The organism is Rhodocaloribacter litoris (assembly GCF_011682235.2).
Lineage (GTDB): Bacteria > Bacteroidota > Rhodothermia > Rhodothermales > ISCAR-4553 > Rhodocaloribacter > Rhodocaloribacter litoris.
Window position 1 is genome coordinate 613429 of record NZ_CP076718.1, and the last position, 230686, is coordinate 844114.

Here is a 230686-nt window from a genome sequence, read left to right on the forward strand (position 1 = left end):
CGGGATCCTCTCCAGCCGCGAGGAACTGCCCGGGGTGGAGGCGCCCCAGCACCAGGTTGGCATCGGTGACGGTCGGCGCCGTACCGCCGCGCCCGTAGCAGACCGGTCCGGGGTCGGCGCCGGCGCTCTCCGGTCCCACCCGGAGCACCCCGCCGGCATCCACGCGGGCGATGCTGCCGCCCCCGGCGCCGACGGTGTGGATGTCCACGGCCGGCAGGCGCAGGGGCACTCCGTCGATGACGCTCTCGGCGGTATGCGGGACGGCCCCGGGGCACAGGGCCACGTCGGTGCTCGTCCCCCCCATGTCGAACGTGATGAGGTGCGGCGTGGCCGTCTGCATCGCCCGCGCGGCCACGGCCATCGCCCCGACGACGCCGCCCGCCGGCCCGCTGAGCACGAGCCGGGCGGCCTGGGCCGCCGCCTGCCCGGCTCCGATGGTGCCCCCGTTCGACTGCATGACACGGAGGGAGCGCGTGCCGAGCGCCCGGCCGAGGCGCGTCAGGTAGCGGGCCACCAGCGGCTGCACATAGGCGCTCGCGACCGTCGTCGCCGTACGCTCATACTCCCGGTACTCGGGCAGGATGTCGCTGCTGAGCGAGACGGCCAGGCCGGGACACCGCTCGCGCAGCAACGTGCCGATGCGACGTTCGTGTGCCGGTGCGCGGAAGGAAAAGAGCAAGACGACGGCCACACTCTCGACTGCCTCCTCGCGAAGCCGGGCGGCCAGCCGCTCGACGGCGGCCTCATCGAGGGGGATCAGCACGCGGCCGTGGTGGTCGAGGCGTTCGGGCACTTCGAAGCGCCAGGCGGCAGGCACCAGCGGGGGCGGCCGCTCCTGGCTGAGGCGATAGAGGTGCGGGCGGTCCTGCCGGCCGATGGCCAGCACGTCGGCAAACCCCTCGGTGGTGACGAGCGCCGTCCGTGCGCCGCGTCGTTCCAGGAGGGCGTTCGTGGCCACCGTCGTGCCGTGGACGACCGGGGCACCGGGTGCCACCCCGAGCGCCTCGAGCCCCGCCACCACGGCGCGGCTCTGGTCCGCCGGCGTCGTCGGGATCTTGTGCACGATCAGCCGTCCATCGACCCACCACACGAAGTCGGTGAACGTGCCGCCTACATCGATGCCCACGAGCTGGCGGGCCGGCGTCCCTGTGCTGGTCATACGCTGCGTTCCGGGTCGTCAGGAGCATGCCCGGGTGCACTGCTCACCCGGCGCGGTCGCCCGCATATACGCCATTGCCGGGAAAGAACGCAAGCGCCGTCAGGCCGGAATGCGGCCGCCGCAGACGAAGAAGTCGTCCTGCCGCCAGGCGCAGTCCACGTCGGCGAAGCCGGCCCGTTCCATCGCCTTCATCTGCCGGAACAGGCCGAGCGTCCCGACGTGGTCGGCCACGATGAGGTGACCGCCGGGTACGAGGCTGTCCCGCAGGCCCTGGAAGAGCAGTTCGTATCGGGTCTCCGCCTCGGCCCCTTCCACCTGAGGCCCCACGATGGCGTGCAGCGCCAGCGAGGCCACGATCACGTCGTAGGGTCCTCCCGGCAGCGGCTCGCCATCCGTCGCCACGGTGACCTGAAAGGCTTCCGCATCGACCCGCAGGTCCCCCAGCTTGGCACGCGCCAGGGCCAGCATCTCCGGATCCTCGTCGATCAGGGTGACGCGCACCATCGGATACGCCGAAACCACCGCGAAGGCCGCATTGCCCGTACCGCAGGCCAGGTCGCAGACGCTCGTGTGCTCGTCGAGCGGCGGCAGGGCCGCCAGCATCTCTTCGAGCATGGGCACCACCAGCGGCATCCGGCGCTCGACGTGCAGGTCGTACCAGTAGCCGTTCTTCCAGAAACCGCCGCCTTTGCGCAACAGGTTCTGGCGCCAGTTGGGAGGAGTCATGTATGTGCGGACAGAACGTCGAAAAAGGAGGGGAAGCCCGGGCGCACCGCCAGACGCGCTGCGCCGGACCGGGATTGCACGATGCATGCCGTCCCAAAGATCCGGGCGGCTTCAGGCCCGGCCCGTCGTGCGTTTGAAGATGCCGTTGCGGTTCACATGCCCTACGTACCGCCCCAGGATGCGCACCTCCTCGAACACGTCCGGCCGGATGTAGATGTCCTCATACTCCTCGTTGGCCGGTTCGAGACGCAGCCCGTTTTCGTCGTAATAGATGCGCTTGAGCGAGGTCTCGCCGTTGTACAGCACCGCGCCGATGCCGCCGTTGGGAATGTCGTCGTCGATCAGCAGCACGTAGTCGCCGTCGTGGATGTCGGCGCCCTGCATCGACTGCCCGGCGACGCGGATGGCATAGATGCGATCCAGGTTGGGAAAGAGGGTCTCGAGCGTGATGGTGCCCAGGTGCTCTTCGACGGCTTCCTGCAACCGCCCCGCCGAAATGATGCCCCGGATGGGGATGCCGTGCGCTTCCTGCTGCGGCAGCCTCTCTTCCACCAGCCGGAACCCGTTCGCATCCCGCCGGAGATACCCTTTCTTGTGCAGGGCCTGCAGGTTCTGCGTCACGCTGTTGGGGGAACGGTACCCGAAATGCTCGACGATCTCGCGGTAGGTCGGCCAGACGCCCCGCTCCGCGATGAAGTCCCTCAGAAAAAGCAGAAAGTCGCGCTGTTTGGCGGTCAGGTGTTTCCGGCTCATGATCTCACGGTGGATGGCTGGCGGTTTACACATGCCCTGCACAGTATACTGACGTTCGAACGACAAGGTCAAGACGTACCGGTTCATCCAGGCTTTCGCCACGGAAAAGGCCCGTGCCCATGCCGCGCCGGCCGGGCATTCACGAGCCCGTATGGCGCCGCCGGTCGAAGAGTTGCCCGATCACCCGTTCGCTCCGGTGCGGATAGGCTTCTTCGACGTGGTACTTGAGATAGGCTTCGATGAGGTGATCGACGTCGCGCTGCACCTCGGGGCGCAGCCGCATCCGCATGACGTCGTCGAGTTCGGCGCGGGCGAAGACGGCGAAGGCCCGGAGGGCAGCCCGGGAGGCCCGCATCCCGCCCGGCGCCTGCTCCGGCGGCAGGATCGTGCCCGTATCGAGGGCAAGCATCCCCCCCGTCTCCGGCAGGGCTTCCACCGCCGACCGTTCCACCGCCGGGGCGAAGCCCAGCATCCCGGCCAGCCGGAGCTGAAAATACGGCCATACGTTGGCGACCCGTTCCCCCGCGTGCTCCAGGCAGGCCAGCGTCTGAAGCACCAGCGACAACACGGCCGGCAGGGGTTGTTCTTCCTGCAGCAGTGCCGCCGTCAGCTCCATCATCCGAAGCCCGACCGTGATCTTCTCCATGTCCTGCCCGATCCCGGGGAAGCGCTGGAGATGGGCGCTCTCGGTGAGGGTCTGCAGCCCTCGCGTCGGCTTGTAGTAGAAGACGGCCTGCACGTAGGACATCGGCTGCAACGTCGACCCGAAGCGACTCCGGGGCAGGCGGGCGCCCCGGGCCAGCACGGCGACCTTGCCCTTCTCCCGCGTGAGCAACGTGACGATCCGGCTCGTCTCGCCGTAATCCATGCCCCGCAGCACCACCGCATCGGTTCGGATGATCATCGGGCAGCCTCCGCTCCGCAAGGAATTCCACCGGGTGAAACGCCCGAGTGCCCCAAAAGAAAGATGAAGAACGTTCGAAGAGGGTTATGCGGGAGGTACCCGGTGTGTTTTGGTTACGAATGAGGCGTGTAGCGCCTGAAGCGACTTGCCGGCATCGTACACCCCGTCTCCTCATGAACTGGTTGTACCGCCTCCAGCATCGTATCGGCCTGACCCGCCAGGAGTGCACCGCCCTGCTTTTCGTTGTCCTGGTCCTGCTCTCCGGCCTTGTGGTGCGCCACGTCTACAGCCGGATGACCCTCCCGGCCCCGGCCACGGATACCGACCGGCAGTTCGCGGAACGGGCCCGGTCCTTCCGCAACGTCCCGGAGCAACGTGCCGGCCATGCGGCGTCCCCGGCGGGTGCGACACCGTCCGTACCCGGTGAACCGGCGGTACCCGCCCGGGTGAACCTCAACACCGCCACGGCCCCGGAGCTGGAGCGCCTGCCCCGCATCGGTCCGAAGCTGGCCGCCCGCATCGTTGCCTACCGGGAAGCACACGGCCCCTTCCGGCGCGTCGCCGACCTGGTACACGTACGCGGCATTGGCCCGAAGACGCTCGCCGATCTGGAACCCCTCCTCTTCGTCGAGCACCGGCCATGAGCGGCCGGGCCGGCCGCCGCCATCTGAAAACCCGCGTCCTATCCGTCTTCTTTGGACATGTCCCGCGATGTACCGTTGGTGGGAGGCGCCTGCTCCTGGTAGCGCCGGGCCAGCGCTTCCGGTGTCCAGGACCGGCTGGCCCGCTCCTCACGCTTCAGAAAGAGGTAGACCGGGACGAGCAGAACCGCTGCCAGCACCACAAACCCGACAAAGGTCAAGACGATAACGACGAGGTAGTCGCTCATACAGGCTCAGGGTCTTTAGTGAGGAGTGACGCGCCGGCACGGGTGCGGGTTCTTCCGGTTTACGATTTTAACAGTATATTGAGCCCCAGTCATGTCTCACGCACCCCAGGCATCACCGTCCCGTGTGGCGACCCGCTCCGGCGGTCACACGCCAAAGACCGACCTGCTGCGACAAGCCCGGCCGTACTTTGAACGAGACGTGAGGAAGATGGAAGCTCCCGCGAAGCGGATGCTTATCGTAGAGAACGACCCGGAGGTGGGAACCGAACTGGAGGATTTTTTCCGCCTGCTCGGCTATACCGTCACCCGCACCGGCGACGGCGATCAGGCCCTGCAACTGATCAAGGCACAGACGCCCTATGACATCGTGCTGATCAAGCGGGGATTGCCCGGGCATGACGGCCTCGACGTGCTGCGTGAGGCGCGCCGGAACGGCTTCGAGGCACCGGTCGTCATGCTCGCCGCCGAAGAGGCCCGCAACACGCAGGCGACCGACGTCATGCCGGACGAGTACGTCACCGGTCCGTTCGACGCGGAGGAACTGGCGGCCCGCGTGCGCGCCCTCTTGCAGCGCTTCTCGTCCTCGGAGGCAGCACCGCTGCACACCGTCCGCATTGGAAACGTCGAGATCGACTTCAAAAACCGAACGGCTCACCGGAACGGGGAGGTCCTGCATTTCACCGCCCTGGAACTCGACATCCTGCACTACCTCATCCGGCATCGCGGGCGCACCGTCAACCGGAAACAGCTCCTGCGCGACGTGTGGCGCATCAGCCCGGAAATCAACACGCGCACGATCGACCGGCACATCGCTTCGATCCGAAAGAAGATCGAGCTCCACCCGGGTGAACCGATCTACATCGAAACGGTTTACGGCGTCGGGTATCGCTTCAGCGGCTAGCGTCCCCGTCCTCATCGCCCGTTTCCGGGCTGGTCTGGGACGGGTTTGGTCGAATCCGAAACCCTTTCCCTTCCAGCAGCCGGCGTACCTGTGCGGATCGCTGCGCCACAGGCGGCTTGCTCGGCCGTCCGCTTCCTCTGCGGGCGTCCTGCAGCAGCCACCAGCGCACGGCAATGGCATGGTCGCACAGCCTGTCCGCGGCGACGAGGGCGGCCTCATATCCGTCCCGGTCCCAGACCTCCGTCGCCCGCAGTTGTTCGGCCAGGGCAATGATCTTTTCCAGGCGCTCGTGCAGCGCCGGCTCGGTCGATTCCTGCATGGGTCGTTCCGGCTGTGTTGTCTCGAACCGGTATCGTCCACGGGCACGACGGCATAAGACCCACCCTCCGGATTTTCCCGCCGGCGTAGCCGCACAGGGTGCGAATCTGAAACGCAGGCCCGCCGCCGTCCACAGGTCGGGCAACGTCTCACCGGCGCCGCACGCCATGACACCCTTGGTAGCGTCCCTGTGCACGAAAAATGTAACTTTCCCTCGCCAATCCGCATAGACATGAGCAGGTCAGAAACCCAGCCCGTGCATCCGGGTTCATTCGAGGGCGTTCGTGTGATGCCCTCACCGCAGGTCCTGGCGCAGGAGCTCAACGGCGAAACCGTGCTCCTGCACACCGGACGGGGGTGCTACTACGGGCTCGACGACGTGGGCACACGTATGTGGCGCGCCCTGCTGGCGCACGGCACCGTACAGCGCGCCTGCGAAGCCTTGCTGCAGGAATACGACGTCTCTCCCGACGTACTTCGACATGACCTCGGCGAGCTGGTCGCCCGGTTGAAAGAACATGACTTGATTCAGCTCGTCGAATAACGCCTTCCGAGGCAATTCCACTCAAAACTTATCACCCTGCTTCCCCGGCGGTCGAATCCCCTTCACCCAACCGGAAACGACTATGCATACCGAACAAGTCGCGGAGCGCAAGCAACCCTACCATCGTCCCCGGTTCACCGTCCACGGCGACATTGCTGCCCTGACCCGGGCCAGCCTGGATCTGCAAAACGCGGAAACCCTCTGGGGCTGGAAGTGGAAGCACGGCGGAGGCGGACACGGTGTATCTTAAACCGGGCCGCCCGTGTCTGACCGATGGCATTACGAGGTGTACGGTCTCCGGCTATGTGCGGATCAGCCAGTGCCCGGACTGACCCCGGCCAACACGGCTGCCGCGCCGGACTGTTTCCTCGAACTCACCGGGCCGTCCCTGCACCTCTCCGACACGGATGCAAGGGGTGAACTCACCGACGAGGTACACAACCCGTTCGGACAAAGCTTCAAGCGCTGGATCACCCGGGACGCAGCCGGGGCACACGTCCATCTGCTCTACGCCCAGGGATCCGAGTTCGTCCGGTTCGACCTGGCCCCGCGTGGAGAGCGGATCCGCATGAGGCGGTCGGCGACCGTCACGCTGGAGGAGGCGACAACGCTGTTGCTGGGTCCCGTGCTGGGGCAGGTACTACGCCTGCGCAATGTCACGTGCCTGCATGCCAACGCCGTCGCGGTGAATGGCCGGGCGATCCTGCTCGCCGGGCATACGGGGGCGGGCAAGTCGTCCACGACCGTCATGCTGGCCCGGATGGGCTGTCCGGTCGTGACCGACGACATCGCGGCCCTGGTGGAAGAAACGGGCGGGCTCCACGTCTTGCCCGGCCTGCCGCGCCTGCGCCTCCGGGCCGACCTGGTCGCACGTTACTGGACACCGGCTGCGCTGGAACCGGTCTGGCCGGGACGGGAAACGCTGCCGGACAAGCGTTTCCTCTCGCTGGACCGGGCCGGGCTCGCAGCGGCGATGCATCCCCTCCCGATCGCGGCCGTGTACCTGCTCGGACCACGAGACCCCGGCCGCACCCTTCCCCGGGTCGTGCCGTTGCATGCGGCCACGGGCCTGCTGGCGCTGCTGCCACACACCTACGCCCGCTGGGCACTCGACCAGGCGGGCGAGGCCCGCGAGTTCGCCGTACTGGGCCGGCTGGCCGCAAGCGTCCCCGTACGCCAGCTCGAGCGTCCCGACGGGCTCGATACCCTGACGGCAACCTGTGAACTCCTCCTCCAGGACGCAGCCGGCCTTGTCTCCTGATCCCACCACCGTGCACTTCCCCTCACGGGAGGACGTGCTGGCCGCCGCGCTGGCCCTGGCACGCCCGGCCCTGCCCCCGGCCCTCTTCTCCCCACAGGCCGTGACCACCCTGCAGCGGCAGACCCGCCTGCTGGCCCCCCTCGTACGCCTGGGCTTCGAGTGCCGTCTGGGTTCCAACCCGCAGGTGGATCTCCAGCAATGCATCCGCACGGACGAAGCCCTCCTGCTGAGCCGCCACCTCTCCACCCTGCTCACCGGACTGCCGGAGCCGCCGGCCGCCTGGCAGGCACTCCACCGTTTCGGCCTCTCCTGGGCCGATCCCTCCTCCCGGCTCCGCCGCGAGGTCGCCGAAGTGTGGATGGAATTCGACCTCCCGGCCGCCACCACAAGCCGGCCGTCCCCGCCCTCAATCTTTGCAGGCTTCCGCGAGCCGGCCACGCTCGACGTGCTGGAACACGTTCTGACCTCGCTCCAGGATCGGCCGCTACATCCTGCCCTGCGGGCGACGCTGTCCCGGTGCCTGGCCGCCATGGACGAACCGGCCGGGGTGTCGCACCTCGGCCTCATGCTGGCCCGCCCGGTCGACGCCGTGCGACTCAACCTCAAGGGGCTCACTCCCCATACCCTCTTTCCCCTCCTCGATGCCCTCGGCTGGTCCGGCCCCCGGGCCGTGCTCAAGGCCCTGGCCGAGATGCTCTTTCCGCTCGTCGACGGGCTCATGATCGACCTCGACGCCGGCCACGACCTCTACCCGACCCTCGGGGTCGAGCTGTTCTTCGAGCGCCAGCCGGCGCAGGAACCCCGGTGGAGCCAGCTGCTCGACCGACTCGTCCACCACGGGCTCTGCACACCCGCCAAACGCGACGCGGTGCTGCAATGGCCCGGCATGCTGTTCCCCCCGGACACCTCATCCCCCTGGCCGGCTGCCCTGCTCACGGCCTCCCTCCTGGCACCCGCGAACCGGTTCGGCATCCTGGGACGTCTCGTGAACCATCTCAAGCTCAGCCTCTCCCCCCACCGGGACACCGAAGCCAAAGCCTACCTCGGCTATGGTCACACCTGGTTGACCCCGGAAACGCCCGGCGCTCCGGTTTAAGGCCGGCGGTTGACGTGCAGCCACCGCATGGCCCAGTCGTGACGAAATGCTTCCTGCAATTCTTCGACTGAAAAATCGTACCCGGCACCGGCGCCGATCCGAACGACCTGATCGAGATCCGAGGGGTCGTCCAGGGCACGCAGACTGGCCTGCAGGGCCCCTTCCCGGCGGACGGCCTGGATGAACCGCAGGGCTTCCTGTACCGGCATCGCAGAACGGGATTGTATTCGGACTGTTCTTCCCCTGAAAACGAGAGGCGGCCGGCCGGTTCCCTGCCCACCCCTTGCCGGAAGCGCTTCGATCCTGTAGTTTATGCGCCGCATCGGACGCCCTCCCCCCACCAAAATCCGTCATTCCCACCATGCACCTGCTCCGAGCGTTCCCGAACCGCCTCTGCCTCGGTCTCCTGCTGCTCTTCCTCTCCGCGACGCCCTCCCCGGCCCAGCAACTCGACACGACGAAACTGGCGGGCCTGAAAGCCCGCGCCATCGGGCCGGCCGGCATGAGCGGCCGCGTCACGGCCATCGACGCCGTCCACAGCGACCCGGACATCATCTACGTCGGCGGGGCCGCCAGCGGCCTGTGGCGCTCCACCAACGGCGGCATCGACTGGGAGCCCCTCTTCGACGACCAGCCCGTCACCTCCATCGGCGCCATCGCCGTCTACCAGAAAAACCCGTCCATCCTCTACGTGGGCACCGGGGAAGGCAACCCTCGCAACAGCCAGACCAGCGGCAACGGCGTCTACAAGTCCATCGACGGCGGCCGCACCTGGAGCCACCTGGGCCTCGACGAGACGCGCAACATCCACCGCATCCTCGTGCATCCGGACAACCCGGACGTCGTCATTGTCGGCGCGCAGGGGCCGGCCTGGGGCGAGACGGAGATGCGCGGCGTCTTCAAGTCCACCGACGGCGGCAAGACCTGGCGGAAGGTTCTCTACGTGAACGAGCGCACCGGCATCGCCGACCTGGTAATGGACCCGGCGAACCCGGACAAGCTCATCGCCGCCATGTGGGAGTTCCGGCGCTGGCCGTGGTTCTTCACGTCCGGCGGCCCCGGCTCCGGCCTCTTCGTCTCCTTCGACGGCGGCGAGACGTGGACGCGGCGCACCCATGAGGACGGCCTGCCCGAGGGCGAGCTCGGCCGCATCGGCCTGGCCATCGCCCGCAGCAACCCGGACGTCGTCTATGCCCTGGTCGAGGCGAAGAAAAACGGCCTCTACCGCTCGGACGACGGCGGCTTCACCTTCCGGCTCGTCAACGACAAGGAGGAGATCACCAACCGCCCGTTCTATTACAACGACCTCTTCGTGGACCCGGCCAACGAGAACCGGATCTACCACGTGGCCTCCCCCGTCAACCTGAGCGAGGACGGGGGCAAGAACTTCAAGACCTACCTGCCCTTCTCGCGGGTGCACGTCGACCACCACGCCTGGTGGATCCATCCGGAGGACCCCGACCTCATCTACGACGGCAACGACGGCGGCATGTACATCTCGCGCGACCGGGGCAAGACCTGGCGCTTCGTCGAGAACCTGCCGTTCGCGCAGTTCTACCACATCAACGTGGACATGGAGCTGCCCTACAACGTCCTCGGCGGGTTGCAGGACAACGGCTCGTGGCGCGGGCCGGCGTACGTGTGGCGTCAGGGCGGCATCCGCAACGCCTACTGGGAGGAGGTCGCCTTCGGCGATGGCTTCGACGTCACCCCGGACCCCTCGAACCCGCGCTACGGCTACGCCATGAGCCAGGGCGGTAACCTGGTGCGGTACGACCTCGAGACGGGGCATCAGAAGTACATCAAGCCCGTCCACCCCGAGGGCCTCCCGCTGCGGTTCAACTGGAACGCCGGCTTCGCCGTGGACCCGTTCGATCCCGCGACGATCTACTACGGCAGCCAGTTCGTCCACAAGAGCACGGACCGGGGCGACACGTGGGAGATCATCTCGCCCGACCTGACGACGAACGACCCGGAGAAGCAGCGCCAGCTCGAGAGCGGCGGGCTGACGTACGACGTGACGCAGGCGGAAAACTTCACCACCATCCTGACGATCGCCCCGAGCCCCATCGAGCGCGGCGTCCTCTGGGTCGGTACCGACGACGGCAACGTGCAGCTCACGCGCGACGGCGGCCGGACGTGGACGAACGTCGTGACCAACATCCGGGGCGTGCCCGAGGGCACCTGGGTGCCCCACATCGAGGCCTCGAAGCACAACCCGGCCGAGGCGTTCGTCGTCTTCGACGACCACCGCCGCAACAACTGGACGCCCTACGTCTTCCGCACCCGCGACTACGGGCGCTCGTGGGAGCGCCTGGTGGATGAGAACGACGTCTGGGGCTATGCGCTCGTCGTCGAGCAGGACCCGGTGGCGCCCAACCTGCTCTTCCTCGGCACCGAGTTCGGCCTGTACGTCTCCATCGACGGCGGAAGCACATGGACGAAGTGGACGCACGGCGTCCCGACCGCCTCGGTGATGGACCTGGTCATCCACCCGCGCGAGCACGACCTGGTCATCGGCACCTTCGGCCGCTCGGTCTTCATCCTGGACGACATCCGCCCGCTGCGGGCGCTGGCGCGGGAAGGCGCGGCCCTCCTCGACGCGCCGCTCCACGTCTTCGACCCGCCCGAGGCCTACCTGGCCGAGTACAAGGAGGCCGCCGGCACCCGCTTCATCGCCGAGGGCATGTTCGCCGGGGAGAACCGGCCGTACGGCGCCATGATCACGTACGTCGTCAACCCGCCCGATGCGGCCGCCGGCGCCGACACCGCGAAGGCCGAAGGCCGCAAGAAGGAGGACCGGGTGACCGTCGAGATCCTCGATGCCGACGGCACGGTCATCCGCACGCTCCGGGGGCCGGCCGAGCCGGGGCTGAACCGCATCCACTGGGAGCTCGACCGCCGGGGCGTCCGCTTCCCCGGCCAGCCGAAGCCGAAGCCGGACGCCGCCGAGCCGGGCGGGCCGCGTGTCCTGCCGGGCACCTACACCGTCCGCGTCCGCCACGGCGACCATCGCGACAGCACCACCGTCACGGTCCACCCCGACCCGCGGATCGACTACGACCCGGCGGCCCTTGCCGCCCGCGACGCCCTCATCCGGCGGTGGATGGACCGCGTCGCGCTGGCCACCGAGGCCGCCGACCGGCTGCGCGAGGCGAAAGAGGCGGTCGAGATGGTGAACAAGCAACTCGGCGACCGGGACGACGAGACGGCAAAGAGCCTGAAGGAACGGGGCAAGGCCGTGCTCGACTCGCTCAAGGCCATCGAAGAGCAGATCCGGGGCAAGGAGGTGCAGGGCATCCGCCGCGACCCCGAGGTGCTGACGGCGCGCCTGCAGACGGCCTCACGGTATCTGCAGAGCGCCTACGACGCGCCCGGCCAGGCCGACCGGATCGCCCTCGACGCGGCCGAGGCCAAACTCCGCGAGGTGCTCGACGCCACGAACGCCTTCTTCGCGGGACCGTGGGCCGCCTACCGGCAGGCCGTGGAGGCCGCGGGCGTCTCGCCGTTCAGGACCTACGAGCCGCTACGGCTGAACGACTGACGCCCCCTTCAATCCAGGTTGAGCTCGGCCCGGAGGGCCTCGTCGGCGCGGCGGTTGTGCTGCCAGTAGGCCAGCATCATCGACCGGTCGCGCGTGGCGCGGGTCGTCAGCCGCCGGGCCCGATCCCCGAAGCCGCTGCGGTAGGTCTCCTCCCAGCCGGTGATGGCGTACGGAAACGCCGGCTCGAACCGGATCGTCAGCGTCCGGTCGTCGTCGGGGTAGGTGAGCGTGTAGGCGCGCTCCCCGGTCTCGAGCGTCGTCAGCGTGGCCCGGGCCGTCGTCACGGCCAGGGGACGGTGGGCCAGGCGCTGGTACATCGTCCCGGGGATGATGCGCACGTCCCCCGTCGGCAGCGCGTCGGGGTTGAGGCGGATGCGCGTCCAGATCTCATCCTCCAGCCAGACCCGCTCCAGGGTCAGGTCCTGATCGCCCTCCGACTCGAAGTAGGAGCGCAACTCGACCCGGTAGGCCCCGTCCCGCAGGTTGAACTGGGTGAACGTGTGGCCGCACCACTCCTGCGAGGTCGTCGTCACCTTCAGCGTGTGCGGCGCCTCGCGCGCGTACACCGGCGTGAAGACGGAGGTCATCATCGAATACGGGTAGATGCCCGTATTGAACGTCTTCGTGAGGTTCAGCTTGAGCACCTTCACCCGGTCGTCGCCGGCCTGCTCCGGGCGGTCGAGCTTGACCTGCTTCGTGCGGGAGAAGTCTTCGGTGACGAAGATGAGGACGGCCTTGCCCGGATGGATCTCGCCATAGCGGGCCTGTTCGAGCGTGTAGCTGGTCAGTTCGGCCTCGCCGCGATACCAGTAGGCGGCGAACAGGGAGTCGTCGGGCGAGACGGCCGGCGAGGGACGTTCGAGCGACGCACGATGGACCGGCGCCTCGGGCGATGGGGGGGCCTCCGAGCAGGCCATCAGCAGGCAGATCGGAAGCAACACGAGCAGGGCTTTCATGGGAGTCTCCGGGATGGTGGCACCTGCTCCTGTGTATGCCGCCATCCTGCCCGCGTTTCATCCCCGACAGTACCCGGGCCGTTGTCGCCCGGCTGCATCAGGGTTCGTCGTGCTCGTCGTAGGACGGTGGTCGGGCTCCGGCGGCCTGCTCGTCCCGGATCTCGGGGTGCCGGATCTGCCCGCCGAGGTTGTTGGCCCGGGCCATGAGCACGAAGACGCCGAGAGCCAGCACGGAAAGCACCCCGGCTGCCCAGCGCGGGAAGTCTTGCCGGAAGGCCAGCAGCGCACCCAGCGACAGCACCCCCAGCACGATGGCGCTGAGGAAGGCATAGTACGCCGCGTCCTCGTGGGCCTCGACGGCCTCGTGCGATACCCCGGCCAGGTGCTCGACGATCTCCTCGGCTTCTTCGCCTGAGAAGTAGGCGGCGGCGGCGCCGAGCCCGGCCACTACAAAAAAGATCAGCGCCAGGCGCACCAGGCCATCCCGGCCCCGCCACCAGCCGAAAGCCAGCAACGGCAGCCCGAAGAGAATCCCGAAGAGCGGCAGGTGGTTGACGAGCAGGTGGAGATGGGCGGCGTTCATGTCGGGAATCCTCGTTGGTTCGTTGCGCGGTCGTACCTGCACCGGTGTTCATTGGCCGGTGAAGACCAGGTCCTGTTCAAGGTAACGCTCCAGTTCGATCACGTCCAGGTAGTAGTCTCGGAGGGCCTGGTAGAAGCGGAGCTGGCTGTCGAGGTAGGTGCGCTGCGTGTCGAGCAGGGTGAGCAGGTCGATCTCCCCGAGGCGGTAGCCTTCGCGGGTGAGGGCCAGCAGCGTGGCGGCGCGTTCCTGCACGGTCTGGTTGAAGCGTTCGATGATCTGCCGGCTGGCGTCGTAGCGGTGCCAGGCCTGCTCAATGGCCTGCTTGAGGTCGAGGCGGACGGCGTCCGTCTCCCACTGGCGCTGGCGGTGCTCGGCGCGGGCCTGCTGGATGCGCCCGCGGCCGTCGAGCCAGCCCCAGAGCGGCACGGAAATCCCCACCTCGAAAGCCTGGAAGTCGTATCCCGTGCCGAAGTCCTGCGGCCAGTAACTGAGGTGCACGCGAGGCAGCAGGCTGCTTCGCGCGGCGCGCACCCCGTAGCCGGCCGCCTGGACGCGGGTCAGGGCCTCCTGCACCTCGGGCTGCTCGTCCAGCCGCGCCAGCGCCGCCTCCTGATCGATCTCGACCGGCACGTAGGCCAGCGTGTCGGGGAAGGCGATCTCGTAGCGCTGCGCCTCCGGGTCGAGGCCGATGGCGCGGAACAGGTCGTAGCGGGCGTTGAGGAAGTCGCGATGAGCGGCGTCGAGGTTGTCCCGGGCCTGCGCGAGCTGCAGGTCGGCCTTCATGCGGTCGATGGGGCTGGCCTCGCCGACTTCGAGGCGCGTCGAGACGGCGTCGATGAGGGCACGGGCCAGCGCCAGCTCCTCCTGCCGCAGGTGCTCGATCTCGCGGGCGTAGAGCACCCGGGTGTAGGCCTGCTTGACGCGGGCTTTCGTCTGGCGGCGCAGCACGTCGAGCCGGCGTTCGAGGGCCTCGGCCTCACGGTCGGCCTGGCGGTAGCGGTAAAGCCCCGTCGTCGGGAAGTCGAACGCCTGCGAGACGACCACCCGCTGTTCGTTGAACCCACCGGCCCCGATCCCTTCGCGGGCATAGGCCACCGTAGGGGCGTCGAGGCCGAAGGTCGTCAGCCGGGCGGCGCGGGCGGCCTCGACGGCGGCCCGCAGCCGGTTCAATTCGGGGCTGTTCGCCTCGGCCAGCCGGACGGCCTCGACCACACCCAGCCGTTCGGGAGCCGGCTGCGCCCGCAGCGGCCTCCCCAGCGCCAGCATCGTCAACAACAGAATCAGTCCCGTACGAGCGTGCATCGTGCTTTTCCTGTTTACGAACGAACAGAACGTCAGGCCCCCGCCTCGGCCACGGCTTCGGCGGGTTCGAGGGCGGCGCCGTCGCCGGCGAGGGGGTCCGGGCCGCCGGGGATGCGGTCGTCGCGTTCGAGCCAGTTGTAGACGGTCGGCAGCACACGCAGCGTCAGCAGCGTGGCCGTGATGAGGCCGCCGATGACGACGGTAGCCAGGGGCCGCTGCACCTCCGAGCCCGGCCCGGTGTTGAAGGCCATCGGGACGAAGCCCAGGCTGGCCACGAGCGCCGTCATCAGCACCGGCCGCAGGCGGTCCGTGGCCCCCTGGATCGTCGCCTCGCGCACGCCGAGGCCGCGGCGGCGCAGGTTGTTCAGGTGCGCCACCATCACCACGCCGTTGAGCACCGCCACGCCGAAGAGCGCCACGAACCCGACGCTGGCCGAGACGGAGAGGTAGAGGCCGCGCAGCCACAGCAGGTAGATGCCGCCGGTGAGCGCAAAGGGCAGCGACAGGAAGATCATCCAGGCGTAGCGCATCTGCCCGAACATCAGGTAGAGCAACCCCAGGATGATGAACAGCGCCAGCGGGACGACCACGAGCAGGTGCCGCATGGCCCGCTGCTGGTCCTCGAACGCCCCGCCGTAGGTGATGAACGTGCCCGGCGGGATCGTCACCTGTTCCTCGATGGCTCGTTGCAGGTTGGCCACGTACGTGCCGATGTCGATGCCCGTCAGGTTGATGCCCACCACCGTGCGGCGCCAGCCGTTCTCGCGGGCGATCTCGCGCGGCCCCTCCTCGACGGTGATGCGAGCCAGACGGGCCAGCGGCACCGTGCCCCCGCCGGGCAACTGCACCGGCACGTCCATCAGGTCGCGGAACGTGTCGCGGAGTTCCTCGGGGAAGCGGACCACGATGTCGAAGCGGCGCTGCCCCTCGAAGACCTGGCTGACGGGCACCCCGCCGATGCCGGCCTCGATGATCTGCTGCACGTCCGCCACGTTGAGACCGAAGGCGGCCACCGCCTCGCGGTCGATCTCGATGTTCAGATAGGGCTGGCCGGCGGTCTGCTCCACGTAGAAGTTGTCCGTGCCGGGCAGCGAAGGCAGCAGCCGGGCGATGTCCTCCGCCACGCGCTGCATCACAGCCAGGTCCTCGCCGAAGAGCTTGACGGCCACGTCGCTCTTGACGCCGCTCGTCAGTTCGTCCACGCGCATGGCGATGGGCTGCGTGAAGTTGTAGGCCAGCCCCGGCTCCGTCTCCAGGTAGGGCCGGATCTGCTCGATGATGCGCTCCTTCGTCATGCCCGGCCGCCAGGCGTCGCGCGGCTTGAGGATGACCCACACGTCCGTCTGGTGCACGCCCATCCAGTCGTTGGCCAGGTCCGAGCGGCCCGTCTTGGGCACGACCGTCTCGATCTCGGGGATGTGCGCCTTGAGCTGCCCGGCCAGCCAGTTGGCGTTCTCGACGGACTCCTGCAGCGTCACGCTCGGCATGCGCACCTGTTCGATCAGGATGGAGCCCTCGTCCAGCTCCGGCAGGAACTCGGTGCCGAGGAAGGGCAGCAGCGCCAGCGCCCCGGCCAGGAACACCCCGGCGATCAGGAACGTGCGGCCCTTCCGCTCCAGGTTCTTCTCCAGGAAGCGCCGGTAGCGCGGCTGCATCCATTCCATGATGTAGTTGCGGCGCACCTTCACGCCCCGCCGGAACGCCAGCGCCGCCACGGCGGGCACGTAGACGAGCGCCAGGATCAGCGACCCCAGCACGGCCGTGGCCACGGTGATCGCCATCGGGCGGAACAGGATGCCCTCCATTCCCCGGAACGTGGCAATCGGGACGTAGACCATCAGGATGATGAGCACGCCGAAGAAGATGGGGCGGGCCACCTCGTGCCCGGCCTGCCGGAGCACCTGCACCACCGGCCGCCGCCCGCGGTCCTCCTGCAGCCGGTGCACCATGTTCTCGATCATCACCACCGAGCCGTCCACCACCATGCCGAAGTCGATGGCACCCAGGCTCATCAGGTTGGCCGCCAGCCCGAACTCGCGCATGCCGATGAAGGCGAAAAGCATCGAGAGCGGGATGACCGAGGCCACGATGAGCGCCCCGGTGATCTCACCCAGCATCAGCAGCAGCACGGCAATGACCAGGAAGCCGCCCTCGATCAGGTTCGTCCGCAGCGTGTGCGTCGTCCGCTCGATCAGGTCGCTCTGGTCGTAGAACTTCTCGATGCGCACGCCCTCGGGCAGCCCGCGCTCGACCTCGGCGATCTTGTCCTCGATGGCGGCGATGACCTCGCGGCCGTTGCCGCCGCGGAGCATCATCACGATGCCGGTGACGACCTCGCCCTGCCCGTCCTGCGTGACGGCGCCCTGGCGGAGCTGCCGCCCGGGCCGCACCTCGGCCACGTCGCGCACGTAGAGGGGGCGGTTGCCGAGCTTCGTGACCACCACGTTCTCGATGTCGGACAGGTTGCGGATCAGCCCGAAGCCGCGGATGATGTACTGCTCGCGGTTGTGCTCCAGGTAGTTGCCGCCCGAGACGCTGTTGTTCTGCGCGATGGCGTCCATCACCTGCCCCAGGCTCAGCCCGTAGGCCCGCAGCCGCTCGGGCAGGACGACCACGTCGTACTGCTTGACGAAGCCGCCGAACGAGTTGATCTCGGTCACGCCCGGGACGGTCTTGAGCTGCGGGGCGATGAGCCAGTCCTGGATCTCGCGCAGTTGCGTCAGCGAGTAGCCCTCGCCGCGCACCACGTACTGGTAGATCTCGCCGAGGGCGGTGGAGATGGGCCCGAGTTGCGGCGGGTCGACGCCCCCGGGCAGGTCGCCCGCCACGCTCTGCAGGCGCTGGCTGACCATCTGCCGGGCAAAGTAGATGTCCGTCCCCTCCTCGAACTCGACCGTCACGGCCGAGAGGCCGAACTGCGAGATCGAGCGCACCTCCTTCACATCCGGCAGGCCGTTCATGGCCGTCTCGATGGGAAAACTGACGAGGCGCTCGACGTCGTAGGGCGAGTAGCGCCCGGCCTTCGTGATGACGAGCACCTGCACCGGCGTCACGTCCGGCAGCGAGTTGATGGGCAGGCGCAGCAGGGCGAACACGCCGCCGACGGCCATGAGCAGCACCAGCGAGAGGGCGACGAACTTCTGGCGCAGGCTGAAGTCGATGAGGCGGTTGAGCATGGCGGTCGAGGGCCGGGGTTATTCTTCGGCGTACTGTTCGAAGCGGCTGAGGGCCTTGAGGCTGAAGACCTGCGAGACGGCCACCTCCTCGCCGTCGCGCAGGCCGGCGGTGACGACGGCCTCCCCGGGGCCGACGCGCTCGATGCTGATGGGCCGCTTCTCGAAGGCGTCCGGCGCGGTGCGGACGAAGACGACGGGCTGCTCGCCGTCGTACGTGACGGCCTCCAGCGGGACGGCGATGACCGGGCGCGGCGTGCCGGTGCGGATGCGCAGGCGGACGGTCTGCCCGGGCCGGGGCCAGCCGGCCTCCGTCGTCAGGAGGACGTTGACCACGACGGCGCGGTTGTCGGGGTCGAGCGCGGGGTTGATCGTGGCGATGCGGCCGGTGAGCGGATGCGGCGACGCCGCCTGCCGCCCGACCTCGACCGTGTCCCCCACCTGCACGAAGGCGGCCTCCTCGGGCGGCACGAAGCCGCGCACCAGCACGCGAGCGGGGTCGATGAGGGTGAGCATCTCGTCGTAGGCCGTGACGGAGCGCCCCAGGTCAACGAGGTGCCGGTCGATGACGCCGCCGATGGGCGCCGTGACGGGCAACAGCGGGCGCTCCCGGTCGGTGCTGCTCCAGCCCTCGATGGTGGCGTCGCTCAGGCCCAGCGCCTTCAGCCGGGCAAAGGCGGCGCCGACACCGGCCCGGGCGCGGACCAGGTCCGCCTCGGCCTTATCCAGCGTACTGCGCGGGCTGATCTGCTTCTCGACGAGGGTGCGCAGGCGGGTCACCCGCTCCTCCAGGTAGGCCGCATCGGCCCGCGCCTGCAGGTAGTCCGCCGCCAGGTTGGCAAATTCGAGGCTTTCGAGTTCGAGCAGCACCTGGCCCGGCCGGACGGCCTCGCCCTCGTGCGCGTAGATGCGGGCCACCCGGCCGCTGATGGGCGCGCTGACGACGGCGTAGTGGTCGGGCGCGGGCAGCACCTCGCCCGGCAGGCTCAGCGTGTAGGGCGCCAGCGCCGCCCGCACGCGGGTCGTCTGCACGGACAGCTCGGCCGCCTGCCGCTCGTCCAGGCGCACCACCTGCACCGGCGGCCCGGCGTCCTCACGCAGCGACGGCGGCACACCCACCTCGGGGGGCGGTGACTGCGCCGTCTTGCCCCCGCCACAGGCAGCGAGCAGCAGTACGAGCAGCAGGCCGATCCGGCTAACGTACCCGCGGATACGAAGGGGAAACACGGTCAATCGCATGGAAGATGGTCGTTGTCCATGAAGGCAAAGCAAGCATACATCACCTTTCGGCCCCGTACATGAGACGATGATGAGAGGCCGATGAGAAGACCATGAGAACAGGGCCCTGGCCGGCGACCGCCCGGATCCCCGGCCTCACAGCCCTCGTTGAGGTAGCGTCCACGACGTGACGAAAGACGTCCGCTGCGCCCATGCCTGCGCCCCACCTGCTTCTCGTAGAAGACGAGCCCCGCATGGCCGCTTTCCTGCTGGCCGGACTGGAGGAGGAAGGCTATCGCGTCCGCTGGGTGGACCGGGGCCTGCCGGCCCTGGAGGCCGTGGGCCGGGAACCCTTCGACGCCGTCCTGCTGGACGTCCGCCTGCCCGACCTGGACGGCGTCGAGGTATGCCGCCGCCTGCGCCTGCACCACCCGGCCCTCCCCATCCTGATGCTGACGGCCCTGGACGCCGTCGAAGACCGCGTGCGGGGCCTGCGCTCGGGCGCCGACGACTACCTGCCCAAGCCGTTCGCCTTCGAGGAACTGCTGGCGCGCGTGGAGGCGCTGCTCCGCCGCGCCCGCACGGCCCCGGCCCTCTCCGAACTGACCGACGAGCCCCTCCGGCTCGACCTGACCGCACGCACCTGCACCGTCGGCGGCCGGCCGCTCGACCTGACCCCACGGGAATTCGATCTGCTGGCCTATTTCCTGGCCCGTCCCGGACAGGTGCTCTCGCGCGATGAGATCCACCGGGACGTGTGGGGTCATGACTTCGACCGCGGCACCAACCTGATCGACGTCTACGTCGGGTACGTGCGCCGCAAATTGCAGGAGGCCGGCTGCCCGGACCGCCTTCAGACGGTCCGCGGCCTCGGCTACCGGTACGTCCCCGTTTCTGCCTCCCTCCATGACGACACCGCCTGACCCTGCGCTGCGCCGCTCGTTCCAGCAGCGGCTGCTCCTGACGGTCGGCTCGGTGCTGGCCGTCACCTTCGTCGTGCTCGGCGTACTCGCCTGGTTCGCCGCCTCGGCCTGGCTCAACCGCTATCACCGCGACCTCCTCCTGCGCGAGGCCCGCGAAATCGCCTCGCACATCCTCACGCCGGAGGACAGCCTGGACGTGAGCCGCTACGCCTGGTACGAGCCCCACCACCGCTTCGCCGACGCCCGCATCGACCCGTTCTTCGTCCAGATCTTTTCCCCGGACGGGACGCTGCGCTACGCCACCGCCAACCTGGACGACCTCAAGGAGGCCGCCTACCCGAACGACCTGCTCCCCCTCCCGCCCCGCGAGGCATCCTCGTTTGCCCCGCTCCACCGGCTCACCCTCGGCCCCCATCGCCTCTACTTCGAAGTCGTGCCCCTGCGCGACAGCCGGGGCCGCCTGCGGGCCTACCTGCAACTGGGACGCTACGACCCGGGCCTCGACAGCCTGCTCCGCAATCTGGCGCTGGGGCTGACGCTGGGGCTGGGTGCGCTGTGGCTGGTGCTCGCCCTGCTCGTGCGGGCCTCTGCCCGACGGGTGCTGCGGCCGCTGGCCGCCATCACCGCCGCCACCGCCGACCTCACCGCCGCCGACCTGTCCCGGCGCATCCCGGTGCCGGAGGACGCCGACCGCGAGACGGCCCGGCTCGCCCTGACGTTGAACCACCTCCTCGACCGCCTCGAAGCGGCCTTCGCCGAGATGCGCCGCTTCACGGCCCATGCCGCGCACGAGCTGCAAACCCCGCTGGCCATCCTCCAGGGCCACATCGACGTGGCCCTGCGCCGCGAACGCGCGCCCGACGCCTACCGGCAGACCCTGACCACCCTCCGCGACGAACTCACGCACCTGACGGTGCTGGTACGCAACCTCCTCACGATGGCCCGCCTCGACCGCGAACACCACGTCCTGCCCCGGCAACCGGTGGACCTGTGTGCCCTGACGGCCCGGGTCGCGGCCGCGTTCGAACCGGCCCTCAATGCGAAGGGCATCGCGCTCGACCTCACCCTCGACGACGACGCCCTCACCGTCTACGGGCAGCCCGACCTGCTCGAACGGGTCGTGCACAACCTGATGGACAACGCCGCCAAGTACACCGAGGCCGGCCAGGTGAGCGTATCGGTGCGGCGGCAGGGGGACCGGGCCCTCCTGTGCGTCGAGGACACCGGCCCCGGCATCCCCGAGACGGCCCTGCCCGACGTGACGCGGCCGTTCTTCCGGGCCGCCTCGCCGGACGTGCCCGGCAGCGGCCTCGGCCTCACGCTGGCCGAACGGGTCGTCCGCCTCCACGGCGGAGGCCTCTCCCTGACCCACCGCCCCGGCGGAGGCACCCGCGCCTGCGTCACCTTCCCGCTCCACACCGCCCGGCCCACCCCGGCCGGCAACACCGGCGTGCCGTCCACACCGGCCTGACGACCGGCCGTGGCATCTCCGCCACACCGTTTTGCTTCTCTACCACCGGATGCCTAATATTTCCCGCCCGTTTATCCGGAATCCCTGGAGGTATCCCACCATGCGTAAGACGCTACGCCTTCTTCCGGGTCTGCTCGGCACGACCCTGCTCTGCCTTTTCTTCCTGCCCGCCACGCAGGCGCAGGACTACGACGAAGCTCTCTACAAGTCGCTCGAATACCGGAGCGTCGGCCCCTACCGGGGCGGGCGCAGCGCGGCCGTGGCCGGCGTACCCGGCCAGCCCTTCACCTACTACTTCGGCGGCACCGGCGGCGGCGTCTGGAAGACGACCGACGGCGGCCAGTCCTGGGAAAACATCTCGGACGGCTTCTTCGGTGGCTCCATCGGGGCCGTGGCCGTGAGCGAGTGGGACCCGAACGTGATCTACGTCGGCGGCGGCGAGAAGACCGTGCGCGGCAACGTCTCGCACGGCTACGGCATGTGGAAGTCGGTCGATGCCGGCAAGACGTGGACGCCGATTGGGCTGGAGGATACGCGCCACATCCCGCGCATCCGCATCCACCCGCGCAACCCCGACCTGGTCTATGTGGCCGCACTCGGGCACCTCTTCGGCCCCAACGAGCAGCGCGGCGTCTTCCGCTCGAAGGACGGCGGCCGGACCTGGGAGAAGATCCTCTACGTGAACGAGCACGCCGGCGCGGTGGACCTCATCCTGGACCCCTCGAACCCGCGCATCCTCTACGCCACCACCTGGCGCGTCCGGCGCACACCCTACAGCCTGGAGAGCGGCGGCGAAGGCTCGGCCCTGTGGAAGTCCACCGACGGCGGCGACACGTGGACCGAACTGACGGGCAAGCAGAACGGCCTGCCCGAAGGCACGCTCGGCATCATCGGCGTGACCGTCTCACCCGCCAACCCGAACCGCGTCTGGGCCATCGTCGAGGCCCAGGAGGGCGGCGTCTTCCGCTCCGACGACGGCGGCGAGACCTGGACCCGCATCAACGACGACCGTAACCTGCGCCAGCGGGCCTGGTATTACACCCGCATCTACGCCGACCCGAAGAACGCCGACCAGGTCTACGTCCTCAACGTGCAGTTCTGGCGCTCGAAGGACGGCGGGCGCACCTACCAGAGCATCGACACCCCCCACGGCGACCACCACGACCTCTGGATCAACCCGGACCACCCGGACTACATGGTCATCGGCGACGACGGCGGCGCCCAGGTCACCTTCGACGGCGGCCGCACGTGGTCCACCTACTACAACCAGCCCACCGCCCAGTTCTACCGCGTCACGACCGACAACCACTTCCCCTACCGCATCTACGGGGCCCAGCAGGACAACTCCACCGTCCGCATCCTGCACACCTCCGACGGCCGCAACGAACGCGACTGGGAGCCCACCGCCGGCGGCGAGAGCGGCTGGCTCGCCCCCAACCCCGAGGACCCCGACATCGTCTTCGGCGGCTCCTACGGCGGCTTCCTCGAGCGCGTCAACCACCGCACCGGCGAGACGCGCCTCGTCAACGTGTGGCCCGATAACCCCATGGGTCATGGCGCCGAAGGCATGAGGTACCGCTTCCAGTGGAACTTCCCCATCCTCTACTCGAAGCACCACCCGAACACCGTCTTCGCCGCGGGCAACCACCTCTTCAAAACCACCAACGACGGGCAGTCCTGGGAGATGATCAGCCCCGACCTGACACGCGCCGACTCGACGAAGCTCGGCCCCTCGGGCGGCCCCATCACCAAGGACAACACCGGCGTCGAGTACTATGCCACCATCTTCACCGTGGCCGAGAGCAACTTCGACCCGAACGTCATCTGGACCGGCTCGGACGACGGGCTGATCCACATCACCCGCGACGGCGGCCGGACGTGGACGAACGTCACGCCGCCGGCCCGGATCATGCCCGAGTGGATCCAGATCAACGACATCGTCGCCCACCCGTTCGAGCCCGGCGGCCTGTACGTGGCCGCCACCATGTACAAGTCGGACGACTTCCGCCCCTACCTCTACAAGACCACCGACTACGGCCGGACGTGGACGAAGATCGTCGACGGCATCGACCCGCAGCACTTCACCCGGGCCATCCAGCCCGACCCGAAGCGGCGCGGCCTCCTCTACGCCGGCACCGAGAGCGGCATGTACATCTCCTTCGACGACGGCGCCCACTGGAAACCGTTCCAGCTCAACCTGCCCGTCGTCCCGATCACGGATCTGGACTGGAAGGACGACGACCTGATCGTGGCCACGCAGGGTCGCTCCTTCTGGATCATCGACGACGTGACGCCGCTGCACCAGCTCAGCGATGAGGTGGCGGGCAGCGCCTTCTGGCTCTTCACACCCCGTCCCACCTACCGCCTCGGCGGTCGCAGTGCGGTCACCTTCCGCTACTACTTCAAAGACGCGCCGGACAGCAACGCCGTCCGCCTGAAGATCCTGGAGGAAGACGGCGACCTGATCCGCACCTTCACGCCGAAGGCGAAGGAGCGCGGGGAGCGGCTCGCCATCGCCCGGGGGGCCAACGCCTTCTCGTGGGACATGCGGTATGAGGATGCCGAGTCGTTCCCCGGCCTGATCATGTGGGCGGCCAGCACCCGCGGCCCCCGCGCCGCCCCCGGCCGCTACCAGGCCCGCCTCATCGTCGGCAGCGACTCGATGACCGTGCCCTTCGAGATCAAGAAGGACCCCCGGTCGTCGTCCACGCTGGAAGACCTGCAGGCCCAGTTCGCTTTCCTGATCGAGATCCGCGACAAGCTCAGCGAGACGCACCGCGCCATCAAACGCATCCGGGACGTGCGCGAGCAGACGCAGGCCATCACGCGCCGCCTGGGCGACGAGCACGCCGGCGCCGACGAAATCAAGCAGGCGGCCAGGGCCCTCAACGAAAAGCTCACCGCCATCGAAGAAGCCCTGTACCAGACGAAAAACCGCAGCCGGCAGGACCCGCTCAACTTCCCCATCCGGCTCAACAACAAGCTGGCCGCCCTGGGCTCGACGGTGGCCGCCGGCGACTACCGGCCCACCGACCAGGCCTACGCCGTCAAGGCCGAGCTGACGGCACAGATCGACGCCGAACTCGCCCGGCTGGACACGGTGCTGACGACCGACCTGCCGGCCTTCAACGACCTGGTGCGTGAGAAGGCCGTCCCCGCGGTCATCGTCGAGACGGGCCGGCCGGCCTCCGCCACCGGCACCCGTTGAGCCTCCCGGTCGCGCGGATGGCGTGTGGCGTCGCAGGACCGCCCTACGCCATCCGTGCCCGGATCTCCTCCAGGCTGTCCCCGCCGTATTTCTCGAGCACGGCGTTGGCGATGACGAGGGCCACGGTCGCCTCGGCGACGGTGGAAGCGGCGGGCACGCTGGTCACGTCGCTGCGCTCGTAGCGGGTCGGCTGTGCGGTGCCGGTGGCGATGTCCACCGTGTCGAGCGGTTTGATGAGGGTAGGGATCGGCTTCATGTAGCCCCGCACGATGACGGGCATCCCGTTCGAGACGCCCCCTTCGACCCCGCCGGCGTGGTTGCTCCGGCGGGTGAGGCGCCCGTTTTCCAGGACGATAGGGTCGTGCACCCGGGAGCCGGGCCGGTAGGCCGCCGCCACCCCGTCGCCCACCTCCACGGCTTTTTGCGCCTGGATCGAGAGGATGGCCTGGGCGAGTTGCCCGTCCAGGCGGCGGTCCCATTGCACGTAGGATCCCAGCCCCGGCGGCACCCCGGTGACGACCACTTCGTAGATCCCTCCCAGGGCATCCCCCGCCTTCTTCGTGGCCCGGATGTGCTCGATGCAGCGGGCCGAGAGGTCGGGGTCGAGCATGCGCACCTCGCTGGCGTCGGCGGCGCGGTAGAGGGCTTCGGCACCGCCGGCCAGCAGGGTTTCAACGCGCTCCCGCCAGTCCTCGGGTCGCTCATAGCCCACCTCACCGATACGCACGACGTGGCTGCCCACCTCGATGCCGAGGTGTTTGAGGAACTGCCGGGCCACCGAGCAACAGGCCACCCGCATGGCCGTCTCGCGGGCACTCGACCGCTCGATGACCGGGCGAATGTCCGTGAAGCCATACTTCTGCACACCCACGAGGTCCGCATGGCCCGGGCGGGGCAGCGTAACCGGCTCGACCCCCTCCCCCGTCCCCTCGACGGCCATCACCTCCGGCCAGCCGGAGCGGTCCCGGTGATATGCCGCATTGTCGATACGAAGGGCGATGGGACTTCCCATCGTCTTCGAAAACCGGACGCCGGAGTAGATATGGACGTGGTCATGCTCGAACCGGGCCCGGCCCCCGCGGCCAAAGCCGAGCCAGCGCCGCGCCAGGTGTTCATCGATGTCGGCAGCGGTGAGCGGAACCCCCGCCGGCACCCCTTCAACGATGCCGATGAGGGCTTCTCCATGCGATTCGCCTGCGGTCAGATAACGGATCAAGGTAAGGGATCGTTGTGGATGGGTTGGACCGGATTCTGGAGGCGTTAAACGTTCAGCGTTAAAACGTTCAACGCTTCAACGCCTGGCGGCGCCTTCAATGCCCCTCCGGCACGTCCAGCTCGAAGAAGGCCGTCACGCCGTCGCGCCGGAGGACGCGCAGGAGGACGGGCTCGCCGCGTTCGGCAGCCTGTGCAAACGCCTCGCGGGCCTCGGCGACGGACGCCACGGGCCGGTCGTCGACGTCGAGGAGGACCACGTCGCGGGGGAGGCCGGCGGCGGCGGCCACGCTGCCGTGCGTCACGTAGGCCAGATAGAGGCCGTCCTCCACGTTGAAGACGTAGCGCTCGCGGGCACCGAGTTCCCGCACGCCCAGCCCCCAGGGAGCCAGTTCGGTCACCTCGTGCTGCGTCTCGCCGGGGGGCGGCGCCGGCGCGAGTTCCGGCGGCACGCTCTGGCGCTCGAGTTCGCTGACCCAGTTCTCGAAGACCGGGTCGTCGCGGCCGAGCAACTCGACGTTGAAGCGGGCGCGCGTGCCGTTACGCCATACGACGATGTCGAGCCGGTCGCCGGGGCGGCGGCGGGCCACGGCGCTCTGCAACTCGTTCGGGGCATTGACCTCGTGGCCGTCGATGGAGAGCACGACGTCGCCGGTGCGCAGGCCGGCCCGATCGGCGGCCAGGCCGCGCCAGACCCGGCTCAGGAAAACCCCCTGGATGTGTTCCATACCCAGGGCCCGGGCCCGCCGGGCATCGACGGGACTGATCTCGACCCCCAGGTAGCCGCGCTGCACCTCCCCGAAGGCGATCAGGTCACTCACGACCCGCTCCACGAGGTTGACCGGCACGGCGAAACCGTAGCCTTCATAGGAGCCGCTCTCGGTGGCGATGGCCGTGCTGATCCCGACCAGTTCCCCGGCCAGGTTGACGAGCGCGCCGCCGGAATTGCCCGGGTTGATCGCCGCGTCGGTCTGGATGAAGTCCTCGATCCCGAAGCTGTCCTCGATGATGTTGACCTGCCGCCCGAGGGCGCTGATGATGCCGGCCGTGACAGTCGAGGTCAGGCGGAAGGGGTTACCGACGGCCAGCACCCATTCGCCCACCTCCACCTCGTCCGAGTTGCCCAGGGCGATCACGGGCAGCTCACTCGATCCCGGATCGATCTGCAGGACGGCCAGGTCCGTGTTCGGATCCGTCCCCACGATGGTGGCTTCGTACTGCCGCTTGTCCGACAGGGTCACCGTGATGCGGTCGGCCCCGCTGACGACATGGTTGTTCGTGACCACGTAGCCCTGCGGGCTGATGATGACCCCGCTGCCCACACTCTGGCGCGGGCTGCGCCGGCCGAAACGCTCGTCGAAGTTGTGGAACCAGCGCTCGCTACCGTCTTCGCGGGCCTCCACCTGAATGTAGACGACGGCAGGCGTGACCCGGCGTGCCACCTCCTTGAAGAGCCGGTTCAGCGTGCGGGCGTCCGCGGCGACCACCGGCGCGCTGGAGTCCGCCGGCAGGTAACGCGCCCCCGGCGACCGGCTCCCCAGCTCGACCCGCTCGACCACGGCCGGACGGGCCGGCTCCGGCAACCGGTCGTTCATCACGACGAGCATCACCAGGATGCCTGCCAGCAACCCGATCAGCACCAGACCGATCCCGGCCAGCAACAGGGGTAGACGAACGCGACGCGATCCTTCCATATCTCGATCCTTGCAATGCGAGCGGCAGCAGGGTACATCCACCCTGCACGGGACGGATTGTTTCACCGGTGCCGTCTCGGTCAAAGAAAGCCGGCGCGGACGAAGGCCCGGCCTCCCGTCCCGTACGGCTGCTCACGCCGGCCGGCGAACCCCCGCCCGCGAACCGGCGCCCTCGGATGGGGAAGCCACCGGCGGGGCCGGGTGGGCGTCTCCGGCCAGGGCCCGCACCGCCGCATAGGCCTGCCGGGCGAGCGCCTTGCGATCCTGCCCGGCCGTCGGGATCGGCACACCCACGCGCAGCTCCACGTGCACCTCCCGCACACCGAGCAGCGACCAGGCATGCCTCAACATCGGTTCCGCGGGATCGGACCAGGCGACGCGCCGCCGCAACGCCCCCGCGGCGGGGCGGCCGTCCACCGCGTCCACATGCAGGTAAAGCGGCAGCACGACGGCCTCCTCCATACCGGCTACGGCCTCGAACCCCCCCGTCTTGAAGGGCAGGAGAACGGCATCGCCCCGCGTCGTGGTCCCCTCGGGAAAAACGAGCACCCGCACCCCCTCGCGCAACCGGCTCTGTACCTGTTCGACGAACGCCTTCGTCGCCATGCGCCGCTCCCGTTCGACGAAGATAATGCCCACGGTCCGGCAGATCCACCCGACCACGGGCCAGCGCGCCATTTCGGCCTTGGCCACAAAGGCAAGGGGCATCTGCGAGGCCAGGATCCAGGGATCCAGCAGGCCGAGGTGGTTGCTGACGGCCAGCACGGCGTGGTGCCGGGGCAGGGTGCCCCGCACCGTCACACGCACGCCGAGGATACAGCAGAAGACCCGGCAGGCACGCTGTTGCACCCGGGCCCGGTAGAGCGGGCGCCGGGCCTCGGGCACGAAGCGCACCGACAGCCAGAGCCATCCCGTCCGGCTCAGGATGGACACGGTAAACCGTAGGAGCCGCCAGAGACGTCGCATGGGCAGGTCGTCGTTCGGAAAAGCAGGGTCCGGAACGGAGAAACGATCACTCGGCGACGAATTGTTCCTCCCCGCCGACGACCGTGCGGAGGACACGCACCGCCCGGATCGCCTCCGGCTCGAGGGTGAACAGGTTCTCGGAAAGCACGATGAAATCGGCCAGGTAGCCGGGCGCCAGCCGGCCGAGACGGTCTTCCTGGAAGCCGGCGTAGGCGTTGGCAGCCGTATACGCCTGCAGCGCCTCCTCGACGGTGACCTTTTCCTCCGGCACCCAGCCCTCCGGGTGGGCCCCGTCGAGCGTGCGCCGGGTGACGGCCGCATAGACGCCTTCGAGCGGGTTCAGCGGCGCGACGGTCCAGTCGGAGCCGAAGGTCAGCGGGGCGCCGGCGTCGAGCAGGCTGCGGAAGGCGTACGTCGTCCGGATCCGTTCGGGGCCGATGCGCTTCTCGGCCCAGCGCCCGTCGTCGATGGCGTGGTAGGGCTGCATGGACGGGATGACGCCCTGCCGGGCGAAGCGAGGGAGGGCGTCGCGGGTGAGGTGCTGCGCATGTTCGATGCGGAAGCGCCGGTCACGGGGGCCGTTGGTGCGCGCCGCCCCGGCGTAGACGTCCAGCAGCCAGTCGTTGGCGCGGTCGCCGATGGCGTGGACGGCCACGTGCAGGCCGGCGGCGTCGGCCTGGAGGATGCGCGCGCGCAGGGCGGTGCTGTCCGTGACGAGCAGGCCGGTCGTCTCCGGGGCGTCGTCATAGGGCGCATAGAACCAGGCGGTCGTCGAGCCGAGGGAGCCGTCGACGAACCCCTTGAGGCCGCCCCAGCGGAGCCAGTCGTCGCCCCGCCCGTGCGCGTCGACGTAGGCGGCCAGGCGGGCCGCGTCGGCCAGCGGCACGAAGGCGTAGAGACGCAGCTTCAGCGCGCCGCGGGCGTGCGCCCGGCGGTAGGTCGCCAGGTCGGTCCACCCGCCGTAGGTCCCCATGTCGTGCACCTGCGTCACACCGAGGGCGACGGCGTGCGCCATGGCCCGTTCGAGCGCTTCGTCCAGCTCCTCCTCCGAAGGGGGCGGGATGACGGCGAAGACGAGGTCCATGGCGGCATCCTTCAGGATGCCGGTCGGCTCGCCCGTGGCCGGGTCGCGCACGATGGTGCCGCCGGCGGGGTCGGGCGTGTCGCGGGTGATGCCGGCCCGCTCGAGCGCCGGCGTGTTGGCCAGGGCCATGTGGCCGTCGAGGCGGCTGACGAAGACCGGGTTGTCGGGGGTGACCGCGTCGATCCATTCGCGGCGGGGCAGCTCGCCGCCCCAGGCCTCGTGGTCCCAGTCGCCCCCGGTGATCCACCGGCCGGGCGGCACCGTGCGGGCAAAGTCGGCCAGACGGCGGCGGAACGCCTCGGGCGAGGCGGCCGTGCGCAGGTCCACGCCCGCCAGCTGGAAGCCGCCGCCGAGGAAGTGCACGTGGTTGTCGATGAAGCCCGGCATGACGAAGCGCCCGCCGAGGTCGACCACGCGCGTCCGTGGCCCCCGAAAGGCCTCGACCTCGGCCGCCGTCCCGACGGCCAGCAGCCGGTCCCCTTTCACCGCCAGCGCCTCGGCCGGCGGCGCACCGGGCACACCCGTCCAGACCTGCGCACGCGTGTAGATGGTGTCGGCCACCTCGGGCACGACCGGATCACAGGCTCCCATAGCTACCAACAGCATCAACGCCGGAAGCGACAGGCAGGCACGTGGCATCATATCCCTCCTTGCCGGCAGGTCTCACACCGGGGTCGAGCCCACCGACCGCCCCCCGGCCACGGCCCCCCGGGCGGGCACCCGCTCCGGCGTGAGAGAAGCACAGGCCCGAAACGAAACGGTGAAACAGCTCCCCTCCCCCTTCTTGCTCTGCACCGAGATCTTGCCGTCCATCAACTCGACGAGCTTCGCCGTGATGGCCAGGCCGAGACCGGTGCCCTCGTGCGAGCGCGAGAGCCCGTCCGACTCCTGCCGGAACTCCTCGAAAAGATGGGGCAGGAAAGCCTCCGAGATGCCGATGCCGGTATCCTGCACGTGCACGTGCACCCATTCGGCATCGCGTGAGAAGGCCACCGTCACGCTCCCTTTTTCGGTGAACTTGACGGCGTTGGAAACCAGGTTGCTCAGCACCCGCTCGAAGGCCGCCTCGTCGAGCAGGGCATAGACCGGCTCCGGCGGCGGAACCAGGGCCAGCTCCAGCCCCTTCTTGCGGGCCGCCTCCGAGAACATGCGCACCACTTCGGCGGCATGCCGCGCCAGGTCGACGGGATGGCGCTGCACCTCCATCACCCCGGCCCTGAGCTTGGCGATCTCGAGCAGCGACGTGAGCGTCTGCATCAGCCGGTTGCCGCTCTCCTCGATGATCCCCAGAAACTCCCGGTACGGCGCGTCTTCGGGCAGTTCGTACTTGAGCACTTCCGTAAAGCCCAGGATGGCCGTCAGCGGCGTGCGCAGCTCGTGCGAGGTCGTGGCCAGAAACTCGTCCTTCAGCTTGTTGGCCTGCCGGAGACGTTCGTTGGCGACCTGGAGTTGCGCATTGGCCTCCTCCAGCTTTCTGCGCACCTCGGCTTCCTGGGCCAGTTGCTTCGCCTGCTCCTCGGCCAGCCGCTTGATCTTCACCATCTGCACGTATTTCCAGGCGAAGAAGAGCAGGCTGAAGACCGCCAGGGCATAGAGCGAGTAGGCCCACCAGGTCCGGAACCAGGGCGGGCGGACGACGAACGGATAGACGGTCTCCGCGCTGAGCCGCCCCAGCGCGTCCCGGGCCTGCACGTGCAGGCGATAGCCGCCCTCCTCGAGGTTCCTGTACGTGCGCCGGGCCTCCGGCGTCCAGGCCGACCACCCGGTATCGTACCCCTCCAGCCGGTAGCGGTAGACGATCTCCTCCGACCGGGTGAAGACCGGAGCCGCCACTTCGAAGGCCAGGTCGTTGTCTTCGAAGGCGAGGTGCAGGGCGGACGACGTGGCGGCATCGCCGGGCCCCCAGGCACCGGCATAGAGCAGCTCCTCCGTGTCGGAGACGCTGACCCGGCGCACCAGCACCTTGAACGGCTCGGAGCCGGCGTCTTCGGGAAGAAGCAGGTACCGGTAGAGGATCTCGCCGCTGCCCAGCCAGAGCACCCCCGGCTCCGTATAGATCACCTCCACGTCCCCCTTGGGGAAATGCAGGGCCGGAATCGACTCCACCCGGTATTGTCCCCCTTCGGCGGGACGTGCCACGTCCATCCGGCTGGTGTAGGCCAGCCACACGTTGCCGTCCGCATCCTCCGCCACGGCCTTCAGCGTGTCACCGGCCGCCTCCACCAGCGGCGAGAGGATCGGGTCAGGATAGAACCCCCGGTGCGGCGTCGCCCCCGCCGTGGCCGGCGACGTGGTACCGAAACGATACACCCCCCGGCTCTTGTCCGAGAAGAAGAGGGCGCGCCCGCCCACCTCGGCCACCCGCAGGTTCTGCTCGACGAGCCCCCCTTCCACCCCGAACTTTTCCTGCACCGGCGGCGCGCCGAGTCCCTGCGTGAAACGCAGCCGCAGCACCCCCCGGGAACGCGTACCGATCCACAGCGTCCCGTCCGCTTCCTCCACGATCTGCCGCACCTCGTCCGTCACCCCCGGCACCGGGGTCAGTACCCAGCCGGCATCCGTATGGCGCAACAGGTCGAGCCTATCCCGCCGACCAACGTAAATGACCCCGTCATGGAGACGGGATGTGACGATTACATTCGCAGGAGACCTATCCGAAAAGAGAACCCCTTCCCCATTCCGCAACTGGTATATACCTTCTCCGCTACCAACAAACAAGGTGCTATCCAGCGAGAGCAGGCTCCACGCGCGCGGCACGTTTTCCACCGGCACGAAGGCGGACCGTTCCCCTTCGAGTCGCCGGCCGAGCGGCCTGCTCTCGAGCGCATAGACTCCGGGCATTCCGCCCGTGGCCACGTAGAGCCGGCCCTGATGGCGCCGCACGTCGTAGACGGCCCCGGCCAGCCCCAGGCGTCGGTCGTACTGCGTCACGATGCCGGCGTAGGCCACACGCGCGATGCCGCTGTTATTCAGCGCCGCCCAGAGCCCGCCCTCGGCGTCGGCATAGACGAAGTTGACCACGTTGTCGGGCAGTTCGTGGGGCGGCGCCAGCACGCTCACCAGGCGCCCCCCCCGGTCGATGACGAGCACCCCGCCCCCCAGGGTGGCCAGCGCGAACCGGCCGCCGGGCAGGGCCGCCCCGTGATAAACCGAATACTTCTCCAAAAACGGATCGGCCTCGGTCGCAAAAGGCCGGAAGGCCTGCCCGTCGTACAGAAAAAGCCCCGCCTCCCGTGTGGCGACGAGGATGCGGTCCGCCTCGTAGGGCAGCATCGCATAGACCCGGACCTCCTTGAAGCGCTCCCCGTCCGGAACCGGCCGCAGGGCATCGCCGGCCACCTCTTCGAGGCCGACGCCCGCCTCCCGCACGAAGAGCCGGCCCCGCACCGAGAAGGAGGTATGAAAAGACGTGCTGGTGGACCAGCGCCGCAGCTGCACGCCGTCCCAGCGGAAGAGATAAGCGTTCGTCTGGAAATAAATGCCGTCGGGCGTGGCGTGCGTGCCCCAGACGTCCTTGAAGTCCCGGGCGGCCGGATCCACCTCGGGCAACAGCGAGACGAACCCGGGCACCCCCAGCGAATCCGGCGCGAGGTAGCCGAAGTCGCCCTTCAAGCCCGCGTAAATCCTTCCGTCGACACCGACAGCCAGCGAGCGAACGACGGAGCCCGTCCGGATGAGTCTCCACCGCACCCCGTCGTATTCCAGCACACCGTCGTTGTTTCCCACGTAGACGATTCCCCGCCCGTCCTGCACTACGGCCCAGTTTTGATGATAGGCGCCGTACTCGTCCGGGGAGAAGTGGACGGTGTAATGCGGCAGCGGCAGGCCGCCCTCATGAAAGGCCGCCGGGTGCTGGGCCCTGCCGGGGAAGGGCAGGCACAGCACGAAGAGTAGCCATCCCAGATGTGAGCGATGAATCCGCATACGGTGGTGCATGCTCCGCACAGACGGTTGGTCCCCCGGGGGCGATGAGCACCGCGGGCATACGAACACTTATCAACTACCATACCCGACGGTAAATCTTACCGTCCTGCGGGGAGTCACCGGTAGGGTATCCTATCGGCTCTTACGGCCCACAGTTAAACGCGCGGCGGCGGCGCCGTGCCCCGGTCCGTTGCCCCGGAGCGGGAGGATACATTTTTTTCTAACTCAAAAACGCGAAAAACGCAAATTCTCTCGTACCCATTATAGTGGAGGCCGCAGGCAGCGCGGCGTGCCGCCGGACCCCACCGTGCGATGCAGCGCGGCACCCGCCGCCCCGGCCCCGGGACTGGGCCATGTTGTCCCCTGCGATGCGTCGCAGCCCCCTGTTCGATACCGGCTGCACCGCCAGGGACGTCACCGGCAAACTTTGCCGGAACTGCTAGCAGTTTACGACAAACCGGAGGAGTTACCATGAAGAAGTTCCTTTCACTCTTGAGCGCCCTGTTGCTGGTGGTGGCCATGACGGGCTGCACCGACAGCCTGACGGGCGTCACCGGCGGCGGTGAAAACCACAACACGAGCGTTGTCACCGGTGGTGGTGAAAACCACAACACTGGCGTCACAGGCGGTGGTGAAAACCACAACACTGGCGTCACCGGTGGCGGTGAAAACCACAACACCGGTGACTGAGCCTCCGCCTGCTTCCCGGTGCGGCGGCCGGTCCGGTCGCCCACCGTGCGATACGCCCCCCTGACACCCGTCTTGGATGCATCGCACACCCCGGTGGGCCTGCGGGTCCACCGGGTTTTTTGTTTCGGGTCACCGGTCCCGTGCCCGTTTCACGCAGGGGTTTCGGGAGCCGGTTCTTCCTCCTCCCACGTCTCGATGGCCTCCAGCACCGCCTCGACGATCTGGTCCTCCGGCACGGTGCGGACGATCTTGCCGCGCTTGAACAGGTGGGCCCGCCCGCGCCCGAGCGAGACGCCCAGGTCCGCGCCGGCGGCCTCGCCCGGCCCGTTGACCGCACACCCCATCAGCGCCACGGCACCCCCGGCGCCATAGTGCGTAGAACCTGGTATATCATCCGCCCCAACCATGGCAAGGAACACACCATGAATCCGGTCATGCAGCAGTTCATCAGGCGCCTGGAACGGCTCCCGGCAGCCGTGCAGGAGCGCTTCGTTCGACGGTTCCTGCGGGAGCTGGAGGAAGATCTACCTGCTGCGTACCAGGATACGGCCCAGATGCATGACGCCGAACGCGTACCCTTTGACCGTATCAAGCACCTCGCCGGCATCATCAAAGGCGGCCCCTCTGATGCTTCGTCCAATAAGAAGTACCTCGAAGGGTTTGGCGAACGTTCACTATAGCGATGCCGGTAATTCTTGCAGATACGGGGCCGATTGTCGCGTATCTTCGTGAGAAGGACGCGTTTTTCGGGTGGGCCTATGAGCAGTTCAGTACCCTTCCCCTCCCCTTTTTGACGTGCGAAGCCGTTTTGACGGAAGCCGCGTATGTCCTGTATCGTAGCGGCGGCTATCCGGAGGCTGTGATGGAACTGGTGTCGGCAGGCGCACTGCGCGTCGGATTCCACATGGAAAAGGAAGCCGATGCGCTCAAGAACCTCTTGCAGCGTTACCGGGACATACCGATGGACCTGGCCGATGCATGCATGGTACGGATGAGCGAGTTGTACCCGGACAGCGCACTGCTGACCGTGGATTCCGATTTTCTCATTTACCGCAAGCATGAACGGGACGTGATTCCCCTGATCACGCCGAGATAGCCGATGGCTCCGTGACCTGCTTTCTTGATGGAGGGAATGCCGCTGTCCCACTCACGCAGGGGTTTCGGGAGCCGGTTCTTCCTCCTCCCACGTCTCGATGGCCTCCAGCACCGCCTCGACGATCTGGTCCTCCGGCACGGTGCGGACGATCTTGCCGCGCTTGAACAGGTGGGCCCGCCCGCGCCCGAGCGAGACGCCCAGGTCCGCGCCGGCGGCCTCGCCCGGCCCGTTGACCGCACACCCCATCAGCGCCACGGCACCCCCGGCGCCATGGTGCGTAGAACCTGGTGTATCATCCGCCCCAACCATGGCAAGGAATACACCATGAATCCGGTCATGCAGCAGTTCATCAGGCGCCTGGAACGGCTCCCGGCAGCCGTGCAGGAGCACTTCGTTCGACGGTTCCTGCGGGAGCTGGAGGAAGATCTACCTGCTGCGTACCAGGATACGGCCCAGATGCATGACGCCGAACGCGTACCCTTTGACCGTATCAAGCACCTCGCCGGCATCATCAAAGGCGGCCCCTCTGATGCTTCGTCCAATAAGAAGTACCTCGAAGGGTTTGGCGAACGTTCACTATAGCGATGCCGGTAATTCTTGCAGATACGGGGCCGATTGTCGCGTATCTTCGTGAGAAGGACGCATTTTTCGGGTGGGCCTATGAGCAGTTCAGTACCCTTCCCCTCCCCTTTTTGACGTGCGAAGCCGTTTTGACGGATTTTTGACGTGCGAAGCCGTTTTGACGGAAGCCGCGTATGTCCTGTATCGTAGCGGCGGCTATCCGGAGGCTGTGATGGAACTGGTGTCGGCAGGCGCACTGCGCGTCGGATTCCACATGGAAAAGGAAGCCGACGCGCTCAAGAACCTCTTGCAGCGTTACCGGGACATACCGATGGACCTGGCCGATGCATGCATGGTACGGATGAGCGAGTTGTACCCGGACAGCGCACTGCTGACCGTGGATTCCGATTTTCTCATTTACCGCAAGCATGAACGGGACGTGATTCCCCTGATCACGCCGAGATAAATCGATGGCTCCGTGACCTGCTTTCTTGATGGAGGGAATGCCGCTGTCCCACTCACGCAGGGGTTTCGGGAGCCGGTTCTTCCTCCTCCCACGTCTCGATGGCCTCCAGCACCGCCTCGACGATCTGGTCCTCCGGCACGGTGCGGACGATCTTGCCGCGCTTGAACAGGTGGGCCCGCCCGCGCCCGAGCGAGACGCCCAGGTCCGCGCCGGCGGCCTCGCCCGGCCCGTTGACCGCACACCCCATCAGCGCCACGTTCAGGTCCTTCGTGAACCGCCGCTTCTTGACGGCCTCCTCCACCTCATTGACGATGGAGAACAGGTCGCCCGTGAGGCGGCCGCACGTGGGGCAGGCGATGATGTTCACGCCGGGCCGCCCCAGGCGCAGCGCCTTCAGGATCTGGTGCCCCACCTCCACCTCCTTGACCGAGTCCGTCGCCAGCGAGACCCGGATCGTATCGCCGATGCCGTCGGCCAGCAGGGCGCCGATGCCGATGGCGCTCTTGATCGAGCCCGTGCTGAAGGAGCCGGACTCCGTCACGCCCAGGTGCAGCGGGTAGTCGGTGCGCTCGGCCAGCAGCCGGTAGGCCTGGATCATGAAGAACACGTCCGAGTGCTTGACCGAGATGACGAGGTCCTCGAAGCCGTGCTTCCGGCAGATCTCGACGTGCCGCATGGCGCTCTCGAAGAGGGCCTCGGGCTGCGGGTAGCCGTACTTGTCGAGGAGGTCGCGCTCGAGCGAGCCGGAGTTGACGCCGATGCGGATGGGGATGCCGGCCTCTTTGGCCGCCAGCAGCACCTCGCGCTCCCATTCCTCCTTGCCGATGTTGCCCGGGTTGATGCGCACCTTGGCCACCCCCGCCTCGATGGCCTTGAGGGCGTACTGGTAGTTGAAATGGATGTCCGCCACGATGGGCACGGGGCTGCCCTGCACGATGTCCCGCAGGGCGTCGGCATCCTCGGGGCGCGGCACGGCCACGCGCACGATGTCGGCGCCGGCCTCGGCCAGGCGTCGGATCTCGGCCAGGCTGGCCTCCACGTCGTGCGTCTTCGACGTGGTCATCGACTGCACCGAGATCGGCGCACCGCCGCCGATCTGCACGTTCCCCACCTGCACGGGACGGGATTTCCGGCGAGGTCGTTCCATAACGCGCTCTTCGTCAAAGGATTGGTTTTCCGGTGGAATGTGCCCTCTATACCCGCGCGGTTCGCCGGGGTTCGGCCTCGCGGCCCGCCCCGGTCTGCCCGGGTGCGGTCTTCAACGAGAATTGCCCGGGTCCCGCCACCGCAGCCGCACCACGAGCGGGCGGTGGTCGGAGAGCCGCACCGGTGGCACGTGCGCCGTCTCCACCACCCATTCCGGTCCGGCCAGCACGTAGTCGATGCGGAACAGGGGCAGCCCGGCGTGGAAGGTCGCGCCCCAGCCGCGGCCCGCCCGGGCAAACGCGTCTGTCAGGCCGCGCGTCAGCTCGCGGTAGCCCCAGTTGTCCGGGGTGTTGTTGAAGTCGCCACAGACGAGCACCGGCAGCGTCTCGGTGTCGATCAGGCGGCGGACCTGCTCGATCTGCCAGGCCCGGGCGAGGATGGCCGCCCGGTATTGCCGGGCGAAGCTGAGCCAGGAGGCCGGGTTCAGCACCTGAAAGGCACCGTCGTGCCAGGGCTTGCGGGCCCCGTAGCTTTGCAGGTGGAGGTTGTAGAGGACGGCCTGCCGTCCCTGCCAGCTGAATACCACGCGCACCAGTTCCGAGACCTCGCCGCCGTTCATCCGCAAGGCACGCTCGTTCAGGCGATCCAGGGGCCATCGGGCCAGGACCGGCTTGGAGACGTGGCGGGTCGACCCATCCGGCACCCGGGTTCGATAGCCCAGCGAATCGATCAGCGGGGCGTAGTAGGCGGCCGGGCGCACCCCGGCGGGCCGGCGGCTGAAGGTCATCTCCGCCTCCTGGAACGCGACCACGTCCGGCCCGGCGGCCCGGACGAGCGCGGCCAGCGCCGCCGGGCGTGCGGGGTCGCCGCGCAGGTGCCCGCCCCATCCCAGGTTGAACGTCATCACGGTGAGGGCCGGGGAGGCGGCCTCCGCCGGCGAGGCGGGCATCCGACCGGCGACGGCCCCGAACCCTGCGCGGGGCGCGAACCGCACGGCCGCGAGCACGAGAAGCACCAGGTGAACGGCCAGCAGCCCCCGCCGCCGGCGCAGGGCCGTGACCAGCGTCGCGGCAACGATCAGGACCGCCAGGTAGGGCAGGCCCACGGCGACGAGCTGGAGCCACCACAGCTGCCGCGGATGCACGTACCGCGCCGCGTAGCCCGCCGCAAAGAGCAGCACGAGAAGGCCGTCGAACACCAGAAAACCCCGCCAGAGCAGGCGTCGTGCAGCCGCGCTTCGACTCATTGCTCGTTACCGGCGGCTGGCTTCGTAGAGGATACGTTTCTCCTCGTCGGTGAGCGCGTCGTAGCCCTGCTCGCTGATCTTGTCGAGGATGCGGTCCACCTCGCCTTCGAGCGAGTTGCCGTCGGCGTCCGTGAGGGGTTCACGCACGCCGGGGGACGCGGGCCGGGCCGGACCGTCCGGCTGCCCGGCTCTCTCGGCCCGGCGCGAGGCCAGCCAGGCTTCCACCTGCCCCAGCAGCCCCTCACCCTCCCGCATATCGCGTCGTGTGGACGCCCGCCGCGGGCGGCGGCTCCGGAAAAAGAGCCGCGCCCAGGAGGACAGGTCGATCCCCCCGGCCTCGGCGCGGGCAAAGAGGAAGCCGAAGAGCGCGCCCCCCAGGTGAGCCGAAACCGACGTGCCGCCCCCGGCCAGGAACAGGATGTCGAGGGCCAGAAAACCGATAACCACATAGATGAGCCGCACCGTGCCGATGAACAGCAGCGCGATGCTCTTGTACGGATAGGTCACGGCCACCACCGTCAGCACCGCCAGTACCGAGGCCGAGGCCCCGTGCACGATACCGCCGAAGGCGCCCACCGAGGGAAAAAGGGCGTGAAGGAACACCGTCAGCAGCCCCCCGCCCAGGCTGCCGAGCAGGTACACCGCCAGCAGCCGGTGCGCCCCGTGCAGCTCCTCATACTCCCGCCCGATCCACACCAGCCAGAGCATGTTGAACAGGATGTGGATCAGCCCCCAGAACCCCGGCTCCAGGTGCAAGAAACCATACGTGACGAGCTGCCACGGCTCGAGCAGGATGCCCGGAAACGCCGGGTTGAGCGCCACGTGTTCCACCACGAAGCGCCGCGTCACATCGAAATGAATCAGCAGGACCTGCCACAGCACGTAGGCGACGACATTGATCGTCAGCAGCGCCCGCAGCGCCCGTGGCTGTACGCGATACCAGGCCTGAAATCGGTTCACGTCACTTTCGGAAAGTCAGGGGTTGCGCGGCTCGTACGGCCCGGGGGCGGGAAAAACACGCCCCGCCTCCTGTACGACGGGCAACACGGCTCGATCCAACACGGTCATAGCGAATCATTCCCTGCCTATTACCCGAGAGGCAAAGGAAGGTTTTGGTATTCCGGCGGCCGGAGCCGGGCAGACCGACCTCACCAGTACATCCGCCGGGCGGGTCGAACCGGCAGCTTGCCGCGCCAGTACTGGATCAGCACAAAGCCAAAAAGCATGCCGCCCAGGTGAGCGAAGTGGGCCACCCCCGTCTGCGTGCCGGCGATCCCGGCCCAGAGCTCGATCAGGCCGTACCCGATGACGAACCACTTGGCCTTGATCGGGAAAAGAAAGTACAGATAGATCGGCTGGTTGGGAAACATCATCCCGAAGGCCAGCAGAATACCGAAGACGCCGCCCGAGGCGCCCACGATGGGCACCGGATCGCCCCACGAAACCACCAGCTGGCACAGCGCCGCACCGATCACGCAGACGAAGTAAAAAATGGCGAAACGCCGGGACCCCCACGTGTTCTCGATCTGCACGCCGAACATCCACAGCGCGAACATATTGAAGAACAGATGCCCGAAGCCGCCGTGCAGAAAGCTGTACGTGACGAGCTGCCAGGGCCAGAAGCCGGGAACGACTTCGAGCCCGAGGGAGGTACGCACGACGTCCGGGGTCCCGAGCGGCCAGAGGGCCAGCCAGCGAAGCAGGAGATCCTGCGTCGTCGGCACGAGGCCGGCCATGAAGAAGAGCCCGTTCAGAATCAGCAGATTCTTGATGATCGGCGGAAAGACGGAAAACCGGGTCGGCGGCTGATACGTATCGTACATGCACTCGCGTTGAAGCTGAAGAGGGAGGGCGCCGGGCGGAACGGCACCCCGGCCAGACCTTATAGTGCCCGCCCCCCCTTCGGGTTGCAGGCGCGGGCTCCACACGCCCCGACCCGGCATCCGGTTTCCACGATCGTTCACCCCCCCACGGTTTCCTTTGATCCTTTTCATCTCCGACATACACTTCGGCCGGGCCGGCGCGGCCACCGAACGGCTTCACGAGCAGGAGCTCGTAGCCTGCCTGCGGGCCTGTGAAACGGCGGTCGAAGGGCTCTACCTCGTCGGCGACGTGTTCGATGCCTACATCGAATACCGCCACCTCGTCCCGAAGGGCTTCGTGCGGTTTCAGGCGCTCCTGGCCGAATGGACCGGACGGGGCGTACCCGTGACCTACCTGGTGGGCAACCATGACCCCTGGCACCGCGACTACTTCGCCTCGGAACTGGGCGTCCGCGTCGTTTTCGACGCCCTGCACGAACCGCTCTTCGGCCGCAACGTTTACATGGCCCATGGCGACGGGCTGGCCCCGGCGGACCGCCTCCAGCGGCGGCTCCGCCCGATCCTGCGCCATCCCGTACCCGTACGGCTGTACCGGACCCTGCTCCCCGGGGACCTGGGGCTGGGACTGGCCCGGTGGGTGAAGAACCGCTTCGGGCACCAGCAGGTCAGCGAGGAAACCATCACCGGCCTGCGCGAACACGCCCGCCGTATCCTTGCCACCACCCCTGCCGAGCTGGTCATCCTCGGCCACAGCCACCACCCCGAACAGGTCCGCTGGCCCGAGGGGGATTACCTGAACCTGGGCAGCTGGCGGGACGAACGCACCTTCGGCCTCCTCGACGAACGCGGCCCCCGGCTCATGCGTTGGAACGGTACTTGCCCTGTAGCATTCAACCCCCGACCCTCCCGGTGAGCCGCTGTGTCCCTTCGGCCACCGAGCCCCTATCCCTTCACCACCATGTCCAACTGGCCCTACACGGAAGAAGAGCTGGACCGGTACTTCAAGAGCCCGGAAGCCCGTCACGGCCTCCGGTCGAACGGCAACGGCCGTACCGGCCCGCCCCGGCGCGGCATCGCCGGCTATTTCCACCGGCGTTTCCGGGATACCCGCAAGGCCCAGGCCGCGATGGCCCTCTCCGCGATCGCCGGCCTGCTGCTCGCCGTCACGCTTTTCCTGAGCTTCTACACGGTGCTGATCTGGGACGAGCTCCCCTCGCTCCAGCAGCTCGAAAACCCGCACTTTCAACTGGCCTCCGTGGCCTATACCGCCGACGGACGTGAGCTGGCCCGTTACGCCCGGCAGAACCGCACCTGGGTGGCGTTCGAAGACATCTCACCCCACGTCATCAACGCCCTGATCGCCACCGAAGACCATCGCTTCTACGAAAACTGGGGCATCGACCTGTTCCGTACCGTCGTCTCCGTCGCCAAAACCCTGCTGGGCGACCGGCAGGGCGGCTCGACGATCTCGCAGCAGCTGGCCCGCAACCTCTACAACGAGCAGATCGGCCGCCGCGTGACCATCGAACGCAAGCTCAAGGAGATGATCACCGCCATCGAGCTGGAGCGCCGCTACACCAAACGCGAGATCCTCGAGATGTACCTGAACACGGTCGAGTTCGGGTACAACGCCTATGGCATCGAAGCCGCCGCCCGCACGTTCTACGGCACGAGCCCGATGGAACTCGACCCGCTCCAGAGTGCCACCCTCATCGGCATGCTCAAGGGGACGACGATCTACAACCCGGTCACCCGTCCCGAGAATGCCCGGCAGCGCCGGAACGTCGTGCTGCGGCTGATGGTCGAACACGGCCATTTGAGTGAAGACTACTACCTGGCCCATCGGGACGAGCCCGTCGGGGCCAGATACCACTCGGCCGCCATCACCAACAGCCTGGCCCCCCACTTCGCCCGCTACGTCGGCGAACGGGTGGAGGCCTGGGCCCGGCAACACGGCCACGACCTGTACACGGACGGGCTCGTCATCTACACGACGCTCGACGCCCGCCTGCAGGAACTGGCCACCCAGGCCGTCCTCACCCAGATGGAAGGCCTGCAGGCCGTCGTCGACTACGAGTGGAGCCGTCCTTCCGGCTACAGCCTCGGCCTCGACGTCGAACCCTACCTGGCCAAGAAGGGCACCTTCGAGCCGTTCGCCCACTTCTGGTCCTCCCAGAAAGAGCTCGTCGACCAGTTCATCCGCGAAACCCCCCGCTTTGCGGCCCTGCGCCGCAGCGGCCTCGGCCCGGCAGCCGCCCTGGACTCGCTCCGCCGCAACCGGGCTTTCATGGATTCGCTCAAGACGAACAAGACGCGCCTGGAGGCGGGCCTGGTGGCGCTCGACCCGCGCACCGGGCACGTGAAAGCCTGGGTCGGCGGGCGTAAGATGGAGGAAGACTGGAACGACCACGTCGCCCAGACGCGCCGGCAGCCCGGCTCCACCTTCAAGCCGTTCGTCTACACGGCTGCCATCCACAACGGCTGGTCGCCCTACTACACCCTGCCGGACTCGACCTTCGAATACGTGGACGCAGCCGGCAACGTGTGGAGCCCGAAAAACACCGGCGGCTCCACCGGCGAGATGATGACGCTCCGGCAGGGCCTGGCCCGCTCGCTCAACACCATCACGGCCCGGCTGATGCTCGAGATCGGCCCTCCGGAAGTCGCTTTCTTCGCCCGGCGCATGGGCATCAAGAGCCCGCTCGACGAGGTGCCGGCCCTGGCCCTGGGCACCAGCGACGTGACGCTGCTCGAGCTCACCGCCGCCTACGGCACCCTCGCCAACGGCGGCCTCTACCATGAGCCGGTGGTCATCACCCGCATCGAGGACCGGAACGGCAACGTGCTCTTCGAGGCCGAGCCGGCCCCGCAGGAAGCCCTCTCCGAGGCCACCGCCTACACCATGGTCGACATGCTGCGGGCCGTCATCCAGGAAGGCACCGGCATCCGCATCCGCACCCAGTTCGGGCTCGGCGAATACGACCTGGCCGGCAAGACGGGCACCACCCAGAACAGCGCCGACGGCTGGTTCGTCCTGATGCATCCCGAACTCGTCACCGGGGCCTGGGTCGGCTTCAACGACCGCCGCATCGCCTTCCGCAGCAACTACTGGGGACAGGGCGCCCACAATGCCCTCTTCCTCGTGGGCGACTTCTTCCGGCGGGCCACCCGGGCGGGCGACCTCGTCAGCAAAACCCGCTTCCCCGCACCCGAAGAGTTCGGCCTGCCCGTACCGCAGCCCGAGCGGCACCGCGACCGGGACCGCATCAGCTGGTAACCCCCCGAAACGCGAAATCCCAACCGTCAACCTGCCGTCCGAACGCCGAACCTTGAAGCTCCTCCACACGGCCGACATCCACCTCGGCAGTAACACCTACGGCCGCATCGACCCGGAAACGGGGCTGAACACCCGCCTGCTGGACTTCAAGCGTGCCTTCGATTTTATGGTCGAGCGGGCCCTCGAAGAGGACATCGACCTGTTCCTCTTCTGCGGCGATGCCTATCGAACGGCCGACCCGACCCCCACGCAGCAGCGCACCTTCGCCGAATGCCTCCAGCCGATCGCCGAGCGGGGCATCCCCATCGCCATGATCGTGGGCAACCACGACCATCCCGTCTCCTTCGGCAAGGCCTCCGCGCTCGACATCTTCAGCTTCATCCAGGGCGAGGTCCACGTCTTCCGCAAGCCGGACATGCAAACGATCCGGACAAAGCGCGGCCCGGTGCAACTGCTGGCGCTCCCCTGGCCCATCCGCAGCATGCTCCTCTCGCGCGAGGAGCACCGCAAGAAGTCGCCCGCCGAGATCCGCGCCTTCATCGAGGCGAAGTACCTCGAATACCTGGACCTGATGATGCAGGACCTCGACCCGGCCGTCCCGGCGGTGCTGGCGGCCCACCTGACGGTACAGGGGGCCGAACTGGCCGGCTCGGAACGCACCAGCCTCATCGAACACGAGCCCAAGTTCACCGCCGCCCAGCTGGCCCGGCCCGGCCTCGACTACGTGGCCCTCGGCCACATCCACCGGCCGCAGGACCGCAACGAGGGCAACACACCCCCCGTGGTCTACTGCGGCAGCATCGAACGCATCTCGTTCAAGGAGTGGGAGGACCGCAAGGGCTTCTTCCTCGTCGACATCGAGACGACGCCCGAAGGCAAGCGCACCACCTACCGGTTCGTCGAGACGCCCGCCCGCCCCTTCGTGCACGTGCAGGTGGACGCCCGCGGGGCCGCCGACCCGACGGAGGTCATCCTGACGGCCCTCGCCCGGCATGAGGTCGCCGACGCCATCGTGCGCGTGCGCTACCACATCGAGGAAGACCAGGCGGCACTCGTGGACGTGCCCCGCATCCGCGAAGCCCTCAAAACGGCCCACGTCATCGCCTCCATCGAGCGCACCGTGGACCCTGCCGAGCGGCAGCGCCGCACCGTCGTCACCCGCGAGTCCTCGCTCGAAGAGGCCATGACCCGCTACATCGCCCAGCACGACGAACTCGCCCCGCTCAAGGACCGGCTGCTACAGGCCGCCCTCGAGCTCGAAGCCGAATACGAGGCCCGCCGGCGCGCCGAAACCTGAAACAGGTCTCCACAACTCCCCTCATGCCTCTTCGGGGCCGGCTCCGTTCGCGGAGCCGGCCCCGTTCTTTTTCGGCGAACGCGCGCCCAGTGTTACGGCGCTACGTTGGTCCAGACCCGGCAGCCGGCTTGCCGGGCGGCTTCGGCGGCGGCACGGGCGGCAGCCTCCGCCTCGAAGACCCCGAAGACCGCCGCGCCCGACCCCGAGAGGGCCGCATAGCCCGCCCCTGCCTTCAGCAGCACCTCGCGGGCGGCGCGGATGCCGGGAAAGGCCGCCATCACGGGCGCCTCGAAGTCGTTGACGAGTTCGGCCCGCCAGCGCGCCAGGTCGTTCGACGTGACGACGGCGCGCAGGTCGGGGCGGCCCGTGGCGCGGGGGCGGACGAGCCGGTAGGCCTCTACCGTGGCCACATGCACGGGCGGCACGGCCACCACCAGGGCGAACGGAAAGCGGTACGGGGTGCCGGTGGCCGGATCCATGAGGGGGGTCAGGTGTTCGCCGCGCCCGGTGGCGAAGGCGGCCTCCGGGCCGAGGAAAAAGGGCACGTCGGAACCCAGCCCGGCGGCGAGGGCATGGAGCCGGTCCGGCGGCGCGTCGAGGTCCCACAGGTCGGACAGGAGGAGCAGGGTGGCGGCCGCATCGCTCGACCCGCCACCGAGGCCCGCGCCGTAGGGCACGTGCTTCTCCAGATGCAGCGCCGCGCCGTGCGTGACGCCGAAGGCCCGTTGCAGCGCCCGCGCCGCCTTCACGCACAGGTTGCGCTCGTCGGTGGGCAGGGCCGGGTCCGAACACGTCATGCGCAGGTCCGCGCCGGGCCGGGCCGCCAGCCGGTCCGCCCAGCCAATACGGAGAAAAACGGTTTCGAGGTCGTGGTAGCCGTCCGGCCGGCGGCACAGCACGTGCAGGCCCAGGTTGATCTTGGCGGGTGCGAGGCGTTCGAGCAGCACTTGAAGAGCGTATGTGTTTTCCGGCGGTTCATTGCACCGGCAGGTGCGATGCCGTAGTTTAAAAAACGCTTGCGCAAGTCTGAAGCCCCATCTCCAGCGACCGGCGCCTATACGCGACTGTTACGAATCGCTCCCGTTTGCGTCCCTGACAGACCGCCGCGTTTTTTTGCGGACATGTACCCGTCCGGTTGTTTCCATTCCCCTGACCCCGTATCCATGAAGCATCCTGTATCGCCGCGCGTACCGGTTCCGTGCACGGCCGGCGCGGTCCGGAAGCTGGCTGTCTGCCTGCTGGTGCTGTGGTATGCCTTCCTGCCGGATCCCGGGCAGGCCCAGCAGCGCACCGGCACCACCGGCCTGTTCGACTTCGGCACGGGCAATCCCGTCGAGTTGCTGCGTCGCCGTCTCACCGAGTCCGTCTTTTCGAGCGCGCTCCTGCCGATGGAAGGGGCCGTCGACTCGTCGGCGTACGTCGTGGGGCCGGGAGACTATTTCAGCGTCGTCATCGAGGGGCTGGAGGCCGAGATCCCACCGATCCCGGTGACGGCGGACGGCCAGCTCATCCTGCCCGACGTGGGGGGGGTTCCGGTGGCCGGCCTGACGCTGGCCGAGGCCCGGAGCCGGGCCCGCCGGGCGCTGAAGGCCCGTTTCCGGAACGTGGCGGTGAACGTGTCGCTGGCCCAGCCGCGCCAGTTCTACGTCCACGTCACCGGGGCCGTGCCCGTGCCGGGGCGCTACCTGGCCATGCCGGTGGCCCGTGTCGCCACGGTGCTCGAGATGGCCTTTGCGGACACCACCCGCACCCCCGTTGGCAACTTCAACTACCGCCCCTCGCTGCGCAACATCACCCTGGTACGCCGGGACGGCACCGAGCGGCACATCGACCTCTTGCGCTACTTCGTCACCGGCGAGACGGCCCACAACCCGTACCTGAGCGACGGGGACGTCATCTACGTGCCGGCCTACGACCCGCGCTTCGCCAGCGTCTACGTGGACGGCGAGGTGCCCTTCCCCGGCGCCTACGACCATCACCCGGGGGAGACGGCCGGCGACCTGCTGGCCCTGGCCGCCGGCAAGGCCGACCCGGCATCGCTCGGCCCGGTACGCCTGACCCGCCGCCACGCCGACGGCACCGTCGAGACCCGCCTGCTGGCGCCGGAAGACCTGTCGATCGTCCTCCAGCCGCGGGACCACCTCTCCATCGGCACGGCCCGCCTCCCGGGCGGCACGGCCACCATCGAGGGCTTCGTCCATCACCCCGGCACCTATCCCATCGAGCAGGGACGCACCACCGTGCAGGACCTCATCGCGCTCGCCGGCGGGCTGCGCCCGGAGGCCTCCGTCCGCATGGCCTACCTCGAACGCATCGTCCTGCCCGAGCCCACCCCGAAACGCTTCACCCAGAACCGCTTCGAGCTGCGCCCCCCGCCCCCGGTCGTCGTTCCCCGGGATTCGGTGGAGATCCTGCAGCGCCTCCGCATGGCCGACCTCGACTTTCTCAGCCGGGCCTATTTCGCCCGGGAGCTTCGCCTGCAGAACCGGGTCTCCGTCAGCCTGGTGGACCTGCTCGAGGAGCGAACCGACCCGGTCTACCTGCGCGACGGGGACCGCCTGGTGGTACCGCGCGACGAGCAGACGGTGTACGTCTTCGGGCAGGTGGTGCGCCCCGGCTTCGTGGCCTACGTGCCCGGCAAGGACGCCCGCTATTACATCGAAGCCGCCGGGGGGGCCGGCCCGCTGGCCGCCAGGGCCTACGTGGTCGACGGCGCCACCGGAGCCTACGTCCCGGCCGACCAGGCCAGGATCGAGTCCGGCGACCTGATCTTCCTCGACCGCAAGCAGGACATCGCCGACTCGCCCGAGATGCAGCGGCTGGTTCTGGAAGAGGGGCGCTTCCGTGCCGACGCCCGCATCCGCACCGTCCAGACGATCCTCCAGACCGCGGGCACCATCGCCTCGCTCGTGGCGTTGATCGTCACGATCAGCCGAAATTAGAACCGCACGCGATGGAGACGCACACGGCACAACGCATCGAAGGCGACACGCTCCCTGCCGGCAGGCACGAACAGGCACGGCGTGAGCGGGCCGAGAACAACCTCTGGGACACGCTGGGGACGCTCTACCGCTGGCGCCGCTTCATCGCCGGCGTTACCGGCACCGTGGCCGTCCTCTCGGTCGTCATCAGCCTGCTCCTGCCCAACTGGTACCGGGCCGAAGCCCGGCTGCTCCTGCCCGAAAGCGGCGGCGCCAGCGGGCTGGCCTCCGCCATCCTGGGGAACCTCTCCTCGGCCGCCCGCTCCCTCATCGGCGGTGCCGGCGGGGACTATACCCGCTACCTCGCCATCCTCAGCAGCCGCACCACGTTCGAAAACGTCATCGACCGCTTCGATCTGATCCGGGTCTACGAACTCGAAGGCAAGCAGACCCCCCGCGAGGATGCCATCAAGACCCTTGGGCAAAACGTCGAGTTCGTCATCGACAACGAATACGAGTTCCTCTCGATCGAAGTGCTCGACAAGGACCCGGAGCGGGCGGCGGCCATGGCCAACTTCTTCGTCGAGGAGCTGAACCGGCGCAACGCCGAGCTCTCGTCGCAGACGGCGGGCAGCTTCCGGCGGTATGTGGAGCTGCGCTACGACGAGTCCCGGCGGATGCGGGACGCCCTCCTCGACTCGCTCGCGGCGTTCCAGCGACGCTACGGGGTCTATGACCTGCAGGCCCAGACGGAGGCTTTCTTCGACCAGCTGGCCCAGCTTCGCGCCAGCGCGCTGCAACTGGAGATCCAGTATGAAGCCTTCCGCGAACAACTGGGACCGGAGAACCCGCAGGTGCAACGCCTGGGCGAGCTGGTCCAGGCGGCCCAGCGCAAGTACCGCGAGGCGCTGGCCGGCCGCGAGCAGGTGCTGCCCGTCTCGCAGGAAGAGGCCCCGCAGATGATCCGGCAGTACGCCAACCTGGAGATGGAGCGTATCATCCAGGAGCGGATCCTGGAGCTGGTGGCCCCCCTGCTGGAGCAGGCCCGGTTCGAGGAGCAGCAACGGGTCGAGGCCGTGCAGGTGGTGGATCCGGCCGTGCCGCCCGAGCGCAAGGCCAAGCCGAAACGCTCGATCATCTGCATCGCGGCCACGCTGTCGGCCTTCATCCTGGCCGTCGTGTTCGTGCTCGTCTACACCTGGTGGCAGCGCAACCACGCGTATTTCGCCCGCCGCCTGCGCGACGCCGCCGCCCCGTCCTCATGAATGCTTCCGCGCTCACCCCCGAGACGCTCGGCGCCCGGGGCCGCTTTGCGCTGTGGAGCGGCCTGGCGTTCGGGCTGCTGCTCGTGCTCTACCTGACCTGGAGCGCCCCGGACCTGGTCGCTTTCCTGCCGGTCGTGCTGCTGGGGCTGCTCTGGTTATGGTGGCTGGGAAAAAACACGACACGTTTCCTGTACTTCACCCTGGCCGCGTTCGTCCTGGTGGCCCGGTACAAGGAAGGGTTTCAGGTTGAGGAAATATTCTACGGTCTACTGTATCTCGGTTTTCTGGGCTACTGGTTCACAAGTCGCTTCTTCTTCTACCGCGATCCAGTCCTCCAGACCACGACCGACTGGTCGCTCTGGCTCTTTTTGATCTACGTAACCCTCTCCTTTCCTTTCACCTTTTTACATGGCGGCGATGGTACCGTGATGCTCAGCGAGTGGCTGTCGCTCAGCATGCTGGCCTTCTATTTTCCCGTCAAAGAGGCCTGCTCACGCCGTGCGTCGTCTCTACGCCACTTCTTCATCATCCTTGCATGGATCGGCTTTTTCATCGCACTGCGCAACCTGTATGAATACTGGCTCGGCTTCCGGAGTGCAACGGCCCTGTGGCAAATTGCAGGCGGCAGGGTCACAGAAAACGAACATGTACTCATGATGATGAGCCTGGCGTGCCTGGCACTTTTCCTGGGTGTGCAGCATTACCGGAGAAAAATACCTCTACTGCTTGTATTCATTTTTTTATTCACCGGCGTAGTCATCGGCCAGAGCCGGGCGCTCTGGATCTCGTTTGCCCTGGGAACCTTTGTCATCTTTATCCTGATAGATCGCAAACGAAAAGCTCAGCTTTTTCTTATCATCCTATCAGGCATAACCGTATTCGTTCTACTGGGTATTCTTTTGTTTGACGACTTCTTTTCCCTGGTCGTACTGGGATTGATCAACCGCCTCGGTTCACTCGAAACGGCAACTACGGCAGACATTTCTCTCGTAAACAGGTTCATAGAAATGAAAGCCGTCTGGGATTATATCCTGCACAATCCGATTCTCGGATATGGGCTCGGAGTACCCTATCACTACTACAGCATCGTATATGAATTCACCCACGAAACCTCTTTCATACATAACGGCTATCTGGGGGCTCTGTACCGGCATGGACTCACCGGTGCTTCGCTGCTTTTCTTTTTCTATTTCAGTACCATATGGCAAGCCCTTCGCCTCTGGCGCCAAGCCAACCTGCCGTTCCTGCCACGAATCACGGGCCTGATCGTCGTTGCCGCTTTCACCGCAGAGGCCCTGGTGGCCAACACCGAGAACCCGTTCACCAACTCGGATCGCACGCTTATGATCGGTATACTCGGCGGGTTGGTCGCCGGAATAAGGGAACGGGCATCCAAAGCGGCTGACCCGATCGAGTCTTGACGCCCGGCCTTATGCGTTCTCACATTTTAAAGAACATAACGTGGCTGGGGGCTGCAAGCCTGGCGGTAAAGCCTTTCTGGATCTTCTTTCTTGTCTCACTCAGCCCGCGCCTGCTGGGCACCTACGAATACGGCGTCCTGTCGGCGGCCCTGGCCCTGGCTACGATGGCCGGCTCGTTCTCTGACCTCGGCATGTCCCAGTACACGCTTCGGGAAGTAGCCCGGCATCCCGAGCACGCCGGCACTTTTTTCTCCAACTTTATCCCGCTCCGAAGCACGCTTCTCTTTGCCGGCATCCTGGTCGCCGTGATCGCGGCCTATCTGATGCATTACACCCCCGACGGACTGCTTGCGGTCGTCTTCGCCGGTTTTTACTGGTCGATGGAAAACCTGCTCTATTACGTACGGGTCTACTTTCGTGCCTTCGAAATCCTGCGCGTCGAGGCCATTTCGACGGTACTGGAAAAGGCCATCGTCATTGCGTGCGGCACCCTTATGCTCTGGCAAACCCGGCAGGCTACCTGGACCCTGGCCGGCATGGCCACCGGGATGGCCTTCGTCACCACGGTCAACCTCGTCTGGGTGGCCCGCCACCTTGCCCCTTTCCGTCTTCGAGCTTTTACCTTTTCCTTTCTGCGACCGACGCTCCCGGCCATGATTCCGCTCGGGATCGCGGGCTTTCTGACCGTTTTCTATACCCGCACCGACCTCGTCATGATCGAGGTCATGCTGGGGGAGGTCCCGACCGGCCAGTACGCCCAGGCCTACCGCATCCTGCAAGCCCTGGGCCTCATCCCCTTTGTGGTGGCCTACAGCGCCCTTTTCCCGCGCCTGTCGGCCACCTACCAGGAAACCAACCCGTCCGCTTTTCGGCGGCTGTTATACCAGGGCCTGGCAGGCCTGGGCGGAACCGGGATGCTCACAGCCCTGGCGCTGACGTGGCTGGCCCCGTTCATCATCCACCTGCTGGTGCCCGATCCCGGCTTCGCGCCCGCCATCCAGACGCTCCGCATCCTGGCATGGACCTTTCCGTTCACCTGCCTGAGTAGCCTGTTCTACGTGGCCTTCATCTCGATGAATCGTCATCGTCTCCCCATTCTGACCCTGGCCTTGGCCACCCTGTTGAACATAGGGGCCAACGTTCTGGTAATTCCACGTTACGGCATCGACGGCGCGGCGCTGGTAACGGTCCTGTCGGAAGTGTTCATAACGGCGGTATACGCCACCTACTACGCCTTTTTCATGCCCTGGCCGGCATACTCCCCCAGACCCTTCGACACGCATCTTTGACCCTTGTTGTCTGCCTCCTTTCGACATATGCCCGGCATGGAATCGCCCATATTCTATTTCCCCCGCATGCTCCCCTTCAATTACCGCGTAGCGGTGCTGGAGCGGTTGAACGAACGTCTCGGGGGGCGCCTGATCGTGTGCTCCGGGCAGGCCCCGGAGGCAACCGCCCTGCAATCGATCACCGACGAGGAGCAGCGGGGCTACCGGGTTATTCACCTGCGGAACCTGTGGTGGCGCGGGGAGAAGGTACACGCCCAATGCTTTGGACGGGCCTTTCGGGAAGGCGGCAGGCCGTCCGTGATCATGGCCGAGGAATCCCCCCGTACCTTAACCCAGCCCTGGTTGCTGCGCTACGCAAGGCGCCATGGAATCGGGCGCGTGCTCTGGGGACACTTTTCGTCGAACAACCGCCCCTTTTCGCCGGAGAACCGGGCGGATCGCTACCGCATCTGGCTGGCCCGCCAGGCCGAGGCCGTGGTATGCTACACCGAAGAGATCGCGGATCTCCTGCGCCCGTTCATACCGGCAGAACGCCTTTTCGTGGCCCGCAACACCCTGGACACGGACACGCTCTTCGCGCTTTACGACCACCTGGCCGCCGAAGGGAAAGCCCGCGTACGTCGCCGCCTGAACCTCCCCGAGGATCACCCGGTGCTCGTTTTCATTGGCCGGCTGATCCCGGAAAAGGGCACCGGCCTGCTGCTCGACGTCTTCTCGGCCCTGCAGGCCCGGAGACCGGCCCACTTGCTCATCATCGGCGACGGGCCGGACCGCACGGCCATGGAAGAACGCGTGCGGAAGGACCACATTGAAAACGTCCGCTTCCTCGGTGCCATGAAGACATGGGAAGCGTCCGCCCCCTACCTTTTCGCCGCAGACGTGATGTTTCAGCCGGGCTATCTGGGCCTTTCGGTCAACCACGCCTTCGCCTTTGGCGTACCCGTGGTGTCGCAGGCCGCACCGCCCGACGGCCGCCGCTTCCACAGCCCGGAGATCGCTTTCGTGAAGCCGGGCCGCAATGGCATGCTCGCGGAACACGGCAATCCGGCGGCGCTGCTGGCCGCGCTCGAGACGGTGCTCGACCAGCAGGCGCGCTTTTCACACGAGGCGCTCGCGTATGCCCGCTCCCATCTGACCCTCACCCAGATGGTCGACGGCCTCGAAGCCGCCATCCGCTACGCCGAAGACCCCGCCCATCATCTTTCCGCCTGAGACGCCGCCCTATGCCCTCCCCCCTCGTTTTCATTCATCAAGGATTCAGCGACTATCTGCCCTTCACGCTCCGGCAAGCCCGCGCCGCCGACCCGGAAAACGACATATACCTTCTGGGCAATGCGGCCAATGCACGATTTCCCTTCCTTCACCACGTCGACGCCGCACAGTTCGCCGGTGCCACCCGGGCTTTTGCCCAAGTCTACCGGCATCACTCGACCAACCGATACGACTTCGAACTGGTCTGCTTTCAGCGCTGGTTTCTGCTGCGCGCCTTCATGCGGTCGGCTGGCCTGGAGACGGCCTTCGTTCTGGATTCAGACGTCATGCTCTATGCAAGCGCCCGTGTTCTTGACGCCCGGCATATCGACGGGCAATCCCTGGGCCTGTGCCTCCCCGAGATGCAGACCGCGTATCGCTGGGCGGCCTTCCCCCATGTCTCCTACTGGACGCAAGCCACAATTGACCGTTTCTGCGACTTCCTGATGGACGTGTATACCCGGCCCGAAGCCTTCGCCCCCTTTCAGGAAAAATGGCAGTACCATCTTCGAAACGGCCTTCCCGGTGGACTCTGCGACATGACGGCCCTCTACCGCTTCGCGCTCGAACATGGCCTGGACCGAACCGCCAACTTTCTGAAGGTCTCCAACGACACGACGGTCGATCTCAACCTCAACACGCCTGAAAACGAAATCCCCGACGCTTACGAGATGGCCGGTTCCATCAAACGCCTCGACTGGTCCGCCTCCCCCTATCCCCGGGGCCATCATCGCCGGCTCGGCCGTCCCGTCGATTTTCTGGCCCTGCACTGCCAGGGAAGCGCCAAGCTCCACATACCGGTCTTTTATCGCGGCCCCCGCTTTCGCGGGCAAAGCCGCCGGCACTTCATGGTCACGGTCCACTACCGGTTGCGCCCGCTGGCTACGCGCCTCGCCCATCCCCTACGACGCCGGCAAGCCTACCGGCGTGGCACGTGAGCCTTCCTCCGGGCACGCACGAAAAGGGACCGAAACGGTCCGGTGTTGGGACGCGTCACAGGCCGTCCCAGCACCCGCTTGACGACGTTCTTGACGACACGCAGGGGCAAGGGGTCCAGGAGAAAGTACCGGTATCGATGCACCTGCACCATTTCGAATCCCAGGCGATCAAACAGGCCGCGGACGTGCCGCTCTCCGGCAAAGACGAGATGGTCCGGCAGGCACAGTGCATCCGGATATTCCTCCCTGCGCACATCCGCCCCGTTCCCGGTCACAAGGACGATCTCCCCATCGGGTTCGAGACGCCGGGTGAGCTCTCCGAGAAAAGCGGCCGGGTCGGGCAGATGCGAGAAGACATTGATGAGCGAGATGACGTCATACGTTTCGTGCACTTCGCTGAGCGTTCGGGCCGACACGTACAATCCGTGCCGCCGGGCCACCTCCACCTTGGGCAAACAGGGTTCGATCCCTTCAAGGCGGGAAGCAGGGTGCACGAGATTCTCCAGTGCGGCCAGCAACTCTCCAAACCCGGCCCCCACATCCAGCCAGCGTACCGGGCGAGCACGCAGTTCATGCTCGGGATACAGCGCGGCCATCCGCTTCCTGAACATGCGCACCTTGTCACGGCGAAAACCTATCCTGCTCACCACGTTGACCGTCCCGCGCTCCGTGGTGTGAATACCCGTCTGCGCCGCCTCATCGATGGCGTCGAGCGGGGGGCGCGGGTTGACGTAAACGAAGCCGCACGGCCGACATTGCACGGCCGTGTAGCCGGCTTCCTCGCCCCAGGGGGCCGCGTCATCCGCCCCGCAGTATGGACAAGCGATCCACTCCAGTGTAGCAATCATGAACCTGTGCTGGATCCTTTCAGAAAAACGGCCCGGGGCCTGAACCTGACCGGCATCGACCGGTTCATGCAGCGACGCTGAAACCTCCTGCGGCTCACCGTGCCCGCTATCAATCTAACGCACCCTGCCTGCAATATCATCCGGTCCGACCGTTAAACGCATCGACTTCAAGCGACCCCGCCCATGCGCATCCTCGTCCACGACTATGCCGGCCACCCGTTTCAGGTGCAGCTCAGCCGGGCGCTGGCGCGGCGCGGGCACGACGTGCTGCACACCTACTGCGGCTCGCTGCCCAACACGGCCCACGGCATCATGCACCGCCTCGCCGAGGACCCGCCGGCGTTCGACGTGGAGGCCGTCCGCCTGCCCGAGACGCTGGACAAGTACCGCTACGTCCGGCGGTGGCGGCAGGAGGTGGACTACGGCCGCCGCCTCACCGGTGTGGTGGTACGCTTCCGGCCGGACGTCGTCCTCTCGGGCAACACCCCGCTCGACGCCCAGGCCCGGCTCCTGGCCGCCTGCCGTCGCCGGGGCACGCGGTTCGTGTTCTGGGTGCAGGACCTGCTCGGGGAGGCCGCCCACCGGGTCCTCCGGCGCAAGCTCCCCCTCGCCGGCGACCTCGTCGGGCGCTACTATGTGCGCCTCGAAGGCCGCCTGCTCCGCCGGAGCGACGCCGCCGTGGTCATCACGGACGACTTCGTTCCCCTGCTCACCCGGCGCGGCGTGCCGGCGGACCGGCTGCACGTGATCGAGAACTGGGCCCCGCTGGAAAAGACGCCCGTGCGCCCGAAGGACAACGCCTGGAGCCGGGCCCACGGGCTGGCCGGCCGGCGCGTGCTCCTCTATTCGGGCAACCTGGGCATGAAGCACGACCCCGCCCTGCTCGTGCGCCTGGCCCGGCACTTCCGCGACACGCCGGACGTGCGGGTGGTTGTCGTCTCCGAAGGCCTGGGGGCGGACTGGCTGCGGGAACAGCAGGCGGCCCACGGCCTGGACAACCTGCTCCTCTTCGGCTTCCAGCCCTTCGAACGGCTCCCCGACGTCCTCGGCGCGGCCGACGTGCTCCTGGCCCTCCTCGAACCCGACGCCGGCGTCTTCTCCGTGCCGTCGAAAGTGCTCACGTACCTGTGTGCCGCGCGGCCGGTGCTGCTGGCCGTGCCGCCGGAAAACCTGGCCGCCCGCATCGTCGCGCGGGAGGAGGCCGGCCGCGTGGTCGCCCCCGGCGATGCCGGCGCCTTCGTGGCAGCCGCCGAAACCCTGCTGGCCGACGGCGACCTGCGCGCCCGGCTCGGCCGCAACGCCCGCGCCTACGCCGAACGCACCTTCGACCTCGAGCGCATCACCGACGCCTTCGAACGCGTCCTTTCCACATAGGCATTTTTCCCAAAACGGCGCACGTCACGTCTCACCACCCGAAACGCGATCCGGCCAGGCGTCCCTCTAGTCAGAGGAGGCCGGGGCTTTTGCCTCACCGGCACATCGCCCATCTCCCTTTTCTACATGACCATGCCCGTCTGGAAGCCCGTTGACCGCCTGCTCGCACCGGAGCGGGCCGGTTCCTCCGTTGCGTCTCCGGAGGATGCCGCCCGCCGGCGTACCGCAGCCTCCCCCGGCTTCCCGGCCGGACGACGACCCGGGCGTCCCTCCCATAAACACCTCGACTGGGTTGCCCTGGCACACATACCGGCTCCGGCGTGGCACCCGCTCAGCGTGCTCTGACCCGCCTGTAACCATCCGGGGGCGTGGTGCGTACTTCCGTGGCGGCCCTGCCCGCTCGTCACCTCCACCCGCTCACGCACCGGTCCCTGATGCCATGCTGGTTACCCCGGCCTGCCGCACGCTCCTGCTCATGGTGATGATCCTGGGGCTGGCCCTTCCGGCCCTCGCCCAGGAAGCCCCTGCTCCGACGGCGCGTTACACCGCCGAGCGTAACCTTGTCGTCTCGGCGTTGCAAACGGTCCTCGGTGTCATCCGGGAGGTGCTGGCCGAGCACGACAGTGGAGAACTGGGAGAGCGTCTCCGGGCCATGCGCCGTCACCTCACCGACGCCACCGTGCCACTCGGCCTCGCGCCGGGTCCCGTCTCCACCGCCCGCGAGGACGACCTCCGGCAGCTCGAACGGCTCCTGCTCGACCTCTACGACCAGCTCCGCGACCTGCGGCACGAGCTCGAAGACAGCGAGCGGTTTGCCCTGGCCAACCGCCTCTACCCGATCGAACGCAGCCTCCGCGACGCCCTCGTGACCGTGCGCCGCCTCACCGCCCCCGATGACGCCTCCTATGCCGCGGCCGTCGACGCCGGAACCCTGCGGTCCCCCCGCCACGAACCCGCAGGCCGGACGACGGGCCGGCACCGCCCACCCGACCGCCGGCCCCCCTTCGCACACCCTGCCCGGTGGCGACCGGACTGGGATACCCCCTACGCCATGGTCGGGGAGGTCTGGAACCGCTGGCCGTATCCCGCCACCGCCCTCTACCGTCCCATCCCGGCGATCCGGTACAACCGCGTCGAAGGGCTCGTCCTGGGCATCGGACGGGGACCGCTCGACTGGGACAGCTACGAACGGTCCCGCCTCTACGGACAGGTCGCCTATGCCTTCGGCCTCGAACGCTTCCGCTACGAAGCCGGCCTCGAGGTACGCCTGGGCCCCCGCTACGGCAACGACGGGTTCGACGTCAAGCTCGGCGGGGCCTACCGGAAACAGACCACCACCGACGACCTCTGGAAGTCGAGCTGGCTCGAGAACACGGCCGCCGCCCTGCTTTTCCGAAACGACTTTTTCGACTATTTCGAGACCGAGGGCTGGACGATCTACGCCGTCACCCACCTGACCCCGTACCTGCAGGCCGGCGCGGGCTTCCGGCAAGAGTCCCATACGCAACTGAACCGCACCACCTCGTGGTCCCTCTTCGGCGGTCCGGGCTTCCGGGACAACCCGGACATCCGGGTCGGAGAGATGAACACGCTCGCCCTCACGCTGGAAGGCGGCCGCGTCGAGGACTTCGACGACCGCCCGCGCGGGGCCGGCTTCCGGCTCGAAGCCGAGTTCGGCGACGGTCTCGGCGGCGACTTCGCCTTCAACCGCTACACGGGCGACCTCCGCCTCTACCTCCTGCCGGCCGGGCACACCGGCCTGAACCTGCGGCTGCGCGGCGGCCTGGCCACGGGCGAGGTCCCCCCCCAGAAGTGGTTCACCCTCGGCGGCATCGGCTCCATGCGGGCCTACCCCCAGAACGCCTTCACCGGTACACGCGCCCTGCTCGCCAACGCCGAACTGGCCTTCTATGAGGACTCCCCCCTCGACGACCTGCTGTGGGATGGCCTCTACGTCTTCGGCCTCTTCGATGCCGGCTGGACCGGCGCTCCCGGCCAGGCGTTCGCTCTCGACGACGTCCTCCCGGCCGCCGGCTTCGGCATCGGCCTGGACGACCGCCGCCTGCGCCTCGAACTCGTCTGGCCCCTGCGCGACCCCGGCACCGGCACCGACCCGACGCTCTGGCTCCGCATCACCCCGGCGTTCTGACCCCCTATCATCCTACAGTTCGAGTGATACTTGAACGAGAGGGGTCCGCTTGCCTATCTTTCCGGCGACTCGAGCGTGGCCGGCCTCCATCTCCGCCTGCCGTGCCGCCGTCGAAGACGCCCGCTTGCCCCGACCGCCCCGTCAACCGGACGAGACGCCATGTCCGCGCTTTCCCTCCGACGCTCCCCCGCCCTCCTGGTGGTGGCCTGTGTGCTGGTCTGTTCCCGGGCTGCCGCCCTGCCGGCCGACGAGCTGCTGCGCATCCGCATCCTCACCCGCCACCAGCCCGAGACCGTCGAACTCTCCGGCGAAGAGGGGCTGCTGCTCTTTGCCGGTGCCAATGTGGAACCCCTGCATCGCCTTGCACCCGGTGAGATCGCCGCGCTATCCGTGCGCGGAAGCGAGGTGTTCGTGGAGATGGGTGATCTCCGGCTGAACGCGCTCTCGCTCCGGGCCGTCCCCACGGCCGGAGGCGCCCTCACCGTCCGGGTGGCCCGGGGTGCCTCCCCCGGCCTCAGCCGCCGGTACGGAGGCAGCCTGTCCGTCTCGGCCGAAGGCGGGCAACTGCAACTGGTCAACCACATCGACGTCGAGACCTACGTGGCCAGCGTCGTCGGCAGCGAGTACGGCTTCGATGACCTCGAAGGAGCCAAGGCCATGGCCGTCATCATCCGCACGTATGCCCTGCGCGCCCTCGGCAAGTTTGGCGAGGCCTACGACCACGTCGACCACACCCTCTCCCAGGTCTACACCGGCCTCGACGCCATCACGCCGACGGCCCGCGAAGCCGCCCGCCTGACGGCCGGCGAGATTCTCACCTACGACGGCCACCCCGTCGAAGCCGTCTACTTTGCGGCCAGTGGCGGGCACACGGCCGACAACGACGCCGTCTGGAACACGCCTCCCCGCCCGTACCTCCGGGGACGGCCCGACCCCTATGACCGCTCCCCCCACGCGACCTGGCAGTTCGTCGCGCCCCGGAAAGCGCTCCTCGACGCCCTGTCGGAGGCCTTCGGCTTCCGTGTCGAGGGCTTCCTCATCGAAGCGCGGAGCCGGGATGGGCGTGTGCAAACCATCACCCTGCTCGGTAACCCCGAGCGGAGCGTCTCGGGCAACGACTTCCGCCTGGCCGTCCTCCGTCGTTTCGGCACGACGAGTCTCAAGAGCACCCTGTTCGATGCCCGCGTCCGGGGCAACGAATACGTGTTCGACGGGCGCGGCTTCGGGCACGGCGTGGGGTTGAGCCAGTGGGGCGCCCACGAGATGGCCCGGCAGGGACACACCTACCGCGACATCCTCGCCTTCTACTACACGAACGTGACCCTCCAGAAGGGAGCGGATTATGCCGCCCTGCTCAAACGCGAGGTGACGCCGGCGGTGACCGGGCGAACGACGACCGCCCCCATCGAGCCGCCCCCGGTGCGTTCGGGCGCAGGGCCCGCCGAAGCCCGCAACGCCCGGCGGGCCGCCGCCGAAGCCGCCCCGCCGCCCCCCACCGTGACACCGGGGGCCGGCGTGCCCTCGTGGACCGGTGTGTTCCGCCCGGCGACCTCGGCCTCCCCGGCCCGCGATGACGCCCGGCGGCCCGGGCGGCGTATCGGCTGGTAACCCGGCCGGAACGCCGGGGAACGGCGCGGCGTTCCGGCGTGTACGCACCGCCTGCCCGGCACCACCCTCCACCCCGCCGCCGAGATGAACGGACCCGTCTTCCGCCTCACCGCAGCGTGCGCCCTGTTCCCGGGCCTGCTGGTTGTATGCCTGGCCGCCCGTGCGCAACAACCCGACACGCTGGCGGGCACGTTGCCCGAGATCGAGGTCGCGGCGGCCCGGGGGACCGAGACCGTACACGAAGCCCCGCTGGCCGTGACGGTGCTGGCGCGCCCGCCGGCGCTCGTACGGTGGACCCCCGGCCTTTCCCTGGACGACGTGCTCGCTTCCCTGCCCGGCCTCTGGGTGAACGACCGGGGCCACTTCGCCCTCGGCGAGCGCCTGGCCGTGCGGGGCATGGGCAGCCGGGCCCCCTTCGGCGTGCGGGGCGTGCAGGTCCTGCTCGACGGCGTCCCCCTCACCATGCCCGACGGCCAGGCCGTGCTCGACATCGTGGACCCCGCCTTCGTCCGGCGCGCCGAGTTGATCCGGGGACCGGCCTCCCACTTCTGGGGCAACGGCGGCGGCGGTGCACTCTTCCTCACGACCGCCGCCTTCACCGACCACCCCACGGGCCGCGTGCGGGCCCTGGCCGGCTCCTACGGCACCCGCCACCTGGCTGCCGAGGCCGCCCTGCCCGCCGGACGCCATCGCCTGCACGGCTTCGCCTCCGACTTCCGCCGCGACGGCTACCGCGCCCACAGCGCCGGCCGCTTCACCCGGGCCGGCCTCCACGGCGACTTCGACCTCGGCCCCCGCACCCGGCTCCGCCTCACCACCGCCCTGGCCGACCAGGACGCCGAGCACCCCGGCTCCCTCACCCGGGCCGAGATGAACGCCAACCCGCGCGCCGCCAACCCCGGCTTCGCTGGCACCGGCGCGGGCAAGACCAGCTTCCAGGCCCAGTCCGCCGTCACCCTCCTGCACGAGACCCCGAACGGCCTCCTTGCCACCACCGCCTTCGGCCTCGTACGCGACCTCGACAACCCCCTCCCCTTCGCCTACATCGCCCTGGACCGGCGTGCCGGGGGCCTTCGCCTCACCTGGCGCAACGAGGGTGCCCGCATCCCCTATGGCCTCGCCCTCGACGCCGCCATCCAGCATGACGACCGGCGCAACTTCGACAACGACGGCGGGCGGCCCGGCCCCGGCCCCCTCCTCGACCAGATCGAGACCGTGCGCAACCTGGCGGCCGCCGGCTATGCCCGCCTGCCGCTCTCGGCCCGCCTGCACCTCACACTCGGCCTCCGGGCCGACCACCTCCGCTTCGCCATGACGGACCGGCTCCTCTCGAACGGCGACCAGTCGGGCAACCGTACCTTCTTCGCCCTGAGTCCCTCCGCCGGGCTGGCCTACACCCTGAACCCGATCCAGCTCTTCGTCAACGCACGCACCGCCTTCGAAACCCCCACGACGACCGAACTCGTCAACCGGCCCGACCTCACCGGTGGCTTCAACCCCGACCTCGAACCGGAACGAACCCGCGGCCTCGAAGCCGGCTTGCGCGGTACCCTCCCCCGCCTGCGGCTCGACGTCGACCTGGCCGTCTTCCACCTGGACGTCATGAACCGGCTGGTGCCCTTCCAGACGGCCGAGGGCGGGGACCGCACGTTCTTCCGCAACAGCGGTGGGCTCACCCACACCGGGGTCGAGGTGGCCCTCTCCTGGGCCCTCCACCCGTCCATCACGCTGGCGACGACCTACACCGCCGGGCGATTCGTCTTCTCCGAAGGCGAGCACGACGGCAACCGGCTTCCGGGCGTCCCGGACCACCGGCTCTTCGCCGGCCTCCAGACGACGCACCACGGCCTCTGGGGGCGCCTCACACTCGAAGCCGTGAGCGCCCACTACACCGACGACGCCAACACCACCCGAAACGCGGGCTATACCCTCCTCGACGTATATGCCGGGCATACCGGCCTCGACCTCGGCACGGCCCGGCTCGAACCCTTCCTCAAGGCGGGCAACGTACTCGACGTGCAGTACAGCGGCTCGGTGAGTATCAACGCCTTCGGCGGGCGCTACTTCGAGCCCGCCCCGGGCCGCACGCTGGAGGCAGGCCTCAACCTGGTGTTCGACTGAGCGCACCGCCGGTTGCAACCGGACTCAGACCTCCACCCAGATCTCGCCGCCTTCGTACCAGCCCCCGCGGGCCATGCGGGGCGTGGTGAAGGCCCAGGCACCCCGGCCGTGTGCATCGAGCAGGAGGAGGCCACCGGTGGCCCCCCGCCCCTCAGGATTGCGAATGCGCGTGTGCATGTGCCGGAGCCGGTCGCTGACCACCGCCTCGAGACCGAGTCCTTCGGCCACCCGGTCGACGGCGCGCGCGCAGAGAAGCACCGCCGCAATGGCCTCCCCCCAGCCGGTGGCGCTGGCGGCCGCCTGCGCGGTGGCATAGTAGCCGGCCCCCGGCAGCGGCGTGTCGCCGACGCGCCCGGACGGCCGGAACGGCGTGCCGCCGGTCGAGGTGGCCGCGGCCAGCCGCCCCTGCCGGTCCCGGGCCACACACCCGACGGTCCCCTGCGGGGCGCGGTCCTGCGGCGGAAGAAAGGGATGGCTGGTATGATAGCGCACGGCCTCCCGCCGGAGCTGCTCGTAACGTGCCCGCTCGCGCGCGCAGATCAGCGCCTCGTTCTCCACGAGGGGGAACCCCTGGGCGGCGGCGAAACGCTCGGCGCCCTCGCATGCCAGGAGCCGCATCCGCCCGTCGGAGGCTTCGAGCAGCCGGTGCGCGACGCGGACCGGGTTCTCGATCCGGCGAACGCCCAGCACCCCGCCGTAGTCGAGCGTGGCGCCGTCCATCAGGCCGGCATCCAGCTCGACGGTCCCCTCCAGCGTGAGCACCGCCCCCCGCCCGGCGTCGAAAGCACCGTGCGACTCCATGACCGCGACGACCTCCGCGACGACACGCCGGGCCGGTGCCCCCTCGCGCAACAGCCGGCGCCCGAGGCGCAGCGCCTGCCGCATCCCGTCGAGATGGTCGGCGTGCACGTCGCCGGGAATGTCCCAGGCCCCGCCGTGCACCATCAGGCAGGCCCCCGCGCCCCCCGGTACCGGCTGAATGCCGCTCTTTAACGTCATGCCTCGACGCCTCCTCGCCCGTGTTCTGACGAAAAAACCTTTCGAGTCTACCGCAATTCCTGCTCTTGCGCAATCCGGCCCGGCGTTGCCCTCGAATGTTCACGCCCGGAACCTGAAACCCTGCGCGGCTTGCCGCTTGAAAGATCGAAGATTCAGCGCCAGCTACCTGTCACTTTTAAATGAAACGTACACGCCCTGCTCGTCGGACTATAGCGGAGGTCATGGTTATTGAGGGCATGGCTGCCCTGAGCGAACGGCCCACGTGTAGCCGCGGAGCTGGACGCGTTGCGCGTCCCGGGACGTGTTGCGCGTCCCGTCGGTCCGGGCTCCCCTGTGGGCCATGGGGCGCACCCATAAAGGGTGCGGCTACATCGCGCTGCACAACGACGCCTTCAATAGCATGGACAATAGCATGGACCAACGCTATACCCCTGCGTCCGTGAATCCAGTACACGGGCAATGTGCAGCGTTGCTATAGGTCCTACCCTTTCCAACCTTTCAACCGGCAAGCCGAAATGTCCTGCGCCACCTTCCGCTTTTATGCCGGGTTGAACGACTTCCTCCCCGTGGAAGCGCGGCACGCCGAGGTGTGGTATACCTTCACGGGCCGTCCCGCCGTCAAGGATGCCATCGAAGCGCTCGGGGTGCCCCATCCGGAGGTGGCCCTGTTGCTGGCCAACGGCACGCCGGTCGACTTCGGCCACCCGCTCTGCGACGGGGATCGGATTGCCGTCTTCCCCCACTTCTTCCTGCTTTCGGCTGCGAACACGTTGCAGCCCGCCCTGCCGGTCCCGCCCGCCTTCCTGCTCGACGTGCACCTCCGGCGACTGGCCCGGTACCTGCGCATGCTGGGCTTCGACGCCGCGTACAACCCTTTCGCCGGCGACGACGCCCTCGCCCGGCAGGCGCACGCGGAGGGGCGCGTTCTGCTCACGCGCGATCGCGGCCTGCTCAAGCGCAGCCTGGTCGTCCACGGCTACTTCGTCCGCGCACGCCACCCCGGAGGGCAGCTCCGTGAGGTGGTCGACCGCTTTGCCCTGCGCGACTGGATGGCGCCCTTCACGCGCTGCCTCGACTGCAACACGCGGCTGCGGCCGGTCGAGAAAGACGCGGTGTCCGGGCGGCTGCCGGAACGGGTGCGGGACGTCTTCGACGCCTTCATGCGCTGTCCTTCGTGCGACCGGGTCTACTGGAAAGGCTCGCACTACGAGCGCATGCAGCACCTCGTGGCCGCCTGCCGCCGCGGTGAAGCGATGCGCCGCCGCGACGATGGGGGAACCCCGGCCTGATACCGGCTTTGACCTGCCGTGTACGGGTCGGTCCTTCATCCGTGGCGCTCCGCCCGGTCCCACGCGCAACGTTCAATGCCATAGCCCATCCTGTGGAAACGCTGCTCACCACCGAGCCCGAAGAGGCCGCCGCGTTCATCCGGCGCGGGGAGGTCGTCGCCTTCCCCACCGAGACGGTCTATGGCCTGGGCGCCGACGCCCTCCGGGAGGACGCCGTCCGCCGCATCTTCGAAGCCAAGGAGCGCCCCGCCGACAACCCGCTCATCGTGCACGTGGCGGACCGGGCCATGCTCCGGCAGGTGGCGGCCTCGGTGCCGCCGATGGCCGAAACGCTCATCGCGCATTTCTTCCCCGGTCCCCTCACCCTGATCCTGCCCCGGGCGCCCGCGGTGCCCGCCGTGGTCTCGGGCGGGTTGCCGACGGTGGGCGTCCGCATGCCCCGGCACCCGGTGGCGCAGGCGTTCCTGGCGGCCTGCGGGGTGCCCGTCGCCGCGCCGTCGGCGAACCGCTCCGGCCGCCCCAGCCCCACGACCTGGGAAGCCGTCTACGCCGACCTGGCCGGGCGCATCCCGTGCATCCTCCGGGGGGACCGCACCGAGGTGGGCCTCGAGTCGACGGTGGTGGACTGCACGGGGCCGGTGCCGGTGGTGCTGCGCGCCGGGGCGGTCTCGCTCGAACGGCTCCGCGCCGTGCTCCCGCAGACCCGCCTGGCCGGGGACACCGCCGAGGTGCTGGCCCGCAGCCCCGGCACCCGCTACCGCCACTACGCGCCCCGCGCCCGCGTCCGCCTCATCGACGCGCCGGAAGAAGCCATGCCCGCCGAAGACGCCGCCTACATCGGCCTCGTCCCGCCCCCCGAACCCCGCGCCTTCGGCCTGGTGCGCGTCTGTGCCGACGCGGACGCCTACGCCCATGCCCTCTTCGACTTCTTCCGGCGATGCGAGGCCGCCGGCCTCGGCACCATCTACTGCCAGCGCGTCGCCCCCGAAGGCATCGGCCTGGCCCTCATGGACCGGCTGCACCGCGCCAGCCGGGCGTGACCGGCCCTGCCGAAGGGGCTCCCCGGGTCTTGCGCACCAGCCAGTCGCCGAGGCCGGGAAGCCGGCGGAGGACGTACAGCCCGGCCGAGACCGGGGCGAAAGGGCTCGTCAGACCGTGGTGCAGCAACCGGCCGAGCCGCATGCGGGCCCCGAAGGTCCTGCGCCAGGCCGCGGCATAGGCCTGCCGGAAAGCCTCTGCCGTGACCGATCCGTCGAGGAAAGCCGGGAGGAGATCTGCCGCCATGAGCCCGCTCTGGAGCGCCATGGCCATGCCGTCGCCGCAGAGGGGGGCGATCATACCCGCCGCATCCCCGAGCAGGCACACGTCCCCGGCGAATGGTTCCCGGGGTGCCACCGACACCTGGGCCACGGCTTCGTAGGGGGTGATCCGCCGCAGGGCGGCAAAGCGGGCGGCCAGCATAGCCTGCGGGCCGAAGGTGTGGCGGATCATGTCGTCCGGCCGTCCTCCGGCGGCACGGAGCACCGTGTCACGGGCGATCCAGCAGGCGTTCACCCGCCCCCCCTCGACCCGTGAAAGCCCGCAGTAGCCGCCGGGAAACGCGTGCAGCTCCACGATCCCCCCGGGCATGACGCCTTCGAAATGGGCCTTGAAGGCGACGTACGGATGGTTTGCCCGCAGGAAGGCACGACCGAGGCGGGCATCGAGCCGGCTGCGGCGTCCCCAGGCACCGAGCACGACCCGTGCCCTCACCGGCCCGGCCGTCGTCATCACCCGGAACCCCCCGTCCAGCCCCCCGGTGATGCCCGTCGCAGCGACCCCGTCGCGCACGGCGGCACCAGCCGCGCGGGCACGGTCGAGGAGCAGCGCGTCGAGAGCATACCGGCTCAGCCCGAGCGCCGTCCCGGGCAGGGCGAGCCGGACCGACGCCCCATCCGCCGCGACGAGGCGTGCTGCATGGATCGGATGCGGCCGGCAGCGCTGCACGGCTTCTCCCACCCCCAGCCGTTCGAACAGGCCCGCCGCCTCCACGGAAAGGAACTCGCCGCAGAGCCGGTGCGCCGGATAGCGGCGTTTCTCCAGGAGAAGAACGCACCGGCCCGCCCGGGCCAGCGCAATGGCGGCGGCACACCCCGCCGGCCCCCCGCCGGCGATGACGACTTCGTAGACGCCCGGCGTCATGGTCGGGAGGGTTGAAGACTGGAAAATCGGGTACGCGCCCTGCTTCTCTCCTTCGCAAGGGGAAGGGAAGGCGCCACAGCGTCGCCCGGCCGGTCGGGGCTACGCTTCCCCCGACCGATGGACCGACAGGCCGCATCACACGGACACACGCGGGCCCGGAGATAGGAGTACTTTTGACCCATGCATCATACCGCTGTCAAAGTGAGAGATAGCCGGGAGAGATGGAATCTTCAATTTGCGATGCGCAACCGCCCCCTGCCATCCTGCCGGGGGCATTCATCCCCCGATCCGCCGTTTCTCCCCGAGCGTCGTCATCACCCAGCGGAAGACGCGGTGGCGTCGCAGGCGGAAGGCGGGCAGCCCGGCGTCCCGGGCGATGGCTTCCAGTTCGTTGCGCCGGAAGCCGCGCCGCACGGAGATCGGTCCGTCGTGCCGGAACATGGGGGAGACGGGCAACAGGCGGGCCAGACTCAGGACGCCGTAGTAGGCGAGCGGGTGCCGGTGCAGGTCGTTGACGACGAGGCCGTCGCGGGCGAGCCGCCGCATCTCGCGAACGAGCCGCACCGCGTCGCCGTGCGCCAGGTGGTGCATGAACATGGCTGCCATGGTCACGTCGAAGGTGCCGTCGTCGAAGGGGGGCGTCAACGCATCGGCCGTCACCAGGCGGATACGGGCCCGGAGCGCCGGCGGCAGGCGACGGTCCAGGGTACGGGCGGCGTGCGCGACCGTGGCCGGGTTGGCGTCGAGGGCGGTCACCTGCACGTCGAGGCCCTGCCGGGCGGCCCACCGGACGATGTGCTCGGGGTAGTCTGCCAGCCCGGTGCCCAGGTCCAGCAGGTGGACGACCTGCCCGCGCCGGGTGCGGAGGTAGGGTGCCAGCACGGCCATCGTCGCGGCGTAGCCGCCGAGCAGCCGGTTCACCCAGCGCAGCTCGTCGAGGGCCCGCACGAGCCGGTCGTCGGCGATGGAGAAGTCGTCCATCATCTCCCTGACGTGCAGGCGGCGGACAAAAGAAGGCATGGGCAGAGCAGGCAGGTCCGGTGGAAGGACAGCCGCAGCGGTTGCGAAAGGCCCCGCATCCCCGCGGACGCTCCTTTCGACGCCGGGCTCCCCACGGCGTTTCCGGGCGCGGGCAACTCCAGCCGCCCCCCGGTGTCTTTCCGGGGTATAACGCCCGCCCTCAACATCCGGCGTGCCACGTTATGAAGCGTCTGCTCCTGGCCTTCCTCTTGCTGATGCCGGCCCTCGACGCGGCGGCCCCGCCCGAGCCGGTGCTGCAGGCCGCCCGCCTGGCCCTGGCCGACGGCGCCTACGAGGCTGCCGTGGACACGCTCGAAACCGTTGCGGCCCGCACCCCGCTCTCGGCCGAAGGCTACCGCCTGCTGGGGCTGGCGCAGGAACAGCTCCTGCGGTACGACCGGGCCGTGGAGGCCCTCCGGCAGGCCGACACGACGAAGGCGCGCGTGCTGGCGGCGCTGGGGCGCAACCTGAGCCGCCTGGGCCGGACCCGCGAGGCGCTCTCCGCCTACCGCCGCGCCCACGCCCGGGACACGACCGACCGGAGCATCGCCGGTAACCTGGCCGCGCTGCTGGCCGAGGCGGGTCGCCCGCAGGAAGCCCGCGTCCTCTACCACCGGCTGCTCGCCCGCGAGCCCGGAAACGCCACGCTGCACGCCCGTCTGGCCGGCCTCTACCGCATGCTCGACTCCACCGACCAGGCCATCATCCACTACGAGTGGGCGCGGCGGCTCCAGCCCCGTAGCCTGCCCGCCTGGCTCGGCCTGATGCAGGTCTATGCGAAGACGGAGCGGCTGGAGTCCGCCCGGCGCGTGGCCGACGCCGCCGTGGAAGCCCTGCCCGAGGAGCCGGTCCTGTGGCAGCGCCGGGGGGAGGTGGCCCTCCGGCGCGAGGAGCTCGCCGACGCCCAGGCCTCGTTCGAACGGGCCGTGGCCCTGGGGGACACCTCGGCCCTGACGCTCCGTAACCTGGGGGCCGTCCACTACCTGCGCAACCACCTGCCCGAAGCCGACTCGGTCCTCACCCGCGCCTTCGCCGCAGACAGCCTCGACGGCATGACGGCCTTCTACCTGGGCATGACGAAGCAGTACCGGCAGGACCATGACAGCGCCCTGCACTTCCTCCGGCGGGCCGCCGACCTGCTCGGCCGCACCACCCTGGCCGACGTCTACGCCCAGCTCGCCGCCACGTACGACCAGATGGACCGCGACGACGAGGCCATCCGCACCTACCGCCTGGTGAACGCGCTGGCCCCCGAGCGCCCTGAAGTGCTGTTTCACCTGGCCGCCCTCTACGATGCCTACTACGCCGACCCCACGACGGCCCTCCGCCAGTACGAGGCCTTTCTCGAACGTGTCCAGCCCGGCGCCCTGCCGCAGATGGAACACTATGCCCGGCAACGGGTGACCGAGATCCGCGAGCGCCTCTTCTTTGAGCAGGGCCGCCCCCCCGCCCCCTCACCAGCCGCCGGAGACACCTCCGGGACACGGGAGCGGTGAAAAAAAGCGCGGCGCCCGGGGAAGGGACGCCGCGCCTCGTGGTGCCCGGGCCGCTGGCGGGATCATTTTTTCGAAGCTATTTCCTTTCCCGTATCCGCCCGCCCTACTTTACGAGCACCATCTTACCCGTAGCCGTGTAGCCCCCGGCATGCAGGCGATACAGGTAAACGCCGCCAGGCAGTTCACCTGCCTCCCAGCGATACACGTGTTTCCCGGCCGGCAGCATGCCCGAGGCCACCGTGACCACCTCACGCCCGAGCAGGTCGTATACGACGAGCGACACTTCCGCCGGCGCAGGCAGGTCGAAGCGGAACGTGGTGGCGGTACGGAAGGGGTTAGGGTAGTTGGGGTGCAGCAAAAACACTGAAGGAATAGTAATGGGAACATGGCCCCCTATGCTCGTAACCACTTCCACCGTTTCAGGCTGCATGGTCTCGTCCACTGTTCCGTCTCCATCCTGATCCAAACTTAACGTATAGTCTTCATTTTCTCTCGCCACAGTAAGAGCAGCTTCGGAACCTGCGACCGTTGGGATATCACCGTAGGTAAGTGCAATCAGGTTGTTCGCCACATCAGGCTTATACACCTGCAAGCCGGCCGTCCCCTCTCCGACCCCTTGAACCCTTAGATTGTAAACATCATTTCCGATGATAACAATAGATTTGTGTTCGTTCAAAGTATAACCAAACGAATGTTCTATCTCCAGCAAAGCCTCGTACTGCGAGACGAACGCAACCTTTCCATCACTACTCTGAACCCATATATCAGCAGGTGAATTCAAATGAAATGCATACAAAAACTTATTTCCTATCCAATCTCCTGCTCCTTTTATCAACTCCCATAGAGAAGAAGTAATATCTTTAAAAAAATTCCAAACCGTATCAAATAAACTGGGTGCCACCTCCCCACATCCCGCAAAAGCACCCTCATTCTTCACAGCCTCCAACAACACAGAAACATCTTTAATATAAGATAACATTTCTGCAGCCAATCTTTCGCCCGACAATCCGAGAACATTGATCAGGGTACCCATAGTAACAGATTCCATTCTCTCTAGATAATCCTCCAGATTATTAATATCTTTTCCAGTTAACATATCATAAAAATTATTTTTGTTATCCCAAAAATAAAATACAAGATCTTTCATTATTTCCACATCTTCCCTGCCATTTACCAGACCCAGAGAAAAAATTGTTGTAATCTCACCTATGCAATTATAATACACATCCTCGTTAGGCTCTGGCTTAAAATTTATCCTGTTCACATTATTATAAGTTTTTAAGTCCATCGCCGGATCAACGATCAGATTTAATTCCAGATATTCAGCATATGAATTAGAATTGAAAACATATTCAAACGACACCTTTCTAATTTCCCCCGGTTCAAGTGGATCAAAGGTGCCAAGGTCAATGATTTCTCCCTGTGAAGCTTTCAAATCGTCTGTCAGCACCAATAAAGCCACCTGCAGTTTCCCGGCACTCGTTCGTACATTACCTACATTCATGACGTCAAACTCCACACTGGCAGGTATTAATGCCGTAGCCTGAGGATAATATATCGACCTGATCGTCAAATCAGGCATGAGATCAACAGGCTCAACGAAGTCGCCACTAACCCAGCCCTCCGAATCCATTGCAGCTATGGGGAGATTGATTTTGTACCATGGTGTGCCACCGACAACCTGCCGATCGAGCACAGCGAATCGCTGTCCCGGCCACAGTTTGATGGCGTCTAAACCGTTCCGGGTCAGCACCTTGGTAGCGTCTGTCAGCACACCGGGTTCTTTCCGGACGTTGAGCCCCACACTGGCTGTATCCTTAACCTCTATCTGACCGGTCGAGGGCTCTTCAACCAGGAAACCCTCGCTGCCCGCGCCGCCCCAGATCCACCCGGATACGCTTCCATAGGCATTGGGCAGATGAATCTTGTACCATTCGCCAGACCGGGCATAGGCAACGACCTGCTGTCCGGGCCTCACCTGCGTGAGCACGGCGTATCTCTGCGTATTGCCGCCTGCCGCACCCGGCCCCGAATGCACATTTACATTCTCGTCCGTATCCACCCTGAATACAACAGGCTCAACTGGCGTTTCTTCAAAAGGATATATATAGATTCGCGGATCTCGAAGACTATTCCCGTCAGGAACATCGACCAGATACCCTAAGGGCCATCCTCCTGCTTCCATAACCGAAAAGTGAAGATGCACGCCCGTTCCTGTACCTGTATTTCCCATTCTACCAATGTATTCACCCATATTCACCGTAGAGTCTTTTTCCAAAGGCACCGGATCCTCAAGATGTGCGTATAACGTGTAAAAACCGAGGCTCTCGTGATACAAAATAACAGCATTCCCCCATCCATCTATGTTGTCTTTTTTGTCAAACACCTTGCCTGCTGCGGCCGCCACCACTGTTTTGCCATTCGTATAAAAATCTATACCTCCATGATATTTATTTTCTAGAGTCGGATAATCCGGATGATTTACACCGTCATACTCTGCATAATCCTGCGTCACCTGTATGTCTGGGATATCAGAGTCCGGGACGGGCCATCGAAAAGCGGTCGTATTCCCCCCATCTTCCCCCTCTACGCCCAGCGACACGAAAATCCTGTCATTGCTTTCGTCGTTTTGCCCCGCACTGCTCTCCACGTCCACAATGACCCAGACGTAGTAGGTGCCGGGCGCCAGGTTGCCGGGAATCGTTACCTGCATTTCATGCGTAACCGACTCACCGGGCGCCAGCGACGGGGTCGCCAGCGTGGCCAGCAGGGGGTCCTGAACCGTGACCTCCGTGGGCGACGCGCTCAGGCGCACGTTCGTTCTGGTAGCCGGCGCCGTACCTCCCCCCCGGTTCGTAACCACGAACGACACCGCGGCCGCTCCACCTGTCTGTACCCGGTTCGGGCTTATGACCAGCTCCTCCGGTACCAGGTCCGGCAAACTGGAATTTCGGACAAAAGGCTCAAACAAAACAGCTCCATAATAAACACCCTCTTCATCGTCATATATATATGCATCTACTGAATCAGCATCTTCGTAGCCCCAATAGTTGCCGATAGCATAGACAACATTGGTCGACAAATTAGCAACATTATAAATATTATTATAAATTTCATTATTACCATAATTTTCAATTGTGCCCAAATCAGGATTACCTTCCTTGATATAAATGCCATATTTACTATTATAAAAGACCGAATTACGGATTACCGGGTAGCCAGGAAAACTACCATTTATACCCTCCACATAAAATCCATATTCATTATTTTCGAACTTACAATTTTCAAAAACTGGACTTGCCCCCGATCCAACCTTAACACCAATTGTAGGACTATCTACAACGGTTGTGCTCGATATCAACATCGATGATGCATAAATCTGCAATGCCCCTCCACCATTACCTCCAATAAATGAATATCCCAATCCTTCAATCCTGACATTATCTAAGACTGACGCATCACTTCCTTCAAAGAAAGCGATGCGTCCTCCCAATCGCTCCCCTACAAATTCAATAGGATTCTCCTTGTCACCAATCGCTATGAGTGTACCATAAACATCTATTCGATTACCCTTCATGTACACATCCACACCCGGTGCAACCGTTAACCTCACCCCCGAGGTGATTGTTATATCACCTGTAAGATAAACGACGGTATTTGTTACCCATGTTTCTTCAGATCCGATCGTACCACTTACGTAAAGAGTGTCGGTCATATTATCCTGTTCACCATTATACAAATTATTACCGATCTCAGGTAGACCATATTGTTGCATCACAAAGCTCGTCATGGTCGGACTAACCCCAAATAAGGCAGGCTTGACAGCACCTGCATATAAGCATATTATGGAAAATAACAGAGAAGCCATGATTTATCACCATCAAAGTATAACTAGGGAAGTCATACGATACATAGCTCAAGTCTTCTTTTTTTTCCACCCCCGTCAGACCACCGGTCCTGCTCCCGCCTTCACGCGGGGGGTGGTTCGCACGGGCGGCGGGCCGGGAGCGGCCGGATGGTGGCGGCGCCGCAGCACCACGGTGCCGGCCAGTTTGTCGTGCCAGGCCTGGGCGTCCCGGTCGAAAAGGGCCCAGAAGTAGCCGATGCCCAGAAAGAGCCCGCTCAAGAACCGGCCCACCACCTCCCGCAGCAGCATCGTGCCGAATCCCGGGATCTCGCCCGTCTCCTCCCGGACCACCTGCAGGCCCAGCAGCTTCTTCCCGGGCGTGAGGCCCTGCCGGAAGAGGCTCACGTACCAGACCAGGTACCCCAGCGGAAAGACGACCGCCATAATGACGCCGAGCGTCTCCGAGACGGCCCCGAACAGGACAATGGCGATGAGGTAAAGCCCCAGGCCGATGAGCGGGTCGATGGCCAGCGCCAGCCAGCGCCGGAACAGGTTGGCCTTCCTCCCCTTCCCCGGCGCCACGACGAACGCCCCGCACCAGGTGCAGAACCGCACGCCGGGGGCGATCTCGCGATGACAATTCGGACAGTTCATGATGTGCTGCCTCCAGGTTAGACCTCATGGAACAACCCTGCCCGGCCCGTAACCCGCGTGCGCTTCCGCCGGCAACCTGCCCTCGAAAACGAGACAGGCCCCCGCCCCGCACCTGACAAGACCTGGCATAAGGTCATGGTTGTTGATGGTATAGCCGTCGCCGGCGAGGCGAGAGGCATGGCCACCGGTAAAGCGCACCCGTGACGATGCCCTGAAGCCCGCCCCGGGCAAAGCCGGGGAGGGTGCGGTCCCGGACGGGCCGTATAACACACTCCCATGACCCGGCCATTCGCTTAGGATGCATGACCTGCACCTCACAGCCGGTTAAAATTGCAAATAAATCCCATCAATTCGCTCTCAACATTTAAACAGGAGTATGATCAAGAACACGGAGCAACACCGAACATACGGCATACGAAAAAGCATACCCTGTTCAATCCAATAAAAATTCCCACATTTCTCTCACAGGCATACCACACTTTCTGCCCACGCCATTCTGTCCTTTGCCACCCTGCGTCGTTTCACCCTGTGGCTTTCCGGCCGGCCTGAAAAGGGAGGGTTTCGTAATCCCGCCGGTCAAACCCGGCAACAGGTCTCCGGTGCAACGGACGCCGCGACGAGGAACAGCCGAACCGTACCGGCCATCCGGCAGTGCGGAGCAGCCGAAGCGACGGGAACATGCACGGTGGAAAACTTTCATGATTTCAACATTTTATAGACGTCCTGCCCCGTCCCCGGTGTGCAGCCCCTCCCCGGCATGCACGCCGCCGGAAGCACGCCCTCATGCTGCATGCACCGGCCGCTCCGGACGGCAACCGGACCGAAGGCGCCCACCCCCGCGCACACTGCACCATACGATCACCGCTCCATGACGTATGGCGCATTTTTACGGGGTAAACGACGCACGTGCCTTCTGCCTGCTATTATGCGTCATTTGCCCGGGACAACGGCCTCACGAAAAAGACCGGAATTGCACCCCGTAAAAGCCGACATCGCGTTGATTGTGGCACCGGATTTTGATAGTTTTCAGGCAGGTACTCCCCGACCCGGCATCCACAGCCACCTACCCGTACTCGTTTGGCTTCGAAGCACCGGTTTCCGCACGCCTTCCATCGAACATCCGGACCGCTGTCATCATGCCCACTTCGCGTGCTTCTTCCACCGTCGGGACCGGCCGGCTTTACCTTCGGGCAGACGCAGCATGCAGCCTCTACATCGACGGGGAGCACCTGCTCACCCTGAAGGCGGAAGAACCCGCGTCGCTCGCCGTGCCGGCGGGCACCTGCCTGGTGGAGGCCGTCGACGAGGCGGGAGCGCGCTGGCAACGGCACGTCGAAGTGCGGGCCGGCCAGGTGCAGGAAGTGACGATCCGCTTCAACGAGGCCGCCCTGCCCGTAGGAGGGGACTCGATGGCCGCCGGCACGAGCCGGATCATCCGCCCCCGCAAACGCACCACCGGCGGAACCCGGCCCTGGCGCGCCGTCCTGGTGGTGCTCGTTCTGCTGGCCGCCGCCTGGTACGCCTGGCGCTCCGGATGGCTGCAGGCCGGCTTCGAGGGCGCCCCGGCAAATCGAACCCCGGCCCCACAAACCGTCACGACCCCCGAGGATACGGACGTCGAGATCCCTCTATCTGCGTCTTCGCCCCAGGCCGACGTACAGGTCGTGCAGGCGCCGGCGCATGGAACGCTGGCGCTCGACCCCCCCACGGCGCGGTACACACCGGCGGCGGACTTTCACGGCACCGACACGTTCCGCTACCGCATCCTCCCTGCTGAAACGGGCACCGGTGCCGACACCTTCACCGTGCAGGTGACGGTCACCCCGGTCAACGATGTGCCGATAGCCCGCAACGACGAAGGCAACACGGCACCGGGCGAACCCCTCACCCTGGCTGTGCTCGCCAACGACCGGGACGCCGACGGAGACGCGCTGGAGATCGCGGACGTGACGCCGGCCGAGCACGGGACGGTGGAACGAGCCGGAGACGCCCTTGTGTACCACCCGAATGAGGGCTTTGAAGGCACCGACATCTTCACCTACCGGGTCACCGACGGGGAGGCCGTCTCAGCACCGGCCACGGTCACCGTCACCGTCCGGCTGGAGCGTATCGACCTCTCGGATCTTTTCGCCCCGCCGCCCCCCGTACCGGATGAACCGGACACCTCCATCACACCGGCCCACCTGAACCTTTCGTTCGTGACCGTGCCCGCCGGCTCTTTCCTGATGGGCACCAGCCAGGGCCCCCCCGACACCCGCCCCCGGCACCGCGTCCAATTCGACGCCCCGTTTCAACTCAGCACCCACGAAGTCACGGTGGAACAGTTCGGCCTCTTCGTGCAGGCGACGGGCTACCGAACCGAGGCCGAGCGGATCGGATGGGCCTGGGTCTGGGAGAACGGGTCGTACGTCCAGAAGAACGGGTTGACGTGGCGGAATCCCGGCTATCCGCAGACGAACCGGCACCCGGTGGTCTGTGTGAGCTGGAACGACGCCCGCGCCTTTGCAGACTGGGCCGGCGTGCGCCTCCCGACGGAGGCCGAATGGGAGTATGCCGCCCGGGCCGGCGAGATGGGCCAGCGGCTCGGCGAACGCCGGAACGAGGCCCCCGGCGAAACCACCTGGTACGCCGCCAACGCTGAAGGCCATCCCCGGCCGGTCATGCAAAAAGCCCCCAATGCGTGGGGCCTCTACGATATACAGGGCAACGTGTGGGAGTGGGTTCAGGACTGGTACGATGCCGGCTATTATGCCCGGAGTCCCCGGCTGGACCCACAGGGTCCCGAAACCGGAACGTTGCGGGTCGTGCGGGGGGGAAGCTGGCGGGACAACGTGGCCGGCTGGCTCATCCTTCGTAACAATGCCTCCGAAGGCTTTCGATCCAACGAGATTGGCTTTCGGGTGGCACGGGACGTTCCCTGAGCCGGTCTCTCCTCAGCGGTCGTGCCCGTCATTTCCGGATGTCTCACGGCGGGCAGGCGTCCCTGCGTTCTGTGCCGGAGCCGGCGTGGCCGGCCGGTTTTCCGGTCGTCCCGGAACGAAGCCGGCCGAGATGGCGGCCTCCGGGATATACTCGGTCTCCTCGATGACGTGGTAGAGGTACAGCATGTCGTACAGGACCGAGTCGCTGCGGACAATGTGGATGACGTCCCGCTGGATGAGGGTATCCGGCTCGGCCGGCGGAGGCGGTACGTACCGCATCGCCTCGGGCTGGTATTCCCACATCTGCATCGTGAACCCGGCATTGGTCCGCTCGAAACGCAGGCTGATCGGAGCGGCATTGTAATTTCGCTCGATGCTTCGCATGAGGTCATACAGAATGGCATACTCGGCCTGCTGCAGGGTATAGTTCTCCGGATCGAACGCCTGTGCAGGCACCGGCCCCGAGTCGACCTGGAAATCCGCCTCCAGGGCCCAGCTGTTCATGAACTGTTGCACCTCGTCCGAGATGGCCAGGGGATCGATCATAAAGGCTTCCTGGGAGGGATAGACCACCAAGATGTCGTCCGGTCCGTATCCGTTGTTCGTGATGTCGATCACCTCCACGCGTTCCGGCACCTCGTCCTGCTGGGGAACGATGAAGAGGGCGTCGAGCAGGAACTGGATGTCCTGCGGGTCGGTGATGGCGGCCACGGGGCGGGTCACCTGATCGAAGCGCACCGTACCGGCCGGCTGCGCGGCGGCGCCGGGAAGCACACCGCGGCCCAGCGTGGCCATCACCAGCATCAGCAGGCCCGATACGGTTCTCAGCAGGGAGCGAAACATGGGGACGATGGTCATTGGTTACCTTGCGCGAGTGCGCGGTATGCCTGCATGTAGCTACGGGCCTGCTCCAGATCGCCCTGCCGGCGGCTCAGGTTGACAAGCATACGATAGAGTTCTTGCTGATCCTCGAGATTGAGTAGTTCTTTTTCCTCGAGCGCCATGTGCGCATAATTGAGCGCCGACTGCAGGTCGTTTTGCAGGATCTTGGCGGCCTCCATGGCCGCGCGAGGACGACCGGACCAGGGGAAACGTGTGCCCTGTTCGAAGTAACTGAGCGCTCCTTGCAGGCTGCGGCGCTCGGCCAGGTATTCGAGGCCCAGGTTGTAGACGATCGTGCCGTATGCATCGAAGTACGGCACGTAGGTCGTATCGACCGGGCTGCCGTCGGTGGCCCGGGGCGTACGCTGGTACAGCGCCTGCAGCCGCTCCGCCGCCGTGTCCTTCCGGCCAAGGTTATACTCGATGAGCGCCAGGCGCCAGTCCGTCCAGTCGCGTGCCTTTTGCGTCTTCAGCCTGGGCTTGAGTTCTTCGAACCCGCGGGCCGCTTCCTCCAGAGCGCCCCGGTCCACGAGTGCCAGCAATGAATCGCGGGCGAAGTTGGCGGCGAGGTTGCCGTCGTCCCAGTTGATGTATTCGATCTCGCCCTGCACGAACGCCCGCTCGTCTTCGGCCTGGGCCAGGGCCAGCGCTTCCCGGTAGGCTTCGAGCGCGGGGGCGGCCATGCGCGCCTCCACATAGGCACTGCCTTCGGCCCGCTTCAACTGGTAGAGCTGGGTCGAATCCAGCGCCACGTCGCCGAACTCGGCCGCCAGGCGATAGGTCTCGGCCGACTTCGCATAGTTCTCGGCAGCCTTGTACCATTGCCCGCTCTCGTAATAGGCATTGGCCAGCGAGGCGAACAGGCCATACTGTTCGGGCCGCAACCGGGTCAGCTTTTCCAGGATCGAGATGGCCTCCGTGTACTGGCCGGCACGATTCAGGCGACGGGCCTGCAATACGTAGACACTCGCCAGAACGTCCTGGGCCTGCAGGTCATAGGGGTTCAGGCGGATGGCCCGTTCAAAGTGCTGCTGGGCCTCATCCAGGAGCTGTGCCTGCATCTGCATGAGCTGGAGACTGTCGAGGTCCGTCTGCTGTGCGGCCTGGGCATAGGCCCGGAAGACGCGCGCGCCTTCGTTGAAGGCCCGGATGGCCGCATAGGCCTGCTCCTCGGAAACCGAGCCGGTCGTGTCCCGGCTCATTTCCAGGTATTCCCACAGCGTGTCGCTGAGGGCCACGTAGTGGTGTCCCCGGTCGGCTTCCGCACGGGCCTGATCCTGTTGTTCGAAGGGAACGAAGGCCTTCTGCGCCAGCGAGTCGGCCTTTTGCGCGGCCGTGCTGTCCACCCCCGGAGGCACCAGCAGCGGGCGCGTCTCCCCGAACGCTCCCTCCGGCAGCACCGGACGCGACGGCACGGACGAACCACTCGAAGCACACCCCACCAGCAACAGCAAGGTTAGGGGAACGACAAGCGACCTCGATACGACGGAAAGGATGGCGTTCATGATTCGATACTCTTTTTGGCTTCGTCCCACCAGGAAAGGAAGAGCTGGTAGAACCGCTTTGCCCGCGCATCGCCTGCCTCGATCTGCCGGGACTGGATCGAAACGATCTCTCCATCCGAGCGTGATGCGGTTCCTACCCGCAGCTTACGACTCTGCTGCTGAAAGCTCCGGTCCACGAGATAGGTTGTCTCCGCCTCTTTCACCAGCACGATGTGCACCTCATAGAGGCTCTCCTTCACCATGAGGTACAGTTCATAGCGCGTGCCTCCGGCGATGAATTCGACCACGGACGAAAGGTGCTCCGGTGCGGCACCGACGTGTTGCCGTACGCCCGGTGGAAGCAGGCCCGGATGGCGTTTCATCCACTCGATGAGCAACTTCACGTCGAGGTTCTGGTAATCGCCCTGAAACTCGCTGAGGTCTTTCAGGCCCACCTCGAAGGCCTTGCTCCCCTGCTCCCCGCTGCCGGCCCGTCCCTGCGTACCGGCCAGGATTTCCCGCCCGGTGCCGAGATCCTCTCCGGAGGTGACGCCAATGCCCCGGCCCACCCCCTGGCTCATGGCCACGCCGGCATCCGCCACCCCGCTCCGGCGGCCCGCCTGCCCCTGCGGGAGGGCCAGCTCACCACCGGCCAGCGATTCGATGCCGCCGATCTTTCCGAGGTCTTCCCGCTTCAGGCGAACCGTCGTGTTCCCTCCGGTAGACGTGTTCAGACGGGTCTCGGTGGACTGGCTCGGCAAGGGGTTCGGGGCCAGGTCAACCTGGAGGCCTTCCTGCATGATGTCGCTCAGATCCACCCGTTCCGGTGCCTTTCTCGGATTCGGCTCCCGCTGGGCCTCCTTCGGTTCTTCCTGCTCCTCCGTCGGCTGCGTACGGTCGGGCCGCTGCTCGGCCTTCACGGGCTCGGGCAGCATGCTGACCAACCGCTGGTAGTCGATCTTGCGGTAAAGGTCGCGCGTGGTCTCGTGGGCGGGCAGGTTGACAAAGGCAAGCAAAAGCATCACGACGGCGACGACCGCGCCCGTAGACCCCAGGGCGACGCGACGCTGCTTCGACTGATCGGCACGCGGCTGAAGGAGAATCATCGCTACAGCTTGATCGCCTCCCGGTTGATGTTCTTGAGAATGCCGTTTCGATCACAGATGTCGAGCACATCCACCGTGTGTTGCACAATGGACCCCCGGGCCGGATTGATGAGCACGACCGGCTGCCGGTCACGCTGCCGGAGCGCATCGCGCACGGCCACCAGGCAGGCCTCCAGCCGGTCCAGCGCCGTCACGTTGTGACAGAACACCTCTTCCCGTTCACGCTCGACGACGGTGAATCGTCCTCCCGGCAGGATCTCCACGGTGACGAACGAGAGACGCTGCGCATCGGGAACGGTCGCATCCTCGGCACGACCCGGCATCTTGATCTGCGAAAAAATCTGTATGTCCGTGATCATCAAAAAACCGAAAAGGATGATCAGGCCGATGTCAATGAATCGGAGCAGAAATCCGCTGCCCCGGGGGATGTAGGACACACGTGCCATGGATCAGAGACTTCTGAGTTCGACTTCCAGCTCTTTAGGTAGCCCGAGGTCGTCGCACAGCTGGGCGGCGCTGAGCAGGTGCTCGATGGGAGCCTGCCAGCTGCTGCGAAGGCGCACGCGCACGGGCACCGTGGTCGCATACTGCGACCGGCGCTGCAACAGGTAAGCCCGAAGCCCCGCGACGCTGTCCAGGCGCCGGGTCTCTTCCTCGACCAGAAAGGTGCCGTCGGGCTGCACGCCGACGAAAATGATCTCCTCCCCGCTGATCTGGCCGGGGGGCGTCTCGGTGCTCTTCGGCAGTTCGATGGCGCTCTGCCGGATGGTGGCGATACTGATAAAGCCAAACAGCAGAATCAGCACCACATCGACGAAGCGGAGGATGTATCCGGAAGCATTCATAGGCGGTTCGTCAGAATCACACCGGTCCCTGTTCCGGCCCGTCAGTTCTCAAGTCCCATCGCATGAAAGGTCAGCTCGTACGCTTCCACGTGTGCCTTGATGGTGTTGAGTCCGGGCATCTTGCCCGTCGCGAAGCCGGCCGAAGCGCATCCCCGGTCGTCTGTGGTGACGGTGATCGAGGGCGCACCGTTCGAAAAGGTGCCGTCCCCTTGCTCGACGGCAAACGTCACGGGGAAGCCGGCTACCGGATTGCCGTAGGCATCCTGCAGGCATACCGCCAGCGGTTTGGGAAGCGCCTGCCCGACGGGGGCCCCCTGGTTGTTGCCGTGCTGCGCATACTGTTCGGGTGCGCCCGCCCGTGCCATGACCGTCACCTCCCGCGAGAGGTCTCCCCTCTGATCGCCGGCCACCTGGATGCGGATCGTTTGCGGGCCAGCCTTCGTGCCCAGGCGCCAGTCGAAAGAGGCCGTGCCGGCATCATTGGTCGAGCATACCAGGCGGTCCTGCCCGGTGCCGAGCCTGCCCTCGCCCCGGAGCACCTCGACCACCACCTGCTCGCCCGGAACCGGCACCCCGTCCCGTGCCCGTAGCTGTACCTGAAGCCCTTCGAGCAACGTTCCGACGGTTGCCGAGGCCGGCAGGGCGGTGACGTCCATCTCCTCCACCTGCAACAGCGTCTCGGGAGAGGCCCCGGCCATCGTAGCCACGGCGGCCCGCGGCGACGGTACCTCTGCCTCAACCACGGCACGGGGAGGCGATGCCGGCCGGACCGCCGTGCCCTTAGATTGCCGGTTGGTCCCCTGCTCAACCACCAGGCCCGGCGCAGGCCCCGGCTCGTGCCAGCTCGCCTCCGGGTCGGGCAGCAGTTCTTCTTGCTGCATGGCGATCTCCATGAGCCGGAAACGTAACTCGTCGGCCTTGTTGGTGATCTGATCGAGGCGCCGGTTGAAGAAGCTGAAGACCTCCGTCGAACTCAGATTCAGGATGATGCTCACGATGAGCCCGAGCAACGTGGTGATGAGTGCCACCCCCATCCCGATCAGGATCTGCTGCTTGTCACTCGTGCCGGCGGAGAAGACCGAGAAGATCCCCCAGACGGTGCCCAGCAGGCCGAGCGCACCGGCCGTGTCGGAGAGAAAGTCCACCCGGCGCTTGAACGTATCGAACCGGTCTTGCTGAAACCGCACGAAGTTGACGATCTCGTCATGCAACGTTTCCGCCCGGCCCTGGGTCTGAAACACGTTCAACAACGTGGCGGCGAGACGCGCCATCATGCTGTCGGGCTGATTCGAGACCTTCAGCACGATGCGGCGCAGATCCATCCCATGGAAGCCGACCCGCTCCAGTACGTTGCCGGCCCGCCGGTCGGCCACGAGCTCATAGACTTTCCCGAAGATCAGGAAAAGCCCGAGGATCAGGGTGAGGAAAATCGGATACTGGAACCCCTGCGCACCGGAGACCAGGTCCCAGAGATCGTTGAACTGCAATCCCTGTTCGGAGGCTGCCGCAGAGGTCGTATCCTGCACGGCATCCGCGCTGGCAGCAGCCTCCTGGACCTGCAGGAGAGCAACCGGGCCATGCTCGCTTCCGAGAAGCTCCAAAGGAGCGGCGTATGCCGCCGGCATCTCACCGAGAATCCCGAGCAGAGCGAAGAGGAAAAAAAATCGGTTCATCACGGTAACCGGGAAATGAGTGCTATGAACGGAGCAAATGACATTGCGGGGAAAGAACGCGGGCGCTTCGGTCCTACTTGTCGTTCAGACGGATTTCCAGCAGATCGGCCGGTACGGAAAGCGTCGCCGGATCTTGCGTGACATACACGTGGATCTTGCGAACGACCTTGCGAACATAGAAGGCCTGTTCGTTCGACACGTACTGCACGCCTTCGGGGGTTCGCCAGGTCAGCCGGTACCGATAGACTCCGGCCTCGAGGGCACGGCCGCGATCATCCCGCCAGTCCCACTCGATCTGCTGCGGCAGTGTGCCGGACCCGCTGAGGCGTTTCACGATGGCCCCGTCATCCCGGCGAACGGTCAGTTCCCAGTCGCGCGTCGGGTCGGCATAAGCCGCAAGCACGTAGATCGTGGTGACCTCCGGGTTCAGCACCGTCAGGCTTTCCGAGGCCGGTGGTCGCTGGAAACCGAGGGGACGAGGCGGCAGCGCGGTGCTGTCCGGCTGTTCCACACTGATCTGAGAGGCCTGAACCTGGAGACCGGCCAGCAGCCAGTTTCGCAGCCCCATGGCCTTGACGACTCCTTCATCAAAACCCGTGATCGCAACCTGCAGGGTACTATCCTGCTTGAGACCGTCTCCCAGCAATTGAAGGGAACGCTGGTACGTGTCGGAGAGCAGATCCACCAGACGTATCCCGGGCACGAGCCGCTCCACCGGCTCCGTCGGGATCGGGCGACGCCGGCTGGCCGTGCTGCTGTCGAGCACGACGAGATCCTCGGCCGTCAGGCTGCGAAGCGCCTCCTCCGAAAGCCGCGGATCGATCGTGCGCTCGACGCGCTTCTCGAAGTGCTCGAGGTACGGCTCCCTGCTGTCCAGATAGACCCGGGGCACGAAGGCGGGATCAAGATCGGGAGGCGTGACCTCGAGAAAATGGCCGGGCGGGGATACCGGATCCAGCAGGCGCGGCACGCGACCAAACTCGAAGACGAGGGTAAGGCGATGCGATCCCGAGGTGGCGGCGGTCAAATCGGAAACCGGCAACTGGTAACGATAATTCACACTCAGCGGCCCGCCCAGGTACAGCTGGCCTTCGGCAAAGCCGGACGCGTCTGCCGGGGAACCGCCGAGGCGCACATAAGACCCCTGCGTACTGTAGGCTTCGAGCGCAACCTGTGGTTCCAGACCTCTGCGCCCGGTAGTCAGAACCACATGGGCACGCAAGCCGGCCAGGGCGTAGGATATCCCACCGAAGAAAGATCGGGGCTCAACCCCTTCGGGAGCACCGACCAGCGACAGGTTCGGCTCGTTGAGATGGCGCACACCACCGGCAAGGTGCAACCCCGGCAAGACCTGTGCAAAAAAGCCGACCGCCGCCGTGAAGGTCTCCTTGCTCGTGCCGCCCGCAAAAACGGGGTCGCTCATGTCCACCTCTACGAATGCTTCCTCATTGTAGGAAACATGGTAGGCCGAAGCGCTCACGCCCAGGGAAACCCCGCGCAGTAACCGCCACGAGAGGGCGCTTCCCAGCAACAGGCGCTTGTAAACCGGGCTGTCGAAATATTGAGCATGTACCCCCATGCCAAGCCAGTCTCCCACCATGTAGGGCAGCGACAACAGGGTATAGCCCTGCCGCAGCGGCAGGGTCTCTGCCCTGCTCAACCCCACGTAATAACCCTGCGCGCCCAGCACCACCTTGGGCCGGTGAAACGAGATGAGGGCCGGGTTGGCCTGCAGCGCCGCCGGGTCGTCGAGGCTCGTCGGCAAACCCAGTATGGCCTGCTGCGCCCCGGCTTCATAAAAGCAGAGGCTCACCAACCACATACCCCACAGCAGCCGGGGTATGACGGATCGCCTGCCCGTCCCACTAAACCGCCGAACGCGCCCTGCAATCAGGAAGTCTGATGATGAAGAGACGAACGACATGCGCAATACCGGCATGAACATGAAAACAAGTACGGTGAGAGGGCCGAATCAACGCGCCAGGGTTACATGCCCGGAAGCCCGCACGGCACCCGTTTCTTCAACGATGTACAGGTAGACCCCGGGCGGCTGGGCTGTGCCGGCCTCATCGCGCCCATCCCATGTCAGATGACCGGACCCATCGAGTGTGCTGATCGTACGCAGCAGACGACCGTCGAAGTTGAATATCTTGAGTACCGCCCCCCGATAGCCCGCCTCACTGACCCTGAACCGCACCGGCTCATTGATCCCATCTCCATTCGGCGTGAAGGGATTGGGGGAAACAACCAGCTCCGGACTCACCTCGACGAGCAGGGAAAGGGTCACCCGGTTATTATCCTCCCGCATCTCCGTCTGGGCATCGCCTACATCGACGAAACAGTCCAACACGACGGAGCCGCGTTCGGGAAAGGCCACCTCGAAGGTCGTTGCGGTCGAGGCACCGACGGCCAGTTGATCGACGTGCCAGCGGGATACCTCAAGATCATTGCGCAAGAGTGCAACATCGAAACCACCTGCCGACAGCTCCCCGTCGTTCTCAAACGTGCACGACACCGTACGCTGCTGCGAAACCAGGATCTGTGGTTCCTGGCCCGGTACCAGCTCCAGCCGTACGGCAACGAGATCGGGAAGTGGAACACGAACCTGCAATTCCAGGCACTGCGAGTTATTGGTCTCGTCGGATTCCGCAATGGCATCGGTAACGTCGGCCAGAACGCACAGCACATGGTCACCCGGAGCTTCGAACGAGACGACGTTGCTCCTGAACGCCTGCGAGGTACCTGCCGCAAGGGAAGTCAGCGTCGCCTGCCCGACGATGCTCGTGCTACCATCGGGACGTGTGAGTTGAAAGTGGTTTTCAAACGGTTGCGTGACGTCCCGAAACTCGCTCTGAATCAAGGCCTCAAACTGCCGCTGGTCTCCCACGATCAGATCATCACCGGCACCGCCCACCAGGGTGAGGGAGGAGATCCGCAGGTCCGGTTGCCGGGGCAATGCTTCTCCGCGTAACCCAACGGCGAGCGTCGTATCCCGGCACGCACTGGCCACATGCAGGCGCAGGGTCGTCTCGTAGAGGCCGGGATCGACCGGCTCGAAGGCTACCTGCAGGTCAACCTGGTCCTCGGCCGCAATGGCCACCGGTGGGGTGATCAGCGGGCGAAAAGGAGCGTTGACATCGTCGAGGGTGGTCGACGTCAACACGGCGTCGAGGTTACCGGTATTGGTCAGGGTGAGCGCCCCCACCGCATTGCCCGGCAGCAGCACCTGTCCCATATCGATCGCGCCCGGCACGGCCGAGAGGACGGCACCGCTCCCGGACCCATCCAGCTCTACCTCGTAGAGAGCCCGTTGCGTCGTGGCGACACCACACACCGTCGTGGGAACCTCCGCGATGATGCGAACGGTACCCTCCGCCGGTCCGCTCTCACCGGGACGAAAGGTGACCGGAATGGAAACGACGGCACCGGCCTGAAGCGTCTGTGTGGTGAAGCCGGCCTCATAGGCCCCTCCAACAACTTCGACCTGAACGGGTATATCCTGCTCCGAGGTGTTCTCAACCGTGATCGTCTGTGTACTCGTCTCACCCAGGCATACCTCTCCGAAGGAGAGCTCCGCCGGCGCAACACGCAGCGGCCCCGGATCCCCTCCCGTGTTGAAGAAAAGACTCATCTGATCGCCGGAGAGACCGGCGACGACAACGTCCAGGCTGCCATTGCCGTCAAGGTCGGTGCTGATGAGCCCATTGGGGCCGACGGCAGTATCATAGGCACTCACGGGCCCGACGGCCAGCGTGGTACCGGCTGCGTTGAAGCGCGCCTGCAACGTACGGGAGCCCAGATGCGTCGAGACCAGGTCCAGCAGGCCGTCCACCTCGAACGGAAAATCCGGCCCGCCGAAGTCACCCAGAACAAAGTCCTGCGCCCCACCGGCCTCTTCCGGATAGAAAACAAACACTTCCGCAAAGGTGGGCGGAGAGGCGGCATCCGTGTTGCGGAGCCCCAGCACCTCCCCTCGATCCCGGGCGGACACCAGGAGGTCGGCCCGGCCGTCGCCCCCGAAGACATCACCGGCAGCCAGGGCGGCGGGCACGAACGACAGGCCGACGGAGGCGGCGCGCGTGAAGGCGCCGGTGCCGTCATTCAGCAGGATATCGACCTGCCGTTCTCCCTGAGAGGCCACGGCCAGATCGAGTGCCCCGTCGTTGTCAAAGTCACGTGCAACGATTGCGCCGGGCGCCCTACCGACGGCCAGAACGACGGCGGCGCCGAAGCGACCCGTTCCATCGTTGAAATGCAACGCGACCGCATCGGAACCAAAAGCAGCAACGGCAAGATCCAGGCTGCCGTCCCCGTCGAAATCGTTCACGGCGAGATCCACCGGCCTCAGTTGTGTCACCACGGTCAGGGGAGGCCCGAAGGTACCGTTTCCGGCATTCTGCAGGACACGCAATTCTCGCCCCAGTGCATCGTAAACGACGAGATCGACATCTCCATCGTCATCGAAATCCCCACCGGTGACGCCGGTCGCAGGCCCCACATTGACTTCCCGGGCCGTGAAAACCCGCAGGCCCGCGTTGAGATAGACGACCAGCCGATCCGCCGCCCGGTTGACGATGGCCAGGTCCATCAGCGGATCCCCGTTGAGATCCCCGGCAAACGGACGCGCGATGAATGTCGCCTGGAAGGCTCCGGCCCGCTTGGTTGCCGGAGCATCGCCCAGGACGGCCTCCTCAAAGGCCCCCGCACCATACGAGGCGTCGATGGTGAACTGCCAGGTATAGGGCCGGCTCAGCGCTGCCCCGCCGGCAGATCGGACACCGGGCGTGACGGTAACGGTAACCGTCTCTCCGGCTGCAAAAGCACAGGTTGCCAGAAAGGTCGCCGTCCGCGTCGAGGCATCGTAACGGACCGTCCCGTCGGCACATCCCGACTGTGCCCCCTTGACGATAAGGTTTCCCGTGAGCGTAGCCGGGTCGACCGCCTCGGAAAACGTAACCGTCACGGAGTCGTCCGCCGGTACGGCAAGAGCGTGGGGAGTGGGATAGACCGCCTGAACGGACAGCACCTGTCCCCACACCGCCGGAACGAAGCCTGGGAACACCCCTGCCAGAAACGACAGGCAGAGCAGCACATGGCAACGGCGCGACATAGACTAGAGCTGGCTTAGCGATACAGGGAAGAGGTCCGACGAGGTACCAGTTGCCTGCGATAGGCCTCTGCGCGCTCGTCCTGGCCAAGCCGTTCATATCCCACGACAAGGCTGGCCAGGGCATCCGGATCGCCCGGCGCTACGGCAAGCACTTTCTCATAGGTTTCGATCATGTGTTCCACCTGCTCCAGATGGTAATACGTCTCTCCCAGCGCGCGCAGAATCTCCAGATCATCGGGCTGGTGCTGAAGTGCGCGTTCAAGATGCGGAAGGGCGAGCGCATAGTTCTGCTGGTTGAAAAGCACAAGGGCACGATTGCGAACGATCTCGGGGGTGTTCTTCAACAAGGCGAGATGGGAAAAAACATTACCGGCCTCCTCCAGCCGTCCATGCTGCGCAAGTGCGTAGGCCAGACGCTCCATGATCTGTGCCCGCATACCCGGCGGCCCTTTGTCACCCAGGTATTGGAGTGCATCGCGAGAAAAACGAATTGCCTGACCGAAATCGCGCCGGTCATAGGCAAGCTGGGCGAGGTTGTTCAGGGTCTGGATATCTCTGGGATCGAGCGCAAGCGCCCGGCCATAGGCGTCGGCTGCACGGGCGGCGTCCTCGAGGGCGAGATAGGCGTGACCGAGCGTGCGGTGTGCGACCGCATGCTCCGGCTGCAGGGCCACCGCATGCTGAAGGTGCTCGACGGCTTCCGGAAACATGCCGTTCTCGAGTGCCGTCACGCCGGCCTGGTACTCGCGGCGAAAGTTGAGCTCCAGCAGATAGGCCGCCTGTTCCTCAAAGCGAGGTGACGCCTCACGCGCAGCCAGCAGCGCCTTGCGTCCCTCGGTGAACGCCTCCTGGCGCAGGTAAAGACGGCCCAGCAGAAACCAGGCTTCCGCTTGCGCCGGATTCGCCCGAACGACCTGCTCCAGATACCGGCGTGCCCCTTCGTCATCACGTACCTGTTCATACTGGCTGACGCGACGGGCAAGGTTGCTCTCACAACCCAAGAGGCAGAAGAGCATCAACAACAGTTGAACTCGAAAAAGAGAGGTCGTGCTCATTCTAAGCCGTCGGACAGGAAGAATGTCAAGATTATGCCCTTCGACCACCGCCGGTACGCACCCTCTGATATTGAAGAGAGCACCATAGCGGAAGTCACCGGTGACCGGAACATGGCTGCCCCTGGCTAGCCGAACCAACCGCGTAGCCGTGGGCTCTCCTGCGGGCAATGGAGCACACCCGTGAAGGGTGCGGCTACACGGTTCTCCGCAACGACGCCTCAATGACATTGACCCACACCATATTGAGGCCTGGCTGTCGTTGGCGAGCGGGATAATGCCCGTGCGGGCTACGTAGTCACGAACTCAGGCCCACGGGCGGGCCTTACCCATGGCGATACCCTGAAGCCGGTCCCGAGCGCAGCCGTAGCCTGTCCCGGGCGAAGCCGAGGCTGTGCGGCGCCAGGTCTCTGCATGACCGTGCACGATTCACGGGTGGTAGTGTCCTGGTCCCCGGTCGACGCTACGGTCGAGTCCACGAAGCCTGCACAACCTCCTCGCAGAAACGGTACCACCGCCGCCCCATCCCATGTGCCGCATTCTTCCGGGAAGGGTGGCGCGTGCGCCGTCTGTCCGGTATCTATGCGCCGTTTGCCCGGTATTCGGAGGGAGAAACGCCGAAATGCGCCTTGAACAGGCGAGAGAAATGATCCACGTCGTTGAACCCCACAGCCCGGGCCACCTCCGAAACACGACCACCGTTCCCGCCCAGGAGCTGCGCCGCCCGCTCCAGCCGCAGGTGCCTCACAAACGCCGCCGCCGAGAGCCCCGTGGCCGCACTGAGCCGGCGGTTGAGCTGGCTCCGGCTCAGGTTCATCTCCTCGGCAAAGCGGTCCACCGTGAAGCCGGGCTCGTCCAGGTAGCGCTCGACTACCTCGCGCGCCCGGGCGATGAATTGCTCCTCTTCGGACGCGACCACCACGTCGGTCGGGCGGATGACCAGTTCCCGGCGATAGCGCGCCTGCAGGTCCCGGCGCCGGGCAATGAGATGGTGCACCCGCCGCAGCAGCTCGCCCACCTCGAACGGCTTGCGGACGTAGTCGTCGGCGCCGGCGTCCAGGCCTTCCACGGCGTCGGCCTCTTCGGCGCGGGCCGTCAGGAGAATCACCGGAATGTCACAAAAGCGGTCGTCGGCCTTGAAGCGGCGGCAGAGGGCATACCCGTCCATGCCCGGCATCATGACGTCGCACAGGATCAGGTCGGGGCGCTGTGCCTGCACGGCTTCGAGAGCCGCGTACCCGTCGCCGGCCTCCTCGACCCGGTACGCGGAAGCCAGGTGCCGGCGCAGATAGGCCCGCACGTCGGGATTATCCTCCACGAGGAGCACAACCGGCCGCTCACCGGCAACAGCGTCCTCCCTTTCCGCCACCTCGCTCTCCGGCACCGCACCGCCATCGCCTGCACCCGGCGGCATGGTTTCCTCCTCCACGGCGTATGCCGGCACGAGCGGTTCCTCGTCCAGCGACGGATGCGGCTCTTCTCCGTCCTCGCACACGCCGGGCTGCCGCCGGGGCAGGCGCACCGTGAACGTGCTGCCGAAACCGGCGGTGCTTTCCACCAGCACCTCGCCGCCGTGCAACTCGACGAGCTCTTTCACCAGCGACAACCCGATCCCGACGCCTTCATGGGGCTGGCGGGACGGCTCCGCCACCTGATGAAACCGGTCGAAGACGCGGGGCAATTCGTCCGCCGGGATGCCAATGCCGGTGTCCCGCACCCGGAGCAACACCTGAGCGTCGTCGCCCTCGACGTCCACCTGCACCTTGCCCCCGGCCGGGGTGAACTTGATCGCGTTCGAGAGCAGGTTGACGAGCACCTTCTCCAGCTTGTCGGGGTCGAAATCGGCCGTAAGGGGGGTCACGGCAGCACGGAAAGACAGCTGCACGTCCCGCCGCTCGGCCAGCGGCGCGCATCCCGCCACGACCTCCTCCGCAAAGCGGGCCAGGTCCCCCCGGCGGGCCGACAGGGTCAGGCTGCCGGCTTCGAGACGAGCCAGGTCTAGCAACTGGGCGATCAGCCGCTCGAGGCTTCGGGTGTTGCGGGAAACCACCCGGAGTTGCGCTTTCACACGCTCATCCAGCGGCCCCAGCCGGCCGGCCAGCAGGTCGTCGACGGGCCCGCGGATCAGCGTCAGCGGCGTGCGGAACTCGTGGGACAGGTTCGCGAAGAAGCGGCGTTTGAGCCGGTCCATCTCCTGCAACCGCTCCGCCTGATCCGCCAGCTGGCGGGCCTGAACCTCGGTCCGTTCCTGTTCCTCCCGCAGGGCCCGCGCGCGCTCGTCGAGGTGGACGTTGAGCCGGCGCGCTTCCAGCAACTTTTTCCGGTATCCGGCCGTGAGCGCGACGATCAACCCCAACAACATCGCCAGCAGACCCCGGAACCACCAGGATTCGTGCCAGGCGGCGCGGATCCGAAAGCGGTACGCGGCTCCGGCCTCGTTCCAGACGCCGTCGTTGTTGGCGGCGATGACGCGGAACGTGTACGTACCGGGCGACAGGTTGGTGTAGGCGGCGTAACGGCGCGTGCCGGCCTCCACCCAGGTGCGGTCGTACCCTTCCAGCCGGTAACGATACCGGTTCTTCTCCGGCGCCACGAAGCTGAGCGCCGTGTAATGAAACTCCAGGTTGCGGCGGTCCGGCGCGAGCGCGTCGGGAAAAGGCGGGCCGAGGGGTACCCCGCCCGCCCGGACTGACTGAACGTGCACCGGCGGCGGGCGGTCATTGACGGGCACGTCGTCGGGGTCGATGACGACCAGACCGCGCATGGTGGGGAACCAGAGCCTCCCGTCCCGGCTGCGCCAGCCGCCGGGGTGCCCCCGGGTGCACTCGGCGCTGGGCAGCCCGTCCGCCTCCGTGTAGACCACCGACGTGAGGCGAGCCTGCCGCCCTTCGGCCACGGCGTCGAGTTCGGCCCGGCGCACCCGGAAGACGCCGGTATACGAACTCATCCAGAAATGGCCGAGCGAGTCCTCCAGGATTTGCCAGACGCCGTCGCTGTGCAGGCCGTGTTCGGTGGTGAAGGTGAAAAACGCCCCGTTCTTCCAGCGTACCAGTCCCGCTCCGAACGTCCCGAGCCACAGCGTCCCGTCGTCCTCTTCGTGGATCGAGAGCACGTAGTTTGAGGGCAGGCCGTCGGCCGTCGTGAATACCCGCTGCGCCCCGTTCCGGTGGCGCACCAGCCCGCGGTGCGTGCCGGCCCACAGGTTGCCGTTCCGATCCTCGTGCAGCACCCGTACCGTTGCCGGTCGCCCGGCCCAGAAACCTTCGCGCAGGACGCGTACGGAGTCCCCGCACCGGCAGGCCAGATACCCGTCGCTGCCATACCAGAGGTTGCCGTCCCGATCCTCCAGAATGTCATTCACGTACCCGATCCCGGCGTGGACGACCGAGATCTTTCCCTCCACCAGCCGGGCCAGCGCGTCACGCGTACCGATCCAGAGCATGCCTTGCCGGTCCTCGTGGAGGGCACGCACGTAATCGTCGGGCAGGCCATCTCGCGTGGTGTAGACGGCCGTGACGCGCCCGTCCTCGATCCGGTTCAGCCCGCCCCCCCACGTGCCCACCCAGATCGTCCCCCGCCGGTCCTCGTAGACGGTGAACACCTGTGCCTCGCTGAGTCCCTCATGCGGCGTGTACGCCGGGAACTTGCGCGCCGTGACGCGGATCAGCCCGGCGTCGGTGGCGACCCACACGTTCCCCTCGGCATCCCCGAACACGCGGTTCACGACCTTGACGGGGAGCAGGTCCTGCAGGGCGATCCGTTCGAAACGACGGCCGCGCCCGTGGAGCAGGCGGCCGTCGATCGTCCCCACCCACAGCGTGCCGTCACGGCCTTCATACCAGCCTCCGATCCCTCGGATCAGAATGGGCTGCCCGCGTGCATCCCGGACCCGCTCAACCCGCCCGTCCCGCAGGCGCACCAGGTCGCCGTCGCTGAACAGCCACACGGTGCCGGAGCGATCCGACCGGCACCCCCAGGTGCGCTCCCTCAGCAGGTCCGTTCGTCCCGCCAGGGGACGCGGGAACGGCGCGAAGCGGTGGCCGTCCCAGACCGCCATGCCCTGCTCGGTCACGACCCACACCGCTCCTCCAGAGCCGGTCACGCAGCGTACCGAACCACCCGGAAGACCCTCGCGGGCGGAAAAGTACGTCACCTCGTCTCCCTCGACCCGGAACACCTGATCACGGCCAAAGCCCCAGACAACACCTTCTTCATCCTCGAAAAGGAGACTCTTCTTGCCTCCCCCCTCCAGCGTGATCACAATCTCGTTGCCATCCCAGACGTACACTTCATACCTACCAGGCAAAGGCTCGGAAAAAAGCCAGAGACGCCCGCGCCGGTCTTCGAGCCCTACCACAAACGGCACGTCCGGCAGCCCGGCCTCGGACCCACCGGGCAGGAAACGCACCCCGTCGAAACGCGCTATGTCCAGGGTTTCCCCTGACGTTAACCAGAGCGTACCCCGGCTGTCCGCGAACACTTCATTCACGTAGTGATTCATCCAGCCGGGCAGTTCGTCGTAGGTGCGAAAGTCGATCCCGTCGAACCGGACGAGGCCGCCGCCGGTGGCGAGCCAGAGGTAACCGTCCGGCGTCTGCGCAAGATCGCCTACAAAGCCGGCCGGCAATCCCTCGGCCGTCGTCCAGGCGCGGAGGAGGTAGGATCCGGATCCGGCCGGCTGCGCCCGCACGGGTGAGGCTGCCTCAATGAGGCCACTCCACAGTGCGAAAAGAAGCAGAACCCCGATCCGTACCCTTACCGGCGGATCACCTTTCTTAGCCATGGATCATACACAGGAGAGCACGCCCGGCCCACGCACGTTTCTCCCTGTCACCCATCCCGCCGGGCCATTGATTCATCCAAAATGGAGGCCGGGGGGCGATTTTTTTCTGACCGTTATCCTCTGGCGGATCCTCCCGCTCTGCTACGCCCCCGCGGCATACGCGTACAGGCAGACCCTGCGGACAAGATACGTTTAAGATATGAAACTTTCACGGGCCGCGACCGGGCCTTTCGCGTTGAAGATCAAGCAGATATGGCAGGCTCTCGAGCCTCGAGGAAGCCACACTTCCCGCCGCTGCCATAAACCGAAGCGCGGCGCCCGGGGGAGGGACGCCGCGCCTCGTGGTGCTCGGGCCGCTGGCGGGATCATTTTTTCGACGTCGCCTTCGCCTGTTTCTCGGCCGCGTCACCGTTCTGCTTGGCTTCGACGCCGGCCGTGACGGCATGCCCGTCGCCGCCGGCCTCGACGTAGCGATCGCCGGGGAACTGCTTGATGTGCTCCTTCTGCACCGGCTTGCCCGTCCCCCTGGCGACGGGCGAGGCTTCGTGGATGTAGAAGTCGCTGTTGGGCAGCGTGTCGTTGTGCCGGCGGGCCGCCGCGGCGGCCTTGCGCATGCTCTCGTCCGCGTTCCGGCGCAGCTCGCCGAAGTTCGCACGGATCTCCAGTTCGAACAGGTCGAAGGCGTGCTCGAAGGCCGCCCGGTCGCGGTCGAATGCGACGCCGTGGGCGCCGGAGCGGAGCAGGTCGTCCATCTTCGAGAGGGAGGCCGAAAGCGCGAAAAGCAGGATGGCGCTGTTGGCCAGGCGGGCCTGCACGGCCTGTCGCGTCACGATCTCCTCCCGGTGCCACTTGCTGGCCATCTTGAAAAAGTGCGCGTGCTGCTGCACGAGCCGGGCCAGCCGGTCGGCGTAGGGCTCGAGTGACGGGTGCATGCCGGCCACCACCGGCGGCGGCGGCTTGAGGCCCAGGAACAGTTCCAGCCCGAGCGGGACGGCGCGCTTGAGCACCTCCGGGTTGAGGGCGTTGTTCAGGATGCGGCTCAGGTTCTGCGAGAGCGACTCGTCGGGATCCCACAGCAGCGCCTCCTGCAGGCCCAGCATCTGCTCGGCCAGCTGCTTGCCACCGTAGCCGAAGATGAAGGGCTGCATGACCTCGTTCGAGCCCTCGACGATCCGGTGGATGCGGTTGTCCCGCCAGATGCGCTCCAGCTCGTTCTCCGTCATGTACCCTTCGCCGCCCATGATCTGCATCGCGTCGTCGATGACGCGCCAGCCCATCTCGGAGCAGAAGACCTTCGTGGCGGCCGTCTCCACCATGATGTCCCGGTCGTTCCGGTCGAGCATGCCGGTCATCATGTAGAGCACGGCGTCCATGGCGAAGTTGTAGGCGGCCATGCGGGCGATGCGCTGCTGCACGAGCTCGAACTCGGCCAGGGGGCGGTTGAACTGGTAGCGGGTCTGCACCCACTTGACGGCCTGGTCCATGGCCTGCCGCGCCCCGCCGTAGACCCCGGCCGAGAGGGTGCACCGGCCGTAGTTGAGGCAGGTCAGCGCCACGTTCAGCCCCTTGCCCTCCCTGTGGAGCAGGTTCTCCCTGGGCACCTTCACGTTGGTGAAGCGGATACGGGCCTGCCACGTGCCCCGGATGCCGCACTTGCTCCGGTTCTTCTCGAAGACGTCCACGCCCTCCATGTCCGGCGTGACGATGACGGCCGTCACCTTGTCCTCCATCTCGCCCGTCTTCGGGTTCTTGATGCGGTGCTTGGCCATCACGGTGAACACACCGGCGAGCGCTCCGCTCGTGGACCACTTCTTCTCCCCGTTGAGGATGTAGTACCGGCCGTCCTCGCTCTCCTCGATGCGGGTCTGTTGCCCGGCGGCGTCGCTGCCCACGTTGGGCTCGGAGAGGCAGAACGCCGAGAGGTATTCACGAGCAACCTTCGGCAGGTATTTCCTCTTCTGCTCCTCGGTGCCGAAGAGCATGATGGCCTTGCAGCCGATGGACTGGTGGGCCGAGACCATCACCGCCGTGGAGCCGCAGTACCGCCCGATCAGGGCCAGGACGCGGTTGTAGCTGGTCACGCCCAGCCCCAGCCCGCCGTACGCCTCGGGCACCGTCATGCCCATCACGCCGATCTCGAAGAGGCGCCGGATGGCCCAGTCGGGGATATACTGCTCCCGGTCGATTTCGATGGAGGGATGCTCGTGCTTCAGATAGGCTTCGAGCTCGGCCAGCAACCGATCGGCCTTCTCGCGCTCGGCTTTCGTCTCACGGGGATACGGAAACACCAGATCGTCCCGAAAGCGGCCCCAGAAGAGGTTCTTGATGAAGCCCATCTCGGAGGGCTCCGGCCCCATCATCACCTCGATGTCCCGGATCATCTGCTGATCCGCTTCGGAGACTTTTTTCAACTTCAGCTTGCCAATCGCCATAGCATACCTCGCTGTTTGTATCTGGAAAACGGCGTTGCCCGCTCGGGCCTACCCGACGGCGGGCGATCCGTTCGGGGTTTCCGCATCCCGTGGGAGCTTTTTTCGTCCCGAAAGCGCTTCCGGCCCATCGACTGAACCGGCCGGGAGCAGACCGGTTCCGCCGGCACCCGCCCTTCGTCGAGATTTCCGATTCGCATCCGGGCGCCGGGCGACCGGCGCGGGCGCCTCAAGACCGCCGGTAGGTGCCCATCAGCTCCGCCCGGGCCAGAATCTTCCCCTCCATGGCCCGTTCCAGCTGCGCCTTCGTCATCCCGTCCGGCGCCGCCAGCACCTCGCCCAGCGCATACAGCTTGAAAAAATAGCGATGGCGGCCCACGGGCGGGCAGGGACCGCCGTAGCCCGGGCGTTTCCAGTCGTTGAGTCCCTGCCGCGTCCCCGGGGGCAACGCGCCCGCCTCGACCCCTTCGGGAAGCCCGGCGGCATCGGGCGGGAGGTTGTAGAGCACCCAGTGCACCCAGGTCCTTCTCGGGGCCCTCGGATCCGGCGCATCCGGATCGTCCACGATCAGAGCCAGGCTCCGGGTCCCCCCGGGCACCCCGGACCACGAGAGCGGCGGTGAAAGATCCTCTCCGTCACACGTATATTTCCGGGGGATCTCCTCTCCGTGCGCGAAAGCCGTGGAAGTGAGTTGCAGGGCCATGAGCGTTCCTCCTTCTTTTTGGCAAGCCCGGAACCGGATTCGAAGCGCGGGCAGCCGCCTGCCACGCACCCCAACCAAACCAGCCCGGAACGACCATGCACGACCGACGTCTCTGTTCTACCCTTGTTCTCCTTCTCCTGTTGCCGGCATGCCAGCCGGCCCCGCAGGAGGAAGCACCCGAACCGGCATGGCGACTCGTCTGGGCGGACGAGTTCGAGACCGAGGGACTGCCCGACCCGGCGAAGTGGGGGTACGACGTCGGCGGGCACGGGTGGGGCAACCAGGAACGCCAGTACTACACCGAACGCCGTCCGGAGAACGCCCGTGTCGAGGACGGGCGCCTGATCATCGAGGCGCGACGGGACGGCTGGCAGGGCCATGAATACACCTCGGCCCGGCTCGTCTCGCGCGGCAAAGGCGACTGGACGTACGGGCGGTTCGAGGCCCGTGCCCGCCTGCCTTCGGGACGGGGCACCTGGCCGGCCATCTGGATGTTGCCCACGGAAGGCCCCTACGGCAACGGAGGCTGGCCGGACAACGGCGAGATCGACATCATGGAACACGTCGGCTTCGACCCGGACGTCGTCCACGCATCCGTACATACCCGGGCCTACCACCATTCCATCGGCACGCAGAAGACCGCACGGATCCACGTCCCCACCGCCCGGACCGGGTTCAACGTATACGCGGTGGAGTGGACGCCGGAGGCCATCCGGGCCTTCGTGAACGACAGCCTGTATTTCACCTTCCCGAACGAACGCCTCTCCAACCCCGAAGCCGACTACCGCCACTGGCCCTTCGACCACCCCTTCCACCTGGTGCTGAACGTCGCCGTGGGAGGAAGCTGGGGCGGCATGCAGGGCGTCGACCCGGACATCTGGCCGCAGCGCATGGAGATCGACTACGTGCGCGTCTACCAGCGGGCCGACTGAACGCCCCCGCGCAAACCCGGCACCCGAAGCCTTCAATATCCGAAATCCTCGACCCGCAATCCCATGCAGACCCAACCCGTAGCCCTGGAGACCCTGTTCGATTCGGGAGACCCGGCCGTGTACGACCTGCGCACGTCGGCGCCGGGCCCCGCCGGCGCCCTGCCGCTGACGCCCGGGCAGCTGCTGGAGGAACCGAGCGGTAACCTCTTCGGCTGGTCGCAGGACGCCGGGATGGGCTGGGATCCCTCGGAGCTGGGGCGCAAGGAGTTTTTGCTGCTGAGCACCCAGGGCGGCCTGCGCGAACCGGACGGCCGGCCCGTGGCGCTGGGCTACCACACCGGACACTGGGAGGTCGGGCTGCTGGTGGAGGCGGCCGCCCGCGAGATCCGGGCGCTCGGCGGCATCCCGTTCGCCGGCTTCTGCACCGATCCCTGCGACGGTCGCACGCAGGGCACCACCGGCATGTTCGACAGCCTGCCCTACCGCAACGATGCGGCCCTGGTGCTGCGCCGGCTGATCCGTTCCCTGCCCACGCGGCGTGCCGTCCTCGGGGTGGCCACGTGCGACAAAGGGCTGCCGGCGATGATGATGGCCCTGGCCGGCATGAAGACGCTGCCGTGCGTGCTGGTGCCGGGTGGCGTGACGCTGCCGCCGGTCGAGGGCGAGGATGCCGGTACCGTCCAGACCATCGGCGCGCGCTTCGCCCACGGCCTGCTGACCCTGCACGAGGCGGCCGTGCTTGGCTGCCGGGCCTGTGCCTCGCCCGGCGGCGGATGCCAGTTCCTCGGCACGGCGGCGACCGCACAGGTGGTGGCCGAAGCCCTGGGGCTGGCCGTCCCCCACGCGGCGCTGGCCCCTTCGGGACAGGCCGTCTGGCTCGACATGGCCCGGCGCTCGGCCCACGCTCTCGTCCGGCAGGAACAGCAGGGCCTCACGCTCGGCGACATCCTCACGCCGGAAGCCGTGCACAACGCCATGGTGGTCCACGCCGCCTTCGGGGGGTCGACCAACCTGCTGCTGCACCTCCCGGCCGTCGCCCACGCCGCCGGGCTGCCCCGCCCCACCGTGCGCGAATGGCAGGCCGTGAACCGCGCCGTACCCCGGCTCGTGAGCGTATTGCCCAACGGACCGGTGCACCACCCCACCGTGCGGGTGTTCCTGGCCGGCGGCGTGCCCGAGGTCATGCTGCACCTGCGCCGGCTCGGCCTGCTGGCCCTCGACGCCCTGACGGCCACGGGCGAGCCCCTGGGACAGGCGCTCGACCGCTGGGAAGGGTCCGACCGCCGCCGCCGCTTCCGGGCCCTGCTCCGCGAAAAGGACGGCGTCGACCCGGACACCGTCATCTTCGACCCGGAGACGGCCCGGGCGCACGGCCTCGCCAGCACGGTCGTCTTCCCGGTGGGCAACCTGGCACCGCAGGGCTCGGTCATCAAGAGCACGGCCGTCGACCCGAGCGTGCTCGAGGCGGACGGCGTCTACCGCAAGCGGGGACCGGCCCGCGTGTTCACCTCGGAACAGGCGGCCATCGCGGCCATCAAAGGGCGGGCAGGCGAACCCGTCAAGCCGGGCGACGTGCTGGTGCTGGCCGGCTGCGGCCCGATGGGCACCGGCATGGAGGAGACGTCTCAGCTCACCTCGGCCCTGCGCTACCTGCCCTGGGGCAAACACGTCGCCCTGCTTACCGACGCCCGCTTCTCCGGCTTCTCGACCGGCGCCTGCATCGGGCACATCGGCCCCGAAGCCCTGGCCGGCGGCCCCATCGGCAAGGTGCGCGACGGCGACCTGATCGAGATCGTCGTCGACCCGAACCGGCTCGAAGGACGGATCGACCTGGTCGGGCACGGCGACACCGTTCACGGCCCCGGCTGGGGCACGCAGGAGCTGGCACGCCGCCCCCTCCGGGACGACCTGACCCGCGCCCCCCACCTGCCCGACGACACCCGCCTCTGGGCCGCCCTGCAAGACGCCGGCGGGGGCATCTGGGGCGGCTGCGTCTATGACGTCGATGCCATCCTCGAACTGCTCGAAGCCGGCAAAAAAGCCCTCGGAAAAGAGGGATGATGGATGGAAGGGTGGAGGCGTGGAAGGGCTCGCGCTTTCCGAGCGGATCCCCTATCTTCGACCCGCCGGCCTGTTTTCCATCGCGTAGCCCCTGTTCTCCTTGGACCTCACGATAAGCCCCCTGCTGATCCTGCTCGTCGGGCTGGTGACGGTCATCGGCCTGATCGTCGTACTCCGGATCAACGCCTTCTTCGCGCTCATCGCGGCGGCGCTGGTCGTCAGCCTGCTCGCACCCGGAGCGCTCGCGGACAAGGTGGTGCGGGTGGCACGGGCTTTCGGCGACACGGCCGGGAGCATCGGCATCGTGATTGCGCTGGCCGCCGTGATCGGGCAGTGCATGATGGAAAGCGGCGCGGCCGACCGCATCGTCCGCTGGTTCCTTGACCGGCTCGGGGAGCAGCGAAGCGCCACGGCGCTGCTTTCGAGCGGTTTCGTCCTCTCCGTACCGGTCTTCTTCGACACGGTGTTCTACCTGCTGATCCCGCTGGCTCGCTCGATGTACCGGCGCACCCGGCGGCACTACCTGATCTACGTGATGGCGATCGCCGGGGGCAGCGCCGTCACCCATGCGATGGTGCCGCCGACGCCCGGCCCCCTCGTCATCGCGGACAACCTGGGGGTAGACCTGGGCCTGATGATGCTGCTGGGGCTGGCGGTGGGCGTACCGGCGGCCCTCGCCGGGCTGTTCTTCGCTCGCTGGCTCGACCCCCGCCTGAACGTCCCCTTCCGCCCGATCAGCGACCGCCCGGAACCGGAGCCGCTGCCCGCAGACCGGTTACCGCCTCTGAGCCTGTCGGTGCTGCCCATCCTCCTGCCGGTGGTGCTGATCTCCGCCAACACGGTCATTCAGGGGTTTGCCGGCGGGGCGGCGACCGGCTCCGGTCTGGCGTTCGTAGCCGGCTGGGCCGCCGTCGCCGGGAACCCGAACCTGGCGCTGTTGCTGGCGGCGGGCCTGTCCCTCTGGGTCTACCACCGGCAGTGCCGCCCGACCCGGCAGCAGACGACCGCCCTGGTCGAGAGCGCCCTCATGAGCGGCGGCCTGATCATCCTGATCACCGCCGGCGGCGGTGCCTTCGGCGCCATGCTCAAGGAGGCGCAGATCGGCCCGGCCATCCAGGCCCTGTTCGCCGGCGAAACCGGGGCAAGCGGCCTGTTCCTGCTCGTGCTGGCCTTCGGGATCGCCAGCCTGCTCAAGTTCGCCCAGGGCTCCAGCACGGTCGCCATGATCACGGCCTCGGCCATGATCGCCGCCATGCTCACGGCCGAAGCGCCGGGCTACAACCTGGTCTATCTGGCCTTGGCCGTCAGTTGCGGCTCGCTCGTCGGCTCGTGGATGAACGACAGCGGCTTCTGGATCTACGCCAAGATGGGAGGACTGACCGAAGTGGAAACGCTCAAGTCGTGGACTCCGTTGCTGGCCGTGCTGGGCCTGGCCGGGTTTGCCGTCACGGTGCTGCTGGCCCTGCTGCTGCCGCTGGGCTGACGGCCACGCCGAAAGAAGCACCACCATTTCTTCGCGCTTTTGTGATACCTCCGCCGGGGCGGTTGGGTATGCTGCAGGGATCGTCATCGCTCGTTTCGCACGCCGTGCCCGCGCGCGGCAAAGCACCCGCCTGCCATGCCAAGCGCTACCACCCCTCGCCCCGGAAACCTCACGTCCGGCCGGTCCCATGCGTATCCCTCCCTGCCCGAGGGTGCCGCGCACCAGGCTGCCGAACTGATCGAAGGCGCCGTCGTCGTCTCGCCACCGCCGACCCCCTATCACCAGGAGATCGTGATGAACCTGGGGGTCGAGCTGTTCCAGTTCGCCCGCAAGCACGACCGGGGCAAGGTACTGCCGGCCCCCGTGGAGGTGCGTTTCTCCGAGACGAACGTGCTGCAACCGGACCTGCTCTACATCGCCAGGGAACGGCTGCGCCTCATCGGCGAGCAGCGCATCGAAGGCGTACCCGACCTGGTGGTGGAAGTACTCTCGCCGGCCACGGCCTACTACGACCTCCGCCAGAAGAAGCGGATCTACGAGCAGGCCGGGGTGAAAGAATACTGGATCGTCGATCCGATGGAGCAAAGCATCGAGCTCTTCCTGAACGCCTCCGGCCAGTTTGCCCCCGCCAGCCGCGCCGAGGGCACGGGGGCCGTCACGTCGAAACTGCTCGAAGGCTTTACCATCGAGCTGAAGGTGATCTTTTGAACCGGTCCGGCGTATGGAGCAGCGCAACGACGCGGTTCATCCGGACACCCGATGTTCACAGGGATCATTGAAGAGGTCGGCGAGGTGGTGGGCGTGGAGCCCCTGGGCGGCGGGCGGCGCCTGCGCATCGCCGCGGCGATGGCCGCCGCGCTGCGACCCGAGCAGAGCGTGGCCGTCAACGGGGCCTGCCTGACGGTGGTGCGCACCGGCGACGGGACCTTCGAGGTCATCGCCATCGAGGAAACGCTGAAGAAAACCACGCTGGGAACGTTCCGGCCCGGCCGGCGCGTCAACCTGGAGCGGGCTCTGTCGGCCACCGGCCGCCTGGACGGCCACCTGGTGCAGGGCCACGTCGACGCCGCCGGCACCGTCGAGCGCGTCGAACCGCTGGCGACGAGCACCCTCTATCACCTCCGCTTCGACGCCCGGTTCGCCCCCTATGTGATCCCCACCGGCTCCATCGCCGTCGACGGCATCAGCCTGACCGTGGCCCGCCTCGAAGACGACCGCCTCACCGTGGCGATCATCCCCTACACCGCCGAGCACACGAACACCCGCACCTGGACGCCCGGCACCAGGGTGAACCTGGAGTTCGACCTGCTCGGCAAATACGTCGTGCGGTGGCTCACCCTGCGCGGTTCGGCGCCCGCCCGCCTCTCCCCCGAATGGCTCCGGGAACAGGGTTTCTAACTTTTTTCCCCGTCTTCCGTACGGATTTTTTTGCGTTGATCGTTCCACAGGAAACGATTAACATGCCGCCATCCGTTGCAGCGGCCGAAGCGCTGAAGGGCCTCCTCAACGCCGAGTCCCCCGCCACGCGGGTGAGGTCCTACCCGTTCTCCGCCCCATACGTGCGCCGAAGCATTCCCCACAAAACCCGCCGATCGAGCCATGCGCAAAACCCTTACCCTGCTGACACTCGGCCTGTTGCTGGGCGCCGGCCTCCCCGCCCGGGCCCAGGACGCTTCCATCCCCGACATCCCGTATGAGAAGTTCGTCCTCGACAACGGCCTGACGGTCATCGTGCACGAGGATCACAAGGCCCCCATCGTGGCCGTCAACATCTGGTACCACGTCGGGTCGAAGAACGAGCCGGAAGGGCGCTCCGGCTTCGCCCACCTGTTCGAACACCTGATGTTCAACGGCTCCGAGCACTACAACGACGACTACTTCCAGGTGCTCGAGCGCGTGGGCGCCACCGACCTCAACGGCACCACCAACGAGGACCGGACGAACTATTTCCAGAACGTCCCCGTCAACGCCCTGGACGTGGCCCTGTGGATGGAGTCCGACCGCATGGGCCACCTGCTCGGCGCCATCGACCAGGCCAAGCTCGACGAGCAGCGCGGCGTGGTCCAGAACGAGAAGCGCCAGGGCGAAAACCAGCCCTACGGCCAGGTATGGAACCTGATCACGGAGGCCGTCTACCCGGAAGGCCACCCGTACGCCCACACCGTCATCGGGTCCATGGAGGACCTGAACGCGGCCTCGCTCGAGGACGTGCACGAGTGGTTCAAGACGTACTACGGCCCCAACAACGCCGTCCTCGTCCTCGCCGGCGCCATCGACGTGGCGACGGCCCGCGAGAAGGTGCAGCACTACTTCGGCGACATTCCGCCCGGCCCGCCGATCGCCAAGTTCGAAACGTGGGTGGCCAAACGCGAGGGCGTGCAGCGGCAGGTGATGCAGGACCGCGTGCCGCAGGCCCGGATCTACAAGGTGTGGAACGTGCCGGAGGCGTTCTCGACCGAGGCTGCCCACCTGGACCTGCTCGCCGACGTGCTCGCCAGCGGCAAGACGTCGCGCCTCTACCGCCGCCTCGTCTATGAGGACCAGATCGCCACCGACGTGGCCGCCTTCCTCGACGAGCGCGAGATCGGGAGCCTGTTCCTCATCCAGGCCACGGCGCGGCCCGGCCAGAACCTGGCCGCCGTCGAGCAGGCCGTGGACGAGGAACTGGCCCGCCTGCTGGCCGAGGGACCGACCGAGGAAGAGCTGCGCCGCGTCAAGACGCAGGCGCGGGCGCGCTTCATCCGCGGCATCGAGCGCATCGGCGGCTTCGGCGGCAAGTCCGACATCCTGGCACAGAGCCAGGTCTACGGCGGCAGCCCCGACGCCTACAAGAAGCGGTTCGCCGACCTGAGCGCCGCCACGGCCGAGGACCTGCGCCGCACCGGGCAGGCCTGGCTCTCGGACGGCGTCTATGTGCTGGAGGTGCATCCCTTCCCACGCCTGCAGGCCGCCGCCGACGGGGCCGACCGCTCGAAGCTTCCGGACACCGGCACACCGCCGGACGTGGCCTTCCCGCATCTCCAGCGGGCCACCCTCTCCAACGGCCTGAACATCGTCCTGGCCGAACGGCACGCCACTCCGGTCGTCGACTTCTCCCTGCTCGTCGACGCCGGCTACGCGGCCGACCAGTTCGCCCTGCCGGGCACGGCCAACCTGGCCATGGCGATGCTCGACGAGGGCACCACGAGCCGCACCGCGCTCGAGATCAGCGAGGAGCTGGCCCTGCTGGGTGCCGGCCTGGGCACCGGCTCCAACCTGGATGTCTCCACGGTCTCCCTCACCGCGCTGAAGGAGAACCTGGCCGCCAGCCTCGACCTCTACGCCGACGTCATCCTCAACCCCGCCTTCCCGCAGCACGAGCTCGACCGGCTCAAAAAAGAGCAACACGCCCGCATCCAGCGCGAGAAGGTGACGCCGGTGCAGATGGCCCTGCGCGTCTTCCCGAAACTGCTCTACGGGGAGGACCACGCCTACGGCGTGCCGTTCACCGGCTCCGGCACCGAAGAAGCCCTCGAACGCCTCACCCGCGACGACCTCGTCGCCTTCCACCAGACCTGGTTCAGGCCGAACAACGCCACGCTGGTCGTGGTGGGCGACGTGACGATGGAGGAAGTGCGGCCACTGCTGGAGGAACGCTTCGGCGCCTGGCAGCCCGGCGACGTGCCGCAGAAGAACATCGCCACGGTGGAGCACCGGCCGGCGCAGGCCGTCTACCTGATGGACCGCCCCGGCTCACAGCAGTCGATCATCTTCGCCGGGCACGTGGCCCCGCCGGCCAACAACCCGAACGAGATCGCCATCGAGACGATGAACACGATCCTGGGCGGGGCCTTCACCTCGCGCGTCAACATGAACCTGCGGGAGGACAAGGGCTGGTCCTACGGCGCCTTCACCCTTCTCTTCGACGCGCGCGGGCAGCGGCCCTTCATCGTCTACGCGCCCGTGCAGACGGACAAGACGAAGGAGTCGATGGCCGAGATCGAGAAGGAGCTGCGGGCCTTCCTGACGACGAACCCGCCCACACCCGAGGAGGTGGCCAAAGCGCAGGACAACCTGACGCTTCAGCTGGCCGGGCGCTGGGAGACGATCAACGCCGTCGAGGGCTCCATCAACGACATCGTCCGCTTCGGCCTGCCCGACGACTACTTCGACACGTACGCCGAACAGGTGCGCGCCCTCAACCCCGAACAGGTGGCCGCCGCCGCGAAGGAGGTGCTCCACCCGGACAACCTCGTCTGGGTCGTCGTCGGCGACCGGGAGAAGATCGAGCCGGGCATCCGCGAGCTGGGCTTCGGCACCATCTACCTGCTCGACCCCGACGGCAACGTCATCGGCGAGAGCGGGACGAATTGATCCGGCTTCGATTCCACCCGCGAGGCCCGGCTTCCCCGCGGAGGCCGGGCCTTTTTGTTGGCGCATGCGTCAACCCGGACGGGGCGCTCTCAGGAAAAACACCGTTTGACGTACTCCATCTCCGTCCCCGACCGCTCGGTTTCGTTCACCTCGATCCGGCCATACGGTACGTCCGATGTGCTGGAAAAGCAATGCCCGACCGGATTGGTGGGCACCGCACTCAGGGCACCGCGCCGAGGAACGCCAGGATACTGTCGGCCAGCGGGAGGGTCATCTCCGGGGCCAGGATATCGCCGGCGAGGACGTGGTTGGAGCCGCCGGCCCGTTCGATGGCGATGCGATGCTTGCGCCCGCCGAACCGGGCGTACTGCGCCTCGATGTGGGCGGGTTCCACCACCTGATCGTTCGGCGAATAGATCACCAGGACGGGCGTCGTGATGGCCTCCAGGTCCAGGTCGTTGACGTGCGCGACGACGGCCATCATGGGCCGGAGGGCCTCGATGGGATAGCGGGTCGTCCAGAAACGGGCCTGTGCCTCGTTGGCCGGCTCCCAGGCATGCTCGTCGCCGGCCACGGCGCGGGCGAGGGCATCGCCCCAGGGCCAGAGGAAGATTTCGGTACGCGGGTCCTTCGGCCCGAAGTTGGGGGAGATCAGGATCACCGCCGCCAGCGCCTCGGGGTAGCGGGCCGCCAGCCAGGTGGCGAGCGTGCCGCCGGTGGAGGTGCCCACGAGCATCACCCGTTCGCCCAGGCGCCGCCCGACGGCCAGGGCTTCGAGCGCATCGTGCAGCCAGTCCGACGCGGTAGCGGCGGCCAGCGCCTCCCCCGTGCGGCCGTGCCCGGTCAGGCGGGTGTAGAACAGGTTGGCCCCCAGGCGAGCCGCCAGCGTGTCGCAGAGCGGGCGCGTCTCCTCGCGCGTGGCCGAGAAGCCGTGCAGGTAGACGACCGCCACCGGCGTCCGCGACCGCGTAGCCGGATCGGCCCAGACGATCGTCTTCTCGACACCGGGGCGGAGGTCGTCGAAGCGGGCCTCGGCGGCGGCCAGGTAGGCGTCGAGGTCGCCGGGCAGCACGGGCAGGCCGGCCGGCTCCTCCACCGCCGGGCGCGGCCCCAGCATCCACAGCAGCCCCAGCACGGCCACGAGCCCGCCCAGCCCCCAGATGGTGCGTCGCATTGGTCGTTCTCTTCATGCACGGTACGTACGTCGTGCGCAACGATCAAACAGGCCCGCACGACGCCCGGCGAAGTTACGAAATACGCACGATGAAGCACACCGGCCCCGGTTCAGGCGAATCCCGGACACCGGCTGGCGAGCGAGAAACGGATCAGGACCCCGGAGCGGCCGGCGATCGTCGGGGGGAGCGGGGCGCCGGCCGAACCTGAGGCGGCGGCGCGGCGTTTATGGTGATCGCCCCGGAGGGGAGCGGTCCTCTCCGGGTGCCACCACGCCATCCTGTTTCCGGCTTCAACGCTGCCCGCCCTCATGGAGTTGATCACCGACCTCGACGTTCTCGACGACCTCGACGCCCCGAAACACCTCGCCGAGGAAACCCCGGCCCCGGCAGGGCGGCGGGTCTACATCGAAACGTACGGCTGCCAGATGAACGTCTCGGACTCCGAGATCGTGGCGGCCGTCCTGCGCGCGCACGGCTTCGGGCTGACCCGCGACCCGGAGCAGGCCGACGTGGTGTTGCTGAACACCTGCGCCATCCGCGAAAACGCCGAGCAGAAGGTGCGCCGCCGCCTGGACGTCTTCCGCGCCGCCAAGCGCAAGGGCCACCCCGGCCTGACGCTCGGGGTGCTCGGCTGCATGGCCGAACGCCTGCGCACGAAGCTCCTCGAACAGGAGCAACTCGTCGACCTGGTGGTGGGGCCGGACGCCTACCGCGACCTGCCCCGCCTGCTCGACCTGACCACCGAAACCGGGCAGGCCGCCGTCAACGTGCACCTCTCGCGCGAGGAGACCTACGCCGACATCGCCCCCGTACGCTACGACACGAACGGCGTCTCGGCCTTCGTCTCGATCATGCGCGGCTGCGACAACATGTGCGCCTTCTGCGTCGTCCCCTTCACCCGCGGCCGCGAGCGCAGCCGGCCCGTCGAGAGCATCCTCGCCGAATGCGAACAGCTCATCGCGCAGGGCTACCGGGAAGTCACCGTCCTCGGCCAGAACGTCAACTCCTACCGCTACGTGCAGAACGGCACGACGGTCGACTTCCCCGAGCTGCTCTACCGCATCAGCCGGCTCTCGCCCGAGCTGCGCATCCGGTATTCGACGAGCCATCCGAAGGACTGCTCCGACGCGCTGCTGCACGTGCACCGCGAGCGGCACAACGTGTGCAACTACATCCACCTGCCCGTCCAGCACGGCAACACCGACGTGCTCCGGCGCATGCGGCGCACCTACACGCGCGAGGAGTACCTGGCCCTCATCGACCGGGCCCGCACGATCTGCCCCGGGATCTCCCTCTCCACGGACATCATCGCCGGCTTCTGCGGGGAAACCGAGACCGAGCACCAGGACACCCTCTCCCTCCTCGAAATCGTCCGGTACGACCACGCCTACATGTTCATGTATTCCGAGCGGCCCGACACGTATGCCGCCCGCAAATACACCGACGACGTGCCCGAGGAAGTCAAGAAACGCCGCCTCGGCGAGATCATCGACCTGCAGACACGCATTGCCCTGGAGAACAACCAGGCCGAGATCGGGCGCGTGCACACGGTGCTCGTCGAAGGCCCGAGCCGCCGGAGCGACGAACAGCTCTGCGGCCGGACCGACACGAACAAGATGGTCGTTTTCGACCGGCACGACTATGAGAAAGGGCAGTACGTCCGCGTGCGCATCACCGGCTGCACGTCGGCCACCCTCTTCGGGACGCCGCTCGGCACGACCACCCTCGCCGCCGGGGCCTGATGCCCCGCGCACCCGGGAACGGGATTCCGTAGACAAGATCCATCTTCTGCCGGGTACGATCCTCGCCCGGCCCATCGTTTCGCCAGGTATTGATGCATGGATAGAGCCGCCATCCAGGAACGTTTCGGCATCATCGGCAGCTCGCCGGCCCTCCTGCGCGAGCTCGACCGGGCCCGCCAGGTCGCCCAGACCGACATCACCGTGCTGATCGAGGGCGAGAGCGGCGTCGGCAAAGAGCTCTTCGCCCAGGCCATCCACGAGATGAGCCACCGCCGCCACAAGCCGCTCGTCGTGGTCAACTGCGGGGCGATCCCGGAAGGGCTGATCGAGAGCGAGCTCTTCGGCAACGAAAAGGGCGCCTACACCGGGGCCGTCGAGCGGCGCAGCGGCTACTTCGAACAGGCCGACGGCAGCACCATCTTCCTGGACGAGATCGGCGAGATGCCGCCGGCGGCCCAGGTGCGGCTGCTGCGCGTCCTGGAGACCGGCACCTTCAGCCGCGTCGGCTCCTCGACCCCGATCCAGACGGACGTGCGCGTCATCGCCGCCACGAACAAGGACCTGGCCCGCGAGGTGCAGGCCGGGCGGTTCCGCGAAGACCTCTACTACCGGCTCAGCACCGTCCTCCTCAAGATCCCCCCCCTCCGCGAACGCAAGGAGGACATCATCCCCATCTTCGAGCATTTCCTCCACCGCTTCGCCCAGAAGTACAACTCGGTCCACAAGCGGCTCACCGAGGAGGCCCGGCAACTGCTGAAGCGGTACCGCTGGCCGGGTAACGTGCGGGAGCTACGCAACGTGGCCGAGCAGGCGGTGGTGCTGCACCGCGGGGACACGCTCACGGCGGACGACCTGCGCCCCTACCTGCGCGGGGTCACGGCGGCCGGCGTCAGCGAAGGGCTCGTGCCGGTCTCGCGCACCGCCCCCGGCGACGAGGGCCGGGAGCGCGAGCTCATCTACCGGGCCCTGCTGGAGTTGCGCCTGGACATCCGCGAGATGAAGGAGCAACTGTCGGCCCTGCTGGCCCGGCTCGGCGCCGCCCTGCCCCACGGCATCGTCGGGCGGGACGCGGAAGGGGAGCTGGTCATCGTCCGCAAGGCGGACCCGGAAACCTATCCCTCCCTCATCGAGGACGTCTCCTACGAGATCGAGGGGGAAAACGAGCACCGGCCGCCCATCATGGACCTGCTCGGCAGCGACGACAAGCGCGACGAACCCGCCGACGAGAAACCCCTGCCCACCCTCGAAGACGCCGAGCGCCAGCTCATCACTGAGGCCCTCCGCCGCTTCGACGGCAACCGCCGCCAGACCGCCCGCGCCCTCGGCATCAGCGAACGCACCCTGTACCGCAAACTCAAGGAAATCGAGGAAGAAGTCTGAGCAAGCGGCTGGTACCAGCCGCGTCGAACCGGCATGAACGAGGCTATGCGAACGGGGTGGATCCGCCGCAAGGTGGTGTGGCTGCTGGCCCTGCTGCCCGTCGGCTGTGCCTACTACAGCTTCAGCGGAGCCACGATCCCCTCCCACCTGCACACCATCGCCATCCCGCTGGCGGAAGACCGCAGCGTGAGCCCCGTCACCGCCCTCGACGAGCGGCTCACCCGGCTGCTCGTCGATCGCTTCGTCGGGCAAACCCGGCTGTCGCTGGAACCCGACCCCGAAGCCGCCGACGCGGTGCTCTTCGTCACCATCGACCGCTACCAGAACGAACCGACGGCCGTCGGCGGGCAGGAACGCACGACCCGTAACCGCGTCACCCTCTCCGTGACGGCGCGCTACGTGGACCGCACCGAAGAGCGCGAGCTCCTGCGCCGGTCTTTCCAGGGGTTCGAAGAGTACGACCCGGTGGCCCAGGGCCTGGCCGGGGAAGAGACGGCCGCCTTCGCCGCCCTCGAAAAGATCGCCGACGACATCTTCACCGCCGCCACGTCGAACTGGTAGCCACCGCACCGGGACATGGAGGCCAGCGGGACGGAACGCGGGTTGCCAACCGGAAAGGCCGGAGCGCCCCACCGCCCCGACCCGGCCTCTTCGCCCCACCCTCCGTAACCTTTTGCTTCCGGAACCGACCCATGCCCCGGCCCTTTCCTTCCCCTTGAACCCGTAACCGTATGTCGCTGCTTGCCACCGTCCTGGCGGTGTTCTACGCGGCCGGCATGGCCGTGCTGCTCGTCTACGGGCTGAACCTGCTGTGGATGGCGCTGGTCCATGCCCGGCACGACGTGCTGCGCCCCGGCCCCGTACCCGACCCCGACGCCGTGCCCGAGCCCGACGACCACTGGCCGGTGGTGACGGTGCAGCTGCCGCTCTACAACGAAGCGTTCGTGGCCGAGCGGCTCATCGACGCCTGTGCCCGGCTCCGCTACCCCCGGCGCCGTCTCGAGATCCAGGTCCTCGACGACTCGACGGACCACACCACGGCCCTCGTCGCACGGCGGGTGCGTACCTGGCGGGCCCGCGGCCTCGACATCCTTCATATCCACCGCACGGACCGGGCCGGCTTCAAGGCCGGCGCCCTTCAGAACGGCCTCCGGCTGGCCCGGGGAGAGCTCGTAGCCGTCTTCGACGCCGATTTCATCCCGCCTCCCGACTTTCTCCTGCGCACCGTACCCGCCTTCGAGGACGAACGGGTGGGGCTCGTCCAGGCACGCTGGGGCCACCTCAACGACGACGCCTCCCTGCTGACCCGCATGCAGGCTTTCGGTCTGGACACCCACTTCGCCGTCGAACAGCACGTGCGGAGCCTGGCCGGCTGCTTCATCAACTTCAATGGCACGGCCGGCGTGTGGCGCGCCGCCTGCATCGAAGACGCCGGCGGCTGGCAGAGCGACACCCTCACCGAAGACCTGGACCTGAGCTACCGTGCCCAGCTCCGGGGCTGGCAGTGCCGCTACCTGCCCGACGTCGAGGTCCCCGCCGAGCTGCCGGTGGACATCAACGCCTTCCGCACGCAGCAATTCCGGTGGACCAAAGGAGCCGTTCAGACGGCGCGCAAGCTGCTCGGGCCGCTGTGGCGGTCCGACCTGCCGGCGGGCGTGAAGCTCGAAGGCACGCTCCACCTGACGGCCCACAGCGTCTTCCCGTTCGTCGCCCTCGTGGCCGTCCTGCATGCCCCGCTGCTCGGGCTCAGCGACCGGGGCTACGGGCCGGGCGCGACCTTCTTCGCCGTGATGGGCCTGGGCCTGCTCGGCTTTGCCGGCTTCTTCCTCGCCCAGCTCTTCGCCCAGCGTGCCCTTTATCCGGACTGGCCGCGCCGCCTGCTGCGCTTCCCGCTGTTCATGGCCGGCAGCATGGGGCTGGCCCTCAACAACAGCCGCGCGCTGATCCAGGCCCTGCGGGGCAAGACGTCCGTCTTCGTTCGCACCCCGAAGTACGCGGTGCGCCGGCACCGCCCTGCCCGGGCCTGGTGGCGCACGCCGTACGCCGAATCCCGCATCCCGCCCCTCGTCTGGCTCGAACTGCTGCTGGCACTCTACTGCCTGGCCGGGCTCGTCCTGCTGTTGCTGCAGGGCGCATGGGCCGCCGCGCCCTTCCAGGCCTTCTTCGCCCTCGGCTTCGGCCTCGTCGCCGGCTTCAACCTGCACCAGTTCTTCCTGAGCCGAACCGTCCCACCCGGCCCGGCATGAAATCCGCCCAAACGATGTCAAAAGCCTTGATTCGAAACCTGGACGAAGATTTGTCAGATCTGCCCCGGATTGTGTACCTTGCCGTCTCAAGGGGCAACCACCGAACAGGGCAGGATCCGAACGGGTGACCGCCTGCCTGTCACGCAACCTTCCCGACGATGTCGAAGATCCCGCACGGGACGCATCATGCGTCCGAAGGGTCGGGGCCGCTCCCCGACCTGCAGGACATCCTCACGCGCATGGACCAGGGCCGGCTGGACGAGGCCCTTGCCGCGCTGGATGTGCTCGTGGCACAGGCGCCGGGATACACGGTGGCGCACGTCGTCCGGGCGCGGGCCCTGGAGGCCGCCAGCCGGTGGGAGGAAGCGTTCCGGGCCTGGCAGACGGCACAGTTCTTCGCCCCGGCCAGCCCGACCGTCTCCGCCGGCCTCCGGCGCACCCTGTCTCACCTGGCAGCCGCCCCCGCCGGCCTGGAACAGCTCGTGACCGAAAGGTCCGGAGCACCGGCCGCCAGGGCTTCCGCCCCCCCCACCAGCCCGCCCGACTTCGAAGACCTCGACCGGCTCATCGCCGAGCTGGAAGCCGCCCGGATCGTGCCCGATCCGGACCTGGAGAACATGCCACCGCCGGAACTCGAAAACGAGATCGACGACGTGGTGTCGGAGACGCTGGCCCGTATCTATGCCGCCCAGAACCAGTTCGAGGAGGCGGCCCGGGTCTACGAGCAACTGGCCTCCCAGGAACCGGAGCGGGCCACCGAATACCTCCAGAAAGCCACGGAGATGCGCCGCAAGGCCCGGTAGCGCCGCGGGATCCTATGCCGCTCATGTTCCCCTCGCCCTGGCAACGCCTTGCGAAGCCGTCCCGGCTGGTGGCCGGGCTCATGAGCGGCACCTCGCTCGACGGCATCGATGCGGCGGTGGTGCGGCTGACGGGCAGCGGGCGCGCCCTGGTCATCGAACCCCGGGCCTTCGTCAGCGTGCCGTACCCGCCGGCGCTGCGCCAGGCCCTGCTGGCCAATTCGGCACCCGGCACCTCATCGGTGCGGGAGCTGGCCCTGCTCAACGTTCGCCTGGCCCATGCCTATGCCGGGGCCGTCCACCGTGCGGCCGCCGCCGCCGGGGTGAGCGTGGCCGACCTCGACCTCATCGGCTCACACGGGCAAACCGTCCACCATGTGCCCGAGGCAACGGACTGTGCCGGCGAGGCCGTCACCGCGACGCTCCAGATCGGCGACCCCTCCGTGCTGGCCAACCTGCTCGGCGTGCCCGTCGTGGGGGACTTCCGCCCGGCCGACATGGCCCTCGGCGGGCAGGGCGCCCCCCTCGTCCCCTACTTCGACTACGTCGCCTTCGCCCACGAGCGCGAAACCCGGGGCGTGCTCAACATCGGCGGCATCGCCAACCTGACCGTCCTGCCCCGGAACCCCCGGCTCGAAGACGTACGGGCCTTCGACACCGGTCCCGGCAACATGGTCCTCGACGCCCTCGCCCGGCGCCTGCTGGATCGCCCCTACGACGAGGGCGGCGCCCTGGCGGCCCGGGGCACCCCCCACGAAGCCCTGCTGGCCGAGCTGCTCGACCATCCCTACTTTGCCCGCACGCCTCCCAAATCGACAGGGCGCGAACTGTTCGGGGCGGACTTCGTCGAACGGCTGTGCGAGCGTGCCGAAGCCCTGGGCCTCGAGGCCGCCGACCTCATGGCCACCGCCGTCGCCCTCACGGCCCGGAGCATCGAGCAGGCCTACCTCCGGTTCGTCGCACCCCGCCACCGGCTTGACGTGCTCCTGGTTGGCGGTGGCGGCGTCCACAACACCTGCCTCATGCAACACCTCGAAACCCGCTTCGCGCCGGTGCCCGTCCGCTCCGTTGCCGCCGCCGGCATCGACCCCGACGCCAAAGAGGCCCTCTGCTTCGCCGTCCTCGCCCACGAAACGGTCAACGGCGTCCCGACGAACCTGCCGGCCGTCACCGGCGCCGCACGCCCGACCCTGCTCGGCAAGATCTGCCTCCCCGGAGCGCGGTGAAACCTTTCCCACACCCGCCGGGTCACGGACCGTCAACGGCTCCCCTGGCCACGAAGGCACAAAGACGTCCTGTTTTTCAAACCTCAATCGCAATCCTCATTCGAAACATGTCTGATTACACGCCCATCGAGGCCGTGGGAGAATTTGGCCTGATCGAGCGCATGCGGGCCGTGCTCGGCGCGCCGGTGGACGAGGACGTGCGCCTCGGGATCGACGACGACGCGGCCGTCTATCACGTCGGCGAGGGCCGGGTGCACGTGGTCACGACGGATGCCCTCATCGAAGGCGTCCATTTCGACCGCTCGTTCGTGCCGCTGCTCCACCTGGGGCTGAAATCCATCGCGGTGAACGTAAGCGACGTGGTGGCGATGAACGCACGTCCCCGCTTCGCCACGATCGCCCTGGGCCTGCCCGCCTCGATCTCGGTCGAACAGGTCGAGGCGTTCTACGAAGGCCTTCGCCAGGGCTGCGAAGCCTACGGGGTCACCCTCGTCGGGGGGGACACGACCACGGCCCGTTACCTGACGATCGCCGTCACAGTCATCGGCGAGGCCGACGAGCGGGACGTCGTCCTCCGGCGGGGCGCACGGCCGGGCGACCTGCTGTGCGTCACGGGCGACCTCGGCGCGGCCTATGCCGGGCTCAAGGTGCTGCTGGACCAGCGCCGTACCCTCCGCGAGACCGGCGGCGCCTACGAGCCGGACCTGGACCCCTACCGCTACGTCATCCGGCGCCAGCTGACGCCCACGGCCCGCCTGAAAACCATCGAGGACTGGGCCCGGCGGCGCGTGCGTCCCCATGCCCTCATCGACATATCGGACGGGCTGGCTTCCGAGGTACACCACCTCTGCCGGCAAAGCGGGTGCGGGGCCCTCGTCCGTGCCGCCGCCCTGCCCATCCACCCGGAGACCCGTGCCGTCGCCGACCAGTTCCTCGAAGACGTGGACACGTACGCCCTCTTCGGCGGCGAAGACTACGAGCTCGCCTTTGCCCTGCCCGAAGCCATGCTCGAACGGCTCGATCCCGAAAGCTACACCGTCGTCGGGATGTTCACCGAGGCCGGGGAGGGGATCCGCATCCAGACCCCCGAAGGAGCCGTCATCCCGCTCGACGCCCGGGGCTACCAGCACTTCCGGGGCGAACCCTTCGAGGAAAACGGCACCGGCTTCGACGACGCCGGCTGACTGCCCAGGCTCACCGGCATCGACAAGCACCCAACCGTGCATCGCCCTGTTCACGGCAGCCGTGCCAGCACGTCGTCCAGTACATTGACCGCAATCCGCTGCAACACCGGGTCGCCCGTGTAAGCGTTCCAGTAAAGGGCTCTCAGGCGCTGGACGCGCTGCCGGAGCACCGGGTGCTTGCTCCGGTCTCCCGCCTCCGCAGCCGCCCGGCGGGATCGCTCCAGCAGATCATCCGGAAGCGCGTCCCGGAAGAGCTCGTCTGTGGCTCCGGTATGCAGCACCTGATTGTAGGCAATGTGTTCGTCCTTGTGCAGCAGAACACACGGAAGCACCTCCCGGTAGAGCCGTTCCAGCTCGCCTGTGAAGTCAACGTCGGCAAAGTGCTGGCCTTCGCCAATACACAGTATGAGGTAGCCGCATCCCCCGGTCGTGCTCGGGACAGCACTTGCCATGCGCCGATCACGTCCTACCGGTTAAACCCGGCAGCACCCCCTGCCGGATCGTTAACCTACCCGGGCACCGGTCTTCCGTTCCGGACGCAACGTCAGCCTTGCTTGCCGTTCCGGCGCCGGCCGGGCCCGCCGGCGGGGACCGGGGTCGAGGCAGTCGCCGGGGCGCCGTCGCCCGCGTTCCCGTATCGTGCCTGCATGCGCTGCAGCAGGTCGTCGATCTGGGCGGAGGTGAGGCGTTCGAGCTCGGTGGCGCCGCAGTAGTGCCGGGCCGCGATGAGCAGATCCGCCCGCGACAGCCCGAACGCCGCGGCGCGCTCGAGCAGCACCTCCAGCGTGGGACCGGCCGGCACCTCGGGCTCCGGCACCTCGATCACCTCCGGCACCGGATCGGCGTCTTCCGGCTGCGGTCCTTCCCCCAGCCGGGCGAGAAAGTCGGCAAACGTCGGGTTGCGCACCTCCAGCCCGATGGGAAAGGCCGGGCTGTTCGACTTGACGACCCGGGCCACCCGCACCTGCTCGAAGCCTTCGAGGCGAACGTCGAGCTCGACCATCACGTCCACGAAGTATTCGAGCCCGCTGGCGGTCATGGGCAGGACGCGACCCAGTTCGTTTTCCTCCCGCTCCTCCTTGCCGCGGGCAGGGATCTGGTCCGTGATCACGACACAGGCCCCGCTGTCGATGCACAGGCGGCGCAGCACCTCCTGCAGGATCATCTGATCCGCCGCCAGCGCCTCCGCCGGCGGCTGGGCCAGCGGATCGCCCGTGCGCCGGCGGACGGCCTGCAAAGTCTCCCGGTGCTTCCGCGCAAAGTACATGGCCCACGAGTCGAGGGCGTAACAACCGTAGCCCTGCGCCCGTCCTTCCCCTTCGAGGGCCCAGTCGATGAACGCGGGCAGCTCGTCCGGGTGCTCGACTTCGATTGCGTCGAACTTCGTGCCGTCGCTGCCGGGCAGCAGGCGGGCCTTGCGCTCGGTGTCGAAGAAACAGAGACGGCCCAGCCCGGCATCGGCCAGCGTGGCGGCGAAGACACTCTTGCCCGTCCCGGCCGCACCGCGCACGGCCATCACCAGGCGGCGCTTGCGGGGACGGCGGCTCAGCGGGTTGATGCGTTGGGTTGCCATGATACGCTCCTGCAAATGATGAAAAAACGCTCGTTACGGGGCCCCTCACGGGAGACGCCACGTGACCGAACTTAAGCCCCCTCTGTGACACACTTGCGTCACAGCTTCAAAGCGAACAAACACAGGCACACGCAAAAAAATTTTGCTCCGGGACTAACTTTTCCCTCCTGTGGGGTCTCTATACAGGTTGAGTGCGTCCTGAAGCGCCGGCCGTCCGGGGCCGGCATGACGAACGGCAGACATGAGCAAGGCCGGCGGCCCTCTCTCCGACGAGATCCTGGTCGTGGCCGCCATCCTCGGCGACCTCGACGCCTTCAACGAACTGGTGCTGCGCTACCGTGCCGCCGTGGTTCGCCTGGCCGAGAGCATCGTCGGTGCCGGTGACGCCGAAGACGTGGCCCAGGACGCGCTCCTGCTGGCTTTCCGGGCCCTGCCCTCCATCGAAGAACCCGAACGCTTTGCGGCCTGGCTGATGGCGATCACCCGAAACCATGCCCTCCGGTTCGACCGCACGAAGCGCCGCCGGGAGCACCGGCGCGTCGACCTGGACGCCGTGCTGCTCGAGCACGTGGCAGCGCTGGCAACACCGCCGGACCGCACGGGCGAGACGAACGAGGTGGTCATGTGCGCCCTCTGCCACCTCCCGGAAGCCTATGCCTTGCCCCTGCGCCTGCACTTTCTCGACGGCATGCCGCTCCGGCGTATCGCCGCCTTCCTCGACGTGCCGCTCTCGACGGTCAAATGGCGCCTCTACCGGGGCAAGCGCCTGATGCGAGACGTCATCCACCAACTGGAACCCCCGGCATGACGGAAGAACGCGAACTGAAACGCCTGGCCCGGCTCCTGCGCACCCTGGTGTGGGATGCGGGCTTCGCGGTGGTGCACCGCACGCCCCCGGACACCCTCCCCTTCCTCCGGCGGCAGTACGCCGGCATCGCCCACCGCCTGCGGGAACTCGACCCCGCCTTCGCCCGGCTGCCCGGCCTCCCCGAAGACGCCTCCCCCGGCGCCGTCCGCATGGCGGCCCGGTCGGTCCTGGCCTGCATCGAGGTGCACCTGCGTCACCGGCAACGCACGCGCCGGTCCCTGCCGACAACCGGGTGCCTCCTCGTCAGGCTCCTCGGCGCTCCCTACGCAACCTGAACCTTCAGAAACGAAACGTCATGGAACGAGAGCAAGAGATCGCCAAGCTGGTCAACGTCCTTCGCCGCGCCGCCCGGACGGCCATGCAGGCCCACTGGACCGGCGGCGACGCCGATGCCGCCGCCTTCTGCGTCCGGCAATACAACCGGGTGCTGGAACGCCTGGCCACCCTCGACCCCGGCGTGCGGGCCGTCTTCGAGCCCCTGCCCGAAGACAGCTCGCTGACGGTGGCCGCCATGGCGTGCCGCCAGCTGGCCGCCTACTACGAGGACGAGGTGGACGAACCCTCCGCCTGGGGACGCGTCTACGGCGCCGCCTTCGACGCCGACGCCTTCAAAACCTTCTGGCAGCGCTGCGCCGGCGACATCGAAGACCTGGGCGAATACATCCGCGAAAGCATCGAAAGCTGGGCGCGCGAGCGCAAGCGCTCGCACCACCGGGCTCACACCCGCCGGGACGACACCCCGGAAGAACCCCCGGCCTGATTCCCTCGAAACAACCGCCCGCATCGGGGATTTATACGGAACCTTCGCCCTGTCCCACCCGCGTTCCGTATGGCCGGCATCTACCTGCACATTCCCTTTTGCACCCAGCGCTGTTCCTATTGCGACTTCTATTTCGTCACCACGCAGAAGTCGCACACGTCGTTCGTCGAGGCGTTGCGGATGGAACTGGAGCACTATGCCCTCGAATACGGGCGGCGTGAACCCATCGAAACCATCTACTTCGGCGGCGGCACCCCGTCGCTGCTCCATCTCGACGAGCTGGCCCGTATCCTCGACACCATCCATACCCACTACGACACCGCCTCCGTCTCGGAGGTGACCGTCGAGATCAACCCCGAAGACGTCGACCTCGACTACCTGCGCGGCCTCCGCGACCTCGGCGTCGACCGGCTCAGCATCGGCATCCAGTCCTTCTTCGACGCCGACCTGGCCTTCATGAACCGTTGCCACGACGCCGCACGGGCCGAAGCGGTCATTCCCCTCGCCCGCCGGGCCGGCTTCGACAACTTCTCCGTGGACCTCATCTTCGGCCTGCCGGACCAGCCGCCCGAGTACTGGGCCGCCAACCTGGAAAAGGTCGTCCGCTACGAGGTACCCCACCTCTCGACCTACCTGCTCACGGTCGAAGAACGCACCCCGCTCTTCAAGCAGGTGGAACGCGGGCTGGTGAAGCTGCCCGAAGACGAAGACGTGGCCGACCTTTACCGGTTCACCATCCGTTACCTGCAGGAGCACGGATACGAACACTACGAGATCTCGAGCTTTGCCCGGCCCGGACGGCGGGCCCGTCACAACCAGCTTTACTGGACGCACCAGAACTACCTCGGCTTCGGCCCCTCGGCCCACTCGTTCTGGTGGAAGGGCCTGCCCGCCACGCGATGGGCCAACGTCCGCAACCTCCGCCGGTACGAGGCCCTCGTGCGGCAGCGATACGCCCCCATCGACTTCAGGGAGCAACTCGACCTCGACACCCTGGCCAACGAATACATCATGCTCCGCCTCCGCACGGCCGACGGCCTCGACCTCGACCACCTGGAGGCCCGCTACGGCGTCGAGTTGCTCGTCGAAAAGGTGGACGAGCTGGCCTGGCTGGAACGGCAGGGCTACATTGCCCCCATCCGCAACAGCCGCGTGCGCCTGACCGAACTGGGCAAGACGCTCTGCGACACCGTCACCGAGTACCTGATGATCGATCCGATCAAGACTTGATGCCTCGACTGCGTCCCCCCTGCCGCTGTATCCTCCTCGTCCTGTGCCTCCTGCCCGGCCTCGCGGCCTGTCGCGACGAACCGCCGCCCCCGCGCGAGATCCCCTTCCGCGTCGACGGCTCCCTCGATTTCCTGCGGCCGGACAGCACCCTCATCACCCGCATCGCCATCGAAATCGCCGCGACCGACTCGGCCCGGGCCCGCGGCCTGATGGAACGCCGCTCCCTCCCGCAACGCGGCGGCATGCTCTTCGTCTACGACCACGACAGCACCCGCACCTTCTGGATGCGCAACACCCCCCTCCCGCTCGACATCCTCTTCATCGGCGCCGACGGCCGCATCGTCAACATCGCCAGGCGTACCCGGCCGTACTCCGACGACCTGATCCGCTCCCGGGGCCCCGCCCGCCACGTGCTCGAAGTGCGGGCCGGCTTCACCGACCTCCTCGGCATCGACACCACCACGTTCGTCCGCTGGCGCCGGCGATGACCCCCACCGCACGCTCCCGCCAACCGAAACCGATCCGCGATGAACAAGCCGACACCCGAACCCCGAAACCCGGCCCGGTTGCTGCTCTGTTCCCTGGCCTTCCTGCTCTTCGGCCTGGCCGCCTGCGGCGACGGCTCCGGCTCGTCCCCCGCCCCGGCCACCCCCGACATCCCCTTCCGCAAGGACGGCACGCTCACCTTCCTCCGCGACGGGGAGCCCGTCGTCACCATCGACATCGAGATTGCCGACACCGACTCGGCACGCACGCGCGGGCTGATGCAACGCACCGGCCTGCCCGAACGCAGCGGCATGCTGTTCATCTTCCCGCAGGCCGAGCCGCAGAGCTTCTGGATGGCCAACACCCCGCTCTCGCTCGACATCCTCTTCGTCGGGCCCGACTCGCAGATCGTGAGCATCAGCAAGTACACCACCCCCCTTTCCCCCGAGAACATCACCTCTGAGGGGCTGCCGGCCCGGTTCGTGATCGAGGTGGAAGCGGGTTTCGTGGACACCTACGGCATCGTCGAGACCGACCGGGTGCGCTGGGAAGACCTGCGTTGAGGCACCCAGGCCGGCCCGCGGCTTACCCGTCCGTCAGCGCGTCGTGCAGCCCGGTATGGCCGGTATGGGGGCGGTAGGCCTTCTCGACGGCCCGGATCGCCCGGCCCAGCAGCTCGACGCCCTGATCGATCTCTGCCTCCGTGATCGTCAGCGGGGGCCGGAACCGGATGGACTGCGTGCCGCAGCCGAGGATGATCACCCCCTGCTCGTAGCAGTGCTGCAAGACGCGGTTGCGAAACTCGGGCGTGGGCAGGTCGAAGGCACACATGAGCCCGCGTCCCCGGACGTTGGTGACCACCGGGCTCGCCCCGGCCAGCTCGTGCAGCCGGGCCAGCAGGTGCGCCCCGGCCGTCGCCGCGTGCCCGACCAGGTCGTCCTCCTCGATCACTTCCAGAATCCGGTCGAAGCGCACCATGTCGACCAGGTTGCCGCCCCAGGTGGAGTTGATGCGGCTGCCGACGTGGAAGACGTTGTCCTCCACCTCATCGATGCGCGGGCCGGCCAGGATGCCACAGACCTGCGTCTTCTTGCCGAAGGAGATCAGGTCCGGCTCCACGCCGAGGCCCTGGTAGGCCCAGAAGCTGCCGGTGATCCCGATGCCCGTCTGCACCTCGTCGAAGATGAGCAGGGCGTCGTTCTCGAGGGCCAGGTCCTTGAGGGCCTGCAGAAACACGGGGCGGAAGTGGTTGTCCCCGCCTTCTCCCTGGATCGGCTCGATGATGATGCAGGCGATCTCGTCCCGGCGCGTGTAGAAGTAGTGCTTGGCCTGGCGCAGGGCCAGTTGCTCCCGCTTCTCGATCTCCTCCAGATGCGCTTCCACGGGGAAGGTCACCTTCGGGTTCAGGACGCGCGGCCAGTCGAAGCGGGGAAAGTACATCGTCTTGCGCGGGTCGGCGGTGTTCGTCAGCGAAAGCGTATAGCCGCTGCGCCCGTGGAAGGCCTGGTCGAAGTGCAGCACCTGATGGCCGACCTCCCGCCGGTAGCCCTTCTCGAAGTTTTTGCGCACCTTCCAGTCGAAGGCCGCCTTGAGGGCGTTCTCCACGGCCAGCGCCCCGCCTTCGATGAAGAAGGCGTACTTGAAGGGTGCCGGCATGGCGACGCGGTAGAACGTCTTGAGGAACCGGGCCATGTGGACGGTGCGGACGTCCGAGTTGGTGATCTTGTTGAGGGCGGCTTCGGTGAGCCGTTCCATGAAGGCCGCGTCCGAGGCCAGCTTCGGGTGGTTCATGCCCAGGGCGCTGGAGGCGTAGAAGCCGAAGAAGTCGAGCAGCCGGCGTCCCGAGAGCTGGTCGTAGAGTTCGACGCCGCGGCTGCGCTTCATGTCGAGCACCAGCGGCATCATGCCCCGGGCGTTCAGATGGGCCATGAAGATGTCCTGCACTTCCTGCGGCGTGATAGCGTTGACCGAAACCGCTTCCATGAGTCGATTTTCCAGAACGTTTCAGGGTTGTCGAGACGAAAACGGCGCCGGGCACAGCGTCCGGGCACCGGGCACACAGGATACCAAACCGGGCGGGACGAAGATACGAATTTCGTCCGAAACTTCACGGCGGGGCGTTCCGGCACGCGGGATCATTCCCGGCGGTCGGGGGTTGCCTTCAGGGCCTGTGCCGGCGCCGGTCCCGCCCGGCCCGCACGGCCGCCTTCCCGTCCTTTCAAAGCCGAAATCCCTGCCGTCATGGCCGAAAACCGCCCTCCGCAGCGCCCGTTCAAGCCGGGAGAGATCCCGCTCAGGAAAGTTCGGAAAGAGCCGTTTGCCCCCTCGGGCGACGGGGATGCCGGCCTGCTGGAGTTGCCCGTGATCGAGCCGCCGGCGGTGCAGAACGCGCGGGGCAAACGCCCGGACTGGCTCCGCGTGAAGCTTCCCTACGGCGAGACGTACCGGAAGCTGGTCGACATCATCGAGACGCACAACCTGCACACGGTCTGCCAGAGCGCCCGCTGCCCGAACATGGGCGAGTGCTGGACGGCCGGCACGGCGACGTTCATGATCCTGGGCAACGTGTGCACGCGCTCGTGCGGCTTCTGCGCCGTTATGACGGGCCGTCCCGACCCCGGGCTCGACTGGGACGAGCCGCGCCGCGTGGCCGAGGCCGTCCGCCTCATGGGCATCCAACACGCGGTCATCACGTCGGTCAACCGCGACGAGCGCGAGGACGGCGGCGCCCCCATCTTCGCCGAGACGATCCGCCTGCTCCACGAACTCGGCGTCACCGTGGAGGTGCTCACGCCCGACTTCCGGGGCAACCGGGAAGCCTGCCGGATGGTCTTCGACGCCCGGCCGGACGTCTTCAACCACAACGTCGAGACGGTGCCGCGCCTCTACCGCCGCGTACGCCCCCAGGCCAACTACCAGCGCTCGCTCGACGTGCTGCGCTGGGCCAAGGAGGCCGGCCTCAAAACCAAGAGCGGCATCATGGTCGGCCTCGGTGAAACCGACGACGAGGTGCTCGCCCTGATGGACGACTTCGTCGAGATCGGCCTCGACGTGATGACCATCGGCCAGTACCTCCAGCCCACGAAGATGCACCTGCCCGTCGAGGCCTTCATTCACCCGGACAAGTTCCGCTGGTACAAGGAGGTGGGCGAGGCGAAGGGCATCGGCCACGTCGAGAGCGGCCCGCTCGTGCGCAGCTCCTACCACGCCGAGCGGCACGTGTAGCGCCGTCGGCCCGGTACCCCCGCCCCGGAACACTTGCCCCCGTGTGCGAAGGAGAACCTGCTTCGCCTCGAAGGGCCCGAAAGGGCACGCGGCTTCGCGCTGGTGGGCACGGTGACGCCGCAGGCGTGGACCGGTATCCCTGTTGACACGCCCCCTGAAAGCAGGGGGATTCCTGCTTCATCGACCGTAGCCCCACTGACCAGAGTCAGCGGCGGTTGGCGATATATAGCGCTGGTCCATGCTATTGAAGGCGTCGTTGTGCAGCGCGATGTAGCCGCACCCTTCACGGGTGCGCCCCCTGGCCCACCTGGAGACCCGTACTTCAGGCGCACCTCCTGGCGTCGGTATGCCCGGGTCAAAGCCTGCGGCTACCGGACTACCCCGGGAGCCCCTCAACGATTATGACCCCTGCCCGGTGGGCGGGGAGTCCCGGTGAGGAACGCATGCACCTCTTCCGCCGGCCCGACCCCGATGGCTACCGGCACCACCCGACGCACCGGCGTGACGATAGGCCCGGAGATCGACGTCCTTGCCTGCCGTACTGGCCCGATGCCGGCGCGGGCTGCTGATTCCCCCGTCTCCGCTGCCGGGTATCGACGAGGCCGGCGCGGGCAGCGAAAGGTCACCGGCGAGGCTCGAAAGGTGCCGCGTCCCGGCCCGGCGTCCCGGCTCGCCTGCAAAAACTCGGTGAAAATCCCCTTGAGTTCTAGAATTTCTTGCGTTACTTTCCTAGCCGTGTGAAAAAAGCAGGTACGCGAAGTCCTCCCGGGCGTGCCCTCTCCCCTCGGCCGCAACCCTTCCGTCCAGGCTTTATGTCGGACATTCGCTTCCCGCAAGCCCGGCCTCTCTGTGTCCGATGTGGTGTTGATCTGTGCCGTTCTGCCATGAGCCTGAAACGCGGCCCCTGAACCGGTTGGTCCTTTTCCCGGCTATCGACGGGACCCCTCTTGTTGCATCAACCCACGGGACACGGACATGAAGCACCGCAAAGCGCTTTCGAAACCCTTTCTCGCCGTATCCTTTCTGCTGCTGTGCGTGTTCGTGTTCGTGTGGGACGGAGCCCAGGCCGCCGGCTCGTCCATGCCCCTGCTGCAGGACGCCGGCGGTTACCGCCCCTTCCCCATCGAGGGCATCAGCAGCCGGGTGGCCATGTGGGTGGTGGCCGAGCTGCACCTGATGTTCGCCGCCTTCGTGCTGGCCGTGCCGCTGTTCGCCCTGATCATCGAATTCATCGGCTACAAGACGGGCGACCGGCGCTACGACGAGCTGGCCTACGAGTTCACGAAGCTCCTGTCGGTTTCTTTCTCCTTCACCGCCACCCTGGGAGCGCTGCTCACCTTCGGGCTGATCGTCCTCTACCCGAAGCTGACCGAATACCTGATGTCGATCTTCAGCTGGACGTTCTTCCCGTACGTCCTGCTGTTTTTCCTGGAGGCCATCTTCCTCTACAGCTACTACTACGGCTGGGGAAAGATGAACCCGAAGGTGCACCTGCTCCTGGGGGTGCTGCTCAACCTGACGGGCACGGCCATCATGTTCATCGCCGACGCGTGGCTGACGTTCATGAACACGCCGGCCGGCATCGACGAGGCGGGCAACCTGGTCAGCCTCTGGGGCGCCATCAACAACTACACCTGGATGCCGATCAACATCCACCGGCTGATCGCGAACGTGGCCTTCGGCGGGTCGATCGCGGCGGCCTATGGCGCCTACAAGTTCCTCGGTGCCCGGACCGAGGCTGAGAAAGCCCACTACGACTGGATGGGGTACGTGGGCAACTTCATCGCCATCAGCGCGCTGTTGCCGCTGCCGTTTGCCGGGTACTGGCTCGGCCGCGAGATCTACGCCTTCTCGCAGACGCTGGGCATCACGCTCATGGGCGGCACCTTCTCCTGGTTGTTCATCATCCAGGCGGTGCTCATCGGCAACCTGTTCCTGGCCGCCAACTACTACCTGTGGCTGGGGATGGAACGCATCCCGGGCTCGGAGCGCTACCGGAAGTTCATCAAGTACCTGCTGGCCTCCATCACCGCCTGCTTCATCGTATGGGCCACCCCGCACTCGCTCGTGGCCACCGTCGAGGAGGCGCGGCAGATGGGGGGAGCCCACCACCCGGTCCTCGGTGTGCTCGGGGTGATGTCCGCCAAGAACACCGCCGTCAACATCCTGATCCTGACCACCTTCATCAGCTTCCTGCTCTACCGGCGCAGCAACAAGGAGGCCACCGTCTCCTGGGCGAAGGCCGGCAAGACGGCCCAGTTCGCCATCTTCGCCGTCGTCGTGGGTATCGTCGTCTTCCTGGGGGTCTACGGCTACTTCGTCGAGGCGACGGTGCGCATCGGGCTGTCCGTGCCACAGGTGCTCTCGGTGCTCTTCGCCATGGTCTCGGTCACGATCATCGACATCTTCCTGTTCAGGGATGCGAAGATCACCGGGCCGATCCAGTGGGGCAAGATGCCCAACCGGGCCCAGTACGCCCTTTTCTTCATCGCCATCACCTTCGCCTGGACGATGGGGTTGATGGGATACGTCCGCGCCGGCATGCGGCAACACTGGCACGTCTACGGCGTCCTGGAAGATACCTCGCCCGACGCCTTCACCCCGACGCTCGGCTTCGCCTCCAACGTCATCTCGGTGACGGTGCTGATTTTCTTCACCTTCATCGCCATCGTCTTCTGGATCACCGGGCTTTCGGGGCGCAAGGCATGGGTCGCCCGGCCGGACGTGCCTCCGGAAGACGAAACCGCCCAGGCGCTGCCCGGTGATGGGGACGCCCAACCTGCGAAACAACCGGCCTGGGAGGGGGCTGCGTCGTGAAAACCGCGTTGAAGATTTTCGCTTTCACCATCCTCGTCTCGGCCTTCTACAGCTACGTCGGCCAGTGGGTGCCCCAGAAGGAGACGTACCCGCCGGAGACCGTTGAGCTCAGTGCCGACATGACGACCGAAGAGCTGGTGGCCGCCGGCCAGGAGATCGTAGCCGGCAAAGGTACCTGCCTGGGCTGCCACACGATCGGGCAGGAAGGCGGCGCGCTGCGCTTCCCGGACCTGGGCAACATCGGCGCCGTCGCCGGCACCCGGCGCGAAGGCTATTCGGACGTCGAGTACCTGGCCGAGTCGCTCTATGAGCCGAACGTCTTCATCGTCGAGGGTTTCAACCCGGGCATGCCTGCCGTGCACCGCCCGCCCATCGGCCTGACGGACCAGGAGATCCTGGCGGTCATCGCCTACCTGCAGTCGCTCGGCGGCACGCCCACGGTGACGCTGGCGACGGAGCTGCGCTGGCAGGGCCAGGCCCCGGCCACCCCGGCCGCCCCGGCAACACCGTCCCCGGGCGGCGCGGAGGCGATGGACGGCCCGGCCCTGGTGCAGGCCTACCTGTGTAACACCTGCCACAGCTTCGACGCCCCCACCCCCGGCGCGGGCCCGAGCCTCTACGACGTGGGCCGCCGCCTCTCGAAGGCCGAGATCTACGAAGCCATCATGGAGCCGGATGCCGTCGTGGCCGAAGGGTACGCCCCCGGCGTCATGGGCGCCACCCTCAACGCCACGGGCTTCTACGACAGGATCACCAGCGCCCAGCTGAAAACCCTGGTCGACTACCTGGCCTCGCTGCAAGGCGGGTGACCCCGGCGCGCGCGGGAGCGTGCCCCCTGCCGCCGGCTCCGCGCCCAAGCGTTCAACCTCCGACCTCACCCCCACGCCGCCATGAACCTCCTCGTCTTCGCCGCCGTCCTCGCCGCGATGCTGGCCGTGCGGTTCTTCTTGAAGAACCTGCACATCCTGGTGTGGCTCGCGCTGTGGTGGGTGGCGCTGTTCGTCGTCTTCAAGTACGGGATCGAACCGCCGCTGCCGGCCTCCATCGTCAACATGTTCATGGCCATCGTCACGCTGGCGTTGCTGGCCTATCTCTCGGCCACCACCTCCTACTTGCGGCAGGCCACCGAGGCGGTCGTACGGTTCATGGTGGACCGGCGGTTCACGGTGCCGCTCGTCGTGGTCCTCCTCACCGTGCCGGCGCTGGTCGCCTGGCAGGTCTACGCCGAGCGTACGGCCCGCCCCACCCCTCCCGTCTCGGGCCGGACGATCCACCCGCCCCCGCCCAACACCATCTCGTTCAAGGGCAAAACCATCGACCTGGTCAACGGCGAGAACCCCTACCGGGCACTCGAGACCTCGGACCCCGAAGCCTTTGCCGCCCACGTGGAGAACGGGCGCCGCATCTACTACGAGAACTGCGTCTTCTGCCACGGCGACAACATGGAGGGCGACGGCCTCTTCGCCCACGGCTACGACCCCCTGCCGGCCAACTTCAACGACCCGACCACCATTGCCATGCTCCAGGAGACCTACCTCTTCTGGCGCATCGCCAAGGGCGGACCGGGCCTCCCCTCGGAATCCACCCCCTGGGCCTCGGCCATGCCGGCCTGGGAAAACTTCCTCACCGAGGAGGAGATCTGGGACGTGATCCTGTTCCTGTACGACTACACCGGCTTCCGCCCCCGCGCCCGGGAGGAGATTCACTGAGACGAGAGGAGGGGGAACCACGGGGTGCGAAAAAAACGACACGCATCGAACGGAGGGACCATGCGACACGACGCCAGCCCACAGCGTTGCTGCGGCCGCCCACCGGCGTGTAGACGCCGGGCCGCGTTGCTCCTGGCGGCCCTGGTGGTGCTGCCCACCGGCCTGCTCGCGCAGGAACCCGACCTGGGCACGGAAGCCCAGCGGGCAGCCGGGCGCCAGGTCTACCTGGAGAAATGCGCGCAGTGCCACGGAGAAAACGGAGACGGGCAGAGCTACGCCACCCCCTTCCTGCGTCCCGCCCCGCGCGACTTCACCGCCGGCATCTTCAAGTTCCGCACCACCCCCAGCGGCGAACTCCCCACGACGGACGACCTCCGGCGCAGCATCCGCGAAGGCATGCCCTACACCAGCATGCCGGCCTGGCGCGGCGTCCTCTCCAGCACCGAGATCACCAACCTGGCCTACTTCATCAAAACCTTCAACGACGACTTCACCGGCCCCTACGGCGTCCCCACCGTCGTCGAGATCCCCCGCGACCCCGGCTTCGACGAAGACAACCTCGAACGTGGACGGCAGGTCTACGAGGAAAACCAGTGCGCCGACTGCCACGGCAACCAGGGACGCGGCAACGGCCCCTCGGCACCCACCCTGGAAGACCAGTGGGGCTTTCACATCCGCCCCGCCGACCTGACCAAACGCTGGACCTTCCGCAACGGACAGACCCGCCGGGACATCTACCGCACCTTCACCACCGGCCTCGACGGCTCCCCCATGCCGTCGTACGACATGCCCGAAGAAGACCGCTGGGCCCTCGTCGACTACGTATGGTCGCTCTCCCGGAGCGAGCCGAACTACGCCACGGCAGCTTATTCCCACGCCGTCGAAGGCCCGCTCGACCTGAGCCGGGGCCCCGCCCTTTTCGAGGAAGCCGAGCCGGCCTACTTCCCCGTCGTCGGCCAGGTCATCGAGCCGGGACGCTCCTTCTACCCCGGCGTCAACGGCATCGAGCTGCGGGCCGTGCACAACGCCGACGAGATCGCCTTCCTGGTCACCTGGCATGACCTCCGGGCCGACACCCGGGGACGCAACGGCCCCGACCTCCCGGCGCCGATGAACGAACCCGCCCGGCCCGACACCGCCACCACCTTCTCGGACGCCGTCGCCCTCCAGTTCCCCGCCACGCTCCCCACCGGCGTCGAGCGCCCCTATTTCCTCTTCGGCGACCGGAAGAACGCCGTCGACCTGTGGTTCGTCGACCTCGCCGAGGGAACGGGACGCCGGTATATCGGGCGCGGCTACCGGGACCTCCAGCCCGCCTCCGACGGCCCCCCGATCGAGGTCCGCACCGCCTACGACGACGGGGCCTGGCAGGTCCTCTTCAAACGCGCCCGCCTCGCCGGGGAGGGCCTCTCCTTCCCCGAAGACACGTTCGTCCCCATCGCCTTCTCCGTATGGGACGGGTTCAACCAGGAACGCGGCAACAAGCGCGGCATCACCTCCTGGTATGCCGTCTACATCGCCCCGCTGGAACAACCCGCCGCGCTCGGCCCCGCCCTCGGCTACGGCCTCGCCACCCTGCTGCTGGGACTGGCCCTCGTCGGCTACACCCGCCGGAAATACCGGACGGCGACGGCGTGAGACCGAAGGCGCTTGATGAATGGTGAACGGAGAATGATGAACAGGACATGACCGACCATGAACGGCAAGCACAAACTTTATAGGAAAGGGGAAGGTACGGAGGGGGCTGTAAAACCCCTGACTTCAGTCGGCGGGATAAGGCGATGGTACATCGCCCTTGGACCCCCTCCGTTTCCTGTGAGGGCGTTCTCCACCGTCTGTAGACGGCGGCACGACTGAACAGGAACCTTACGCACATAATAGGGGTGCGTGTAACTATGCCCGAGGTGATACGAACATATCGTTACCGAGCCTACCCGAACGCTGAGCAGAGGGAGAACCTTGCTCGCACGTTCGGGTGTGCCCGATGGGTGTACAACTGGGGTCTGGAGCGCAGAACCAACGCCTACTACGGCGAAGGCAAGAGTCTCACCTACAACAGTCTCGCCGTGGAACTTACGCAGGTCAAGAAGCGAGAGGAGACAAAGTGGCTCCAAGAAGTCTCCAGCGTCGTACTCCAGCAATCACTTCGCAACCTCGAACGCGCCTTCACGAACTTCTTCGAGCAGCGAGCAGGCTATCCCAGGTTCAAACGTAAGAGTGCCAACCAAAGCGCGACCTACGCCAACAGCGCCTTCCGTTTCGACCCCGAAACGATGACGCTTACGCTGGCGAAGCAGAAAACGCCGCTCAAAATCCGATGGAGCCAAAAGCCGGAGGGAGAGGTTGTCAAGGTAACCGTGACGCTCGACTCTTCTGGGCGCTACCACGTCTGCCTGCACTGCCGGTGCTGTGTGGAACCAATGCCCAAAACTGGTAAACGCATCGGCGTGGATCTCGGTCTGAACGACGTAGTGGTGACCTCTGACGGTTTCCGCAGCGGTAACCCGAAGCATCTCCGCAAAGCGTATTACCGCCTGCGTCGGGCACAGAAAGCCCTCAGCCGTAAGCAAAAGGGTAGCAACAACTACGGCAAGGCAAGGCGGCGTCTGGCAAAGATCCACGCCCGCATTGCCGATCAGCGAAACGACTTCATCCACAAGCTCACGACTGATCTCGTCAAGAACCACGACGTGATCGCGGTCGAGAGTCTTGCGGTGAAGAACATGATGAATAACCATTGCCTTGCTCGCTCCATATCGGAGGCGAGTTGGGGCGAGATCGTACGCGGGCTCGAATACAAGTGCGCGTGGTACGGGCGTACGCTCATCAAGGTGGATCGCTGGTTTCCCTCCTCCAAACGATGTAGCGATTGCGGCCACATCAAGGAAACGATACCTCTCAACGTGCACCGCTGGACCTGCGAAGCGTGTGGAGTTGAACATGACCGCGACGTAAACGCGGCGAAGAACATTCTGGCGGTCGGAGCGACCGTTGCAGCCTGTGGAGATCTGAGTAAGACCTCGGTAGCTATTGAGCTACAAGGCATCGGTCTGTGAAGCAGGAATCTCCCGTCTTTAGACGGGGGAGGCTCAAGAACTCGAAGAGCTGACCACCTCCGAGAAAGTAGACCACGCGATACAGGAGAGAGATGATCTCCATCTTCGTCACCAGCATCAAGACCGCCACGGCCAACGCCCGCGCGCGACCCCAACCCTCGCGATGATCCCATTCGCCCCCACACCCCTTTCCTCACTCACCACGCACCACTCAACCATCTCCCCATGCCCCCCGCTTTCACCCCATCACTCATTTCGTGGAACCTGACGCGGCGGTGCAACCTGCGCTGCCCGCACTGCTACCTCTCGGCGGGTGAGGCGGAAGCGGACGAACTTTCGACGGACGAATGCCTGGCCCTGCTCGACGAGCTGGCGGCGCTCGGCACCGAGATGCTCATCCTCACCGGCGGCGAGCCCCTGCTCCGCCGCGACATCTACGAGATCGCCCGGAAGGCCTCGGCCCTGGGAATGTGGGTGGTCATGGGCACGAACGGCGTCCTCGTCAACGACCATGTGGCGCGCAAGATGGTCGACTGCGGCGTCCGGGGCGTGGGCATCAGCCTGGACGCGCTCGACCCGGAAAAGCACGACCGCTTCCGGGGCGGGCCGGATGCCTGGAAGCACAGCGTCCGCGCCCTTGAGATCTGCCGCCGGCACGGGCTCGAAGTGCTCGTGCAGACGACCGTCATGGAGATGAACTACGACGAGATCCCGGCCCTGCTCGACTTCGCCCGGGAGAAGGGAGCCTGGTCGTTCAACGTCTACTTCCTCGTACAGACCGGGCGCGGGCAGGCCCTGAACGACCTCTCGCCCGAGCGCACCGAGGCCCTCCTCACCCGCCTGGTCGAGCTCCAGGACCGCTACCGCCCCATGCTGGTGCGTGCCAAGTGCGCCCCCCAGTTCAAACAGATCGCCTACGCGATGGGGCGCGGCGGGCTGGAGAGCGGCGGCTGCATGGCCGGCACCGCCTACTGCCGCATCACCCCCGGCGGCGACGTGACCCCCTGCCCCTACATGACCGTGGTCGCCGGCAACCTGCGGGAACGCTCCTTCACCGAGATCTGGCAGACCTCGCCCGTCTTTGCCGACCTGCGGGACCGCAGCCGCCTCCAGGGGCGGTGCGGGGCCTGTGAGTTCAACGCGCTCTGCGGCGGCTGCCGCTGCCGGGCCTACGCCGCCACGGGCGACTACCTGGCCGAGGACCCCGCCTGCACCTACCGGCCGACGGGCCGCCCCCTCGCCGAGCCGCCCCTCGACTGGTCCGACAACGCCCGCGCCCGCCTCGAACGCATCCCCATCGCCTTCATCCGGGACAAGGTGCGCCGGGGCGTCGAAGCCTTCGCCCGGCGTCACGGGCTGCCCCGTATCACCCACGACGTGATGACCCGCGCCCTCCAGGGCGCCGACCGCCCCGAAGCCTTCGCCGGCCTGAAGGCACCGGCCTTCAGGCCGCGCCAACCGGCCGAGACGGCCGGTACGGGCCGCCCGGAACCGGGTGCCCGGCCCTGACCCGGAACAGATCCGCACCGAGCGATGCCCTACACCATCACCGACGCCTGCACCGCCTGCGGCCTGTGCCTCGAGGCCTGCCCCATCGACGCCATCGAGCCGGGCACGCCGGTCTTTGTGATCGACCGCGAGCTGTGTTGCGACTTCGAAGAGTGCGTCGCCGTATGCCCCGAAGACGCCATCATCCCCGTGCCGGACGCATGAACGGCCCGGTCGCCCATAACGCCCCGACCCCTCCGGAATGGAACGAGCTCGACTTCGTGCCCTGGGACGCGTTTCGCCGCATGGCCCCCGCCGTCGTGGGCCTGGAGCTTCGCCGCCTGGAAGGGCTGCTGGCCGCCCCACCCGACGACCTCGACACCTACAACGCCCTGGTGCGGGCGCGCTTCGAACTGAAGCGGTTCGTCGACCGCCTGGCCGAAGCGAGCAGGGAAACCGCCGCCGCCACGTGCGGGCCGCACCTGCAGGCGGCCCTCCTCGCCCTCTCGCTCGCTCCCGTCCTCGATCCCGAAACCCGCCAGACCCTGCACTACATCGCCGACCGCCTCACCTACGTGCACGACCGCCTCCGGCTGGTTTACTGACCCCGGTGCCGCCTGCAGCCGTGCCCCGAACACCCGCACGCAATCCGCAATCCGAAATCCGCCATGTACGAAACGATCTTCGTCCCCGTCGACAACTCGGAACACGCGCTGACCGGTATCGATCTGGCCGTGGAACTGGGCAAGCGGTTCGGCGCGGAACTCGTCGGCAGCCACGCCTATGCGGCCCGGATGCACGACTACCGCTTCAAGCAGATGGAGTTCACGCTGCCCGAGGAATACCTCGTCGAGGCCGAGATGGAAAAGCAGCGGAAGGTGCACGACACGCTCATCACCATGGGCCTGGAACTCATCTCCGACTCGTACCTGGTGGTGATGGAGGAGCGATGCCGTGCGGCGGGCGTCCCCTTCACCCCGAAGATGTACGACGGCAAGAACTGGCGCGTGATCGTCCGCGACATCGAGGAGAGCGGGTACGACCTGGTCGTCATCGGGGCGCTGGGGCTGGGCGCGGTCAAGGACAGCCTCATCGGGAGCGTGTGCGAGCGCGTCTGCCGGCGCGTCAAGACCGACGTACTCGTCGTGAAGAACACCGCCCCGGTGGAGACCCAGCTCTTCGGGCGCGGCGGCGACGGCACCGTCGATCACGTCGACGGCGGCGGCATCGTCGTCGGCATCGACGGCAGCCCCGAGTCGTTCGCCGGCCTGCGGACGGCCCTGGCCCTGGGCAAGGCGCTCGACAAACCCGTCGAAGCCGTCTCCGTCTACGACCCCTACCTGCACTACGCGATGTTCAACAGCATCGTGAACGTGCTCACCGAACGGGCCTCGAAGGTATTCAAGTTCAAGGAACAGGAGCAGCTCCACGAGGAGGTCATCGACACCGGCCTGGCCAAGATCTACCAGTCGCACCTGGAGGTGGCCCGCCGCATCGCCGCCGACGAAGGCTACGACCTGAAGATCACGCTCCTCGACGGCAAGGCGTTCGAGAAGCTCCTCCAGTACGTGCGGCGCGAGCGCCCCTGGCTGCTCGTGCTCGGCCGCATCGGCGTGCACAGCGAGGCCGACATGGACATCGGCTCGAACACGGAGAACCTGTTGCGGCTGGCCCCGTGCAACGTGCTCCTCTCGAGCCGCCGCTATACGCCCCCCCTCGACACCGTGGCCGAAGAAACGATGCGCTGGACCGAGCCGGCCCTGCAACTGCTCCGCCGCGCTCCCGACTTCGCCCGCGGCATCGCCCGCACGACGATCCACCGCTGGGCCATGGAGCGCGGCCACTCGGTCATCACGCAGTCCATCGTCGAGCAGGCCATGGCGACGATCCTGCCCCGCTCGGCCATGATCAAGATGGGCATCATCGCCGAGGCGGTGGCGATCGAACAGATCGAAGCCGCCCCCGAGGACGTGGTGACGTACGTCTGCCCCACCTGCGGCTATGCGGCCCGGGGCTTCGCGCCGGCCGTGTGCGCCGTCTGCGGCGGCCCCGGAGACGCCTTCGAGAAGATCGACAAGGAGGCCATCGCCCGCCTGGCCCCCCTCGAAGGCCCCATCGAGGAAGAGGACACGTTCGACCACGTCCGGCTCAAGTGGACCGCCGATGCCCGCAACCGCCTCCGCGAGGTGCCCGACGGCTACCAGCAGCGGCGGGCCAAGGCCCAGATCGAGAAGAGCGCCCGCGTCCGGCGCCTGCCCGTGATCACCCTCGACCTGGTCGAAGACGTCCTCGGCGGTGCCCTCCGCGACACGCAGGACCTGCAGGCCCGCGGCACGCTCGGGCAGGCGGCCGTCGACGCCCCGCCCCCCGGCCAGGAAATCATCCGCGACGGCGCCTTCTCGTGGACGGCCGAGGCCGTGGCCCGCCTCAACCGCGTCCCGGAGGGCTTCATGCGCAAGGGCACCAAAAAACGCATGGAAGACGCCGCCCGCCGCCACGGCACCGACCTGATCACGCTCGAGATCGCCGAAGAGGGCATCCGCGACGCCCTTCAGGTGATGGAGGAGATGATCAAGAAAAAAGCAGAAAAATAGACGACCCGCGATGAAAACCTACCACGACATCGCCACGGACGGGGGATCGAACGTCGCCGCGCAGGTGGGTGAGCAGGCCGCGCGGCTGGCCCGGCGGCTGGCGGGCGTGCGGCACGTCGTCGCCGTGATGAGCGGCAAGGGCGGGGTGGGCAAAAGCGCCGTGACGGTCAACCTGGGGGCCGCGCTGGCGCTCGACGGCCTGACCGTGGGCCTGCTCGACGCCGACATCAACGGCCCCTCGCTGGCCCGCATGACGGGCGTGCTGGGGCAGCCGCTCCGGCTCGAGGACGGGGGCGTCCAGCCGGCCGAAGCGGCACCCGGCCTCAAGGTCATGTCCATCGACCTGCTCCTGGCCGACGAGCACGCCCCCGTCCTCTGGGAGGCTCCCACCCAGCGCGATGCCTTCACCTGGCGGGGCCTGATGGAGATGCACGCCGTGCGCGAGTTCCTCACCGACACCGCCTGGGGCCGGCTGGACGTGCTCCTGATCGACCTGCCCCCCGGCACGGACAAGCTCCCCAACCTGGTGGACCTGCTCCCCGCCCTCGACGGTACCCTCGTCGTCACCCTGCCCTCGGGCGTCTCCCAGCACGTCGTCGGCAAGTCCATCCGCATGGCCACCGCCGTGCTCGGCACCCCGGTGATCGGGCTCGTGGAGAACATGGCCTCGTATGCCTGCCCCCACTGCGGGCGCGAGGCCCCGCTCTTCCCCACCGGCGAAGCCGCGGCGCTGGCGGCACGGCACGGCATCCCCTACCTGGGCGGCCTCCCCTTCGACCCGCGTCTCTCGGCCGCCGCCGACCGCGGGACCGCCTTCATGGTCGAGTACGCCGATACCCCGGCAGGGCGAGCGTTCCGGCGGCTGGCGGAGCAGGTGCGCACGTTCCTCAACCCCGAGCACCCCTTTGCGCCTTCTCCGCGTTCTTCGCGGTAAGACCCTCAACCTTTATCAACGGAGACACACCATGAAATTCCTCTGTGTCGCGTGCGACGAGGCGATGACGCTGAAAGAGACGCGCGGCCCCGACGATGGCTCGATGACCGTCGTCTTCGCCTGCCCGGCCTGCGGGCACGCTGTCGCTATGCTGACGAACGCCATGGAGACGCAGGTGGTGCGGTCGCTGGGGGTGAAGATCGGCGGGCGAACCACACCGGCCGCTCCGATGGAGATGGTGCGCTCCTCCCTGACGACCCGCCGCGAAGGGGCTTTCGAGGACGACCGGCCGGCCTCGCCGGCAACCCCACCGGCGGCGGAAGCCGGCTCGAAGTGTCCCTTCACCGGCATGGTGAACGCGGCCTACGAGCGCACCGCCCTCCCCTGGACGGCGGAGGCCGAAGCCCGGCTCGAGCGCATTCCCGCCTACGTCCGCCCGATGGTCCGCAAGGGCATCGAGCAGCACGCTCGCGACCATGGCTATGCCCGGATCGACGCGGCCGTGATGGACGAGGTGAAGGGCCTCTTCGGCCTGTGACGCCGGCTCACCCGGCCTCGGGAACCCCGGTGCTCAGAGGCCGGACGACCGGCTTGAAGAGAAAACCGTGGATGCCGGCCGGCGTGTCCGGATTGCCCTGCACCACGAACGACTCGCTCACGTCGAAGTCGAGCGTCAGCGTCGAGAGGGAATCCGCCCCGATGACGAAGCCATCGAGGAGCACCTTGATGCCGGTCTGGGCACCGCTGGGCACCTGCAGGTCGAAGCGCCGGCCGTCCTTGAGCACCACGGCTGCCTCACGCACGATCAGGCGGAGCTGGGCATAGGTTCCCGCCTCCAGCGTCGTATCGGCCAGCAGGGCCGTGACACCGCCCCGCAGGTCGAGCAGGTTGAAGGTCCGGGTCGTTTCCGAAACCGTCCGGATCGCGCTCGAATCGCCGGCCGGCACGAGGTCGACACGCGTGATGGTGACGTTGGCCGAATCGACGAGATCGAACGGGAACGGGGCATCCGTCAGGTAGAGCTGCAGGGTCCCACGTGCCCCGGCGGTCGATTCCTCCAGGCTGTCACACCGCGTCAGGCCGCCGAACACCAGCGCCAGCACGGCTACGGTCCACAACAGGTTCTTATGCTGCACAAAGCGCCTGCGCATGGCTTCCCTCCTGATTTTTTGCGAGCAATAGTTGTATCATCGCGGTTCGTCCCCCTGATTTTAATCACGGAACGACGGTATTTTTGTAGAAACGCCCGCAGCGCCTGCCCGGAAGCCTCGCCGGCGGCGGCTCCTCCCCTCCCGGCACCATGTCCGCATCCAGAACCAAATACCGCCAGGCCGCCATCGCCTACCTGATCTACGGGCTCATCTACCTGAGCGGTGCCGTCTACCTGATGGAGACGGGGATGACCACGCGCTCCGGCGCGATATTCTATGGCCTCGGGGTGTTGTTCATCCTCGTCATCCCGCCGCTGATCTGGAAAGGGATCCGGTGGTTTACGCGCCTGATCGCCTTCCTGCTGGCCTTTCGTATCGCCGGGCTGATCCGCCTGATGCTCAACGACGAGGGGGAGGTGGTGCCCCTGCCGTGGGGTGGCGAGCTGCCGATGCTCTACGGGACGGCGGTGTTTGCGCTGGTGGCGACGGTCACCTGCACGATGCTCGTCCGGGCGGCGTGGGATCAGGAGAAGACGACCCGGGAGGCGGCCTGAGGCTCAACCGGCGTCCCACGGCAGGGGGAGCGACCTCCCGCCCGGTTGCGACAAGAGGGCTGCCAGCAGGGCCTGGATCCGCTCCGGGTTCGGCTCCAGCTCGTGCAGGAGGGCGCGGGCGTCGTGCAGGATGCGGCGCCAGGAGTCGTTGTCCGGGAAGCGGGCACGGCCGTGCTGCCGGTTTGCCAGCAGATCGAGCCGCAGCTCCAGGCAGCCGTGAAACCGTTCGAGCATGGCCCGTTCTTCAGGCGTGAAGGCCGCCTCGAAGGCCCGAAGGGCCGCCGCGCTCCGGTCGCCCTTGAGACCGTCCTCAAGGTACTGCGTGCCCGGCACGTAGACCTCGTCGAACCAGATGCGGCAGAGGGTCGCGGCCCAGTCCGGCTGGGCGACGTGCGTGCGGAAGGCATCCCGGCAGGCTTCCGACGTGAGGAAAGCCAGAAAGACGATCACCCGTTCGCGGATGCCGGCGGCGTGGCGCGTCACCTCGTCGTGCATGGCCGTTCAGAATTCGATCTCCGGCAGGTCCTTCCACTTCGGCGGTCCCTCCGGCTTGAAGTTGCGCGTGGCGACAAAGTGCCAGCCCCGGTGGAAGTTGAGCTTGAATTTACCGCCGCCGAAGCGTTCCTGCAGAAACGTCTCCGGGTCGCGGAGCAGGTCGAACAGTTCGGCGGCGTCGCGATCGCTACCGGCCGCATAGCGGGCCAGCCCCCTGAAGCGCACGGCGTTCTGCCAGGGCTCCTGGACCAGCACCGTCACGGTCGAATCGCTCAGGGCTTCGAGGAAGGCCTCCTGGAGTTCTTCCTCCGTCGGCGCCTGGTTGCCGATCCGTGCCAGCTCCCGGAGGATGTAGGGCTTGTATAACGACCAGACCCAGTCCATCGCCGTGCAGGCGTTTGAGGGGAGACGTTCCGGCCGCATTATTACCCCGCCGGGCGTTTTTCGTTCACCCGGTCCAGCGGTGTTTTTCGCAGGATATCCACAGCCCCAACTTCCCCAAATCTTGATATCCTATTCTTTGACATTTAAATTTTCTTTTGATAAAAGAGCATAGAGGTGCTGTGCAGGCACGCCGCATGGAGGGGGGGCCGGGATGTCCCCGGTGGTTGCGGTGGGGCCTTCTGTGACGTCCTGACGCCCCGGTTACGCGATCCATCGTGCCGACCTGGTTCGGCCTTTTCCATATCCACCAGTAACCATCAGGAGACGTGTCCATGAGACGAAACACTGCCCCCTTCCTCTCAGCCCTGATCCTTTCCCTCGTCCTTGCCGGATGTGGAGGTGGAGAACCGTCCGGCGGTGAGGCGGCCGAGACCCCTTCGGGTGCGGCGGCCGGCACCCCGGCGCCGACGGGCAACGCCGTTGTTTCGGGCAGCGTCACCTTCCAGGGCACGCCTCCGCAGCGGCAGCGGCTCCGCCTGGATGCCGACTGCCAGGCCCTGCACGACGGGCCGGTCCTGGCCGAGAACGTGATCGTCAACGAGAACGGCACGCTCCGCAACGTCTTCGTCTATGTGAAGGAAGGGCTGGAAGGGGGCCCGTTCACCCCGCCGGCCGAGCCGGTCGTCTTCGACCAGCAGGGGTGCGTCTACATCCCGCACGTCTTCGGCATCATGGCCGGTCAGACGCTCCGGATCCTCAACAGCGACCCCTTCCTGCACAACATCCATGCGCTCCCGGAGGTCAACCGGCCCTTTAACTTCGGCATGCCGAAACAGGGGGACGTGCGCGAGCAGAGCTTCCGTGTGCCCGAGGTCATGGTCCGGATCAAGTGCGACGTCCACCCGTGGATGAGCGCCTACGCCGGGGTGCTCGGTCATCCCTTCTACAGCGTCACCGGTGAGGATGGCACCTTCACCATCGCCAACCTGCCGGCCGGTTCCTACGTCATCGAGGCCTGGCACGAGGAATACGGCACCGCGACGCAGAACGTGACGGTGGCCGAAGGCGAGACGGCCACGGTCTCCTTCTCTTTCGGGGCGGGCACCTGAGCGGCCCCGCCCCACGGGCGGCGCGACGTGTTGCCGCCGGTAGCGCTTTCGCGCACCGGAAGCAATGTCCCGTGCGTCATGGTTTTCCCTTCCCCCCATCTCACGCAACGCTATGGCTAACGGCGCCAAGGATAAGAACACGCATGCCGCGCCCGAGCTGGACGAGGCGCAGGCCGCGCACCCCACCCACGACCCGGGCCATGGGCCCCCCCCCGAACCCGGCTTCTGGCGCAAGTACGTCTTCTCGACCGATCACAAGGTCATCGGCATCCAGTACGGCATCACGGCCCTGCTCTTCCTCTTGATCGGGTTCTGCCTGGTGATGCTGATGCGCTGGCAGCTGGCCTACCCGGGCGAGGCGTTGCCGCTCATCGGCAAGCTCTTCGGCGAGGCCAACATGCCCGACGGCGTGATGCAGCCGGAGTTCTACAACCAGCTCGGCGCCATGCACGGCACCATCATGGTGTTCCTGGGCATCGTGCCGCTGGCCGTCGGCGCCTTCGGCAACTACGTGGTGCCCCTGCAGATCGGCGCGCCGGACATGGCCTTCCCCAAGCTGAACATGGCCAGCTACTGGGTCTACTTCCTGGGCGGCGTGGTCATGCTGGCGAGCTTCTTCGTCCCTGCCGGGGCCGCCAAGGCGGGCTGGACCTCCTACCCCCCGCTGGCCGACATCGAGACGATGGGGCAGACGATGTGGCTCATCGGCATGCTCTTCCTCATCACGTCGTCGCTGCTCGGGGCGGTGAACTTCCTCACCACGATCATCCAGCTCCGCGCGCCGGGGATGACGTTCATGCGCATGCCCTTCTTCGTCTGGGCCCAGTTCGTGACCGCCTTCCTGTTGCTGCTGGCCTTCCCGCCGCTGGAAGCCGCCGCCATCTTCCAGCTGATGGACCGCCTGGCCGGCACCAGCTTCTTCCTGCCGAGCGGGCTGGTCGTCAGCGGGGAGGTGCTGGACGTGGCCGGCGGCGGCAGCCCCCTCCTGTGGCAACACCTGTTCTGGTTCCTGGCCCACCCCGAGGTGTACGTGCTGATCCTGCCCGCCATGGGCATCGTGGCCGAGATCATCGCCAACAACACGCGCAAGCCGCTCTGGGGCTACAAGGCGCTCGTCTACTCGGTGATCTTCCTGGGCTTCATGTCCTTCATCGTGTGGGCCCACCACATGTTCATCACGGGCATGGGCACCACCATCAGCGCCTTCTTCCAGGTCACGACGATGATCATCTCGATCCCCTCGGTCGTCATCCTCTCGGCGCTGTTCATTTCGCTCTGGGGCGGATCGATCCGCTTCACCACCCCGATGCTCTTCGCCCTGGGGTTCCTCCCCATGTTCGGCATCGGGGGGCTCACGGGCCTGCCGCTGGGCCTGGCCCCGACCGACATCCACCTGCACGACACCTACTACGTCATCGGCCACTTCCACTACGTCGTGGCCCCGGGTACCATCATCGCCCTCTTCGCCGGCATCTACTACTGGTTTCCCAAGATCACCGGGCGCAAGATGAACGACCGGCTCGGCAAGATCCACTTCTGGGGAACGATCCTGTTCATGAACGGCATCTTCTTCCCCATGTTCATCCAGGGCATGGCAGGTGTCTCCCGGCGGCTCTACGACGGCGGCCAGGTCTACCAGATCGCCGAGCCGGTGATCCACTACAACGAGTTCATGTCGATCTGCGCCTGGCTGCTGGCTCTGGCACAGATCCCGTTCATCATCAACTTTTTCATGAGCCTGAAGAAGGGGGAGAAGGTGGAGGCGAACGTGTGGAAAGCCACCACGCTCGAATGGTCCGCCGCCCCCTCGCCGCCCGTGGCGCACGGCAACTTCCCGAAGCTGCCCACGGTGCACCGGGGGCCGTACGAATACAGCGTCCCCGGCCACGACCGGGATTACCTGCCACAGGACGAAGCTCCCACCGTAGCGGTGGAGCGCTGAGCAGGGCGCAGCAGGCGCGGGAAAAACAACCCGCTCCGGACCGGACCCCGTGGCCGAGCACGCCACCGCCCCCCTCAACCCGCAACGCGAAACCCGAAACGGATGGACATCCCCTACACCGTAACCGCCCGGCCGGACACCGGGGTCTTCAATGCCAAGCTCGGTGTCTGGCTGTTTCTCGCCTCCGAGGTGATGCTCTTCGGCGGGCTCTTTGCCGGCTACGTCTTCCTGCGCATCGGCGCACCGGCCTGGCCCGGTGCGCTGCACGGCGAGACGTACGCCCATGCCTCGGAAGTGCTGAACGTCCCGCTGGCCACGCTCAACACGTTCGTGCTGATCGCCTCCTCGGTGACGATGGTGATGGCCTGGGCCTCGCTCATGATGAAGAACTTCGCCCGGTACCGGCTCTACATGGGCGGCACCATCGCCCTGGCCTTTGTCTTCCTGATCGTCAAGGTGTTCGAATACGGAAGCAAGTTCGAGCATGGCCTCTTCCCCTCGGAGAGTAACTTCCTGGCCATCTACTTCACCCTCACGGGCCTGCACGCCCTCCACGTCATCGGAGGTATCATCGTCAACACCTACTTCTGGGGACCGGGGGCAAAGATGTGGCGGACCGACCCGAAACGCTTCACGAACCGCATCGAAGTAGCCGGGCTCTACTGGCACTTCGTGGACCTGGTCTGGATCTTTCTCTTCCCTACGATCTATCTCCTGTAGAACACACCATGGACGAACACACGACCGCCTCGGCCGAAGACATCCGGAAACACGTCCGGGTGTACCTGATCGTTTTCGCCGCGCTGGCTACACTGACCGTCGTGACGGTGGCCGTCAGCTACGTGCACCTGCCGATCCTGCCGGCCCTGGTGGTGGGCCTGCTCATCGCGACGATCAAGGGCGGCCTGGTGGCGGCCTACTTCATGCACCTGGTCTCGGAGAAGAAGGTGATCTTCGGCGTGCTGATCATCACGGCGGTCTTCCTCGTCGGGATGTTCATCCTCACCCTCTCCTCCTTCCACGACCAGGAGGGCATCATGACGTTCACACCCTGACCGTGTCGCTCAAAGCGTTCCACATATTCTTCATCGCCGTCTCGACGCTGCTGGCCTTCGGCTTTGCCGCCTGGAGCCTGTACGCTTTCGTACAGGCCGGGGGCGTGGGCTCCCTCCTGATGGGCCTGGCCGCCCTGCTGCTCGGGCTCGTGCTGGTGGTCTATGGCCGGCGGTTCCGGCAGAAATTTCGGGACGTGGGATCCCTGTGAAGCAAGCATCCGTGCGGAGGTCATCGTCATGAACCTGCTCTTGCTGCACGCGCACGCCGCCGCGACCGCCTGCGAGCGGTGCTTCGGAGCGGCGGCGGATTCGCCGGTCGTCGTCGCCATCGGCCTGTCGATGCTGGCGCTGCTGGTGCTGGTCATCATCGTCTGGGGGGGCATCATCGGCTTCTTCAGCCACGTGGAGAAGCGGTCCAGGATGCTGGCCTCGGGCGAACTCGTCGTCACCGAGGACGGCCGCGTGGTGCCGGCCGCCGCCCGCGCCAACCTCGACGACCTGCTCGACAAGATCAACCACGACGGCTATGAGAGCCTCTCCCCGGCGGAGAAGGCCCGCCTGCACGAACTGGCGACCCCCTGAACCACCCCAAGCTCCCGGACCGTTATGCTCGACATCAGCCACCTGCTCGGTCTCCCTCCGGACGTCTCCACCCACGGCCACGAGCTGGACTACATGACCGGGCTCGTGCACTGGCTCATGCTTCTGCTGTTCGTCGGGTGGGGCGCCTTCTTCCTCTACACCCTCTTCCGCTTCCGGCAATCGAAGAACCCGAAGGCCAGCTACGAGGGGGCCCGGGGTCACTTCTCGACGTATGCCGAGGGCGGCGTCGTGCTGGCCGAAGTGGTGCTGCTCTTCATCTTTGCCATCCCCACCTGGGCCTTCCTGAAGAACGAGTTTCCGCCCGCCGGGGAAGCCCTGGTCGTGCACGCCGTCGGCGAGCAGTTCGCCTGGAACTTTCACTATCCCGGCGCCGACGGCCAGTTCGGCCGGCGGGACGTGAACCTGGTGGATGCCGCACTCAACCCGCTCGGTATCGACTTTGCGGGCGATCCCCATGCCGCCGACGACATCGTCACCGTCAACGAGCTGCATGTGCCCGTCGGCCGGCCGGTGATCGTCCACGTCACCTCGAAGGACGTGATCCACAGTTTCTCCCTGCCCAACCTCCGGGTGAAGCAGGATGCCATCCCGGGCCTGGACATCCCCGTCTGGTTCGAGGCCACGCAGACGGGCCGCTTCGACATCGGCTGCGCCCAGCTCTGCGGCCTCGGCCACTACCGCATGCACGGCTGGCTGACCATCCACACGCCGGAGGCATACGAGCAGTGGATGGCCGAGCGCATCGCCGAGATCGAGGAATACGGCCGCTGAACGGGTCTTCCGTCCGGCCCTACCCCACCGCCGGCGCCGGGGAGCCCCCCTTCTCCACCGGCGGCCCCGGCTCGATGTTGCGTCCCCAGAAATAGTAATCGAGAGAGAAGCGTCCCGGCCCGAAAACCAGCAGCACGCAGAGCAGGAAAAGCACGAGCGTCGCCAGTTCGAGCGACTGCGTCGGCGAGAGCAAGCCCTCACGCAGGTGCACCAGCGCCACGGCGCCGACCAGGATGGGCAACTGGATCAGCGCGGCGATGCGGGTGAAGAGCCCCGCCGCCAGCAACGCTCCCCCGAAGATGTGGGCCCAGGTGACGTAATGCACGAACCAGCCGAGCCCCGGCTCCTCCACCAGCACCGACAGGCGGATCGGGTCGAGGAGGAAGAGCACGCCCCGCACCAGCAGGGCCACCCCCAGAAAGATACGCACCAGGTCGGTGGCAATGGTGTTGTGCCGCCACTGCCAGCGCAACAGCTTTCGATAACGGTCGACGATCATGGTTCGCTTCGTTTGGTGCCGAAAAGACCGGTCGGGCCGGGCCTGCCCTGCCCGGCTAACCCAACGATATCCAATCGCCTCCGCCTTGTCAACAGGAGGCCGGCGCGCCGGCGGATCCCGCGACGCGGGGACAAGACTTTTTATCCGCCAGATCGTACATTAACCAAACCTTCACACGACGGCCGGTGCCACCAAACCAGCGAGCGTCATGAAAACCATCCTGAACCTCTTCGAGTGGCGGGAAACCCACGAAAACTACGGCCTGGACTTCATCCGCATTTTTCTGGGCATCGCGCTCTTCGTCCGCGGCTACCTGTTCATGACCAACCAGACGCTCCTGCAGGACTTCATCGAGGAGAGCGGGCTGTTGCTCGGAGGCACCATCATCCATTACATCACGCTGGCCCATCTCTACGGGGGCTTCATCATGGCCCTGGGCCTGATGACCCGCATCGCGGCGCTGGTTCAGATCCCCGTGCTCATCGGCGCCGTCTACGTTCACCTGACGGAGGGGCTGCTGGCCCAGGGGCAGTCGCTCGAGCTCTCGGTTCTCGTGCTCTTCCTCCTGCTGATCATCTTCGTCTACGGTCCCGGCCGCCTCTCCCTCGACTACTATTTCTTCAAGTGGCAGCCGGCCGCCCTGCCGGAACTCGATGAACGGGCGCGCGAGGAGGCCCGTACGGCCCGGACCCGGCTGATCGAAGCGGCACGGGCACGGGCCGAGCAGGAGCATGCGGTCCCCCACCCGATGCCGGACACCGGCGTGGCCGTGCTGGAGCAGCCCCGCACACGCACCGCGACGGCCCCCACCCGGATCGACCCGGAAATCCTCGAAGCCCTCGAGGCGGCCGAACGGCTCAAGATGGCCATCAAATACGGCGGCATCTTCCTCTTCGCCTTCATCCTGCTCGCCTCCATGATCCTGATGGACGCCGTGCCCATCTTCGAGCGCGGACTGGCGTTCGAGGAATTCGCCGTGGTCGCCGGCACGGTGCTCTTTATCTTCGGGCTGTTCTTCTTCTTCTACCGGAGTGCCTTCTCCGACCGGCGGGCGGGCCGGGGCGGCAACCGCTGAACGCGGTCAGTTGCCCGTCCGCGCGGCGAGGTAGGCGACGAGGGCGTCCAACTCTTCCGGCGTCACGTTGTCGTAGAAGCCGTTGGCGTTGAGCGTGGCCCCCATGACCCCGGCGGCATACCCTTCGGCCACGACGGCATCCGGCTCCATGATGGACTGGCGGATCTCTTCCTCGCTCAGGCGGCTCCCCACGTCGTAGAGACTTGGCCCCACCATCGCCGCCGGGCTGTCGATGGCGTGGCAGGAGGTGCACATGTACTGGTTCAGCAGGGCGACGGCATCGACGGTATCGGCCCGGGCCGTCTCGTCCTCACCGGTCATCGTCCCCGTCGCCGCACCGCCGCCGCCGGCCGCCGCCAGGAGCCGTTCGGCCTGCCGTTGCTGATCGGCGATCGTCTGCGGGTCCACGTTGCTCAGGTCGCCCCGGTAGGCCGTGTCGAACAGGGTGAAGGTCAGGAAGATGACCACGAAGATGATGCCGAGCAGCATCACCACCAGGTTGACCCGGTTGTCGTACTTGAGCGCCATGAAGTAGGCCACCACGAGGGCGGCCTTCGTCCCCGCGATGGCCAGGGCCACCGGCACGTTCAGCGCGCCCAGATCCAAGCGAGCCGTGAGGACGGTGATGACGGTCAGGAAGATCAGCGCCCCGAAGACGGCCAGGAGCACCTTCTTTGGGACGATGTGATGATGACCGTGGTGGACGACGTCGGACATGGTCGGTGAAAGACGGGTTAGCAGGGTGAAGGACAGGAAACCAACCGGCCCCGGCCGGGCGGGCGGCTAGATCAGGTAGAGCAACGGGAAAAGGAAGATCCAGATGATGTCGACCAGGTGCCAGTAGAGTCCCGAGAGCTCGACCGGCGTGTAGTACTCGCTCGAGAAGTGCCCCTTCAGCGCGCGCAGGGTGATCCACACGAAAATACCCATGCCCACCAGGACGTGGAAGCCGTGGATGCCCGTCATCACGAAGTAGATGCTGAAGAATTGCGGGGCATAGGGGATGTTGTACTGCTCGTAGCCCTCGTGCGGGTGGAAGTGTTCGCCCGGGAAAATGCCGTGGGCAAACTTGCCGGTGTATTCGAAGTACTTCACAACCATGAACGTCGCCGCAAAGAGGAGCGTCAGGATCAGGTTGACGACGAGTCCCTTGCGGTCGCCGTTCTGGATGTAGTGGATGCCCAGGGCCACGGTGAAGGAGGAGGCCAGCAGCACGAGCGTGTTCAGGCCGCCGAGCCGCCAGTCGAGCAGTTCGGCCGAGCGAACGAAGACCTCGGGGTGCCAGACGCGGTAGACCGTGTAGGCGACGAACATCCCGCTGAAGAGCAGGATCTCCGTGATCAGGAAGAGCCACATACCCATCTTCGCCGCGTCAAACTGCTGTTCGGACGAGACGAAGTGGTGCTGCAGGTGCGGCGGGTGATGCGCTTCCCGGTGCGTGTCCGCGTGGGCCGTTGCCGTCGTCGATGCCATGGTCTCTCTTGCAGGTTACGAAGACTGGTGGGTGGTGTCGCGCACCTCGGGTACGGGGGCGGCTCCGTCGCCGTCGCCGGCACCGTTGCCGAAGAGCTCGCGGGCCAGGTGGTAATCGTACGGCCCCCGGGTAACGATGGGCGTGCGGACGAAGTTGTGCGGGTCCGGCGGCGAGGTGGCGTTCGTCCATTCGAGTGTGGCCGCGCCCCAGGGGTTGGCCGGCGCCTTCTCGCCCCGGAAGAGCGACGCGATCAGGTAGGCGGCCACCAGGAACAGGCCCGCCGCCAGGATCCACGACCCGTAGGTCGAGAGCGCATGCAGCGACGCGAACTCGGGCAGGTAGTCATAGTAGCGGCGCGGCATCCCCTGGCTCCCCAGGATGAACTGGGTGAAGAAGGTCAGGTTGAACCCGACGAAGATCAGCCCGACGCCGATCCGGCCCAGCGTCTCGTTGTACATCTTGCCTGTCATCTTGGGCCACCAGTAGTGCAGCCCGCCCAGCGCGGCGATGACGGTGCCGCCCATCATCACATAATGGAAGTGGGCCACGACGAAGTAGGTGTCGTGCAGGTGCACGTCCACGGCCAGCACGCCCAGCATGATGCCCGTGAAGCCGCCGATGGAGAACAGGAACAGAAAAGCCAGCGCGTAGAGCATCGGCGTGCGGAGCCAGACCGACCCCTTGTACATTGTCCCCACCCAGTTGATCACCTTGATGCCTGTGGGGATGCCGATCAGGTAGGTCAGCAGCGAGAAGATGATCGACGAGACGGCCGACTGCCCGGAGACGAACATGTGGTGGCCCCAGACCAGGAAGCCCAGGAACGCGATGGCCACCGACGAGAGCGCCACGAACTTGTACCCCATCACGGGCCGGCGCGAGAAGGTCGCCATCAACTCCGAGATCACGCCGAAGGCGGGCAGGATCATGATGTAGACGGCCGGGTGCGAATAGAACCAGAAGAAGTGCTGGAACAGCACCGGGTCCCCGCCCAGGGCCGGGTCGAAGATGCCGATGCCCATGAGCCGCTCCAGGAACAGCAGCAGCATCGTGATCCCGATCACCGGCGTGGCCAGCACCTGCACGATGCTCGTGGCATAGATCGACCAGACGAAGAGCGGCAGGCGGTTCCACGTCAGCCCCGGCGCCCGCATCTTGTGCACCGTCACGATGAAGTTGAGCCCCGTCAGGATGGACGAGAAGCCCGCCACGAAGACGCCGAAGGTCAGCAGCAGCACCGAGTCGCCGACGCTTTTCGAGTAGGGCGTGTAGAAGGTCCAGCCTGTGTCCACGTTGCCCACGAGCATGGCCGCCAGGGCGATGGCGATGCCAAGCACGTAGATGTAGTAGCTGGCCAGGTTCAGCCGGGGGAAGGCCACGTCCTTGGCCCCCAGATGCATCGGCAGCGCGAAGTTGCCCATCACCGCCGGAATCGACGGGATGATGAAGGCGAAGACCATGATGATGCCGTGGAGCGAGAAGATCTGGTTGTAGGTCTGCGCATCCATGATCGTCTGCCCCGGCGCGATCAGCTCGGCCCGCACGAGCAGCGCCAGGATGCCGCCGGCCAGGAAGGCCAGCGACACCGTCACCAGGTACATCAGGCCGATGCGCTTGTGGTCGAGCGTCAGCAGCCACGACTTGAGGCTCTTCGCGTGGTTCAGGTAGTTGTGTCCGGCGCCGTGGTGCACCGAACCCGTCGCCGTGGCCGGTGTCGCGATGTTGCTCATGATCCGATTGTGCTGTGTTCAAGCCGCATGTCTATCCCCCACGGGACGCAGCGCATCCCTCAGTTCCCCAGGCTCTTGATGTAGGCCACGAGGGCGTCGATGTCTTCGGCGGGCAGGCTCGCGTAGCTGGCGGGCATGACCGGGTTGAAGCCCTGCGCCACCTTTGCCGCCGGGTTGACGATGGACTCGCGGATGTAGTCCTCGTCGGCCAGCACCGTACCGCCGCCTTCAAGGGGCCGCTCCCGGCCGAAGAGTCCCTGGAACGTCGGCCCTACCCCGGCCGAGCCGTCGACGCTGTGGCAGGCGTTGCACGTCTGCTGCGTGTAGAGCAGCTCGCCCCGCTCGACCGGCGACAGGTCGCCCACCTGCGATTCCTGAAGCCACTTCTGGAAGTCGGCTTCCGAGTGGGCCACCACCTTCCCGATCATTCCGGAGTGGGCCGTGCCGCAATACTCGGTGCAAAACAGGTCGAACTCGCCCTGCTTCGTCGCCTGAAACCAGACCGACGTGTACCGGTTCGGCAGCACGTCCATCTTGACGCGGAAGGCGGGGACGAAGAAGCTGTGCAGCACGTCCTGGCTGTTCATGACCAGGCGCACCGGGCGATCCACCGGCACGTGCAGCTCCCCGAAGGAGCGGCTGCCGTTGGGGTACTCGAATTCCCAGGACCATTGCCGGGCCCGCACCTGAATCTGGTAGGCATCCGGCGGGGCGGTGTACAGCTTCACGTACGTCTTGAAGCCCCAGGTGAAGACCACCAGCACGAGGATCGTGGGCAGGACGACCGAGGCCATCTCCACGACCTTGTTGTCCTTGACGGGCTTCGGCAGCTCGTCGGGCCGGCGGCGACGATAGACGAACGTGAAGTAGGCCATCGCCCCGACGACGCCGACGAAGATCAGCAGGCTGGCGTAGTAGACGAAGTAGAACAGGCCGTCCAGCTCCGGAGCGAGCGTTGAGGCGGGTTCCGGCAGCCACAGCGTTCCGTTCTCACCCATGGTATCGTTCGGTTTTGGCGGTCAAAGGGTCCGTCAGCCCGGGCCGGGTCATCGGACGTATGCGTGTTCGCCCGGCCCACCCGCTTCGGCCTGATGCAGGCGGGCCCGCTCGCGTCGCCAGAAGACGAACAGCATCAGCGCCAGCACAACGACCGTCAGCAGGCCGCCGAGCTTCATCAGGTTGACGGCATGTGGTACATACGAGTTGGCTTCCGGATCGTACCGGAAGCAGTAGAGCAGCACCCGGTCCAGGGTGGTGCCCACCTTCCCTTCGGAGGCCTCGACGAGCGCCTTGCGCACGTCGGCCGCCGGATAGTCCATCCCGTGCAGGTAGCGGGTGATCTTGCCGTCACCGCCGAGCAGGATCAGGGCGGTCGGATGGGCATACTCGCCCGCTTCCTCTACCCACTTGAAGGAGAAGCCGACGGCGGCGGCCAGGGCCCGGATGTTCTCCTCGGTGCCGGTGAGGAAGTGCCACCCGCGGGCGGCTTCCGGCCGGCCCAGCGCCGAGAGGTAACGCGCCTTCGCCCGGGCGGCCAGGTCCGGCGTCTCGCCGGCGGCAAAGCTGACCGTGAGCACTTCGAACTGCTCGCCCGGCGTCCACGTCATCTGCCTCAGGGTCTGCGTAAAGCGGTCGAGCACGAGGCTGCAGAGCATCGGGCAGTCGAAGTAGACCAGGTTCAGGGCCACGGGCCGCTCACCGCCCAGGTAGTCGCCCAGCCGTACTTCGGCGCCGGTCTCGTCGAGGAAGGTGAGGCCGGCGGGGACGTGTTCGCCCAGGCGTTCCTCGATGCCGACGCCTTCGAAGGCCGGCGGCAGGTCGCCGGCCCGCTGCGCGGCGGCCGGAGCGGCCAGCACCACCCAGCCGCACAGGACCCAGGCCCACACTATGCGTCGAACATCCATCATCTGCACCTGCACGCAAACGGGTGCCCGTCCGGCCCGGCGGTGGTTCAGGGTTGCGGCAGCAGCATGAGCTCGGGCGTGTAGGCGAGCTGCCGCCCGCGGGCCTCCCGAACGACCAGCTCCATGGCCCGGTCGATGGGAATGCGGTAGACCCCCGCCCCGGCGTCGATCACCTCATACTGCGTCAGTTTCGCGGCGGCGGCCGCCTCGTACTCGCGGAGCGCCGGGTAGCCCGAAAGGGTCGTCGCCTCGGCCAGCGTCTCCTGGTAGACCAGGTTCGTCCACTGGAAGACGATGACCACGGCAAGGGCCACCAGCACGGCCAGCACCAGGATCGCCTTCAGCAGGATGCCGGCATCCACGTCCTCGGGCTCCACCCCGGCCTCGACGGCGGCGGCAAACGCCTCCGTATCCTTCAGCGTCACGAGCCCGCCCAGGGGGCCGGCGCGTTCGGCCAGGTCCGGTGCGAAGAGATGCCGGGCCGCCTGTTCGGGTGTGCCGGCAGTGAAACTCTCGACGGACTCCCCCTCGCTCCAGCCGGCTTCATTCCGGGTCAGCACACGCCAGTAATAGAGCCGGTCGTCGGCCTCGAACCGGTCCTTGACCGTCACCTCGGTGGCCGTTCCCACCTCGGTCTCATAGACGAGGTTCGTGAAGCCGGGGTCGGTGGCGACTTCCAGGCGATAGCGCGTAGCGCCCTCGACGGGCTTCCACCGGAACGTCACCGCCCGGCCGTCGACGACGGCCGCCTCGCGTGGCGCGAGCAACACCGGCGACCAGGGTACCGTTCGCTTGGTCTGTTCTGGCATCGTTCTATCCCTTCACGGCGGAGGATAGCAACGCACCACTCCCCCACCGGATCGTTTTTCCGCATGAAAGCGGCATGAAAACCAGGTTTTGCGTGTCTGTCCGGTCCGGACGTGCCCTTCCGGGCCTATGCATTCACGAACTCGATCGACCTGGCCAGGTAGGGATCGCGCTCGGGGACCAGGCTGTGGCGGCTGAGGCGGTAGAAGCACAGGCCGAAGGTGAGCGCAAAGAGCCCGAGCCAGCAGGTGAAGTCCAGCCAGTGGAAGCCGGCCTGTTCGGGGTGCAGCACGGGCATGGCGATCCAGTGGTAGTCGAACCAGTGCAGCACGAGCACCCAGACGCTCATGAAGGCCATCAGGGCGGGGATGCGCTTGGCCGTGCGCGAGATCAGCGCCCAGAACGGGATGACGAAGTGACCGAAGAGCAGCACCGCACTGTGCGCCTCCCAGCCGTGCTCCAGCCGGTGCCGGTACCAGACGGTCTCCTCCGGCAGGTTGCCGTACCAGATGAGCATGTACTGGCTGAAGGCGATATAGGCCCAGAAGACGGTGAAGCCGAACATGAACTTGCCCAGGTCGTGGTAGTGCTCGGCCGTGACGGTGCGGCCCAGCATCCCGCCGCGCTGCAGCAGAATCGCCGACAGGGTGATGAAGGCGAAGGCGGCCAGGAAGGCCCCGCCGAAGAAGTAAACCCCGAAGATGGTGGAGAACCAGTGGGGGTCCAGCGACATGAGCAGGTCATAGCTGGCGAAGGCGGTGGTGACGGCCATCAGGGCCAGCCCCCAGGCGCTGGTCTTGCGTTGCAGCGCCGGAATCTCCGGGTCGCCGGTGACGTCCTGCCGGATCGACCGCGTGTAGAGCCGGTAGGCGACGAGCGTCCAGACGGCGAAGTAGAAGACCAGCCTTCCGATGAAGAAGGGCACGTTCAGGTAGGGCGCCTTGCCGGCCAGCACCGGATCGTACGCCGGGCTTTCCGGGTCGATCAGCTCGTGATGCGTCCAGTGGAAGAGGTCGTGCATCCCGATCAGGATGGGGATTGCGAGCAGGGCCAGGATCGGGAAGGCCCACGTCAGCGCCTCGGGGATGCGGCGGACCACGACGCTCCACCGCGCCTTCGTCAGGTGCTGGATGACGACGAAGTACAGGGCGCCGAGCGCCAGCGAGACGCAGAAGACCCAGCCGACCAGGTAGGAGAAATAGAACTGTCGGGGATCGACCGCCCAGCCGACGAGGCTGACGACGAGCAACGCCGCGCCGATGAGCACCGGCACCAGCCACCAGCGCATGTCGCCGGTGAACCGGAAGGCCGCGCCGGTGGCTTCCGTGGGCTGAAGCGGGTCGGCCAGCCACGTCAGAGGAGAGCTTCGTCTAACCGTTTTCGCCATTGCTGGATGCTGTTGGGTGAAACGCCGCGCGGGAAGCGGGGCGGGTCAGGGTCGTTGCCGGAGGCGGGTGAGCACGTCCTGGGGCACGTCGCCCTCGGCCGCATGCTGGCTGCGCTGCAGGGCACGGAGGTAGGCCGTGATGGCCCAGCGGTCGGCCACGGGGATCTGGGCGGCATAGCTCGGCATGGTCCGGATGCCGTTGGTGATCGCATCGAAGAAGTAGCCGTCGGCCACGGTGCGCAGGTAGTCGGTGTGGAAGGTGGGCGCCGGCACCATGCCGTAGCCGCCCGTCGAGATCGGCCCCTGGCCGTCTCCGGCCAGGCCGTGACACGGCGCACAGTAGATGTTGTAGCGGGCGCGCCCGCGCAGCACCAGCTCACGCGTGATAGGCACGGGCATCACCGTCACCAGGGTTCCGTCGGCCTCGCGGCCTTCGTAGAAACGGCTGTCCTCGCGCAGGAACCCGCGCGCCACGGTGCCCGGCACCGGTGGCCGCATGGCCCGGCCGTCCGCGAAGAAGGCATTGGCTTCCTGGGCCTCGAACCGCTCCTGGAAGTCCATGTTCGGGTTGATGTGGATCGGCGGTTTTTCCGAGATCGTCCCGCGGCAGCCGGCCAGCACGAAGCCGGCGAGCACCAGACCGAGGGCCGCGTGTAGACGCAGCGTCGCAAGGCTTTTCATATCGGCGTTCATCGTGGGCATACGCACGCAATCGGGGCTCAGGCTTCGGCGTGTTCGGCGACGGCGCGGGCCGGACCGGGTTCCTCTCCGGCATGGCCGTGGTCCTCGATCACCCGCACATAGAGGGCGCCGAGTTCGCGCAGGAGCTGCTTCGTACGCTCCAGGTCGAAGTGCCGGTCGCTGGCCGCGATGTGGAGGAAGAAGGCGTCGTCCGTCACGCGGGCGAAGTTTTCCGCATAGAACAGCGGGTTGTAGGGACGGGGCAGGCCGTTGAGCGCCAGCATCCCGCCAACGGCCGAGAGCGCGGCGAACAGGATCGTCAGTTCGAACATGATGGGCACGGACGGCTCGACGGCGAAGAACGGCTTGCCGCTGATGTTGAGCGGGTAGTCGACGCCGCCCGTCCACCACTGCAGCCACGTCGCCAGGGCCAGGCCGGTCAGCCCGCCGCCCAGGGCGATATAGCCGACCTTCGAGTTGCCCAGCCCCATGGCCCGGTCCATGCCGTGGATCGGGAAGGGAGAGTGGGCGTCGAAATGGGTGTAGCCGGCCGCCCGTACCCGCTCGGCGGCGTGCAGCAGCGCACCGGGGTCCGAGAACTCGGCCAGCAGGCCGTAGACCCGGTCCCGCCGGGGCTCATAGATCCCCATCGAGGCCTTGACCTGGCGAATCAGCTCTTTCAACATGGCGGTCTCGTTATCCGTGGTACGTAGCTCGTAATGCGTAGTGCGTAAAGGAGCCGTCTGACGTCGCCATACGCCCTACGAAATACGCCCTACGCTTTTCCTGTATGCTTTCCGGCCTTCACCTCGTGGGCGGCGCCGTGCCCGTCGCCGCCGTGCTCGTAAAAGTGCGGGTCGGCCTGCGGCATGACCATCTTCACCTCGGCGATGGCCACCATCGGCACGAAGCGGAGGAAGATCAGGAACAGGGTGAAGAACAGGCCGAACGACCCGATGAACGTGGCCACGTCGACGACCGTCGGGACGTAGTAGTCCCACGACGAGGGCAGATAGTCGCGGTGGAGTGAGGTCACGACGATCACGAAGCGCTCGAACCACATCCCGATGTTGACGAAGATCGAGACGACGAACATGAAGGCCACATTGCGGCGCAGCTTCTTGATCCAGAAGAACTGCGGGAAGAGCAGGTTGCACGACATCATGATCCAGTAGGCCCAGGCATAGGGACCGGTGGCGCGGTTGATGAAGGCGTACTGCTCGTAGGGCACACCCGAATACCAGGCGATGAAAAACTCGGTGATGTAGGCAAAGCCCACCATCGTCCCCGTGAGCAAGATGATGATGTTCATCTTCTCCAGGTGGTTGATGGTGATGATGTTCTCCATGTTGTAGACCTTGCGGGCGATCACCATGAGCGTCATCACCATGCCGAAGCCGGAGAAGATGGCCCCGGCGACGAAGTAGGGCGGGAAGATGGTGGTGTGCCAGCCCGGGATGATGGAGACGGCGAAGTCGAACGACACGACCGAGTGCACCGAGAGCACCAGCGGCGTGGCCAGGGCGGCCAGCAGCAGGTAGGCCTTCTCGTAGTTGCGCCAGTGCCGGTTGGCGCCGCTCCAGCCGAGCGAGAAGAAGGCGAGCACCTTCTGCCGGAGCTTCTTCGTCGCGGGCGTGCGGTCGCGCAGTGTGGCCAGGTCCGGGATGAGCCCCACGTACCAGAAGACGAGCGAGACGGTGAAATAGACCGAGACGGCGAACACGTCCCAGAGCAGCGGGCTCTTGAACTGGGGCCACATCTCCATCTGGTTCGGGATGGGCAGCGTCCAGTAGATGGCCCAGACGCGCCCGACGTGGATCGTCGGGAAGAGCAGGGCGCAGATGACGGCGAAGAGGGTCATGGCCTCGGCCGAGCGGTTGATGGCCGTGCGCCACTGCTGCCGGAACAGGTAGAGGATGGCCGAGATGAGCGTCCCGGCGTGACCGATACCGACCCAGAAGACGAAGTTGACGATGGCGTAGCCCCAGCCCACCGGGTTGTTCAGCCCCCAGACGCCGACGCCGTTCCAGAACAGGTAGGCGACCGAGAGCAGCAGGATCATCAACCCGATGTTGGCGAGGGAGAAGGCGCCGTACCAGGCCAGCGGCGTCTTCTTCTCCGTGTGCACCGCCACCATCTCGGTGACCTCGTGGAACGACAGGTTGCCGGCCACGAGGGGCGGGTCGTCATGATACCCGTCGCCGGCATGGGCGACGGTCTTCGCTGTAGTTGCCGTGCTCACAGACATCGCGGTTTGGTTGGTAGGAGGGGGTTGCCCTCAGACCTCTGCCGAAAGCCGGGGGTTGGGGTTGGTGACGCGCGCCAGGTACGAGGTACGCGGCTTGACGGCCAGCTCGGCCAGCAATTCGTAGCGGCGGTGGCTGGCCCGCGCCTGGTTCACCCGGCTGTTCGGATCGTTGAGGTCGCCGAAGGTGATGGCCTGCGCCGGGCATGCCTGCTGGCACGCCGTGAGCACCTCGCCGTCGCGGATGGGACGGTTCTCCAGGTTGGTCCGCTTGTTGGCCTCGCGGATGCGCTGGATGCAGTAGGAGCACTTCTCCATCACACCGCGCGAGCGCACCGTCACGTTCGGGTTCTGCGTCATCCGCACCTGCACCGGCAGCGTCTTGGTCCAGTTGTAATAGTTGAACCGGCGCACCTTGTAGGGACAGTTGTTGGCGCAGTAGCGCGTGCCGATGCAGCGGTTGTAGATCATCTGGTTGGTGCCGTCGGGCGAGTGCACCGTGGCCGCCACCGGGCAGACCGACTCGCACGGGGCGTTCTCGCAGTGCATGCACGGCACCGGCTGCATCACCATGCGGGCCTCGTCCACGTTGTCGTCGTCGCTGACGAAGTAGCGGTCCAGGCGGATCCAGTGCATCTCGCGCCCGCGGGCCACCTCCTCCTTGCCGACGACCTGAATGTTGTTCTCGGCCTGGCAGGCCACCACACAGGCGTTACAGCCGGTGCAGGCCTGCAGGTCGATGACCATCGCCCACTGGTTCTTGTAGTAGGGATTGTCCTTGGCGGCCTCCTGACGGCTGGGATGGTTTTCCTCCCAGAGCGCCGGATAATCCTCCCACGGCTCCCGGATAGGCCTGGGTTCATCCTCCCGGACGAACGCGGGGTTGGCGCGGTACTCCTCGAGCGTCGCCATGCGGAAGATGTTGCGGCGACGCACCTGCTCCATTTCCTCGGGCAGCGCGCCGTGGTCCTGCGTGGAGGCGACCATGTGCTCCCCGTCCGCCTTTTCGACCTGCACGCCGACGGCCACCTGCCGGGCCTGCGTCGTGCGCAGCGGGGCCACGTTGACGCCGACGCCCGTGGCCACGGCCCCGTGCCCGTAGACGTCGGTGTAGTCGTCCAGGTCGAAGAAGTTGGTCTTGCGCTCGGGCCGGTTCGAGCGGATCGTGCGGCCGTAGCCGAGCGTCAGGCCGATGGAGTTGTCCGCATAGCCGGGCTGCACCCACACGGGCGCCTCGATGCTGTTGCCGCCGGCGGTGATCCGGATGCGGTCTGCGAAATGCTTGCCGCCGACGAGGCGGGTACGCACCCCCAGGCGCTCGGCCGTGGCCGGGCTCATCACCGCCACGTTGTCCCACGTGACCTTCGTCGTGGGATCGGGCAGCTCCTGCATCCAGGCGTTGTTGGCGAAGCTGCCGTCGAGCACCTTCGGGTCGAGGCGGAAGACCACCTCGATGTCGTCCGCCCCGACGGCGGGCACCGCATAGCCCGCCGGAACCGCCGCTGCGGCCGTCACGGCGGCGTACCCGCTGCCCGGCAGGAAGCCGTCGTGCAGCACGCGCCGCCAGGCCGGCTCGAAATCGCCCGGAAGCAGCCCGCGCCACTGCTCGCGGACGAGGTCGTAGCCGGACTGGTCGAGGCCGGTGGCGAACGTGTTGAGGACCTCGAGGTCGGAGTGGGCGTCGTCGTAGAGGGGCGCGATGAGCGGCTGCACGACGGCCATCGTACCGTCGTAGGCCCGGCCGTCGCCCCACGCCTCCAGGTAGTGAGCGCGCGGCACGTGCCAGCGACAGGCCGCCGCCGTCTCGTCGACGTGCAGCCCGACGTGGATCGTCTCGGGAACGCGGGCGAGCGCACCGGCGAAGTCGAGGTCGGCCGGGGCGTCGTAGACGGGGTTGCACCCGAGAATCAGCAGGGCATCCACGTTGCCGGCCTGCATCTCCCCGACCAGCTCCTCGAAGGCCAGGTCGTCGGCCGGTGCCCCGGTGTCGAAGAGCTGCACGGCCCGTCCGAGGCTGCCCAGGGCGCTGTTGATGGCCGCGCACAGGGCATGCACCGCCGGCGGCTGCGTCTCACCGGCCAGGACGACGCCCTCCGCCCCCGCCTGCCGGAGATCCCGGGCCATCTCGACCACGTAGGGATGATCGGCGAAGGCAGCCCCGGCCGTTCCGACGTCGAGGCCGAGACGGGCGGCCAGGGCTGCGGCCAAGGCCGGAATCTCGCTCGAGCGCAGGCGCAGGCGGTTGTCGGCCATGCCCCCGGTGATCGAATAACCGCTCTCGACGACATAGAGACGGCTCATCTCCTCGCGCCCGTCCACCCGGCGTCCCGCGGCGAAGGAGCGGGTGTTGTGGAGCATGTCCCGGTCGGCCGGGCCGAGAAAGTCGGCGTCGAGGCTGACGATGGTGCGGGCGCGGGCGAAGTCGTAGCGGGCACGCACCGGGCGCCCGAAGGCCTGCTGCAGCCCGCGCGCCCCGGGATCCTCGTCGTAGGTCACCCAGAGGAGCCGGCCGTACGCACCGGCCAGGCGCTGCCGGAGCGCGGCCATCGTCATGGACGAGGAGGCCTCGGCCAGCACGGCCACCCGCTTCGAGCCGGCCCCGACCAGAAAGCGCTCACAGAAGTCGACGAAGGCCCGCCAGTTGCTCGGATCCCCGCCCCGCAGGACCTGCTGCGAGCGGTCGGGGTCGTAGAGGTTCAGGATGGAAGCCTGCTCGAAAACCCCCGTCGTCCCCCGGCTTTCCGGATGCTCGGGATTGCCCTCGATCTTCGTCGGGCGCCCGTCGTGGCTTTCGACGAGCAGGGGCCGGAGCACCCCGCGAAAGGGCATCGACGTGGCATACTGCATCGGAATGCCGGGGATCATCTCCTCCGGCTTGCGCGCGAACGGCATGATGTGCTGCACGGGACGACGGCACGCCGTCAGCCCGGCCAGCGCCATCGAGGCCCCCATGAGCTGGAGGAACTGCCGCCGGGAGGCGCCGGAGGGCAGCTCGCTCGCCCCCGGCATGAACTCGTGCTGCGCGATCCGCTCAAACTCCGGATCGCCGTGAAGATGGTCCAGGCTACGCCAGAACCGGGGCCGCGCCGGACGTGCAGACGCCCGCTGCTCCTGACGCGGCATCTCAGCATCGAGGATGGGAAGTTCGATCATGGGCAAAACGGAAAGGGCTTCAGGTCACAAGCGCCGCGTTTCAAGTCGATCCGAACAGGAAACCCGAAACGTGCAACCCGAAACTTTAGTAGTGGCACGCAGAGCAATTCGTGGGGGGCTCGATGTGCTCGACCCGGATGCGCTCCATGTTGCGCTGGACGAAGTCGGCCGGCTGGACGTAGCCCATCGTGGTGATCTCGTCGTTGGGCCGGAGGTAAAGTTCCGGTTGCCGGTGGCACTCCAGGCACCACCCCATCGACAACGGCTCGGCCTGGAAGACGACCTCCATCTGATCGACCCGTCCATGACACGTCTCACACCCGACACCGTTGTTCACGTGCACGGCGTGGCTGAAGTTGGCATAGTCGGGCAGGTTGTGCACCTTCACCCAGGGAATCGGATCGCCGGTGGCCCAGCTCTCGCGCACGGGCAAAAGCTTCAGGGACTCGGTCCGGACCTGGCTATGGCAGTTCATGCACGTCTGCGTCGGCGGCACGTTCGAATGGTCGGCCACCTCCACCCAGTTGTGGCAATACTGGCAGTCGATCCCCAGTTGCCCGGCATGCAGGCGGTGGCTGTAGGGCACGGGCTGCTCCGGCGCATAGCCCACGTCGGTATACTCCGGGGAGAAGTAATACCAGACGAAGAAGATCAGAAACACCCCGCCGAAGAGCGCCCCGGCCAGCGACAGGTGGGGCAAGGCGTTGGCTTTTTTCGGGAAAATCTGCGGCATACGATCGCGTGGGAGAGCGACGTTGGACAGAGGCGAAAAGCACGGATGACGGCAAACCTAACCATTTATCGGCGGTGAAGCGAGAGCATTAGGTTGAATTTAGCGAAAAAGGACCGTTTTCACCCCCTCTTGAAAACGGTTTAAAGCTAAGCAACACACGCCGCTTCACCCCGGCACGAGGCTCCGGGACTTACCCCTGGCGCAGCCGCAGGAGTCCCTTCCGCCCGATGTCGCGCCGGTAGTATTTGCCTTCGAACCGGATCAGTCCGGCCCCCCGGTAGGCTTTCTCGAGTGCACCGGCGAGGTCGGGAGCCAGGGCGGTCACGGCCAGCACCCGCCCGCCGGCGGTGACCACGGCCCCGTCCTTCCGCCGCCGGGTGCCGGCGTGCAGGACAAGGACGTCGTCGAGGGCGCCGGCCTCGTCCAGGCCTTCGATGACGAAGCCCTTCTGATAGGTCCCCGGATAGCCCTGCGAGGCCAGCACCACACAGGCGGCGGCGGCGGGACGCAGGGCCACGTTCACCTCCCGGAGCCGTCCCCGGGCCAGCCGGTCGAAGAGGACGGCCAGGTCGCCCGCCAGCAGCGGGATCACCACCTGCGCCTCCGGATCTCCGAGGCGACAGTTATACTCGACCACCTTCGGGCCGTCTTCGGTGATCATGAGCCCCACGTAGAGGATCCCCCGGTACGGGTGCCCTTCCGCCGCCATCCCCCGGAGCGTCGGCTCGACGATCTCCCGCCGCACCCGTGCCAGCACCGCCTCCGTGACGACGGGGGCCGGCGCGTAGGCCCCCATGCCGCCGGTGTTCGGCCCGGTATCACCTTCTCCGATCCGCTTGTGATCCTGCGCGGGTGCCAGCAGCACATAGTCGGTGCCATCGGTGAGGGCAAAGACGCTGGCCTCCTCCCCCTGCATGTATTCCTCGATGACCACCTCGTCGCCGGCCGCGCCGAAGCGTCCCTCGCGCAGCATCGCGTCGAGGGCGGCGCGGGCCTCCGGGCGCGTCGAGCACACCACCGCCCCCTTGCCGGCGGCCAGCCCGCTGGCCTTCACCACGACGGGCGCCCCCACGGCGTCCAGGTAAGCGACGGCCGCGTCGTAGTCCCGGGCGGTGAAGGTGCGATGCGCCGCCGTGGGGATGCCGTGCCGCTGCATGAAGGCCTTGGCGAACGCCTTGCTCCCTTCGAGCCGCGCCGCGGCGGCCGTCGGACCGACGACGGGCACCCCCGCCGCCTCCAACCGGTCGACGAGGCCGGCCACCAGCGGCTGTTCCGGCCCCACCACCACCAGATCGACCCGGCGCTCCCGGGCCAGGGCCAGCAGGCCGTCGAGGTCGTCCGCTGCCACGGGTACGTTCTCCCCCAGCGTTTCCGTCCCCGCATTGCCGGGGGCGATGTACAGTTCGGGTCGCTCCGGGCTCTGCGCCAGGCCCCAGGCCAGGGCGTGCTCACGCCCGCCGCTTCCCACGATCAGGATGCGCATGAATCTGGTCTTTCGGGTTGAGGATGACTCCTCGCAGGTCGGAAGACCGCAGGTCTCATCCGGGTTTCACGAGCCGGGCCGGCTGGAGTTATCCGCTCACCCCCACCGTCCCCCTCACCGCTCGTAGAACGGGTTGGTCTCCGGCCGGGCTTCGCCACGGTAGATGGCACTGTAGTGAAGGTAATTCCGGGCAAAGGTGCGGATCTGCTCGACCTCCTCGTCGGTCAGTTCACGCACGACGCGGGCCGGGCTGCCGAGCACGAGCGAACGCGGCGGGATCCGCGTCCCCTGCGTCACCAGCGCCCGCGCCCCGACGATGCTGTCGCGCCCGATGACGCAGTGATCGAGCAGGACGGCCCCCATGCCCACAAGCACATTGTCCTCGACGGTGCAACCGTGCACGACGGCGCTGTGTCCCACGGTGACGCCCTCTCCGATGTCGGTCGGTGCCACGCCCTTCGTGACATGGACCACCGCGTTGTCCTGAATGTTCGACGCGGCGCCGATGCGGATCCAGTTGACGTCTCCCCGCACGGTGGCGTTGAACCACACACTGGCCCCCTTCCCCAGCGTCACATCGCCGATGACCTCGGCCGAGGGCGCGATGTAGTTGGTTTCATCATAAACCGGCGTGACCCCGAGAAAAGCACGCACCATGACGACGACCTCCGGTTTTCCGGAAAAATTTCCGACAGGGTGCCAGAAGATACGGCTTTCCACAGGATGCGTGGCCCGGCCTTATGCCAATAAACCGCGAAACGGGCGGCACCCCGGCGGCGCTTCGTGTAACCAACCCGGCAGGTTGCCCGTTAAACGCATGCTCCCCTTCCCTTCACACCGTCTTCACCGGGGCCATGAAACGCTGCTACGTCCTCCCGCTCGTCCTGCTGCTGCCGGTGCTGTCCCCGGCCCAGTCGATCCAGGATCGCCTCTACGGCACCGTCACCACCCGCGACGGTGAGGTCTTCGAAGGACTCATCCGGTGGGACAAAAACGAGGTGAGCTGGGTGGACCTGCTCGACGGCTCGAAGCGACTCACCGGAGATGAGCGACCGGACCGGTCCATCCGCATCTTCGGCATCCGGATCGACATGGGGAATGCCGACCAGGCACGCCAGTCGGGCCTCCGGTTCGGCCACCTTCGTTCCCTCGAAAACACCGGAAGCGACCGGGCGCTGCTCACACTCCGCTCGGGCAAAGAAGTGGAGTTGCGGGGCGGCTCCACCGACATCGGCCACGAAAACCGTGGCATCCTCGTCGAAGACGAGCGGGCCGGCCTCGTCGAACTCCGCTGGCGTGACCTGGAACGGGTCGACTTTGCCCCGACGCCCCGACGCCTCACCTCCCGCTTCGGCGAACGGCTCTACGGCACCCTCACCACCCGCAACGGCCTCACCTTCACCGGCTACATCTGCTGGGACGTCGACGAGGTCCTAACCACCGACGAACTCGACGGCCGCGACGAGCACCGCCGGCGCCGCAGCATCCCCTTCGGGGACATCGCCGAGATTGCCCGCGAAAGCAGCCGCAGTGCCCGTGTGCGCCTCAAGAACGGCGAGGTGCTCGTCCTCGGCGGGACCAACGACGTCAACGACGACAACCGCGACATCCTGGTGCTCGACCCCGGCCTCGGCCAGGTGCGTATCCCCTGGAACGCCTTCGACCGCCTGCGCTTCGAATCACCCGGCCGGGGCATCACCTACATGGACTTCCCGTCCACCGGCCCGCTCTACGGCACCCTCACCACCCGCAACGGCGACAAGTTCACCGGCTATATCCGGTGGGACGACGACGAGACCGAAACCTGGGAGATGCTCAACGGCGAGGCGGACGACGTCGGCTTCGCCATCGAATTCGGCCTCATCCGCGAGATCGAACGCCGCTCCTCCCGCGCCGCCCGCGTCACCCTCCGCGACGGGCGCACTTTCGAACTGCGCGGCTCGAACGACGTCAACAGCGACAACAACGGCATCATCGTCCGCCTCGCCTCGGGCGACGTCAAGATCATCGACTGGCCCGACTTCAACCGGCTCGTGCTGGAGAAATGATCGGGATGAGGATGAGGCGCGGCAGATGGTATCACGGTATAGCATTGGTCCATGCTATTGAGCATTGGTCCATGCTATTGAAGGCGTCATGGTGAAGAGCGATGTAGCCGCACCCTTCACGGGTGCGCACCTGGCGCCACAGAAGAGCCCGGGCTAAAGCCCGCGACTACACGTGGACCGTTATCTCCCTGACCTTTATGCATCCCCCCGGCGAGCCGTTTCAGTTATGGTGCAGAGCGATGTAGCCGCACCCTTCACGGGTGCGCTCCTCTGGCCGCCGGCGTGCCCGGGCTAAAGCCCGCGGCTACACGTGGACCGTTATCTCCCTGACCTTTATGCATCCCCCCCGGCGAGCCGTTTTAGTTCGGCCAGCTGGAGCAGGGCCTCGATGGGCGTGAGGCGGTTCGGGTCGAGCGCCAGGAGGCGGTCGCGCAGTTCGAGCAGTTTCGGGTCCGGCTCGGGGGCGAAGAGCGACATCTGGAACGCCCCGCCCTCGACGGCCGGGACGGGTGCCGGACGCCGGACGGCCACGCCATCCCCGCCGGACCGCTCCCCGCCCTCGATCACGAGGTGCTGGCTTTCGAGGTGGTGCAGGATCTCCTTCGCCCGCCGGATGACCGGCTCCGGCAGCCCGGCCATGCGCGCCACCTCGATGCCATAGGAATGATCCGCCCCGCCGGGCACGAGCTTGCGCAGAAAGATGACCTTGCCCTCGTGCTCCTGCACCTGGATGCGGAAGTTACGCACCCGGGGGTAGCGGTCCGCAAGTTCGTTGAGTTCGTGGTAATGCGTGGCAAAAAGGGTCCGCGCCGCGACGTGCGGGTTCTCGTGGAGGTACTCGACGAGCGCCCAGGCGATGGAGAGGCCGTCGAAGGTGGAGGTGCCGCGCCCGACCTCGTCGAGCAGGATGAGCGACCGGGGCGTGGCGTTGTTCAGGATATTGGCCGTCTCGTTCATCTCGACGAGGAACGTGCTCTCGCCGGCGGCCAGGTTGTCGGAGGCCCCCACGCGGGTGAAGATGCGGTCCACGATGCCCACCCGGGCGCGACGGGCCGGCACGAACGATCCGATCTGGGCCAGGAGCACGATCAGCCCCACCTGGCGCAGCACCACGCTCTTCCCGGCCATGTTCGGCCCGGTGATGATGAGGATCTGCTCGGACGCCGGGTCGAGGCGGATGCTGTTCGGGATGAAGGGCTCGCCCGCCGGCAACGTCCGCTCGACGACGGGATGGCGGGCGTCCTCGAGGTCGAGGTCCGTCCCCTCGTGCACGTCGGGGCGGGTGTAGTCATACCGCTCGGCCACCTCGGCCAGGGCGCAGAAGCAGTCGAGCAGGGCCAGGAGCGTGGCGTTGCGCTGCAGGTCCGGCGTGGCCTCGGCCACCGCCAGGCGCAGCGCGTTGAACAGCTCCGCCTCCAGGTTGACGATCTTCTCCTCCGCCGTGAGGATCTTCTCCTCGTACTCCTTCAGCGCCGGCGTGATGTACCGCTCCGCGTTGACGAGCGTCTGCTTGCGGATGTAGTCGTCCGGCACCTTGTCTTTGTGGGCATTGGTGATCTCCAGGTAGTAGCCGAAGACTTTGTTGAAGCCCACTTTTAGCGACGGGATGCCGGTGCGCTCGGCCTCCTGCTTCTGCATGCGGGCGACCCAGTCCTTGCCCGAGGAGGCGATCCGGCGGAGTTCGTCGAGTTCCTCGTGATAGCCGGTGCGAATGACCCCGCCGTCTTTGAGGGTGGCAGGCGGATCATCGACGAGGGCGGCCTCGATGCGGTCGACGACGTCCTGGCAGAGGGTCAGCCCCTCGGCCAGCTTGCGGAGCGTGGGGCACCGCTCATCGGCCAGGAGCGTCTTCAACGACGGAACCTGGCGGAGCGTCAGCTTCAGGAGGTGGAGGTCGCGCGGGGTGGCGCGGCCCGTACAGACTTTCGCCGCCAGCCGCTCCAGATCCCCCACCTGGCGCAGTTCCTCCCGCAGGTTTTCCCGCAGCCTGGGTGCTTTGAACAGGGCCTCCACGGCGTCGAGGCGCCGCTGGATCTGCTCGACGCTGCGGAGCGGGCGCACGAGCCATTTGCGCAGCAGGCGCGCCCCCATGGCCGTGAGCGTCTCATCGAGGATATGGACGAGCGTACCCTCACGCCCTTCTCCCTGCAAGGGTGCCACCAGTTCGAGGTTGCGCTTCGTCTGCGGATCAAGCGCCATGTAATCGTCCCCGGCGTAGCGCGTGATCCGGCGGATGTGGGGCAGGCGTCCCTTCTGCGTCTCGCCGAGGTAATGGAGCGCCGCCCCGGCCGCCACGAGACCCGTCCGCAGGTCGTCCACGCCGAAGCCCTTGAGCGAGTGCGTCTTGAAGTGGCGGAGCAGGGTCTCATAGGCGAAATCGAAGCCGAAGACCCAGTCCTCCAGCGGCGTCAGGACGAACGACGCCCCGCGCACGCCCTGAAGCCGTTTCTGAAACCCTTTCTCGACGAGCACCTCAGCCGGACCGATCGTCTCGAACAGGCTCTCCAGATGGGCGGCCTCCACCTCGGTGACGCTGAACTCGCCCGTCGTCGCATCGATGAAGGCGAAGCCGACGACGTCCTCACGGCCCCGTTCGCGCCCGAAGTGGACGGCCGCCAGGTAATGCGCCTGCCGGGGGTTGACGAGCTGATCGTGGAAGGCAACGCCGGGCGTCACCACCTCGACGACGTCGCGCTTGACGACCTTGCGGGCGTACTTGGGGTCTTCGAGCTGTTCGCAGATGGCCACACGGTACCCGGCCCGCACGAGCTTCGGGAGGTAGTTGTCGAGCGCGTGGTGCGGGAAGCCGGCCAGCGGCACATCGGCGGCCTGCCCGTTGGCTCGCTTCGTGAGCGTGATCCCCAGCACCCGGCTCACCGTGTGGGCATCCTCGTCAAACGTCTCGTAGAAGTCGCCCATCCGAAACAGCAGGATCGCGTTCGGATGACGGTCCTTGATCTTGTAATACTGCCGCATCAGCGGCGTCTGCCCGGTGTCCTTCTTCTTACGCCCCATGCTCGCTTCCCTGTGGCGGTGCAGTCTGCGGTGTTTCCTCCAGGTTAACCCTTCGCTGCCCGGAACGTTCAACGCCCGGCGCGACCATACCGGCGGCGGAGTTCGTCGATGACAGCCGTCCGAACGTCGCCGTTCCGGCGGACGAGTTCAACCCCGGGCGCACCGATGGCGAAGAAATCGAGCCCTTTTTCACGACCGGAGGCCAGGTAGTCGCCCGTGGCGATGCGGTAGGTGTGATCCGGGCGGATCGGCTCGCCGCCGAGGCGCCAGCGCCCGTCCGCGTCCCGGCTCAGGTTGGCCGTCTGCAGGAAGCCGCCGGAGCCCCGGTTAGCCAGGCCCTGATCGAGCACACGGGCGAGGACGTCGCCCCGGACGCGCACCGTGAGGACGTCGCCGCCGAAGGGCAGGATGCGGATCACGTCGTACTGCGTGACCGGTCCGGGTGGCACGACGTCGTCGATGCGGATGGAGCCGCTGTTGAAGACGGCGGCATCCGCCCCCTCGGCGGCGTGGAGCATGGCCCCGGCGATGAGATCCGTCAGGCCCGTGGGGTGGTTACGCACGCTGGCCTCGCGCCCGTCGAGCGGCACGGGCACCTCGGCCACCACCTCCTCGGGCGCAAAGCCGCCCGCGCGGAAAGCGGCGAACGCCCGTTCCGTCCAGCGCCGCACCTCGGCGGCCGTCTCCGGGTCGTCGGGGATCGCGTCCGTCACCGGCACGAACCGGCTCTCGACGCGCACCCGGCCCGTCGCCGGGTCGACGTGGAGGTCGTGCACGAAGACCGAGCGAGCGTTGGCATCGGCCTTCACGACGGGCGTGTCGTCCGGACCCCGGCGCAGGTGGTAGTTCTCGTGCTCGTGCCCGCCCAGGATCAGGTCGATCTCGGGAAAGGCGACGGCCAGCGCGGCATCCTGCTCGAGCGTCAGGTGGGTCAGCGCCACGATCACGTCGGCGCGGCTGCGCAGGTCGTCGAGCGCCCTCCGCACCGACGCCTCCACGTCCTCGTACGTCACGTAGTCCTTCTGCGTGGCCGGGAGCGTAGCCCCGGTGAAGCCCACGCGCACGGTGCGCCCGGCTGCGTCGGTGGCGGTCCACACGTGCGTATCCTGCACGCCGGGGAAGGGTCGCCCGAGTGAATCGCGGACGTTGGCCGAGACCCACGTGAAGCGCGACTCGGCCAGGCGTTCGTAGAAGGCTTCGGCGCCGAGGTCGAACTCGTGGTTGCCGAAGGTGGCCAGATCCAGGCCGAGTGTGTTCAGGACGGCCACCATCTGCCGCCCGTCGAGGCGCCGGCCGTCCACGCGCGCCGTGCCCATGGCCGAGGGGCTGAAGAAGTCGCCGGCCATGACCGTGAGCGTGTTCGGGTTGGCCTCCCGGAGCCGCTTCCGGAGCATGGCCACCCGGGCGAGCCCGCCCCGTGTCCCGCCCTCGACGGGCGCAATCTCGTACACGTCGTTCATCTGGAGGATCGTGACGGAGACGTCTTCCGGCCCCGCCGCGCCATGTTCGACGGCCCGCCCCGTGCCCCCGCACCCGGCCAGCCAGAGCAGCGCCACGAAACCCAGCCACCACCCCGCTCGCATTCGTACCATCGCATCCGCTATTTTGGGATCATACACTCCCCGGAAGATACACAAACGCCGCCTCGATCGCCGCCACGGATCGCAGGATCCCGGCCGTGAAACGGGATCTGGAACGAATAACTCTGTCCCTTCAGTCCCTTTGAACGCCATGCCCTACACCACGCTGATTGCCCCGGAGGACCTGTTACCCCGCCTGGAGGACCCCGGCTGGGCAGTCCTCGACTGCCGCTTCTCGCTCCAGGACCCGGAGCGCGGGCGACGGGCGTACCGGGAGGCCCACATCCCGGGCGCCGTCTATGCCCACCTGGACGACGATCTCTCGGGACCGGTCGTGCCGGGCCGGACCGGACGGCACCCCTGGCCCGATCCCGATGCGCTCGCCGCCACCCTCTCCGCTTTCGGCATCGACGAGACGGTGCAGGTCGTCGCCTACGACGATGCCGGCGGCGCGATCGCGGCGCGGCTGTGGGGGCTCCTGACCTGGCTCGGCCACGACGCCGTCGCCGTGCTCGACGGCGGCTGGCCCGCCTGGCAACGCGCCGGCTACCCCGTGCGCGGCGGTGAGGAGCGGCGCCCCCCGCGGCGGTTCGTCCCCCGCCCCCGGCCCGGGCTGCTCGTGACGGCCGGCGACGTCGAGCGCGTGCGGCAGGACCCGGCCTGGCGGCTGCTCGACGCCCGCGCACCCGAGCGCTTCCGCGGCGAGCACGAGCCCATCGACCCGGTGGCCGGTCACATCCCCGGAGCCGTGTCCGCCCCCTTCGCCGGCAACCTGGACGACGGCGGCCGCTTCCTCCCGCCGGAGACGCTCCGGGCGCGGTACGCGGCGCTCCTCGGGGAGGTGCCCCCGGAGCGGGTCGTCTGCTACTGCGGCTCGGGCGTGACGGCCAACCACGTCCGCCTGGCGATGGCCCACGCCGGCCTCGGCCTGCCCCGCCTCTACCCCGGCTCGTGGAGCGAGTGGATCACCGACCCCGCCCGCCCCGTCGCACGGGAAGCGACCCCATGACGGGACGCTGCCGGCCCCTCAAAAGATGCGGGCCAGGCCGAGGCCGGCCGTCAGGCCCGGGGCGTCGAGGCGTTTCGTCACGTCGATCCGAAAGAGGCCGAAGAGCCCGTTGAGCGAGAGGCCGAGTTCGTGATGGAAGCCCTCCGGACGGCGGGGTGTGAAGCCGAGCGTGGCCGCCAGTTCGTCGCGGCGGGCCGCCGAGACGAACGTCCGGGCATGCCCCCCGTGGACGATCAACCCCAGCCCGGCCCCGGCGAGGCGGCGCAGCCCCAGCAGCTCGAAGGGCACGGTGCGAAAGTGGTGCTCCCAGAAGAGTGCCAGCACCCGCTCTCCCTCATAGGGCCGGCTCTCCAGCGTCCGCAGGCCGCCGAAGGTCTGCCACAGGCCGCCGGCGGCCTCCACGACGGCATAGCGCTGCGGCGGCAGCGTGCCGGTGTGCGTGGCGGCCACGACCCGCACGTCGAGCGCCATCGGCAGCAGGCGACGGCGGAAAAACGTCTCGAACCGCCACTCGGCCAGCAGCCAGAGACGGGTAAAGTCGAAGTCGCTGCCGAGGAGACCCGGATCGCTGTGTTCGATCTGCAACTGCACACGGCGCTGCCCGCCGAGCGGCAGCGGGAGGTCGTCGTCCCCCGGGTGTGCGCGCACCGGGAAGACCAGCCGCACTCCGAGCGAGCGAAGCCTTCCCTCCTCGACGGCCGGGTTGGGCCGCGGATCCGCACCGGAGCCGATCAAGCTGTAGCCGGTGGTGCGTTCGACCGAGAAATGCCGCTCGCGGTTGTACCGTACCTCGATCCGGGTGGCGGCGAACGGGAGGTGATAGCCGGCACGGGCCGTCCACTTTTCGTTCCCGTAATAGTCGAAGTAGTCCGTGCCGCCGGTGAGGACGCCGAAGCTATTGAAAAAGCGTTCGTGGATCTGGTAGGGGAAACGCGGCTCGATGTTGTCGCGGTAGCGCAGGGCCAGCCATCCGCGCCCGCGGGTTCCCCCCCGGAGTTCCACCTCACCGCCGTAGGTCCACCGGTTCGGGCCGGTCTTGTACCCGCCGAGCGCCCGGAGCGCCAGGTGCCGGCCCACGGTGGCGCCGAGGCCGAGGGCCAGATGCGCCTCGTCGACGCGGTTGTACCAGAGTTCCGGTTGCAGCGAAGGCCGAAGCCCCCGGTCTCGCCCGGTACGACCGCGCCTCCCGGCGTCGTCTTCCTGTTCCACCTTCACCAGGAAAGCCAGGGGGCCCCGGGGCCGGTATGCCTTCTCCAGCGTCATCGTGCTGTCGATGGTGGCATAGGCGCCGGCTTCGCGCCCGGAGAGCGGCACCGCCACGCCGGGCCGGTCCAGCAGCGTGTCGGCGGCCACCGCCACCGAATCGATGGTCAGGTAGGCGATCTTCCGGTACAGGGTGTCGGGCAGGGGCCCGTTGACCTCGTAGTTGGTAAAACGCGCCACCTGGCGGATGCGGATGAGGGGAAAGGTGAGCAGCCCCTGCACGTCGATCTTGAGCAGCGCCTCCGAGCGAAAATCGACCGGCAACCAGAAATCGCCGCCGAAGCGGGAAAACTGCTGGCGGTAGGTGACCTCATAGGCCCGGACCGGTGGGGGAAACAGGAAGGCTTCGCCCGGGCGGAGTTCGGCTTCGACGAGGGCAAAGGCCTCGTCCAGGACGGCCACCCGTCCTTCGAAGGCACTCTTGAGGCGCCCGGCGGGTCGCACGGCGATGTCGTAGACCGTCCGGTCGTCGAGCACGCGGGTGCCTTCGAGCGTGAAGCGATAGTGCCGGAGAGCGTCCGGGTGCGTCACCCCGATGAGCCGGTAGCCCGCCACCTCGACATCGTCGTCGTACAGGTTCTCGACGAAGAAGGCGGCCGGGAGGAAGGCTTCGAAGTCGAGGTTCGACGTCCGGCGGCGTGCCCGGACGACCTCGCGTGCTCCGCGTTCCCGGTCCCAGAAGGCCTCGGTCAGGCTTTCGACGATGGAGACGATGCCGGTGTCGTTCTCGAGGGTAAAGCGGTTATAGACCTCGGCCCGGTATCGCTGCAGGGCGGCCCGCCATTGCTGCTTGCGTGCGATGACCTGGCGCATGATCTCGACGGCCGGGTCCTCACCGGTCACGACCACCTCGTCCAGCTCGTAGGCCACCGGTTCGAGGTCGAAGTCCTGCCGCCCCGCATCGCCCGGACGCAGGGTTCGCCGCTGCGTGGCGTAGCCGATGTAGCGGACGACCAGCACGGCCGGAAGGCCGTCGAGGCGGAGGGCATACCACCCGTCCTCGTTGGTGATGGTGCCCCGGTACGTGCCCTCGACGTGCACGTTGGCCGCCGGCAGCGGCTCGCCCGTGGCGGCGTCCCGTACGGTTCCCTCGACGAGCACCTGGCCGAAGACGGGCGGGGCGCCCAGCCACACGAGAAGCAGGGCGAGGCACCCCATCCCGGACGCACCGCTCCACCCGGCCACGGCGTGCCCCCCCCGGTGACCCGGCAGCCCGAAACGTGACGCGGCAAGAGGCTTCATCGCAGGTAGAAGCGGGGCGGCTCATCGGCCACGAGGGCGCAGATTTCCAGATAGGGCATGATCGGCGAGGCCTTCACCTTGCCCATGAGGATCTCTTCCACCTGAAAGAGCCCCGTCTTGTTTTCCATCGAGATCGTGATGCGGACGGGCTTGGCATCACCGGGCGAGAGGTCTACCCGGCTGATGGCGCTGGCCGAGTAGCGGTGAATGTCTCCGACGACCGGGCCGCGATCGATGATTTGCGGGATGCGGGAGCGCCCGCGGGCCATGTCCGTGCCGTCGGCCACGAGGACGACCCCGGCCTCGACGGAGTGGATCCGGCTGTGCCCCATATGCCCGACGATGACCTCGTGCGCCATGGCCCGGACGACGACGCGCATCGGATCGGTCTCGCCGTAGAGCATCGTCAGGTAGCGGGTGATGATGCCGTCGGCCAGGACGATGGAGTGCCATTCGTGGTTCTCGCGGGTGACCCCCATGCCGAGGTCGTGCAGGAAGCAGCCCAGGGCCACGGCCACCTGGGCATCCTCGTAGGTACCGACCTCCTCCTCTTCGAGCGACGGCCGGATGCCGCTCTCGCGCAGCAGACGGAGCAACTTGAGGGCATTGTACGTGGTGATGCGGGCGTGCACCGGCCCGTGGTCGTTGTAGCCGAGCCGCCGAACCGAGACGGCGTTGGCATAGCTGTGGTACAGGTTGACCTCCCGATCGACCAGCAGGCCCTGCAGCAGCCGGTGCACCTTACCGGAGGTCCGTTCGAGCAGGGCCCGGTTCAGCTCGGCCTCTTTGGGACTGGGCGTTTCCCAGTCGGGAAACCGCCGGGTGGTTGCCTTCGAGGATGTTTCCATCTTTGACTCAAGCATGCCGGTCGGAGGCGAGAAGATCCCTGCGGATTGCGGTTTCCCGGTCATCGTCCTCCGAACGTGAAACGTGGAACCGGATACCCGGGGACTACGAGTGGGCAGAGGGAGGTTCCGGGGTGCGCGTCCTTCCGGAAGCCGGCGCAGGGCTCAAGCCCGGCCCGTCTACGCCTCCCCGGTGCTTCTTGCCTGCACCGGAGGCAGCTCGGGCGGGGCATCCCCCTGCACCCAGACGGTGCGGCCGTCGGCGAAGTGCTCGCGTTTCCAGATGGGCACCTGGCGTTTGAGCGTGTCGATCAGGAAGCGGCACGCGGCAAAGGCTTCGGCCCGGTGCGGGGTCGCCACCCCGATGAGCACGCTGGCCTCGGCCACCGGCACGACCCCCAGCCGGTGCCACAGGCACACCCGCTCGACCGGCCACCGCGCCGCCGCCGCCGCGGCAAGCCGCTGCATCTCCTGCATCGCCATCGGCACGAAGCACTCGTACGACAGCCTGACGGTCTCGCGGCGCGCACCGGACGGGTCGCCTGTCGCCGGCCCGCTCCAGCGGCGGGTGATGCCAAGGAACAGGTCGATGCCCCCGGCGCCGGGCACCCGCAGGTAGTCCGTCGCAGCGCTCACGTCGAGCGGATCGGATTGCAGCCGGATCCACTGCGTTTCGTTTTTTATCTCCTGCATGGGTTTCTGCATGCTTCCGGTGCCGGCCCGGGACCGGCTAGCCCCCGCTGACGGGGGTGATGAGCGCCACCTCGTCGCCTTCGTTCAGCGGCGTCGTCTCCGGGGCATACGCCCGGTTGACGGCCAGGCGAAGGGTCCCCCGGTACGGCCGGAGTGCCGGATACGCCCGCTCGAGCGCGTCGAGCAGGTCTTCGCCCGTGGCCGGCGCCGGCAACCGGATCTCCAGACGGCCCGTCCCGATGCGCTCCCGCAGCACGCTGAAAAGGAGCACCCGCAGCCCGATGGTTTCGTCCCGCATCGCCGTGCCCCCTCAGAGTTCCGCCACCAGGGCCTTGATGGCCTCCAGATCCGGCAGTTCGCCGGCATTCTCGAGCACCTCGGCATACTGCACCCGCCCCTTCTTGTCCACCACAAAAGCAGCCCGGCGGGCGATGCGGTCGAGCTGCATGGGGGTGAAATCCCGGTTGTACTTCGCCCCGTAGGCGGCACAGACCTCCGCATCGTGGTCGCTCAGGAGCGGGAAACGCAGGCCGTGTACCTTTTTGAACTCGGCGAGCACGAACGGCGAGTCGGTCGAGATCCCGACGACCTGCGTATCCGGCCCGAAGGCTTCGAGGTCGTTGTTGACCATGTTCAACTCCGTCGTGCAAACGCTCGTGAACGCCCCGGGAAAGAACAGCAGCACGACGTGCTTCTTGCCCCGCAGGGATGCCAGCTCGAACGGCTTGCGCCGGTCGTCATAGAGGGTGAAGTTAGGCGCTTCGTCTCCTTTGCGCAGGCCCATGGGATTTTTTTCCGGTTAAGTTTGCCTGATGGGCTCCCTTCCGGCCTCAGCTGAATCGGATGGCGCGGATGGGTTCGATCCGTGCGGCGATACGCGCAGGAATATAGGCGGCGGCGGCGCACAGCGCCAGCGCCACCACGCCCACGAGGAGGAAGTCGAGCGGGTTCAGGGCGATGGGAGCCGTCTTCATGTAGTAGGCCTCCGGCGGCAGCGGGATCACCCCGTAGCGCTGCTGCACCAGCGCCAGCGCCAGCGCCAGCGCCTCGCCCAGCAGCACCCCGGCCCCGCCGATCATCAGCCCCAACCAGAGAAAGAGCCGTCGCAACTTCGCGGCCGAAGCCCCGAGGCTGATCAGCACCCCGACCTCGCGGGTCTTCTCCAGGATGATCATCAAGAGCGTCCCCACGATGTTGAAAGCCGCCACCAGCATGATGACCCCGATGACGAGCGGGATGATGCTCTGTTGCAGGTTGACCCAGGCAAAATAGCTGTGATAGACCTCATAGATGGTTCGCGCCATCACCGGAAAGCCCCACGTTTCGTTGATGCGCGCGGCCACGGCGTCGATGCGGTCCGTGTCCGCGACCGTCAGGTCGATCCGGGTGAGTTCGTCGGGGGCATATTCGAGCAGGTCCCGCGCGACGTCGAGGTCCGTGAAGACGTAGAGTTCGTCGAAGTTGGCGAAGGAGGTCTCGTAGATGCCCGCCACGTGGAACTGCTTGACGCGGGGCAGGCGCACCGGATCCGCCCCGGAAAGGACCTGGTCTGTGTTGCGCATCGAGAAGGCCGTCACGCGGTCCCCCACCCGGAGGCCGAGCAGGCGGGCCAGCTGGCTTCCGACGACCAGGCCCGGAAGCCCGTTGCCATCGGGGTCGAAGCGGGCCGTGCCTTCGACGAGGTGCCCGGCCAGGTAGGGCGGCAGGACGTCCGTGCCCCACAGCCCGACGCCGTCGATCGCGGTGGCCGAACGCCGCAGCAGCGCAAACTCGAGCACGACGGGCGCCGCACGCGCCACCCCTTCTTCCCGGGCCAGCGCTTCGGCCAGGGCCATGCCGCCGCCGATGGGTTCGTCCGTCAGGCTTTCCACCTGCACGTGTGCTCCGAACCCGACGAGCTTGGCTTCGATCTCCCGGCTGAACCCGCGCACGATGAACAGCGCCAGCAGCAGCGCCGCCACCCCCACGGCCACTCCCCCAACGGCCACGTACGTGACGAAGTGCAAAAACCGGCGCCCTTCCTCACGCCCCTGCGCTCCCCGGAGGTAGCGCAACGCCACGAACTGTTCGAAACGCAGTGCCAAGGTCCCGTCCTGTAGATGCATGCCCGAACACGGCCGCGTACACGCGCGGCACACGTGAGACATGAGGACGTACCCTCCCGGCACTTTGATCCGGCGCTCCGGCGATTTTCCGCGCCGTCTTACCGCACACGCCCGGCGGCCTCAGCCGTCACCCCACCTCGACGAAATGGTACGGCGGCCAGGGACCGCTCAGCTCGAACCGGAAGCCCAGCCCGATGCATTCCCCGCCGAGGTCGGCAACCCGCGCATGAAACGCCTCCTCGTCCTCGACCGGAACCAGGTAGGCCGCGTTGGCGACCAGCGTCCCCTTGCCCCCTTCCGCCGCGTCGACCAGGGGCTTGAACACCCCGCCTTCGGCATGCTGGAGCAGGGCCTCGTGGGCACGACGCACGCAATGCTCGGAGAGCACCGCAATCATCTGGTCGACCTCCACATATTCCATCCGGTTCATCTCCTCCCGCACGAACCGGGCGATCCCTTTCGAGAGCACGCCGAGCGACTCCTCGACCTTCTGCTCGCCTTCGATGATGCGCTCCAGCAAAACGTCGTCGATCCGGTAGATGCGCAGGCTCCATTCCTGGCGGCCACGGAGCCGGCCGGCGGCCTTGCGAAGCCCGTCGTAGCGTGCCTCGACCAGCCCCAGGACGGCCTGTTCGTCCCGGACCACCGTCCCGAAGGGCAACGGTACCAGGGTGCCGGTCTCACAGAGCCGCTCCATCACGCGGGTATGGGCGCGCACCTGCACCTGCACCCAGGCGGCCTCCTGCATGTTCTCCCGGAGCGCCTCCGGGCCGAACGTCTCGGCAGGAACCCTGCTGAAGAACACGGCCAGATCGCGGTGGACGCGCTGCATGACCGCCTCACCGGGCACCAGCCCCTCGACGTCGAGGAGGCCGGCGGCAGGAGCCTCCCGGACGGGCATCACGCCGTAGACGTAACAGCAGACCGCCCCCGGCGATGCCGGCTGCCCCGGCACCCCGTCTCCCGTTCCGGCCAGGACAAGCGGTTCCTCCTCATCCTCGTCGAACTCGCCGGGGGCAACCTCCCGAATGAGCGAGTCGGGCGCACCTGCCTCCGGAGACGCTTCTTCCGCCGGGCTCACCAGCCCGTCGAAGCGGATCTCTTCGAAGACGGGGCGCTCGTCCCCGGTATCCGGGCCCTCGTGCCGGTCGCCCGGCTCCGCACCGGCCGGATCGCCGGAAGGCGCCGGGGCTTCTTCCTGCCGGGTGACGGTATGGCGCACCGCGGCGGCCGCCTCACGGAAAGGGGCCTCGTGCGCTTCCGCATCGTGCATCACCGCTTCCGTGATCTCGCGAACGGCATCACTGAGCATACGCTGGAGCATCCGTTCTTTGAGAACACGCCGGGCCTCGGAGAGAACGGCCTCCCGGTCCTCGAAGCGGCTCATGGCCTCCCGCGCGGCCGCCTCGGCGTCTTGCAGGGCCTCTCGGGTTTGCCGGGCGATGTCGTCCAGGAGCAGGGCCCGCAGTTCCCGGCCCGCGCCGGTCAGCTCCGGCAGGTCGTCCGGGATATGCTGCCGGGCCTCGCGGGCCGCCTCCTCGGTCGAGGCGAGGGTATCGGTGGCTCGCCGGGCAACCTCGCCGACGAGCAGGTCGTGCAACCGCCGGACGGCTCCGGTGAGGGCTTCGTGGTCGTCCGGTACATGCGCCCGCGCCGCCCGTGCGGCCGCCTCGGTGTCGGCGAGGGTATCGGTGGCACGACCGGCGACCTCCGTCACGAGCAGGCCATGGAGGGTTTCGACCGCTTCCCGGAGGGCCTCGTGGTCGTCCGGTACATGCGCCCGCGCCGCCCGTACCGTCGTCTCGGCGGCGTGCAGGGCCGCTATCGAGCGCCGGGCCACCTCCTCATAGAGGCGTTCGTTGAGCGCGCCGGCCGCCCGTTCGAGCACCGGATGCTCCTCCGGCACGTGACGGTGGGCCCGTTCGACGGCCGTCTCCACGTCCTCGAACTGCACGACGGCCCGGCCGGCCACTTCTTCGTCGAGACGGTTCGTGAGGGCTTCCACGGCGGCCTGCAGGACCGGATGGTCGGATGCCAGCAGGGCGCGGGCCCGCCCGGCGGTCGCCCCGGCATCACGCAGGGCCTCGGTGGCCCGGTCGGCCACGGTGGCAAGAAGCTGCTCCTGCAACGCCCGGACGGCCCCCTGCAGGCTCTCATGCTCCTCCCCGACGTGTTTTCGGGCGGCCGTCGCGGCACGGGCGGGGTCGGCCAGGGTCTCCACGGCCCGCGTCGCCACCTGGCGCAACAGTCTGGCCTGCAGGGCTTCGCCGGCCCGCCGGAGGAGCGGGTGCTGCCCGTCGAGCCGGGCCGCCAGGGCTTCGGCGATCTGCTCGGGCTCTTCCAGCTCGGCCAGCGCCTGTTGCATCACGGCCTGTAAGAGCTTCTGCTTGAGGGCCTCTTTGGCACCGGCCAGCCGGGGATCGTTCTCCTGCTGAATCAGACGGGACAGTTTCTCTCCATCCAGCCCGGGCCGGGGCTGCCTGTCGGACGCTGCCTGCGAGCTCATGGTGTCGTCGAAAAGTTGGGAAGACCATTCAAGGAATCGTACGGCACAACGGTCCGGTTGCAGCCAATAGCGGGCCAGTTCGCCCGCTGCCGGCGGGGTTGTCGCCGGTCGTCCCCCGTTCAGGTACACCATGCGGTAAGGGATTCGTTTTTTCCGCGCCGGGTCTCCCCGTCCTCCCGCCGGGCACCGCGTCCGGCCCCGCCTTTCGCTGGAAAAGATGCGTCGCGAAGGAAAAATATGCCGTGCCCTCCCGGCGTTGTCTTTTCGGCGGGATGCCCCCCCATCCCTTTTTCAAGAACAAGCCGGCCGGCTGCTCGTTACTTTTTCCTATCTTGCAGCCGCCGCTCGTGCCGGCCCGTTTGCATCACGCCTTTGACCCTTGACGTCGCCATGAACAACCTGATTGCTCACACGCCGCCTCCCTGGAACGAACCCGTCCGTACTTACGCCCCCGGCAGCCCGGAGCGTGCCGCGCTTCGGAAGCGCTTACAAGAGCTGCGTAATCAGGAGATCGAGGTGCCGGCCTTCATCGGCGGGCGGGAGATTCGCACCGGCAACACGATCACGATGCATCCCCCCCACGACCACCGCCACGTGCTGGGGGTGGCGCACCAGTGCGGGGCGGCCGAGATCCGGCAGGCCATCGAAGCCGCCCTGCAGGCCCGGCACGACTGGATGCGGATGCCCTGGCAAGACCGCGCCGCCATCTTCCTGAAGGCCGCCGAGTTGCTCGCCGGTCCCTGGCGGGACACGCTCAACGCCGCGGCCATGCTGGCCCACAGCAAGAACGTTCACCAGGCCGAGATCGACGCGGCGTGCGAGCTGATCGACTTCTTCCGGTTCAACGTCCACTACATGGAGCAGATCTATCGCGATCAGCCCCGCTCGGCGCCGGGGACGTGGAACCGGATGCAGTACCGCCCGCTCGAAGGGTTCGTCTTCGCCGTGACGCCCTTCAACTTCGTCTCCATCCAGGGCAACCTGCCGACGGCGCCCGCCCTGATGGGTAACACGGTGGTCTGGAAACCCGCCTCGTCCACGCTCTACACCGCCTACTTCACCTACAAGCTGCTCGAAGAAGCCGGCCTCCCGCCCGGCGTCATCAACATGATCCCGGGACCGGGTTCGCTCGTGGGGCAGCACGTCTTCGCCTCCCCCCATTTCAGCGGGCTGCACTTCACCGGTTCGACGGCCACGTTCCAGCACATGTGGCGCACCATCGGGCAAAACATCGCCGGGTACCGTGCCTATCCCCGCATCGTGGGCGAGACGGGCGGCAAGGACTTCATCCTGGCGCATCCGTCGGCGGACACGCAGGCCGTCGCCACGGCCATCGTGCGGGGGGGCTTCGAATACCAGGGACAGAAATGCTCGGCGGCCTCGCGCATCTACCTGCCGCGCTCACGCTGGCCGGAGATCGAGCGCGAGCTCCTGAGCCAGCTCGGCGAGCTGAAGATGGGGCCGCCCGAAGACTTCACGAACTTCATCAACGCCGTCATCGACCGCAAGGCCTTCGAGAGCATCACCGCCTACATCGACGAAGCCCGGCAAGCACCGGGCGTCCGGGTGCTCGCCGGCGGCAACTACTCGGACGAGACCGGCTACTTCATTGAGCCGACGGTCCTGCTCGTGGACGACCCGCAGTACCGGACGATGTGCGAGGAGATCTTCGGCCCGGTGGTTTCGATCTACGTCTACCCGGACCAGAAGTGGGACGAGACGCTCACGCTGCTGGACGAGACGTCGCCGTATGCGCTCACCGGTGCCCTCTTCGCCCGGGATCGCCGCGTCATCGCCGAAGCGACGGACCGCCTCGTCGACAACGCGGGCAACTTCTACATCAACGACAAGCCGACGGGGGCCGTCGTGAGCCAGCAACCGTTCGGCGGCGCCCGCGCCTCGGGCACCAACGACAAGGCCGGCTCGTACCTGAACCTTATCCGGTGGGTCTCGGCACGGGCCATCAAGGAGACGTTCGACCCGCCGAAGCATTTCGCCTACCCGTTCCACCAGCCCGATGCCGCGGACGCGCGCAGCGAGGCCATGGAACACGCCTCGGCGGAGCGCCTGTAAAACCGGCCGGCGGCCTCCGTGCGCAACGACAACGGCGATGAACCGTCCTCCGGCCCCGCGTATCTTTCGGAGCACGCTGCATCCGGGGACGGCGCCGGCAACGCTGGTCTACGGGCGGGCGCTCGTCCGGCCGCTGGGTGCCTGCGTCCTGCCGGTGATGGTCGGGGCCCTGCTGGCCGTGCTGCAGGAAGCTCCCGCCCTGGCCTACCTGACCCGGGGCTTTCCCGCCGCCCTGGCCGTGGCGATGCTCTGGACGCACTTTCGGCTGCGTGCCCTGCCGGCCGAGGTGCAGGTCGTACCGGGGGCGGCGGCCGTGCGCACTGTGTGGGCGTGCGCCCGCAACGAGCCGCCCGCCTGGTTCCGCATCCTGGACCTGCGCCTCACCCCGGACGCCCTGCAGGTTACCCTGGGCTACACGCCGTACACGCTGCCGTTCGACCGGTGGCCCGAACACGACGACCTCCTGGCCGCCCTGCAGGAAGCCCGCAACGGCTGATTCGACGGGCCGCCCGCACCGGCGCCGCCGGGATGCGCGGGCCGTAGCAGTCAACGCCCTCACGAAACCCGCAATCCCGGAACGACCCGGACTTCAACCACCACGCCGTGAGCGACTCTTCCCGCCAGCGCCCCCGCCCGGCTCCACGCCCGCAACTGGAGCTCTTCGAGACGCCGCCGGCACCGCCTTCGACGCCGGCGACCGCCTCCTCCGTCGCCTGTGCCTACTGGGACTACTGCCCCAACTGCGGCGCGCGGTTGCACAACCAGGGCTGCAAATACCGCTGCCCGCGCTGCCACTACTTCATGTCGTGTTCCGACTTCGATTGAGACGGCGGCCTCACTCGCCCGCCGGAAGCCGCAGGATGGGATAGTAAGTCGCCCCCTCGAGGGCTTCGTCGAGCAGGCCCCAAGTGGCCAGGCCATCGTCGGAGCGGGGTTCGAGCAGGGTGAAGGCCAGGCGCCCCAGCGGCTGATCGACGGGGACGACGAGGGCACCCGCCGGAAGCGTCGTCTCGGCCGGCTCGTAGCCGCCGTAAAGGGTGCGCAGATGCCGGTTCTGGTACGGGCGTTCCGCCACGTGCACCGAATCGATGCGGAACCGTTCGACGGTGGCGGGACGCTCCGTCCCCAGCACGGTGAACCGGATGCCGTGGGCCTGGAGGCGGTCTCGCACCGCCGCAAGCGAGGCCGGCACGACGTAGGCCGCCGGCGCCGGCACCGTCTCGACGGGCACGAACGTCCCGTACTCGGTCATCCGCTCGGGCCGGCGCACATCCCTGCGGCGAAGCATCACCGCTCCGGAGTACGGGTTCTGCTCCTCGGCAACCGCACCCAGCAGGATTTCGACGGGTTCAGCGGAAGGGGCGGGCCGGGCCGTGAGCGCCAGGGGCCGGCCCACCACCACCCCGGCATCAGCCGCCGCCGTCCGCTTCCGGATGACCGTCGCGTTGGCGTAAGCGAAGTGCAGGACCTCCTCGACGAAACGGAGCGTGGCCTGCACCCGCTCCTCGAACGTCGCATAGGCATAGGCCTCGCTCAGAATGGCGAAACGGTTGCGCAGGCCGGCGTAGTTGGTACTGAAGCGGGGCCGGTGGTCGAACGTGTACCACCCACGCGCCCTCTCACTCCCCGGCGACGGCAGGTTGCCGTAATAGTAAAAATCCCACCCGTATTTCTCGCGGACGATGTCCGTGACCTCGGGCAGCCACACGTTGCGCAGCAGCGCGACGATGCCGGCGTCGGTGTTGGGATGGAGTGGCGGGGCGTAGGTCAGGTGGTAGGCGTGGACGGTGCCGTTGGTCGTATGCAGGTCGACGACGACGTGGGGGTCGTAGTCGTTGAGCAGGCGAACGAGTGAGCGGGCTTCGGGGCTGTCGAGCTTGACGTGGTCCCGGTTGAGGTCGAGTCCCTGGGCGTTCGGGCGCTGCCCCATCCCGCCGACGGGACCGTGCTGCCGGGGCCGGTTGAAGAGGTTGACGCGCTCGTTGCCGTCGGCGTTATAGATCGGCGCCACCATCACAACGAGCGAGTCGGCCCAGCGGGCGTACCGGCCGGCCGCCAGGGAACGCAGCAACATCAGCATGGCCTCCTTGCCGCAGACCTCCCCGGCATGGATGTTCGCCATCACGAAGACCCGCGTCTTGCCCGTGCGGCGGACGGCCCCGGGACCGGCTCCTTCCGGCGCACCGTAGACCATCAGCGGCAACGCCCGTCCCTCCGTCGTGTAGCCGAAGCGGGTCAGGTGCAACCGGGGCGAGGCCCGGTCGAGCACGTCGAGAAATCCCATCAACTCGTCGTAGCGGGTGGTTTCCTCATAGCCGGTCGCCTCGGCCCGCGTCTGGAGAAACGACAGGTCCACCGGCTGCGCCCGGGCCCCGGCCACGGCCAGCCATCCGATCAGCCACCACCCCGCCCCATACCATCTTTCACGTCGCATTCCGCACATCGATTCGATTCCTCTGACAGCCGTTGCGTGCCCCCTCGACCCGCGGTCGAATGTCCTTCAACCGGATTCATGCTCCCGCGTGACGTCGTGCCGTCGTTTTTCCACAAGACCCCTTCCCGCGCACCCATCAGTCGGCCGCCGCGACCGGGGTGGCGAGTGTCCGGCGGGCGAGCCAGCGGTTGAGCAGCAGCAGCAGCAGGAGCACCCCGCCCCACTGCACCACACAGGTCATCACGCTGAACGGGCTGGTCGGGTCGTACCAGCTGTCGGGTGCATAGACGGTGGCCGAGAGGGAAAGCCACCATGCGAGCAGAACCACCGCCAGCGGCGGGATGACGAACGTGATGAGGCGATCCCAGAGCGGCCCCGCATTCCAGTCCCCCGGCAGGTTGTCGACCACGTCGCGGCGGAAACGGGCCGGGCCGTAGCGGATGACGGCGAAGGCCACGAACGCCCCCGAGATCATCAGCGCCACCCCCCAGACGAAGTCCTGGTTTTCGAAGAAGCCCAGATGAACGGCCGACGGCAGCCCGAGCACGAACCCCATCCCCCCCACGAGGGCAAGCGCATGCCGCCGCTGCCAGCCCAGATCCACGACGACGCGCGTGGCCAGTTCGATCATCGAGATGAGCGAGCTGAACGCGGCAAACGAGAGGCCCAGGAAGAAGAGCACGGCAAAGAGGCTCCCGGCCGGCATCTTCGCAAAGAGCTGGGGCATCCAGATGAAGGTCAGCCCGGTCGCGGCGGGGCCGCTGGTCTTCATCACCTCCAGCACCTCGGCCTGGGACATCTGCGTTCCCAGGATAGCGAAGACGGTGCCGAAGATGATGATCGCCGCCAGCAGCGAGACGGTGTTGTTGCCGATCCCCGTGATGAAGGCGTTCTTGACGACGCCATGCCGGGCCTGCATGTAGGCCCCGTAGGTAAGGATGAGCCCCCATCCCGCCCCGGTATCCCAGGCGTTCTGCGTGAGCGCTTCGAGCCAGATGCGCGGCCGGGCCAGCGTGGCCCATTCCGGGGTGAACAGGAACCGGACGCCGTCGAAGGCGCCGTCGAGGGTGAGCGTCCGGCCCAGGGCCACGAGCACGATGGCGAAAAGCGTCGGGATGAGCACCTTGTTCACCCGTTCGATGGAGGCCACCCCCTTCCACACGGCGAGCACCCCGAGGCCCATCGCCAGCGCGTGGAACGCCACGGGCCAGCCGCCCGCCTGAAAGCCGTCCCAGACGCCCTGGGCCGCTCCGGTCGTCAGCGGCAGGGGATTTGTGAGCACCTCGATGAAGTAGAAGACGCACCACCCGGCCACCACCGAATAGTAGAACATGATGGCCGTGGCGACGAAACCGACGAAGGCGCCCATCCAGGCGAAGCGCTCCCCGGCCACCCGTGCGAACGTGCCGACGACCCCCATCCGCCCCTTGCGCCCAAGCGCATATTCGGCGATGATCAGCGGGATGCTCCAGGCAAAAAGGAAGATGACCCAGGCCACCAGAAAAGCCCCCGCGCCGGTGTCGCCGCTGTTGGTGGCCGCAATGCGCGGAAACCGCCAGATGTTACCCGTGCCGACGGCGATGCCGAGCACGCTGAGGATCAGCCCCAGCCGGGAGGAAAACCGCTGGTCATTCGTGTTGGCCATGCGCGTCTATGCGTTGCACGTTGAAACGTTGTGCGTTTTCGCCCGGGCCCTCGGCCGGCGTCATGCGGCACCGGCCGCGTATCCCGGCGTCTCTGCGGCTCTCCTCCGGACAGCCGGACACCGTTCCCCACGCCACGTTTTCCCGGCACCGGCACGGCGCGAAGAAGATAGCGCACCCCGTCTTCTTTCGAAACCCGGGGCCTCACCTTCCCGGCACCAGCCGCATCCGGGTGCCGCCTTCGAGTTCTTCGGGGCGGGACGGCTTGTTCAACGGATAATGACGGAAGGCGACGTAGTCCTCGAGGAAGGCGTCGTAGTGCGGGCTGAACGGGTTACCGCTCTGGCCGCCCGGGTAGACGCCGTAGCCGGCGGGCGGCGTCCGGGAGAAATCGACGACGACGCGCCAGCTGGCGCTGTGGGTGGTCAGGCGGCCACCGGCCGGCGAGAGGGTCTCGGCAAAGCCGGGATAGGGGAAGGGACCGCGCCCGAGGACTTGCAGGGTCTCGTTCTGGAGCAGGTGGCGGAAGACGACACGGTGGTGGTCGCCCCAGCGCCAGCGCTCCGGGTTCCAGCCGTAGTCTCGTGCGAGTGTGGCGGCGGTGCTGTCCAGGGCCAGGCGCAACAGCCCGGCGGCGTCTTCCCGTTCGGGCGTGGCCTGCACATCCAGCCAGTGGGCTTGCGGATCTCCGGTGAGGAGCAGGTAGAGGCGTGTCTCGGCGGGCCGGCGATGCTTCCGGAAGACCGGCTCGTCCCAGGCCAGGCGGCGCAGGTGATCGAGGAAGACGTCGAGCACGAGGGGCTCGGGCCGGTCTACGGTGGTGTTGCCGTCCCAGGCGGCGAGCATTGCGCGGAGGGTGTCGGCGCGCGGCGCCAGGCCCGCGAGGGTGTCCAGCAGGGGCACGAAGAGGTCGCGCTGGACCGCGTGGACGTCGGCCTGGTAGCGCATCAGGTCTTCGACGGTGTGCGACGGCTTGCCGCGCAGGAGCGTGTCGATGCGGAGCGAGCGATAGGCCGAGCGCCAGTCGTGCCCCAGGTAATGGGGGTATTCGGGCCCGGCGGGCTGCTGGTTCGTCGAGGTCAGGTAGCCCCGGGGAGGGTTGACGGCATAGGGCAGTTCCTCGAACGGCACGCGCCCGGTCCACGCATAGGCCCGGGTGGAGCCGTCGAGCAGACCGATGCCGTGCCCGGCCCGTCGCACGGGCAGATAGCCCGTCGAGCGGATGGCGATATTGCCGTCGGTGCCGGCATAAAGGATGTTCTGCATGGGGGTATCCCACTGCCGGAGGGCCGCCTCGAAGGAGGCCAGGTCGCGAGCACGGTTCATGCCCCAGAGGGCGCCGAGCGTATGACCGGGCGTATGCGCCGTCCAGCGGATCGCCACGGCTCCGTCGTCGTCCATCGTCACCGGTCCCCAGTGGGCGTAGTAGAGCGTATCCACGACCGGCGGAGCCCCTTTGACGTGGATCGTATCGAGCACCACCTCCAGCGGCCGCATCGTCCCCTCGAAGCGGTAGTGCGTGCGCGTGCTGTCGAGGTCCAGGGCGTAGTGGTCGATCTGGTCCGCCCCGGTGTTCGTGAAGGCCCAGCCGACGTGGTCGTTGAAGGCCTCGACGGGTAGCGGCGCCCCCGGCACGGCCACACCGTAGGTGTTCATCGAGGGGGTAACCAGATGCACCTCGTACCAGATGGCCGGCAGGGTGAGGGCCAGGTGCATGTCCCCGGCCAGGATCGGGGCCCCTGTGGCCGAACGCGCCCCGTTCACCGCCCAGTTGTTCGACCCTTTCCCTTCAACGAACCCCTCGCCGAGTGTGCCCGCGAGGCTTTTCCGCATCGCCTCCATCCGTGCCAGCGTGGTCACGGCGGCGCGCACGTGCGCCGGCACCGGCCCGTGTGCCGGCCGGGCGTCCGCTGCGTCGGGCCCGGGTACGATGGGCCGGTAGAGCGTCGCGTGCCGGGGATAGAGCCGGGCATACTCTGCCGGATCCATCTCGTCCTGCAGGGCGGCGTAGCCGGGGTCATCGGTCCGGTACGAGAGGTCGTAGTTCATGTACTGCAGGAGCCGGATGGCCTGGATGGGTGCGTAGCGGTCCGGCCGGTATCCGAGCAGGCGAAACTCGAAGGGCAGGTCGCGTTCGTGGAGGCCGTCGAGGTAGGCGTTGACGCCCTCGGCATACCAGCGCAGGAGGTCGTACTCGACCCCGCCCCGGGCCTCGATCTCACGCAGCGCCTGCCGGGCCCCCCACTCCATCCCGGTGCGCCGGAGGAAACGGTCCGCCGCGACCGAGGCGGGGCCGAACGCTTCCGACAGACGCCCGGAGGCCACGCGGGGGATGAAGTCGAGCTGGAAGAGCCGGTCCTGCGCGGTCACATAGCCGTGGGCGATGACAGCGTCCCGGTCCGTTTCGGCGAAGATATGAGGGACGCCGCGCGCGTCCCGGACGACGGTGACGGGGTGCTCCAGCGCCGGGATCGCGAGCGTCCCTTCAAAAGGCGCGACAGCCCGGCGTGCGGTGCGGTAGAGGCCATCGAGCGGGTCGAGCAGGGGACCCGGAGGCGGCAGGCCGGCCGGCGGGGCCTGCAGCAGATAGACGAACCCGGCCGCAAGGAGGACAACGAGGAGCAGGCGAAGGACAGGTTTCATCGGCCACGTCACACCACGTCAACCCAGGTGGGTGATGGATTTCCAGGGGCCGCGTCCCCCCTCCCGGGAAAGCATGGACACCGCCCGGTCCATGCGTTCCGGCGCGATCCGGCGCAGCAGCTCGTCCGTCGCGTTGGCGTAGTCGCGGGCTCCGCGTCCGTGCGGCTCATGGTCGAAGACCGTGGTCCCGTCGTTGTGCGTGACCGAGAGCGTCGTGCTCGTGCGGATGATGGACGACATGACCTGGTCGCCGTAGCGCTGGCGCAGGTAGCGCCGGTAGGCGTGATGGTTCCGCTTGCGGGCATCGACCATCGTGAAAAGGAAGAAGGGCAGGTTGAGCGTCGGGTTGAGTTTGTCCCGCACCATCATGACCGTTTGAAACGTCTGCTCGGCCCCGAGCACGGGCTGGTACTCGGGCATGACGGGAATGAGCACGTGCCGGCTGGCCACGAGCGCGTTGAGGCTGAAGACGGTGATGGCCGCGGCCGTGTCGAAGAGGACGGCGTCGTAGGGCAATGGCGCCTGTTCGAGGGCTTCCTTAACCCAGAGCACGTCCGTCGGCTGGTTGAGCCGGCGCATGATCTTGGAAAGGGTGCTGGAGGCGGGCAGCACGTCGAAGTTCTTCCGGGGCTGCACCGGCACCTCCGCCAGGCGCACCTGCGGGTCGAAGAGCACGAGCGAGGAGTTCGCCTCCGGCGGTTCCGGCAGCCCGACCATGCGGGTGAGAAAGCCCTGCGGGTCGAGGTCGATGACAAGGGTTCGGAAGCCGCTCAGGCCCAGCGCGGCCGCCACGTTGATCGTAGAGGTGGTCTTCCCCGATCCCCCCTTGTGGTTGCAGACGGCAAGGACGATCATACGTTTCCGGTTGACGAAAGGATTGCGCCGCCGCAAATTACCCTGTGGCCGCACATCTGTCAAATGAAGAACCTCCGGCCGTGTCCCGCGGCCCAACGGCAATGCGTTTCCTGCCCCATGCGGTGGCCTGGCGGCCGGTGCTCCTGAGCGGTCTCGGGCTGGGCCTGAGCTTCCCGCCCTACCCTTTTCCGTTCCTGGCCTGGGTCGCACTGGTACCGCTGCTGCACCGGTGGGAGCGGGCCCCCTCGGCCGGGGCCCTCCTGCTCGAAGCCTACCTGGCCTTCCTGGTGACGTTCGCCGTAGCGTTCTTCTGGCCGCTGTGCCATGCCCTGCCGCAGGCGGCACTGGCCTCGCTGACCCCGCTGCTGGCCCTCCCGCTCGTGATGGCCCTGCCCTTCGGGGCGGCGGCGCTCGTGCGCCGGCGGCTGGGTCACGCGGTGGGCCTCCTCGCCCTGACGACGTTCTACCTGGTGATGGAAGGCGGGCTGAGCCGGGGACCGCTCGCGTTTCCGTGGCCGCTGCTGGGCCACACCCAGGCCGAGGCGCTGCACTTCAACCAGTTCGCCGACCTGACGGGCGTGCCGGGCCTGACGCTCTGGATCTGGCTGTTGAACCTCGCCGTGCTGGCCCTGGTGCGGGCTCCCCGGCGCTCGTCCGCACGCGGGCCGGCCCTTTCCCTGCTCGTGCTCCTGGCCCTCCCCCTCGCCTACGGGGCCTGGCGCCGGGCAAGCCTGCCGCCCCCCGAGGACCGGCTGCCCGTCGGGGTGGTACAGCCGGCCCTCGGCCCCAAAGCCTGGGCCGACGTCCATGACCTGACGCGCATCGACACCCTCGTCCATCAGACCGTCACCTTCCTGCAGGTCGCACCCGCCCGCCCCCACCTGCTCGTCTGGCCGGAGACGGCCCTCCCGCTCCCGCCCGTCTCCGCCCCCGGCCGCGTCGAGGCGCGTCTCCGGGACCAGGTCGCACGGTGGGGCGTGCCCCTGCTCACCGGTGCCGTCACCCGCACGCCCGGGGGCACCTACCGGAACACCGCCCTGCTGTTCCGCCCGGACGGTACCACGGACCGGTACGACAAGCACCGCCTCGTCCCGTTCGCCGAGCGCGTCCCGTTCGTCGATGTGCTGCCCGCCCTGGGGGCGCTGTCCGTGCCCGCCGGCGGCGTCGCAGGCTACGAACCCGGCAACCGGCAGGCTCCCCTGCGGGCCGGCCGCCTCTCCGTCGGCGTGCTCATCTGCTTCGAGAGCGCCTTCGGGAACCACCCCCGCCCCTACATCGAACAAGGGGCGGACTTTCTGGCAACGCTCACCCAGGACGGCTGGTGGGGACGCACCCCCGGCTACCGCCAGCACCTGGCGCTGACCCGCCTCCGGGCCATCGAAACGCGCCGGGCCGTCGTGCAGGTGAGCGTCAGCGGCGTCACGGCGCTCCTGCTCCCGGACGGCACCTCCGCCTTCGAACTCGGATGGATGGAGCGGGCCGCCCGCCTCGCCCACGTGCCGGTCCTCACCCCCACGACGTTCTACAGCCGCCACGGTGACTGGCTCACCGGCCTGGCCCTGCTCGCCGCCCTCCTCGTCACCGCCCGCAGCGTGTACGCGGCCCGGCGTGCGGGCTCCCAACCTCCAACCCGACCCGAAAGCGGTTCATGCACCTGAAACCCCTGCTCGTGCTCGCCTCGTCCTCACCCCGGCGACGGCGGCTCCTCGAACAACTCGGCCTGCGGTTCGTCGTCCGGCCCAGCGACACCGAGGAGGTCGTCCCGGAAGGCGTCTCGCCGGAGACGGTCGTGCAGGCGCTGGCGCGGGAAAAGGCCGAAGCCGTGGCGCCCGCCTACCCGGATGCGCTGACCCTCGGCGCCGACACCATCGTGGTGCTCGACGGCGAAGTGCTCGGCAAACCCGCCGACGCCGCCGAAGCCCACGCCATGCTCCGCCGGCTCAGCGGCAACACGCACACGGTCTACACCGGCATCGCACTCGTGCATCCCGCCTCGAACCGCAACGTGACGGCTTTCGAGGCCACCCGCGTCACGTTCGCCCCGCTGACCGACGACGAGATCGCCGCCTACGTGGCCACCGGCTCCCCCCTGGACAAGGCCGGCGCCTACGGCATCCAGGACGACCACGGCGCCCTCTTCATCCCCCGCATAGAAGGCGACTTCTTCACCGTCATGGGCCTGCCCCTGCACCGGCTCTACCGGGTCCTGCGTACCGAATTCGCCGACCTGATGGAGGAAAACCCGGATTGAACGCGAAAAACGGCATCGCCCCGCTACCGGTAGCCGGACAAAACCCGAACCCGAAACACGCCTCTGCCCGCACCGCTTGTCTCCCCCTTTCGAACATATCCGGGTGTTGCTGATCCAGGCACGCGGCACCGCCGACATCGAGCGACAGGAACAGGAATGCTTCCTCGAACGATGCCGCCTCCGCCCGGAACAGCTCGTGACGGCCAACGTCGTCCGGGATCGCCTTCACGAAGGCCTGCTCGACGGGGTTCATGCCGTGATGATCGGCGGGGCCGGCGAGTTCTCGGCCACGCAGGACTACCCCTGGATGGACGATCTGCTGGCGCTCTGCCGGCTCCTGCGGGCACGCGGCTTCCCCACCTTCGGCTCGTGCTGGGGGCATCAGATCCTCGCCCGGGCCTATGGCGGTACGGTCATACACGACCACGCACGGGCCGAGCTGGGATGCCATCCCGTCATGCTGACGGAAGCCGGGCGGCGGGATCCGCTCTTCCGCACGTTTCCGCCCGCCTTCCGTGCCAACATGGGCCACCACGACCGCGTCAGCGTCCTGCCCGAAGGCGCCGTCGAGCTCGCCTACAGCGCCACCCAGCCCAACCAGGCCTTCCGCATGGAAGACCTGCCCATCTACGGCACCCAGTTCCACAGCGAGCTCGACGCCCGCCGCGAACGCGAACGGCTCATCCGCTACCGTGCCTATTACCTGAACGAGATGCCCGACGAGGCGGCCTTCCAGCACGTCCTCGACAGCCTCGCCGAAACCACCGAGGTGGATCACCTCCTGCACGACTTTCTGACGACCTTCGTCGCCCGCCCCGAAAACCACCCGGCCGGACCGCAACAGCCGACCTAGCCTCCCGCGGCTTGGCCTTCACCACGCCAGCGGCGGCAGCACGTCCTGCTGGAGCCTGCACATCTCGTCCACCAGTTGCACGGCGGCCCGGTACGAGGGGCAGGTGGGGTCGAGCAGGAGAGCCTGGAGCAGCTTGCGCCTCGACCCCTCCGCGTACGCCTCGACGAGCAACCGGTTGATGCTCACCTGCGCCCGCAGCAGCGCCAGGATGCCTTCCGGGAGCGGTGGCATGGCCTCGGGATGGACGCCGCCGGCGCCGGCGCGGGCGGGCACCTCTACCACGGCCCCCTCGGGCAGGCCGGGGACGTACCCCGCGTTCGGCACGTTGACGGCGTCGAGTGCCCGCTCCTCGCCGCAGAAGACCCCTTCCAGAATCGGAATAGCCAGCTCGCCCGAAGGCACAATCGCCCCCTCCGCCGCTCCGGAGCGCTCCTCCCGGTCCGGCTTCACGCGCGGCAGCGGGCGCCCGGGAAAGAGCGGCACACCGGTGGGATGCTCGTCCAGGTTGTAGATCCAGGTCGGCACCCGGCCCGTCTCCCACGGATGGCCCTCCAGCGGATCGTAGAAGAACTGAAGCAGGCTGCTGGCGAGAAAATCGTGCGCCCAGCCCAGGTACTCACCGATGTGGTTGGCACCGGGCGAGGGATAGAGGCCGAAGACGCGAAACAGGATGCGGCTGAGGGCGATCTCGTCCCACTCCGCCAGCCAGTGCGCCGCCCGTTCCCGCTCCCGGAGCCGGGGGTAGAGGTCCTCCCCCGTGGTCCGGTGACGAAGCGACTGGAACCAGGTGAAGTGGTTCAGGCCGGAAGCCTTTGCGTCGAGGTCGTGCACGTCGAGTTCGAGCAGGCGGGCTACCTGCTGCATGCCCTGGAAGACGCCATGACACAGCCCGACGACGCGCACGGACGTCAGCCGCGTGAGGGCCTCACACAGCTTCGTGAGCGGGTTGGTGTAGTTGAGCAACCAGGCCCCGGGACAGCATTGCTCCATCGCCCGGGCAATCTCGAGCATCGGCCCCATGTTGCGAAGGGCATGAAAAAGCCCCCCCGGCCCGCCGTTCTCCCCGTACACCTGCCGGAAACCGTACTTGCGAGGGACGTGGAAATCCTGCGCCCAGTAAAAATAGCGGTTGACTTCGATGGCCGTGACGACGGCATCGGCGCCGTCGAGCGCCTCGCGCAGGTCGGTGGTCCAGCGCACGGACGGGGCCGGGCGCCGCCCGAGCCGGCCAGCCACCGCCTCCGCATATCGCTGCCGCTCGGGCAACGCATCCGGGCAACGATCCATGAGGACGATCTCGAGGCCGTGCGCGCACAGCACGTCACTCAAAAGCAGGTCGCGGATCGTGGCCGGCCCGAACTCCCGGCTCCCGGCTCCGACAAGAACGACTTTCAACGGCATGGAAACGTGGTGTTTGCTTTGCGGTGTGGGGATTGCGAGCCAAAGATTAGCGATTGCGGACTGGAAGATTGGCGGATTATTGTAGATTTTTCCCCCGTCGACGACCGTACAGGAAAAGCCGTCATGCCGCTCCCGTTCCGCCTGTGCCCGGCCCTTCTTGCCTTCGTCCTGCTCACCGGCTGCGACGGGAGCAATCCGGCGCCCCCGGATCCCCCGCCGCCGTCGGTACCGATCTCGGTGCCCGAGGGGTTTCGCGTGGAGATCGTGGCGGAGGGCCTTGCCCTGCCGACGTCGCTGGCCTTCGCGCCGGACGGCTCGGGCCGGCTCTTCGTCAATGAACTCCAGACGGGGCGCATCCGCGTCATCCGGGACGACGCCCTGCTGCCGGAACCGTTCGCCGAGGTAGCCACGAACGTCAGCGGCGGCTTTCCCGTGGCCGGCGAGAACGGCCTCATCGGCCTCGCCTTCGACCCGGATTTCCGGACGAACGGCTTCGTCTACGTCACCTACGCCGTCCGCCTCGACGACGGCACCAACCGGGGCGCCGTGGCCCGGTTCCGCGAGGTCGACGGCCGCGGCACCGGCTTCACCGTCCTGCTCGACGGCATCCCGGCGGCGCCGGGCCACCAGATCCAGAGCCTGGCCTTCGGCCCCGACGGCAAGCTCTACGTCTCGGTGGGCGACGCCTACCTGCAGGAAGCCGCGCAGGACACGACCGCCCTCACCGGCAAGATCCTGCGCATGAACCCGGACGGCTCCGTCCCGCCGGACAACCCCTTCCCGGGCCGGCTCCCCTATGCCCTCGGCCTCCGCAACGCCTTCGACCTGGCCTTCGACGGCACGGGCCGACTCTTTGCCCCGGACAACGGCCCCAGCTTCAACGACGAGCTGAACCGCATTGAGGCCGGCGGCAACTACGGCTGGCCCGTTGCCCTCGGCCCCGCCGGAGATCCCCGCTTCATCGACCCGATCCACACCTGGACCGAGATCGTCTCCCCCAACGGCCTCACGTTCTACCGGGGCACGACCTTCCCACCCCCCTACCGGGGCCGCCTCTTCCTCGTCCTCTTCGGCGACACCTTCTCGACCGGCCCCAGCCCCCGCGCCAAACGCATCGTGACCGTCGACACGGGCGCAGAGCCACCCGTCATCGAAGACTTCGCCGTCTACGACTTCCCCGGCCAGGGCAACCCGCTCGACGTCGTCGAGGGGCCGGACGGCCACCTTTACTTCACCGACATCTTCCAGGGCCGCGTCTACCGGATCCGGTACGACGGTTGAAGCCCGGGGCCGGAAGGGGGCTCCGCCGGGCCGCTCGATGCGTCACCCCGAATTCGCCAGGCGGAGGGTGCCCAGGGCACAGGCCAGGGAAAGCCCGACGAGCAGCAGACCGGCGGCCGTGTGACCCAGGACCAGTTGCCCCACCCCCAGCAGGCCCGCATAGATGAACAGCACGCCGAGGAACCAGCCGAGCCATTTCGCCCCGGCCCCGGTATCCGCCGGCACGTCCGGGCAGCGGGCGGCGACAGGTCCCCACCAGCCGCCGGGCCGCACCCTGCGATAGAAGGCCACCAGCTTCTCCTCGGAGACGGGCCGGGTGTGCAACGTGACCGTCACCCAGATCAGGGTGCAGACGAGCAGGATGACGACGGAGCGGATGAAGTTGTATTCGGCGCCGTAGAAGAGGACCAGCACATCCAGGAGCGGGGCGGGCATCAGGCCGAGGGCGTCCAGTCCCCGGGCCAGCAGCAGCCCGTTGGCGATGAGGACCGAGCCCACCATGGCGCTGATCTCGGCCCAGGCGTTGACGCGCCACCAGTACCACCGCAGCAGCAGCACCATCGCCATCCCGGCCGTCAGCTCGATGATGTAGATCCACGCCCGCTCGATGGATTCCATCTGCCAGGCCGCCAGCGCCGCCAGCAGAACCAGCACGAGCACGGCCAGGCGGGAGGCCAGCACGTAGTGCCGGCTGGAGGCCTCACGCCGGAGGAAGCGCTTGTACACGTCCGTGACCAGGTACGAGGCCCCCCAGCACAGGTGGGTGTCCATGGTGCTCATGAAGGCCGCCAGAAACGCCGCCACGAGCAGCCCGCGCAGCCCCGTCGGCATCATCTCGGCGATCATCATGGGATAGGCCAGCTCGGGGTCGGCCGCCAGCGCCGCCTCCGGCCCACCGGGGGGAAAGACCACGAGCGAGCCCAGCCCGGCGACGATCCAGGGCCAGGTCATGAGCGTGCCGGCGAAGCAGAACCAGAGGGCGGTGAGCGTGGCCTGCCGGTCGTCCCGTGTGGCGAAGAGGCGCTGGGCGATGTAGCCGTCGTGCCCGCTGCGGGTCCAGAGCACCAGGATCAGGCAGAGGTAGGAAACGAACTCCAGGGGACTGAGGTGGGCGGGGTTCGGTACCAGGTCGAGCGTGCCCGCCGGCGCTTCCGGGAGGGCGGCGATCTGCCGGGCCATCTCGGCCGGGCCGCCCAGCTCGTAGACGACGATCCCGGCCAGGATGAGCGAGCCGGTGATGCCGGTGACGAACTGGAGCAGGTCCGTCATCACCACGCCCCAGAGCCCCGAGGCCACGGTGTAGAGCAGGGCCAGCGCCACACACACGCCCAGCGTGAGCACCGGCCCCCAGCCGAGCAGCACCTGGCTGAACTTGACCATGGCCAGCATCACCCAGCCCATCACCACGCAGTTGCGCAGGATGCCCTGGTAGACGGCCGTGAAGGCACGCAGCACGGAGGCCGAAGGCCCGTCATAGCGCAACTCGATGAACTCGGCGTCGGTGATGACCTCGGCGCGCCGCCAGAGGCGGGCGAAGAAGAAGACGAGCAGCATCACGCCGGCGGCTTCGTACCACCAGAGCCAGTTGCCGTAGATACCCTGCTGCCGCACGAGTGAGGCCGCCGCCAGCGGGGCATCGGAGGCGAACCAGGTGGCGGCGATGGAGGTGCCGGCCAGCCACCAGGGCAGCGTCCGCCCGGCCACGAAGTAGTCCTCGATGCTCTGGCCGGCCCGCCGGGTGAACCACAGCCCCAGGGCCACGGTGATGCCCCCGTAGAGGGCGATGACCACCCAGTCCAGCGGAAGAAGTCGCATGCGCCTGCCGGCCGGTTTGCCGGGACACGGGAGGAAACGGGTCGCCCGAAGATAGGCAAACCGGTGCCGGCGTGCCAGCGCTCAGCGACCGGCTGCGACGTCGAAGAGGCAGGTGGCGTCGGGATGGAGGTGCAGGAAAGAGGCCGGCAGGTGGGTGGAGACCCGTTCCCGCCGGAGACGCCGGAGCACGGCCTGCTTGTGGGTGCCGGTGACGAGCAGGAGGATGCGGCGGGCCGCCATGATCTCGCCGAGGCCGAGCGTCCAGCCGTGATCCGGGGGGTCGGGCAGGTGCGCCACCATGCCGTGGCCGCGCGTGGCGGCGCTGAGCACGGCCCGATGGGCTTTCAGCGGGAGCCAGTTGGCCGGTTCCAGGAAACCGAGATGCCCGTTCAAGCCCAGGCCGAGCAGGCACAGGTCGATGGGGCCTTCTTCGGCCAGCCGCCGCGAGAGCGCCGCACAGACACCCGCCGGATCGGCCTCCACGCCCTGCCACCCGAGGAAGCGGTCCGGCCCGACGCCGAGCGGATCGAGCAGGGCGCGCCGGAGTGCGGCGGTGCACGAGGCCGGATGGCCTTCCGGCAGGCCACCCCACTCGTCGAGCTGCACCAGGCGCAGGCGCGCAAAAAGCCCGGGGTCGTGGCGGGCCTGCTCGGCCAGCAGGGCATACGTGCGGCGGGGCGTTGCCCCGGTGGCCGGGCAAAGGAGCAGGTCCGGCCGGGCTCGCACCGCGGCAACCACCTCGGCGGCCACGTGCCGGCTCAGCGTCTCGGCATCGGCAAAGCGTTCGAACCGCATCATATCGGTAGGGCTGTTGTGCCACCCCCGGTCTCAAGACGGGCCGGCCCGTCAGAAGTACGGGCTCCGGACCAGCACCTCCTCCACGGGACGAGAGGCCGGACCGACCGCCCACGCCGGCACGGCGGCAGCATCCTCCGAAAAATCCGCCAGCACCCGCATCTTGTGCAATGGTACGGCAATCTTCCCTGCCCGGCTCGGCTCACCCCGGCTGCTTCGCCGTACGCAACGTGAACCGGATCGGGATGGCCATGCGCACCCGCACGGGCGTTCCCCGCTGGCGGCCGGGCCTGAAGCGCAGCTTCATGACCGCCGCGATGGCCGCCTCGTCGAGCACCCGGCCGGCCGAACGGGCCACGGTCGGCTGCGACGGCGTGCCGTCCGGCTCGACGACGATCTGCACGACCACCATCCCTTCCAGGCCGGCCTGCCGGGCGAGCTCCGGATACTCGAGGTATTCGTAGAGCTTCGCCGTGCCGCCGATGATCTCGGGCATCTCTTCCACCACGACGAAGATCTCCGGCTCTTCCTCTTCGACCGGCGCCTCACCCGCCGGCGGCGGTGGCGGAGGCGGCATGGCCGTGAGGGGCTCGTCCAGGTCGAGCGTGGCATCCAGATCGAGCTCCATCGTCTCATCGAGCACCACATCGTCCGGCACCTCGACGGGCACCGGCGGGCGCGGGGGCGGCGGCGGCACGTCCTGCTGCCGGGTCTGCTGGATATCCTCGATCTGCACCACCTCCTGCTCCTGCAGCTCGATGTCGAGCGCCGGGGACGCCGGCCGCACCGGCAGGCGCACGAGAACGACCAGGATCGCCAGCGACAAGATAAGGCCGAGCTGAATGAAGAGCCGGTAGTTCCGGTGCAGGTCGGCATGCGGGTACTTGTAGGGCTTGCGCCGCGGCACGGGCGGAGGCACCGGGGCGCTCAGCGACCCCTGCCGCTTCCGGCGTGCCTCCGCCTCCCGGCGTTCCCGCCCGGACGAGCGGCGCCGGGGACGCCTGACGGTCGGATGCAGGAGCGTTTTCATGGTCCGGTCACGTTTTTAGGCGGTCGAAAAAGGATTCCTGGTATTCGCCTCCGGCGGGAACCTCCAGGAGCGATTTACCAGCAGCCCTGTCCAGAAACACCGGCCAGGGAGCGGCCCGCACGACCCGTTCCGCCTCGGTGCCCAGCTGATGGTGTTCGAGCCCTTTCCGGCCGTGGGAGCTCAGCACGATCATGCCCTGATCCAGGCCGGCGGCTTCCTCCAGGATGACGGCTGCCGGGTCCCCCGTGCGCACGAGGAACGAAGCGGCCGGCGGCTCCCCGCCCGGCGATGCCGCCCACTGCCGGAGTCGCGCCGCAAGCGGCTCCCGATCCGCCGGCAGCCCCTCCTCGACGACGTGCAGGAAGTGGAGCTGTGCCTCGTAGTGCCCGGCCAGATCCCGTGCATACGCGATCGTGCGCCGGGCAAAGGGTGAGAAATCCACCGGCACGAGCAGGTGCCGGACCAGCTCGGGCATCCGGCTGCTGCGCGGCCCCACGGTGAACACGGGCCGGTCCGCCAGCTTGATCACCTGCTCTGCCGTCAACCCGATGAGCCAGTGATCCTCGAGATCACTGAGAAAACGGCTCATGCTGCGGTTGCCGTGCGTGCCCATGACGATCAGGTCGACATCGTGCTGCCGGCCATAGGCCAGGATCGCCGCCGTGGGCTCGGTGTTGTGCTCCCGAAGACGCCGGATCGTGATCCCGTTCCAGCGCTCCACCTCCTCCGCCGGCGGCGCCTCCATCGCGGGAACGGCCCGGAGCGATTCCGGCAGATAGTCCCCCCCCGGGAAACGGTCCGCTTCGAAGCCGGGCGGGCCTTCCACCACATGCAGCAGGTGTACCTCGGCTCCGTAGTGCCGGGCCAGATGGAGCGCGTGCATGAAAGCCCCCTCGGCACAGGTCGAATAGTCCGTCGGAACGAGTATTTTCCGGATCACAAGCATAACGTTTCCCTCCTTCCTCACGCTGTGGGATTTCCCGCCATCCGCCGGCCGGAGGCCACGGCCCTCGTCGCCTGCGTCTCCCGGGATTGCGCCCCGCCGAAGCTCTTCACGGTGAAAACGGGGCACGGCGCCAGGCGCACCACCCGCTCGGCGACGCTGCCAAGGAGCAGGTGGGCCAGCCCGGTGAGGCCGTGCGTGGCCAGGACGATCAGGTCGCTGCCCCGCTCCCCGGCAAAACGGGCGATCTCGGTGGCGGCGTGCCCGGTGCGGACGTGGAAGGTGACCCCGCGATCGACCCCGCAGGTCCGGGCGTAAAATTGTTTCAGGTGCCGGTAGGCCTGCCCCTCGATCTCCGGTTCGGCATCGTACACCGAGAAGACACCGGCATGGTAGAAGGCCGGATACACCGGTTCTTCGATGACATGCAGCACGTCGAGGCAGGCCCCGTACAGGTCGGCCAGCGTCCGGGCATACCGCAGGGCCTCCTGCGCGTGCCGGGAAAAGTCCACCGGCGCCAGGATCGAACGCACCGGCCCTTCGACCGTCCCCGGCCGCACGGTCAGCACCGGCACGGGCGAGAGGCGCACCACCTCCTGGGCGACGCTGCCAAGGAGCAGGTGCTTCAACCCGCGCCGCCCGTGCGTCCCCATGACCACGACCTCCACGCCGTGCCCGGCCACATAGTCCAGGATCTCCGGCGCCGGCGCCACCGCCCGCCGGAGGGCAAAGGTCACCGGCGGCACGGTGCCCGGATCAAGCCCCGCCTGCCCGGCGACCGCCTCCAGCCGTTCCCGTAACCGTGCCCGGATCCGCTGCTCGTGCTCGGCCGGCCCGGCAGGCGAACCGAGGGTGTCGTCGTAGAGCACCTGCACGTGAAGCACGTGCAGCGCCGCACCGGTGCGCCCGGCCAGCTCGAGCGCCCGCACCAGCGCCGCCTCCGAGGACGGCGAAAAATCTTCCGCGACGAGTATGTTTTTGACGTGCCACATGGCGCCCCCCCGTGTTTCTGATGAACCCCGGCATGATGTTCACCCGAAACTTACGGAAGCGCACGGCCGGCCATTGACGGGCAGGATCGCACAGACCTGTGGGACGATCCCTACTCATCCTGTAAGGGAATACCCGACGTGCAGGCCGGTGCGACCTCAAAAATCTCTACGCACGAAGCAGCGCAGGCCGGCCAGAAAGGGCGCGATCAGCCAGAGCAGCAACATCCCCGCCGCCACCAGCGGGCCGGCCGTGCCGCCGAAGAAGCGCTGGAAAAGGGCCCCGGTGTACCCCATCAGGGCGGCCACATCGAAGCTCATCAGCAGGGCCACCCGGGCCAGGTCCACCGGGTTGAGCAGCATCAGGGCCAGCACGGGCGTCTCCAGGGGGTAGCCGGCAAACAGGGACAGGAAGAGCAGCACCCCGCCGTCGTAGAGCACCGTGAAGCCCAGCCAGACCAGCACGGCCGCCCCCAGCCCTTTGACCCGGTCCTCGAAGCCGAGGGCCAGCAGGAACGCCAGGGCCACGAAGATGAACGTGAGGCCGACGCCCAGCGCCAGCAGCAGCGCCAGGGCGGAGCCGGCGGCCCCGGCCCCGCCCCGCACGGCGAACGGCACCCCGACCCCCACGGCAAAGCCCAGCGCCAGCGGCAGGGCCAGCCCCAGGTACATCCCGCCGAAGAGCGACCGGCGGTCGACGGGCTGGGCCAGCAACATCTCGATGAACTCGCGGGCGTTGTAGAGGTACATGGCCCCGAAGAGCACCCCCACCAGCGGAATCAGCATGAGCACCACGTTGACGAGGCTGAGCAGCGCCTTGGCCTCGCCCCCACCAAACCGGAGCAGCCCTTCGGTGAGCAGGAGGAAAAAGACCCCGTAGAAGGCGACCCACTTGCTCCGGACCACGTCGTGGAGCTCGTATTTGATGATCTTGGCGGCCGTGTGCATGGCTCTGGGGTTGAAGATTGCAAATTGCAAATTGGAAGATCGGGGGTTTGGCGTTCCAGGTTACACGTTTCACGTTGAACGCCGTCGTCCAAAAACCTTGAACGTGTAACCTGGAACGGCGCCCGTCAGGCGGTAGACACCAGCACGTCAGCCCCGGCGGCTTTCACCACGCGGAGCGTTCCCGCGCGCCCTCCTTCGAGCAGCCGGGCGATGGCCCGCTCCAGCCGCCACTCACCCGTTTGCTCGATGAGCGCCCGTACCGGCCCCGCGTAGTCGATGCGCCCTTCCAGCAGGAAGATGATGTCGTCGCAGAGCTCTTCGATCTCGCTCATGATGTGCGAGGTGAGCACCACCGTCTTGCCCGCGTCGCGGGCCGCCAGGATCTTGTCCTTGAGGCGGCTGCTGGCGATGGGGTCGAGGCCGGCGCTGGGCTCGTCGAGGATCAGGAGGCGGGGGTCGAAGAGGAAGGCCAGCACGGCGCTCACCTTCTGGCGCGTCCCGCCCGAGAGGGTCCGCATCGGCTTGTCCAGCTCGGGGCCCAGGTCCAGGTCATGCAGCAGCGTCTCGTCGAGCCGGTCCGGCTGGACGCGCAGGTCCTTGTGGAGGGCGATCAGCTCCCGGGGCATCAGGTTCTCGGGGAAGCGGGCGGCCTGGGGCATATAGCCGATGTGGGCGCGGTAGGCCCAGTCGCCGTTGAGGGCCTTGCCGTCGATCCGGACCTGCCCGTCGTCGGGCCGGACGAGCCCCAGCAGGCACTTGATCAGCGTCGTCTTGCCGGCGCCGTTGGGCCCCACCACGGCCGTCACCCGGCCGGGACGGATCTGCGCGGTCACCCCCCGGAGCACCTCCCGCGTCCCGAAACGTTTTACCAGTCCTCTGATCTCGATCATGACGTCCTCGTCGCTTGCGGTGGTAAAAAGCCGCGTCATCGCCCGGCCACGAGGGGCGACCGGGGGTAGGGCTTCATCTGCGGCGCCTCGTCGAGGAGCGCCTCGGGCGTGAGCACGGGCAGCACCCGCTCGGCGGCGTCGAGCAAGTCGATGAAGAAGCTCCGCAAGAGGATCAGCGCCGGCTCGTTCTGCTCCACGATCAGCGAGAACAGCCGCACCGGGCGGAACGGCACATCCCCCACCCCGTCGCGGTCCAGATCGTAGCCCTCGTAGCGGTCCCAGTAGTTGGCCGTGAAGGTGCTGTAGGAGGCCCGGCTGTTCGTCGCCACGTCGAAGGCATTGCCCACGAAGTTGTTCTCCCGGAAGCGGTTGTCCAGGCTGTTGGCCAGGATCTTGACGGCCCAGCCATTTTCCACGAAGTCGTTGGCCCGCACGTCGGTGCGGTTCATCCCCTCGGCATAGAGCCCCACGGTGTTACGCACGAACCGGTTGGCCTCCACCCGGCTGTCGCGGATGTCCTTCATCAGCAGCCCGAACGCGGCGCTGCCCCAGTTGTCCACGAACCGGTTGCCCGTCATCTCCACGTTACGCGAGTACATCACCGCCACCCCCGCCCGGTTCACCCGGAACGTGTTCCCCTCGTAGCGGCACCGGTCCGAGAACATGAAGTGGAGGCCGTAGCGCAGGTTCTCGAAGCTCTCGTTGCCCCGCACCACGGTATCCTCGACGAACTCGAAGTAGATCCCGTCGCGCTGCCCGTGGATCCGGTTGTTCTCGATGACGACGTCTCTGGAATACCAGAGGTGGATGCCGTTGCCCGAGGCCGCCTCGCGCGTATAGTTGCCCCGGATCTGGTTGCCGGCGACGCGGCACCCGGCCGACCTGGCGATGTAGATGGCGAAGAAGGTGTTCTCGAAGCGGTTGTTTTCGATCACGCAGCGCATCCCGCCGTCGACCTTCACCCCGGCCCGGTCCTCCACATAGCTGACCCCGACGTTGCGGAACGTGAAGCCGCGGATGGTGACATCATCGGCCGTGACGGTCATGATCTGCCGCTCGCCCTGCCCGTCGAGGACGACCTCGCCTTCGGCTTCGAGCGTCAGCGGCCTGTCCACCACCAGCGTGGGCTCGCGGTAGATGCCGGCCCGCACCACGATCCGCTCGCCGGCGCCGGCCCGGGCCAGTGCCTCCGTGAGCGTCCGCACCGGCCCCTCCGGAGAGACGACCACCTGCCGGGCCGCTGCCGACGCGGCGAGGCCCAGCACGAGCACGAGCAGGGTCAGCGTCTTTTTCATGGCATGGCGGTGGGATCGTGGGCGGGATGGCCGGGCCGCTCCTGCCGGACGAGCGCGAGCACCTCGTCCCAGGTGAGCACCTCACCGCCCACCTCGGCACGGACGGCCGCGAGGTCCTCCCGCGTGGCGAGGGCGGCCAGGTTCATCCCCATGGGGCTGTGCACGTTGGGGCTGTGCAGGAAGTGCGCCTCCTCGGCTCGGATCAGCGTGGGCGGATGCGCGAAGTCGGTCACCCAGAGCGAGTGGACCTCCCCGGCGGCCACGCGCTCCTCGAGGAGGAAGCCGGCCAGGCATTCGATCGAGTCGAACTTGTAAACCTTGCCTTTCGTGGTCACCAGCTCGGCGCCGAAGCGTTCGTCGGCGATGTTCATCATGCAGTAGGCCCCGCGCTCCTCCCCGTACCGGATGGGCTCCGGCTTCGGGGTGCAGGCGGACAAGGCCAGCATGCACAGCCCCAGCACGATATGGAAGCGGATGCGTCGCATGGTCAGGCGGCTACCGTGTGGTTCGAGCGTTTGGCCCGACGCCATTCAGCGTACGAGAGGATCACCCCCAGGCCCAGAGACAGGAAGGCGATCCAGCCTCCCAGCGCGGGCCAGGAGTGGGCCGTGAAGTTGAGCAGCTTCTTGGTGCCGATGACGGGCGGCTGGTAGGCCATGCCCGGCACCTTGATGGCCGCCGTGGGGTCCAGGTTGTGGCCGTAGTCGTAGCCCCACAGGTAGAAGTCCACCAGCCCGGCGATGGCGAGCACGAGGAAGGCGACGGTCCAGGTGTAGAGCATCCAGCGCTTGCCCGAGAGCGCCGCGGCGAGCCCGAACACGACCAGACCCCCGATGAGCCAGGGCATCAGCTTGAGTTCCGGGATCGACTCGGGCACGATCCGCTTCATGCCGATGTAGTGGTTGAGCCCGTTGATGTTGTTCAGGTCGTTCGGCTTATGGCCGGTGATGGTGTTGATCTCGATGTACATCCCGATGCCTTCCGGGTACTGCGGGGCGTCGAGGGAGATGGTCCAGATCGGGAAGACGTACATCAGGACCAGCGACAGCGCGGCCACGGCCAGCAGGATGCGGGATCGGGTGGTCATGAGAATCACCTCATTCATAAAGCATGAGGGCCGGAAGCCGGGGGCGCCGTCGGCATGGGCAGCGCCCCCGGCCCCTCGCGGCCCTCACTACGTCATTGGCCCGTGCTGTAGGCCAGCGGCACGTTGGCCCCGCGCGGCGAGACCCGGATGTAGCCCTGCATCTCCTGGTGGAGCGCCGAGCAGAAGTCCGTGCAGTAGAAGGGGAAGACGCCGGCCCGCCTGGGCACCCACTTGAGCGTACGCGTCTCACCCGGCATGATGAGCAGCTCCGCGTTGTTGGCGCCGATGACGGCGAAGCCGTGCGGCACGTCCCAGTCCTGCTCCAGGTTCGTCACGTGGAAGTAGACCTCATCGCCCACCTGGATGCCCTCGATGTTGTCGGGCGAGAAGTGGGTACGGATGGTGGACATATACACGTGCACCGTGTTGCCGTCGCGTTCCACGCGGGTCTCGGCCTCGCTCTTGACGGCGTACGGATGCTTGTTGTCCTGCAGCTGGTAGAACTGCACCTGCCGCGGCTTGATGAGGTCGGCGTGGATCCCCTGGGCGTAGTGCGGCTCACCCATCGTCGGGAAGTCGAGCAGGAGCTTCATCTTGTCGCCCGAGATGTCGATGAGCTGCGCGGCGTGGGCCAGCTCCGGCCCCGTGGGCAGGTAGCGGTCCTTCGTGATCTTGTTCAGGGCCACCAGGTATTTACCCCACGGCTTGCGGCTGTCGCCACCGGGGATCATCAGGTGCCCGACCGAATAGTAGACCGGGATGCGGTCGACCACCTGCCAGGTGCCCAGCTCCCACTTCACGATTTCGGACGAGATGAAGGCCGTGGTGTAGGCGTAGCCTTTCCCGTCGAACTCGGTATGGAGCGGCCCCAGACCGGCGTTCTCCACCTCCCCGGCGATGACGGCGTCGTACTGCAGCACCGGGATGCCGTCCACCACCTTCTCGAACTTCTCGTCCTCGATGGCCTGGAGCATCTTCGAGAACGAGTGCACGGGGATGACCGTGGCCAACTTGCCGCCGGCGACGATGTACTCCCCGCTCGGGTCCACATCGACGCCGTGGGGCGACTTGGGCGTGGGCAGGAAGTAGACCAGCCCTTCGCAATCGGCGGGCTCAAGCACCGTCACACTCCGCTTCACCTCCGAGACGGCGATGCGGGCTTCGTTGAGGTGGTTGTGGTAGTACTCGGCCTCCATCTGCCGGGCCTTGCCGTCGGCGATGCACTGCTCGGCCCGCTTCCAGTTGACGGCCGCCACGAAGTCCTTGTCGTTCTGCGACGCGTTGACCTCCAGCAGCGTGTGGGCCTCCTCGGTGTTGTACGAGGTGAAGAACATCCACCCGTGCGAAGGGCCTTTCCCGGCGTGCGCCAGGTCGTAGTTGTAGCCCGGCACCAGAATCTGGAAGGCGATGTCCATCTCACCGGGGGTGTCTGCCTTGATGAAGGTCAGCATCCCCTTGAAGTTGCCCTTGTACTCGTCGATGGACATGTCCCGCTGCGGCACGGGCACGCTGAAGCGCGTCGAGGCGACCAGGTACTCGGTGTTCTGGGTGATGAACGGCGAGCCGTGGTTCCCGGCCGAGTTGGGGATCTCCACGATCTCCTCGGTCTCGAACGTGCTCAGGTCGATGCGGGCCACGCGCGGGGTGTTGTTTCCGTTGATGAAGATCCAGCGCCCGTCCGGCACCCCGTCGGTCTGGGAGAGCTCGGGGTGGTGGGCGTCGTCCCACGGGATGAAGCCGTGCGAGGTCATCAGCATCGCCCTGGTCTCCTCGGTGTACCCGTAGCCGTTCTCGGGGAACTGCGAGAAGACGGGGACGGTCTTGAGCAGGCGCCCCGAAGGCAGCCCGTGGACGGTCAGGTTGCCGCTGAAGCCGCCCGACATGAAGGCGTAGAACTCGTCGTGCTGCCCCGGCGGGACGTACACTTTCGAGGCGGCGTCGTCGGTGCTGCCGGCCTGCTGCGAGCCCGCACAGCTGGCGCCGATCGCGGCGATCAGCACGACGGTTGCCAGCCCGAAGCCGATCTGTTTCATGCGTGTAGGGTTCATGGTGGTCACCTCCTTGCAAAGGCACTGGGGATAAGGATGTCGGGGAAAGGGTGCATCAACCGCCCTGCCCCGGATTGATCTTCCGGAAATACTCCAGGATGGCGCGGGCCTCCTCCTCGGTGAGGCTCTGGTCGGCCATGGGCGCCAGGTATTCGGCCAGGAGCTGCTTCGCCACCGGGTGCTTCTGCACCATCTCGGTGGGGTTGAGGATCATGTTCATGATGAACTCGGGCGAGCGGCGGCTGGTGACGTCGCCGAGCGGCGGGCCGATGTAGCGCTGGTCGAGTTTGTGGCAGGCCGAGCACTTCACCCTGAAGAGCTCTTCGCCCCGGGCGGCCAGCGCCTCGTCGAGGGGCCCGAGTTCGACGTGGGTGACCGGACCGATGCCCTTTTCGAGTTGCTCCGGCGTCAGGCCGGAGGCATCGGCGGCTGCGTTGTTCGGCCCGGCCTGGGGGCCCGGCTCGGTTTGCCGGCCGCCGCATCCGGCCAGCCCGACGGCCAGCACCAGAAGCACGAGGCTGAGGTATGGCGTTGTCTTCATGAAGTCGTCCCTGGACAGGTTGTTTTGAGTTCAGTTTCGGGGCGGGCGCGGAGACCGGCCGACGGGATCCAACTTACACCGGCCGCCTGTGCCGGTATGCCGGGGCTTTCCCGGCGGCCCCTGTGGTTCCTTCCCGACAGCGCCTGTAGGGGAATCCCCGTCAGGCTTAGCCGGGACCGGAAGGAGGCACATCCGTGATGCGGAGCCCTTCCGCCCGCAGGCGATGCTCTGCCTCGGCCAGCGTCATGCCGGCAAAGAGGGCGTGGATCCGTGCCCGCACCGCCCCCCACTGGTCGTGGAGGGGGCAGGGCCTGCGCTCGCCACACCCGGGCAAGCCGATCACACACGCCTCGAACACCCCGCGCCCGTCGATGGCGGCCACGATCTCCTCCAGCGAGATCGCCCCGGCGGGCCGGGCCAGCGCCACCCCCCCGTGAGGCCCCCGGAAGGATTGCAGCAGCCCGGCCTGTGTCAGCTGCTGGAGGATCTTCGCCAGGAAGTAGGGGGAGATCCCCAGCCGTGCTCCGATGGTGTGGATCGGCACGTACACCCCTTCCGGCCGGCCGGCCAGGAAGAGCGCCGCACGGAGGCCGTATGCACAGCGTCTGGAGAGCAACACGGTATATTTAGTTTTAAGAGTCTTTTGTCTTTAATATCGACCCGCACAATAACCAGCACAAGAGGAGGCCCGTCAACTCACACGATCTTGCCCTTCCCCTCACCGCTTCTTCACACGCGCTTCACACGCGCTTCCCTCCGCTTTCCGCCCGCAGAGCCGGCAGGGACTCGTATTTTCCCGTCCCCTATCCTTCTCCTGCTGACCGGCTCCATGAAACAGCCTTTCGAACCCGAACGCCTGCTGCACGTCGCCCGGACGTTCGGCACCCCCACATACGTCTACAGCGAGGCCGTCGTCCGCCGGCAGATCGACCGGCTCCGCACGCACCTGGCCGGCCTGCCCCTGCGCCTCCTCTACGCCATGAAGGCCAACGCCAGCCCGGCGCTCCTGCGGCTCATGCGGGACGAGGGCCTGGGCATCGACGCCGTCTCACCGGGCGAGTTGGAGGTGGCCCTCCGCACCGGCTTCCCGCCCGACCGCATCCTGTTCTCGGCCAACAACATGACGGACGAGGAGATGCACCTGGCCCACGGAAAGGGCGTGCTCCTGAACATCGGCGAGCTTTCCCGGCTGGAGCGGTACGGGCGGGCCTACCCGGGGGCCGAGGTGTGTGTGCGCCTGAACCCGCAGGTGGGCGCCGGCCATCACGAGCACGTCATCACGGCCGGCGAACGGTCCAAGTTCGGCATCCCCGTCGCCCGGCTCGACGAGGTGCGGGCCGTGGTGGCGCGGCACGGGCTCCGGCTCGTGGGGCTGCACCAGCACATCGGCAGCGGCATCCTCAGCGCCGAGGTGCTCTGGCAGGCCGTGCGGGTACTCCTCGACGCCGCTCGCTCGTTCTCCGGCCTGCGCTTCCTCAACTTCGGCGGCGGGCTCGGCATCCCCTACCGTCCCGACGAGGCCCCGCTCGACTTCGACCGGTTCCAGCAGCTCATCGTCGATCCCCTGCGGGCCTATCTCGCCGAACATCCGTCGAAGGGCATGGCCTGCTGGTTCGAGCCCGGCCGGTTCCTGGTGGCCGAGGCCGGGGTGCTGCTCATGCGGGTGAACACGCTCAAGGAGGCCAACGGGCGATGGTTCGCCGGCACCGACTCGGGCATGAGCCACCTCGTCCGCCCGGCCATCTACGGCGCCTACCATGCCCTCTTCAACCTGTCGAATCCGGCGGGACCGCTGCGCACGTACGACGTGGTGGGCAACATCTGCGAGTCCGCCGACCACTTCGCCCGCGACCGGGAGGTCCAGGAGATCCGCGAGGGCGACGTGCTGGCCGTGCTCGACGCCGGGGCCTACGGCATGTCGATGGCCTCGCACTACAACCTGCGGGCCCTGCCGGCCGAGGTCTTTCTCCCCGCCGGCCCGGAGGCGCCGCCGGTGCTCCTCCGCCGGCGCCGGACGCCGCAGGAAGTCGCCGAGGCCTGGCTGGCCGAGACCACCGCCGGCACGGCGCCGTAGGAGCCGGTTTCGTATCGCCCGGAGCGCGGCGTCCCCGTCGTCCCGAGAGGGCGCCGGGATGCCGCCCCGCCGCCTGTCAGCCGGGTGACGTGCCGCCTTTGAGCTTTTGCTGGGCCTTCCAGGCTTCCTCTCCGAGCAGCCCCTGTTCTTGCAGAAGCTTTCGGAGGAACGGTTCGAGGCCCATTTCCTGGGCCTTGAGCTGGATACGGCCCGTCAGCTCGTCGTAGCTGGCCTGGGAGGGGATGAGGTGGATCTGGTGCGTGAGCAGCCGGGTCGTTTCCTTCAGCTTTTTCGAACGATGGAAGAGGAGCCAGCCGAGCACCATGAGTGCGGCGATGACGAGGCCGAGGACGATCAGCAGTCCCCGGCCGGTCTCGCCGCCTTCCCCCAGGACGCGGGCCAGTTTGTCCGCCACGCGGTCGCCCCCGCGGGTGGCGGCACTGTCGACGAGGGCGACCAGGTAGGTGTGGAGGGTGCTGTCGAAGACCGCATCACGGGCCGTACGGAGCCGCAGGCCGAGCGAATCGCCCGTGGCCGCACGCACCAGCGCGCGCAGGTCTTCCCGGGCAGGCGCGCCGATAAGGTTCGTGCGGACGCCTCCGGCCGAGCCCTGCAGGCGTACCAGAAAGGCATCCAGGTTGGCGATGAAACGGCGTTCGATGCGCATCAGGGCCGAGTCCGTCTCGGCGCCGGCGATCTCCTCTCGCACACGGACGGCCATACGGGCCAGGGCCGTATCCGCCGCCATCGTGAGCGTGTCGAGCAGGCGGTGAAGCCGGGCCTGCGTCGTCGGGTTCAGCAGGCTGTCCCGGACGCCGGTGGTGAGTTTTTGCCCGACGATGCGCAGGGTGTCCGTGGCTACGAGCAGCGAGTCTGCCCGGTCCAGGGCTTCTCGAACGGAATTGCGCCCTACATTCTGGAGTGCGTCGCATCCGCCGGCGAGCAGGAGGGTGAGCAGCAGGATCGTGAGGGGAGGCTTCATGTTGCGTATGGCGTCTTGGGTGAAGGGGCCCCAACCACGCACTACGCATTACGTACTACGCACTGGCCTTGCCGTCCGTAAGCTGCCCGGGGCGATCCGTTTAAAATACGAAACCATGAATGGGCGCTTGACGCGTCCGTATGAAGAGTTTTCAGCCGTTCCGCCGCACCTTGACCCGCAGGACCGGGAAGCCGGTGATCTGGGCTTCGAGCACGTCCCCGTCCCGTACCGGCCCGACGCCGTCCGGTGTGCCCGTGTAGAGGAGGTTCCCCGGCAACAGGGTAAAGATCCGGGAACAGTAGGCGATGAGCCGGGCGACGGAGAAGACCATGTCCCGGGTGTGTCCCTGTTGCCGGACCTCGCCGTTGACCGTGAGGCGAATCTCGAGGTTCTGGGGATCGCGCACCCGCCGCGCATCGACGAGGGGCCCCAGCGGGGCAAACGTGTCGAAGCCCTTGGCGACGGTCCACGGCTGGCCTTTGCGCTTGGCCTCGGCCTGCAGGTCCCGGGCCGTCATGTCCAGCCCGACGGCGTACGCGTCGACGTGTTCGAGGGCTTTCTCCTCCGGGATGTTCTTCCCGCCCCGCCCGATGACGGCCACCAGTTCGACCTCGTGATGGACGTCCTGCGACTGGGGCGGCAGGATCACCGTCCCGCCATGCCCGACGAGCGCCGTTGAAGGTTTCAAGAAAACGATGGGTTCTTCCGGCACCTCACTCTGCATCTCCGCGGCGTGTTTCGCATAATTCCTTCCGATACAAAGTATTTTCCCTACGGCCACGTCGCGGCCGTGCGACGGCAACAAAAGCTCTATCATGCGCGTTCAGATTGCCTTTCAGCCCCAAAACGCCTATTTTTGCGGGCTGTAAGTTCGTTCACAACGGGATTTCACTCTCGCGTCGGCCGGGGGGCCGGCGCCCCAAAGAAGAGGTAGCACAATGTACGCGATTGTCGAGATAGCAGGCAAACAGTATAAGGTACGGGAACAGGATCGGCTCTACGTACCGCGCCAGCAGGCGGAGGTGGACGAGACGCTCACGTTCGACCGTGTGCTGCTGGTCTCCAACGACGACGAGGTGCGGGTGGGCACGCCGGTGGTCGAAGGCGCCCGGGTCCAGGCCCGCGTACTGGACCACGTGAAGGCCGACAAGGTGCTGGTTTTCAAAAAGAAACGCCGCAAGCGCTTCAAGGTGAAGCGGGGTCATCGCCAGCCCTACACCCGGATCGAGATCAGCGCGGTCTCGCTCTGACGTCACCGCCCACACGACAGGAACAACCGTAAGACCAAAACGACCGAGAGGGTGTTATGGCTCACAAGAAAGGCATGGGGTCCACCAAGAACGGACGGGACTCCAACCCGAAGATGCTCGGCGTCAAGGCCTTCGGCGGCGAATTCGTCAAGGCCGGCAGCATCATCGTCCGCCAGCGGGGCACGAAGTTTCACCCCGGCCAGAACGTCGGGCGCGGCGGCGACGACACGCTCTTCGCCCTGACGGCCGGCACGGTGCGCTTCTCCCGCGGGCGCCACAACCGGAGGTTCGTCCACGTGGATCCGGCCGAAGCCTGAAACCGGGTTTCGCAGCAACGAAGAAAGGCTTCCCCCTCCCCGGTGGAAGCCTTTTCTTTTCATCGCCCCGGGCAACCTTGCCCGGTTCAGCCGCCCGGTGCGGCCGTGAGTTGCCGGAGCGCCGCACAGGTGCGGGCGTAGAGCACCCGAAGGACGTCCAACTCGGCCGCCATGTCGAGCGTCTCACCGGCTCGAAGGCGTTTTTCCAGTTGCCGGCAATGCAGGCCCAGCGCAGTGGCGCCCATGTTGAGCCCGGCCCCCTTCAGGTTATGCACGGCTCCGGTGAGACCGGCCCGGTCGCCGGCGGCACAGGCCCGCTCGACCCGCTCGAAGAGCTCGGCGGCGTGCAGCAGAAACGCTTCGACCAGCTCGCCCAGAAAAACCCCCTGGCCTTCGTCGAGTTGCCGGAGCTCCTCGATCATTTCGGCCTGCAGGAGCGGGATGGCGGTGCCGTCGCCGCCGTCCGGCCGGTGCGTCGCGCCGGAGGCCGGCCGGGCGGCCTCCACCTGACGCTCGTGCGGGCGTTGCTGCACCCAGGCTGATTTCGCGGGAAGTGTACTCATACCGCCCCCGTGATTTTCTCGCATCCGTTCCGTCGATACCGGGATCTCCGGCACCGCTCTCATTATCGGGAACGGTTTTTCCGAACTTAACCGGCCGTGCTGCCTATTTCCCGGTGCCTTGCCGCACCCGCCGCGACAGGCGGCTCTGCAGGCCGGCGATCCGGCTCGCCGGGTTCATACCGGAACAGCCGCATGAAGTCGGCACAGGCCTGCTCAACGACCCGCACCTCCTCCGGACGAAGCACGCCGGCGTAGGCGCCTACCCGGGCACGGGACACCTGCTTCCCGTAAAGCTCGGAGAACCGGGGATTCTGCGCCTTCCGTTCGAAGTCGACCGTTCCGGTATCGAGTCGTTCCCCATCGGGCAGCTTCAGTTCGAGGCCGGTAAATTCCTGTACCTCGTCGAGAATGCCCTCCGGGTTTTGTACCAGATCCTCGTACCGCACGAAGAGCATCCGGTCCCAGAACCGCTCCTCCTGAACGGTCCAGAGCGGCGCGTAAAACGCCATGAGGTACCGGCAGAGGGCGACGAGATCCCGGCCTCGCGTGGCCTGTGCCACGAAGTCGTTCCGCCCCTGCGCCAGCATCTTCTCCCCGACTTTCAGGAGCGAGGCGACCACGTCGCGCGGATCGCGTACCATGCAAATGAACCGCGCCGAGGGTAGTAGTTCGTACACCTCCGGGAAGGTTTTCGTCATCTTCGGATCCTTGAGCACGAGATGAGCCGATCCCCCGACGCGCGCCCGGGTTCGTTCGATAAACTGCTTTACGAGACCCGCATTATACCGGCGGAAATCCTCCTCGCTGTCGAAAAATTGCGGCACCTGGTGCTGTATGCTGCCTTTTGCGAGGCGATAAGCCGCCATGAGGCACCGCAGGTAATGCGCCTCAGGCAGCTTTGGATTGCTCGTCGGGGCCTGACAGAGCAGGGTCTCCATAAGCGTCGTCCCGGAACGCGCCGCCCCCCCGACGAAGACGACCTCCTCTCCGACCGCCTCGTCCGGCGTCCCAACCTTGCGGGTACGCACAGCCATGGCACCCTGCTGGTCACCGGCCAGCATCGCCGCCCCGGTCTCCGAAAGCATGGCGACGAATTCCGGGGGTAGTTCGTCCCGGTGGACCTTCAGGTAGTCCAGCACCTGGTGGGCCTCACCCGTTGCCGGGCAAAGGTCGGTCTCGATGAGCAGCCCGGCCACGACCGCCGCTACCTGCCGCCCCAGACCGTAGCTCTGCTGCAGCACGTTGCCCCGGTTGAGGAGGATTCGAACCAGTTGCGCCCGGTTCAGCACACCGGCGTGCTCCAGGTAGAACCCCCCAACGACCATGGCAACCAGGTGCATGAGTGCTTTTTCCGAGCTAAAGTGCTGGCGGTACGAGAGCGAGCCGGCGTGAATGCGCCGCATATACCGTCCGGTCTCCGTTACATAAACCCGGCGATCGGGATAGCGGGCACAGAGCCTCACTATTAACATAAAGTCTTCAGCAAATTTGAAAAAAGGCTCTGGAAGGACAGACACTACATCGTCCCTGCGAAACACAGCACCAGCTCCGAAAACTTGCATCTCACCGGTTAAAATCATCCGCGTCAAGACTTCTATACCCTTTTTTCCATGTATGGACCTACGATTGTACTGTAGCCTCACGTCACTATCAATTATTGCATACATCTCTGGAACCATAACCATAACAGCATCTGATTTCGCATTCCATACATCTAGAGCCTCACACAAAAAGACATCTCTATCATCTAAGTAGTCATCATCATCTACACGCACAAAAAATGTGGTTTTCGCATTTATTACTCCTGTCCCTAATGCAGCCGCCACACCTTGGTTATTATCGTGACGATGTATCTCAAAACCGTGTTTATTCGCAATAATATTTAGTTGTCCCGCGATTTCAGGAGACGATCCATCATCTACCAGAGTCAGGGAAACTTTATTCCAAAGACCAGCTTCAACATGTCGGGAAAAGTATTCAGGACGGTTAAAAGTCGGGATGACAACCGTCACATCGCGTGCGGGATCAAAGACTTCGTTCATGTCAACTGGGGTCTGGGGGGTGCAGAAACGAGGAATCAGGTGTGCCCGGCCACCCGGATGGCAGGTCCGGCAGGGCGAGGGGTCAAAACACCGGGCGCACCGTTCGTGAGGCGTGCGAGTAGCGCCCGTATCCGCGCCACTTGTTTCTCGAGCGCGTAGTGTCCCTCAATGAAGGCCCGGTAGAGCCGGGAGTCGTACTCGTCGGAGGTAATCATCTCGACGGCCTCGTCGACGGTGTTGAAGAGCATCTCCTCGGCCCACGTCTCATAGGCAAAGGGGAAGTTGTGTACGACGGGCTTGATTCCCCGGGCCATGGCTTCGGCTATGGCATAGCCGAAACTCTCGTGGATGCTGGTTGAAAGAAAATAATCCTTGTCTTCGAGCCAGGAAGCTATGTCGTCCTGCCACCCGTCAAAATGTATGTTCCTTTCCAAACCCATTTCACGGATCATGTAGTGCATATACATTTCGAGAAGCGGATCCTGAAACGTTCCGGCAATGAAAAGTTGATAGCGCGGATCTCGCTGTACCAGGCGCTGCATAATCTGGAGCATCATCATATGGTTCTTCGCAAGGCGAAGATACCCAACAGAGGCAATACGGTATCCGGTCGAGCGTTCCCGAAAAGCGTATCGTTCCAGATCGACACCGTTGCGTATCACGTCAACGATACATCCCTCCACCGCCAAAGAAACGGAGGCTTCTACAAGGCGCCGTACATAGTCTGCCACGAAAATCAGGGCATCAACGGTCTTCCAGTTCACCTGAGACGGATAGTCCGAGAACGCCTCGTAGCGATGTAGGCGGCAGATGATCTTTTTCTCACGGGCCAGCGGATGGCGGCTGGCGTAGACGAGCGGGTCGTTGCACCACTCGAACCAGCAGACGTCCCCCCAACGCAGGGCTTCCTCGACACCGGAAGTGCTATTCACCACGAACTTGCGGACCTCGTAATCCGCTACCAGTTCGCGGGGAATGTCGTCAAGAAACTGATCCAGGCCTTCGCGAACGATGAAAGCGAGCTTCACGGGAGAGACGGGGTCGGTGAAGCCGGCCTCACGCAGGCGTTCCCAGTAGGGTGCCAGCTGTTGGAGTTCGTTCTCGCCGGCCACCCGGCGCGCACGGGTATACAGCCGGGCTGCCCGCTCTTGATGCCCCTGCTCCAGGTAAAGATTCCCGAGCATCAGGAGACAACCGAAGTGGTCGGGGTTACGCACGAGGGCAGCCGCCAGCGTCCGCTCGGCGCCGCGACGATCCCCTTCGCCCAGATAGACCGCGGCCTCGACGGACGGCAGGTCTTCGTCATCGGGAAAGCGGGCGCGGTGCCGGGCGATAGCCTCCCGGGTTGCCCCGACGTCACCGGCTTCCAGACGTTCGAAAATGGCCATGAGACCGGCTACCCGATCACGGTCGTGGATGGGGGCTCCCCCCTCTGTGGCGCTCATACCAACAAAGCTCCCTGTCTTGGTTCAATAGCGGCCTGTGTCGACCCCGTTCCGTCATGGGCCAATTGGTGGCTCTCTCTCCGCTCGCTCACGACTTTCAGAACCCGTCCAGGGCTCCGAACCCAAAACGCGGCAAGACCACAGTCTGCTGCCACAAAATGCAGCTCTGCTCATTTGCGAAGGCAGGTGCCGTGCCAAAATACCAGAGCCCCTGTTTTTCTTAACGGAACCCCTCCATTAACCACCGGAGAAGTGAAGCAGAATGCTCACGAGCGGTCTGATTTGCCGGACGGGGCAAAATCTTCTCCCTGCGGGCACTCAGGCAACCGGGTCTTCCTCGCCCACCGGCAGGCGGGGATCGTAGTTGAAGAAGGCCTTGAGGGCCTCGAAGAGCTCGGGGTGGCGATGGGCCATGGCGCGCGGCCGTTCGAAAAAGTTCTCGACCGCCACGGCGAAGAATTCGGCCGGGTTGGTGGCGGCGTAGCGGCGCAGCATCGACCGGCCCAGACGGGCCTTGCGCATCTCGCGCCGGACGAGGCGGGCCCAGGCCGGTGCCGAAGCCGGATCCATGAGGGAAGGGACACCGTCGGCGAAGGCGTTGTCGAAGTCGAAAAGGTGGGCCAGTTCATGGAGGACGACGTTGTCGCCGTTGCCGGGATGTTCCCAGCCTTCCTCGACGGCTTTGACGGACAGGATGATGGGCCCCTGCGGGTGCACCATGCCGTCGTAGTCGGCCGCGTAGGTCTCGAAGTAGTCCTCGTCGAAGCGGTCCGGGTAGAAGAGGATGGTGCGGGTGGTGTTCAGCTCCCAGTCGGGGCGGCCATGGACGAGCAGGGCGGCCCCGGCCGCCACGGCCAGCCGGAGCGTATCCGTCAGTTCGACCCCCTCGACGGCCTCGAACGTCATCTCGTCCATGAAGAAGCGTACGTCGCGTTCGAAGCGGGCACGGGCCGTCTCGTCGAGATGGCGGTAGAGCGGGACGTGGCCGGCGAGCCACCGGCGCCAGGCTTCGGGCAGGGGCCGGCGGGCCACCCGCCACCGCCGGAAGGCACGGCGCAGGCCCCAGCCGTAGACCACCACCGGGGCCAGCAGGCCGAGCCAGGGCCCCAGCGGGGTGGCCTGCGCCCCGATGACCGCCAGCGCCACGCCGGTCAGCAGCGCAACGCTCGAGAGGAAAAAAAAGGTGGAACGACGGAGGATGCGCATGCGGTCGCTTTGCGGTGTGGACGTACGGGCTCCGGCGTAACGTGCGCGGGCCGGGAGGTGCACAAGGCCGAAGGACGAGCGGTCGAACGCCCGGGGCACCCCCCACTTCCACCCGCCTACCCGGGGTCTTGATCGGCCGGACCGCAGGGAAGGTTCCGCCGCTCCGGCACGCGCCGTCGCTGGAAAATATGCCCGGGATTCAGGGAAAAATATGCCCCGGCGCCGCCCCGCCCCGGCACGGCACGGGGGCTTTTGCCCGCCGCATCGCCTTGGCAGATGGTTTGTAGGCCCCTGCCGTGCCACCAGACCGCACGAGCCATGCTGCTACGACTTCGCAACAGCGTTGATGCCATGACCCGGATGATGCGCCAGCAAGAGCGCATCGCCAACAACCTGGCCAACGCCAACACCGTCGGCTACAAGCAGGATCGGACGTTCACCGAGATCCTTAACGAGGAGATCAACGTGGAGGGGGCGCCGCAGAGCATCAAGCGCATGGAACAATGGGCGGACCTCTCGGCGGGCGACCTGGAGCAGACCGGCAACCCGCTCGACGTGGCGATCGAGGGTGAGGGCTTCTTCGTGCTGACGGACGAAACCACGGGAACGCCGCGCTACACACGGGCCGGGCGTTTCGTCCTCGATGCCGAGGGGACGCTGCGCGATGCGCAGGGACACCTCGTCGAGGGAGAAGCCGGACCGATCCAGCTCCCCACCGCCGACGGCGGCCCGGTCGTGATCGACCGTGACGGGACCGTACGCGTCGACGGCAAAGAGGTGGGGCGCCTGCGCATCGTCACCTTCGACAACCCGGCCGCCCTCCGCCGCCTCGACGGCGCCGCCTTCGACGCCGGCGGCATGGAACCCGTCGACGTGGAGCATCCGAACCTGCACCAGGGCTACCTCGAACAGAGCAACGTGGATCCGCTCCGCGCCCTGACGGAGATGATCGAACAGCACCGGCTCTTCGAGTCCCAGCAGCGCAGCCTCCGCACCGACGACGAACTGCTCGGGCGGGTCACCCGTGAACTGGGCCGCTTCTAGCCTTTTCGCTTCCTTTCACCAGAGACCGAGACGGACATGCTTCGTGCCATCCGCACCGCCGCCACCGGCATGAGCGCCCAGCAAGCGGGCGTCGACAACATCGCCAACAACCTGGCCAATGCCAACACCGTCGGCTACAAGCAGTCGAAAATCGTCTTTCATGACCTGCTATACCAGACCATCCAGGCCGGCAGCGAGGGAGAGGCCCAGGGCGTACAGCCGGCCACGATGCAGATGGGGCACGGCGCCACCGCCATCGCCACCGTGCGCAACTTCACCCAGGGCAGCCTCATCGAGACCGGCAACGCGCTGGACGTGGCCATCAACGGCGACGGCTTCCTGCAGGTGCGGCGCCCGGACGGCACGGTGGCCTACACGCGCGACGGCACCCTGACCCGCAACGCCGAAGGCATGCTCGTGACCCAGTCGGGCCTGCCCCTCGAACCGGACATTGCCATTCCGGAGAACACCGTCGAGATACACATCAGCCAGGACGGGCTCGTCTCGGTGCGCCTGCAGAACGAGCCCGACATGGTCGAGGTCGGCCAGCTCGAACTGGCCCGCTTCGTCAACCCGGCCGGGCTCAACCCGATCGGTGGTAACCTGTACGAACAGACACAGGCCAGCGGCGAACCGACCATCGGCACCCCCGGCCAGGACGGGCTCGGCACCCTCATGCAGGGCTACCTGGAAGCCGCCAACGTGGATGTGGTACAGGAGATGGTCAACCTCATCACCGCCCAGCGGACGTACGAGCTCAACTCCAAGATGGTAACCACCGGCGAGGAGATGCTGCAGATCGCCAACAACATGAAGCGCTAGGCCCCTCGCCGCGCCAGCCCATCGACGTGATGTACGGGTTGTTTCTCACCATACTGTTGCTGCTCGGTCCGATGCCGGGGCAGGTCGCCGCCGGCGAACCGGATACGCTGCGCGAGCGCCTGCAGGCCGCCGCCGAGACCCTGCTGGCGGACCGCTTTCCCGAAGACGCTCCGCGCCTGCGCGTCCGCGTCCTGCGAACCGGCGGCGAGATCGACCCGGAAGCTGCCCTCCGGTTGCGGCTGCCTGCGGGCGACGGCCTGCCCCGCGCGCACATCCAGGTGGACGTGCTCGGCACCGAAAACGGGCAGGGCGGGCTTAAGACCGGCTGGGCGCTGCTCTACATAGCCCACTTCGACTCGGTCGTCGTGGCCCGCCACGACCTGGAGGCCGGCGCCCCGGTCACCCCCGGCGACGTGAGTACCGCATGGATGGAGGTGACCCGCTTCCGGGGCGAACCGCTCCGGGCCCGCGACTTCCGCGCCCTCGCCCGTGACGGGGCATTCGCCGCCCGGATGCTGCGCGCCGGCCGGGCGCTCCGGAAAGACGACCTCCGCCCGCCCCTGGCCGCCGACACCGGCGAGGCCGTGCTCATGCACTACCGCCGCGGGTCCATCTCCCTTCGCCTGACGTGCAAGGCCCGCGAACCCGGCCTCGTCGGCGACATCATCCGCCTCTACTTCCCCGACGCCGAGGTCACGTACCGGGCCCGGCTCACCGGTCCCGGTACGGCGGAGTGGATCGAAACCCTTTAACGGAGTATCGCCATGCCTGCCTTCTTCCATGCCCTGCACCGCACACCCCGGGCCGTTCTCCACGGAACCGGGCGGTCCCTGCTTTTGCTCGCCGCAATGGCCGCCCTGGCCTTCCCGGTCCATGCCCAGCACTCGATGTTTGCCGACTTCAAAGCGCGCGGTGCGGGCGACGTCATCACGATCATCCTGGCCGAGCGGACGGCGGCCCAGCGCGAGAGCGGATGGGCCAACAAGGCGGACGCCCGGATCGGCGGTACGGCCAGCCTCTCCGCCGGCTCCGGCCTCTCCGGTGCCTTTGCTGCTGACGCCCGGTTCAACAAGAGCGCCCTCCACGAGAACGAGTCCGTGCAGAGCGACCTGCTCAGCGGCACGATGACCGCCACCATCGTCCGCCGGGACGAGGCGGGCAACCTGCACGTGCAGGGAGAACGACGCCTGAGCGTCAACGGCGAGACGCACATCATGCGGGTCTCCGGCCTCGTGCGTCCCTACGACGTCCGGACCGACAACACCGTCCTCTCCTACCAGATCGCCAATGCGGCCATCGAATACCACCGGGAGGGCGGCATCACCCGGAGCCTCTTCAAACCCGGCCGGATGGTGCGCCTGGGACTGCTCGCCGTGCTGGCCGGTGCCGTCGTGTACGCAACCCAGTAGGTGATCCCGTTCGGGATGAGGCCGGTCCCCCCGTCCCACACCGCGTTTCCGCAACCCTCTTCGACACTGACCCCATGCGCCTTCCCCTTCGCATCACGTTCCTGCTGCCGGTCGTCCTGGTCCTCGTGAGCGCCGCCGGTCCGGTTCAGGCCCAGGAACGCACCGCCTCCCGCCTGAAGGACCTCGTACAGATCGAGGGCGCCGTGCCGTTGCAGCTGACCGGCTACGGCCTCGTCGTGGGCCTCGACGGCACGGGGGATCGCGTCCGGGGGCGCCGGGGCGCCCCGCATACCGTGCAGAGCATTGCCAACATGCTCCAGCACTTCGGCATCACGGTGGATCCGGCCCTGATCACCGCCCGGAACGCGGCCGCCGTCATGGTGACGGCAACGGTCGACCCGTTTGCGGCGGCCGGCAGCCGGCTCGACGTGACGCTCTCCTCCCTGGGCGACGCCCGCTCCCTCTCCGGCGGCCTGCTCCTGCAGACGCCCCTGCTCGACCCCAACACGGGCACGGTCTACGCGATGGCGCAGGGACCGGTCTCGACCGGCGCGGTGCTGGCCTCCTCCTTCGGCTCGAGCGTCCAGGTCAACCACACGAACACCGGGCGCATCCCCGGCGGGGCCTTCCTCACGAAGACGCCCCCGTTCGACCTGAGCGCCGTCTCGGACCTGGGCCTCGTCCTGAAACGCCCCGACTTCACGAACGCCGTGCGGGTCGCCGAGGTCATCAATGCCCGCTTCCCCGGCGCCGCCGAGGTGGCCCACGCGGGCCTGGTCCGCGTGCGGGCCGGTACCCATCCGGACGGCATCCCGGGCCTCATGGCCGAGCTCGAAGCCATGAGGATCGATGTAGACCTGCCCGCCCGGATCGTGATCAACGAACGGACGGGCACCATCGTGGCCGGCGGCAACGTGCGCATCGGCGAGGTGATGGTGACCTACGGCAGCCTCGTCATCGCCACCCAGGCCGACCCGTTCGTTTCCCAGCCGCCGCCCTTCTCGCCCGGTGAGACCGTGACGGGAGCCGCCGGCACGGCCACCATCGAGCAGGAGGGCACCCGCTCGATCATCCTGCCGCCCAACACCGATGTGAACCAGCTCGCGGCTGCCCTCAACGACCTGGGGCTGACCGCCCGGGACATTATCGCCATCCTGCAGGCCATCGACCGCACCGGAGCCCTGCAAGGTGAACTCGTCATCCTCTGACGCCGCGTCATGAAGATCCACGACCCGCTCCCACCCCTGCCCGGCTTCCCGGGTGCGAACCCGCGTCGCCCTTCCACCCCGGAAGAGGCCGCACGCCAGTTCGAACACCTGCTGGCACGGCAGCTCGCGCACGCCATGACCGACGGCCTGTTCAAGACCGGCCTGGCCGGTGAAAACGGCCCCGGCTGGATGGCAAGCTACCAGCAGACGCAGCGCGACGTGCTGACGGACGTGCTGGCCAAACACCTGGTGGAGCAGGGCGCCCTCCGCCTCACCGACCTGCTCACCCGCCGCTGGAACCTTCGCGGCGCAACCGATCCCGCCGCTCCGGAGACAACCACGAACCACAACGCGGACACGCCCTGACGATGAACACCCCGCCCGACACCCCCCGGCTTCAGGGAATCAAGGGAATTGCCGATAACCTGCTGGAAACCCTGCGTCAGGAAGCGGCAACCCTGGACCGGCTGCACGCGTGCTTCGAGGCGCAGCACGAAGCCCTGCGCCGGCGCGAGCACGCGGCCCTCGACGAGCGGACCGTGGAGGTCAACGAGCTCGTCCACGCCCTGGAGCAGCTCCGGCAGGCCCGCCTGCGACAGGCCCGCCTGCTGGGCCGGCTGCTGCAACTGGACGAGGCGCCGGACTCGCTCGCCCCGCTCGTCGACGCCCTGGCCGCCCGGCCCGAGACGGCCGAGACGGCCCAGCGGCTGCAGGCCGCCCGCGAGCGGATCCGCGAACAGGCCCGGCACACCCGCCAGCGGTGCGAGGCGTACGAATTCGCCCTCCGGTACGCCGTCCGCCTGAGCGATGAGATGCTCCAGGCCCTGCGCGACCTCGACGTCCCGCCGCCGGCGAAAGTCTACACGGCCACCGGCGCAACCTCCCAGACCTCGACCCGGCGCTCGGTCGTGAACAAAGTAGGCTAGCAGCATGAGCATCAACCAGCTTTTTCAACTCAGCCGTCGCTCGTTCCAGACGATCGATGCCGCGATGAACGTCGCCGGGCAGAACGTCGCGAACGCAGAGACGGAAGGCTACCACCGCCGCCGGGTGACCCTCAACCCGGTCGACTTCGTGGGGGGCGGGATCTGGAGCCGGGCCCTGCGCCCCGGCGTCCACGGCTACGGCGTCGAGATCGGTGCCTACGAACGGGTGCGCGACAGCCTGGTGGCCCGCGCCGGCCGGGAGGCCCGCAGCGGTCTCGGATACGCCGAAGAAAAACACCGCGTTCTGAGCGCCCTCGAGGCCCTCTTCCCCACCGGCACGGGTTCGCTGCAAGACCAGCTCAACGATTTCTGGAACGCCTGGAGCGACCTGGCCGACAACCCGCTCGGCACGGCCGAACGCCTTGCCCTTCGCAGCCGCGCCGAAGCCCTTACCGGCACCCTCAACCGGCTCGACCAGGACATCGCCTCCCTGCAGCGCGAAACCGAGACGGCCCTCTCCGGCGGCGTCGACGAGGTCAACGACCTGCTCCGGCAGATCGCCGGCCTGAACAAGGCGATCGTCCAGGCCCGGAACCAGGGCACACCGGACTTTGCCGCCGAAGACATGCGCGACCGGCTGGTGGACGAACTGGCGACCTTCGGCCCGATCCGGATCAACGAATCGGCACAGGGAAGCTACACGATCACGCTCCACGGCATGGCCCTCGTGCAGGACGAACACGTGCTGCCGCTGAAGCTGGACCTCAGCGGCGGCACCCCGGCCCTCACCTTCGGCGATACCGGCGTCGCGTACCCGTCCGGCGGCAGCCCGGACGGCCGGCTCGGCGCCTGGCTCGGCACCCTGACCGGCGACCTCCCGGCGGCCCGGGCCGCCCTCGACGAACTCGCCGCCACCCTGGTGACCGAGGTCAACGCCCTCCACAGCACCGGCTACGGACTCGGCGGCACCACCGGCCTGAACTTCTTCGACCCGGCCGGGATTACGGCCGCCACCATCCGCCTCTCGGCCGACGTGCTGGCCGACGCCAATGTGATCGCCGCCTCGGGCGACCCCGCAGCCGCCGGCGACAACACGGTGGCGCTGGCCCTGGCCGACCTGCGTAATGCAAAGCTGTTCAACGGCGGGCAGGATACTGCCGAAGCCTTCGTCATCGGCCTGGTCTCCGGCATCGGCGGCGACGTCTCCCGGCAGGCCGCACAGGCCGAAAGCCAGTCGCAGGTACTCGACTACCTCGACGGCCTCGCACGCGGCGTCTCGGGCGTCTCCATCGACGAAGAGATGACCCGCATGATCGAGCTACAACAGGCCTACGCCGCCACCGCCCGCGTCCTGGACACGGCACAGCGCATGATGGACACGCTGCTGGCTCTGTGACCGGCCCAACCTGCAACCAACACGACCCGAATCGATGATGCGTTCGATCAGCCTGGCCCGTCAGATGAGCCTGAGCAAAGGCTCCCTGCCCTATACCCTGCAGGTGCACCGGCGCGACCTGTCCCGCCTGCAGGAGCAACTGGCCACCGGCCGCCGCGTCAACCGGGCCTCGGACGACGCCGGCGCCTACGCACAGGCCCGCCGCCTGGAAGTGCTCATCGACCGGTACGACCAGTATGAGCGCAGCCTCACCACCGCGCAGGCCTGGGTCGTCGCCACGCAGGATGCCCTGGACGACCTGGCCGAGCTGTTCACCACGGCCCAGGAGGAAGGCATACAGGCCGCCAACGACTCCCTGAGCGACGAGGACCGGGACGCCCTGGCCGCCTCCCTGGAAAACATGTTCCAGGAAGTGCTGGACCGGCTCAACACGCGCCTGGGCGAGGAGTATCTCTTCGCCGGCACCAACACGACCGTCCGGCCCTTCGAACAGGACTTCTCCGGCACGGCCGACGGGGCGGGGGTCACGTACTACGGCAACGGGGGAGCCCGCCTCCGGGCCGTCGGCCCCGACCTCGACGTGGGGGTGAACCTCACCGGCCAGCGCGTGCTCGATACCGGCCAGGGCTTCACCATCACCGAAGCGTTTCAGGGCCTGATCGACGCCATCCGAACCCACGACAGCGCTCAGATTCAGACGGCCCTGGACAACGTGATCACGGCCCGGGACCACCTCCTGGACATGGGCACGGAAGCCGGCAACCTCGCCAACCGGCTCGACCGTGCCGGAGAGTACCTCCGGGACGCCCGCTTCGAGTTCGAACGCCGGCGTTCCGCCCATGAGGACGCCGACCTCGCCGAGACCATCACGGAACTCCAGCGCACGCAGACGAACCTGCAGGCCACGCTCCAGGTGATGGCCTCCCTGAACCAGACCACCCTGCTCGACTTCCTCCGCTAATCAACCCCCCCGAGAGCTATGCTGCGCAAAGTCGATACCACCGAGTCCCAGGGGTTCCTGGCGCACTATCGCATCCCGCCCCTGTCCTTCGTGCCGCACGCCCGGCTTCCCCGCGTCATCCGGCCGGTCTGGGAGGCGCTGAATGCAGGCAACCCGGCGATGGCGATCATGCGCGCCCGCCACATCCTGCTGACGCACCAGCCGGCCACGCAGAGCGAGCGGGCCGCGCTCAAGGTGGGGCTGGCGGCCGCCGAGCTCTACAGCGGCGCCTCCGACGGTGCCAGGCGGCTGGCCGGGCACGCCCTGGACCTGTACCCCGGCCAGTGGTCCGCCCACCGGATCATCCTGACGATCCTGACGGCACAGCGTGCCTACAAGGCCGCCTACATGCACCTGGTCAGCCTGGCTCCCGCCGGGCCGGTTCCCCTCTGGGATGAACCCCTTTCGGAGCAGGAACGCCACCTGGCGCTGGCCTCATGGGCCTGGCACCTGGCCGAATGGGAAACGGTGGCCCACCACCTGCAGGCCGCCTACCCGCAGGGCCTCGAAACCCTGCCGCCGGCGTTGCTGGAAGACTGGTTCCGGCTGTCCTTCTACCGCAACCAGCCGGAAGAAGCCGCTGCGGCCGCAGCCCTGCTCATCGCCGAACGGCCGGCCCAGAGCGCCGACGAGGTGCTGCAAACCCTGGTCCAGTGCGGATGGACGAAAGAGGCCCTTCCCCTCTACCGCACCGCCTTTGCCCGGGAACCCCGTAGCGAGCTGCTCCGGCGCCGTCTCGTGGCCCTCTGTATCCGCGAAGGCAAGCTGGACGAAGCCCGTGCGTTGACCCAGCCCGGCGCGCTGAGCCTGGCCGCCTGAGCCGCCTCTCCCGAGTGATGCCGCATGCAGCCCAACGGGACATCCAGACCGGCTTTTCGTTCCACGCTGAGCCAGCTCGAGCTGCGGAGCCCCCCGCTGCCCCACACGCTGCTCGAAGCCATGGAGCTCATCGACCGGCCGGACCAGCTCGAGGTGGAACCGGTCATCGAAATGGTGCAGCGCGACCCGATCGTCGTGGCCCGCCTGCTCCAGATTGTCAACTCGGCCTACTACGGGTTGCAGCGCTCCATCGACAGCGTCGACCGGGCCGTGGTGCTGCTCGGCCCTGTGGCCGTGACGGGCATCGTGCTCGGCATGAACATGCTCAAGCTGCGCTCGGCCCTCGAAGGCCCGGCCTCCCACTGCTTCATCCGGCTGATCCGGCACAGCATCGCCACGGCGTTCCTCACACGCCACCTCATGGAGGGCCCGCCACGCCTCGGCACCCCGCACAACCGCGTGCGTCGCACGGGCACCAGCTTCACGGCCGGGTTGCTCCACGACTTCGGCAAGATCATTCTCGTGTACAACTTCCCCCGCGAGGCCGTCGAACTCTACGAACAACGCGTCTATGAAGAACAGATACGGGCCGACGACATCCGGTCACTCGAACAGCTTCTCTTCGGCTACGACCACACCGAAGCCGGCGAGTACGTGGCCCGTAAGCTCGGCTTTCCCGAGGTCCTCGTGAACGTGATTCGCCTGCATCACGAACCCGTGCCCGGCACGGGCGACGCCGAGACCGATCATCTCATCCGGACCACCGTCGCCGCCGACCTGACGGCGAAGGCGCTCGGCTATCCGTTCCACGATCGCGTCTCCCGGGAACAATGCCTCGCACACCCCGTCTGGCGGGAAGTGTGCACCGGCACTTCCGCTCGCCCCGCGCCCGAAGCCCTCTCGCAAGAGCTGCAGGCGGTGCGCGAACACCTCGACGCCTACGTCCGGCACATGACGGCCTCGCTGTCTTCCCCCCCTTCCGCCGAAGACAGGGCCCGCAAGCGCAACTTCCGGGGCCTGCCCGGGTCCAACGTCCCCCGTTCCTGAGCAACCCTGACATGCCATGACGATCCTGGTCGTCGAGCCTTCGGCCACCACGAGACGCCTCATCAGCAACACGCTCATCCGGGCCGGCCTCCCGGCGATCGAAGAAGCCGCGAGCGGCGAAGAGGCCCTCGACGTGGCGGAGCGTGCCTATCCTCTGGTCGTCATCCTGGGGTATGACCTGGGCGACATGCGCGGGATCGAGCTGACCGCCCGGCTTCGCAAAACCAGCCGCCACAGCCAGACCCCGGTGCTCCTCGTCTCGGAACGCTGCACCCACGAAGACGTGCTGTATGCCGTGGAAGCCGGCGTCGATCACTACGTGCTCATCCCGTTCGAGTCGGACGGCTTCCTCCAGAAGGTCCGGGCTGCCATCCAGAAGGCAACCCACCATGCGGCCGACCATGCCGCACGCGTCATACCGCTCAAGAAGCGCTACATCTCACGGCGGATGCGTTGATTTCTCGGCCATGCAACCGGCCGGCCCCGCAGCATACGAATCGACGGGGTCGGCCCGTTATGCAGGCGGTTGCGACCGGCAACCCGGCACGTTTTTTTCAACGTGTCGTGGTGTCTTTCAAAAGCCTGTTTTTCTGCCATATTGGCGGATCTGGACGTATCGAGGAATCATCCGGCGGGTGTGACCGTCCAGAGAACGGCACACCCTGCAAAAACGAAGGAACAACGACATGCGCCTATCCAAGATCTCCATCGGCATTCTGGTCCTTGCCGCTTTTCTGGCCGGCATCCTCTTCACCTCGGCGGGCAGCAACCTGTTCGATTCAAAGTCCCTGACCGAGGAGAGCCGTGCCGCCGACAGGACCTTCGAGCCGGGCCGCACCGTCCCGCCCTCACCGGCGCTGGCGGCGGCCCGAGACTTCGAGAACGTCTTCATCCAGGTAGCCGAGCTCGTCAACCCCACCGTGGTACAGATCCACTCCGAGAAGGTGGTGGCGCGCCGGTTCGCGAATCCCTTCGAAGGCACGCCGTGGGAGGATTTCTTCAACATGCCCGGCTGGGATCGGGAGCAGCGGTTCCGGTCCCAGGCGCTGGGCTCCGGCGTCATCATCCGGTCCGACGGGTACATCATCACGAACAACCACGTGATCGACGGAGCGGACGCGCTGGAGGTGAAGCTCTTCAACGGCGACGTCTACAAGGCCGAGGTCGTCGGGGCGGACGCGGCCAGCGACCTGGCCGTCATCAAGATCGACGCCGAGGACCTGCCCCACATCGCCTTCGGTAACATCGACGAGGTGCGGGTCGGGCAATGGGTGATGGCCTTCGGCTCGCCGCTGGCCGAGGAGCTGAGCAACACCGTCACGTCCGGCATCATCAGCGCCATCAACCGGACGAGCGCTACCCTGAGACAGCTCAACCAGTTCGCGGCCTTCATCCAGACCGATGCGGCCATCAACCCCGGCAACTCGGGCGGCCCGCTCGTGGACCTGCAGGGCCGGCTCATCGGCATCAACTCGGCCATCTACTCCCGCTCGGGCGGCTATCAGGGGATCGGCTTCGCCATCCCGGTGGACGTGGTCGAGAACGTCGTGACCCAGTTGATCGAGCACGGCAGCGTGGACCGCGGGTACCTGGGTGTGTACTTCGGCGGGGTGAGCCCGGCGCTGGCCGAGGCGCTGAAGGTGCCCCGCGGCGCCGCACAGATCACCTCCGTCGAACCCGGCACCCCGGCCGAAAAGGCCGGCCTCCGCGAAGGGGACATCATCATCGCCGTCGACGGCCAGGAACTCCGCGACAACCAGCAACTGGCCACCATCATCGGCAACAAACGGCCCGGTGACCGGGCGGAGATCACCGTCATACGCGACGGCGAGCGCCTAACCTTCACCGTCACCCTCTCGAAACGCCCGGACGACCTGGCGGCGGCCGACCAGAACGGGCGAGAAGGCCGGGGGCAACAACGAGACATGGAAGAAGCCCTGGGCCTGCGCCTGCAGAACCTGACTCCCGCCCTTACCGAACGACTCGGCATCAGCGGGCAGAACATCACGGGCGTGCTCATCGCCGACATCGACGCGGACAGCCACGCCTTCCGGGAGGCCGAGCTGCGCCGGTATGACATCATCACGGAGGTCGATCGCAAACCGGTCCGCAACGAAGCCGAATTCTGGAAGGTGTTCGACCGGGTCGAGCCGGGCAAGTCCGTCATCGTCAAGGTGATCCGCGTGGTGCAGGGACAACCCCAGACCTTCTTCACGGCCCTGACGAAACCGGCATCCGAGTGATGCAGGCCGGGCCGGAGACGTCCTACCGGCTCAAGGAAAGGCCGTGCCCACCCGGGGCATGGCCTTTTCATGTTTCCTCCGGCATTTGACGGACCCGGATAGTAGAGGGAAACCGTCGAATTTGGTAAGTTGCTTTTTCCCTGCCCCCCTTTCTTTTCCTGCAAGCCTTCTATCATGACCGACATTCGCCGTCTTGTCGAACGCGTGGCGGCCGCCATGGGACCGGAGGCCCGCCCGGAGCAGGTGGAGGCCGTGGCCCAGGCCGTCCTGGACGAAGTGCTCGGCGACCGGATACCCCCGTCCCCGCCCTACGACTCGCCCGAACCCGGCGAGCGGGCCATCCTGACCGCCTATGGTCTGGACCGCCCCGGTATCCTGGCCGCCATCACGAACGTCGTCTCCGAGGCCGGGTGCAACATCCTCGACGTCTCGCAAAAGATCCTCCAGGGCTACTTCACGCTCATCATGCTGACCGACATCACCGACCTGAAAGGTACGCTGCGTGCCCTTCAGGACCGGTTGACCGAGGTCGGTCATCGGATGCAGGTGCGCGTCATCCTGCAACACGAGGATCTTTTCAACGCCATGCACCGGCCCTAGCGCCGCCCCCCCCGCCCTTTGCTCTCGGCACCATGCACTACGACATCCGCGAGGTCATCGACACGGTGCAGATGCTCGAAGTCGAGCACTTCGACATCCGCACGATCACGCTCGGGATCTCACTGCGCGACTGCAGCAGCCGCCTGCCCCAGACGGTCCGGGCCCGCGTCTACGACAAGATACGGCGCACGGCCGCCCATCACGTCCGTGTGACCGAGGAGATCGAATCGCTCTTCGGGGTGCGGATCACCAACAAGCGCATCGCCGTCACCCCCATCGCCCTGGTAGCCGACGGGGCCGGGCGCGACGTGTTCATCGACCTGGCCCGCGTGCTGGAAGCGGCTGCCGCCGACGTGGGCGTCGACTACATCGCCGGGTTTTCGGCCCTCGTCGAAAAGGGAATGACTGCCGGAGACCGGGCGCTCATCGACGCCCTGCCCGAGGCCCTGGCTGGAACGGAGCGGGTCTGCGGCTCGGTCAACTGCGGCTCGACGGCGGCCGGTATCAACGCCGATGCCGTGCTGGCGATGGCCCGGGCCGTGAAGGAGACGGCCCGCCTGACGGCAGACCGGAACTCCATCGGATGTGCTCGCCTCGTGGCCTTCTGCAACGCCGTCCAGGACAACCCCTTCGTGGCCGGCGCTTTCCACGGCCCGAGTGAGCCGGAGGCAACCATCAACGTGGGCATCTCTGGGCCGGGCGTCATCCTGCGTGCCGTCAATGAGGTCGGTCCCGATGCCGACTTCGGTACGCTGGCCGACGCCATCAAGCGCACGGCATTCAAGATCACCCGGGCGGGCGAGCTGATCGGCCACCGGTGTGCCGAACAACTCAGCCGGAAAACCGGCACCCCCATCTCGTTCGGCATCGTCGACATCTCCCTGGCGCCGACCCCGGCCGAAGGCGACTCGATCGCCGAGATCCTGACGGCCATGGGACTCGAAGACGTCGGCGCGCCCGGCACCACGGCGGCCCTGGCCCTCCTGAACGAATCCGTCAAAAAGGGGGGGCTCATGGCGGCCCGGTACGTCGGCGGCCTCAGCGGGGCCTTCATCCCGGTGGCCGAAGACGAGGCCATGGTGCGGGCGGCCCTGCGAGGCCATATCAGCCTGGAAAAGCTCGAAGCCATGACCGCCATCTGCTCCGTCGGCCTCGACATGATCGCCCTGCCCGGCGACACGCCGGTGGAGACGATCGCCGGGATCATGCTCGACGAGTTCGCCATCGGCATGGTGAACAACAAGACCACCTCGTGCCGCCTCATCCCGGTCGCCGGCAAGCAGGTCGGGGACGTGGTGGACTACGGCGGGCTGCTGGGACGCGCGCCGATCATGCCCGTCTCGGCCCTCTCGAGCGTACCATTCGCCCGGCGGGGCGGTCGCCTCCCCGCCCCGATCCGCAGCCTGACGAACTGACTCCCGCCCGGCGCCGCGATGAAACTCACCGTTCAAACGCTCACGCTGCGGCTGCACACCCCCTTCCGGATTGCACACGGCACCAGCACCGAACGCCAGAACGTGCTCGTCCGGCTGGGGGAGGGACTGGGCGAAGGGGCCCTGCCGCCTTACTACGGCCATGCCCTGCGGGAGGTCGTCGCCTACGTGCAGGGGCTGGACGCAGACGCCCTGCTGGCAACCGACCCGCCCCCCCTCACCCATTTGCTCGACGACCTGCCGCCCGGTCCCGCACCGGCCCGCGCCGCCGTCGACATCGCCCTGCACGACCACTGGGCCCGCCGCCTCGGCCAGCCGCTCTACCGCCTCTGGGGGCTCGACCCGCACCGCATGCCGCCCAGCGCACGCACACTCGGCATCCCGGAGCATCCGGCCGAGTTGCAACGCACCCTTGCTCCCCTCACCGACCCGCCCCTGCTCAAGCTCAAACTGGGCACCGGCGATCCGGCCCGCGACCTCGCCCTCGTACGCCGCGTCCGCGCCGAAACCACCGCCCCGCTCTGCGTGGACGCCAACGGCGCCTGGTCCCTTCGCGAAGCCGCCGCGTTGATCCCGAAACTGGCCGAGCACGAACCGGTTTTCATCGAACAGCCCATCCCGGCCGAGGAGGCCGACGCGTGGCACCTGCTCCGCCGCCTCCTCCCGCGCGGGATGCCGCCCCTGATTGCGGACGAGAGCGCCCGCACCGCCGACGACGTGATCCTGCTGGCCGGCGCCGCCGACGGCGTCAACGTCAAGCTCTCGAAGGCCGGCGGGCTGGCCGAAGCCCGGCGCATGATCACCCTGGCCCGGGCGCTCGACATGAAGGTGCTCCTGGGATGTATGATCGAGAGCTCCGTCGGCCTTACCGCCGCCGCCCACCTGGCTCCCCTGGCCGACTTCCTCGACCTCGACGGAACCCTGTTCCTGGCCGATGACCCCTTCGACGGCCTGACCTTCGACAACGGCCGCATCACCCTCCCCGACCGCCCCGGCCACGGCGCCATCCCCCGGCGCTCCTCCTGACCCCGAACACCGAAAGCGCCTCCCCCATGCGCATCGCCTGCCCGAAATGTGAATACGAACCCCGCCGGGACGACCGCTGGCAGTGC

Annotated in this window: 199 protein-coding genes (2 of these 199 running past the window's edge); 102 read left to right on the top strand and 97 right to left on the bottom strand. The window is 67.2% G+C overall.

The window, feature by feature from the left end:
* From GQ464_RS02520 to recO, 4 genes are all read right to left on the bottom strand, one after another.
* Positions 1-1159, bottom strand: the 5' portion of a protein-coding gene (locus tag GQ464_RS02520; RefSeq protein ID WP_166978170.1) for a hydantoinase/oxoprolinase family protein. 971 nt of this gene lie to the left of the window's left edge; 1159 of the gene's 2130 nt are visible here — the first part of the coding sequence; it begins with the start codon at positions 1157-1159; the stop codon falls past the left edge of the window.
* A 99-nt stretch (positions 1160-1258) separates the two neighbouring features.
* On the bottom strand, positions 1259-1885 hold the full coding sequence (locus GQ464_RS02525) for a class I SAM-dependent methyltransferase (protein ID WP_166978168.1): 627 nt from the start codon (positions 1883-1885) through the stop codon (positions 1259-1261).
* Positions 1886-1996: 111 nt separating this feature from the next.
* Complete coding sequence (gene lexA, locus GQ464_RS02530) at positions 1997-2638, bottom strand: transcriptional repressor LexA (protein ID WP_166978166.1); 642 nt, start codon at positions 2636-2638, stop codon at positions 1997-1999.
* 139 nt (positions 2639-2777) lie between these two features.
* Entirely contained in the window at positions 2778-3542 is a 765-nt protein-coding gene (recO, locus tag GQ464_RS02535) for a DNA repair protein RecO (protein ID WP_166978164.1), read from the bottom strand.
* A gap of 173 nt (positions 3543-3715) precedes the next feature.
* On the opposite strand from recO, the gene GQ464_RS02540 reads away from it, so the two are divergent.
* Positions 3716-4186, top strand: a complete 471-nt coding sequence (locus GQ464_RS02540; protein ID WP_228350529.1) for a ComEA family DNA-binding protein — start codon at positions 3716-3718, stop codon at positions 4184-4186.
* 38 nt (positions 4187-4224) lie between these two features.
* On the opposite strand, the gene GQ464_RS02545 is transcribed toward GQ464_RS02540, so the two are convergent.
* Positions 4225-4431: a hypothetical protein gene (locus GQ464_RS02545; RefSeq protein WP_166978161.1), complete on the bottom strand. Its 207-nt coding sequence runs from the start codon at positions 4429-4431 to the stop codon at positions 4225-4227.
* A 208-nt stretch (positions 4432-4639) separates the two neighbouring features.
* Between GQ464_RS02545 and GQ464_RS02550 the strand changes: the two genes are divergently transcribed.
* Entirely contained in the window at positions 4640-5332 is a 693-nt protein-coding gene (locus GQ464_RS02550) for a response regulator transcription factor (RefSeq protein ID WP_228350530.1), read from the top strand.
* Here GQ464_RS02550 and GQ464_RS02555 read toward each other — a convergent pair.
* On the bottom strand, positions 5322-5651 hold the full coding sequence (locus tag GQ464_RS02555; RefSeq protein WP_166978158.1) for a hypothetical protein: 330 nt from the start codon (positions 5649-5651) through the stop codon (positions 5322-5324). The two genes, GQ464_RS02550 and GQ464_RS02555, sit on opposite strands and share 11 nt — an antisense overlap.
* Positions 5652-5882: 231 nt before the next feature.
* On the opposite strand from GQ464_RS02555, the gene GQ464_RS02560 reads away from it, so the two are divergent.
* From GQ464_RS02560 to GQ464_RS02575, 4 genes are all read left to right on the top strand, one after another.
* Entirely contained in the window at positions 5883-6194 is a 312-nt protein-coding gene (locus GQ464_RS02560; protein WP_228350531.1) for a PqqD family protein, read from the top strand.
* Between the two features lie 82 nt (positions 6195-6276).
* Positions 6277-6444: a hypothetical protein gene (locus tag GQ464_RS02565; protein WP_166978154.1), complete on the top strand. Its 168-nt coding sequence runs from the start codon at positions 6277-6279 to the stop codon at positions 6442-6444.
* A 69-nt stretch (positions 6445-6513) separates the two neighbouring features.
* Positions 6514-7455, top strand: coding sequence for a hypothetical protein (locus tag GQ464_RS02570; protein ID WP_228350532.1), 942 nt, complete (start codon positions 6514-6516; stop codon positions 7453-7455).
* Positions 7445-8551, top strand: a complete 1107-nt coding sequence (locus GQ464_RS02575) for a hypothetical protein (protein ID WP_166978150.1) — start codon at positions 7445-7447, stop codon at positions 8549-8551. Before GQ464_RS02570 ends, GQ464_RS02575 begins: the two co-directional genes overlap by 11 nt.
* Here GQ464_RS02575 and GQ464_RS02580 read toward each other — a convergent pair.
* Positions 8548-8760 (bottom strand): Nif11-like leader peptide family natural product precursor, encoded by a 213-nt coding sequence (locus GQ464_RS02580; protein ID WP_166978148.1) that lies wholly within the window; start codon positions 8758-8760, stop codon positions 8548-8550. The two genes, GQ464_RS02575 and GQ464_RS02580, sit on opposite strands and share 4 nt — an antisense overlap.
* Before the next feature lie 152 nt (positions 8761-8912).
* On the opposite strand from GQ464_RS02580, the gene GQ464_RS02585 reads away from it, so the two are divergent.
* Positions 8913-12095: a VPS10 domain-containing protein gene (locus GQ464_RS02585; RefSeq protein WP_166978146.1), complete on the top strand. Its 3183-nt coding sequence runs from the start codon at positions 8913-8915 to the stop codon at positions 12093-12095.
* A gap of 8 nt (positions 12096-12103) precedes the next feature.
* On the opposite strand, the gene GQ464_RS02590 is transcribed toward GQ464_RS02585, so the two are convergent.
* The 5 genes from GQ464_RS02590 to GQ464_RS02610 all read right to left on the bottom strand — a co-directional run bounded on the left by GQ464_RS02590 (position 12104) and on the right by GQ464_RS02610 (position 19348).
* Positions 12104-13051 carry a hypothetical protein gene (locus GQ464_RS02590; protein WP_166978144.1) on the bottom strand — a complete coding sequence of 316 codons (948 nt, stop codon included), beginning with the start codon at positions 13049-13051 and terminating at the stop codon, positions 12104-12106.
* Between the two features lie 97 nt (positions 13052-13148).
* Positions 13149-13634 (bottom strand): hypothetical protein, encoded by a 486-nt coding sequence (locus tag GQ464_RS02595; protein ID WP_166978142.1) that lies wholly within the window; start codon positions 13632-13634, stop codon positions 13149-13151.
* Positions 13635-13682: 48 nt separating this feature from the next.
* A complete protein-coding gene (locus GQ464_RS02600) occupies positions 13683-14936 on the bottom strand; it encodes a TolC family protein (RefSeq protein WP_166978140.1) in 1254 nt (417 codons plus the stop codon).
* 32 nt (positions 14937-14968) lie between these two features.
* Complete coding sequence (locus GQ464_RS02605) at positions 14969-18112, bottom strand: efflux RND transporter permease subunit (RefSeq protein WP_166978138.1); 3144 nt, start codon at positions 18110-18112, stop codon at positions 14969-14971.
* Between the two features lie 18 nt (positions 18113-18130).
* Positions 18131-19348 carry an efflux RND transporter periplasmic adaptor subunit gene (locus GQ464_RS02610; RefSeq protein ID WP_166978136.1) on the bottom strand — a complete coding sequence of 406 codons (1218 nt, stop codon included), beginning with the start codon at positions 19346-19348 and terminating at the stop codon, positions 18131-18133.
* 191 nt (positions 19349-19539) lie between these two features.
* Here GQ464_RS02610 and GQ464_RS02615 point away from each other — a divergent pair, with 191 nt between their 5' ends.
* The 3 genes from GQ464_RS02615 to GQ464_RS02625 all read left to right on the top strand — a co-directional run bounded on the left by GQ464_RS02615 (position 19540) and on the right by GQ464_RS02625 (position 24929).
* Positions 19540-20250, top strand: coding sequence for a response regulator transcription factor (locus GQ464_RS02615; RefSeq protein ID WP_166978134.1), 711 nt, complete (start codon positions 19540-19542; stop codon positions 20248-20250).
* On the top strand, positions 20234-21721 hold the full coding sequence (locus GQ464_RS02620) for a sensor histidine kinase (RefSeq protein ID WP_166978132.1): 1488 nt from the start codon (positions 20234-20236) through the stop codon (positions 21719-21721). Before GQ464_RS02615 ends, GQ464_RS02620 begins: the two co-directional genes overlap by 17 nt.
* A gap of 100 nt (positions 21722-21821) precedes the next feature.
* Entirely contained in the window at positions 21822-24929 is a 3108-nt protein-coding gene (locus tag GQ464_RS02625) for a WD40/YVTN/BNR-like repeat-containing protein (RefSeq protein WP_166978130.1), read from the top strand.
* Between the two features lie 43 nt (positions 24930-24972).
* On the opposite strand, the gene aroC is transcribed toward GQ464_RS02625, so the two are convergent.
* The 5 genes from aroC to GQ464_RS02650 all read right to left on the bottom strand — a co-directional run bounded on the left by aroC (position 24973) and on the right by GQ464_RS02650 (position 33821).
* Positions 24973-26145 (bottom strand): chorismate synthase, encoded by a 1173-nt coding sequence (gene aroC, locus GQ464_RS02630; protein WP_166978128.1) that lies wholly within the window; start codon positions 26143-26145, stop codon positions 24973-24975.
* Between the two features lie 94 nt (positions 26146-26239).
* The gene (locus GQ464_RS02635) at positions 26240-27835 is read right to left on the bottom strand and encodes a trypsin-like peptidase domain-containing protein (RefSeq protein WP_166978126.1); all 1596 of its coding nucleotides are present in this window, start codon (positions 27833-27835) and stop codon (positions 26240-26242) included.
* A gap of 132 nt (positions 27836-27967) precedes the next feature.
* On the bottom strand, positions 27968-28801 hold the full coding sequence (locus tag GQ464_RS02640; RefSeq protein WP_166978124.1) for a lysophospholipid acyltransferase family protein: 834 nt from the start codon (positions 28799-28801) through the stop codon (positions 27968-27970).
* Positions 28802-28847: 46 nt separating this feature from the next.
* Complete coding sequence (locus GQ464_RS02645; RefSeq protein ID WP_228350533.1) at positions 28848-30491, bottom strand: amidohydrolase; 1644 nt, start codon at positions 30489-30491, stop codon at positions 28848-28850.
* A 57-nt stretch (positions 30492-30548) separates the two neighbouring features.
* Entirely contained in the window at positions 30549-33821 is a 3273-nt protein-coding gene (locus GQ464_RS02650) for an ATP-binding protein (protein WP_166978122.1), read from the bottom strand.
* 459 nt (positions 33822-34280) lie between these two features.
* Here GQ464_RS02650 and GQ464_RS02655 point away from each other — a divergent pair, with 459 nt between their 5' ends.
* Positions 34281-34499, top strand: coding sequence for a hypothetical protein (locus GQ464_RS02655; RefSeq protein ID WP_166978120.1), 219 nt, complete (start codon positions 34281-34283; stop codon positions 34497-34499).
* A 149-nt stretch (positions 34500-34648) separates the two neighbouring features.
* Here GQ464_RS02655 and GQ464_RS02660 read toward each other — a convergent pair whose 3' ends face one another.
* Positions 34649-34843 (bottom strand): flavodoxin-dependent (E)-4-hydroxy-3-methylbut-2-enyl-diphosphate synthase, encoded by a 195-nt coding sequence (locus GQ464_RS02660; RefSeq protein WP_341481826.1) that lies wholly within the window; start codon positions 34841-34843, stop codon positions 34649-34651.
* A 90-nt stretch (positions 34844-34933) separates the two neighbouring features.
* On the opposite strand from GQ464_RS02660, the gene GQ464_RS02665 reads away from it, so the two are divergent.
* Complete coding sequence (locus GQ464_RS02665; RefSeq protein WP_228350535.1) at positions 34934-35179, top strand: hypothetical protein; 246 nt, start codon at positions 34934-34936, stop codon at positions 35177-35179.
* 2 nt (positions 35180-35181) lie between these two features.
* Complete coding sequence (locus tag GQ464_RS02670) at positions 35182-35595, top strand: type II toxin-antitoxin system VapC family toxin (RefSeq protein WP_228350536.1); 414 nt, start codon at positions 35182-35184, stop codon at positions 35593-35595.
* Positions 35596-35646: 51 nt separating this feature from the next.
* On the opposite strand, the gene GQ464_RS02675 is transcribed toward GQ464_RS02670, so the two are convergent.
* The gene (locus GQ464_RS02675; RefSeq protein ID WP_341481826.1) at positions 35647-35841 is read right to left on the bottom strand and encodes a flavodoxin-dependent (E)-4-hydroxy-3-methylbut-2-enyl-diphosphate synthase; all 195 of its coding nucleotides are present in this window, start codon (positions 35839-35841) and stop codon (positions 35647-35649) included.
* 24 nt (positions 35842-35865) lie between these two features.
* Between GQ464_RS02675 and GQ464_RS02680 the strand changes: the two genes are divergently transcribed.
* Together GQ464_RS02680 and GQ464_RS02685 are read left to right on the top strand one after the other, a co-directional pair.
* Complete coding sequence (locus GQ464_RS02680) at positions 35866-36177, top strand: hypothetical protein (RefSeq protein ID WP_228350792.1); 312 nt, start codon at positions 35866-35868, stop codon at positions 36175-36177.
* Positions 36178-36292: 115 nt separating this feature from the next.
* The gene (locus tag GQ464_RS02685) at positions 36293-36622 is read left to right on the top strand and encodes a PIN domain-containing protein (RefSeq protein ID WP_228350538.1); all 330 of its coding nucleotides are present in this window, start codon (positions 36293-36295) and stop codon (positions 36620-36622) included.
* A 52-nt stretch (positions 36623-36674) separates the two neighbouring features.
* Here the strand turns inward: GQ464_RS02685 and ispG are convergent, their stop codons facing one another.
* The 4 genes from ispG to GQ464_RS02705 form a co-directional block, all read right to left on the bottom strand.
* Positions 36675-37769 (bottom strand): flavodoxin-dependent (E)-4-hydroxy-3-methylbut-2-enyl-diphosphate synthase, encoded by a 1095-nt coding sequence (ispG, locus tag GQ464_RS02690; RefSeq protein WP_166980501.1) that lies wholly within the window; start codon positions 37767-37769, stop codon positions 36675-36677.
* A gap of 111 nt (positions 37770-37880) precedes the next feature.
* Positions 37881-39014, bottom strand: a complete 1134-nt coding sequence (locus tag GQ464_RS02695; RefSeq protein WP_166980499.1) for an endonuclease/exonuclease/phosphatase family protein — start codon at positions 39012-39014, stop codon at positions 37881-37883.
* 6 nt (positions 39015-39020) lie between these two features.
* Positions 39021-39974: a rhomboid family intramembrane serine protease gene (locus GQ464_RS02700; RefSeq protein ID WP_166980497.1), complete on the bottom strand. Its 954-nt coding sequence runs from the start codon at positions 39972-39974 to the stop codon at positions 39021-39023.
* A gap of 188 nt (positions 39975-40162) precedes the next feature.
* Positions 40163-40837 carry a rhomboid family intramembrane serine protease gene (locus GQ464_RS02705; RefSeq protein ID WP_166980495.1) on the bottom strand — a complete coding sequence of 225 codons (675 nt, stop codon included), beginning with the start codon at positions 40835-40837 and terminating at the stop codon, positions 40163-40165.
* Positions 40838-40994: 157 nt separating this feature from the next.
* Between GQ464_RS02705 and GQ464_RS02710 the strand changes: the two genes are divergently transcribed.
* From GQ464_RS02710 to GQ464_RS02720, 3 genes are read left to right on the top strand one after another with little or no spacing between them, the layout of a single operon-like run.
* Entirely contained in the window at positions 40995-41750 is a 756-nt protein-coding gene (locus tag GQ464_RS02710) for a UDP-2,3-diacylglucosamine diphosphatase (RefSeq protein WP_166980493.1), read from the top strand.
* Positions 41751-41795: 45 nt separating this feature from the next.
* Positions 41796-44114 (top strand): penicillin-binding protein 1A, encoded by a 2319-nt coding sequence (locus GQ464_RS02715; RefSeq protein WP_166980491.1) that lies wholly within the window; start codon positions 41796-41798, stop codon positions 44112-44114.
* Between the two features lie 52 nt (positions 44115-44166).
* On the top strand, positions 44167-45411 hold the full coding sequence (locus tag GQ464_RS02720; RefSeq protein ID WP_166980489.1) for a metallophosphoesterase family protein: 1245 nt from the start codon (positions 44167-44169) through the stop codon (positions 45409-45411).
* A gap of 92 nt (positions 45412-45503) precedes the next feature.
* On the opposite strand, the gene GQ464_RS02725 is transcribed toward GQ464_RS02720, so the two are convergent.
* Positions 45504-46358: a 4-(cytidine 5'-diphospho)-2-C-methyl-D-erythritol kinase gene (locus GQ464_RS02725; protein ID WP_166980487.1), complete on the bottom strand. Its 855-nt coding sequence runs from the start codon at positions 46356-46358 to the stop codon at positions 45504-45506.
* Between the two features lie 216 nt (positions 46359-46574).
* Here GQ464_RS02725 and GQ464_RS02730 point away from each other — a divergent pair, with 216 nt between their 5' ends.
* From GQ464_RS02730 to GQ464_RS02755, 6 genes are read left to right on the top strand one after another with little or no spacing between them, the layout of a single operon-like run.
* Complete coding sequence (locus GQ464_RS02730) at positions 46575-48353, top strand: polysaccharide biosynthesis/export family protein (protein WP_166980485.1); 1779 nt, start codon at positions 46575-46577, stop codon at positions 48351-48353.
* Positions 48354-48364: 11 nt separating this feature from the next.
* A complete protein-coding gene (locus GQ464_RS02735; protein ID WP_166980483.1) occupies positions 48365-49597 on the top strand; it encodes a GumC family protein in 1233 nt (410 codons plus the stop codon).
* The gene (locus tag GQ464_RS02740) at positions 49594-51018 is read left to right on the top strand and encodes an O-antigen ligase family protein (protein WP_166980481.1); all 1425 of its coding nucleotides are present in this window, start codon (positions 49594-49596) and stop codon (positions 51016-51018) included. The genes GQ464_RS02735 and GQ464_RS02740 overlap by 4 nt, the downstream gene beginning before the upstream one ends.
* 11 nt (positions 51019-51029) lie before the next feature.
* Positions 51030-52307 (top strand): flippase, encoded by a 1278-nt coding sequence (locus tag GQ464_RS02745; RefSeq protein WP_166980479.1) that lies wholly within the window; start codon positions 51030-51032, stop codon positions 52305-52307.
* 36 nt (positions 52308-52343) lie between these two features.
* Complete coding sequence (locus tag GQ464_RS02750; RefSeq protein WP_166980477.1) at positions 52344-53519, top strand: glycosyltransferase family 4 protein; 1176 nt, start codon at positions 52344-52346, stop codon at positions 53517-53519.
* An 11-nt stretch (positions 53520-53530) separates the two neighbouring features.
* Positions 53531-54496: a hypothetical protein gene (locus GQ464_RS02755; protein ID WP_166980475.1), complete on the top strand. Its 966-nt coding sequence runs from the start codon at positions 53531-53533 to the stop codon at positions 54494-54496.
* Here GQ464_RS02755 and GQ464_RS02760 read toward each other — a convergent pair.
* Positions 54478-55344, bottom strand: a complete 867-nt coding sequence (locus tag GQ464_RS02760) for a class I SAM-dependent methyltransferase (RefSeq protein WP_166980473.1) — start codon at positions 55342-55344, stop codon at positions 54478-54480. The genes GQ464_RS02755 and GQ464_RS02760 overlap by 19 nt on opposite strands.
* Positions 55345-55527: 183 nt before the next feature.
* Between GQ464_RS02760 and GQ464_RS02765 the strand changes: the two genes are divergently transcribed.
* The 5 genes from GQ464_RS02765 to GQ464_RS02785 all read left to right on the top strand — a co-directional run bounded on the left by GQ464_RS02765 (position 55528) and on the right by GQ464_RS02785 (position 62596).
* Entirely contained in the window at positions 55528-56718 is a 1191-nt protein-coding gene (locus tag GQ464_RS02765) for a glycosyltransferase family 4 protein (RefSeq protein ID WP_166980471.1), read from the top strand.
* A 126-nt stretch (positions 56719-56844) separates the two neighbouring features.
* The gene (locus tag GQ464_RS02770) at positions 56845-57063 is read left to right on the top strand and encodes a hypothetical protein (RefSeq protein ID WP_228350539.1); all 219 of its coding nucleotides are present in this window, start codon (positions 56845-56847) and stop codon (positions 57061-57063) included.
* A gap of 94 nt (positions 57064-57157) precedes the next feature.
* Positions 57158-58867 (top strand): BamA/TamA family outer membrane protein, encoded by a 1710-nt coding sequence (locus GQ464_RS02775; RefSeq protein ID WP_166980469.1) that lies wholly within the window; start codon positions 57158-57160, stop codon positions 58865-58867.
* Positions 58868-59026: 159 nt separating this feature from the next.
* Entirely contained in the window at positions 59027-60475 is a 1449-nt protein-coding gene (locus GQ464_RS02780) for a SpoIID/LytB domain-containing protein (RefSeq protein ID WP_228350540.1), read from the top strand.
* Positions 60476-60559: 84 nt separating this feature from the next.
* Positions 60560-62596 carry a TonB-dependent receptor family protein gene (locus tag GQ464_RS02785; RefSeq protein WP_166976478.1) on the top strand — a complete coding sequence of 679 codons (2037 nt, stop codon included), beginning with the start codon at positions 60560-60562 and terminating at the stop codon, positions 62594-62596.
* A 24-nt stretch (positions 62597-62620) separates the two neighbouring features.
* Here GQ464_RS02785 and GQ464_RS02790 read toward each other — a convergent pair whose 3' ends face one another.
* Positions 62621-63595: an isoaspartyl peptidase/L-asparaginase gene (locus GQ464_RS02790; protein ID WP_166976477.1), complete on the bottom strand. Its 975-nt coding sequence runs from the start codon at positions 63593-63595 to the stop codon at positions 62621-62623.
* A gap of 515 nt (positions 63596-64110) precedes the next feature.
* Between GQ464_RS02790 and GQ464_RS02795 the strand changes: the two genes are divergently transcribed.
* Entirely contained in the window at positions 64111-64884 is a 774-nt protein-coding gene (locus GQ464_RS02795) for a Mut7-C RNAse domain-containing protein (RefSeq protein ID WP_166976476.1), read from the top strand.
* A 92-nt stretch (positions 64885-64976) separates the two neighbouring features.
* The gene (locus GQ464_RS02800; RefSeq protein ID WP_166976475.1) at positions 64977-65924 is read left to right on the top strand and encodes an L-threonylcarbamoyladenylate synthase; all 948 of its coding nucleotides are present in this window, start codon (positions 64977-64979) and stop codon (positions 65922-65924) included.
* Here the strand turns inward: GQ464_RS02800 and GQ464_RS02805 are convergent.
* Positions 65890-67065, bottom strand: a complete 1176-nt coding sequence (locus GQ464_RS02805) for an NAD(P)/FAD-dependent oxidoreductase (RefSeq protein WP_166976474.1) — start codon at positions 67063-67065, stop codon at positions 65890-65892. The two genes, GQ464_RS02800 and GQ464_RS02805, sit on opposite strands and share 35 nt — an antisense overlap.
* Positions 67066-67341: 276 nt before the next feature.
* Positions 67342-68085: a methyltransferase domain-containing protein gene (locus GQ464_RS02810; protein ID WP_166976473.1), complete on the bottom strand. Its 744-nt coding sequence runs from the start codon at positions 68083-68085 to the stop codon at positions 67342-67344.
* 182 nt (positions 68086-68267) lie between these two features.
* Between GQ464_RS02810 and GQ464_RS02815 the strand changes: the two genes are divergently transcribed.
* The gene (locus GQ464_RS02815) at positions 68268-69581 is read left to right on the top strand and encodes a tetratricopeptide repeat protein (RefSeq protein ID WP_166976472.1); all 1314 of its coding nucleotides are present in this window, start codon (positions 68268-68270) and stop codon (positions 69579-69581) included.
* A 103-nt stretch (positions 69582-69684) separates the two neighbouring features.
* Here the strand turns inward: GQ464_RS02815 and GQ464_RS02820 are convergent, their stop codons facing one another.
* Together GQ464_RS02820 and GQ464_RS02825 are read right to left on the bottom strand one after the other, a co-directional pair.
* Positions 69685-73449, bottom strand: coding sequence for a peptidoglycan DD-metalloendopeptidase family protein (locus tag GQ464_RS02820; RefSeq protein ID WP_166976471.1), 3765 nt, complete (start codon positions 73447-73449; stop codon positions 69685-69687).
* A 75-nt stretch (positions 73450-73524) separates the two neighbouring features.
* Positions 73525-74082, bottom strand: coding sequence for an RDD family protein (locus GQ464_RS02825; RefSeq protein WP_166976470.1), 558 nt, complete (start codon positions 74080-74082; stop codon positions 73525-73527).
* Between the two features lie 1136 nt (positions 74083-75218).
* Here GQ464_RS02825 and GQ464_RS02830 point away from each other — a divergent pair.
* A complete protein-coding gene (locus GQ464_RS02830; RefSeq protein WP_166976469.1) occupies positions 75219-77003 on the top strand; it encodes an SUMF1/EgtB/PvdO family nonheme iron enzyme in 1785 nt (594 codons plus the stop codon).
* Positions 77004-77015: 12 nt separating this feature from the next.
* Here the strand turns inward: GQ464_RS02830 and GQ464_RS02835 are convergent, their stop codons facing one another.
* The 12 genes from GQ464_RS02835 to GQ464_RS02890 all read right to left on the bottom strand — a co-directional run bounded on the left by GQ464_RS02835 (position 77016) and on the right by GQ464_RS02890 (position 97070).
* Positions 77016-77846 (bottom strand): hypothetical protein, encoded by an 831-nt coding sequence (locus GQ464_RS02835; RefSeq protein ID WP_166976468.1) that lies wholly within the window; start codon positions 77844-77846, stop codon positions 77016-77018.
* An 11-nt stretch (positions 77847-77857) separates the two neighbouring features.
* Positions 77858-79300: a tetratricopeptide repeat protein gene (locus GQ464_RS02840; protein WP_228350541.1), complete on the bottom strand. Its 1443-nt coding sequence runs from the start codon at positions 79298-79300 to the stop codon at positions 77858-77860.
* 86 nt (positions 79301-79386) lie between these two features.
* Positions 79387-80475 (bottom strand): hypothetical protein, encoded by a 1089-nt coding sequence (locus GQ464_RS02845; protein ID WP_166976466.1) that lies wholly within the window; start codon positions 80473-80475, stop codon positions 79387-79389.
* A 2-nt stretch (positions 80476-80477) separates the two neighbouring features.
* Positions 80478-80921 (bottom strand): ExbD/TolR family protein, encoded by a 444-nt coding sequence (locus GQ464_RS02850; protein WP_166976465.1) that lies wholly within the window; start codon positions 80919-80921, stop codon positions 80478-80480.
* A gap of 3 nt (positions 80922-80924) precedes the next feature.
* Positions 80925-81320, bottom strand: a complete 396-nt coding sequence (locus tag GQ464_RS02855) for an ExbD/TolR family protein (protein WP_166976464.1) — start codon at positions 81318-81320, stop codon at positions 80925-80927.
* Between the two features lie 41 nt (positions 81321-81361).
* A complete protein-coding gene (locus tag GQ464_RS02860) occupies positions 81362-82993 on the bottom strand; it encodes a MotA/TolQ/ExbB proton channel family protein (RefSeq protein WP_228350542.1) in 1632 nt (543 codons plus the stop codon).
* 73 nt (positions 82994-83066) lie between these two features.
* A complete protein-coding gene (locus tag GQ464_RS02865; RefSeq protein WP_166976462.1) occupies positions 83067-84938 on the bottom strand; it encodes a PorP/SprF family type IX secretion system membrane protein in 1872 nt (623 codons plus the stop codon).
* 27 nt (positions 84939-84965) lie between these two features.
* Complete coding sequence (locus tag GQ464_RS02870) at positions 84966-88103, bottom strand: FG-GAP-like repeat-containing protein (protein ID WP_166976461.1); 3138 nt, start codon at positions 88101-88103, stop codon at positions 84966-84968.
* Positions 88104-88117: 14 nt separating this feature from the next.
* Positions 88118-89158 (bottom strand): tetratricopeptide repeat protein, encoded by a 1041-nt coding sequence (locus GQ464_RS02875; RefSeq protein WP_166976460.1) that lies wholly within the window; start codon positions 89156-89158, stop codon positions 88118-88120.
* Positions 89159-89735: 577 nt separating this feature from the next.
* Entirely contained in the window at positions 89736-93938 is a 4203-nt protein-coding gene (locus GQ464_RS02880; RefSeq protein WP_228350543.1) for a two-component regulator propeller domain-containing protein, read from the bottom strand.
* Positions 93939-94303: 365 nt separating this feature from the next.
* On the bottom strand, positions 94304-96370 hold the full coding sequence (locus GQ464_RS02885; RefSeq protein WP_166976458.1) for an acyl-CoA dehydrogenase family protein: 2067 nt from the start codon (positions 96368-96370) through the stop codon (positions 94304-94306).
* A 226-nt stretch (positions 96371-96596) separates the two neighbouring features.
* Complete coding sequence (locus GQ464_RS02890) at positions 96597-97070, bottom strand: YbhB/YbcL family Raf kinase inhibitor-like protein (protein ID WP_166976457.1); 474 nt, start codon at positions 97068-97070, stop codon at positions 96597-96599.
* Between the two features lie 95 nt (positions 97071-97165).
* On the opposite strand from GQ464_RS02890, the gene GQ464_RS02895 reads away from it, so the two are divergent.
* The 6 genes from GQ464_RS02895 to GQ464_RS02920 all read left to right on the top strand — a co-directional run bounded on the left by GQ464_RS02895 (position 97166) and on the right by GQ464_RS02920 (position 105899).
* Positions 97166-98002: a glycoside hydrolase family 16 protein gene (locus GQ464_RS02895; RefSeq protein ID WP_166976456.1), complete on the top strand. Its 837-nt coding sequence runs from the start codon at positions 97166-97168 to the stop codon at positions 98000-98002.
* Positions 98003-98065: 63 nt separating this feature from the next.
* Positions 98066-100063 carry a YjhG/YagF family D-xylonate dehydratase gene (locus GQ464_RS02900; RefSeq protein ID WP_166976455.1) on the top strand — a complete coding sequence of 666 codons (1998 nt, stop codon included), beginning with the start codon at positions 98066-98068 and terminating at the stop codon, positions 100061-100063.
* A gap of 100 nt (positions 100064-100163) precedes the next feature.
* Positions 100164-101546, top strand: a complete 1383-nt coding sequence (locus tag GQ464_RS02905; protein ID WP_228350544.1) for a GntP family permease — start codon at positions 100164-100166, stop codon at positions 101544-101546.
* A 135-nt stretch (positions 101547-101681) separates the two neighbouring features.
* The gene (locus tag GQ464_RS02910; protein WP_166976454.1) at positions 101682-102254 is read left to right on the top strand and encodes a Uma2 family endonuclease; all 573 of its coding nucleotides are present in this window, start codon (positions 101682-101684) and stop codon (positions 102252-102254) included.
* A 51-nt stretch (positions 102255-102305) separates the two neighbouring features.
* Positions 102306-102944 (top strand): riboflavin synthase, encoded by a 639-nt coding sequence (locus GQ464_RS02915; RefSeq protein WP_166976453.1) that lies wholly within the window; start codon positions 102306-102308, stop codon positions 102942-102944.
* A gap of 201 nt (positions 102945-103145) precedes the next feature.
* Positions 103146-105899 carry a M16 family metallopeptidase gene (locus GQ464_RS02920; protein ID WP_166976452.1) on the top strand — a complete coding sequence of 918 codons (2754 nt, stop codon included), beginning with the start codon at positions 103146-103148 and terminating at the stop codon, positions 105897-105899.
* A gap of 220 nt (positions 105900-106119) precedes the next feature.
* Here GQ464_RS02920 and GQ464_RS02925 read toward each other — a convergent pair whose 3' ends face one another.
* Entirely contained in the window at positions 106120-107073 is a 954-nt protein-coding gene (locus GQ464_RS02925; RefSeq protein ID WP_166976451.1) for an alpha/beta hydrolase, read from the bottom strand.
* A 309-nt stretch (positions 107074-107382) separates the two neighbouring features.
* On the opposite strand from GQ464_RS02925, the gene miaB reads away from it, so the two are divergent.
* The 7 genes from miaB (at position 107383) to thiL (ending at position 115652) form a co-directional block, all read left to right on the top strand.
* Positions 107383-108816 carry a tRNA (N6-isopentenyl adenosine(37)-C2)-methylthiotransferase MiaB gene (gene miaB, locus GQ464_RS02930; protein ID WP_166976449.1) on the top strand — a complete coding sequence of 478 codons (1434 nt, stop codon included), beginning with the start codon at positions 107383-107385 and terminating at the stop codon, positions 108814-108816.
* A gap of 96 nt (positions 108817-108912) precedes the next feature.
* Positions 108913-110196, top strand: a complete 1284-nt coding sequence (locus GQ464_RS02935) for a sigma-54 interaction domain-containing protein (RefSeq protein WP_166976447.1) — start codon at positions 108913-108915, stop codon at positions 110194-110196.
* 33 nt (positions 110197-110229) lie between these two features.
* A complete protein-coding gene (locus GQ464_RS02940) occupies positions 110230-110757 on the top strand; it encodes an LptE family protein (RefSeq protein WP_228350545.1) in 528 nt (175 codons plus the stop codon).
* Between the two features lie 170 nt (positions 110758-110927).
* Positions 110928-112442, top strand: coding sequence for a cellulose synthase family protein (locus GQ464_RS02945; protein ID WP_166976445.1), 1515 nt, complete (start codon positions 110928-110930; stop codon positions 112440-112442).
* A gap of 158 nt (positions 112443-112600) precedes the next feature.
* On the top strand, positions 112601-113245 hold the full coding sequence (locus GQ464_RS02950; protein ID WP_166976443.1) for a tetratricopeptide repeat protein: 645 nt from the start codon (positions 112601-112603) through the stop codon (positions 113243-113245).
* Between the two features lie 14 nt (positions 113246-113259).
* Complete coding sequence (locus GQ464_RS02955) at positions 113260-114468, top strand: anhydro-N-acetylmuramic acid kinase (RefSeq protein WP_228350546.1); 1209 nt, start codon at positions 113260-113262, stop codon at positions 114466-114468.
* A 107-nt stretch (positions 114469-114575) separates the two neighbouring features.
* Complete coding sequence (gene thiL / locus GQ464_RS02960; RefSeq protein WP_166976441.1) at positions 114576-115652, top strand: thiamine-phosphate kinase; 1077 nt, start codon at positions 114576-114578, stop codon at positions 115650-115652.
* A gap of 50 nt (positions 115653-115702) precedes the next feature.
* Here the strand turns inward: thiL and GQ464_RS02965 are convergent, their stop codons facing one another.
* Together GQ464_RS02965 and GQ464_RS02970 are read right to left on the bottom strand one after the other, a co-directional pair.
* Positions 115703-116104, bottom strand: coding sequence for a hypothetical protein (locus tag GQ464_RS02965; RefSeq protein WP_166976439.1), 402 nt, complete (start codon positions 116102-116104; stop codon positions 115703-115705).
* Positions 116105-116196: 92 nt separating this feature from the next.
* Entirely contained in the window at positions 116197-117225 is a 1029-nt protein-coding gene (locus GQ464_RS02970) for a DEAD/DEAH box helicase family protein (RefSeq protein WP_166976437.1), read from the bottom strand.
* A gap of 241 nt (positions 117226-117466) precedes the next feature.
* On the opposite strand from GQ464_RS02970, the gene GQ464_RS02975 reads away from it, so the two are divergent.
* From GQ464_RS02975 to GQ464_RS03000, 6 genes are all read left to right on the top strand, one after another.
* A complete protein-coding gene (locus tag GQ464_RS02975; protein WP_166976435.1) occupies positions 117467-118033 on the top strand; it encodes an RNA polymerase sigma factor in 567 nt (188 codons plus the stop codon).
* A complete protein-coding gene (locus GQ464_RS02980; protein WP_166976433.1) occupies positions 118030-118368 on the top strand; it encodes a hypothetical protein in 339 nt (112 codons plus the stop codon). The genes GQ464_RS02975 and GQ464_RS02980 overlap by 4 nt, the downstream gene beginning before the upstream one ends.
* Positions 118369-118388: 20 nt before the next feature.
* Positions 118389-118853 carry a hypothetical protein gene (locus GQ464_RS02985; RefSeq protein WP_166976431.1) on the top strand — a complete coding sequence of 155 codons (465 nt, stop codon included), beginning with the start codon at positions 118389-118391 and terminating at the stop codon, positions 118851-118853.
* A gap of 69 nt (positions 118854-118922) precedes the next feature.
* Positions 118923-120083: a radical SAM family heme chaperone HemW gene (gene hemW / locus GQ464_RS02990; protein WP_166976429.1), complete on the top strand. Its 1161-nt coding sequence runs from the start codon at positions 118923-118925 to the stop codon at positions 120081-120083.
* Positions 120083-120571 (top strand): DUF192 domain-containing protein, encoded by a 489-nt coding sequence (locus tag GQ464_RS02995; RefSeq protein WP_166976427.1) that lies wholly within the window; start codon positions 120083-120085, stop codon positions 120569-120571. Before hemW ends, GQ464_RS02995 begins: the two co-directional genes overlap by 1 nt.
* A 39-nt stretch (positions 120572-120610) precedes the next feature.
* Positions 120611-121132 (top strand): DUF192 domain-containing protein, encoded by a 522-nt coding sequence (locus GQ464_RS03000; RefSeq protein ID WP_166976425.1) that lies wholly within the window; start codon positions 120611-120613, stop codon positions 121130-121132.
* A 22-nt stretch (positions 121133-121154) separates the two neighbouring features.
* Here GQ464_RS03000 and lat read toward each other — a convergent pair whose 3' ends face one another.
* A complete protein-coding gene (lat, locus tag GQ464_RS03005) occupies positions 121155-122552 on the bottom strand; it encodes an L-lysine 6-transaminase (RefSeq protein ID WP_166976423.1) in 1398 nt (465 codons plus the stop codon).
* 363 nt (positions 122553-122915) lie between these two features.
* On the opposite strand from lat, the gene lipA reads away from it, so the two are divergent.
* The 12 genes from lipA to GQ464_RS03065 all read left to right on the top strand — a co-directional run bounded on the left by lipA (position 122916) and on the right by GQ464_RS03065 (position 136930).
* Positions 122916-123794, top strand: a complete 879-nt coding sequence (gene lipA / locus GQ464_RS03010; protein ID WP_166976482.1) for a lipoyl synthase — start codon at positions 122916-122918, stop codon at positions 123792-123794.
* 975 nt (positions 123795-124769) lie between these two features.
* Entirely contained in the window at positions 124770-126611 is a 1842-nt protein-coding gene (locus tag GQ464_RS03015; protein WP_166976421.1) for a cytochrome ubiquinol oxidase subunit I, read from the top strand.
* An 8-nt stretch (positions 126612-126619) separates the two neighbouring features.
* Positions 126620-127420: a c-type cytochrome gene (locus GQ464_RS03020; RefSeq protein ID WP_166976419.1), complete on the top strand. Its 801-nt coding sequence runs from the start codon at positions 126620-126622 to the stop codon at positions 127418-127420.
* An 81-nt stretch (positions 127421-127501) separates the two neighbouring features.
* On the top strand, positions 127502-128320 hold the full coding sequence (locus GQ464_RS03025; RefSeq protein WP_166976417.1) for a c-type cytochrome: 819 nt from the start codon (positions 127502-127504) through the stop codon (positions 128318-128320).
* 60 nt (positions 128321-128380) lie between these two features.
* Positions 128381-129958 carry a c-type cytochrome gene (locus GQ464_RS03030; protein WP_166976415.1) on the top strand — a complete coding sequence of 526 codons (1578 nt, stop codon included), beginning with the start codon at positions 128381-128383 and terminating at the stop codon, positions 129956-129958.
* Positions 129959-130215: 257 nt separating this feature from the next.
* Positions 130216-131376, top strand: coding sequence for an RNA-guided endonuclease TnpB family protein (locus tag GQ464_RS03035; protein ID WP_166976412.1), 1161 nt, complete (start codon positions 130216-130218; stop codon positions 131374-131376).
* A 225-nt stretch (positions 131377-131601) separates the two neighbouring features.
* The gene (locus GQ464_RS03040) at positions 131602-132885 is read left to right on the top strand and encodes a radical SAM/SPASM domain-containing protein (protein WP_166976409.1); all 1284 of its coding nucleotides are present in this window, start codon (positions 131602-131604) and stop codon (positions 132883-132885) included.
* A gap of 24 nt (positions 132886-132909) precedes the next feature.
* The gene (locus GQ464_RS03045; RefSeq protein ID WP_166976406.1) at positions 132910-133089 is read left to right on the top strand and encodes a DUF362 domain-containing protein; all 180 of its coding nucleotides are present in this window, start codon (positions 132910-132912) and stop codon (positions 133087-133089) included.
* The gene (locus GQ464_RS03050; protein WP_166976403.1) at positions 133086-133469 is read left to right on the top strand and encodes a hypothetical protein; all 384 of its coding nucleotides are present in this window, start codon (positions 133086-133088) and stop codon (positions 133467-133469) included. Before GQ464_RS03045 ends, GQ464_RS03050 begins: the two co-directional genes overlap by 4 nt.
* Before the next feature lie 63 nt (positions 133470-133532).
* Positions 133533-135458: a universal stress protein gene (locus GQ464_RS03055; RefSeq protein WP_166976400.1), complete on the top strand. Its 1926-nt coding sequence runs from the start codon at positions 133533-133535 to the stop codon at positions 135456-135458.
* Positions 135459-135468: 10 nt separating this feature from the next.
* Positions 135469-136392 (top strand): Mrp/NBP35 family ATP-binding protein, encoded by a 924-nt coding sequence (locus GQ464_RS03060; RefSeq protein ID WP_166976396.1) that lies wholly within the window; start codon positions 135469-135471, stop codon positions 136390-136392.
* Positions 136393-136423: 31 nt separating this feature from the next.
* On the top strand, positions 136424-136930 hold the full coding sequence (locus GQ464_RS03065) for a PCP reductase family protein (protein ID WP_228350548.1): 507 nt from the start codon (positions 136424-136426) through the stop codon (positions 136928-136930).
* A gap of 7 nt (positions 136931-136937) precedes the next feature.
* Here GQ464_RS03065 and GQ464_RS03070 read toward each other — a convergent pair whose 3' ends face one another.
* Positions 136938-137543: a DUF4382 domain-containing protein gene (locus GQ464_RS03070; RefSeq protein WP_166976393.1), complete on the bottom strand. Its 606-nt coding sequence runs from the start codon at positions 137541-137543 to the stop codon at positions 136938-136940.
* A gap of 149 nt (positions 137544-137692) precedes the next feature.
* Between GQ464_RS03070 and GQ464_RS03075 the strand changes: the two genes are divergently transcribed.
* On the top strand, positions 137693-138097 hold the full coding sequence (locus GQ464_RS03075; protein ID WP_166976390.1) for a hypothetical protein: 405 nt from the start codon (positions 137693-137695) through the stop codon (positions 138095-138097).
* 3 nt (positions 138098-138100) lie between these two features.
* Here GQ464_RS03075 and GQ464_RS03080 read toward each other — a convergent pair whose 3' ends face one another.
* Positions 138101-138592, bottom strand: coding sequence for a hypothetical protein (locus GQ464_RS03080; RefSeq protein WP_166976387.1), 492 nt, complete (start codon positions 138590-138592; stop codon positions 138101-138103).
* Positions 138593-138598: 6 nt separating this feature from the next.
* Positions 138599-138976: a hypothetical protein gene (locus GQ464_RS03085; protein ID WP_166976384.1), complete on the bottom strand. Its 378-nt coding sequence runs from the start codon at positions 138974-138976 to the stop codon at positions 138599-138601.
* A gap of 332 nt (positions 138977-139308) precedes the next feature.
* Between GQ464_RS03085 and GQ464_RS03090 the strand changes: the two genes are divergently transcribed.
* The 7 genes from GQ464_RS03090 (at position 139309) to GQ464_RS03120 (ending at position 144456) form a co-directional block, all read left to right on the top strand.
* The gene (locus GQ464_RS03090) at positions 139309-140085 is read left to right on the top strand and encodes a carboxypeptidase regulatory-like domain-containing protein (RefSeq protein ID WP_166976381.1); all 777 of its coding nucleotides are present in this window, start codon (positions 139309-139311) and stop codon (positions 140083-140085) included.
* A gap of 112 nt (positions 140086-140197) precedes the next feature.
* A complete protein-coding gene (locus GQ464_RS03095; RefSeq protein WP_166976378.1) occupies positions 140198-142027 on the top strand; it encodes a cytochrome c oxidase subunit I in 1830 nt (609 codons plus the stop codon).
* A 102-nt stretch (positions 142028-142129) separates the two neighbouring features.
* Complete coding sequence (locus GQ464_RS03100; RefSeq protein ID WP_166976375.1) at positions 142130-142747, top strand: cytochrome c oxidase subunit 3; 618 nt, start codon at positions 142130-142132, stop codon at positions 142745-142747.
* An 8-nt stretch (positions 142748-142755) separates the two neighbouring features.
* Complete coding sequence (locus GQ464_RS03105) at positions 142756-143082, top strand: cytochrome C oxidase subunit IV family protein (protein WP_166976372.1); 327 nt, start codon at positions 142756-142758, stop codon at positions 143080-143082.
* Between the two features lie 2 nt (positions 143083-143084).
* Positions 143085-143291: a hypothetical protein gene (locus GQ464_RS03110; protein WP_166976369.1), complete on the top strand. Its 207-nt coding sequence runs from the start codon at positions 143085-143087 to the stop codon at positions 143289-143291.
* Between the two features lie 28 nt (positions 143292-143319).
* On the top strand, positions 143320-143664 hold the full coding sequence (locus GQ464_RS03115; RefSeq protein ID WP_166976366.1) for a DUF6576 domain-containing protein: 345 nt from the start codon (positions 143320-143322) through the stop codon (positions 143662-143664).
* Between the two features lie 24 nt (positions 143665-143688).
* A complete protein-coding gene (locus GQ464_RS03120) occupies positions 143689-144456 on the top strand; it encodes a cytochrome c oxidase subunit II (RefSeq protein ID WP_166976363.1) in 768 nt (255 codons plus the stop codon).
* 19 nt (positions 144457-144475) lie between these two features.
* Here the strand turns inward: GQ464_RS03120 and GQ464_RS03125 are convergent, their stop codons facing one another.
* Entirely contained in the window at positions 144476-144955 is a 480-nt protein-coding gene (locus tag GQ464_RS03125) for a DoxX family protein (protein WP_166976360.1), read from the bottom strand.
* Positions 144956-145163: 208 nt separating this feature from the next.
* Between GQ464_RS03125 and GQ464_RS03130 the strand changes: the two genes are divergently transcribed.
* Positions 145164-146030, top strand: a complete 867-nt coding sequence (locus tag GQ464_RS03130) for a DoxX family protein (protein WP_166976358.1) — start codon at positions 145164-145166, stop codon at positions 146028-146030.
* Positions 146031-146036: 6 nt separating this feature from the next.
* Here GQ464_RS03130 and GQ464_RS03135 read toward each other — a convergent pair whose 3' ends face one another.
* The 14 genes from GQ464_RS03135 to GQ464_RS03200 form a co-directional block, all read right to left on the bottom strand.
* The gene (locus tag GQ464_RS03135) at positions 146037-146747 is read right to left on the bottom strand and encodes a cytochrome C oxidase subunit IV family protein (RefSeq protein WP_166976355.1); all 711 of its coding nucleotides are present in this window, start codon (positions 146745-146747) and stop codon (positions 146037-146039) included.
* 66 nt (positions 146748-146813) lie between these two features.
* The gene (locus GQ464_RS03140) at positions 146814-147503 is read right to left on the bottom strand and encodes a cytochrome c oxidase subunit 3 family protein (protein ID WP_166976352.1); all 690 of its coding nucleotides are present in this window, start codon (positions 147501-147503) and stop codon (positions 146814-146816) included.
* A gap of 15 nt (positions 147504-147518) precedes the next feature.
* Entirely contained in the window at positions 147519-149234 is a 1716-nt protein-coding gene (gene ctaD, locus GQ464_RS03145; protein ID WP_166976349.1) for a cytochrome c oxidase subunit I, read from the bottom strand.
* A 59-nt stretch (positions 149235-149293) separates the two neighbouring features.
* Positions 149294-150232 (bottom strand): cytochrome c oxidase subunit II, encoded by a 939-nt coding sequence (coxB, locus tag GQ464_RS03150; protein ID WP_166976346.1) that lies wholly within the window; start codon positions 150230-150232, stop codon positions 149294-149296.
* 48 nt (positions 150233-150280) lie between these two features.
* The gene (locus GQ464_RS03155) at positions 150281-151141 is read right to left on the bottom strand and encodes an SCO family protein (RefSeq protein WP_228350549.1); all 861 of its coding nucleotides are present in this window, start codon (positions 151139-151141) and stop codon (positions 150281-150283) included.
* Positions 151142-151185: 44 nt separating this feature from the next.
* Positions 151186-151947, bottom strand: coding sequence for a fibronectin type III domain-containing protein (locus tag GQ464_RS03160; RefSeq protein WP_166976343.1), 762 nt, complete (start codon positions 151945-151947; stop codon positions 151186-151188).
* 125 nt (positions 151948-152072) lie between these two features.
* Positions 152073-153332 (bottom strand): hypothetical protein, encoded by a 1260-nt coding sequence (locus GQ464_RS03165; protein ID WP_166976340.1) that lies wholly within the window; start codon positions 153330-153332, stop codon positions 152073-152075.
* Between the two features lie 45 nt (positions 153333-153377).
* Positions 153378-154013: a c-type cytochrome gene (locus GQ464_RS03170; RefSeq protein WP_166976337.1), complete on the bottom strand. Its 636-nt coding sequence runs from the start codon at positions 154011-154013 to the stop codon at positions 153378-153380.
* Positions 154014-154051: 38 nt separating this feature from the next.
* Positions 154052-154699: a DUF3341 domain-containing protein gene (locus GQ464_RS03175; RefSeq protein ID WP_166976334.1), complete on the bottom strand. Its 648-nt coding sequence runs from the start codon at positions 154697-154699 to the stop codon at positions 154052-154054.
* An 89-nt stretch (positions 154700-154788) separates the two neighbouring features.
* Positions 154789-156261, bottom strand: coding sequence for an NrfD/PsrC family molybdoenzyme membrane anchor subunit (nrfD, locus tag GQ464_RS03180; RefSeq protein WP_166976331.1), 1473 nt, complete (start codon positions 156259-156261; stop codon positions 154789-154791).
* A 30-nt stretch (positions 156262-156291) separates the two neighbouring features.
* The gene (locus tag GQ464_RS03185) at positions 156292-159411 is read right to left on the bottom strand and encodes a TAT-variant-translocated molybdopterin oxidoreductase (RefSeq protein ID WP_166976328.1); all 3120 of its coding nucleotides are present in this window, start codon (positions 159409-159411) and stop codon (positions 156292-156294) included.
* 85 nt (positions 159412-159496) lie between these two features.
* Positions 159497-160144: a cytochrome c3 family protein gene (locus GQ464_RS03190; protein WP_166976325.1), complete on the bottom strand. Its 648-nt coding sequence runs from the start codon at positions 160142-160144 to the stop codon at positions 159497-159499.
* 190 nt (positions 160145-160334) lie between these two features.
* On the bottom strand, positions 160335-161627 hold the full coding sequence (gene purD, locus GQ464_RS03195) for a phosphoribosylamine--glycine ligase (protein ID WP_166976322.1): 1293 nt from the start codon (positions 161625-161627) through the stop codon (positions 160335-160337).
* A gap of 114 nt (positions 161628-161741) precedes the next feature.
* Positions 161742-162284, bottom strand: coding sequence for a gamma carbonic anhydrase family protein (locus GQ464_RS03200; protein WP_166976319.1), 543 nt, complete (start codon positions 162282-162284; stop codon positions 161742-161744).
* Positions 162285-162481: 197 nt separating this feature from the next.
* Here GQ464_RS03200 and GQ464_RS03205 point away from each other — a divergent pair, with 197 nt between their 5' ends.
* Positions 162482-163675, top strand: a complete 1194-nt coding sequence (locus tag GQ464_RS03205) for a hypothetical protein (protein ID WP_166976316.1) — start codon at positions 162482-162484, stop codon at positions 163673-163675.
* A gap of 333 nt (positions 163676-164008) precedes the next feature.
* On the opposite strand, the gene mutS is transcribed toward GQ464_RS03205, so the two are convergent.
* On the bottom strand, positions 164009-166690 hold the full coding sequence (gene mutS, locus GQ464_RS03210) for a DNA mismatch repair protein MutS (protein ID WP_228350551.1): 2682 nt from the start codon (positions 166688-166690) through the stop codon (positions 164009-164011).
* 68 nt (positions 166691-166758) lie between these two features.
* The gene (locus GQ464_RS03215) at positions 166759-168282 is read right to left on the bottom strand and encodes a bifunctional metallophosphatase/5'-nucleotidase (RefSeq protein ID WP_166976313.1); all 1524 of its coding nucleotides are present in this window, start codon (positions 168280-168282) and stop codon (positions 166759-166761) included.
* Positions 168283-168421: 139 nt separating this feature from the next.
* Here GQ464_RS03215 and GQ464_RS03220 point away from each other — a divergent pair, with 139 nt between their 5' ends.
* Complete coding sequence (locus tag GQ464_RS03220; protein WP_228350552.1) at positions 168422-169279, top strand: sulfurtransferase; 858 nt, start codon at positions 168422-168424, stop codon at positions 169277-169279.
* 18 nt (positions 169280-169297) lie between these two features.
* Here GQ464_RS03220 and GQ464_RS03225 read toward each other — a convergent pair whose 3' ends face one another.
* From GQ464_RS03225 to GQ464_RS03255, 7 genes are all read right to left on the bottom strand, one after another.
* Positions 169298-171784, bottom strand: coding sequence for a DUF5686 and carboxypeptidase-like regulatory domain-containing protein (locus tag GQ464_RS03225; RefSeq protein WP_228350553.1), 2487 nt, complete (start codon positions 171782-171784; stop codon positions 169298-169300).
* Positions 171781-172632: a phosphohydrolase gene (locus GQ464_RS03230; RefSeq protein ID WP_228350554.1), complete on the bottom strand. Its 852-nt coding sequence runs from the start codon at positions 172630-172632 to the stop codon at positions 171781-171783. Before GQ464_RS03230 ends, GQ464_RS03225 begins: the two co-directional genes overlap by 4 nt.
* A gap of 177 nt (positions 172633-172809) precedes the next feature.
* Complete coding sequence (locus GQ464_RS03235) at positions 172810-173322, bottom strand: molybdenum cofactor biosynthesis protein MoaE (RefSeq protein WP_166975033.1); 513 nt, start codon at positions 173320-173322, stop codon at positions 172810-172812.
* A gap of 37 nt (positions 173323-173359) precedes the next feature.
* Entirely contained in the window at positions 173360-173620 is a 261-nt protein-coding gene (locus GQ464_RS03240) for a MoaD/ThiS family protein (RefSeq protein ID WP_166975030.1), read from the bottom strand.
* A gap of 12 nt (positions 173621-173632) precedes the next feature.
* Positions 173633-174106, bottom strand: a complete 474-nt coding sequence (locus tag GQ464_RS03245) for a redoxin domain-containing protein (protein WP_166975027.1) — start codon at positions 174104-174106, stop codon at positions 173633-173635.
* A 46-nt stretch (positions 174107-174152) separates the two neighbouring features.
* Entirely contained in the window at positions 174153-175406 is a 1254-nt protein-coding gene (locus GQ464_RS03250) for an ABC transporter permease (protein WP_228350555.1), read from the bottom strand.
* Positions 175407-175554: 148 nt separating this feature from the next.
* Positions 175555-177933, bottom strand: a complete 2379-nt coding sequence (locus tag GQ464_RS03255) for a GvpL/GvpF family gas vesicle protein (RefSeq protein WP_228350556.1) — start codon at positions 177931-177933, stop codon at positions 175555-175557.
* Positions 177934-178323: 390 nt separating this feature from the next.
* Here GQ464_RS03255 and pruA point away from each other — a divergent pair, with 390 nt between their 5' ends.
* The 3 genes from pruA (at position 178324) to GQ464_RS03270 (ending at position 180831) form a co-directional block, all read left to right on the top strand.
* Entirely contained in the window at positions 178324-180006 is a 1683-nt protein-coding gene (gene pruA, locus GQ464_RS03260) for an L-glutamate gamma-semialdehyde dehydrogenase (protein WP_166975021.1), read from the top strand.
* 37 nt (positions 180007-180043) lie between these two features.
* Positions 180044-180502: a hypothetical protein gene (locus GQ464_RS03265; RefSeq protein WP_166975018.1), complete on the top strand. Its 459-nt coding sequence runs from the start codon at positions 180044-180046 to the stop codon at positions 180500-180502.
* A gap of 107 nt (positions 180503-180609) precedes the next feature.
* A complete protein-coding gene (locus tag GQ464_RS03270) occupies positions 180610-180831 on the top strand; it encodes a hypothetical protein (protein ID WP_166975015.1) in 222 nt (73 codons plus the stop codon).
* A gap of 10 nt (positions 180832-180841) precedes the next feature.
* Here GQ464_RS03270 and GQ464_RS03275 read toward each other — a convergent pair whose 3' ends face one another.
* The 4 genes from GQ464_RS03275 to GQ464_RS03290 form a co-directional block, all read right to left on the bottom strand.
* A complete protein-coding gene (locus tag GQ464_RS03275) occupies positions 180842-182440 on the bottom strand; it encodes a M14 family metallopeptidase (RefSeq protein ID WP_166975012.1) in 1599 nt (532 codons plus the stop codon).
* A 136-nt stretch (positions 182441-182576) separates the two neighbouring features.
* Entirely contained in the window at positions 182577-184085 is a 1509-nt protein-coding gene (locus GQ464_RS03280; protein ID WP_166975009.1) for a sodium-dependent transporter, read from the bottom strand.
* Positions 184086-184287: 202 nt separating this feature from the next.
* Positions 184288-186726, bottom strand: coding sequence for a penicillin acylase family protein (locus tag GQ464_RS03285; RefSeq protein WP_166975006.1), 2439 nt, complete (start codon positions 186724-186726; stop codon positions 184288-184290).
* 18 nt (positions 186727-186744) lie between these two features.
* Positions 186745-187581 (bottom strand): ParA family protein, encoded by an 837-nt coding sequence (locus GQ464_RS03290; protein ID WP_166975002.1) that lies wholly within the window; start codon positions 187579-187581, stop codon positions 186745-186747.
* 101 nt (positions 187582-187682) lie between these two features.
* Between GQ464_RS03290 and lnt the strand changes: the two genes are divergently transcribed.
* The 3 genes from lnt (at position 187683) to GQ464_RS03305 (ending at position 190685) form a co-directional block, all read left to right on the top strand.
* Positions 187683-189239 carry an apolipoprotein N-acyltransferase gene (gene lnt, locus GQ464_RS03295; RefSeq protein ID WP_166974999.1) on the top strand — a complete coding sequence of 519 codons (1557 nt, stop codon included), beginning with the start codon at positions 187683-187685 and terminating at the stop codon, positions 189237-189239.
* A complete protein-coding gene (locus GQ464_RS03300) occupies positions 189230-189832 on the top strand; it encodes a Maf family protein (protein ID WP_166974996.1) in 603 nt (200 codons plus the stop codon). Before lnt ends, GQ464_RS03300 begins: the two co-directional genes overlap by 10 nt.
* A gap of 76 nt (positions 189833-189908) precedes the next feature.
* Entirely contained in the window at positions 189909-190685 is a 777-nt protein-coding gene (locus GQ464_RS03305; protein WP_228350557.1) for a type 1 glutamine amidotransferase, read from the top strand.
* Positions 190686-190703: 18 nt separating this feature from the next.
* Here the strand turns inward: GQ464_RS03305 and GQ464_RS03310 are convergent, their stop codons facing one another.
* Positions 190704-192080, bottom strand: coding sequence for a family 4 glycosyl hydrolase (locus GQ464_RS03310; RefSeq protein WP_228350558.1), 1377 nt, complete (start codon positions 192078-192080; stop codon positions 190704-190706).
* A gap of 129 nt (positions 192081-192209) precedes the next feature.
* On the opposite strand from GQ464_RS03310, the gene GQ464_RS03315 reads away from it, so the two are divergent.
* Positions 192210-193367: a PQQ-dependent sugar dehydrogenase gene (locus GQ464_RS03315; RefSeq protein WP_166974986.1), complete on the top strand. Its 1158-nt coding sequence runs from the start codon at positions 192210-192212 to the stop codon at positions 193365-193367.
* A 42-nt stretch (positions 193368-193409) separates the two neighbouring features.
* Here GQ464_RS03315 and GQ464_RS03320 read toward each other — a convergent pair whose 3' ends face one another.
* The 13 genes from GQ464_RS03320 to GQ464_RS03380 all read right to left on the bottom strand — a co-directional run bounded on the left by GQ464_RS03320 (position 193410) and on the right by GQ464_RS03380 (position 206367).
* The gene (locus GQ464_RS03320) at positions 193410-195182 is read right to left on the bottom strand and encodes a sodium:solute symporter family protein (RefSeq protein ID WP_166974980.1); all 1773 of its coding nucleotides are present in this window, start codon (positions 195180-195182) and stop codon (positions 193410-193412) included.
* A gap of 81 nt (positions 195183-195263) precedes the next feature.
* Complete coding sequence (locus GQ464_RS03325) at positions 195264-195980, bottom strand: 6-phosphogluconolactonase (protein WP_166974975.1); 717 nt, start codon at positions 195978-195980, stop codon at positions 195264-195266.
* A gap of 199 nt (positions 195981-196179) precedes the next feature.
* A complete protein-coding gene (locus tag GQ464_RS03330) occupies positions 196180-197007 on the bottom strand; it encodes an energy transducer TonB (protein WP_166974970.1) in 828 nt (275 codons plus the stop codon).
* A 7-nt stretch (positions 197008-197014) separates the two neighbouring features.
* The gene (locus tag GQ464_RS03335) at positions 197015-197953 is read right to left on the bottom strand and encodes a universal stress protein (RefSeq protein ID WP_166974963.1); all 939 of its coding nucleotides are present in this window, start codon (positions 197951-197953) and stop codon (positions 197015-197017) included.
* Between the two features lie 17 nt (positions 197954-197970).
* Positions 197971-198942, bottom strand: coding sequence for a universal stress protein (locus GQ464_RS03340; protein ID WP_166974958.1), 972 nt, complete (start codon positions 198940-198942; stop codon positions 197971-197973).
* A gap of 156 nt (positions 198943-199098) precedes the next feature.
* Positions 199099-199887, bottom strand: coding sequence for an ABC transporter permease subunit (locus GQ464_RS03345; RefSeq protein ID WP_166974950.1), 789 nt, complete (start codon positions 199885-199887; stop codon positions 199099-199101).
* Between the two features lie 125 nt (positions 199888-200012).
* Entirely contained in the window at positions 200013-200777 is a 765-nt protein-coding gene (locus tag GQ464_RS03350) for an ABC transporter ATP-binding protein (protein WP_166974943.1), read from the bottom strand.
* 35 nt (positions 200778-200812) lie between these two features.
* Entirely contained in the window at positions 200813-202072 is a 1260-nt protein-coding gene (locus GQ464_RS03355) for a nitrous oxide reductase family maturation protein NosD (RefSeq protein ID WP_166974940.1), read from the bottom strand.
* Complete coding sequence (locus GQ464_RS03360) at positions 202069-202557, bottom strand: nitrous oxide reductase accessory protein NosL (protein WP_166974937.1); 489 nt, start codon at positions 202555-202557, stop codon at positions 202069-202071. Before GQ464_RS03360 ends, GQ464_RS03355 begins: the two co-directional genes overlap by 4 nt.
* Positions 202558-202559: 2 nt before the next feature.
* Positions 202560-203159, bottom strand: a complete 600-nt coding sequence (locus GQ464_RS03365; RefSeq protein ID WP_166974934.1) for a hypothetical protein — start codon at positions 203157-203159, stop codon at positions 202560-202562.
* A 92-nt stretch (positions 203160-203251) separates the two neighbouring features.
* Complete coding sequence (gene nosZ / locus GQ464_RS03370; RefSeq protein ID WP_166974930.1) at positions 203252-205207, bottom strand: Sec-dependent nitrous-oxide reductase; 1956 nt, start codon at positions 205205-205207, stop codon at positions 203252-203254.
* Between the two features lie 55 nt (positions 205208-205262).
* Entirely contained in the window at positions 205263-205748 is a 486-nt protein-coding gene (locus GQ464_RS03375) for a c-type cytochrome (RefSeq protein WP_166974927.1), read from the bottom strand.
* A 166-nt stretch (positions 205749-205914) separates the two neighbouring features.
* Positions 205915-206367, bottom strand: a complete 453-nt coding sequence (locus GQ464_RS03380; RefSeq protein ID WP_228350559.1) for an RrF2 family transcriptional regulator — start codon at positions 206365-206367, stop codon at positions 205915-205917.
* Positions 206368-206577: 210 nt separating this feature from the next.
* On the opposite strand from GQ464_RS03380, the gene lysA reads away from it, so the two are divergent.
* Positions 206578-207822: a diaminopimelate decarboxylase gene (lysA, locus tag GQ464_RS03385; RefSeq protein WP_166974924.1), complete on the top strand. Its 1245-nt coding sequence runs from the start codon at positions 206578-206580 to the stop codon at positions 207820-207822.
* Between the two features lie 76 nt (positions 207823-207898).
* On the opposite strand, the gene GQ464_RS03390 is transcribed toward lysA, so the two are convergent.
* Both GQ464_RS03390 and GQ464_RS03395 read right to left on the bottom strand, forming a co-directional pair.
* Complete coding sequence (locus GQ464_RS03390; RefSeq protein ID WP_166974921.1) at positions 207899-208804, bottom strand: hypothetical protein; 906 nt, start codon at positions 208802-208804, stop codon at positions 207899-207901.
* Positions 208805-208955: 151 nt separating this feature from the next.
* Complete coding sequence (locus tag GQ464_RS03395; protein ID WP_166974918.1) at positions 208956-209621, bottom strand: fumarylacetoacetate hydrolase family protein; 666 nt, start codon at positions 209619-209621, stop codon at positions 208956-208958.
* A 121-nt stretch (positions 209622-209742) separates the two neighbouring features.
* On the opposite strand from GQ464_RS03395, the gene rplU reads away from it, so the two are divergent.
* Both rplU and rpmA read left to right on the top strand, forming a co-directional pair.
* Positions 209743-210054, top strand: coding sequence for a 50S ribosomal protein L21 (gene rplU / locus GQ464_RS03400; RefSeq protein ID WP_166974915.1), 312 nt, complete (start codon positions 209743-209745; stop codon positions 210052-210054).
* A 56-nt stretch (positions 210055-210110) separates the two neighbouring features.
* On the top strand, positions 210111-210371 hold the full coding sequence (gene rpmA / locus GQ464_RS03405; RefSeq protein ID WP_166974913.1) for a 50S ribosomal protein L27: 261 nt from the start codon (positions 210111-210113) through the stop codon (positions 210369-210371).
* Positions 210372-210457: 86 nt separating this feature from the next.
* Here rpmA and GQ464_RS03410 read toward each other — a convergent pair whose 3' ends face one another.
* From GQ464_RS03410 to GQ464_RS03425, 4 genes are all read right to left on the bottom strand, one after another.
* Positions 210458-210934 carry an Hpt domain-containing protein gene (locus tag GQ464_RS03410; protein WP_166974910.1) on the bottom strand — a complete coding sequence of 159 codons (477 nt, stop codon included), beginning with the start codon at positions 210932-210934 and terminating at the stop codon, positions 210458-210460.
* Positions 210935-211020: 86 nt separating this feature from the next.
* A complete protein-coding gene (locus tag GQ464_RS03415; RefSeq protein WP_166974907.1) occupies positions 211021-212976 on the bottom strand; it encodes a sulfotransferase in 1956 nt (651 codons plus the stop codon).
* A gap of 35 nt (positions 212977-213011) precedes the next feature.
* Positions 213012-214364 carry a glycosyltransferase gene (locus tag GQ464_RS03420; RefSeq protein ID WP_166974904.1) on the bottom strand — a complete coding sequence of 451 codons (1353 nt, stop codon included), beginning with the start codon at positions 214362-214364 and terminating at the stop codon, positions 213012-213014.
* A 375-nt stretch (positions 214365-214739) separates the two neighbouring features.
* The gene (locus GQ464_RS03425; protein ID WP_166974901.1) at positions 214740-215627 is read right to left on the bottom strand and encodes a zinc-dependent peptidase; all 888 of its coding nucleotides are present in this window, start codon (positions 215625-215627) and stop codon (positions 214740-214742) included.
* A gap of 318 nt (positions 215628-215945) precedes the next feature.
* Between GQ464_RS03425 and flgF the strand changes: the two genes are divergently transcribed.
* From flgF to GQ464_RS03510, 17 genes are all read left to right on the top strand, one after another.
* Positions 215946-216671, top strand: coding sequence for a flagellar basal-body rod protein FlgF (flgF, locus tag GQ464_RS03430; protein ID WP_166974898.1), 726 nt, complete (start codon positions 215946-215948; stop codon positions 216669-216671).
* Positions 216672-216707: 36 nt separating this feature from the next.
* Positions 216708-217493, top strand: coding sequence for a flagellar basal-body rod protein FlgG (gene flgG / locus GQ464_RS03435; protein ID WP_166974894.1), 786 nt, complete (start codon positions 216708-216710; stop codon positions 217491-217493).
* 29 nt (positions 217494-217522) lie between these two features.
* On the top strand, positions 217523-218245 hold the full coding sequence (gene flgA / locus GQ464_RS03440; protein ID WP_166974891.1) for a flagellar basal body P-ring formation chaperone FlgA: 723 nt from the start codon (positions 217523-217525) through the stop codon (positions 218243-218245).
* Between the two features lie 12 nt (positions 218246-218257).
* Positions 218258-218902 (top strand): flagellar basal body L-ring protein FlgH, encoded by a 645-nt coding sequence (locus tag GQ464_RS03445; RefSeq protein WP_228350560.1) that lies wholly within the window; start codon positions 218258-218260, stop codon positions 218900-218902.
* 74 nt (positions 218903-218976) lie between these two features.
* Positions 218977-220110, top strand: coding sequence for a flagellar basal body P-ring protein FlgI (locus tag GQ464_RS03450; protein ID WP_166974888.1), 1134 nt, complete (start codon positions 218977-218979; stop codon positions 220108-220110).
* Positions 220111-220119: 9 nt separating this feature from the next.
* On the top strand, positions 220120-220476 hold the full coding sequence (locus GQ464_RS03455; protein WP_166974884.1) for a peptidoglycan hydrolase: 357 nt from the start codon (positions 220120-220122) through the stop codon (positions 220474-220476).
* A gap of 2 nt (positions 220477-220478) precedes the next feature.
* Complete coding sequence (gene flgN, locus GQ464_RS03460; protein WP_166974881.1) at positions 220479-221036, top strand: flagellar export chaperone FlgN; 558 nt, start codon at positions 220479-220481, stop codon at positions 221034-221036.
* Positions 221037-221040: 4 nt separating this feature from the next.
* Positions 221041-222432 (top strand): flagellar hook-associated protein FlgK, encoded by a 1392-nt coding sequence (gene flgK / locus GQ464_RS03465; RefSeq protein WP_166974878.1) that lies wholly within the window; start codon positions 221041-221043, stop codon positions 222430-222432.
* 34 nt (positions 222433-222466) lie between these two features.
* Positions 222467-223393 carry a flagellar hook-associated protein FlgL gene (flgL, locus tag GQ464_RS03470; protein WP_228350561.1) on the top strand — a complete coding sequence of 309 codons (927 nt, stop codon included), beginning with the start codon at positions 222467-222469 and terminating at the stop codon, positions 223391-223393.
* 18 nt (positions 223394-223411) lie between these two features.
* Positions 223412-224251 (top strand): hypothetical protein, encoded by an 840-nt coding sequence (locus tag GQ464_RS03475; protein ID WP_166974875.1) that lies wholly within the window; start codon positions 223412-223414, stop codon positions 224249-224251.
* Between the two features lie 24 nt (positions 224252-224275).
* Positions 224276-225298 (top strand): HDOD domain-containing protein, encoded by a 1023-nt coding sequence (locus GQ464_RS03480; protein WP_166974872.1) that lies wholly within the window; start codon positions 224276-224278, stop codon positions 225296-225298.
* A gap of 16 nt (positions 225299-225314) precedes the next feature.
* Positions 225315-225755 (top strand): response regulator, encoded by a 441-nt coding sequence (locus GQ464_RS03485; protein WP_166974869.1) that lies wholly within the window; start codon positions 225315-225317, stop codon positions 225753-225755.
* A 229-nt stretch (positions 225756-225984) separates the two neighbouring features.
* Entirely contained in the window at positions 225985-227541 is a 1557-nt protein-coding gene (locus GQ464_RS03490) for a Do family serine endopeptidase (protein WP_166974866.1), read from the top strand.
* 174 nt (positions 227542-227715) lie between these two features.
* Positions 227716-228141 (top strand): ACT domain-containing protein, encoded by a 426-nt coding sequence (locus GQ464_RS03495; protein ID WP_166974863.1) that lies wholly within the window; start codon positions 227716-227718, stop codon positions 228139-228141.
* Positions 228142-228173: 32 nt separating this feature from the next.
* A complete protein-coding gene (locus GQ464_RS03500) occupies positions 228174-229556 on the top strand; it encodes a PFL family protein (RefSeq protein WP_166974860.1) in 1383 nt (460 codons plus the stop codon).
* A gap of 18 nt (positions 229557-229574) precedes the next feature.
* The gene (locus tag GQ464_RS03505; protein ID WP_166974857.1) at positions 229575-230600 is read left to right on the top strand and encodes a mandelate racemase/muconate lactonizing enzyme family protein; all 1026 of its coding nucleotides are present in this window, start codon (positions 229575-229577) and stop codon (positions 230598-230600) included.
* 26 nt (positions 230601-230626) lie between these two features.
* On the top strand, positions 230627-230686 hold the start of the coding sequence (locus GQ464_RS03510; RefSeq protein ID WP_166974853.1) for a hypothetical protein. Its footprint extends 189 nt past the window's final position; the window shows 60 of its 249 coding nt (coding positions 1-60); the start codon lies at positions 230627-230629; the stop codon falls past the right edge of the window.

What these genes read in the sequence shown, in the direction of transcription:
- GQ464_RS03140 (WP_166976352.1), bottom strand. Translation starts at nt 147,503, where the DNA reads ATGGCATCGACGACGGCAACGGCCCACGCGGACACGCACCGGGAAGCG.
- GQ464_RS03375 (WP_166974927.1), bottom strand. Translation starts at nt 205,748, where the DNA reads ATGAAGACAACGCCATACCTCAGCCTCGTGCTTCTGGTGCTGGCCGTC.
- GQ464_RS03165 (WP_166976340.1), bottom strand. Translation starts at nt 153,332, where the DNA reads ATGGCGAAAACGGTTAGACGAAGCTCTCCTCTGACGTGGCTGGCCGAC.
- miaB (WP_166976449.1), top strand. Translation starts at nt 107,383, where the DNA reads ATGGAGTTGATCACCGACCTCGACGTTCTCGACGACCTCGACGCCCCG.
- GQ464_RS02940 (WP_228350545.1), top strand. Translation starts at nt 110,230, where the DNA reads ATGAACGAGGCTATGCGAACGGGGTGGATCCGCCGCAAGGTGGTGTGG.
- GQ464_RS03360 (WP_166974937.1), bottom strand. Translation starts at nt 202,557, where the DNA reads ATGCGACGCATCCGCTTCCATATCGTGCTGGGGCTGTGCATGCTGGCC.
- GQ464_RS03490 (WP_166974866.1), top strand. Translation starts at nt 225,985, where the DNA reads ATGCGCCTATCCAAGATCTCCATCGGCATTCTGGTCCTTGCCGCTTTT.
- GQ464_RS03450 (WP_166974888.1), top strand. Translation starts at nt 218,977, where the DNA reads ATGCGCCTTCCCCTTCGCATCACGTTCCTGCTGCCGGTCGTCCTGGTC.
- GQ464_RS02785 (WP_166976478.1), top strand. Translation starts at nt 60,560, where the DNA reads ATGAACGGACCCGTCTTCCGCCTCACCGCAGCGTGCGCCCTGTTCCCG.
- GQ464_RS02775 (WP_166980469.1), top strand. Translation starts at nt 57,158, where the DNA reads ATGCTGGTTACCCCGGCCTGCCGCACGCTCCTGCTCATGGTGATGATC.
- GQ464_RS02745 (WP_166980479.1), top strand. Translation starts at nt 51,030, where the DNA reads ATGCGTTCTCACATTTTAAAGAACATAACGTGGCTGGGGGCTGCAAGC.
- GQ464_RS03415 (WP_166974907.1), bottom strand. Translation starts at nt 212,976, where the DNA reads ATGAACGAAGTCTTTGATCCCGCACGCGATGTGACGGTTGTCATCCCG.
- GQ464_RS02995 (WP_166976427.1), top strand. Translation starts at nt 120,083, where the DNA reads ATGCCTCGACTGCGTCCCCCCTGCCGCTGTATCCTCCTCGTCCTGTGC.
- GQ464_RS03335 (WP_166974963.1), bottom strand. Translation starts at nt 197,953, where the DNA reads ATGCTTGTGATCCGGAAAATACTCGTTCCGACGGACTATTCGACCTGT.
- GQ464_RS02830 (WP_166976469.1), top strand. Translation starts at nt 75,219, where the DNA reads ATGCCCACTTCGCGTGCTTCTTCCACCGTCGGGACCGGCCGGCTTTAC.
- GQ464_RS03395 (WP_166974918.1), bottom strand. Translation starts at nt 209,621, where the DNA reads ATGATAGAGCTTTTGTTGCCGTCGCACGGCCGCGACGTGGCCGTAGGG.
- GQ464_RS02825 (WP_166976470.1), bottom strand. Translation starts at nt 74,082, where the DNA reads ATGAACTGTCCGAATTGTCATCGCGAGATCGCCCCCGGCGTGCGGTTC.
- GQ464_RS03000 (WP_166976425.1), top strand. Translation starts at nt 120,611, where the DNA reads ATGAACAAGCCGACACCCGAACCCCGAAACCCGGCCCGGTTGCTGCTC.
- GQ464_RS03130 (WP_166976358.1), top strand. Translation starts at nt 145,164, where the DNA reads ATGAAAACCATCCTGAACCTCTTCGAGTGGCGGGAAACCCACGAAAAC.
- GQ464_RS03085 (WP_166976384.1), bottom strand. Translation starts at nt 138,976, where the DNA reads ATGGACTGGGTCTGGTCGTTATACAAGCCCTACATCCTCCGGGAGCTG.
- GQ464_RS02955 (WP_228350546.1), top strand. Translation starts at nt 113,260, where the DNA reads ATGCCGCTCATGTTCCCCTCGCCCTGGCAACGCCTTGCGAAGCCGTCC.
- GQ464_RS02810 (WP_166976473.1), bottom strand. Translation starts at nt 68,085, where the DNA reads ATGCCTTCTTTTGTCCGCCGCCTGCACGTCAGGGAGATGATGGACGAC.
- GQ464_RS02565 (WP_166978154.1), top strand. Translation starts at nt 6,277, where the DNA reads ATGCATACCGAACAAGTCGCGGAGCGCAAGCAACCCTACCATCGTCCC.
- GQ464_RS02595 (WP_166978142.1), bottom strand. Translation starts at nt 13,634, where the DNA reads ATGAACGCCGCCCATCTCCACCTGCTCGTCAACCACCTGCCGCTCTTC.
- GQ464_RS02660 (WP_341481826.1), bottom strand. Translation starts at nt 34,843, where the DNA reads ATGGGGTGTGCGGTCAACGGGCCGGGCGAGGCCGCCGGCGCGGACCTG.
- GQ464_RS03155 (WP_228350549.1), bottom strand. Translation starts at nt 151,141, where the DNA reads ATGATGGATGTTCGACGCATAGTGTGGGCCTGGGTCCTGTGCGGCTGG.
- GQ464_RS03230 (WP_228350554.1), bottom strand. Translation starts at nt 172,632, where the DNA reads ATGGAAACATCCTCGAAGGCAACCACCCGGCGGTTTCCCGACTGGGAA.
- GQ464_RS02730 (WP_166980485.1), top strand. Translation starts at nt 46,575, where the DNA reads ATGAAGCATCCTGTATCGCCGCGCGTACCGGTTCCGTGCACGGCCGGC.
- GQ464_RS02925 (WP_166976451.1), bottom strand. Translation starts at nt 107,073, where the DNA reads ATGCGACGCACCATCTGGGGGCTGGGCGGGCTCGTGGCCGTGCTGGGG.
- GQ464_RS03045 (WP_166976406.1), top strand. Translation starts at nt 132,910, where the DNA reads ATGCCCTACACCATCACCGACGCCTGCACCGCCTGCGGCCTGTGCCTC.
- GQ464_RS03330 (WP_166974970.1), bottom strand. Translation starts at nt 197,007, where the DNA reads ATGAAAACGCTCCTGCATCCGACCGTCAGGCGTCCCCGGCGCCGCTCG.
- GQ464_RS03190 (WP_166976325.1), bottom strand. Translation starts at nt 160,144, where the DNA reads ATGCCGCAGATTTTCCCGAAAAAAGCCAACGCCTTGCCCCACCTGTCG.
- GQ464_RS02735 (WP_166980483.1), top strand. Translation starts at nt 48,365, where the DNA reads ATGGAGACGCACACGGCACAACGCATCGAAGGCGACACGCTCCCTGCC.
- GQ464_RS03220 (WP_228350552.1), top strand. Translation starts at nt 168,422, where the DNA reads ATGCCCTACACCACGCTGATTGCCCCGGAGGACCTGTTACCCCGCCTG.
- flgL (WP_228350561.1), top strand. Translation starts at nt 222,467, where the DNA reads ATGATGCGTTCGATCAGCCTGGCCCGTCAGATGAGCCTGAGCAAAGGC.
- GQ464_RS02915 (WP_166976453.1), top strand. Translation starts at nt 102,306, where the DNA reads ATGTTCACAGGGATCATTGAAGAGGTCGGCGAGGTGGTGGGCGTGGAG.
- GQ464_RS03175 (WP_166976334.1), bottom strand. Translation starts at nt 154,699, where the DNA reads ATGTTGAAAGAGCTGATTCGCCAGGTCAAGGCCTCGATGGGGATCTAT.
- GQ464_RS02715 (WP_166980491.1), top strand. Translation starts at nt 41,796, where the DNA reads ATGTCCAACTGGCCCTACACGGAAGAAGAGCTGGACCGGTACTTCAAG.
- GQ464_RS03100 (WP_166976375.1), top strand. Translation starts at nt 142,130, where the DNA reads ATGGACATCCCCTACACCGTAACCGCCCGGCCGGACACCGGGGTCTTC.
- GQ464_RS03320 (WP_166974980.1), bottom strand. Translation starts at nt 195,182, where the DNA reads ATGCGACTTCTTCCGCTGGACTGGGTGGTCATCGCCCTCTACGGGGGC.
- GQ464_RS02755 (WP_166980475.1), top strand. Translation starts at nt 53,531, where the DNA reads ATGCCCTCCCCCCTCGTTTTCATTCATCAAGGATTCAGCGACTATCTG.
- GQ464_RS03105 (WP_166976372.1), top strand. Translation starts at nt 142,756, where the DNA reads ATGGACGAACACACGACCGCCTCGGCCGAAGACATCCGGAAACACGTC.
- GQ464_RS02650 (WP_166978122.1), bottom strand. Translation starts at nt 33,821, where the DNA reads ATGCACCACCGTATGCGGATTCATCGCTCACATCTGGGATGGCTACTC.
- GQ464_RS03185 (WP_166976328.1), bottom strand. Translation starts at nt 159,411, where the DNA reads ATGATCGAACTTCCCATCCTCGATGCTGAGATGCCGCGTCAGGAGCAG.
- GQ464_RS02975 (WP_166976435.1), top strand. Translation starts at nt 117,467, where the DNA reads ATGAGCAAGGCCGGCGGCCCTCTCTCCGACGAGATCCTGGTCGTGGCC.
- GQ464_RS03425 (WP_166974901.1), bottom strand. Translation starts at nt 215,627, where the DNA reads ATGCGCATCCTCCGTCGTTCCACCTTTTTTTTCCTCTCGAGCGTTGCG.
- GQ464_RS03160 (WP_166976343.1), bottom strand. Translation starts at nt 151,947, where the DNA reads ATGCCAGAACAGACCAAGCGAACGGTACCCTGGTCGCCGGTGTTGCTC.
- GQ464_RS02850 (WP_166976465.1), bottom strand. Translation starts at nt 80,921, where the DNA reads ATGGCACGTGTGTCCTACATCCCCCGGGGCAGCGGATTTCTGCTCCGA.
- rpmA (WP_166974913.1), top strand. Translation starts at nt 210,111, where the DNA reads ATGGCTCACAAGAAAGGCATGGGGTCCACCAAGAACGGACGGGACTCC.
- GQ464_RS02655 (WP_166978120.1), top strand. Translation starts at nt 34,281, where the DNA reads ATGAAGAAGTTCCTTTCACTCTTGAGCGCCCTGTTGCTGGTGGTGGCC.
- GQ464_RS02615 (WP_166978134.1), top strand. Translation starts at nt 19,540, where the DNA reads ATGCCTGCGCCCCACCTGCTTCTCGTAGAAGACGAGCCCCGCATGGCC.
- GQ464_RS02790 (WP_166976477.1), bottom strand. Translation starts at nt 63,595, where the DNA reads ATGACGTTAAAGAGCGGCATTCAGCCGGTACCGGGGGGCGCGGGGGCC.
- GQ464_RS03215 (WP_166976313.1), bottom strand. Translation starts at nt 168,282, where the DNA reads ATGGTACGAATGCGAGCGGGGTGGTGGCTGGGTTTCGTGGCGCTGCTC.
- GQ464_RS02555 (WP_166978158.1), bottom strand. Translation starts at nt 5,651, where the DNA reads ATGCAGGAATCGACCGAGCCGGCGCTGCACGAGCGCCTGGAAAAGATC.
- GQ464_RS02600 (WP_166978140.1), bottom strand. Translation starts at nt 14,936, where the DNA reads ATGCACGCTCGTACGGGACTGATTCTGTTGTTGACGATGCTGGCGCTG.
- GQ464_RS03480 (WP_166974872.1), top strand. Translation starts at nt 224,276, where the DNA reads ATGCAGCCCAACGGGACATCCAGACCGGCTTTTCGTTCCACGCTGAGC.
- GQ464_RS03030 (WP_166976415.1), top strand. Translation starts at nt 128,381, where the DNA reads ATGCGACACGACGCCAGCCCACAGCGTTGCTGCGGCCGCCCACCGGCG.
- GQ464_RS02875 (WP_166976460.1), bottom strand. Translation starts at nt 89,158, where the DNA reads ATGAGCACGACCTCTCTTTTTCGAGTTCAACTGTTGTTGATGCTCTTC.
- ispG (WP_166980501.1), bottom strand. Translation starts at nt 37,769, where the DNA reads ATGGAACGACCTCGCCGGAAATCCCGTCCCGTGCAGGTGGGGAACGTG.
- GQ464_RS03365 (WP_166974934.1), bottom strand. Translation starts at nt 203,159, where the DNA reads ATGACCACCCGATCCCGCATCCTGCTGGCCGTGGCCGCGCTGTCGCTG.
- GQ464_RS02665 (WP_228350535.1), top strand. Translation starts at nt 34,934, where the DNA reads ATGCAGCAGTTCATCAGGCGCCTGGAACGGCTCCCGGCAGCCGTGCAG.
- GQ464_RS03345 (WP_166974950.1), bottom strand. Translation starts at nt 199,887, where the DNA reads ATGCACACGGCCGCCAAGATCATCAAATACGAGCTCCACGACGTGGTC.
- GQ464_RS02895 (WP_166976456.1), top strand. Translation starts at nt 97,166, where the DNA reads ATGCACGACCGACGTCTCTGTTCTACCCTTGTTCTCCTTCTCCTGTTG.
- ctaD (WP_166976349.1), bottom strand. Translation starts at nt 149,234, where the DNA reads ATGAGCAACATCGCGACACCGGCCACGGCGACGGGTTCGGTGCACCAC.
- GQ464_RS02845 (WP_166976466.1), bottom strand. Translation starts at nt 80,475, where the DNA reads ATGATTCTCCTTCAGCCGCGTGCCGATCAGTCGAAGCAGCGTCGCGTC.
- GQ464_RS02695 (WP_166980499.1), bottom strand. Translation starts at nt 39,014, where the DNA reads ATGAGTCGAAGCGCGGCTGCACGACGCCTGCTCTGGCGGGGTTTTCTG.
- GQ464_RS02950 (WP_166976443.1), top strand. Translation starts at nt 112,601, where the DNA reads ATGTCGAAGATCCCGCACGGGACGCATCATGCGTCCGAAGGGTCGGGG.
- GQ464_RS02855 (WP_166976464.1), bottom strand. Translation starts at nt 81,320, where the DNA reads ATGAATGCTTCCGGATACATCCTCCGCTTCGTCGATGTGGTGCTGATT.
- GQ464_RS03420 (WP_166974904.1), bottom strand. Translation starts at nt 214,364, where the DNA reads ATGGCCATTTTCGAACGTCTGGAAGCCGGTGACGTCGGGGCAACCCGG.
- pruA (WP_166975021.1), top strand. Translation starts at nt 178,324, where the DNA reads ATGAACAACCTGATTGCTCACACGCCGCCTCCCTGGAACGAACCCGTC.
- GQ464_RS02980 (WP_166976433.1), top strand. Translation starts at nt 118,030, where the DNA reads ATGACGGAAGAACGCGAACTGAAACGCCTGGCCCGGCTCCTGCGCACC.
- GQ464_RS02910 (WP_166976454.1), top strand. Translation starts at nt 101,682, where the DNA reads ATGCCAAGCGCTACCACCCCTCGCCCCGGAAACCTCACGTCCGGCCGG.
- GQ464_RS03070 (WP_166976393.1), bottom strand. Translation starts at nt 137,543, where the DNA reads ATGCGCAGGCGCTTTGTGCAGCATAAGAACCTGTTGTGGACCGTAGCC.
- GQ464_RS03095 (WP_166976378.1), top strand. Translation starts at nt 140,198, where the DNA reads ATGGCTAACGGCGCCAAGGATAAGAACACGCATGCCGCGCCCGAGCTG.
- GQ464_RS02780 (WP_228350540.1), top strand. Translation starts at nt 59,027, where the DNA reads ATGTCCGCGCTTTCCCTCCGACGCTCCCCCGCCCTCCTGGTGGTGGCC.
- GQ464_RS02795 (WP_166976476.1), top strand. Translation starts at nt 64,111, where the DNA reads ATGTCCTGCGCCACCTTCCGCTTTTATGCCGGGTTGAACGACTTCCTC.
- GQ464_RS02970 (WP_166976437.1), bottom strand. Translation starts at nt 117,225, where the DNA reads ATGGCAACCCAACGCATCAACCCGCTGAGCCGCCGTCCCCGCAAGCGC.
- GQ464_RS03280 (WP_166975009.1), bottom strand. Translation starts at nt 184,085, where the DNA reads ATGGCCAACACGAATGACCAGCGGTTTTCCTCCCGGCTGGGGCTGATC.
- GQ464_RS03275 (WP_166975012.1), bottom strand. Translation starts at nt 182,440, where the DNA reads ATGCGACGTGAAAGATGGTATGGGGCGGGGTGGTGGCTGATCGGATGG.
- GQ464_RS02610 (WP_166978136.1), bottom strand. Translation starts at nt 19,348, where the DNA reads ATGCGATTGACCGTGTTTCCCCTTCGTATCCGCGGGTACGTTAGCCGG.
- hemW (WP_166976429.1), top strand. Translation starts at nt 118,923, where the DNA reads ATGGCCGGCATCTACCTGCACATTCCCTTTTGCACCCAGCGCTGTTCC.
- GQ464_RS03495 (WP_166974863.1), top strand. Translation starts at nt 227,716, where the DNA reads ATGACCGACATTCGCCGTCTTGTCGAACGCGTGGCGGCCGCCATGGGA.
- GQ464_RS02525 (WP_166978168.1), bottom strand. Translation starts at nt 1,885, where the DNA reads ATGACTCCTCCCAACTGGCGCCAGAACCTGTTGCGCAAAGGCGGCGGT.
- GQ464_RS03315 (WP_166974986.1), top strand. Translation starts at nt 192,210, where the DNA reads ATGCCGCTCCCGTTCCGCCTGTGCCCGGCCCTTCTTGCCTTCGTCCTG.
- GQ464_RS02625 (WP_166978130.1), top strand. Translation starts at nt 21,822, where the DNA reads ATGCGTAAGACGCTACGCCTTCTTCCGGGTCTGCTCGGCACGACCCTG.
- GQ464_RS02750 (WP_166980477.1), top strand. Translation starts at nt 52,344, where the DNA reads ATGGAATCGCCCATATTCTATTTCCCCCGCATGCTCCCCTTCAATTAC.
- GQ464_RS02580 (WP_166978148.1), bottom strand. Translation starts at nt 8,760, where the DNA reads ATGCCGGTACAGGAAGCCCTGCGGTTCATCCAGGCCGTCCGCCGGGAA.
- flgN (WP_166974881.1), top strand. Translation starts at nt 220,479, where the DNA reads ATGAACACCCCGCCCGACACCCCCCGGCTTCAGGGAATCAAGGGAATT.
- GQ464_RS03115 (WP_166976366.1), top strand. Translation starts at nt 143,320, where the DNA reads ATGAACCTGCTCTTGCTGCACGCGCACGCCGCCGCGACCGCCTGCGAG.
- GQ464_RS03055 (WP_166976400.1), top strand. Translation starts at nt 133,533, where the DNA reads ATGTACGAAACGATCTTCGTCCCCGTCGACAACTCGGAACACGCGCTG.
- GQ464_RS02640 (WP_166978124.1), bottom strand. Translation starts at nt 28,801, where the DNA reads ATGCGACGTCTCTGGCGGCTCCTACGGTTTACCGTGTCCATCCTGAGC.
- GQ464_RS02920 (WP_166976452.1), top strand. Translation starts at nt 103,146, where the DNA reads ATGCGCAAAACCCTTACCCTGCTGACACTCGGCCTGTTGCTGGGCGCC.
- GQ464_RS02880 (WP_228350543.1), bottom strand. Translation starts at nt 93,938, where the DNA reads ATGGCTAAGAAAGGTGATCCGCCGGTAAGGGTACGGATCGGGGTTCTG.
- GQ464_RS03015 (WP_166976421.1), top strand. Translation starts at nt 124,770, where the DNA reads ATGAAGCACCGCAAAGCGCTTTCGAAACCCTTTCTCGCCGTATCCTTT.
- GQ464_RS02605 (WP_166978138.1), bottom strand. Translation starts at nt 18,112, where the DNA reads ATGCTCAACCGCCTCATCGACTTCAGCCTGCGCCAGAAGTTCGTCGCC.
- GQ464_RS02620 (WP_166978132.1), top strand. Translation starts at nt 20,234, where the DNA reads ATGACGACACCGCCTGACCCTGCGCTGCGCCGCTCGTTCCAGCAGCGG.
- GQ464_RS02680 (WP_228350792.1), top strand. Translation starts at nt 35,866, where the DNA reads ATGGTGCGTAGAACCTGGTGTATCATCCGCCCCAACCATGGCAAGGAA.
- GQ464_RS02770 (WP_228350539.1), top strand. Translation starts at nt 56,845, where the DNA reads ATGACCATGCCCGTCTGGAAGCCCGTTGACCGCCTGCTCGCACCGGAG.
- GQ464_RS02885 (WP_166976458.1), bottom strand. Translation starts at nt 96,370, where the DNA reads ATGGCGATTGGCAAGCTGAAGTTGAAAAAAGTCTCCGAAGCGGATCAG.
- GQ464_RS03410 (WP_166974910.1), bottom strand. Translation starts at nt 210,934, where the DNA reads ATGAGTACACTTCCCGCGAAATCAGCCTGGGTGCAGCAACGCCCGCAC.
- GQ464_RS03240 (WP_166975030.1), bottom strand. Translation starts at nt 173,620, where the DNA reads ATGCGGGACGAAACCATCGGGCTGCGGGTGCTCCTTTTCAGCGTGCTG.
- flgF (WP_166974898.1), top strand. Translation starts at nt 215,946, where the DNA reads ATGCTGCTACGACTTCGCAACAGCGTTGATGCCATGACCCGGATGATG.
- flgG (WP_166974894.1), top strand. Translation starts at nt 216,708, where the DNA reads ATGCTTCGTGCCATCCGCACCGCCGCCACCGGCATGAGCGCCCAGCAA.
- GQ464_RS02645 (WP_228350533.1), bottom strand. Translation starts at nt 30,491, where the DNA reads ATGCTGTTGGTAGCTATGGGAGCCTGTGATCCGGTCGTGCCCGAGGTG.
- GQ464_RS03485 (WP_166974869.1), top strand. Translation starts at nt 225,315, where the DNA reads ATGACGATCCTGGTCGTCGAGCCTTCGGCCACCACGAGACGCCTCATC.
- GQ464_RS03225 (WP_228350553.1), bottom strand. Translation starts at nt 171,784, where the DNA reads ATGAAGCCTCTTGCCGCGTCACGTTTCGGGCTGCCGGGTCACCGGGGG.
- GQ464_RS03505 (WP_166974857.1), top strand. Translation starts at nt 229,575, where the DNA reads ATGAAACTCACCGTTCAAACGCTCACGCTGCGGCTGCACACCCCCTTC.
- GQ464_RS03170 (WP_166976337.1), bottom strand. Translation starts at nt 154,013, where the DNA reads ATGAAAAGCCTTGCGACGCTGCGTCTACACGCGGCCCTCGGTCTGGTG.
- recO (WP_166978164.1), bottom strand. Translation starts at nt 3,542, where the DNA reads ATGATCATCCGAACCGATGCGGTGGTGCTGCGGGGCATGGATTACGGC.
- GQ464_RS03075 (WP_166976390.1), top strand. Translation starts at nt 137,693, where the DNA reads ATGTCCGCATCCAGAACCAAATACCGCCAGGCCGCCATCGCCTACCTG.
- GQ464_RS02550 (WP_228350530.1), top strand. Translation starts at nt 4,640, where the DNA reads ATGGAAGCTCCCGCGAAGCGGATGCTTATCGTAGAGAACGACCCGGAG.
- nosZ (WP_166974930.1), bottom strand. Translation starts at nt 205,207, where the DNA reads ATGAACCCTACACGCATGAAACAGATCGGCTTCGGGCTGGCAACCGTC.
- GQ464_RS02965 (WP_166976439.1), bottom strand. Translation starts at nt 116,104, where the DNA reads ATGGCAAGTGCTGTCCCGAGCACGACCGGGGGATGCGGCTACCTCATA.
- GQ464_RS03245 (WP_166975027.1), bottom strand. Translation starts at nt 174,106, where the DNA reads ATGGGCCTGCGCAAAGGAGACGAAGCGCCTAACTTCACCCTCTATGAC.
- GQ464_RS03050 (WP_166976403.1), top strand. Translation starts at nt 133,086, where the DNA reads ATGAACGGCCCGGTCGCCCATAACGCCCCGACCCCTCCGGAATGGAAC.
- rplU (WP_166974915.1), top strand. Translation starts at nt 209,743, where the DNA reads ATGTACGCGATTGTCGAGATAGCAGGCAAACAGTATAAGGTACGGGAA.
- GQ464_RS03035 (WP_166976412.1), top strand. Translation starts at nt 130,216, where the DNA reads ATGCCCGAGGTGATACGAACATATCGTTACCGAGCCTACCCGAACGCT.
- GQ464_RS02670 (WP_228350536.1), top strand. Translation starts at nt 35,182, where the DNA reads ATGCCGGTAATTCTTGCAGATACGGGGCCGATTGTCGCGTATCTTCGT.
- lysA (WP_166974924.1), top strand. Translation starts at nt 206,578, where the DNA reads ATGAAACAGCCTTTCGAACCCGAACGCCTGCTGCACGTCGCCCGGACG.
- GQ464_RS03445 (WP_228350560.1), top strand. Translation starts at nt 218,258, where the DNA reads ATGCCTGCCTTCTTCCATGCCCTGCACCGCACACCCCGGGCCGTTCTC.
- GQ464_RS02815 (WP_166976472.1), top strand. Translation starts at nt 68,268, where the DNA reads ATGAAGCGTCTGCTCCTGGCCTTCCTCTTGCTGATGCCGGCCCTCGAC.
- GQ464_RS02560 (WP_228350531.1), top strand. Translation starts at nt 5,883, where the DNA reads ATGAGCAGGTCAGAAACCCAGCCCGTGCATCCGGGTTCATTCGAGGGC.
- GQ464_RS03200 (WP_166976319.1), bottom strand. Translation starts at nt 162,284, where the DNA reads ATGGTGCGTGCTTTTCTCGGGGTCACGCCGGTTTATGATGAAACCAAC.
- GQ464_RS02585 (WP_166978146.1), top strand. Translation starts at nt 8,913, where the DNA reads ATGCACCTGCTCCGAGCGTTCCCGAACCGCCTCTGCCTCGGTCTCCTG.
- GQ464_RS03135 (WP_166976355.1), bottom strand. Translation starts at nt 146,747, where the DNA reads ATGTCCGACGTCGTCCACCACGGTCATCATCACATCGTCCCAAAGAAG.
- GQ464_RS03255 (WP_228350556.1), bottom strand. Translation starts at nt 177,933, where the DNA reads ATGAGCTCGCAGGCAGCGTCCGACAGGCAGCCCCGGCCCGGGCTGGAT.
- GQ464_RS02890 (WP_166976457.1), bottom strand. Translation starts at nt 97,070, where the DNA reads ATGGCCCTGCAACTCACTTCCACGGCTTTCGCGCACGGAGAGGAGATC.
- GQ464_RS03265 (WP_166975018.1), top strand. Translation starts at nt 180,044, where the DNA reads ATGAACCGTCCTCCGGCCCCGCGTATCTTTCGGAGCACGCTGCATCCG.
- GQ464_RS03355 (WP_166974940.1), bottom strand. Translation starts at nt 202,072, where the DNA reads ATGAAAAAGACGCTGACCCTGCTCGTGCTCGTGCTGGGCCTCGCCGCG.
- GQ464_RS03285 (WP_166975006.1), bottom strand. Translation starts at nt 186,726, where the DNA reads ATGAAACCTGTCCTTCGCCTGCTCCTCGTTGTCCTCCTTGCGGCCGGG.
- coxB (WP_166976346.1), bottom strand. Translation starts at nt 150,232, where the DNA reads ATGGGTGAGAACGGAACGCTGTGGCTGCCGGAACCCGCCTCAACGCTC.
- GQ464_RS02760 (WP_166980473.1), bottom strand. Translation starts at nt 55,344, where the DNA reads ATGATTGCTACACTGGAGTGGATCGCTTGTCCATACTGCGGGGCGGAT.
- GQ464_RS03040 (WP_166976409.1), top strand. Translation starts at nt 131,602, where the DNA reads ATGCCCCCCGCTTTCACCCCATCACTCATTTCGTGGAACCTGACGCGG.
- GQ464_RS02865 (WP_166976462.1), bottom strand. Translation starts at nt 84,938, where the DNA reads ATGTTCATGCCGGTATTGCGCATGTCGTTCGTCTCTTCATCATCAGAC.
- GQ464_RS02540 (WP_228350529.1), top strand. Translation starts at nt 3,716, where the DNA reads ATGAACTGGTTGTACCGCCTCCAGCATCGTATCGGCCTGACCCGCCAG.
- GQ464_RS03390 (WP_166974921.1), bottom strand. Translation starts at nt 208,804, where the DNA reads ATGAAGCCTCCCCTCACGATCCTGCTGCTCACCCTCCTGCTCGCCGGC.
- flgK (WP_166974878.1), top strand. Translation starts at nt 221,041, where the DNA reads ATGAGCATCAACCAGCTTTTTCAACTCAGCCGTCGCTCGTTCCAGACG.
- GQ464_RS03080 (WP_166976387.1), bottom strand. Translation starts at nt 138,592, where the DNA reads ATGCACGACGAGGTGACGCGCCACGCCGCCGGCATCCGCGAACGGGTG.
- GQ464_RS02945 (WP_166976445.1), top strand. Translation starts at nt 110,928, where the DNA reads ATGTCGCTGCTTGCCACCGTCCTGGCGGTGTTCTACGCGGCCGGCATG.
- GQ464_RS03500 (WP_166974860.1), top strand. Translation starts at nt 228,174, where the DNA reads ATGCACTACGACATCCGCGAGGTCATCGACACGGTGCAGATGCTCGAA.
- GQ464_RS03455 (WP_166974884.1), top strand. Translation starts at nt 220,120, where the DNA reads ATGAAGATCCACGACCCGCTCCCACCCCTGCCCGGCTTCCCGGGTGCG.
- GQ464_RS02985 (WP_166976431.1), top strand. Translation starts at nt 118,389, where the DNA reads ATGGAACGAGAGCAAGAGATCGCCAAGCTGGTCAACGTCCTTCGCCGC.
- GQ464_RS03060 (WP_166976396.1), top strand. Translation starts at nt 135,469, where the DNA reads ATGAAAACCTACCACGACATCGCCACGGACGGGGGATCGAACGTCGCC.
- GQ464_RS03350 (WP_166974943.1), bottom strand. Translation starts at nt 200,777, where the DNA reads ATGATCGAGATCAGAGGACTGGTAAAACGTTTCGGGACGCGGGAGGTG.
- mutS (WP_228350551.1), bottom strand. Translation starts at nt 166,690, where the DNA reads ATGGGGCGTAAGAAGAAGGACACCGGGCAGACGCCGCTGATGCGGCAG.
- GQ464_RS02635 (WP_166978126.1), bottom strand. Translation starts at nt 27,835, where the DNA reads ATGGAAGGATCGCGTCGCGTTCGTCTACCCCTGTTGCTGGCCGGGATC.
- GQ464_RS02740 (WP_166980481.1), top strand. Translation starts at nt 49,594, where the DNA reads ATGAATGCTTCCGCGCTCACCCCCGAGACGCTCGGCGCCCGGGGCCGC.
- GQ464_RS02820 (WP_166976471.1), bottom strand. Translation starts at nt 73,449, where the DNA reads ATGGCTTCTCTGTTATTTTCCATAATATGCTTATATGCAGGTGCTGTC.
- GQ464_RS02545 (WP_166978161.1), bottom strand. Translation starts at nt 4,431, where the DNA reads ATGAGCGACTACCTCGTCGTTATCGTCTTGACCTTTGTCGGGTTTGTG.
- flgA (WP_166974891.1), top strand. Translation starts at nt 217,523, where the DNA reads ATGTACGGGTTGTTTCTCACCATACTGTTGCTGCTCGGTCCGATGCCG.
- GQ464_RS02705 (WP_166980495.1), bottom strand. Translation starts at nt 40,837, where the DNA reads ATGTACGATACGTATCAGCCGCCGACCCGGTTTTCCGTCTTTCCGCCG.
- lat (WP_166976423.1), bottom strand. Translation starts at nt 122,552, where the DNA reads ATGGAAGCGGTTTCGGTCAACGCTATCACGCCGCAGGAAGTGCAGGAC.
- GQ464_RS02590 (WP_166978144.1), bottom strand. Translation starts at nt 13,051, where the DNA reads ATGAAAGCCCTGCTCGTGTTGCTTCCGATCTGCCTGCTGATGGCCTGC.
- nrfD (WP_166976331.1), bottom strand. Translation starts at nt 156,261, where the DNA reads ATGTCTGTGAGCACGGCAACTACAGCGAAGACCGTCGCCCATGCCGGC.
- GQ464_RS03065 (WP_228350548.1), top strand. Translation starts at nt 136,424, where the DNA reads ATGAAATTCCTCTGTGTCGCGTGCGACGAGGCGATGACGCTGAAAGAG.
- GQ464_RS03090 (WP_166976381.1), top strand. Translation starts at nt 139,309, where the DNA reads ATGAGACGAAACACTGCCCCCTTCCTCTCAGCCCTGATCCTTTCCCTC.
- GQ464_RS03235 (WP_166975033.1), bottom strand. Translation starts at nt 173,322, where the DNA reads ATGCAGGAGATAAAAAACGAAACGCAGTGGATCCGGCTGCAATCCGAT.
- GQ464_RS02860 (WP_228350542.1), bottom strand. Translation starts at nt 82,993, where the DNA reads ATGAACCGATTTTTTTTCCTCTTCGCTCTGCTCGGGATTCTCGGTGAG.
- GQ464_RS02835 (WP_166976468.1), bottom strand. Translation starts at nt 77,846, where the DNA reads ATGTTTCGCTCCCTGCTGAGAACCGTATCGGGCCTGCTGATGCTGGTG.
- lnt (WP_166974999.1), top strand. Translation starts at nt 187,683, where the DNA reads ATGCGTTTCCTGCCCCATGCGGTGGCCTGGCGGCCGGTGCTCCTGAGC.
- GQ464_RS02935 (WP_166976447.1), top strand. Translation starts at nt 108,913, where the DNA reads ATGGATAGAGCCGCCATCCAGGAACGTTTCGGCATCATCGGCAGCTCG.
- GQ464_RS03120 (WP_166976363.1), top strand. Translation starts at nt 143,689, where the DNA reads ATGCTCGACATCAGCCACCTGCTCGGTCTCCCTCCGGACGTCTCCACC.
- lexA (WP_166978166.1), bottom strand. Translation starts at nt 2,638, where the DNA reads ATGAGCCGGAAACACCTGACCGCCAAACAGCGCGACTTTCTGCTTTTT.
- purD (WP_166976322.1), bottom strand. Translation starts at nt 161,627, where the DNA reads ATGCGCATCCTGATCGTGGGAAGCGGCGGGCGTGAGCACGCCCTGGCC.
- thiL (WP_166976441.1), top strand. Translation starts at nt 114,576, where the DNA reads ATGTCTGATTACACGCCCATCGAGGCCGTGGGAGAATTTGGCCTGATC.
- GQ464_RS02675 (WP_341481826.1), bottom strand. Translation starts at nt 35,841, where the DNA reads ATGGGGTGTGCGGTCAACGGGCCGGGCGAGGCCGCCGGCGCGGACCTG.
- GQ464_RS02900 (WP_166976455.1), top strand. Translation starts at nt 98,066, where the DNA reads ATGCAGACCCAACCCGTAGCCCTGGAGACCCTGTTCGATTCGGGAGAC.
- GQ464_RS03475 (WP_166974875.1), top strand. Translation starts at nt 223,412, where the DNA reads ATGCTGCGCAAAGTCGATACCACCGAGTCCCAGGGGTTCCTGGCGCAC.
- GQ464_RS02765 (WP_166980471.1), top strand. Translation starts at nt 55,528, where the DNA reads ATGCGCATCCTCGTCCACGACTATGCCGGCCACCCGTTTCAGGTGCAG.
- GQ464_RS02805 (WP_166976474.1), bottom strand. Translation starts at nt 67,065, where the DNA reads ATGACGCCGGGCGTCTACGAAGTCGTCATCGCCGGCGGGGGGCCGGCG.
- GQ464_RS03125 (WP_166976360.1), bottom strand. Translation starts at nt 144,955, where the DNA reads ATGATCGTCGACCGTTATCGAAAGCTGTTGCGCTGGCAGTGGCGGCAC.
- GQ464_RS03300 (WP_166974996.1), top strand. Translation starts at nt 189,230, where the DNA reads ATGCACCTGAAACCCCTGCTCGTGCTCGCCTCGTCCTCACCCCGGCGA.
- GQ464_RS03205 (WP_166976316.1), top strand. Translation starts at nt 162,482, where the DNA reads ATGAAACGCTGCTACGTCCTCCCGCTCGTCCTGCTGCTGCCGGTGCTG.
- GQ464_RS03325 (WP_166974975.1), bottom strand. Translation starts at nt 195,980, where the DNA reads ATGATGCGGTTCGAACGCTTTGCCGATGCCGAGACGCTGAGCCGGCAC.
- GQ464_RS03340 (WP_166974958.1), bottom strand. Translation starts at nt 198,942, where the DNA reads ATGTGGCACGTCAAAAACATACTCGTCGCGGAAGATTTTTCGCCGTCC.
- GQ464_RS02870 (WP_166976461.1), bottom strand. Translation starts at nt 88,103, where the DNA reads ATGTCGCGCCGTTGCCATGTGCTGCTCTGCCTGTCGTTTCTGGCAGGG.
- GQ464_RS03290 (WP_166975002.1), bottom strand. Translation starts at nt 187,581, where the DNA reads ATGATCGTCCTTGCCGTCTGCAACCACAAGGGGGGATCGGGGAAGACC.
- GQ464_RS03025 (WP_166976417.1), top strand. Translation starts at nt 127,502, where the DNA reads ATGAACCTCCTCGTCTTCGCCGCCGTCCTCGCCGCGATGCTGGCCGTG.